Annotated in this window: 222 protein-coding genes, 3 tRNA genes and 1 other RNA gene (2 of these 226 cut by a window edge); 109 read left to right on the top strand and 117 right to left on the bottom strand. The window is 41.3% G+C overall.

Annotated elements, in window-relative coordinates; all coding sequences use genetic code 11:
* The 6 genes from ACXAFK_RS06610 to ACXAFK_RS06585 all read right to left on the bottom strand — a co-directional run.
* Nucleotides 1-183, bottom strand: partial view of a rhomboid family intramembrane serine protease gene (locus ACXAFK_RS06610; protein WP_474957194.1) — the 5' end (the start) only. 681 nt of this gene lie to the left of the window's left edge; 183 of the gene's 864 nt are visible here — the first part of the coding sequence; the start codon lies at nucleotides 181-183; the stop codon falls past the left edge of the window.
* Nucleotides 184-186: 3 nt separating this feature from the next.
* Nucleotides 187-921 (bottom strand): rhomboid family intramembrane serine protease, encoded by a 735-nt coding sequence (locus ACXAFK_RS06605; RefSeq protein ID WP_474957193.1) that lies wholly within the window; start codon nucleotides 919-921, stop codon nucleotides 187-189.
* Complete coding sequence (mutL, locus tag ACXAFK_RS06600) at nucleotides 922-2,772, bottom strand: DNA mismatch repair endonuclease MutL (protein ID WP_474957192.1); 1,851 nt, start codon at nucleotides 2,770-2,772, stop codon at nucleotides 922-924.
* Nucleotides 2,772-3,056 carry a riboflavin synthase subunit beta gene (locus ACXAFK_RS06595; RefSeq protein WP_224835099.1) on the bottom strand — a complete coding sequence of 95 codons (285 nt, stop codon included), beginning with the start codon at nucleotides 3,054-3,056 and terminating at the stop codon, nucleotides 2,772-2,774. Before ACXAFK_RS06595 ends, mutL begins: the two co-directional genes overlap by 1 nt.
* A 121-nt stretch (nucleotides 3,057-3,177) precedes the next feature.
* Nucleotides 3,178-3,660 (bottom strand): 6,7-dimethyl-8-ribityllumazine synthase, encoded by a 483-nt coding sequence (gene ribH / locus ACXAFK_RS06590; protein WP_474957191.1) that lies wholly within the window; start codon nucleotides 3,658-3,660, stop codon nucleotides 3,178-3,180.
* A gap of 3 nt (nucleotides 3,661-3,663) precedes the next feature.
* Complete coding sequence (locus tag ACXAFK_RS06585) at nucleotides 3,664-4,425, bottom strand: tetratricopeptide repeat protein (RefSeq protein ID WP_224835101.1); 762 nt, start codon at nucleotides 4,423-4,425, stop codon at nucleotides 3,664-3,666.
* 127 nt (nucleotides 4,426-4,552) lie between these two features.
* Between ACXAFK_RS06585 and recF the strand changes: the two genes are divergently transcribed.
* The 3 genes from recF to ACXAFK_RS06570 are packed head-to-tail and all read left to right on the top strand — an operon-like array spanning nucleotide 4,553 to nucleotide 6,355.
* Nucleotides 4,553-5,632, top strand: coding sequence for a DNA replication/repair protein RecF (gene recF, locus ACXAFK_RS06580; RefSeq protein ID WP_252079233.1), 1,080 nt, complete (start codon nucleotides 4,553-4,555; stop codon nucleotides 5,630-5,632).
* A gap of 4 nt (nucleotides 5,633-5,636) precedes the next feature.
* Nucleotides 5,637-6,059, top strand: a complete 423-nt coding sequence (locus ACXAFK_RS06575; RefSeq protein ID WP_474957190.1) for a hypothetical protein — start codon at nucleotides 5,637-5,639, stop codon at nucleotides 6,057-6,059.
* Nucleotides 6,059-6,355 (top strand): DciA family protein, encoded by a 297-nt coding sequence (locus ACXAFK_RS06570; protein ID WP_224835104.1) that lies wholly within the window; start codon nucleotides 6,059-6,061, stop codon nucleotides 6,353-6,355. Before ACXAFK_RS06575 ends, ACXAFK_RS06570 begins: the two co-directional genes overlap by 1 nt.
* 65 nt (nucleotides 6,356-6,420) lie before the next feature.
* On the opposite strand, the gene ACXAFK_RS06565 is transcribed toward ACXAFK_RS06570, so the two are convergent.
* Together ACXAFK_RS06565 and ACXAFK_RS06560 are read right to left on the bottom strand one after the other, a co-directional pair.
* Nucleotides 6,421-6,840, bottom strand: a complete 420-nt coding sequence (locus ACXAFK_RS06565; RefSeq protein ID WP_163625778.1) for a nucleoside-diphosphate kinase — start codon at nucleotides 6,838-6,840, stop codon at nucleotides 6,421-6,423.
* A 48-nt stretch (nucleotides 6,841-6,888) separates the two neighbouring features.
* Nucleotides 6,889-7,923 carry an alkaline phosphatase D family protein gene (locus ACXAFK_RS06560; RefSeq protein ID WP_474957189.1) on the bottom strand — a complete coding sequence of 345 codons (1,035 nt, stop codon included), beginning with the start codon at nucleotides 7,921-7,923 and terminating at the stop codon, nucleotides 6,889-6,891.
* 74 nt (nucleotides 7,924-7,997) lie between these two features.
* On the opposite strand from ACXAFK_RS06560, the gene ACXAFK_RS06555 reads away from it, so the two are divergent.
* From ACXAFK_RS06555 to ACXAFK_RS06530, 6 genes are all read left to right on the top strand, one after another.
* Complete coding sequence (locus tag ACXAFK_RS06555) at nucleotides 7,998-9,014, top strand: DHH family phosphoesterase (RefSeq protein ID WP_474957188.1); 1,017 nt, start codon at nucleotides 7,998-8,000, stop codon at nucleotides 9,012-9,014.
* Entirely contained in the window at nucleotides 9,011-9,559 is a 549-nt protein-coding gene (gldI, locus tag ACXAFK_RS06550; protein ID WP_474957187.1) for a gliding motility-associated peptidyl-prolyl isomerase GldI, read from the top strand. The genes ACXAFK_RS06555 and gldI overlap by 4 nt, the downstream gene beginning before the upstream one ends.
* Nucleotides 9,560-9,570: 11 nt before the next feature.
* Nucleotides 9,571-10,674 (top strand): peptidylprolyl isomerase, encoded by a 1,104-nt coding sequence (locus ACXAFK_RS06545; protein ID WP_474957186.1) that lies wholly within the window; start codon nucleotides 9,571-9,573, stop codon nucleotides 10,672-10,674.
* 79 nt (nucleotides 10,675-10,753) lie between these two features.
* Complete coding sequence (locus ACXAFK_RS06540) at nucleotides 10,754-11,827, top strand: DUF3810 domain-containing protein (protein WP_474957185.1); 1,074 nt, start codon at nucleotides 10,754-10,756, stop codon at nucleotides 11,825-11,827.
* A gap of 59 nt (nucleotides 11,828-11,886) precedes the next feature.
* Nucleotides 11,887-14,832, top strand: a complete 2,946-nt coding sequence (locus ACXAFK_RS06535; protein WP_474957184.1) for an amidohydrolase family protein — start codon at nucleotides 11,887-11,889, stop codon at nucleotides 14,830-14,832.
* A 10-nt stretch (nucleotides 14,833-14,842) separates the two neighbouring features.
* Nucleotides 14,843-16,141 carry an amidohydrolase family protein gene (locus tag ACXAFK_RS06530; protein WP_474957183.1) on the top strand — a complete coding sequence of 433 codons (1,299 nt, stop codon included), beginning with the start codon at nucleotides 14,843-14,845 and terminating at the stop codon, nucleotides 16,139-16,141.
* 37 nt (nucleotides 16,142-16,178) lie between these two features.
* Here ACXAFK_RS06530 and ACXAFK_RS06525 read toward each other — a convergent pair whose 3' ends face one another.
* A complete protein-coding gene (locus ACXAFK_RS06525; protein ID WP_474957182.1) occupies nucleotides 16,179-16,982 on the bottom strand; it encodes a DUF6503 family protein in 804 nt (267 codons plus the stop codon).
* Nucleotides 16,983-17,059: 77 nt separating this feature from the next.
* Here ACXAFK_RS06525 and ACXAFK_RS06520 point away from each other — a divergent pair, with 77 nt between their 5' ends.
* The 14 genes from ACXAFK_RS06520 to ACXAFK_RS06455 all read left to right on the top strand — a co-directional run bounded on the left by ACXAFK_RS06520 (nucleotide 17,060) and on the right by ACXAFK_RS06455 (nucleotide 35,498).
* The gene (locus ACXAFK_RS06520) at nucleotides 17,060-17,860 is read left to right on the top strand and encodes a TrmH family RNA methyltransferase (protein ID WP_474957181.1); all 801 of its coding nucleotides are present in this window, start codon (nucleotides 17,060-17,062) and stop codon (nucleotides 17,858-17,860) included.
* A gap of 3 nt (nucleotides 17,861-17,863) precedes the next feature.
* The gene (locus tag ACXAFK_RS06515) at nucleotides 17,864-19,096 is read left to right on the top strand and encodes a M48 family metallopeptidase (protein WP_474957180.1); all 1,233 of its coding nucleotides are present in this window, start codon (nucleotides 17,864-17,866) and stop codon (nucleotides 19,094-19,096) included.
* A gap of 44 nt (nucleotides 19,097-19,140) precedes the next feature.
* Nucleotides 19,141-21,345: a RelA/SpoT family protein gene (locus tag ACXAFK_RS06510; protein ID WP_224835115.1), complete on the top strand. Its 2,205-nt coding sequence runs from the start codon at nucleotides 19,141-19,143 to the stop codon at nucleotides 21,343-21,345.
* Between the two features lie 40 nt (nucleotides 21,346-21,385).
* Entirely contained in the window at nucleotides 21,386-21,841 is a 456-nt protein-coding gene (locus ACXAFK_RS06505) for a Fur family transcriptional regulator (protein WP_224835116.1), read from the top strand.
* A gap of 12 nt (nucleotides 21,842-21,853) precedes the next feature.
* Entirely contained in the window at nucleotides 21,854-23,122 is a 1,269-nt protein-coding gene (locus tag ACXAFK_RS06500) for an adenylosuccinate synthase (RefSeq protein ID WP_474957179.1), read from the top strand.
* A 100-nt stretch (nucleotides 23,123-23,222) separates the two neighbouring features.
* Nucleotides 23,223-25,340 carry a glycoside hydrolase family 97 protein gene (locus ACXAFK_RS06495; RefSeq protein ID WP_474957178.1) on the top strand — a complete coding sequence of 706 codons (2,118 nt, stop codon included), beginning with the start codon at nucleotides 23,223-23,225 and terminating at the stop codon, nucleotides 25,338-25,340.
* 71 nt (nucleotides 25,341-25,411) lie between these two features.
* Nucleotides 25,412-25,891 (top strand): Dps family protein, encoded by a 480-nt coding sequence (locus ACXAFK_RS06490; RefSeq protein WP_252079219.1) that lies wholly within the window; start codon nucleotides 25,412-25,414, stop codon nucleotides 25,889-25,891.
* 334 nt (nucleotides 25,892-26,225) lie between these two features.
* A complete protein-coding gene (locus tag ACXAFK_RS06485) occupies nucleotides 26,226-27,923 on the top strand; it encodes an OstA-like protein (protein WP_474957177.1) in 1,698 nt (565 codons plus the stop codon).
* On the top strand, nucleotides 27,923-29,119 hold the full coding sequence (locus ACXAFK_RS06480) for an aspartate aminotransferase family protein (protein WP_474957176.1): 1,197 nt from the start codon (nucleotides 27,923-27,925) through the stop codon (nucleotides 29,117-29,119). Before ACXAFK_RS06485 ends, ACXAFK_RS06480 begins: the two co-directional genes overlap by 1 nt.
* Before the next feature lie 86 nt (nucleotides 29,120-29,205).
* Nucleotides 29,206-30,606, top strand: coding sequence for a tetratricopeptide repeat protein (locus ACXAFK_RS06475; RefSeq protein ID WP_474957175.1), 1,401 nt, complete (start codon nucleotides 29,206-29,208; stop codon nucleotides 30,604-30,606).
* A 20-nt stretch (nucleotides 30,607-30,626) separates the two neighbouring features.
* Nucleotides 30,627-31,544: a polyprenyl-phosphate transporter gene (locus ACXAFK_RS06470; RefSeq protein ID WP_474957174.1), complete on the top strand. Its 918-nt coding sequence runs from the start codon at nucleotides 30,627-30,629 to the stop codon at nucleotides 31,542-31,544.
* A gap of 19 nt (nucleotides 31,545-31,563) precedes the next feature.
* Nucleotides 31,564-32,601, top strand: a complete 1,038-nt coding sequence (locus ACXAFK_RS06465) for a DUF368 domain-containing protein (protein ID WP_474957173.1) — start codon at nucleotides 31,564-31,566, stop codon at nucleotides 32,599-32,601.
* Nucleotides 32,576-33,307, top strand: a complete 732-nt coding sequence (locus tag ACXAFK_RS06460) for a shikimate dehydrogenase family protein (RefSeq protein WP_474957172.1) — start codon at nucleotides 32,576-32,578, stop codon at nucleotides 33,305-33,307. Before ACXAFK_RS06465 ends, ACXAFK_RS06460 begins: the two co-directional genes overlap by 26 nt.
* Nucleotides 33,308-33,449: 142 nt before the next feature.
* Nucleotides 33,450-35,498 carry a DUF349 domain-containing protein gene (locus tag ACXAFK_RS06455; RefSeq protein ID WP_474957171.1) on the top strand — a complete coding sequence of 683 codons (2,049 nt, stop codon included), beginning with the start codon at nucleotides 33,450-33,452 and terminating at the stop codon, nucleotides 35,496-35,498.
* Between the two features lie 46 nt (nucleotides 35,499-35,544).
* On the opposite strand, the gene ACXAFK_RS06450 is transcribed toward ACXAFK_RS06455, so the two are convergent.
* From ACXAFK_RS06450 to ACXAFK_RS06430, 5 genes are all read right to left on the bottom strand, one after another.
* Nucleotides 35,545-35,967, bottom strand: a complete 423-nt coding sequence (locus ACXAFK_RS06450; RefSeq protein ID WP_224835127.1) for a CBS domain-containing protein — start codon at nucleotides 35,965-35,967, stop codon at nucleotides 35,545-35,547.
* Nucleotides 35,968-36,044: 77 nt separating this feature from the next.
* Entirely contained in the window at nucleotides 36,045-37,616 is a 1,572-nt protein-coding gene (gene rny, locus ACXAFK_RS06445) for a ribonuclease Y (RefSeq protein WP_224835128.1), read from the bottom strand.
* A 52-nt stretch (nucleotides 37,617-37,668) separates the two neighbouring features.
* Nucleotides 37,669-37,778, bottom strand: a non-coding RNA gene (ssrS, locus tag ACXAFK_RS06440) — 6S RNA.
* A gap of 53 nt (nucleotides 37,779-37,831) precedes the next feature.
* A complete protein-coding gene (locus ACXAFK_RS06435) occupies nucleotides 37,832-38,125 on the bottom strand; it encodes a cell division protein ZapA (RefSeq protein WP_224835129.1) in 294 nt (97 codons plus the stop codon).
* 14 nt (nucleotides 38,126-38,139) lie between these two features.
* Nucleotides 38,140-38,430: a hypothetical protein gene (locus tag ACXAFK_RS06430; protein WP_224835130.1), complete on the bottom strand. Its 291-nt coding sequence runs from the start codon at nucleotides 38,428-38,430 to the stop codon at nucleotides 38,140-38,142.
* A gap of 168 nt (nucleotides 38,431-38,598) precedes the next feature.
* Here ACXAFK_RS06430 and ACXAFK_RS06425 point away from each other — a divergent pair, with 168 nt between their 5' ends.
* Together ACXAFK_RS06425 and ACXAFK_RS06420 are read left to right on the top strand one after the other, a co-directional pair.
* Complete coding sequence (locus ACXAFK_RS06425) at nucleotides 38,599-40,290, top strand: M23 family metallopeptidase (protein WP_474957170.1); 1,692 nt, start codon at nucleotides 38,599-38,601, stop codon at nucleotides 40,288-40,290.
* Between the two features lie 136 nt (nucleotides 40,291-40,426).
* Entirely contained in the window at nucleotides 40,427-41,074 is a 648-nt protein-coding gene (locus tag ACXAFK_RS06420; RefSeq protein WP_474957169.1) for a hypothetical protein, read from the top strand.
* Nucleotides 41,075-41,083: 9 nt separating this feature from the next.
* Here the strand turns inward: ACXAFK_RS06420 and ACXAFK_RS06415 are convergent, their stop codons facing one another.
* Complete coding sequence (locus tag ACXAFK_RS06415; protein WP_474957168.1) at nucleotides 41,084-42,232, bottom strand: cysteine desulfurase family protein; 1,149 nt, start codon at nucleotides 42,230-42,232, stop codon at nucleotides 41,084-41,086.
* A gap of 108 nt (nucleotides 42,233-42,340) precedes the next feature.
* Here ACXAFK_RS06415 and ACXAFK_RS06410 point away from each other — a divergent pair, with 108 nt between their 5' ends.
* Nucleotides 42,341-42,862, top strand: coding sequence for a hypothetical protein (locus tag ACXAFK_RS06410; protein WP_474957167.1), 522 nt, complete (start codon nucleotides 42,341-42,343; stop codon nucleotides 42,860-42,862).
* Here the strand turns inward: ACXAFK_RS06410 and ACXAFK_RS06405 are convergent.
* A complete protein-coding gene (locus tag ACXAFK_RS06405) occupies nucleotides 42,859-43,401 on the bottom strand; it encodes a Smr/MutS family protein (protein ID WP_474957166.1) in 543 nt (180 codons plus the stop codon). The genes ACXAFK_RS06410 and ACXAFK_RS06405 overlap by 4 nt on opposite strands.
* Before the next feature lie 80 nt (nucleotides 43,402-43,481).
* Here ACXAFK_RS06405 and ACXAFK_RS06400 point away from each other — a divergent pair, with 80 nt between their 5' ends.
* The 3 genes from ACXAFK_RS06400 to ACXAFK_RS06390 are packed head-to-tail and all read left to right on the top strand — an operon-like array spanning nucleotide 43,482 to nucleotide 44,462.
* Nucleotides 43,482-43,802 carry a DUF2752 domain-containing protein gene (locus tag ACXAFK_RS06400; RefSeq protein ID WP_224835136.1) on the top strand — a complete coding sequence of 107 codons (321 nt, stop codon included), beginning with the start codon at nucleotides 43,482-43,484 and terminating at the stop codon, nucleotides 43,800-43,802.
* Between the two features lie 12 nt (nucleotides 43,803-43,814).
* Nucleotides 43,815-44,141: a CCC motif membrane protein gene (locus tag ACXAFK_RS06395; RefSeq protein WP_224835137.1), complete on the top strand. Its 327-nt coding sequence runs from the start codon at nucleotides 43,815-43,817 to the stop codon at nucleotides 44,139-44,141.
* 9 nt (nucleotides 44,142-44,150) lie between these two features.
* Complete coding sequence (locus tag ACXAFK_RS06390) at nucleotides 44,151-44,462, top strand: CCC motif membrane protein (RefSeq protein ID WP_224835138.1); 312 nt, start codon at nucleotides 44,151-44,153, stop codon at nucleotides 44,460-44,462.
* On the opposite strand, the gene recQ is transcribed toward ACXAFK_RS06390, so the two are convergent.
* Nucleotides 44,459-46,660: a DNA helicase RecQ gene (recQ, locus tag ACXAFK_RS06385; protein WP_474957165.1), complete on the bottom strand. Its 2,202-nt coding sequence runs from the start codon at nucleotides 46,658-46,660 to the stop codon at nucleotides 44,459-44,461. The two genes, ACXAFK_RS06390 and recQ, sit on opposite strands and share 4 nt — an antisense overlap.
* A gap of 184 nt (nucleotides 46,661-46,844) precedes the next feature.
* Between recQ and ACXAFK_RS06380 the strand changes: the two genes are divergently transcribed.
* The 4 genes from ACXAFK_RS06380 to lptB are packed head-to-tail and all read left to right on the top strand — an operon-like array spanning nucleotide 46,845 to nucleotide 49,793.
* Nucleotides 46,845-47,810: a KpsF/GutQ family sugar-phosphate isomerase gene (locus tag ACXAFK_RS06380; protein ID WP_252079205.1), complete on the top strand. Its 966-nt coding sequence runs from the start codon at nucleotides 46,845-46,847 to the stop codon at nucleotides 47,808-47,810.
* Nucleotides 47,810-48,652, top strand: a complete 843-nt coding sequence (gene tatC / locus ACXAFK_RS06375) for a twin-arginine translocase subunit TatC (protein WP_224835141.1) — start codon at nucleotides 47,810-47,812, stop codon at nucleotides 48,650-48,652. Before ACXAFK_RS06380 ends, tatC begins: the two co-directional genes overlap by 1 nt.
* Nucleotides 48,642-48,995 (top strand): carboxymuconolactone decarboxylase family protein, encoded by a 354-nt coding sequence (locus ACXAFK_RS06370; protein ID WP_224835142.1) that lies wholly within the window; start codon nucleotides 48,642-48,644, stop codon nucleotides 48,993-48,995. Before tatC ends, ACXAFK_RS06370 begins: the two co-directional genes overlap by 11 nt.
* Before the next feature lie 57 nt (nucleotides 48,996-49,052).
* Nucleotides 49,053-49,793, top strand: a complete 741-nt coding sequence (lptB, locus tag ACXAFK_RS06365) for an LPS export ABC transporter ATP-binding protein (protein ID WP_127024769.1) — start codon at nucleotides 49,053-49,055, stop codon at nucleotides 49,791-49,793.
* A gap of 2 nt (nucleotides 49,794-49,795) precedes the next feature.
* On the opposite strand, the gene ACXAFK_RS06360 is transcribed toward lptB, so the two are convergent.
* Entirely contained in the window at nucleotides 49,796-50,266 is a 471-nt protein-coding gene (locus tag ACXAFK_RS06360; protein WP_224835143.1) for a PH domain-containing protein, read from the bottom strand.
* Nucleotides 50,244-50,975 carry a CDP-alcohol phosphatidyltransferase family protein gene (locus tag ACXAFK_RS06355; RefSeq protein WP_474957164.1) on the bottom strand — a complete coding sequence of 244 codons (732 nt, stop codon included), beginning with the start codon at nucleotides 50,973-50,975 and terminating at the stop codon, nucleotides 50,244-50,246. Before ACXAFK_RS06355 ends, ACXAFK_RS06360 begins: the two co-directional genes overlap by 23 nt.
* 101 nt (nucleotides 50,976-51,076) lie before the next feature.
* Between ACXAFK_RS06355 and ACXAFK_RS06350 the strand changes: the two genes are divergently transcribed.
* From ACXAFK_RS06350 to ACXAFK_RS06315, 8 genes are all read left to right on the top strand, one after another.
* Entirely contained in the window at nucleotides 51,077-52,246 is a 1,170-nt protein-coding gene (locus tag ACXAFK_RS06350) for a lipoprotein N-acyltransferase Lnb domain-containing protein (protein WP_338193581.1), read from the top strand.
* 21 nt (nucleotides 52,247-52,267) lie between these two features.
* Nucleotides 52,268-54,139: an ABC-F family ATP-binding cassette domain-containing protein gene (locus ACXAFK_RS06345; protein ID WP_474957163.1), complete on the top strand. Its 1,872-nt coding sequence runs from the start codon at nucleotides 52,268-52,270 to the stop codon at nucleotides 54,137-54,139.
* Between the two features lie 62 nt (nucleotides 54,140-54,201).
* The gene (locus tag ACXAFK_RS06340; protein ID WP_224835147.1) at nucleotides 54,202-54,642 is read left to right on the top strand and encodes a hypothetical protein; all 441 of its coding nucleotides are present in this window, start codon (nucleotides 54,202-54,204) and stop codon (nucleotides 54,640-54,642) included.
* A gap of 17 nt (nucleotides 54,643-54,659) precedes the next feature.
* A complete protein-coding gene (locus ACXAFK_RS06335) occupies nucleotides 54,660-54,821 on the top strand; it encodes a hypothetical protein (RefSeq protein ID WP_474957162.1) in 162 nt (53 codons plus the stop codon).
* Nucleotides 54,822-54,894: 73 nt separating this feature from the next.
* On the top strand, nucleotides 54,895-55,455 hold the full coding sequence (locus tag ACXAFK_RS06330) for a cob(I)yrinic acid a,c-diamide adenosyltransferase (protein WP_338193576.1): 561 nt from the start codon (nucleotides 54,895-54,897) through the stop codon (nucleotides 55,453-55,455).
* A 122-nt stretch (nucleotides 55,456-55,577) separates the two neighbouring features.
* Complete coding sequence (locus tag ACXAFK_RS06325) at nucleotides 55,578-55,802, top strand: DUF2795 domain-containing protein (protein WP_013551418.1); 225 nt, start codon at nucleotides 55,578-55,580, stop codon at nucleotides 55,800-55,802.
* A gap of 136 nt (nucleotides 55,803-55,938) precedes the next feature.
* Nucleotides 55,939-59,301: a preprotein translocase subunit SecA gene (secA, locus tag ACXAFK_RS06320; protein ID WP_474957161.1), complete on the top strand. Its 3,363-nt coding sequence runs from the start codon at nucleotides 55,939-55,941 to the stop codon at nucleotides 59,299-59,301.
* A 158-nt stretch (nucleotides 59,302-59,459) separates the two neighbouring features.
* Complete coding sequence (locus ACXAFK_RS06315; RefSeq protein ID WP_252079198.1) at nucleotides 59,460-60,680, top strand: sensor histidine kinase; 1,221 nt, start codon at nucleotides 59,460-59,462, stop codon at nucleotides 60,678-60,680.
* 165 nt (nucleotides 60,681-60,845) lie between these two features.
* On the opposite strand, the gene ACXAFK_RS06310 is transcribed toward ACXAFK_RS06315, so the two are convergent.
* Entirely contained in the window at nucleotides 60,846-61,082 is a 237-nt protein-coding gene (locus tag ACXAFK_RS06310) for a hypothetical protein (RefSeq protein WP_224835152.1), read from the bottom strand.
* Nucleotides 61,083-61,483: 401 nt separating this feature from the next.
* Here ACXAFK_RS06310 and msrA point away from each other — a divergent pair, with 401 nt between their 5' ends.
* Nucleotides 61,484-62,179, top strand: a complete 696-nt coding sequence (gene msrA, locus ACXAFK_RS06305; protein ID WP_474957160.1) for a peptide-methionine (S)-S-oxide reductase MsrA — start codon at nucleotides 61,484-61,486, stop codon at nucleotides 62,177-62,179.
* Between the two features lie 103 nt (nucleotides 62,180-62,282).
* Here the strand turns inward: msrA and ACXAFK_RS06300 are convergent, their stop codons facing one another.
* From ACXAFK_RS06300 to ACXAFK_RS06285, 4 genes are all read right to left on the bottom strand, one after another.
* On the bottom strand, nucleotides 62,283-63,731 hold the full coding sequence (locus ACXAFK_RS06300) for a hypothetical protein (RefSeq protein ID WP_474957159.1): 1,449 nt from the start codon (nucleotides 63,729-63,731) through the stop codon (nucleotides 62,283-62,285).
* Nucleotides 63,703-64,299: a hypothetical protein gene (locus ACXAFK_RS06295; protein ID WP_474957158.1), complete on the bottom strand. Its 597-nt coding sequence runs from the start codon at nucleotides 64,297-64,299 to the stop codon at nucleotides 63,703-63,705. Before ACXAFK_RS06295 ends, ACXAFK_RS06300 begins: the two co-directional genes overlap by 29 nt.
* Nucleotides 64,289-64,771 (bottom strand): RNA polymerase sigma factor, encoded by a 483-nt coding sequence (locus tag ACXAFK_RS06290; protein ID WP_224835649.1) that lies wholly within the window; start codon nucleotides 64,769-64,771, stop codon nucleotides 64,289-64,291. Before ACXAFK_RS06290 ends, ACXAFK_RS06295 begins: the two co-directional genes overlap by 11 nt.
* A 206-nt stretch (nucleotides 64,772-64,977) precedes the next feature.
* Nucleotides 64,978-65,403, bottom strand: coding sequence for an Ohr family peroxiredoxin (locus tag ACXAFK_RS06285; protein WP_224835156.1), 426 nt, complete (start codon nucleotides 65,401-65,403; stop codon nucleotides 64,978-64,980).
* A 214-nt stretch (nucleotides 65,404-65,617) separates the two neighbouring features.
* Between ACXAFK_RS06285 and meaB the strand changes: the two genes are divergently transcribed.
* From meaB to ACXAFK_RS06270, 3 genes are read left to right on the top strand one after another with little or no spacing between them, the layout of a single operon-like run.
* Complete coding sequence (meaB, locus tag ACXAFK_RS06280; RefSeq protein WP_474957157.1) at nucleotides 65,618-66,661, top strand: methylmalonyl Co-A mutase-associated GTPase MeaB; 1,044 nt, start codon at nucleotides 65,618-65,620, stop codon at nucleotides 66,659-66,661.
* 35 nt (nucleotides 66,662-66,696) lie between these two features.
* Nucleotides 66,697-67,659 carry a glycosyltransferase family 2 protein gene (locus tag ACXAFK_RS06275; protein WP_252079194.1) on the top strand — a complete coding sequence of 321 codons (963 nt, stop codon included), beginning with the start codon at nucleotides 66,697-66,699 and terminating at the stop codon, nucleotides 67,657-67,659.
* Nucleotides 67,640-68,512: a lysylphosphatidylglycerol synthase transmembrane domain-containing protein gene (locus ACXAFK_RS06270; protein WP_474957156.1), complete on the top strand. Its 873-nt coding sequence runs from the start codon at nucleotides 67,640-67,642 to the stop codon at nucleotides 68,510-68,512. Before ACXAFK_RS06275 ends, ACXAFK_RS06270 begins: the two co-directional genes overlap by 20 nt.
* On the opposite strand, the gene ACXAFK_RS06265 is transcribed toward ACXAFK_RS06270, so the two are convergent.
* The 5 genes from ACXAFK_RS06265 to mazG form a co-directional block, all read right to left on the bottom strand.
* Entirely contained in the window at nucleotides 68,509-70,167 is a 1,659-nt protein-coding gene (locus ACXAFK_RS06265) for an ArnT family glycosyltransferase (RefSeq protein ID WP_474957155.1), read from the bottom strand. The two genes, ACXAFK_RS06270 and ACXAFK_RS06265, sit on opposite strands and share 4 nt — an antisense overlap.
* A complete protein-coding gene (locus tag ACXAFK_RS06260) occupies nucleotides 70,164-70,733 on the bottom strand; it encodes a phosphatase PAP2 family protein (RefSeq protein WP_338193562.1) in 570 nt (189 codons plus the stop codon). Before ACXAFK_RS06260 ends, ACXAFK_RS06265 begins: the two co-directional genes overlap by 4 nt.
* On the bottom strand, nucleotides 70,733-70,960 hold the full coding sequence (locus ACXAFK_RS06255; RefSeq protein ID WP_224835162.1) for a hypothetical protein: 228 nt from the start codon (nucleotides 70,958-70,960) through the stop codon (nucleotides 70,733-70,735). Before ACXAFK_RS06255 ends, ACXAFK_RS06260 begins: the two co-directional genes overlap by 1 nt.
* Nucleotides 70,961-70,995: 35 nt before the next feature.
* Nucleotides 70,996-72,363 (bottom strand): MATE family efflux transporter, encoded by a 1,368-nt coding sequence (locus ACXAFK_RS06250; protein WP_474957154.1) that lies wholly within the window; start codon nucleotides 72,361-72,363, stop codon nucleotides 70,996-70,998.
* 82 nt (nucleotides 72,364-72,445) lie between these two features.
* A complete protein-coding gene (gene mazG / locus ACXAFK_RS06245; protein WP_474957153.1) occupies nucleotides 72,446-73,219 on the bottom strand; it encodes a nucleoside triphosphate pyrophosphohydrolase in 774 nt (257 codons plus the stop codon).
* 108 nt (nucleotides 73,220-73,327) lie between these two features.
* Between mazG and bglX the strand changes: the two genes are divergently transcribed.
* From bglX to ACXAFK_RS06230, 3 genes are read left to right on the top strand one after another with little or no spacing between them, the layout of a single operon-like run.
* Complete coding sequence (gene bglX / locus ACXAFK_RS06240) at nucleotides 73,328-75,583, top strand: beta-glucosidase BglX (RefSeq protein ID WP_474957152.1); 2,256 nt, start codon at nucleotides 73,328-73,330, stop codon at nucleotides 75,581-75,583.
* Nucleotides 75,584-75,589: 6 nt separating this feature from the next.
* Nucleotides 75,590-76,231: a GDSL-type esterase/lipase family protein gene (locus tag ACXAFK_RS06235; protein ID WP_474957151.1), complete on the top strand. Its 642-nt coding sequence runs from the start codon at nucleotides 75,590-75,592 to the stop codon at nucleotides 76,229-76,231.
* A 12-nt stretch (nucleotides 76,232-76,243) separates the two neighbouring features.
* Nucleotides 76,244-77,821 (top strand): beta-N-acetylhexosaminidase, encoded by a 1,578-nt coding sequence (locus ACXAFK_RS06230; RefSeq protein WP_474957150.1) that lies wholly within the window; start codon nucleotides 76,244-76,246, stop codon nucleotides 77,819-77,821.
* 3 nt (nucleotides 77,822-77,824) lie between these two features.
* On the opposite strand, the gene ACXAFK_RS06225 is transcribed toward ACXAFK_RS06230, so the two are convergent.
* Genes ACXAFK_RS06225 through ruvX form a run of 3 tightly spaced genes read right to left on the bottom strand, consistent with a single transcriptional unit; the run spans nucleotide 77,825 to nucleotide 79,328 of the window.
* The gene (locus tag ACXAFK_RS06225) at nucleotides 77,825-78,268 is read right to left on the bottom strand and encodes a DUF5606 family protein (protein WP_293294313.1); all 444 of its coding nucleotides are present in this window, start codon (nucleotides 78,266-78,268) and stop codon (nucleotides 77,825-77,827) included.
* A 55-nt stretch (nucleotides 78,269-78,323) separates the two neighbouring features.
* Nucleotides 78,324-78,914 (bottom strand): peptide deformylase, encoded by a 591-nt coding sequence (def, locus tag ACXAFK_RS06220; protein WP_474957149.1) that lies wholly within the window; start codon nucleotides 78,912-78,914, stop codon nucleotides 78,324-78,326.
* Between the two features lie 3 nt (nucleotides 78,915-78,917).
* On the bottom strand, nucleotides 78,918-79,328 hold the full coding sequence (gene ruvX, locus ACXAFK_RS06215; RefSeq protein ID WP_474957148.1) for a Holliday junction resolvase RuvX: 411 nt from the start codon (nucleotides 79,326-79,328) through the stop codon (nucleotides 78,918-78,920).
* Nucleotides 79,329-79,428: 100 nt separating this feature from the next.
* On the opposite strand from ruvX, the gene ACXAFK_RS06210 reads away from it, so the two are divergent.
* Both ACXAFK_RS06210 and ACXAFK_RS06205 read left to right on the top strand, forming a co-directional pair.
* Nucleotides 79,429-80,244, top strand: a complete 816-nt coding sequence (locus ACXAFK_RS06210) for a 2,3,4,5-tetrahydropyridine-2,6-dicarboxylate N-succinyltransferase (RefSeq protein ID WP_252079184.1) — start codon at nucleotides 79,429-79,431, stop codon at nucleotides 80,242-80,244.
* Between the two features lie 253 nt (nucleotides 80,245-80,497).
* On the top strand, nucleotides 80,498-81,301 hold the full coding sequence (locus tag ACXAFK_RS06205; RefSeq protein WP_474957147.1) for a glycosyltransferase family 2 protein: 804 nt from the start codon (nucleotides 80,498-80,500) through the stop codon (nucleotides 81,299-81,301).
* Here the strand turns inward: ACXAFK_RS06205 and ACXAFK_RS06200 are convergent.
* Nucleotides 81,283-82,116 (bottom strand): glycosyltransferase family 2 protein, encoded by an 834-nt coding sequence (locus ACXAFK_RS06200; protein WP_338193546.1) that lies wholly within the window; start codon nucleotides 82,114-82,116, stop codon nucleotides 81,283-81,285. The genes ACXAFK_RS06205 and ACXAFK_RS06200 overlap by 19 nt on opposite strands.
* Nucleotides 82,117-82,183: 67 nt before the next feature.
* Here ACXAFK_RS06200 and ACXAFK_RS06195 point away from each other — a divergent pair, with 67 nt between their 5' ends.
* From ACXAFK_RS06195 to ACXAFK_RS06170, 6 genes are read left to right on the top strand one after another with little or no spacing between them, the layout of a single operon-like run.
* On the top strand, nucleotides 82,184-83,023 hold the full coding sequence (locus ACXAFK_RS06195; RefSeq protein ID WP_224835174.1) for a zinc-binding alcohol dehydrogenase: 840 nt from the start codon (nucleotides 82,184-82,186) through the stop codon (nucleotides 83,021-83,023).
* The gene (locus ACXAFK_RS06190; protein WP_369885082.1) at nucleotides 83,004-83,564 is read left to right on the top strand and encodes an L-threonylcarbamoyladenylate synthase; all 561 of its coding nucleotides are present in this window, start codon (nucleotides 83,004-83,006) and stop codon (nucleotides 83,562-83,564) included. The genes ACXAFK_RS06195 and ACXAFK_RS06190 overlap by 20 nt, the downstream gene beginning before the upstream one ends.
* A 2-nt stretch (nucleotides 83,565-83,566) precedes the next feature.
* A complete protein-coding gene (locus ACXAFK_RS06185; RefSeq protein ID WP_474957146.1) occupies nucleotides 83,567-84,997 on the top strand; it encodes a CCA tRNA nucleotidyltransferase in 1,431 nt (476 codons plus the stop codon).
* Nucleotides 84,994-86,007, top strand: a complete 1,014-nt coding sequence (locus tag ACXAFK_RS06180; RefSeq protein ID WP_474957145.1) for a COX15/CtaA family protein — start codon at nucleotides 84,994-84,996, stop codon at nucleotides 86,005-86,007. The genes ACXAFK_RS06185 and ACXAFK_RS06180 overlap by 4 nt, the downstream gene beginning before the upstream one ends.
* Before the next feature lie 43 nt (nucleotides 86,008-86,050).
* Entirely contained in the window at nucleotides 86,051-86,554 is a 504-nt protein-coding gene (locus ACXAFK_RS06175; RefSeq protein ID WP_252079178.1) for an IS1096 element passenger TnpR family protein, read from the top strand.
* A 44-nt stretch (nucleotides 86,555-86,598) separates the two neighbouring features.
* Entirely contained in the window at nucleotides 86,599-87,657 is a 1,059-nt protein-coding gene (locus ACXAFK_RS06170; RefSeq protein WP_474957144.1) for a nucleoid-associated protein, read from the top strand.
* Here ACXAFK_RS06170 and ACXAFK_RS06165 read toward each other — a convergent pair.
* On the bottom strand, nucleotides 87,654-88,730 hold the full coding sequence (locus ACXAFK_RS06165) for a hypothetical protein (protein ID WP_224835180.1): 1,077 nt from the start codon (nucleotides 88,728-88,730) through the stop codon (nucleotides 87,654-87,656). The two genes, ACXAFK_RS06170 and ACXAFK_RS06165, sit on opposite strands and share 4 nt — an antisense overlap.
* A gap of 78 nt (nucleotides 88,731-88,808) precedes the next feature.
* Here ACXAFK_RS06165 and ACXAFK_RS06160 point away from each other — a divergent pair, with 78 nt between their 5' ends.
* From ACXAFK_RS06160 to uvrB, 4 genes are read left to right on the top strand one after another with little or no spacing between them, the layout of a single operon-like run.
* Entirely contained in the window at nucleotides 88,809-89,705 is an 897-nt protein-coding gene (locus ACXAFK_RS06160) for an ABC transporter ATP-binding protein (protein WP_224835181.1), read from the top strand.
* Between the two features lie 11 nt (nucleotides 89,706-89,716).
* The gene (locus ACXAFK_RS06155) at nucleotides 89,717-90,550 is read left to right on the top strand and encodes an ABC transporter permease (RefSeq protein WP_224835182.1); all 834 of its coding nucleotides are present in this window, start codon (nucleotides 89,717-89,719) and stop codon (nucleotides 90,548-90,550) included.
* A 28-nt stretch (nucleotides 90,551-90,578) separates the two neighbouring features.
* On the top strand, nucleotides 90,579-92,309 hold the full coding sequence (locus tag ACXAFK_RS06150) for a T9SS type B sorting domain-containing protein (protein WP_474957143.1): 1,731 nt from the start codon (nucleotides 90,579-90,581) through the stop codon (nucleotides 92,307-92,309).
* 48 nt (nucleotides 92,310-92,357) lie between these two features.
* Complete coding sequence (uvrB, locus tag ACXAFK_RS06145) at nucleotides 92,358-94,346, top strand: excinuclease ABC subunit UvrB (protein ID WP_224835184.1); 1,989 nt, start codon at nucleotides 92,358-92,360, stop codon at nucleotides 94,344-94,346.
* A gap of 89 nt (nucleotides 94,347-94,435) precedes the next feature.
* On the opposite strand, the gene ACXAFK_RS06140 is transcribed toward uvrB, so the two are convergent.
* From ACXAFK_RS06140 to ACXAFK_RS06120, 5 genes are all read right to left on the bottom strand, one after another.
* Nucleotides 94,436-94,861: an Hsp20/alpha crystallin family protein gene (locus ACXAFK_RS06140; protein ID WP_474957142.1), complete on the bottom strand. Its 426-nt coding sequence runs from the start codon at nucleotides 94,859-94,861 to the stop codon at nucleotides 94,436-94,438.
* 115 nt (nucleotides 94,862-94,976) lie between these two features.
* A complete protein-coding gene (locus tag ACXAFK_RS06135; protein ID WP_252079174.1) occupies nucleotides 94,977-95,378 on the bottom strand; it encodes a TerB family tellurite resistance protein in 402 nt (133 codons plus the stop codon).
* A gap of 117 nt (nucleotides 95,379-95,495) precedes the next feature.
* Nucleotides 95,496-95,831: a hypothetical protein gene (locus ACXAFK_RS06130; RefSeq protein WP_252079173.1), complete on the bottom strand. Its 336-nt coding sequence runs from the start codon at nucleotides 95,829-95,831 to the stop codon at nucleotides 95,496-95,498.
* A 348-nt stretch (nucleotides 95,832-96,179) separates the two neighbouring features.
* A complete protein-coding gene (gene sucC, locus ACXAFK_RS06125) occupies nucleotides 96,180-97,373 on the bottom strand; it encodes an ADP-forming succinate--CoA ligase subunit beta (protein WP_224835188.1) in 1,194 nt (397 codons plus the stop codon).
* A 120-nt stretch (nucleotides 97,374-97,493) separates the two neighbouring features.
* On the bottom strand, nucleotides 97,494-98,132 hold the full coding sequence (locus ACXAFK_RS06120; protein ID WP_474957141.1) for an LON peptidase substrate-binding domain-containing protein: 639 nt from the start codon (nucleotides 98,130-98,132) through the stop codon (nucleotides 97,494-97,496).
* A 163-nt stretch (nucleotides 98,133-98,295) separates the two neighbouring features.
* On the opposite strand from ACXAFK_RS06120, the gene lysA reads away from it, so the two are divergent.
* Complete coding sequence (gene lysA / locus ACXAFK_RS06115) at nucleotides 98,296-99,534, top strand: diaminopimelate decarboxylase (RefSeq protein ID WP_474957140.1); 1,239 nt, start codon at nucleotides 98,296-98,298, stop codon at nucleotides 99,532-99,534.
* 98 nt (nucleotides 99,535-99,632) lie between these two features.
* Entirely contained in the window at nucleotides 99,633-100,148 is a 516-nt protein-coding gene (locus ACXAFK_RS06110) for a thioredoxin family protein (RefSeq protein WP_474957139.1), read from the top strand.
* A gap of 22 nt (nucleotides 100,149-100,170) precedes the next feature.
* Here the strand turns inward: ACXAFK_RS06110 and guaB are convergent, their stop codons facing one another.
* Entirely contained in the window at nucleotides 100,171-101,643 is a 1,473-nt protein-coding gene (gene guaB, locus ACXAFK_RS06105) for an IMP dehydrogenase (RefSeq protein ID WP_474957138.1), read from the bottom strand.
* A 151-nt stretch (nucleotides 101,644-101,794) separates the two neighbouring features.
* On the opposite strand from guaB, the gene ACXAFK_RS06100 reads away from it, so the two are divergent.
* Nucleotides 101,795-102,145, top strand: a complete 351-nt coding sequence (locus ACXAFK_RS06100; protein ID WP_474957137.1) for a DUF6686 family protein — start codon at nucleotides 101,795-101,797, stop codon at nucleotides 102,143-102,145.
* Between the two features lie 8 nt (nucleotides 102,146-102,153).
* Here the strand turns inward: ACXAFK_RS06100 and ACXAFK_RS06095 are convergent, their stop codons facing one another.
* Genes ACXAFK_RS06095 through ACXAFK_RS06080 form a run of 4 tightly spaced genes read right to left on the bottom strand, consistent with a single transcriptional unit; the run spans nucleotide 102,154 to nucleotide 105,219 of the window.
* Nucleotides 102,154-103,017, bottom strand: coding sequence for a hydroxymethylglutaryl-CoA lyase (locus ACXAFK_RS06095; protein WP_474957136.1), 864 nt, complete (start codon nucleotides 103,015-103,017; stop codon nucleotides 102,154-102,156).
* 21 nt (nucleotides 103,018-103,038) lie between these two features.
* Nucleotides 103,039-103,695: a LysE family translocator gene (locus ACXAFK_RS06090; RefSeq protein WP_474957135.1), complete on the bottom strand. Its 657-nt coding sequence runs from the start codon at nucleotides 103,693-103,695 to the stop codon at nucleotides 103,039-103,041.
* A 6-nt stretch (nucleotides 103,696-103,701) separates the two neighbouring features.
* Nucleotides 103,702-104,742, bottom strand: coding sequence for a quinone-dependent dihydroorotate dehydrogenase (locus ACXAFK_RS06085; RefSeq protein ID WP_474957134.1), 1,041 nt, complete (start codon nucleotides 104,740-104,742; stop codon nucleotides 103,702-103,704).
* A gap of 57 nt (nucleotides 104,743-104,799) precedes the next feature.
* The gene (locus ACXAFK_RS06080) at nucleotides 104,800-105,219 is read right to left on the bottom strand and encodes a hypothetical protein (protein WP_474957133.1); all 420 of its coding nucleotides are present in this window, start codon (nucleotides 105,217-105,219) and stop codon (nucleotides 104,800-104,802) included.
* Between the two features lie 104 nt (nucleotides 105,220-105,323).
* Here ACXAFK_RS06080 and pepT point away from each other — a divergent pair, with 104 nt between their 5' ends.
* The 3 genes from pepT (at nucleotide 105,324) to ACXAFK_RS06065 (ending at nucleotide 108,193) form a co-directional block, all read left to right on the top strand.
* Complete coding sequence (gene pepT, locus ACXAFK_RS06075; RefSeq protein ID WP_474957132.1) at nucleotides 105,324-106,553, top strand: peptidase T; 1,230 nt, start codon at nucleotides 105,324-105,326, stop codon at nucleotides 106,551-106,553.
* A 2-nt stretch (nucleotides 106,554-106,555) separates the two neighbouring features.
* Nucleotides 106,556-107,146, top strand: a complete 591-nt coding sequence (locus ACXAFK_RS06070; protein ID WP_474957131.1) for a YdeI/OmpD-associated family protein — start codon at nucleotides 106,556-106,558, stop codon at nucleotides 107,144-107,146.
* 117 nt (nucleotides 107,147-107,263) lie between these two features.
* Entirely contained in the window at nucleotides 107,264-108,193 is a 930-nt protein-coding gene (locus ACXAFK_RS06065; RefSeq protein WP_474957130.1) for an alpha/beta hydrolase, read from the top strand.
* Between the two features lie 102 nt (nucleotides 108,194-108,295).
* Here the strand turns inward: ACXAFK_RS06065 and yajC are convergent, their stop codons facing one another.
* From yajC to nusB, 3 genes are read right to left on the bottom strand one after another with little or no spacing between them, the layout of a single operon-like run.
* Nucleotides 108,296-108,586, bottom strand: coding sequence for a preprotein translocase subunit YajC (gene yajC, locus ACXAFK_RS06060; RefSeq protein ID WP_252079163.1), 291 nt, complete (start codon nucleotides 108,584-108,586; stop codon nucleotides 108,296-108,298).
* 13 nt (nucleotides 108,587-108,599) lie between these two features.
* Nucleotides 108,600-109,076 carry a DUF1573 domain-containing protein gene (locus tag ACXAFK_RS06055; RefSeq protein WP_224835201.1) on the bottom strand — a complete coding sequence of 159 codons (477 nt, stop codon included), beginning with the start codon at nucleotides 109,074-109,076 and terminating at the stop codon, nucleotides 108,600-108,602.
* Nucleotides 109,077-109,114: 38 nt separating this feature from the next.
* Nucleotides 109,115-110,062: a transcription antitermination factor NusB gene (gene nusB / locus ACXAFK_RS06050; protein WP_293294257.1), complete on the bottom strand. Its 948-nt coding sequence runs from the start codon at nucleotides 110,060-110,062 to the stop codon at nucleotides 109,115-109,117.
* Between the two features lie 177 nt (nucleotides 110,063-110,239).
* On the opposite strand from nusB, the gene ACXAFK_RS06045 reads away from it, so the two are divergent.
* From ACXAFK_RS06045 to ACXAFK_RS06030, 4 genes are all read left to right on the top strand, one after another.
* Complete coding sequence (locus tag ACXAFK_RS06045) at nucleotides 110,240-111,994, top strand: ABC transporter ATP-binding protein (RefSeq protein WP_293294255.1); 1,755 nt, start codon at nucleotides 110,240-110,242, stop codon at nucleotides 111,992-111,994.
* 75 nt (nucleotides 111,995-112,069) lie between these two features.
* Nucleotides 112,070-112,444: a PUR family DNA/RNA-binding protein gene (locus tag ACXAFK_RS06040; protein ID WP_224835204.1), complete on the top strand. Its 375-nt coding sequence runs from the start codon at nucleotides 112,070-112,072 to the stop codon at nucleotides 112,442-112,444.
* 99 nt (nucleotides 112,445-112,543) lie between these two features.
* Nucleotides 112,544-113,104, top strand: coding sequence for a thioredoxin family protein (locus ACXAFK_RS06035; protein ID WP_474957129.1), 561 nt, complete (start codon nucleotides 112,544-112,546; stop codon nucleotides 113,102-113,104).
* 8 nt (nucleotides 113,105-113,112) lie between these two features.
* On the top strand, nucleotides 113,113-113,655 hold the full coding sequence (locus ACXAFK_RS06030; protein ID WP_474957128.1) for a GNAT family N-acetyltransferase: 543 nt from the start codon (nucleotides 113,113-113,115) through the stop codon (nucleotides 113,653-113,655).
* A gap of 1 nt (nucleotide 113,656) precedes the next feature.
* Here ACXAFK_RS06030 and ACXAFK_RS06025 read toward each other — a convergent pair whose 3' ends face one another.
* Nucleotides 113,657-114,199, bottom strand: coding sequence for a YfiT family bacillithiol transferase (locus ACXAFK_RS06025; protein WP_474957127.1), 543 nt, complete (start codon nucleotides 114,197-114,199; stop codon nucleotides 113,657-113,659).
* Nucleotides 114,200-114,353: 154 nt separating this feature from the next.
* Between ACXAFK_RS06025 and ACXAFK_RS06020 the strand changes: the two genes are divergently transcribed.
* Together ACXAFK_RS06020 and ACXAFK_RS06015 are read left to right on the top strand one after the other, a co-directional pair.
* Complete coding sequence (locus ACXAFK_RS06020; protein WP_224835208.1) at nucleotides 114,354-114,992, top strand: peroxiredoxin; 639 nt, start codon at nucleotides 114,354-114,356, stop codon at nucleotides 114,990-114,992.
* 84 nt (nucleotides 114,993-115,076) lie between these two features.
* Complete coding sequence (locus ACXAFK_RS06015; RefSeq protein ID WP_127142008.1) at nucleotides 115,077-115,271, top strand: cold-shock protein; 195 nt, start codon at nucleotides 115,077-115,079, stop codon at nucleotides 115,269-115,271.
* A 435-nt stretch (nucleotides 115,272-115,706) separates the two neighbouring features.
* Here the strand turns inward: ACXAFK_RS06015 and ACXAFK_RS06010 are convergent, their stop codons facing one another.
* Nucleotides 115,707-116,639 (bottom strand): peptidylprolyl isomerase, encoded by a 933-nt coding sequence (locus tag ACXAFK_RS06010; RefSeq protein WP_224835209.1) that lies wholly within the window; start codon nucleotides 116,637-116,639, stop codon nucleotides 115,707-115,709.
* Nucleotides 116,640-116,921: 282 nt separating this feature from the next.
* Between ACXAFK_RS06010 and ACXAFK_RS06005 the strand changes: the two genes are divergently transcribed.
* The 5 genes from ACXAFK_RS06005 (at nucleotide 116,922) to ACXAFK_RS05985 (ending at nucleotide 119,522) form a co-directional block, all read left to right on the top strand.
* Complete coding sequence (locus ACXAFK_RS06005; RefSeq protein WP_474957126.1) at nucleotides 116,922-117,431, top strand: lactoylglutathione lyase family protein; 510 nt, start codon at nucleotides 116,922-116,924, stop codon at nucleotides 117,429-117,431.
* 64 nt (nucleotides 117,432-117,495) lie between these two features.
* On the top strand, nucleotides 117,496-117,927 hold the full coding sequence (locus ACXAFK_RS06000; protein ID WP_474957125.1) for a hypothetical protein: 432 nt from the start codon (nucleotides 117,496-117,498) through the stop codon (nucleotides 117,925-117,927).
* A 195-nt stretch (nucleotides 117,928-118,122) separates the two neighbouring features.
* Complete coding sequence (locus ACXAFK_RS05995; RefSeq protein WP_474957124.1) at nucleotides 118,123-118,485, top strand: hypothetical protein; 363 nt, start codon at nucleotides 118,123-118,125, stop codon at nucleotides 118,483-118,485.
* Nucleotides 118,486-118,529: 44 nt separating this feature from the next.
* A complete protein-coding gene (locus ACXAFK_RS05990; RefSeq protein ID WP_474957123.1) occupies nucleotides 118,530-118,817 on the top strand; it encodes a hypothetical protein in 288 nt (95 codons plus the stop codon).
* A 141-nt stretch (nucleotides 118,818-118,958) separates the two neighbouring features.
* A complete protein-coding gene (locus ACXAFK_RS05985) occupies nucleotides 118,959-119,522 on the top strand; it encodes a PepSY domain-containing protein (RefSeq protein WP_474957122.1) in 564 nt (187 codons plus the stop codon).
* Nucleotides 119,523-119,584: 62 nt separating this feature from the next.
* Here the strand turns inward: ACXAFK_RS05985 and ACXAFK_RS05980 are convergent, their stop codons facing one another.
* On the bottom strand, nucleotides 119,585-120,982 hold the full coding sequence (locus ACXAFK_RS05980) for a M20/M25/M40 family metallo-hydrolase (protein ID WP_474957121.1): 1,398 nt from the start codon (nucleotides 120,980-120,982) through the stop codon (nucleotides 119,585-119,587).
* The gene (locus ACXAFK_RS05975) at nucleotides 120,979-121,863 is read right to left on the bottom strand and encodes a PPK2 family polyphosphate kinase (RefSeq protein ID WP_474957120.1); all 885 of its coding nucleotides are present in this window, start codon (nucleotides 121,861-121,863) and stop codon (nucleotides 120,979-120,981) included. Before ACXAFK_RS05975 ends, ACXAFK_RS05980 begins: the two co-directional genes overlap by 4 nt.
* A gap of 180 nt (nucleotides 121,864-122,043) precedes the next feature.
* Between ACXAFK_RS05975 and ACXAFK_RS05970 the strand changes: the two genes are divergently transcribed.
* Nucleotides 122,044-122,754, top strand: a complete 711-nt coding sequence (locus ACXAFK_RS05970) for a hypothetical protein (protein ID WP_474957119.1) — start codon at nucleotides 122,044-122,046, stop codon at nucleotides 122,752-122,754.
* Between the two features lies 1 nt (nucleotide 122,755).
* Here the strand turns inward: ACXAFK_RS05970 and ACXAFK_RS05965 are convergent, their stop codons facing one another.
* From ACXAFK_RS05965 to ACXAFK_RS05920, 10 genes are all read right to left on the bottom strand, one after another.
* A complete protein-coding gene (locus ACXAFK_RS05965) occupies nucleotides 122,756-123,919 on the bottom strand; it encodes a sigma-54-dependent transcriptional regulator (protein WP_224835220.1) in 1,164 nt (387 codons plus the stop codon).
* Nucleotides 123,920-123,929: 10 nt separating this feature from the next.
* Nucleotides 123,930-124,724 (bottom strand): DUF6268 family outer membrane beta-barrel protein, encoded by a 795-nt coding sequence (locus ACXAFK_RS05960; RefSeq protein ID WP_224835221.1) that lies wholly within the window; start codon nucleotides 124,722-124,724, stop codon nucleotides 123,930-123,932.
* Between the two features lie 108 nt (nucleotides 124,725-124,832).
* Nucleotides 124,833-125,720 (bottom strand): mechanosensitive ion channel family protein, encoded by an 888-nt coding sequence (locus tag ACXAFK_RS05955; protein ID WP_252079149.1) that lies wholly within the window; start codon nucleotides 125,718-125,720, stop codon nucleotides 124,833-124,835.
* Nucleotides 125,721-125,726: 6 nt separating this feature from the next.
* Nucleotides 125,727-127,067 carry an ABC transporter permease gene (locus tag ACXAFK_RS05950; protein WP_474957118.1) on the bottom strand — a complete coding sequence of 447 codons (1,341 nt, stop codon included), beginning with the start codon at nucleotides 127,065-127,067 and terminating at the stop codon, nucleotides 125,727-125,729.
* Nucleotides 127,057-127,995 carry an ABC transporter ATP-binding protein gene (locus ACXAFK_RS05945; RefSeq protein ID WP_474957117.1) on the bottom strand — a complete coding sequence of 313 codons (939 nt, stop codon included), beginning with the start codon at nucleotides 127,993-127,995 and terminating at the stop codon, nucleotides 127,057-127,059. Before ACXAFK_RS05945 ends, ACXAFK_RS05950 begins: the two co-directional genes overlap by 11 nt.
* Nucleotides 127,996-128,176: 181 nt before the next feature.
* The gene (gene dnaJ, locus ACXAFK_RS05940; RefSeq protein WP_224835225.1) at nucleotides 128,177-129,295 is read right to left on the bottom strand and encodes a molecular chaperone DnaJ; all 1,119 of its coding nucleotides are present in this window, start codon (nucleotides 129,293-129,295) and stop codon (nucleotides 128,177-128,179) included.
* Nucleotides 129,296-129,301: 6 nt separating this feature from the next.
* Entirely contained in the window at nucleotides 129,302-129,877 is a 576-nt protein-coding gene (locus tag ACXAFK_RS05935) for a nucleotide exchange factor GrpE (RefSeq protein WP_224835226.1), read from the bottom strand.
* A gap of 137 nt (nucleotides 129,878-130,014) precedes the next feature.
* Nucleotides 130,015-130,959, bottom strand: coding sequence for a TIGR01777 family oxidoreductase (locus ACXAFK_RS05930; protein ID WP_474957116.1), 945 nt, complete (start codon nucleotides 130,957-130,959; stop codon nucleotides 130,015-130,017).
* A 131-nt stretch (nucleotides 130,960-131,090) separates the two neighbouring features.
* Nucleotides 131,091-131,753: a tRNA (5-methylaminomethyl-2-thiouridine)(34)-methyltransferase MnmC2 gene (gene mnmC2, locus ACXAFK_RS05925; RefSeq protein WP_474957115.1), complete on the bottom strand. Its 663-nt coding sequence runs from the start codon at nucleotides 131,751-131,753 to the stop codon at nucleotides 131,091-131,093.
* On the bottom strand, nucleotides 131,750-132,226 hold the full coding sequence (locus tag ACXAFK_RS05920; protein ID WP_474957114.1) for a DUF4920 domain-containing protein: 477 nt from the start codon (nucleotides 132,224-132,226) through the stop codon (nucleotides 131,750-131,752). Before ACXAFK_RS05920 ends, mnmC2 begins: the two co-directional genes overlap by 4 nt.
* 106 nt (nucleotides 132,227-132,332) lie before the next feature.
* Here ACXAFK_RS05920 and ACXAFK_RS05915 point away from each other — a divergent pair, with 106 nt between their 5' ends.
* Entirely contained in the window at nucleotides 132,333-133,400 is a 1,068-nt protein-coding gene (locus ACXAFK_RS05915; RefSeq protein ID WP_293294220.1) for a branched-chain amino acid aminotransferase, read from the top strand.
* A gap of 28 nt (nucleotides 133,401-133,428) precedes the next feature.
* Here ACXAFK_RS05915 and ACXAFK_RS05910 read toward each other — a convergent pair whose 3' ends face one another.
* Nucleotides 133,429-133,815 carry a nucleoside triphosphate pyrophosphohydrolase family protein gene (locus ACXAFK_RS05910; RefSeq protein WP_338193492.1) on the bottom strand — a complete coding sequence of 129 codons (387 nt, stop codon included), beginning with the start codon at nucleotides 133,813-133,815 and terminating at the stop codon, nucleotides 133,429-133,431.
* A gap of 345 nt (nucleotides 133,816-134,160) precedes the next feature.
* Here ACXAFK_RS05910 and ACXAFK_RS05905 point away from each other — a divergent pair, with 345 nt between their 5' ends.
* The 5 genes from ACXAFK_RS05905 (at nucleotide 134,161) to ACXAFK_RS05885 (ending at nucleotide 137,830) form a co-directional block, all read left to right on the top strand.
* Nucleotides 134,161-134,340, top strand: a complete 180-nt coding sequence (locus tag ACXAFK_RS05905; protein WP_224835233.1) for a hypothetical protein — start codon at nucleotides 134,161-134,163, stop codon at nucleotides 134,338-134,340.
* A 16-nt stretch (nucleotides 134,341-134,356) separates the two neighbouring features.
* Nucleotides 134,357-134,728: a fluoride efflux transporter CrcB gene (gene crcB, locus ACXAFK_RS05900; RefSeq protein WP_474957113.1), complete on the top strand. Its 372-nt coding sequence runs from the start codon at nucleotides 134,357-134,359 to the stop codon at nucleotides 134,726-134,728.
* A 272-nt stretch (nucleotides 134,729-135,000) separates the two neighbouring features.
* Nucleotides 135,001-135,339 (top strand): P-II family nitrogen regulator, encoded by a 339-nt coding sequence (locus ACXAFK_RS05895; protein WP_224835235.1) that lies wholly within the window; start codon nucleotides 135,001-135,003, stop codon nucleotides 135,337-135,339.
* A gap of 32 nt (nucleotides 135,340-135,371) precedes the next feature.
* The gene (locus tag ACXAFK_RS05890; RefSeq protein ID WP_474957112.1) at nucleotides 135,372-136,652 is read left to right on the top strand and encodes an ammonium transporter; all 1,281 of its coding nucleotides are present in this window, start codon (nucleotides 135,372-135,374) and stop codon (nucleotides 136,650-136,652) included.
* A 137-nt stretch (nucleotides 136,653-136,789) separates the two neighbouring features.
* Nucleotides 136,790-137,830, top strand: a complete 1,041-nt coding sequence (locus ACXAFK_RS05885) for an outer membrane beta-barrel protein (protein WP_338193488.1) — start codon at nucleotides 136,790-136,792, stop codon at nucleotides 137,828-137,830.
* A gap of 59 nt (nucleotides 137,831-137,889) precedes the next feature.
* Here ACXAFK_RS05885 and ACXAFK_RS05880 read toward each other — a convergent pair whose 3' ends face one another.
* From ACXAFK_RS05880 to ACXAFK_RS05870, 3 genes are all read right to left on the bottom strand, one after another.
* Nucleotides 137,890-138,528, bottom strand: a complete 639-nt coding sequence (locus tag ACXAFK_RS05880; protein ID WP_474957111.1) for a DUF1684 domain-containing protein — start codon at nucleotides 138,526-138,528, stop codon at nucleotides 137,890-137,892.
* A gap of 65 nt (nucleotides 138,529-138,593) precedes the next feature.
* A complete protein-coding gene (locus tag ACXAFK_RS05875; protein WP_474957110.1) occupies nucleotides 138,594-139,949 on the bottom strand; it encodes an alpha/beta hydrolase in 1,356 nt (451 codons plus the stop codon).
* Nucleotides 139,950-140,076: 127 nt separating this feature from the next.
* Complete coding sequence (locus tag ACXAFK_RS05870; RefSeq protein WP_224835240.1) at nucleotides 140,077-140,529, bottom strand: Lrp/AsnC family transcriptional regulator; 453 nt, start codon at nucleotides 140,527-140,529, stop codon at nucleotides 140,077-140,079.
* Nucleotides 140,530-140,651: 122 nt separating this feature from the next.
* Between ACXAFK_RS05870 and ACXAFK_RS05865 the strand changes: the two genes are divergently transcribed.
* Nucleotides 140,652-141,053, top strand: a complete 402-nt coding sequence (locus ACXAFK_RS05865) for a hypothetical protein (RefSeq protein ID WP_224835241.1) — start codon at nucleotides 140,652-140,654, stop codon at nucleotides 141,051-141,053.
* Between the two features lie 6 nt (nucleotides 141,054-141,059).
* Here ACXAFK_RS05865 and ACXAFK_RS05860 read toward each other — a convergent pair whose 3' ends face one another.
* A complete protein-coding gene (locus ACXAFK_RS05860) occupies nucleotides 141,060-144,518 on the bottom strand; it encodes a methylmalonyl-CoA mutase family protein (protein WP_293294201.1) in 3,459 nt (1,152 codons plus the stop codon).
* A 142-nt stretch (nucleotides 144,519-144,660) separates the two neighbouring features.
* On the opposite strand from ACXAFK_RS05860, the gene purU reads away from it, so the two are divergent.
* A complete protein-coding gene (gene purU / locus ACXAFK_RS05855) occupies nucleotides 144,661-145,509 on the top strand; it encodes a formyltetrahydrofolate deformylase (protein ID WP_293294199.1) in 849 nt (282 codons plus the stop codon).
* 191 nt (nucleotides 145,510-145,700) lie between these two features.
* Here purU and ACXAFK_RS05850 read toward each other — a convergent pair whose 3' ends face one another.
* From ACXAFK_RS05850 to ACXAFK_RS05830, 5 genes are all read right to left on the bottom strand, one after another.
* Nucleotides 145,701-146,408 carry a hypothetical protein gene (locus tag ACXAFK_RS05850; RefSeq protein ID WP_474957109.1) on the bottom strand — a complete coding sequence of 236 codons (708 nt, stop codon included), beginning with the start codon at nucleotides 146,406-146,408 and terminating at the stop codon, nucleotides 145,701-145,703.
* Nucleotides 146,405-149,767: an alpha-amylase family glycosyl hydrolase gene (locus ACXAFK_RS05845; RefSeq protein ID WP_474957108.1), complete on the bottom strand. Its 3,363-nt coding sequence runs from the start codon at nucleotides 149,765-149,767 to the stop codon at nucleotides 146,405-146,407. Before ACXAFK_RS05845 ends, ACXAFK_RS05850 begins: the two co-directional genes overlap by 4 nt.
* Nucleotides 149,768-149,844: 77 nt before the next feature.
* A complete protein-coding gene (locus ACXAFK_RS05840) occupies nucleotides 149,845-151,245 on the bottom strand; it encodes a SusF/SusE family carbohydrate-binding protein (RefSeq protein WP_474957107.1) in 1,401 nt (466 codons plus the stop codon).
* Between the two features lie 14 nt (nucleotides 151,246-151,259).
* Nucleotides 151,260-152,810, bottom strand: a complete 1,551-nt coding sequence (locus tag ACXAFK_RS05835; protein WP_474957106.1) for a RagB/SusD family nutrient uptake outer membrane protein — start codon at nucleotides 152,808-152,810, stop codon at nucleotides 151,260-151,262.
* Between the two features lie 12 nt (nucleotides 152,811-152,822).
* Nucleotides 152,823-155,900, bottom strand: coding sequence for a SusC/RagA family TonB-linked outer membrane protein (locus ACXAFK_RS05830; protein WP_474957105.1), 3,078 nt, complete (start codon nucleotides 155,898-155,900; stop codon nucleotides 152,823-152,825).
* Nucleotides 155,901-156,115: 215 nt separating this feature from the next.
* On the opposite strand from ACXAFK_RS05830, the gene ACXAFK_RS05825 reads away from it, so the two are divergent.
* From ACXAFK_RS05825 to ACXAFK_RS05805, 5 genes are all read left to right on the top strand, one after another.
* Nucleotides 156,116-157,168 (top strand): LacI family DNA-binding transcriptional regulator, encoded by a 1,053-nt coding sequence (locus tag ACXAFK_RS05825; RefSeq protein WP_252079131.1) that lies wholly within the window; start codon nucleotides 156,116-156,118, stop codon nucleotides 157,166-157,168.
* Nucleotides 157,169-157,308: 140 nt separating this feature from the next.
* Nucleotides 157,309-158,661: an MFS transporter gene (locus ACXAFK_RS05820; protein WP_474957104.1), complete on the top strand. Its 1,353-nt coding sequence runs from the start codon at nucleotides 157,309-157,311 to the stop codon at nucleotides 158,659-158,661.
* An 88-nt stretch (nucleotides 158,662-158,749) separates the two neighbouring features.
* Nucleotides 158,750-161,035: a glycoside hydrolase family 65 protein gene (locus tag ACXAFK_RS05815; protein ID WP_474957103.1), complete on the top strand. Its 2,286-nt coding sequence runs from the start codon at nucleotides 158,750-158,752 to the stop codon at nucleotides 161,033-161,035.
* 44 nt (nucleotides 161,036-161,079) lie between these two features.
* Nucleotides 161,080-162,939 carry a glycoside hydrolase family 13 protein gene (locus ACXAFK_RS05810; protein WP_474957102.1) on the top strand — a complete coding sequence of 620 codons (1,860 nt, stop codon included), beginning with the start codon at nucleotides 161,080-161,082 and terminating at the stop codon, nucleotides 162,937-162,939.
* A 112-nt stretch (nucleotides 162,940-163,051) separates the two neighbouring features.
* Complete coding sequence (locus ACXAFK_RS05805; RefSeq protein ID WP_224835246.1) at nucleotides 163,052-163,762, top strand: DUF4197 domain-containing protein; 711 nt, start codon at nucleotides 163,052-163,054, stop codon at nucleotides 163,760-163,762.
* A 178-nt stretch (nucleotides 163,763-163,940) separates the two neighbouring features.
* Here the strand turns inward: ACXAFK_RS05805 and ACXAFK_RS05800 are convergent, their stop codons facing one another.
* Nucleotides 163,941-164,465 (bottom strand): hypothetical protein, encoded by a 525-nt coding sequence (locus ACXAFK_RS05800; protein ID WP_474957101.1) that lies wholly within the window; start codon nucleotides 164,463-164,465, stop codon nucleotides 163,941-163,943.
* A gap of 189 nt (nucleotides 164,466-164,654) precedes the next feature.
* On the opposite strand from ACXAFK_RS05800, the gene ACXAFK_RS05795 reads away from it, so the two are divergent.
* Nucleotides 164,655-164,846, top strand: coding sequence for a hypothetical protein (locus ACXAFK_RS05795; RefSeq protein WP_224835248.1), 192 nt, complete (start codon nucleotides 164,655-164,657; stop codon nucleotides 164,844-164,846).
* A gap of 10 nt (nucleotides 164,847-164,856) precedes the next feature.
* Here ACXAFK_RS05795 and pyrF read toward each other — a convergent pair whose 3' ends face one another.
* The 9 genes from pyrF to ACXAFK_RS05750 form a co-directional block, all read right to left on the bottom strand.
* The gene (pyrF, locus tag ACXAFK_RS05790; protein WP_474957100.1) at nucleotides 164,857-165,678 is read right to left on the bottom strand and encodes an orotidine-5'-phosphate decarboxylase; all 822 of its coding nucleotides are present in this window, start codon (nucleotides 165,676-165,678) and stop codon (nucleotides 164,857-164,859) included.
* 44 nt (nucleotides 165,679-165,722) lie between these two features.
* Entirely contained in the window at nucleotides 165,723-166,799 is a 1,077-nt protein-coding gene (prfA, locus tag ACXAFK_RS05785) for a peptide chain release factor 1 (RefSeq protein ID WP_474957099.1), read from the bottom strand.
* A 69-nt stretch (nucleotides 166,800-166,868) separates the two neighbouring features.
* Entirely contained in the window at nucleotides 166,869-168,164 is a 1,296-nt protein-coding gene (locus ACXAFK_RS05780) for a DUF3570 domain-containing protein (protein ID WP_474957098.1), read from the bottom strand.
* Between the two features lie 30 nt (nucleotides 168,165-168,194).
* A complete protein-coding gene (locus ACXAFK_RS05775; RefSeq protein WP_474957097.1) occupies nucleotides 168,195-168,404 on the bottom strand; it encodes a DUF4266 domain-containing protein in 210 nt (69 codons plus the stop codon).
* A gap of 12 nt (nucleotides 168,405-168,416) precedes the next feature.
* Complete coding sequence (locus ACXAFK_RS05770; protein WP_474957096.1) at nucleotides 168,417-169,412, bottom strand: FAD:protein FMN transferase; 996 nt, start codon at nucleotides 169,410-169,412, stop codon at nucleotides 168,417-168,419.
* Complete coding sequence (locus ACXAFK_RS05765) at nucleotides 169,409-169,846, bottom strand: thioredoxin family protein (protein WP_474957095.1); 438 nt, start codon at nucleotides 169,844-169,846, stop codon at nucleotides 169,409-169,411. Before ACXAFK_RS05765 ends, ACXAFK_RS05770 begins: the two co-directional genes overlap by 4 nt.
* A 19-nt stretch (nucleotides 169,847-169,865) precedes the next feature.
* Nucleotides 169,866-170,306 (bottom strand): QcrA and Rieske domain-containing protein, encoded by a 441-nt coding sequence (locus ACXAFK_RS05760; protein WP_252079125.1) that lies wholly within the window; start codon nucleotides 170,304-170,306, stop codon nucleotides 169,866-169,868.
* A gap of 47 nt (nucleotides 170,307-170,353) precedes the next feature.
* Nucleotides 170,354-171,532 (bottom strand): AIR synthase related protein, encoded by a 1,179-nt coding sequence (locus ACXAFK_RS05755; protein ID WP_474957094.1) that lies wholly within the window; start codon nucleotides 171,530-171,532, stop codon nucleotides 170,354-170,356.
* A gap of 78 nt (nucleotides 171,533-171,610) precedes the next feature.
* The gene (locus ACXAFK_RS05750) at nucleotides 171,611-173,797 is read right to left on the bottom strand and encodes a glutamine synthetase III family protein (protein ID WP_474957093.1); all 2,187 of its coding nucleotides are present in this window, start codon (nucleotides 173,795-173,797) and stop codon (nucleotides 171,611-171,613) included.
* 211 nt (nucleotides 173,798-174,008) lie between these two features.
* Between ACXAFK_RS05750 and ACXAFK_RS05745 the strand changes: the two genes are divergently transcribed.
* Nucleotides 174,009-175,019, top strand: coding sequence for a glutamine synthetase beta-grasp domain-containing protein (locus tag ACXAFK_RS05745; protein ID WP_224835258.1), 1,011 nt, complete (start codon nucleotides 174,009-174,011; stop codon nucleotides 175,017-175,019).
* Nucleotides 175,020-175,079: 60 nt separating this feature from the next.
* Here ACXAFK_RS05745 and ACXAFK_RS05740 read toward each other — a convergent pair whose 3' ends face one another.
* Nucleotides 175,080-176,018, bottom strand: a complete 939-nt coding sequence (locus ACXAFK_RS05740; RefSeq protein ID WP_224835259.1) for a calcium/sodium antiporter — start codon at nucleotides 176,016-176,018, stop codon at nucleotides 175,080-175,082.
* 151 nt (nucleotides 176,019-176,169) lie between these two features.
* Between ACXAFK_RS05740 and ACXAFK_RS05735 the strand changes: the two genes are divergently transcribed.
* The 3 genes from ACXAFK_RS05735 (at nucleotide 176,170) to ACXAFK_RS05725 (ending at nucleotide 178,978) form a co-directional block, all read left to right on the top strand.
* Nucleotides 176,170-176,529 (top strand): BlaI/MecI/CopY family transcriptional regulator, encoded by a 360-nt coding sequence (locus ACXAFK_RS05735; protein WP_224835260.1) that lies wholly within the window; start codon nucleotides 176,170-176,172, stop codon nucleotides 176,527-176,529.
* Nucleotides 176,529-178,307 (top strand): M56 family metallopeptidase, encoded by a 1,779-nt coding sequence (locus ACXAFK_RS05730; protein ID WP_474957092.1) that lies wholly within the window; start codon nucleotides 176,529-176,531, stop codon nucleotides 178,305-178,307. Before ACXAFK_RS05735 ends, ACXAFK_RS05730 begins: the two co-directional genes overlap by 1 nt.
* Before the next feature lie 521 nt (nucleotides 178,308-178,828).
* Entirely contained in the window at nucleotides 178,829-178,978 is a 150-nt protein-coding gene (locus ACXAFK_RS05725) for an SsrA-binding protein (RefSeq protein ID WP_474957091.1), read from the top strand.
* On the opposite strand, the gene ACXAFK_RS05720 is transcribed toward ACXAFK_RS05725, so the two are convergent.
* Entirely contained in the window at nucleotides 178,975-179,487 is a 513-nt protein-coding gene (locus tag ACXAFK_RS05720; RefSeq protein WP_224835263.1) for an adenine phosphoribosyltransferase, read from the bottom strand. The genes ACXAFK_RS05725 and ACXAFK_RS05720 overlap by 4 nt on opposite strands.
* 61 nt (nucleotides 179,488-179,548) lie before the next feature.
* On the opposite strand from ACXAFK_RS05720, the gene ACXAFK_RS05715 reads away from it, so the two are divergent.
* A tRNA-Arg gene (locus ACXAFK_RS05715) sits at nucleotides 179,549-179,622 on the top strand.
* 79 nt (nucleotides 179,623-179,701) lie between these two features.
* Here the strand turns inward: ACXAFK_RS05715 and ACXAFK_RS05710 are convergent.
* From ACXAFK_RS05710 to ACXAFK_RS05675, 8 genes are all read right to left on the bottom strand, one after another.
* Nucleotides 179,702-181,519 (bottom strand): CocE/NonD family hydrolase, encoded by a 1,818-nt coding sequence (locus ACXAFK_RS05710; RefSeq protein ID WP_474957090.1) that lies wholly within the window; start codon nucleotides 181,517-181,519, stop codon nucleotides 179,702-179,704.
* A gap of 86 nt (nucleotides 181,520-181,605) precedes the next feature.
* On the bottom strand, nucleotides 181,606-182,328 hold the full coding sequence (locus ACXAFK_RS05705) for a LytR/AlgR family response regulator transcription factor (RefSeq protein WP_474957089.1): 723 nt from the start codon (nucleotides 182,326-182,328) through the stop codon (nucleotides 181,606-181,608).
* Nucleotides 182,328-183,368, bottom strand: coding sequence for a sensor histidine kinase (locus ACXAFK_RS05700; RefSeq protein WP_474957088.1), 1,041 nt, complete (start codon nucleotides 183,366-183,368; stop codon nucleotides 182,328-182,330). The genes ACXAFK_RS05705 and ACXAFK_RS05700 overlap by 1 nt, the downstream gene beginning before the upstream one ends.
* A gap of 59 nt (nucleotides 183,369-183,427) precedes the next feature.
* Nucleotides 183,428-184,012: a hypothetical protein gene (locus tag ACXAFK_RS05695; protein WP_474957087.1), complete on the bottom strand. Its 585-nt coding sequence runs from the start codon at nucleotides 184,010-184,012 to the stop codon at nucleotides 183,428-183,430.
* A 568-nt stretch (nucleotides 184,013-184,580) separates the two neighbouring features.
* On the bottom strand, nucleotides 184,581-187,658 hold the full coding sequence (locus ACXAFK_RS05690; RefSeq protein ID WP_474957086.1) for a WD40/YVTN/BNR-like repeat-containing protein: 3,078 nt from the start codon (nucleotides 187,656-187,658) through the stop codon (nucleotides 184,581-184,583).
* A gap of 26 nt (nucleotides 187,659-187,684) precedes the next feature.
* Nucleotides 187,685-189,097 carry a RagB/SusD family nutrient uptake outer membrane protein gene (locus tag ACXAFK_RS05685; RefSeq protein ID WP_474957085.1) on the bottom strand — a complete coding sequence of 471 codons (1,413 nt, stop codon included), beginning with the start codon at nucleotides 189,095-189,097 and terminating at the stop codon, nucleotides 187,685-187,687.
* 48 nt (nucleotides 189,098-189,145) lie between these two features.
* On the bottom strand, nucleotides 189,146-192,301 hold the full coding sequence (locus ACXAFK_RS05680; RefSeq protein ID WP_474957084.1) for a TonB-dependent receptor: 3,156 nt from the start codon (nucleotides 192,299-192,301) through the stop codon (nucleotides 189,146-189,148).
* Between the two features lie 278 nt (nucleotides 192,302-192,579).
* Complete coding sequence (locus ACXAFK_RS05675; RefSeq protein WP_474957083.1) at nucleotides 192,580-193,728, bottom strand: FecR family protein; 1,149 nt, start codon at nucleotides 193,726-193,728, stop codon at nucleotides 192,580-192,582.
* Between the two features lie 136 nt (nucleotides 193,729-193,864).
* Between ACXAFK_RS05675 and ACXAFK_RS05670 the strand changes: the two genes are divergently transcribed.
* Nucleotides 193,865-194,419 carry a sigma-70 family RNA polymerase sigma factor gene (locus ACXAFK_RS05670; RefSeq protein WP_474957082.1) on the top strand — a complete coding sequence of 185 codons (555 nt, stop codon included), beginning with the start codon at nucleotides 193,865-193,867 and terminating at the stop codon, nucleotides 194,417-194,419.
* A 17-nt stretch (nucleotides 194,420-194,436) separates the two neighbouring features.
* On the opposite strand, the gene ACXAFK_RS05665 is transcribed toward ACXAFK_RS05670, so the two are convergent.
* The 5 genes from ACXAFK_RS05665 to ACXAFK_RS05645 are packed head-to-tail and all read right to left on the bottom strand — an operon-like array spanning nucleotide 194,437 to nucleotide 199,469.
* Nucleotides 194,437-195,681, bottom strand: a complete 1,245-nt coding sequence (locus ACXAFK_RS05665) for a hypothetical protein (protein ID WP_474957081.1) — start codon at nucleotides 195,679-195,681, stop codon at nucleotides 194,437-194,439.
* Between the two features lie 5 nt (nucleotides 195,682-195,686).
* Complete coding sequence (locus ACXAFK_RS05660; protein ID WP_474957080.1) at nucleotides 195,687-196,865, bottom strand: hypothetical protein; 1,179 nt, start codon at nucleotides 196,863-196,865, stop codon at nucleotides 195,687-195,689.
* 3 nt (nucleotides 196,866-196,868) lie between these two features.
* Entirely contained in the window at nucleotides 196,869-197,903 is a 1,035-nt protein-coding gene (locus ACXAFK_RS05655; RefSeq protein WP_474957079.1) for a hypothetical protein, read from the bottom strand.
* 3 nt (nucleotides 197,904-197,906) lie between these two features.
* The gene (locus tag ACXAFK_RS05650; protein ID WP_474957078.1) at nucleotides 197,907-198,914 is read right to left on the bottom strand and encodes a hypothetical protein; all 1,008 of its coding nucleotides are present in this window, start codon (nucleotides 198,912-198,914) and stop codon (nucleotides 197,907-197,909) included.
* Nucleotides 198,915-198,932: 18 nt separating this feature from the next.
* Nucleotides 198,933-199,469, bottom strand: coding sequence for a hypothetical protein (locus tag ACXAFK_RS05645; protein WP_224835281.1), 537 nt, complete (start codon nucleotides 199,467-199,469; stop codon nucleotides 198,933-198,935).
* Between the two features lie 187 nt (nucleotides 199,470-199,656).
* On the opposite strand from ACXAFK_RS05645, the gene ACXAFK_RS05640 reads away from it, so the two are divergent.
* Complete coding sequence (locus tag ACXAFK_RS05640) at nucleotides 199,657-201,453, top strand: tetratricopeptide repeat-containing sensor histidine kinase (RefSeq protein ID WP_474957077.1); 1,797 nt, start codon at nucleotides 199,657-199,659, stop codon at nucleotides 201,451-201,453.
* 6 nt (nucleotides 201,454-201,459) lie between these two features.
* Nucleotides 201,460-202,203 (top strand): LytR/AlgR family response regulator transcription factor, encoded by a 744-nt coding sequence (locus ACXAFK_RS05635; protein WP_224835283.1) that lies wholly within the window; start codon nucleotides 201,460-201,462, stop codon nucleotides 202,201-202,203.
* Nucleotides 202,204-202,325: 122 nt separating this feature from the next.
* On the opposite strand, the gene ACXAFK_RS05630 is transcribed toward ACXAFK_RS05635, so the two are convergent.
* The 8 genes from ACXAFK_RS05630 to ACXAFK_RS05595 all read right to left on the bottom strand — a co-directional run bounded on the left by ACXAFK_RS05630 (nucleotide 202,326) and on the right by ACXAFK_RS05595 (nucleotide 213,066).
* The gene (locus tag ACXAFK_RS05630) at nucleotides 202,326-202,820 is read right to left on the bottom strand and encodes a hypothetical protein (protein WP_224835284.1); all 495 of its coding nucleotides are present in this window, start codon (nucleotides 202,818-202,820) and stop codon (nucleotides 202,326-202,328) included.
* Between the two features lie 100 nt (nucleotides 202,821-202,920).
* Nucleotides 202,921-203,316, bottom strand: coding sequence for a hypothetical protein (locus tag ACXAFK_RS05625; RefSeq protein ID WP_474957076.1), 396 nt, complete (start codon nucleotides 203,314-203,316; stop codon nucleotides 202,921-202,923).
* Between the two features lie 69 nt (nucleotides 203,317-203,385).
* Nucleotides 203,386-203,829, bottom strand: coding sequence for a hypothetical protein (locus ACXAFK_RS05620; protein ID WP_474957075.1), 444 nt, complete (start codon nucleotides 203,827-203,829; stop codon nucleotides 203,386-203,388).
* Nucleotides 203,830-204,139: 310 nt separating this feature from the next.
* On the bottom strand, nucleotides 204,140-205,726 hold the full coding sequence (locus ACXAFK_RS05615; protein ID WP_474957074.1) for an N-acyl-D-amino-acid deacylase family protein: 1,587 nt from the start codon (nucleotides 205,724-205,726) through the stop codon (nucleotides 204,140-204,142).
* Between the two features lie 91 nt (nucleotides 205,727-205,817).
* Nucleotides 205,818-207,149 (bottom strand): fibronectin type III domain-containing protein, encoded by a 1,332-nt coding sequence (locus ACXAFK_RS05610; protein ID WP_474957073.1) that lies wholly within the window; start codon nucleotides 207,147-207,149, stop codon nucleotides 205,818-205,820.
* 32 nt (nucleotides 207,150-207,181) lie between these two features.
* Nucleotides 207,182-208,345 (bottom strand): hypothetical protein, encoded by a 1,164-nt coding sequence (locus tag ACXAFK_RS05605; protein ID WP_474957072.1) that lies wholly within the window; start codon nucleotides 208,343-208,345, stop codon nucleotides 207,182-207,184.
* Nucleotides 208,346-208,362: 17 nt separating this feature from the next.
* Complete coding sequence (locus ACXAFK_RS05600; RefSeq protein WP_474957071.1) at nucleotides 208,363-209,967, bottom strand: SusD/RagB family nutrient-binding outer membrane lipoprotein; 1,605 nt, start codon at nucleotides 209,965-209,967, stop codon at nucleotides 208,363-208,365.
* Between the two features lie 21 nt (nucleotides 209,968-209,988).
* Nucleotides 209,989-213,066 (bottom strand): SusC/RagA family TonB-linked outer membrane protein, encoded by a 3,078-nt coding sequence (locus tag ACXAFK_RS05595; protein ID WP_474957070.1) that lies wholly within the window; start codon nucleotides 213,064-213,066, stop codon nucleotides 209,989-209,991.
* A gap of 305 nt (nucleotides 213,067-213,371) precedes the next feature.
* On the opposite strand from ACXAFK_RS05595, the gene pdxR reads away from it, so the two are divergent.
* Nucleotides 213,372-214,844: a MocR-like pyridoxine biosynthesis transcription factor PdxR gene (gene pdxR, locus ACXAFK_RS05590; RefSeq protein ID WP_474957069.1), complete on the top strand. Its 1,473-nt coding sequence runs from the start codon at nucleotides 213,372-213,374 to the stop codon at nucleotides 214,842-214,844.
* Between the two features lie 16 nt (nucleotides 214,845-214,860).
* Here the strand turns inward: pdxR and ACXAFK_RS05585 are convergent, their stop codons facing one another.
* The 6 genes from ACXAFK_RS05585 to ACXAFK_RS05560 form a co-directional block, all read right to left on the bottom strand.
* Nucleotides 214,861-215,472 carry a hypothetical protein gene (locus tag ACXAFK_RS05585; RefSeq protein WP_474957068.1) on the bottom strand — a complete coding sequence of 204 codons (612 nt, stop codon included), beginning with the start codon at nucleotides 215,470-215,472 and terminating at the stop codon, nucleotides 214,861-214,863.
* 168 nt (nucleotides 215,473-215,640) lie between these two features.
* A complete protein-coding gene (locus tag ACXAFK_RS05580) occupies nucleotides 215,641-215,916 on the bottom strand; it encodes an ATP-dependent Clp protease adaptor ClpS (protein ID WP_224835294.1) in 276 nt (91 codons plus the stop codon).
* Nucleotides 215,917-215,938: 22 nt separating this feature from the next.
* Nucleotides 215,939-216,775, bottom strand: a complete 837-nt coding sequence (gene prmA, locus ACXAFK_RS05575) for a 50S ribosomal protein L11 methyltransferase (protein ID WP_474958154.1) — start codon at nucleotides 216,773-216,775, stop codon at nucleotides 215,939-215,941.
* 1 nt (nucleotide 216,776) lies between these two features.
* Nucleotides 216,777-217,526: a triose-phosphate isomerase gene (gene tpiA, locus ACXAFK_RS05570; protein WP_224835295.1), complete on the bottom strand. Its 750-nt coding sequence runs from the start codon at nucleotides 217,524-217,526 to the stop codon at nucleotides 216,777-216,779.
* A gap of 27 nt (nucleotides 217,527-217,553) precedes the next feature.
* Nucleotides 217,554-218,648, bottom strand: a complete 1,095-nt coding sequence (locus tag ACXAFK_RS05565; RefSeq protein ID WP_474957067.1) for a BT_3928 family protein — start codon at nucleotides 218,646-218,648, stop codon at nucleotides 217,554-217,556.
* Nucleotides 218,645-219,187: a DUF1599 domain-containing protein gene (locus ACXAFK_RS05560; RefSeq protein WP_474957066.1), complete on the bottom strand. Its 543-nt coding sequence runs from the start codon at nucleotides 219,185-219,187 to the stop codon at nucleotides 218,645-218,647. Before ACXAFK_RS05560 ends, ACXAFK_RS05565 begins: the two co-directional genes overlap by 4 nt.
* A 95-nt stretch (nucleotides 219,188-219,282) precedes the next feature.
* Between ACXAFK_RS05560 and folP the strand changes: the two genes are divergently transcribed.
* The 3 genes from folP to ACXAFK_RS05545 are packed head-to-tail and all read left to right on the top strand — an operon-like array spanning nucleotide 219,283 to nucleotide 221,731.
* Nucleotides 219,283-220,116, top strand: coding sequence for a dihydropteroate synthase (folP, locus tag ACXAFK_RS05555; RefSeq protein ID WP_474957065.1), 834 nt, complete (start codon nucleotides 219,283-219,285; stop codon nucleotides 220,114-220,116).
* A 44-nt stretch (nucleotides 220,117-220,160) separates the two neighbouring features.
* A complete protein-coding gene (gene cdaA, locus ACXAFK_RS05550; RefSeq protein ID WP_224835299.1) occupies nucleotides 220,161-220,949 on the top strand; it encodes a diadenylate cyclase CdaA in 789 nt (262 codons plus the stop codon).
* A complete protein-coding gene (locus ACXAFK_RS05545; RefSeq protein WP_474957064.1) occupies nucleotides 220,946-221,731 on the top strand; it encodes a DUF3667 domain-containing protein in 786 nt (261 codons plus the stop codon). Before cdaA ends, ACXAFK_RS05545 begins: the two co-directional genes overlap by 4 nt.
* On the opposite strand, the gene ACXAFK_RS05540 is transcribed toward ACXAFK_RS05545, so the two are convergent.
* Both ACXAFK_RS05540 and truA read right to left on the bottom strand, forming a co-directional pair.
* Entirely contained in the window at nucleotides 221,732-223,504 is a 1,773-nt protein-coding gene (locus ACXAFK_RS05540) for an ABC transporter ATP-binding protein (protein ID WP_224835301.1), read from the bottom strand. It abuts the gene before it with no gap.
* Entirely contained in the window at nucleotides 223,504-224,244 is a 741-nt protein-coding gene (gene truA, locus ACXAFK_RS05535; protein WP_474957063.1) for a tRNA pseudouridine(38-40) synthase TruA, read from the bottom strand. Before truA ends, ACXAFK_RS05540 begins: the two co-directional genes overlap by 1 nt.
* Nucleotides 224,245-224,332: 88 nt before the next feature.
* Between truA and ACXAFK_RS05530 the strand changes: the two genes are divergently transcribed.
* A complete protein-coding gene (locus ACXAFK_RS05530) occupies nucleotides 224,333-224,827 on the top strand; it encodes a metallophosphoesterase family protein (protein WP_474957062.1) in 495 nt (164 codons plus the stop codon).
* 65 nt (nucleotides 224,828-224,892) lie between these two features.
* Here ACXAFK_RS05530 and ACXAFK_RS05525 read toward each other — a convergent pair whose 3' ends face one another.
* Nucleotides 224,893-225,303, bottom strand: coding sequence for a DUF4293 domain-containing protein (locus ACXAFK_RS05525; RefSeq protein WP_224835304.1), 411 nt, complete (start codon nucleotides 225,301-225,303; stop codon nucleotides 224,893-224,895).
* 192 nt (nucleotides 225,304-225,495) lie between these two features.
* Between ACXAFK_RS05525 and rho the strand changes: the two genes are divergently transcribed.
* From rho to ACXAFK_RS05505, 4 genes are all read left to right on the top strand, one after another.
* Nucleotides 225,496-227,112, top strand: coding sequence for a transcription termination factor Rho (gene rho / locus ACXAFK_RS05520; protein WP_252079087.1), 1,617 nt, complete (start codon nucleotides 225,496-225,498; stop codon nucleotides 227,110-227,112).
* 131 nt (nucleotides 227,113-227,243) lie between these two features.
* Nucleotides 227,244-227,912: a hypothetical protein gene (locus tag ACXAFK_RS05515; protein ID WP_474957061.1), complete on the top strand. Its 669-nt coding sequence runs from the start codon at nucleotides 227,244-227,246 to the stop codon at nucleotides 227,910-227,912.
* A gap of 78 nt (nucleotides 227,913-227,990) precedes the next feature.
* Nucleotides 227,991-228,614 (top strand): hypothetical protein, encoded by a 624-nt coding sequence (locus ACXAFK_RS05510; RefSeq protein ID WP_474957060.1) that lies wholly within the window; start codon nucleotides 227,991-227,993, stop codon nucleotides 228,612-228,614.
* A 91-nt stretch (nucleotides 228,615-228,705) separates the two neighbouring features.
* Nucleotides 228,706-229,392 (top strand): hypothetical protein, encoded by a 687-nt coding sequence (locus tag ACXAFK_RS05505; protein WP_474957059.1) that lies wholly within the window; start codon nucleotides 228,706-228,708, stop codon nucleotides 229,390-229,392.
* Nucleotides 229,393-229,454: 62 nt separating this feature from the next.
* Here ACXAFK_RS05505 and rpsT read toward each other — a convergent pair whose 3' ends face one another.
* From rpsT to proS, 4 genes are all read right to left on the bottom strand, one after another.
* The gene (rpsT, locus tag ACXAFK_RS05500) at nucleotides 229,455-229,706 is read right to left on the bottom strand and encodes a 30S ribosomal protein S20 (protein WP_207069686.1); all 252 of its coding nucleotides are present in this window, start codon (nucleotides 229,704-229,706) and stop codon (nucleotides 229,455-229,457) included.
* A gap of 36 nt (nucleotides 229,707-229,742) precedes the next feature.
* Nucleotides 229,743-229,814 (bottom strand) — tRNA-Glu (locus ACXAFK_RS05495).
* Between the two features lie 55 nt (nucleotides 229,815-229,869).
* Nucleotides 229,870-229,941, bottom strand: a tRNA-Glu gene (locus ACXAFK_RS05490).
* A gap of 81 nt (nucleotides 229,942-230,022) precedes the next feature.
* Nucleotides 230,023-230,686: the 3' portion of a proline--tRNA ligase gene (gene proS / locus ACXAFK_RS05485; protein WP_474957058.1), read on the bottom strand. The gene runs 812 nt beyond the window's last position; the window shows 664 of its 1,476 coding nt (coding positions 813-1,476); its start codon lies beyond the right edge, outside the window; the stop codon is at nucleotides 230,023-230,025.

Raw genomic sequence — 230,686 nt, 5'->3', positions numbered from 1 at the left:
CAAGGACCAGGGTTGCACCAAAAACTCAAAAAAATCCTTGGGCAAATGAAACCAGTGCGAAAACGTTTTGCCGAACAATGCCCCCGAAAGTCCATCAACAATAAAAATAAGTATATTGATGGCAATCAGTTTTTCTGCTATGTTCAGTCTAGCGAACTGATATCTAAGTCCTCCGTTCATCATAAATCAATCCCAACGATTATTGTTAAATTGGTTTTTTTTCCAGTACCACATCATTAAAAATCCTATCAATGCTCCACCGATATGGGCAAAATGGGCCACTCCGGTGTTCACGTTGCCAATACCAAAAATCAAGTCCACAGCGATCAATATCGGAACAAAGTATTTTGCCTTTATCGGCACGGGCAAAAAAATGAGCATCAGTTTGGCTTCCGAGTACATAAAGGCAAAGGCCACCAAAATACCATAAATTGCCCCGGATGCACCCACTGCTGGGGTGTTAAAGGCCGTTAACATGCTTTCAATGGTACTTTTCCCTGCAATATCGTACCAACTAGGGCTATATTGACCATTGGCCAAAATATCCAAAATCTGAGCTCTGGCAATACCTGCACCTTCCAAAGCATTCATTCCTTCGGTAAAAAGGTAGTAATTGACACCTGTATGTAATGCTGCCGATCCCAAACCGGCCGAAAAGTAAAAAAAGAGAAACTTGCTTTTTCCCCATATCTGCTCCAGGGGCGTTCCAAAGGCCCACAGGGCATACATATTGAACAAAATATGCATTAGGTTACCGTGCATAAACATATGGGTAACCACTTGCCACCATTCAAAATTTGGATTTTTTGGAAACCAGAGCGACATCCATTGGTACATTTGGTCCCCATATAAGTATGTAGCAAAAAACATGATCACGTTAATGATCAAAATATGTTTTACTGCTTCGGTAAGTCTACCCATCTAATTGAATTTTTTATCAATATCCCCTTCGGAGATAATGGTATATGTTATTTTTTGAAAAGGACTCAAAGTTGGTTCCTTGCATGCAAAAAGATTGTTCACCAACATTAATTGCGATTCTTGGTCCAAAACATTCCCTGTTTTAACGGCCAAGTTCCTGCTCAGTGCCTTGGCCAACATCTCTGCCTGCGAAATGGAACCATCAGCAAAACCTTCCGTATAATCCGCAATCAAACGGTCCAATACCATGCCAATTCCACTTTCGGGAACCATCATGGGCACGCCTGTCACTTTTACAGTTTCCTCGTCCAAACTTTGAAAAGCAAAACCAATGTTTGTCAGGCTTTCATGAATTTCTTTGAGCACCGTTAATTCTTGTTGATTGAACGTTAGTTCCAATGGAAACAACAATTGTTGGCTTACGCCTTCTTTTACCGTGATCTCGCCTAAAAACTTTTCAAAAAGAACACGCTCGTGCGCTCTATTTTGATGAATTACCAGCATTCCCGATTTCACCGTGCTCACTACATATTTCCTTCTCAATTGAAAGGTGCTGGCCAAATGCTCCTCAACCTCTTCACTGGAATATAAGGTTCCCTGTTCTTCACTTTCGGATTCGATCACAATGCTGCTAAAGGTATTTTGATCGCTCTGATGACCAAGCCCTTCGTAGAGGTCTTCCCAACCTTTGGCACTCTGTTTTCGAAAACTTCCGCCCCCATTACTTCTTTGTGTCGCAGTTTCTTCAAAAGGATTAAATGCGGCATCCACGGTTACTTTTGGGATTATAGCGCCCTTTTCTTTGTAGGAATAAGGGGTATCCAAGTTTGGATCGTGATCAAAATCCAAAACTGGTGCCACATTAAATTGCCCTAAGCTATGCTTTATGGTAGACCGTAAAATGGCATACAGCGTATTCTCATCATCAAACTTTACCTCTGTTTTAGTGGGGTGTATGTTGATGTCGATAGAAGATGGATCAACATCCAAATACAAAAAGTAGCCGGGATAAGTGTCGGATTTGATCAAACCTTCGAAAGCTGCCACAACGGCATGGTGCAAATAAGGGCTCTTAATAAATCGGTTGTTGGCAAAAAAGAACTGTTCCCCCCTACTTTTTTTGGCAAATTCGGGCTTACAGATAAAGCCGGAAACTTTAACCACTTCGGTCTCCTCGTTTACTGGCACTAATCGATTTTCCATTTTACTGCCAAAAATATGTACTATACGTTGTCGGGGCTTTGTAATGGGAAGATTAAAGATTTCCGAACCATTATTATAAAAATGGAACTCGATATTCGGATGAACCATGGCCACACGTTGGAATTCATCCGTTATATGCCGGAGTTCTACCTGGTTGGATTTTAAAAAATTACGCCTGGCGGGAATATTAAAAAACAGGTTTTTAACGGAAATGGAGGTTCCCTTTGGAGTTGCGACCACATTTTGGGACACTATTTTACTGCCTTCAATTTTTATTTGTGTCCCGATTTCATTGACATTGGTCCTTGTTTGCATATCCACATGTGCAATTGCCGCTATGGATGCCAAGGCTTCGCCCCGAAACCCTTTGGTCTGCAAATTGAACAAGTCCTGGGCCGAGGATATTTTGGAAGTTGCATGCCGCTCAAAGGACAATCGAGCGTCGGTTTCGGTCATTCCCACGCCGTTATCCACTACTTGAATAAGCGTTTTACCACCGTCCTTAATAATCAATTTTATCGCGGTCGCCCCTGCATCAATGGCATTTTCCATAAGCTCCTTTACAACAGAGGCAGGTCGTTGAACCACCTCCCCTGCGGCTATTTGGTTAGCAACATGGTCCGGTAAAAGTTTAATGATGTCCGCCATTATGGGTTTAGGAATATTGATAGGTCAAAATCGATAATAAACAGGAACACTAACACCAATACGGCCACAATGACCCAAAATCGAAGCTTTAAATTCTTATCGCCTTCGTTCTGTAAATCGTCCATTGCGGAGGTAAACTTATTCTTGAGGCCCTTGTTGGAATGCGCCGTAGTCCGGAATTTATCCAACCTGTGCTCAATTTTAAAAGGATTCCCCTCCCCTTTGTAATATCTAGGGGTATAATCGAAGCTTTTGTTTTTTCTAAGTTTTAAAGGGTTTCGCATGGTATCCTTGTCGCTGTAATCTCAAAGGTACTCAAATTAGAAAAAAAGGGTCGACGGTAAGTCCCAAAAAATGTTAACAGACCCTGTATGTTTAGGTTATTAGTGTGCTAGCGGCGCGAATTTATTTGCCCAAAACAGCCATCTGAATGGCGGCAATGGCAGCCTCGGTTCCTTTGTTCCCATGTTTACCACCACTTCTAGCTCTGGATTGTTCGATGCTATCGTCCGTTAATACGCAGAAAATTACAGGAACATCGTAGGCCAGGTTTAAATCTTTGATTCCCTGGGCAGTAGCACTGCAAACAAAGTCGAAATGACTGGTTTCTCCCCGGATAACACTGCCTATGGCAACTATAGCATCCACTTTTTCCGTTTGGATCATTTTTTTGCACCCGAACGTGAGCTCAAAACTTCCGGGTACGTTCCAACGGATAACATTTTCCGAAAGCGCACCGCAATCCAAAAGAGCCTCTTCCGCCCCTTTGTAAAGGGCTTCGGTAATTTCATCGTTCCATTCAGAAACAACAATCCCAAACCGAAGTTCCTTCGCGTTTGGGATTTTATTTTTATCGTAAACGGACAAGTTTTTGTTCTCTGTGGCCATGGTTTAGTTTTGTGCCAATCCAATCAGGGCATCCACGTTATTGGCTTCTTGAGAGTTCGGGTATTCTTCTTTAATGCGCTCAAAATATTCCAAAGCTTTGCTTTTGTCCCCCAAGTCCAATGCAACAATACCCGCTTTGTGCAAAAATCTTGGTGCTGTAAATTCGTTATCGCTATGTGCAATGGCTTTTTCGTAATAATCCAAAGCGTCTTCTTGCTGGTTCAACTGGGAAAAAGCATCTCCAATACCCCCTTTGGCCATGGCGCCCATAATATCATCATCAGAAGAGAAACCTTCCAATTGAGCAACCGCTTGATCGTACTGTTTAAGGTTAAGGTAGGTCATGCCCGCCGAATATTTGGCAAGATTGGCGGCCTTGGTACCACTATACTCTTCGATAATATCCAAAAAACCATATTTACCTTGTGCTCCGTTCAGTGCAAGGGTGAACAACGAATCTTTCTCGGTTTCACTTGCCAAAGCTTGGTCAAAATATTGTTGTGGATAAAAAAGCTCGTTCGCTGCTGACGCTTCTTTTGGGTTCTGGATAAATTGATGGTAACCCAAGTAGGCCAAAACTCCCACCGCAATTACGCCAATTACGCCCAAAATATAGTTTTGGTTCTTTTGAACCCATGCTTCGGTTTTGGAAGCGCTCTCGTCCAAAGTATTAAAAACTTCGGCCGTTGTGCTGTCGTGTTCTTCTATCTGAGCTTCCTCTTCCTTATTTTTTGGCTTAAAGCCTCTCTTCTTGTATGTTGCCATCCATCATTTAATTGGTCGCGCAAAAATAAAGTTTTTATCCAAAACCAAAAGGTAATTTATTCGTTATTTTTGAATTCCCTTTTTTAAGGGGCCACCTTTTAATTCCGAATTGTTTCTCTATTTTTTTATGTTTTTAAGACATTTATCCTTAGTCAATTACAAAAATTTTGATTCCAAAACACTGGATTTCGACCCTGTGATCAATTGTTTGGTGGGCGATAACGGTGTGGGAAAGACCAATGTTTTGGATGCAATTTACCATTTGTGTTTTGGGAAAAGCTACTTTAATCCCGTGTCCACCCAAAACATAAAACACAATACCGATTTTTTTGTGGTCGAAGGTGAGTTTGAGAAAAACAGCAGAACGGAAAAAATACTCTGCTCCTTTAAAAAAGGCACAAAAAAAGTGATAAAGCGCAATGGCAAACCTTATGAGAAGTTCTCCGAACATATAGGTTTTTTACCACTTGTGATAATTTCCCCATCGGATCGCGACCTAATTTTAGAAGGGAGCGACACCAGAAGAAAGTTTATGGATGGCGTTATATCCCAATCGGACAAAGTGTATCTGCAAAACCTCATTAAGTACAACAAAGTTGTATCACAGCGAAACTCGCTATTAAAATACTTTGCTGCCAACCGTACGTTCGACCAGGACACCTTGAGTATTTACAACGAACAGTTGTATTCCTTGGGAACGGAAATCCATCAAAAAAGGGTTGAATTCATTAATTCTTTTCTGCCCATTTTTAAGGAGCAATACCAAAATATCTCGGAAAAGGACGAACAAATAAATCTTGCCTACGAAAGTCAGTTGAGCAACACCTCCCTTTTATCCCTTTTGGAAAGTAATATTGAAAAAGACCGTGCACTACAATACACTTCGGTCGGGGTGCACAAGGACGATCTTAATTTCACCATTGCCGGTCACCCCATCAAAAAATTTGGAAGTCAGGGACAACAAAAGTCTTTTTTGATCGCCTTAAAATTGGCACAGTTCCATTTTATAAAGCAATTGGCGGACACCACCCCCATTCTATTATTGGATGATATTTTTGACAAATTGGACGAAAATCGCGTAGCACATATTGTTGGCTTGGTTAAAAACGACAATTTTGGTCAGATTTTTATTAGCGACACCCATGCGGATAGAACAGAAAGCGTTGTTAAAAATATTCATCAGAGCTATAAAATATTTAACTTGTGATAGTATGAAACGAATCCTTTCCATTGTATTGATCATTATGTTTTGGGCGTGTGCGGATTCTTCCATAAACAAAGAGGATTTGCACCACTTGAACGGCTATTGGGAAATTTCAGAAGTAATTTTCCCCGATGGTTCCGTAAAGGAATATGGCATCAATCCGAACATAGATTTCATCCAAGTAAATGATGACCAAGGATATCGTAAAAAAATGAAACCGCAATTTGATGGCACCTACGACACAACAAAAGATGTAGAAAGCTTTCAAATATCGAACGCCAACGAATCAGTAATTTTACACTATTCCACCCCTTTGAGCGAGTGGGAAGAAAAACTGGTACAATTGGATTCCCTTTCGTTTTCGGTAACCAACCAAGAAGGCATTACCTATAAATATAAACGGTTCGAACCCATTAAAATTCCCCAATAATGGCCAAGAGACACAGTTCACATATTCCACTCAGCGAAGCGCTGAACGAGTTTATCCAAGAGAACAAGCTCCAAAAGGGAATGGATAAGGTGAACGCCAGGGAGGCATGGACCAACTTGATGGGAAACGGGGTAAACAATTACACCACTGCCGTTGAGCTTAAAAATGAAACTTTGTTTGTTTCTCTTTCCTCCTCCGTACTTCGGGAAGAATTGAGCTTGGGCAAGAGCAAGATCATTAAAATGATCAATGAGGAAATGGGAAAGGAACTGGTTAAAAAATTGGTTTTACGGTGATCAACTAAAAAACAAAAAAGCCACCTTTTTCAGGTGGCTTTTTTTATATCAATGTTGTATTTAAACTAGTAGATTTCCCTTCCTGAAAAGTGGAAAGCCCCTTCGATAGCGGCATTTTCATCACTATCGGAACCGTGAACGGCATTTTCTCCGATGCTGGCAGCGTACAGTTTACGGATGGTTCCTTCTGCTGCTTCCTCTGGGTTGGTTGCCCCTATCAAAGCACGGAAATCGTCCACCGCATTGTCCTTTTCCAAAATGGCCGCCACAATGGGACCCCTAGTCATAAACTCCACCAATTCGCCAAAAAATGGACGCTCCTTGTGGATGGCATAGAATATTTCGGCATCCCTTTTGCTCAATTGTGTGTATTTCATGGCCACAATCTTAAATCCGGCAGCCGTAATTTTATCCAAAATTGCCCCGATATACCCATTTTCTACGGCATCAGGCTTAATCATGGTAAATGTTCTATTTCCAGTCATTTTTTAAATTTTGCGCAAACTTACACTTTTTCGACCAAGGTACAAGGCTCAATAGCTTTGTTTTAACTCTTGGAGCACTGACCCGTTATCTCCCATAATCTTAAACTCAGCCTCCATTTTTTTAATATTTAGGTTGATGATTCCATAGCTTTTATCCGAAACCACCTCTCCTACCCTATGTTGGTTCGGCTCTCCGTCAAAGCTAGCATAGGAATGTGTAAGTCCACTACTGGTAAAATCTATCAATGGGTAAGAAAGTCCGGAAACAGCGGTTTTCGAGAATTCTGAAATATGTCGATCTCCGGATAAAATGATAACTCCCTTTGCGCCGGACCGTACAATTATGTTCTCCAATTTCTCAACTTCCAAAGGAAAGTTGCCCCAAGATTCGAAACCATGTTCGCCGGAAAGCACCTGAATGCTGGACATGATCAGGTTAAAATCGGCATCGGACTCGTTGAGCTCGTTTTCCAGCCACTGCCATTGTGCACTCCCCAGTACGGTTGCCGTGGAATCCATCGTTGGTCGGTACCTTTTATTGGTATCTTCGCTTTTTAGCAGTTCGCTTCTAAAATATCGGGTATCCAATACGATCACTTTTACTTTTCCAGCCTCTACCTTGTATTCGTGCGCCGCATATACGCCCTCACGGTTTCTCCGTTCACTCTCTTTGGGCACACCCATAAAATCGAGGAACACTTGCTGACTCTCTGCCTTTATGGCAAACTCCGCACCCCCATCGTTTAGACCAAAATCGTGATCGTCCCATGTTCCGATTATAGGAACCTCTTTTTTTAATTTTGCATATCCCGGAACCGTATCCTGCATGGCATATATAGTTCTCAATCTGTCCACATCGTCCGTATCCGCGTACACAATATCGCCGCCCCAGATCCAAACATTTGGTTTTTCTGCCAAAATATCGTCCCAAAAAGGATTTGGTTCTTGTGACATATTGCAAGAACCAAAGGCAACCACAAAATCGATGGTCGGGGTTTCTTGGGTTTCATCCTTTTTTTCCTCCTTCTTTTTACAGGATGCAAAAAGAATTACCGCGGCCAATAAAATTTGAAAATGTTTCATGAAGTAATTTTAATCCATCAAAAATACACATTAACCAAGTTACCTCTATATTATATTATTGTATATTTGGCCGCATGAATTCAGCGGATATCACGACAGTAAAATCCATTCTTTCCCAACCTCAGAACATCGTAATCGTACCCCATAGAAACCCAGATGGCGACGCTATGGGATCGTGCTTGGGGCTAAGCGGATTTTTAAAGACCAAAGGACACAATGTCCGTGTTGTTTCCCCTAACGACTATCCAAAATTTTTAAAATGGATGCCAGGGAACGACGAAGTCATCAATTTTGAACGGGAAAACCCAAAGGCCAAAGAAGCCATTGAAAATGCCTCCGTAATTTTCACCTTGGATTTTAACGACTTTTCCCGGGTTGGACAAATGGCATCGGCCCTGCAAGAGGCCACTGCCGATTTTATAATGATCGATCACCACCAACAACCTAGCGATTACGCCATGGTTACCTATTCCGATGTGACCATGAGCTCTACCTGCGAAATGGTATACAACTTTATAGATTTTTTAGGGGAGACCAACGGTATTGATGCAGATATCGCCACTAATCTATATACTGGCATAATGACGGACACCGGTTCTTTTAAGTACCGTTCCACATCCAGCAAAACCCATCGTGTAGTAGCTGACCTTATAGATAAAGGGGCGGACAATATGGCCATCCACCAAGAAGTTTTTGATACCAATTCACCTTCGCGCTTGCACCTTTTGGGCGTTGCATTGAGCAATATGGTGATTTTGCCCGATTACCGTACCGCTTACATTACCTTGACCCAAGACGAACTGGACCAACACGATTTTAAAAAAGGTGATACCGAGGGCTTTGTAAATTATGGCTTAACTTTGGAAGGTATTGTTTTTGCCGTGATTTTTATCGAAAACCGGGAAGAGGGCATCATAAAAATTTCTTTCCGTTCGGTAGGTGACTTTTCCGTAAACGAATTTGCGAGAGAACATTTTAACGGAGGGGGCCACAACAACGCCGCAGGCGGAAGGAGCGAAACCAACATGGAGGAAACCTTATCCAAATTCAATACAATTTTGAAAAGTTATAAAGACCAATTAAACCCATGAGAATTTTCCTAACCGTACTTGTAGTTGCCATCTTTGTTGGGTGCCAAGGCCCAGAACCAAGAAGACCGGTCGAGGTTAAATCCGGAAGTTTCTTTAAAGAATCCATTGAGCGTACAAAAAAGCTCTTGGCAGAAGAAGAAAAAACGATTCAGGCCATTATCGCCAAAGACACGGCCAACGAGTATGTATCCAGTCCCAACGGGTTTTGGTATTATTATGAGAGCAAAAACGATACGGCCACCTATTTACCCGGAACGGGAGACCAGATTCTGTTCTCCTACAATTTAATGACCCTCGACAACGACACCATTTACTCGGCCAGCGATATTGGGCCAACCTCCCATGTAATAGACAAGCAACAATTGTTTCCCGGACTTCAAAACGCGGTAAAGCTTTTAAAGATCAACGAAAAGGTTACGTTTTTGTTCCCATCACCAATGGCCTTTGGGTATCAGGGGGACAATAAAGCTATAGGTCCAAAAACACCCCTCAAATCATCAGTGGAATTACACACAATTATAATAGCTAACGACAGTTTAAATTAAATTTATAGACCATGAAGAAATTAATTTACATCATCCCCCTGTTCCTCCTAGTGATCATAGGTTGCAAATCGAGCAAATATGCCGATTTGGGCGATGGTATCTTTGCCGACATCCAAACCACCAAAGGAGATATTATTATTCAGTTGGAGTTTGAAAAAACCCCGGTAACCGTGGCCAACTTTGTATCCCTGGCAGAAGGTAAAAACCCCTATGTTAATGATGAATACAAGGACAAAAAATTCTATGACGGTATAGTTTTCCACAGGGTGATCAAAGATTTCATGATTCAAGGTGGTGATCCCACCGGAACCGGAAGTGGAAATATTGGATACACTTTTAAAGATGAGTTCAATGATTCCCTGCGCCACTCCAAAAAAGGGATACTATCCATGGCCAACCGAGGGCCAAAAACGAACAGTAGCCAGTTTTTTATCACCCATAAAGAAACACCATGGCTGGATAACAAGCATACCGTTTTTGGCGAAGTGGTCAAAGGAATGGATGTTGTGGACAGCATTGCAAATGTGGAAACCGGAGCAAGTGACAGACCAACCACTGATGTTGTTATGAACCACGTGGAAATTGTTAGAAATGGGAAAGAAGCCAGACAATTTGATGCCATTCAGGTCTTGACCGATTATTTCAAGGAAGCCAAAGAAGCAGAGGCTGCATTTATAAAAATGAAAGAAGATTTGGCCATTCAGTTTGCGGAGCAATTCGAAGAAGCCGAAGAAACCTCCAGCGGACTGCGCATGTTGACCTTGGTAGAAGGTAACGGGGAACAACCGAAAATAGGCCAAAAAGCATTGGTCAATTATGCTGGGTGGTTGTTCAATGGAGAATTGTTCGATACCAATATTGAAAAAATAGCAATGGATTTCAACCAGTTGAACCCGGGCAGAAGAGACCAGGGAGGCTACCTACCTTTCCCAATGGATTACAGTCCCGACGCGCAGCTTGCCGCTGGTTTCCGTGAAGGATTGTTGACCATGAAGGTCGGCGATAAGCTCCGTTTGTTCATCCCCCCACATTTGGGATATGGTGACAACGACTATGGCCCCATCCCTGGTGGCTCAACTTTGGTCTTCGACATTGAGGTGGTCGGTATAGAATAAATAAGACCATTCAAATATTGATCAAAAAGCCGTACTTTTCCGTGCGGCTTTTTTATGCCATATATTGCTTCATTTTTAGATGAGACAAAAAACAAAGACCATAATTGCCATTGCCCTGCCGATACAGATTCTGCAGGTAAAATGGTTGAGCAACTTTCCTTCGTTTATTGAAGAATATTACAGCAATGGAATCTACCCATATATTTCCATTGCTCTGAGAACGCTGTTCGGTTGGATTCCATTCTCTTTTGGAGATGTGCTGTACACTGCATTTACATTTATGGCCGTAAGGTATCTTTTTAAACACTGGAAACACATCAAAAAGAAACCTTTGGTCTTTCTAAAGGACATTTTGGTGGTGATTTCCTTAGTCTATTTTGCCTTTCATTTTTTATGGGGAATGAACTATCATCGCCAACCGATTGACCATAAATTTGGAATAGAACGCGAATATACGGTGGATGAATTGGTCAATTTCACCCATTTTATTGCAAAAAAAGCAAATCATTACCAGATGGAGTTAACAGGGGATACAATTTCACCGGTACATATCCCCTACACCAAAAAACAGATTTTTTCCAAAACCGAAGAAGCTTACACCAAATTTGAAAAACAGTATCCCGATTTTAAACACAGACACTTGAGTTTAAAATCGTCCATTTACAGTATACCCCTCACATATATGGGTTACGGCGGATATTTAAATCCATTTACCAACGAGGCACAAGTGAACGGAGCCACCCCAAAATTTAGGCTGCCCACAATTAGTTGTCACGAAGTTGGCCACCAATTGGGATATTCAGCGGAGGACGCCACCAATTTTATAGGCTTTTTGGTCACTTCCCACAGTAACGACCCTTATTTCAAGTATTCAGCTTACAATCATGCTTTGGGTTACTGCTTATCCGATCTATATTACAAAGACGAAGAAAAATACAAAGAGGTTGTGGCGAGCATTAACCTTGGGGTCAAGGAAAATTTTAATGAATTGCGGATATTCTGGGAAAAATATAAAAATCCCTTCGAGCCATTGTTCAAATCCGTGTTCAACACTTTTTTAAAGGTAAACAACCAAAAGGAGGGTATAAAAAGTTACAACTCGGTCGTTGGGCTTATGGTCAATTATAAAAAACAGCATTCCATGCAAGATTGAAACTTGTAGAGTACTCCTACAAAGGTTATCTTTAATCCGACTAATTCAATTTTAACCTTATGAAACTTAAAATTTTAGCCCTGTTTCTCTTCATGGGCAGTGTTTCTTTGTTTGCACAGGATTACTTTCCAATTAACGACGGTGTTAAAGCAAAGAAAAACAACAATTACATGGCATTTACCAATGCCAAGATCTACGTTACTCCCACACAAATCATCAACAATGGTACTTTACTGATTCAAAATGGTAAAGTAGTACAAGTGGGAAAATCTGTGACGATTCCTAAAAATGCGGTCATAGAGGATTTGAGCGGAAAATCCATTTATCCGTCATTTATCGATGTATTTTCTGGATTCGGCGTCAAGCTTCCAGCAAAGGCGAACGGTGGGGGCAGGTCCGCACAGTACGGTCCGTCCAGGGAAGGTTTTTACTGGAACGACCATATAATGCCAGAAAATGATGCCATCAACAACTTTAAGTACGATGCCAAACAGGCCAAAGAATTGAGGGATGCTGGTTTTGGAACCATCAACACCCATATTGAAGATGGAATCGCAAGAGGCACAGGTCTTTTGGTCGCACTGAATGACGAAGCTTCCGAAGCACAACGAATTCTTTCCGATAGATCCGCACAATATTTCTCCTTTAAGAAAAGTCAAGCCTCCAGACAATCCTACCCAGGTTCTTTGATGGGAGCCATGGCATTGATGCGCCAACTGTATTACGACATGGATTGGTACAGCAAAGGAAATGTAGATACCAAAGATCGTTCCTTGGAAGCATTGATCGCCAATAAGGGAATGACCCAAATCTATGCTGCCGGAGATCAGGGCAACGTTTTGCGGGCCGACAAAATCGGGGACCTCTTTGGAATTCAATACACTATCTTGGGCGGTGGAGACGAATACGAATATATTGATGAAATCAAAGCTACCAATGCCAAGTTGATTCTTCCTCTAAATTTCCCGGATGCCTTTGATGTTTCCGACCCGTTCGAAGCTAAGTACATTGCCCTAAAGGATATGAGACATTGGAATTTAGCACCTACCAACCCCAAAGTTCTGAACGATATGGGTGTAGAGTTCTCCATTACAACGCATGGCCTTAAGTCTCCAAAAGAATTAAAGGAGAAGCTAATGAAAGCCATTGCTTACGGCCTACCCAAGACCAAGGCACTCGAGGCGCTGACCACCGTACCCGCTCAGATTTTGGGCAAATCCAACGAAATTGGTTCATTGCAAGCCGGTAGTCAGGCCAATTTCCTGATTACCTCCGGAGATATATTCGACAAGGGAACCACCCTTTACGAAAACTGGGTCCAAGGGTCTAAAAACGTAATCGAAAACATGGATATCATCGATATTCGTGGAGACTATAATCTCTCAGTTTCAGGAAACACATACACGGTTTCCATTACCGGTAGTGCAAGCAAGCCTTCTTTGGAAATTAAAAAAGGGGAGGAAACCTTAGATTCCAAAATTGATTATTCCTCGGATTGGGTGAACATTTCCTTTAGTGAGGACAATATGGGATCCTACAGAATGGTAGCCCACATTGAGCCGAACACCCAAACCATTAAAGGAAGCGTTGTAAATCCCAATGGGAACGAAACAATGGCCACATTGACAAAAACTTCACCCTTTGAAGAAAAATCCAAGGGCAATGAAGCAGCAGAAAAACCACAATTGATAGCCATGACCTCCCCAAATGTAGGTTATGGTTACAAAGAAAAACCGAAGCAAGAGAACATCCTTTTCCAAAACGCAACCGTTTGGACCGGGGAAGAAATTTTGGAAAACACCGATGTACTTGTAAAAAATGGTAAAATAGATAAGGTAGGTAAAGGGCTTCGTGCCGGAGGAGCTACCGTTGTGGATGCCACAGGCAAGCACCTTACAGCCGGTATTATCGACGAACACACCCATATTGCGGCCTTGGCCATAAACGAAGGAGGTCAAAATTCCTCTGCCGAAGTCCGAATGGAAGATGTAGTCGATGCCAAAGATGTAGCCATATACCGCGATTTGGCCGGAGGAGTGACCACTGCCCAATTGCTGCATGGTTCTGCCAACCCCATTGGCGGACAATCTGCGATTCTTCGTTTAAAATGGGGCGAAAGTGCCGATAATATGGTGTTCGAAAACTCACCAAAGTTCATAAAATTCGCCTTGGGGGAAAACGTAAAACAATCCAACTGGGGCAGTTACTCCCGTTTCCCACAAACCAGAATGGGAGTTGAACAGGTGTACACCGATTATTTTCAGCGCGCCAAAGAATATGACGAAAAGAAAAAAAGTGGTCAACCCTATCGCCATGATGAAGAAATGGAAACCCTGGCAGAAATCTTGAACGGGGAACGATTCATCTCTTGCCACTCCTACGTTCAGAGCGAAATCAACATGATGATGAAAGTGGCCGAGAAATTCGGTTTCCGCGTTAACACCTTCACCCACATTTTGGAAGGCTACAAAGTAGCTGATAAAATGGCAGAGCACGGTGCCGGTGGTGGAACGTTCAGCGATTGGTGGGCATACAAGTACGAAGTAAAAGACGCCATACCACACAATGCCGCCATAATGATGAGCCAAGGTGTTACCGTGGCCATAAACAGTGATGATGCCGAAATGTCCAGAAGATTGAACCAAGAAGCTGGAAAGGCAGTAAAGTATGGAGGGTTGTCCGAAATTGAAGCATGGAAAACCGTAACCTTGAACCCAGCAAAATTACTTCACTTGGATGATCGTGTAGGAAGTATTGCCGAAGGTAAAGAAGCTGATGTTGTACTTTGGAGCGACCACCCCTTGTCCGTATATGCCAAGGCAGAAAAAACCTTGATACAAGGTAAAGTCTATTTTGATATTGAAAAAGACAAGCAAATGAGGGACTCCATCAAAAAGGAACGTAACCAATTGATTGGAATGATGCTGAACGAAAAAAATAATGGAGGTAAAACACGTACTCCGGTTCAGAACAAGAAAAGAGAGTTTCACTGTGACAGCCTTTAAAAAGTAAATCATGAAAAAAATATTTTTAATCATAGCAATTGTTTTTGGGGCGTCGCTAAACGCTCAGCAAACCCCAGCTCCTCCTCAATCCGAACAAATAGCCATAATCGGTGCTACGGCCCATATTGGCAATGGAGAGGTTATTGAAAACTGTACCATAGTTTTCAAAGATGGTAAAATCACCGCCATTGGTGCCGATCTTATGGTTCCAACGATAGGCACCATGATCAATGCCGAAGGCAAACACGTATACCCTGGCTTTATTGCTCCGTCCAAATCACTCGGACTGGTAGAGGTCGATGCCGTTAGGGCCAGTGATGATCAAGATGAAATAGGTGAAATGATTCCGCATGTACGGAGCATAATTGCCTATAATGCAGAATCTCAAGTAGTGGAAAGTATGCGTCCCAACGGTGTATTGATCGGACAAGTCACCCCTCAGGGGGGAACCATCTCCGGCACTTCAAGCATTGTTCAGTTCGATGCATGGAACTGGGAGGACGCCTCCATTAAAACAGATGATGGAATCCATTTGAACTGGCCTAACTTTTTTAGAAGAGGCCGATGGTGGATGGGCGAAGAAAGAGGGTTTATCCCCAATAAAGAGTATGGCAAGGAGATGGAGGACATAAAAATGTTCTTTCTTAACTCCATTGCTTATGGCAAAGCAGGCGGAAAAGAGAAAAACCTACCGTTTGCAGCCATGCAAGGACTATTTGATGGGTCTCAACGCCTTTATATACATGCCGATGGTGAAAAGGAGATTACAGATGCAGTTTTGTTGTCCAAGGACATGGGGGTTAAAAATGTGGTGATCATTGGCGGATACCGAGCCAATAAAATTGCCGACCTGTTAAAATCACACAACATTCCTGTGCTTGTAGGTCGTACCCACTCCCTGCCCAATTTTGATGACGACGATTACGATATCACGTACAAATTGCCAAAACTATTGTTGGATGCAGGACTGCTAGTGGGATTACAAAATGAGGACGCGGCCAATTTCCAAACCAGGAATCTTGCATTTTATGCAGGCCAAACCGTAGCGCAAGGCCTGGACAAAGAAACAGCACTTCAATTGATTACAGGCAACACAGCTAAGATCTTAGGGATCGATGACAGGTACGGGACCTTAGAGGAAGGCAAGAGCGCCACTTTGTTCATTTCCGAAGGGGATGCGTTGGACATGCGCACCAATAAACTTTCCAAAGCATATATTGATGGTAGGGACGTTTCCTTGGAAACACACCAAACTGAATTATGGAAAAGATATATGGATAAATACGATAGGGAAAAAACAGGACAATAAACCAAATAAAAAAGGCGCTCAAATGAGCGCCTTTTTTTTAATTCAATTTTACATCCACATATTGGCCTTCATCCGGTTTGAAGTAAAATGATGCAGGCTTTACTTGCTCACTTAATGTAACTTCCTCAAAACTTACGGTACTTGCAGGCTCTAAAATAGTATCTCCCTCATGTTTATACCAGGTAATTGCCCTGGGCAATTGCAAACCATTTACGGATTGCCAATCGTTATAATTTATCCATCTCACATTATCGGAGCTCTCCCCAGAACGATAGGTCACCGTATAGCCCAACCAGGTCATTTTATATGTGTCCGCATCAAAATGGATAAAATACTCATCTTTAGATGAGGCACCAACCCCATTCTTATACCCGATCTTAACCCCAGGATAACTTTTGCCCCCATATTGCAAATCCTCGGTTTCCGAATACACGATACCATCATCTGCCAAAACAAAGGGCATCGCATAGAAATAGAACATTAAATTATGATAGAAGCCTACATCTCCCTTGTAGTTTTCATCGCTATCCAACAACCATGCTTGCTCTCCGTCAAAGCCCATGGTCACAACATCGGTATCGATTCGATCCATTCTTGTCCATAAATCTACTGTATGCGTTTCTGGCCGGTCTGGTTTTGGAAGAACAAAAGACAATGTACGTTGCGCTTTCCACTGCTCTAGTCCTCCATGCGCATCGAAAACCTTTGCTAGGGCCTCTGGGTAATTTGCTTCGGGTTCGGAGACCACTTGCTTTACCGGCGTTTGGATCTCTTTGGTTTTTGTGCTTTGTTTACAGGCAGATAGAGCCAGTAAAAGTAATAGGATGGTTAATTTGTTCATGGTTTACAGTTTATAATTAAGCTAGTTGGTCGAAAACCTCTTATTATAATTACAGGAATATCTATTTTTACCGATCTATGGATGTTAAACTCATAAGCAGCACCCAAAATTCTTTGGTGAAAAGAATTCTGCAGCTCAAAGAAAAATCCCGTGAACGAAAAAAGAGCGGGCTTTTTATCGTTGAAGGGCAAAGGGAAATAGGGTTGGCCCTAAAGGGCGGTTATACCATGCAGACCCTTCTTTTTTGTCCTGAAATTTTGAACAACCCTTCTATTGATACGCTCACCAAGGACGCTTGCCCGGAAATTATAGAAATATCCGAAAATGTCTACGCTAAAATTGCGCACCGGGGTACCACCGAAGGTGTAATCGCCCTGATGAGTGCAAAGGACCATGCATTGCAGAACATTACCTTTACGAACAACACACCTTTGGTTCTCGTGGCCGAAGCTCCAGAAAAACCTGGAAACATTGGCGCACTTTTACGCACGGCCGATGCTGCTGCTGTAGATGCCGTTTTAATAGCAAACCCCAAATCCGACCTATATGGTCCGAACATAATCCGATCCAGTGTTGGCTGCCTTTTTACCAACCAAGTGGGTCTGGGTACAACGGACGAGATCATTACTTTTTTACAGACCAACCAAATCAAAATTTATTGTGCCGCATTGACCGCTTCCAAAAATTATGTGGATTGTGATTTTACAGGAGCCTCTGCCCTAATTATGGGTACGGAGGCCACTGGACTCACCGATACATGGCTCCAAAATTCCGACCAAAACATAATTATTCCGATGCAAGGGGAAATAGACTCCATGAATGTTTCGGTATCCGCTGCAATACTTATATTTGAAGCGAAGCGCCAGCGCGGATTTTAAGCTATGGAAAAAAATACACTCTTTTATGCGATCCTTGCGATTCTCGTAACCCAATATCTGGCACACCAGTTCCTGGAATATCTGAATGCCAAGCGTTTCCAGTCCACAATACCTCCCGAACTGGCCGATGTCTTTGACGAAACCGAGTATCGAAAATCACAACAATATAAACGGGCCAACTACAAATTTGGTCTTATCTCCGATGGCTTTTCCCTTGTACTGACCGTATGTTTTTTAGTCCTTGGTGGATTTGAATGGGTAGATCGATTGACCCGTTCCATTGCCGAAGATACTATTCCCATGGCATTGCTGTTTTTTGGGATTATAATGTTCGGTAGCGCACTTTTGGGACTCCCTTTTTCTTATTACAAAACTTTTGTGATCGAAGGGGAATATGGCTTTAACAAAACCACTAAATCCACTTTTTTGTCAGATAAAATAAAAGGGACTCTGCTCACTTTGGTCTTGGGAGGAGGTATGCTGGCATTATTTATACTTTTCTACATATCTACAGGCCGAAATTTTTGGATCTATATGTGGGTAGCTGTCGGGGTCTTTATTTTGTTCATTAATCTGTTCTACAGCCGGTTGATCGTACCACTATTCAACAAACAGACCCCACTTGAAGAGGGCAGTCTAAAAAAATCCATTGAGGATTATGCAAAAAAGGTGGGTTTTGAGCTTCAAAATATATTTGTAATAGATGGCTCCAAACGTTCCACAAAAGCAAATGCCTATTTTTCGGGATTTGGAAAAGAAAAGCGCATTACCCTGTTCGATACCTTGATCAACGATTTGAACGAGGATGAAATAGTGGCAGTCCTGGCCCACGAGGTTGGCCATTACAAACGAAAACATATTATTGCAAATCTTTTGGCATCGTTGTTCACTACCGGTGTTACGCTTTTTATCCTATCGTTGTTCATCAACCATCCAGAAATATCCTTGGCCATTGGCGTATCCACACCAAGTTTTCATGCTGCTTTGGTCGGGTTTGCCTTATTATATAGCCCTATTTCCGAAATAACCGGATTGATCATGAACTATTTATCGAGGAGATTCGAATTCCAAGCAGATAATTTTGCAAAACGTACATTTGCCGCATCCCCATTGATCTCATCATTAAAAAAGTTGTCCAAAAAAAGTCTGAGCAACCTCACCCCACATCCGGCCTACGTTTTTGTCCACTACTCACATCCACCTTTAATTGAACGTATCCGAAACCTAAAGGCATAGATTTTGTTGTTTAAAATTTAAGATTGTAGTAAATTTAATATACTATGACAGAGGCTGCGATTGAAAAAGAAAACAAGCAAATTGCGAAGCAGTACAAAGAATTACTTCGCATTAGCTACCAAACATTGACGGACGAGGACAAGAAATTGATTCGATCTGCATTCGATGTGGCCGTAGATGCCCATAAGGATCAACGACGAAAATCCGGTGAGGCCTATATTTTTCACCCTATTGCCGTTGCCAAAATTGTAGCTTCGGAAATTGGTCTGGATGCTGTTTCCATCGCCTCTGCCCTACTGCACGATGTTGTAGAGGACACGGCCTATACGCTGGACGATATTGAGCGTATGTTCGGCGAGACAGTGGCGCGGATCGTGGACGGGCTCACCAAGATCGCCCACTTAAAAAAAGATAAGGACATAAGTCAACAAGCAGAGAACTTTAGAAAAATGCTGTTGACGCTTCATGACGATGTCCGTGTAATCATTATCAAAATTGCGGACCGGTACCACAACATGCTCACCATGGATTCCATGCCGGAACACAAACAGGTAAAGATTGCATCCGAAACACTATATATTTATGCGCCCCTGGCCCACAGAATTGGGCTTTACAATATTAAAACCCATCTTGAGGACCTCTCTTTAAAGTATACCGAACCAGAGGTTTACAACGATATCCAAGCAAAAATAGAGGACACCGAAGAGGAAAGCTTGGCCTATATCGAAGACTTTGCCAATGTTATCCGGACATCGCTGGACAAAGAAGGTCTTAATTACTACATCAAAGGTAGAATGAAATCCATTTTCTCCATCCGTAAAAAGATGAAGACTCAAAATGTAACTTTTGATGAAGTCTACGATAAGTTCGCAATTCGGATCATCTACAAATCCGATCGCAAGAACGAAAAATTCCTGGCTTGGAAAATCTACTCCATAGTTACCGATCACTTTACCCCAAACCCGATTCGACTTAGGGATTGGATCACCTCTCCCAAATCCACAGGGTACGAAGCTCTGCATATAACGGTAATGGGTCCAAAAGGAAAATGGGTAGAAGTTCAGATTCGTAGTGAGCGTATGCACGAAATTGCAGAAAAAGGCTATGCTGCGCACTTTAAGTACAAACACGGCAACCAAAAGGAACAAGGCATAGAAGAATGGCTCAACAAACTACAGGAAGCACTTGAAAATGCCAATGGCAATGCTGTCGACTTTGTCGAGGAATTTAAACTGAACCTTTATGCCAAGGAAATCTTTGTTTTTACACCCAAAGGAGATTTAAAATCGATGCCCAAAGGTGCCACCGCCCTTGACTTTGCATTTAACATCCATACCGAAGTAGGATTAAAGACCCGTGGAGCCCGTGTAAACGGAAAGCTGGTCCCGTTGGGCACAAAACTCAGGAGTGGTGATCAAGTGGAGATCATTACCTCGGAAAGTGCCAAACCTACTCAAAGTTGGTTGGATTATGCGCAAACAGCAAGAGCTCGCTCCAAAATTAAATCGTCGTTGAGCGAAGAGAAAAAAGAGGTCGCGGCAGAAGGAAAGGAAATATTGCGACGAAAGTTAAAGGCCCAAAAAATCAACCTGAACGAGGACACCGTCAACAAATTGGTGACCTTTTTCAAGCTAAAAACAAGCTTGGACCTTTTCTATCGTGTCGGTATCGGTGTTATCGATAACGAAAAGCTCAAGGATTTTTCATCATCCTACCACAATGCATTTATCAATTTCTTCAAAAACAAAATCCGAAGAACCCCTACACCAAAAGATGTAGATAAAAACGAGATCACCACCAAATACGACCTACTAGTATTCGGCAAGGAAGAGGAAAGGCTCAACTATAAACTCTCGCAATGCTGCAATCCAATTCCCGGAGATGAGGTGTTTGGATTTGTAAGTGTTAACGATGGCATTAAAGTGCACAAAAAGAATTGCCCGAACGCCATATCGTTACAATCCAATTATGCCTATAGAATTATAAGTGCCAAGTGGATAGATTCTTCCCAAGAAGAGTTTTCTGTGGATATTCAAATAACCGGTATCGACAACATGGGATTGGTACAGGATATTACCAAGATCATATCGGAAAACATGCATGTAAACATGCGAAACCTCAACTTTAGTGCGGACGGAGGCACCTTTAAAGGAAAGATAACGCTCGTGGTCAAAAACAATAATATCCTTAAACGACTGATGAACCGTTTAAAGCAAGTTGAAGGAATAGATAAAGTAACAAGAATTTAATTTTTAACTGTACCTTTGTGCATTAGCTATGCAGAAAGCCATGGGAAACAACAAAAATCAGGAAATTGTAAAAAATGTGTTCACCTCGTTCCTAGAGGAGAAAGGACACCGCAAAACTCCTGAGCGCTACGCCATTTTACAGGAAATTTATGAAAGCGACGACCATTTTGACGTAGAATCCCTTTACATCAAAATGAAGACAAAAAACTATAGGGTAAGCCGGGCCACATTGTACAACACCATAGAACTTTTGTTGGAGAGCAAACTGGTTCGCAAGCACCAATTCGGCAAAAACCAGGCGCAATATGAAAAGTCTTATTTTGATCGTCAGCACGATCATGTTATCCTAACCGATACAGGAGAGGTAGTGGAGTTCTGTGACCCACGTATCCAATCCATCAAAAAAACCATTGAGGAGGTTTTTGACATTAAGATCAATAATCACTCCTTATATTTCTACGGAACTCGAAACAAAGAAGAAAACCTAACCGAATAACCCACATATTACATGGTAGATTTATTGCTTGGACTCCAATGGGGAGACGAAGGAAAAGGAAAAATTGTTGATGTACTTACCAAGGAATACGATATTATAGCCCGTTTTCAAGGAGGGCCCAATGCAGGCCACACCTTGGAGTTTGATGGTATTAAGCACGTTTTGCATACAATTCCCTCTGGGATTTTTCATAAAAATGCGATCAATATAGTGGGGAACGGAGTCGTCATAGACCCCGTTATCTTTAAAAAAGAACTGGACAATCTCGAAAAATTCAATATCGATATCGAGTCCAAACTGTTCATTTCTCGAAAAGCACACCTGATTCTTCCAACCCATCGTTTGTTGGATGCCGCTTCCGAAGCATCCAAAGGAAAAGCAAAAATCGGTTCCACTTTAAAGGGTATTGGCCCTACCTACATGGATAAAACAGGCCGCAACGGAATGCGTGTTGGCGATTTGGAGTTCGATGATTGGAAAACAAAATACCGAGCCCTTGCCGACAAGCACGAGGCCATGATCGATTTTTACGATGTAGATATCCAGTATAATCTGGAAGAATTGGAGGCAGAATTCTGTGAAGGTGTTGAAACATTGAAAAAATTGACCTTTATAGATAGCGAGGAATACATTTTCAAAGCGCAGGCCGAAGGCAAAAAGATTTTGGCCGAAGGTGCTCAAGGCTCCCTCTTGGACATCGATTTTGGAACCTACCCTTTTGTAACATCCTCGAATACTACCGCCGCCGGAGCGTGCACAGGATTAGGTGTTGCCCCAAACAACATTAAGCGTGTTTTGGGGATTTTTAAAGCCTACACCACCCGTGTGGGAAGCGGCCCGTTCCCTACTGAACTTTTTGATGAGGAAGGTGCCAAAATGGCCAAAATAGGCAACGAATTCGGCGCAACAACAGGAAGACCACGTCGTTGTGGATGGTTGGATCTGGTAGCCCTAAAATATGCTGTTCAAATTAATGGTGTAACAGAACTAATGATGATGAAAGCCGACGTTCTTAGTGGCTTTGAATCCATTAAAGTATGTACGGCCTACTCCTATAAAGGAGAGCAAATACAGCATTTGCCCTACAACATAGAGAAAGAGTACGTTACTCCTGTGTACACGGAATTGAAAGGATGGTCCCAGGACCTTACCAAATTGTCCAAGGCAGAGGATATACCTAATACCCTGAACGAATATATCGGGTTCTTGGAAGAGCAGTTGAACGTACCCATTAAAATAGTATCCGTAGGTCCGGACAGGCTTCAAACTATTCATAGGTAAGACTCGGTTTTTTGTTCATTTTTGAGTAATTTAATAGTCCGGTTGTTCCATCACGGACATCATACTCCTACTCAAACGCAATTGACTAAATATCATTACCATGAACAAAATATTGACCCTGCTATTAGTACTGGCAAGTCTTGTTTCCTGCCAAAAGAAAGAGCCAAAATCACTTTCCGTTGCATCTCCAAAAGGAACCAACTCCATAGAGTTTTTTCTATCGGAGAACGGCAATCCATTGTATGTGGTGAATCATAACAACAAAACTGTTATCGATTCCTCTTTGATTGGTTTTGATTTCAAAAATCAAAAATCCTTGAACGGAAATCTGGGCATTATCAATTCAACCACAACCACGGTAGATGAGACTTGGGAAATGCCCTGGGGGGAGCAAAAAGAGGTTGTGAACCAATACAACGAACTCAAAGTTGAGCTCGAAGAGACCCAAGCCCCAAACCGTAAATTCAACATCTATTTTAGGGCTTATGATGATGGTGTAGGTTTCCGGTATGAGTTTTTACCACAACAAGGCGTGGACAGCGTGGCAATAATGGACGAAAACACCCAATTTCAGCTCACAGAGGACTATACGGCATGGTGGATTCCAGGGGATTGGGATATCTACGAACACCGTTATAACACCTCTTTGGTTTCTGAGATAGATGCCATTTCCAAAAGAAACCACCCTGACCTTGCACAGACCTATATTCCAGAAAATGCGGTAAATACACCAGTAACCCTGCGAAACAAAGATGGACTGCACCTGAGTTTCCACGAAGCCAACCTGACCAATTATGCCGGTATGACCTTAAAAGTGGACAATACATCTTTACTATTGACCAGTGAGCTGGTAGGTTCCGATCGACTCGGCCACAAAGTAAAAAGGGCGCTTCCCTTTAAAACACCTTGGCGAACGGTTCAAATTGCGGACAAGGCCACGGAACTTATCGAATCCAAATTGATCGTTAATCTCAACGAACCCAATAAATTGGGCAGTGTAGATTGGTTCGAACCAAAAAAATACGTCGGTATCTGGTGGGAGATGCACCTGGGCAAATCCACCTGGGACTATGCAGGCTCGCAAGACATGAACACATTTACGGAAGATGCCAAACCTACCGGGAAACATGGCGCAACAACCGAAAATACAAAACGCTACATCGACTTTGCTGCAAAAAACAACATTAAAGGTATATTGGTGGAAGGCTGGAATACAGGATGGGAGCATTGGATAGGTTTTGAAGACCGCGAAGGGGTCTTCGATTTTGTAACGCCCTATCCCGATTATGATCTGGAGGGACTTAACAAATACGCCAAAGAAAAAGGAGTGGAATTGATAATGCACCACGAAACTTCGGCAGCGCCCCGAACCTATGAGCAGCAGTTGGACACTGCCTATCAGTTAATGAACCAATTGGGCATACATTCCGTAAAAACCGGCTATGTAGGGAAAATAATTCCTAAAGGCGAGTACCACCACGGACAATGGATGGTTAATCATTATAGAAAAGTGTTGGAAACAGCGGCCAAATACAACATAGCCATAAATGCCCACGAACCTATAAAAGCAACAGGAATACGAAGAACATACCCAAATGCCATTTCTAGGGAAGGATTAAGAGGCCAAGAATTTAACGCCTGGTCTGCCGATGGTGGCAACCCTGCAGAACATTTGCCCATTGTTGCTTTTACACGAATGTTGGCAGGACCTATAGATTTTACACCCGGTGTTTTTGATATTGAACTCCCTACAAAAGAAAATAACAGGGTCAGCACCACCATTGCCCAACAGTTGGCTCTTTATGTGGTAATCTACAGTCCCGTGCAAATGGCATGCGATCTGCCCGAAAATTATGAAAATCAACCAGCGTTCCAATTTATTAGGGACGTCGGGGTAGATTGGGACCGAACAGAAGTGCTAAATGGAGAAGTTGGTGACTACGTTACCATTGCACGCAAAGAACGTGGAACCGGAAATTGGTTTGTTGGCGGTATTACGGATGAAAACGCTAGGGAACTAACTGTTGATTTTGATTTTTTGGACGAGACCAGTAGTTACAAAGCCATTATTTATAAGGATGCCGAAAGTGCAAATTTTAGGACCGACCCTACTGCAATCGACATAGAAAATATAGAAATAAATAAAAATTCAACCCTCAACATAAAACTTGCCGAAGGGGGAGGCTTTGCCATTAGTTTACTAAAAGAAAACGAGTAGCCTATGTGACTTAAATCACAGATGATACTTGGCAAAATCCGTAACTTTGTACCAAATAAAAATAAGAAGTTATGACAGATAAATTAAATCAAATAGGACTGGACAACAGAGCTTCCAAAGAGCTATCCGACAAGCTGAACGAACTGTTGGCAAACTATCAGATATTTTACATGAACGCACGTGGTTTCCATTGGAACATCAAGGGCGAAAAATTCTTTGAACTACATGCAAAATTCGAAGATCTGTACAACGACTCTTTGGAAAAAATCGATGAAATAGCCGAAAGAATCTTGACCTTAGGGTTTACACCCCTGCACAATTATGAAGATTATTCGGGAATCTCCAAAATAAAGGCCTCCAAAAATGTATCCGGTGGAAAAGACGCCGTTCAGGCCATATTGGATGGATACAAAGTATTGCTTCCATTGGAAAGAGAACTTTTGGAAATGGCCGGTGAATCCAACGACGAAGGCACAGGGGCATTGATGAGCGATTACATTAGAGAACAGGAGAAATTGGTTTGGATGTACTCCGCATTTTTAAACAAATAGACCCCAGCTCACAGAATTGCCGTTGGGCCCTTTGTTCCCAACGGATATCTGGCTTTGGCACTCAAAGACCATTTTAGGATCATTCAGGATTTTGGCACATAAGCTTAAAGTATTGCTGAAATCTTGGATGATTTTATTTTTCAGAAGTATTTAAGTTACTTCATGGTCTATATTAGCCTCCTTCGGATTTTCCTTAACACCTTCTTTTTTGCCATGGTTCAAATCTTCAGACCAACAAGATGTGACGTTCAGCTTGTGGTGAATTGCCAAAGCTTTCTAAACGATTTGTGCCACTTCAGCTAAAAATCCTACTTTTGACCAAAATTAAACGCATTTGAAAAGTATTTTATTTTTCATTTTATCGCTTCTGACTTTTGGTGTTTTCGCACAACAAAACCAACCCAAGGAAGGAAGACAAATAAACATTGTTTACGGGGCCAACTTTACCAAAGATGAGGCCCAGTTTCCAGGTGCATCGATTTTTAGCAAGGATGATGAGCGACAAGTACAGTTTGAACACCAAGGTGCCGACCTTTGGTGCGATATTGCCATATTTTATGCAGAAGAGAATCGATTAAAAGCCATTGGAAATATTCGATTGCAACAAGGGGATTCCATAGAAATGAACAGTGGCAAAATGGATTATGATGGCAACACCAAACTGGCAAAAGCTTGGGAGAAAGTAGACCTTACCAATGGCCAAATGACGTTGACCACGGATACCCTTTATTTTGATAGGGAAAAACAGAAAGCATACTACAATGCCGGAGGCAAGGTTGTAGATTCCACCAATGTGCTCACGAGCATAATCGGCACGTATTTTATGACACCCAAAAAATACCAGTTCCAGCGCAAGGTACACATAGACAACCCGGATTACATTATCGATTCGGAGCAACTGGACTACTACACCACCTCCAAAAATGCCTATATGTATGGGCCTTCCACCATTACGGGAGAGGAATATAAAATCTATTGTGAGCGCGGTTTCTACGACACCAAAATTGAACAGGGCTACGGCATAAAGAACACCCGAATCGATTACGACAACAAAATCATTGAGGGGGACAGCCTTTATTTTGATAAGGCTACCGAATTTGCCTCGGCCACTAACAACATCAAGATCACGGACACTATCAACAATGGAGTGATCAAAGCACACTATGCCGAAGTGCACAAAGCAAAGGATTCCGTTTTTGCCACCAAAAGGGCAGTTTCCATCAATTTGGTACAAAAAGATTCACTTTACATGCATGGCGACACCTTAATGGTAACCGGCAAAGAGGAAGAGCGCATCATCAGGGCATTCAGAAATGCCAAGTTTTATAAAACCGATTTGAGCGGTAAGTCGGATTCCATCCATTTTGATGAAAGAACAGGAATTACCGAACTGATCACCGACCCCATTTTATGGAATGTGGACAACCAGATTACCGGAGACAGCATCCATTTGATATCCGACATGGAGACCGATAAACTGGATTCCCTAAAGGTGATCGAAAACGCTTTCATTATTTCGCTGGATACTATAAGTGGAACGGGTTACAATCAGGCCAAAGGAAAAAATCTGTATGGCAAGTTCATAGAAAACGAACTTAAAATAATCGACCTGGTCCAAAATACCGAAGTAATCTATTATGTCTACAACGACGATGAAGAGCTGATTGGAATAGACAAGACGATTTGCAGTAAAATTAGGCTCCTAATGGCCGATAACGATATTGAGGACATCACCTTCTTTGTAAATCCAGATGGGGATATATTCCCCGAGACCGATTTGCCAGTAGAGAGCCGTAAACTAAAAGGCTTTGTTTGGCGTGGCGATGAACGGATCATGTCCAAAGAGGAAATTTTTGATGAGGACGATAACAATATCGAATTGGTAAAGATCCGGGGCATAGAAAATCCCATTGATATCGATGCCGAAGAAAACGAAAGGCAAAACAACGAGAACGACCCCATTACCGCCCCTAACACCAAGGCGGTAAAACCCAAACAGCCCACGCTAAAAAAGAAAGCGCAAACCCCATAATGTCTAAAAAAGATTTCTTTACATACCAAGCCCAAACTACACCGCATCCATTGGCCTTGGAAGTTTCGCATGCCAAAGGGAGCTATGTTTACGATACCGATGGCAATGCCCATTTGGATTTTGTAGCAGGCGTATCGGCCTGTAGTTTGGGGCATTGCCACCCCAAAGTGGTTGGTGCCATAAAGGCACAACTGGACGAATACATGCATGTTATGGTGTACGGCGAATATGTACAAAAACCAGCCGTGGAATTCTCCAAGCTGCTCTCTTCCCTCCTTCCAAGTAATTTGAACACCACTTATCTGGTCAACTCGGGTACAGAAGCTATGGAAGGAGCCCTAAAATTGGCACGCAGGCACACCGGTCGTTCAGAAATAATTGCGGCCAAAAATGCCTATCACGGGAACACCATGGGCAGTTTGAGCCTAATGGGGCTCGAAGAACGAAAAAGTCCGTTCCGACCTTTGATTCCGGATATAAGGTTTGTTCAATTTAACAATGAAGAAGATTTAAGCAAAATTACAGAAAAAACTGCCGCAGTGGCATTGGAGACCATTCAAGGAGGAGCAGGGTTTATAGTACCGAAAAATGATTATTTAGAAAAAGTAAGGGCCCGCTGTAATAAGGTTGGGGCATTACTTATATTGGACGAAATACAGCCTGGGTTTGGCCGAACCGGTAAATTGTTCGCTTTTGAGCATTACAATTGTACTCCGGACATCTTGGTCATCGGCAAAGGAATGGCATCGGGTCTTCCCGTTGGCGCCTTTGTAGCCTCCAAACAGATCATGGCAGACCTTAAAGACAATCCAAAGTTGGGGCATATTACCACTTTTGGGGGCAATCCAGTAATTGCTGCCGCCAGTTTGGCCACCTTAAAAGAAATTACCGAAACGGACCTTATCCATCAAACATTGGCCAAAGAAAAACTGTTCCGTAAATTATTAAAGCACCCTTTGATCAAAGAAATTCGGGGGAAGGGCCTTATGCTCGCCCCCATTATGCAAAACAAGGATGTTGCCGATTATCTAATTCTTGAAGCGGCCAAAAAAGGTTTGATACTCTTTTGGCTATTATTTGAGCCAAAAGCTGTGAGAATATCGCCTCCGCTCACCATTTCCATGAAAGAAATCGAAGAAGGTTGCGACCATATTATCAGTATTTTAAATGGCTACCGACCCAATACTGTTAACTAATTTGTTGATAACATACCCCAAAATCGGACTTGAACAGAACCACAAAAGGTTAATTTTAAGTCCATAGTTCAACCAAAAACGTTCCTATGGCGTTAGAATCTAACGAATATCCAGACAAATCCATACACAAATTTGAGTCCATGCTCAAGACGGATGACGTCTATTTCTTTGATGCGGAGGACTTTGAGGAAATTATTCATCATTACTTGAACAATGGCAAAATCTCTTTGGGAAAGAAGGCCATCCAAATCGGGCTGGAACAACATCCCAATTCCATGGAACTTAAACTTTTAAGAGTGGAAGTATTGGCCTTTGAGGATAAATTCGAGGCCGCTGAAACCCTTCTGGACGAAATCCAGACCATTAATGTGGCCAACGAGGAAATTTACATCCAACGGGCCAATATCAGGTCCAAGCAAGACAAGCACCAAGAGGCTGTAAACCTCTTACTTGAAGCACTGCACATTACGGAGCACTCCTTCGATATTCATTCCCTATTGGGAATGGAGTATCTATTTATGGATAATTACGAGCAGGCAAAACTTAGCTTTATGCGCTGTGTGGAAATAGACGACCAAGATTACTCGTCCCTGTACAATGTTGTGTATTGTTTTGAATTCTTAGAAGATTTTGATGGTTGTATTTATTACTTGAACGATTATTTGGACCGCAATCCCTATTGTGAAGTCGCCTGGCACCAACTCGGAAAAATGTACTTGGCCAAAAATTTATACTTGGAAGCCCTTACCGCTTTTGACTTTGCCGTTATCTCGGACGATTCCTTTATAGGCGCATATTTTGAAAAAGGCAAAGTGTTGGAAAAGTTGGGCAGGTACAACGAAGCGATCGAAAATTACGAGTCCACCATTTCCATGGATGACCCAACCTCGTATGCGTTTTTGCGCTTGGGAAAATGCCATGAAAAATTGGGCAATTTTGATCTGGCCAAATATTACTATTATCACACCGTACATGAAGACCCTTTATTGGACAAGGGATGGCTGGCCATTACCGATTTCCATTTTGGCCAAAAAAACTACGTAAAGGCACTGCACTACATAAACAAAGCAATAAATATAGATGGTGAAAATCCAAAGTACTGGAAAAAGGCCGCCAAGATTTATTTCGCCATGAACAATTTTGACGAAGCCGATTTTGCCTACAAACAAGCTGTAGAACTGGGAAATTATGAGTTACATACCTGGAAAAACTGGACAGAGGTGCTCAGTAAAATCGGGGATTACAACTCGGCCATCCAAGTATTGATCCAAGGTTTGGAATTTTACCCGGACAACTCAGAGCTAACTTATAAGTTAGCGGGACTTCATTTAAAAAACAACGACTTGGGCGAAGCAAAAATCATCTTATCCAAGGCTATGAAAATTGATATTGGTAAATTGCGGCAGTTTGAGAAGGAATTCCCAGAATTCATTGAAGTAGATTGGGTGAAAGCATTGGTTTCCAAAATAAAGAAAACAACCAAGTAGCCCGTATATTAACCAATAATATGCAAGCACGTCGTATACTGGACTACGTATTTATAACACTCAAAGGAATGGCCATGGGTGCCGCAGATGTGGTCCCGGGAGTTTCCGGAGGAACCATTGCCTTTATTTCCGGGATTTATGAAGAACTCATCACTACCATAAACAATATCAACCTTTCCCTTGTACCCTTGTTCCGTAAAGATGGGGCAAAGGCAGTCTGGAACAAAATCAACGGAAATTTTCTCGCGTCACTTTTTCTTGGGATCTTTATTAGTGTACTCTCTTTAGCAAAATTTCTGAGCTGGCTCTTGGAGAACGAACCGATTTTGCTCTGGTCGTTTTTCTTTGGCCTGGTGGTCGCATCCATTTTTATGGTGGCCAAAGAAATTACCAAATGGAACCTGGGATCCATACTCGTTTTTATTGCTGGTTCGATTTTGGCCTATTTGATCACAGAATTGCCCGTAAACAACAATGTGGACAGCCTCCCATTTCTTTTCCTATCTGGGGCATTGGCCATTTGTGCCATGATTTTGCCCGGGATTTCCGGAGCCTTTATTCTAGTACTCTTGGGCTCCTACAAGACCATTTTGGACGCAGTCCACGAAAGGGACATCAAAATAATACTAACCGTGGGCGTTGGGGCAATTTTTGGGCTTTTGAGCTTTGCACGCTTGCTCAAATGGATGTTCAACCACTACAAAAACATAACACTGGCCTTATTGACCGGTTTTATTTTGGGTTCCCTAAATAAAATTTGGCCCTGGAAAAAAGTATTGGAGACCAAAACCTTTGGAGAAAAGATCATTGTTGTAGATGATGTAAATGTGCTTCCGGGAACTTTTGAAGGTGACAATAAATTAATGCTTGCCATTATTCTGGCCGTACTAGGTTTTTCGCTTATTTTTATCTTAGAAAGATCAGCTTCTAAAAAGTAAGTAAAAACGGATGGGGCAAATGCATCAACCTAGAACATTTCTGGATAACTTTTTCTTGGTCGTAAAGGGTCTCTGCATGGGTGCCGCCAACAAGGTCCCAGGGGTTTCTGGAGGCATTGTCGCTTTTGTCGCCGGTTTTTATGAGGAATTTATCTATTCCCTTCAAAAACTAAATTCAAAAGCGCTCAAACTTTTCTTTAATGGAAGGTTCAAAAGCTTTTTCCAATATACCAATGCAAGGTTTTTAGGTTTACTGATATTCGGAATGCTGGTCAGTTATTTTAGTGTCTCTAGAGTTTTGGATTACCTCTTGGACCATAACGAACTCTTTGTTTGGGCCACATTTTTTGGAATGGTAATCGGTTCCATTTACTATATAGGTAAAGATTTTGCCCCATGGAACAAACGGACCATAATAGCCGGAACCATAGGTTTGGTCATCGGGTTGTCCATCAGTTTTTTAAGTCCGGCAAAAGAGAACGATAATTTGGCATTTATCTTTATCTGCGGAATTATAAGTGTTTCCGGAATGACCCTGCCCGGGCTATCCGGTTCTTTTATCTTAATATTATTGGGCAATTATGTGCTGCTTTTGGTCGATTCAGTGAATGCACTCTATGATACTTTTGCGGAGGTTTTCTCGGGAGATTTTAGCTTTGTAAAAAATCCAGAACGTATAAAGATCTTAAAGATCTTAGGTGTTTTCACCCTGGGCTCAGCCGCGGGTTTGGTAACTTTTTCGCATTTGCTCAGTTATGTCCTCAAACATTTTAAGGCCACCACGACTGCTGTATTGCTCGGCTTTATAACCGGCTCTTTAGGTGTGCTTTGGCCATGGAAAAGAACCATTTTTAAATTGGACGGAACAGGCACGCCCTTACTGGACTCCAATGGAGATAAAATAATTTTGAACTACGAACGCTTTTTACCACGGATAGGCTCTCCGGAAACATGGTGGGCCATACTTTTTATAATATTGGGTGTTTTGGTATTATTACTACTGGATTGGTATGGCAAAAACAGAGAGAAAAATGAAAAGATTCGGGCTGCTAGGTAAAAATATATCCTATTCTTTTTCTGAAGGATATTTTGCAAAAAAATTCGAAGAACTAGGGCTTTTAGACCATAGTTACGAAAACTTTGACCTCCAGGACATTGAAGAGTTCAGTAGCGTATTGGCCCAAGATCACCTTACAGGTCTAAATGTTACCATTCCTTATAAACAAGCTGTTATCCCATTTTTGGATGAATTGGACCCAAAAGCCGAAAAAATAGGTGCCGTGAACACTATTCAATTTTCCCCCAGCGGACTAAAAGGTTTCAATACGGACGCCTATGGCTTTCAAAAATCGCTCGAGCCTTATCTTAGACCGCACCATAAAAATGCATTGATCTTGGGAACAGGTGGCGCATCCAAAGCTATCCGCTTTGTTTTGAACGAGCTTGGTATTGCCAACACTTATGTGTCCCGGCACAAAAAGCAAAATCAATATACTTACGAGGAGCTAAATGAACAGGTTATAAAAGATAATCAGCTTATAATTAATTGTACACCGCTGGGCACTTACCCCGACATCGAAGACAAACCAAAACTGCCCTATAAGTACATCGGGGCCGGACATTTGCTGTACGACCTTATCTATAATCCGGAGAAAACAGCTTTTTTATCCAAGGGAGAATCGCAAGGGGCCACCATTTGTAATGGATTAAAAATGTTGGAAGGGCAAGCGGAAAAAGCTTGGGAAATCTGGAACAATACCTAAGAAACATTCATCAATATACAGTTCACTGCCAACCACAGATTCCTGAAATTCACCAAAAGAAGAATCAATACTTTTGGGATTAGACGATTAAGTTGTTAAATTGGCTATAATTTTCATCAATCAACAGCTAAATACGCTACTAATGCAGGAAAACGATGGTAAACTTCAGCATGCTGAAGGTGGAATAGAGGAAACGTCCGAAAACAAAAAAGGTCAATTGGAAGAAAGCGCACAAGCCGAACCAAAAACGACCGGGGAAGTTACATCTGAAAGTGAAGCCAAGGAACAACCGGATAACGAATCCCAACAGGCCACCAAAGATGACAAAACGGACGATTCCAATGAACATTTAGATGAAATCGATGAATCCAATGCGGAGGATGCCGAAGATACGGAAAACGAAAAGCGGCACACCATTCCCATGTTGGACTACCACTCCATGTCCATGGAAAATTTGGTAGGCGAATTACAACGCTTGGTAAAAAATGAAAAAGTACAGGCCATCCACAAGCATGTAAGTTCCATTAAATATGAATTTGATCAAAAGTTTCAGGAGTTTCTGGATGAAAAGAAGGAAGAGTTCGTAGCCAAGGGAGGCAACGAAATTGATTTTAGGTACAACTCTGTTGCCAAAAGGCAATTCAACGAAGTATATTCCGACTACCGGGAAAAACGTGATCAATACTATAAAAATTTAGACCAATCCCTGAAGGACAACCTTAACAAGCGTTTGAACATCATTGAGGAGTTAAAGGGATTAATAGATATCGAAGAAGATATCAATACGACCTACAATAACTTTAAAGACCTACAAAACCGCTGGAAAAATGCAGGGCCGGTGCCACGTGCCAACTACAACGATGTTTGGCGAACGTATCACCACCATATGGAGATCTTTTACGATTTTTTGCACCTCAACCGTGAGCTACGTGATCTTGACTTTAAACACAATCTTGAGGAAAAACAAAAATTGGTAGAACGCGCCGAAGCTTTGGTCGCCGAACCGGATTTGAACAAAGCGTTCAGGGAATTGCAGACACTCCACAAAATCTGGAAAGAAGATGTTGGCCCGGTGGCCAAAGAGCATAGGGAGGAAATTTGGGAAAAGTTCAGCAACGCTACCAAAGCCATGCACCAACGTAGGCAGGAACATTTCCAAGAACTGGAGAAAGTCTATGAAAAAAACCTAGAAAAAAAGCACGAAATAATCGCTTCCATTGCTCAAATAGCTGAGAATGTAGCGAACAACCATCGAGGAATCCAACAACAGATCAAAGAGGTGGAGGCCTTACGCGACGCGTTCTTTAAAGCTGGCAGGGTCCCTCAAAAGGTGAACGAAGAAACTTGGAGCTATTTTAAGGAAACCGTTCGCAAATTCAATAGGAACAAAAATGCTTTTTACAAGAACCAGAAAAAAGAGCAGCAAGTAAATCTGGAAAAGAAAAAAGAATTGTTGGATTTGGCGATTTCTTTAAAAGATAGTGATGATTGGGCAGAGGTTACCCCGCAAATGAAACGTATTCAGCGCGATTGGAAGAAAATAGGCCATGTGCCCAGAAAGTATTCCGATAAAATCTGGAAAGAGTTTAAAGATGCTTGTAATCATTACTTTGATCGTTTACACGCCGAAAAGAATGATGAACACAATGCGGAATTCGAGAACTTTAAAAAGAAGAGCGCATGTTTGGACCGCCTTAAGGCATTCCAGTTAAGTGGTGATAAAAAGAAGGATTTAGAAGATCTAAAGGCATTTTTGACCGAATGGAAACAATATGGCCGAATTCCATACAACAAGAAACACATCAACAGCAAGTTCAATAAAATAATCGATGCCCTCTTCAAGAAATTGGGCATTGGCAAACAAGAATCCGAATTACTTAAATATGGGAACAAGGTTCAAGAACTTGCAAAAACTGAAGATAACCATGCCATTGGCAACGAGCGTGTTTTTGTGAAACGTAAAATAGATGATGTCAAATCGGAAATAAGACAATTGGAGAACAATCTTCAATTTTTCTCTGGTGATTCTGAGGACAACCCCTTGGTGAAGGAGGTCGTTCAAAAATTGAACAAACAAAAAGATGCACTCCAGACTTGGAAGGAAAAAATGAAGAATCTTAATATCCTGGAACACAAACTCAACAAAGAATCCGAAGCGGAGGAAGAATCCGATGGCGGTGAGGAAGAGTAAGGGATTGACCCTTACTCAATTCCATCCACAAAACTTTTGATCACTTTTAATCCAATCCCCTTAAAAAGTACTGGATCAAGTCGGTGGTCGTCACAATTCCTTTTAGTTTATCGCCCTCCACTACGGGCAATGCATGGAATTCCCTATTTGCCAATATCTGTGCGACTTCCTTAATGGTCGCATTGGGGTCTACGCTCACCAAATTGCTCACCATTACCTGAGGAATAGTAAACATATTGTACACAATGGTATCCACCACTTCCTCATGTTCATCAATGGCGTCGGCAAAACTGATCCGCATTAAGTCGGTAAGGCTCAGCATGCCCTTTATATTTTCACCATCCACAACAGGAATATGTCTTATGTTATGTTTTTTAAAAAGTCGTTCAGCGGTCACCAAATCATCTTTGGTGCTCAATGTGACCAGATTCTTGGTCATTATTTGAGAAACGGGCACACCAATTTTCATCTTTTCAATTGTTTTAATTATATGTAATCAAGTTACCCCAATACGAGGTTGAAAAGTATGATAATTGTCAGTTAATCTTATTTAGCAACGTTTACCGATCTAGTTTCCCTGATCACGGTTACCTTAACTTGACCCGGATAGGTCATATCGGTCTGTATTTTTTGTGAGATTTCGAAAGATAGCTCGGCGGCTTTATCGTCGTTCACTTTCTCACTTTCCACGATTACACGAAGTTCCCTACCAGCTTGTATGGCATATGCTTTTTGCACCCCATGAAAGCCGAAGGCGATATCTTCCAAATCCTTTAGTCGCTGTATGTACGAGTCCAAAACCTGTCTCCTTGCACCTGGTCGGGCACCACTGATCGCATCACAAACTTGAACAATGGGAGATATTAAAGTAGTCATTTCAACTTCGTCGTGGTGAGCTCCGATAGCGTTGCATACTTCCTCTTTTTCACCATATTTCTGTGCCCATTGCATACCTAAGATCGCGTGAGGGGTCTCCACCTCCACTTCGGCCATTGGTACTTTACCTATATCGTGCAAAAGTCCGGCCCTTTTCGCCAATTTAGGGTTTAGGCCAAGTTCGGCGGCCATTACCCCACAAAGCTTGGCAACTTCTCTGGAGTGCTGTAACAAGTTTTGACCATACGAAGATCTATACTTCATACGTCCTACCGCTTTGATCAGTTCTGGATGAAGGCCATGGATACCCAAATCTATTACGGTACGTTTCCCTATTTCGGCAATCTCTTCATTAATCTGCTTTTCGGTTTTTTTCACAACCTCTTCTATACGTGCTGGGTGAATTCGTCCATCTGTCACCAATCTATGCAGGGACAAACGGGCCACTTCCCTTCTAACGGAATCAAAACAGGATAAAATAATTGCTTCTGGAGTATCGTCCACAATAATTTCCACTCCGGTCGCCGATTCCAAAGCACGAATATTTCGTCCTTCCCTACCGATTATGCGTCCTTTTACATCGTCGGACTCCAAATTAAACACGGACACACAATTTTCTACTGCTTCCTCCGTACCGATTCGTTGAATAGTGTTTACTACAATCTTTCGAGCCTCCTGCTGTGCGGTCAGTTTGGCCTCTTCCATAGTATTTTGAAGATAGGCCATGGCATCGCTCTTCGCGGTTTCCTTTAATGACTCCAATAACTGGGCCTTAGCATCTTCTGCAGATAGCCCGGATATCACTTCCAACTGTTGTACTTGGCTCTTGTGTAGTTTTTCGACTTCGGCCTGCTTTTTATCAAGAATTTCACTCTTGTGGGATACTTCTTGTATTTTGCCCTGAAGTTGGTCGTTCAACTTTTTATTTTTGGCCAACTCACTGCTCACTTGGGACTCTTTGTCCCTAGTTCTCTTTTCAGCCTCGGCAATTTTCTTGTCCTTATTGATTATAACTTTTTCATGTTCGGCCTTCAGTTCCAAAAATTTTTCCTTTGCCTGGAAAATTTTGTCCTTTTTTATGCCCTCTCCTTCTTTCTTTGCTTCTTTTATGATATCGGCAGCTTCCTTTTTTGCCCCTGCAATGGTCTTGGACGCTTTACCTTTCTCCATCATCTTTGCAATTGAAAAGCCAATGGCAAGCCCTACAACAGCTGCGACAGCAATTACTACGATATTATCCATGTTTGTTTGTGTTTAGTTAAAAAAAAAGCCCACATAGGCTGAAGTTTTGTACAAACTCCAAATTACAGGTTTAGGGCTAACAGACTGATCAAGGATCCCTATGCAAGTAGGGCCTGCTTTTACAATCTAAACTCACCCTTTTGAATTATAATAGTGTTGAGTTTGTCAAAAAATATTACCTATGTGGGCAGTAACATTATTTTATTTAAAAGAACTTATTCTCCCAGTTTGGAATGTACCAGTTCATCCAATGCCCTGAGCCTTTGCATGGCTGCTTCCGCATTTTCAGAACGATCTATCCCACTCTGCTCAATTTTGGATGCAAATTGTAGGGCACACATGGCCAATACATCTTGCTTGTCCCGAACTGCATAATTTTGCTCAAACTTTTTGGCCAGGTTTTCAATGTTCTTGGCCGCCTTCCGCAATCCTTCTTCTTGCTTGGGGTCTATGGTCAATGGATATACCCTATCGGCAATGGAAAGCTTTATTTTGAGCTTCTCGTTCATATTTCTGTAACTAATCAATCCGCTAGTTTGGCTATGCAAACATCAAGTTCGCGAATCAATGTATTTATCTTGAGCTTAGCTTCTGTTTTACTCGTATTACTACCCAGCATCGTGTTTGCCATTTTAAGGGAATCGTACTTCTCCTCCCATTGGTTCAGAGCGTCGTCCTTGAGTTTGTTTTCATCCTTTAGATGTTCCAATTCAAGCTTTAAATTAGCGTTCAATTGGTGCAACAGCTCCATTTTGTGCAGCAGTTTGCTCACCTTGTTCTCCAAAGAATCCACAATCTCAACAAGTTCGCTCATATATGCAAACAACAATACGTATTACACAAAGTTAACCAACCTAGGACAACCTCGCAATACTTTTTACATTTATTCTTGTTCCGTTTACCAAAGCTTTAGAGCTGTTGCGTTAAATCTTTTCTTAAAACAAAACATTGGTTACTTTCGTAATAGAATTACTGATCTTTTATGCGTAGAACACTATTTTTAGCCTTCTTTTTATTTGCAATTTATCTAGCTGCACAAGAAAAATATCCGCAAAACACATTTCGTTCCCCATTGGACATCCCCTTGGTACTTTCCGGCACCTTTGGTGAACTACGTTCCAACCATTTCCACTCCGGTATGGACCTTAAGACCCAGCAAAGGGAAGGCCTCCCGGTTTACGCTATCGAAGATGGCACGGTAACCCGCATCAAAGTCTCGCATTGGGGCTACGGTAAGGCACTGTACGTTGCGCATCCCAATGGGCATACGTCTGTGTATGCCCACCTTCAAAAATTTGGGCCAGAAATAGAGAAGTACGTAAAAAAAGTGCAGTACCAAAAACAGTCTTTCGAGGTTGAAATGTTCCCCGATTATGGAGAGTTAAAAGTAGCCAAAGGAGATATTATCGCATTTTCCGGTAACACGGGAGGGTCCGCAGGGCCCCATCTACATTTTGAGATTCGAAACAGTGTAAACGGAAAACCTACCAATCCCCTGCTCTATGGTTACGAAGTAAGGGATGCCACAGACCCGACTTTGCTGGGACTTTTTGCATACCCACTGGCCAAGGGTGCATTGGTAAATCAGAGTGCAGAAAAAATTCAATTGAATTATAAAAAACAAGCAGACGGTTCTTTTTTGGCCGATAAGGTAACCGCGGTCGGTACAATCGGGTTCGGTATCAATAGCTTTGACCGTTTGGATATGGCCGCCAATAAAAATGGCGTATATGCCGTAAAACAAACCGTAAACGGCAAGGTTTATTCTGAATTCGACTTTGACACTTTCTCGTTCGGCGAAACACGGTACATCAACACTTTAATCGATTACGCCCACTTTTATAACCACAGACAGCGCATTCAAAAGTGCTTTAAAGAGCCCTATAACCATTTAAGTATCTACAAGTCCCTTTATAATGATGGTAAAATTGAGATTACCGAAGGTCTGTCCTATACTGTGGAAATCCTTATTTCTGATCTGGCCGGTAACACTACTAAACTCATAATTCCCGTGGAAGGCAAAATGCAAGAGGAGAAAATTGCCAAGAAAAATAACCCTACAGATAATTTCTTGATAGCCAATAAGCCCAATAACTTTGATTTGGGCGCTGCAAAAGTATTTTTTCCCGCTAGCACGTTTTATGAAGATTTCTATATCGACCTTCAAAAAGGAACCGACACCATTACCATACACAACAACAGCGTTGCGGCACACCGAAATTTCACGATCAGTTTCGACCCATCAAAATATACCACGGAAGAACGAAAACAAATGTTCATTGCCCATCTGGACAGCAAAAAGAGACCATCTTATTCAAAAACCTACAAGAGAGACGGTTCTTTTACCACCCGAACGCGCACTTTGGGCACATACACCCTTGTCAAGGACAGTATTCCTCCTACCATTAGACCAAAGAACTTCAAGGAAAAGCAATGGCTCAGCAACTACAATTATTTGAGTCTACTTATTTCCGATGACCTTAGTGGAATAGATAGTTATTCCGCCACATTGAACGGAAAATGGATTTTGATGGAATACGAACCAAAGACAAACACCATTACCTATAATTTTGAGGACAATATAACCAACGACACGGAATGCGACCTCATAGTTACGGTTACGGACAATGTGGGCAACTCCACTATATTTAGTACCAAGTTTTTCAGGAAATAGGCGTATTTTTGCATTCGAAAAATAATCAAGTACAATTATTTGTTGACCTTTTTCAAGCTCAAAGACCTAATCAACCAGAATTATTTTTTAAAGTATGCCAAACCTTTTACATAGGTGTTGAATTAAATATTGATCCATGAAAAAAATTGTCTTCGTAGTTATTCTTTTGATCACAGGCATTATGTCCGCCCAAAAGAACATTTATGAAAACATCAGGTTTGACCAACTTACCAGGAACCACAAGGTTTTGGCCATAATTCCATTTATTGCCCATTTGGAATTGGAGGAAACGGTAGATAGTGAAGACCTCAAGATTTTGGCAGAAAAAGAAGGGTACGCGGTACAAAATGCATTGGAGACCTATTTTTCCAAACGCAAAAAACGCAAAAAATTCAATGTGGATTTTCAGAATATAAACAACACCAATGCCATATTGGCCCAAAACGATATCGATTACACCAACATTGATACCTACACCACCAAGGAATTGTGCGAAGTTTTGGATGTAGATGGCATTATCAGCGGCAACCTAAACCTGAACATTTTATTATCCGAAGGCGTACCTACGGATTTTAGCATTTTGGACTACTTTAGTGGAAATGCCAACTATGGAAGAATCGGTGTAAAAATAAGCGATGGCGAAACCGGCAAACTCCTTTGGAAGTACGAAAACGCCATTTCCAAAAAAACAGGTAAAAACACCACCGAGCTTATCGATAAAATGATGAAGACCGCCTCCCGAAAATTTCCTTACGACAGGGAAAAACGCAAGAACCGTAATTAATTATCCTTTTTAACTGTTCGCAAACTCTTTGAGGACCTGAACGGTATAATCGATTTCTTCCCTGGTATTGTACATGGAAAAAGAAAAACGAAGACTGGGCTTCTCCTGTTCTTCCCACTCAAGAATTTCGTTGAGCACATGGGATCCTTGACTACTACCTGATTGACAGGCACTCCCCTTGGAACAAGCAATACCTTTCATATCCAAATGGAAAAGCAACATTAGACCTTTCTGTTTATCAAAAGGTAAGCGCACGTTGGCCAAGGTGTAGGTACTTTTCTCCAAATCTCCAGAAAGCCCATTGCACACCGCATCGGGAATCTCTTGTTTGAGCTTCTCCAAAAAGTATTGTTTAAGCGATTTAATAGCCTCTGTTTCTTCCTCTAAGTTCTCGTATGCCTTAATAAAAGCCTCTTCCAACCCAACAATATTATGGAAAGGCTCGGTCCCTGCCCTAAAACCGCGTTCTTGGGAACCACCAAAAATCAATGGCTTTAATCCGGAATTTTTTCGGATAAACGCAAACCCTATTCCTTTGGGCCCATGGAATTTGTGGGCAGCCGCCGTCATAAAATCAATATTTACATTTTGTACGTCCCAAGGGTAATGCCCAATGGATTGCACCGTATCGGAATGAAAAAGAGCATTATTTGCTTTACAAAGTTCGCCAACAGTACCAATATCCAATATATTGCCGATTTCGTTGTTTACATGCATTAAGCTTACCAACTTTTTGGAATCGCTCTTTTTGAGCAGGCTCTCCAAATGATCCATTTTAGGGTTGCCATTTTCGTCCAGATCCACGTACCAGACATTGATACCGTACTCTTTTTCGAGCTCTTCTACTGTATGTAAGACGGCATGGTGCTCAATTTTAGATGTGATTATGGTCTCAACATCCAGATCCCTCACCGCACATCTCAAAATCATATTGTCCGCCTCTGTTCCTCCAGAGGTGAAAATAATCTCGGAGGGATGGACATTCAACGTTTTTGCAATGGTCTTTCTGGCCTGTTCAACAGCTGTTTTGGCCGATCTCCCAAAACTGTGGGTGGAAGAAGGGTTTCCATAAAACTGTGCCAATGCCTCTTGCATTCGCTCGATCACTTCTTTTCTAACCTGCGTGGTAGCAGCATTATCCAGATAGACTTTTTGCATGGTTGATTTTACTTTAAACGGGTGTAAAAGTACACGAATTAAGTTAATTTCTTTTAAAGTAAGCTCGGGAATTGGGGTATTAAAATGGAATTGCATTAAATTTGGCGCATGAGAAAAATTTTCTTTCCCTTTCTTTGTTTTGGAGCTCTACTTTCTTGCAGTGATGGCGACCTTGAAATCGAGACCATTGATTTTGACAGTGTAACTTTGGATTACTGCTCCGACCCAACAACCGACGCCAAGAACATTCTTTTTAAGATAAATGAAAGTGAGTCCTTGATTTTGGAACTCCAAAGTGGCGTTTTGAACAATGGCGTTGCCGGGGAAACGGTTACCACCGAAAGTACTGTGCCCGGTCAATCCCAGATCACTTACCGAGTTTTTTCCGATGATGTGGACAGCGATTATTTCTGCAGCGATATTCCGCCCGCACAACCCACTGTTATTGATGAGGTCGAAGCAGAAGATGGTTCTGTGATCATTGAAACCATTGTTGATCCCAATGATGCCTCGTCATTTTTGCACACCATAAGTCTTAGTGGAATTTCTTTTGTGACCGACAACGGGGAACGAATCACCAATATTGCGATAAGTGAATTTGGCGAGGTAACCACCAATGTTCCCGATTAAGCGTTCTGGTAAATGTAAACTTCGGTTGCGCCCAAACCATATTTTTGATAATCGGCATCGTAAAATTTTAAGTTTTCGTACCTATTAAAAAGGTAATGCAGTTCTTCCTTGAGCACCCCCTCGCCCACACCATGTATAAAAACTACTTTTTGAATACGTTTTCGAATGGCAAAATCCAACTGCCTCTTTGCGGTCTCTAACTGGATATTTAGCATATCGTAATTGCTCATGCCCTTGCTCGATTTTACCAATTGATGAATATGCAGGTCCACTTCCATTTTCGGTGCGCTTCGCTCTTTGGGCCTCAATACAGGTGAAGTTCTTTTTTTGGGCAGTTCTTTCTGTTTTTTGACTTGAGCAGCTTCAAAATTGGACACAGTAATGTCCCCCTCGATCTTTACAAGGTCGTGGGACATAAATCGCATGGGGAACCCATCATCCGTAAGTATGGTAACCTCATCACCTTCAACCTGTTGAACAATGCCCGCTATGGCTTCGTCCAAAACCTCCACCCTGTCTCCTTTTAAAAATTTGCCCATATTTAATTTCTGTGGTAAAAAATGATGTAAAAATTAAACCTGAATACAAAAATAATAGTATTTTTCGGCCACCACAGTCTATGATGTACCTAACACCAACCATATTCGCCATTGACCTGAAGGACTACATGTTACCTTGCCTTAATAAAAAGTTATTGGGCGTGGATTGTCCCGGTTGTGGTATGCAACGTGCCGTGGATCTGCTCCTACATGGTGATTTTATAGCTGCATTTTATATGTACCCGGCCATTTATCCCATCGTAGCGCTACTCGTTTTTTTACTGGCAAACATATTTTTTAGTTTTAAACATGCACAGCAGGTAAAATGGTTTTTGTTGTTGTTTACAGCGGGTACCATCATAGTAAGTTACATCATAAAAATGAATAACCTTTTTAATTAAAATCTTTAGATTATGGAACAACAAAAACTTCCAAATGCAACGCTGATCATGGTATTCGGTATTATATCGATAGTTACCTGTTGCTGCTACGGGGTAATCGGTCTAATTTTTGGTGTTATTGGTTTAATATTGGCCAACAAAGCATTGAAACTTTATGCCGAAAACCCAGAAATGTACGATGGTGTACAATCCGTTAAAACCGGTAGAATACTCTCCATTATCGGTATTGTACTAAATGTGCTTTATCTCTTAATGTCCCTTTGGGCCATATCTGCTTTTGGATGGGATGCCCTACAGGACCCGCAAAGAATGCAAGAAATTCTTGAACAATATCAATAAAATCAACATATGAACCAACAACCCTTACCCGGGGCAAGTACAGTGTTGACAATGGGGATACTCTCCATTGTCGGCACTTTGTTCTGCTGTGGCCCACTGGGAGCCATATTTAGTATTATTGGCCTTTCAAAAGCTAAATCCGCAAGTAATCTTTACCACCAAAATCCAGAAAGTTATACGGACTTCAGTAATGTAAAAACAGGAAAAATACTGTCATACATAGGGTTGGTGATCGCCTTGATCTATTTGGTGCTCACAATTCTTTACTTTGGATTTATTGTGGCCATGATCACAACAGGAGAATTTAGTGGCGAATTTTAATTCGCCACTTCACTTATAAATTTTAGACGGTACAAACGCAGCTCCTCGTCCTCGTAATCACCATCAAACTCATCTACGGCAGCCGAAATGGAATCGGTATCCGCATCAAGAAAGTAATCATGGATTTCTTCTTGTTGGTCTTCATCCAGAATTTCATCTATCCAGTAACCAATGTTCAACTTGGTACCACTGAACACGATCTGCTCCATTTCTTTGATAAGTTCGGGAAGCTCCAGCCCTTTTGCCGATGCAATATCGTCCAAGGGCAATTTTCTATCCACACTCTGAATTACGTACAGTTTTAAACCCGAATTGGCACCCGTGCTTTTCACTACAAGATCGTCCGGCCTGGTAATTTCGTTCTCATCCACATATTTGGAAATAAGGTCTACGAACGGTTTACCATATTTTTTTGCCTTGCCCTCGCCAACACCCTGAATATTTATTATTTCCTGCATGGTCACTGGGTACTTAAGGGACATATCTTCCAGTGAGGGGTCTTGAAAGACCACAAATGGAGGAACTTCTCTTTTTTGAGCTTCCCTTTTCCTTAGATCTTTGAGTAATTTCAACAAGTTTTCATCTGCAACGGCTCCATTGGATTTTTCAGGAACAACTATATTTCCTGTATCATCCTTGGAATACACATGATCCTTGGTCATCATAAAAGATTCTGGATTGTTCAAAAACTTTTTGCCGTTTTCTGTTAAATGCAGGATTCCGTATTGCTCGATTTCCTTTTTTAAGAGACCTGCCACCAACACTTGGCGCGTTAAAGCCATCCAAAATGTTTTGTCCTGTTCTTTTCCTATTCCAAAAAATTCTTTCTCATCGGTTTTATGGGAGGAGATCATCGCATTGGTTTTGCCCACCAGAATACGGACAATTTCTTTGGTCTTGAATTTCTCCTTGGTTTCCTTTACCACGTGCAACAATTTGGTTACTTCCGCTTTGGCCTCTTCTTTAGGTTTTGGGTTTCGGGAGTTATCGTCCATGTCGGCGCCTTCTCCGTTCACTTCGTCAAAATCCTCACCGAAATAGTGTAGTATAAATTTTCTACGGGACATAGAGGTTTCGGCATAAGCCACAATTTCTTGAAGCAGGGCATTACCGATCTCTTGTTCCGCCACAGGTTTACCGGACATGAATTTTTCCAGTTTTTCCACATCTTTATAGGCGTAATAGGCCAAACAGTGCCCTTCGCCCCCATCCCTACCTGCACGACCAGTTTCCTGATAATAACTTTCTATACTTTTTGGAATATCGTGATGGATCACAAATCGGACATCCGGCTTGTCGATTCCCATTCCAAAAGCAATCGTAGCAACAACCACATCCACTTCCTCCATTAAGAACATATCTTGATACTTGGAACGCGTCTTGGCATCGAAGCCTGCATGGTAGGGCACGGCACTTACCCCGTTTACCTGAAGCACTTGTGCCAATTCTTCTACACGTTTTCTGCTCAAACAATAAATTATACCAGATTTACCCTGATTTTGTTTAACAAAACGGATAATATCGGCATCCACATTCTTGGTTTTGGGACGTACTTCGTAAAATAGATTGGGCCTATTGAACGATGCTTTGAATACCTTGGCGTCCGTCATGCCCAAATTTTTAATAATATCCTCTTGCACCTTTGGTGTTGCCGTAGCGGTTAGGCCGATTATGGGAATATTATCTCCCAATCGATTTATAATTCCTCTTAAATTTCGGTATTCGGGCCTAAAGTCGTGGCCCCACTCGGATATACAATGAGCCTCATCCACCGCCACAAAAGAAAGTTTGACCTTTCTTAAAAACTCCACATTTTCTTCCTTGGTCAGTGATTCCGGAGCCACATAGAGCAATTTGGTAACCCCATTTACTATGTCCTCCTTTACTTGTTTTACCTCGGTCTTGGTCAGGGAAGAATTTAACACATGGGCTATTCCATGCTGTTCGGATATTCCGCGAATGGCATCGACCTGGTTTTTCATAAGGGCGATCAATGGGGAAACCACAATGGCGGTCCCCTCTTTCATTAATGCCGGCAATTGGTAACAGAGGGATTTGCCTCCTCCCGTGGGCATAATCACAAAAGTATCGTTGTCACTTAGAATGTTTTGGATCACACCTTCTTGTAATCCTTTAAACTTTGAGAAACCAAAATATTTTTTGAGCGAGGAATGCAAATCAGTGTTCGTTAGGCTCATTTCCGCATTTTTCAATTTATTACAAACAACCTAAAAGGTAGTTGAAGCTTTTATTAAACAATTCCAATACAGTTAAATCCAATATCATTTTCGAAATAGTCTGTATAAGATAGTTTGATTAGTTTTGTAAACTTAAATATAACACATTCTTTTAGGAATACAATCAGTTAATCCGTTAATTACTTTGAACGACAAAAAGTCAATTTTATCCATAGCAAAGCGGACCCTTGAAATAGAGAGCAAGGCCATTGCAAATTTAATAGGTCTGTTGGACGACCATTTTGAACAAGCGGTTCAGCATATACTTGAATCCGATGGAAGAGTCGTAGTTTCCGGCATTGGTAAAAGCGCCATAATTGCATCAAAAATTGTAGCAACCTTAAATTCTACTGGCACACCTGCAATTTTTATGCATGCCGCCGATGCCATACACGGGGATTTGGGCACTATTCAACAAAATGATGTGGTCATATGCCTTTCTCAGAGCGGGAACACGCCAGAAATTAAAGCCTTATTGCCCCTGATTAAGGCGGGCAACCACAAATTGATAGGAATTACAGGAAACATGGATTCCGTTTTAGCCAAACAAGCAGATTTTGTGCTCAACACCTACGTGGAGAAAGAGGCATGCCCCAATAATTTAGCACCCACAACCAGTACTTCGGCCCAAATGGCGGTCGGTGACGCACTGGCCATTTGTTTATTGGAGCTTAAAGGATTCAGCAGCACCGATTTTGCCAAGTACCATCCTGGTGGGGCTTTGGGCAAAAAATTATATTTACGGGTGGCCGATATTGTGCTCAACAATCAAAAACCGCAAGTGGACGTAAATACCAAAGTAAAGGATGTAATCGTCGAAATCTCCGAAAAAATGTTGGGCGTTACCGCCGTTATGGACAAGGACAAAGTGGTAGGAATCGTTACCGATGGCGATGTTAGGAGGATGTTGAGCAAATACGACAACATAAGCGGACTTACCGCAAGGGACATCATGACCTCCAATCCGAAAACAATAGATGTGGATACTTTGGCCGTTAAGGCCCTTAAAATGTTACAAGAACAGAGCATATCGCAACTATTGGCCTTTGACGGTGATTCGTATGCCGGCGTGGTCCATATCCATAACCTTATAAACGAGGGAATCCTATAATGGCTAAAAAAGAGAGAAAAAACCCAGACGAAATGTCCTTTTTGGACCATTTGGAAGAATTGCGCTGGCACTTGGTCCGATCCACATTGGCCGTGGTCATAATAGCGTGTGTCGCCTTTGTTTTTAGAGGCTTTATTTTTGATACTATCTTGTTCGGCCCAAAGAACATGGACTTCCCAACCTATCAATTTTTCTGTAATATAGGAAAGTTGTTCGGGGTAGATTCGGAATTTTGTGGCGACGAAATCCCGTTTACCATTCAAAGTAGGTTGATGGCCGGTCAATTCTCCGCACATATCTGGACCTCTATCTGGGCGGGCGTAATTCTCGGATTTCCATATATTTTGTGGGAGTTGTGGAAATTTATCAGCCCCGGACTCTACGAAAACGAAAGAAAACATTCAAAAGGGTTCATTATAACGGCTTCGGGATTGTTTTTCCTTGGTGTATTGTTCGGATACTACATTGTTGCCCCGCTTTCCATCAACTTTTTGGGGTCGTACCAGGTCAGTAAGGAAGTATTGAACGAAATCGACCTGGCTTCTTACATTGGAACGGTCAGGGCCTCCGTGATCGCTTGCGGGATCATGTTTGAGTTGCCCATTGTAATATTTTTCTTGACCAAAGTTGGACTGGTAACCCCCGAAATCCTCAAAAAGTATAGAAAAATAGCTTTGGTGATCATTCTGATTTTATCGGCGATCATTACCCCTCCCGATGTAACCAGCCAAATCATTGTATGTATTCCTGTATTGATTTTGTACCAGGTAAGCATATTTATATCAAAAATGGTAGTAAAAAGCGAAGCAAGAAAAGTAAAAGCTACAAAAAATGGCAAATAATAAAGTAGAAGAGTTCAATGCATATCGCGCCAAGATGAACGATAAGCTGCTCGCAGAGAACAACAAGCTCATAAAGCGTATATTCAACCTGGACACCAACGCCTATATGGAAGGCGCACTGGATGTAAAGACCAAAGAATTATTGGGTCTGGTCGCCTCGGCCGTGCTGCGATGTGACGATTGCGTGAAATACCACCTCGAAAGCTCCAAAAATGCAGGGGCCAATAAAGAAGAAGTTATGGAAACCTTGGGCATAGCCACTTTGGTAGGCGGAACCATAGTGATTCCGCATTTACGACGAGCGTATGAGTTTTGGGAAGATTTGGAGGAGAGCGAAGCTTAAAAAAATCCAAAAGACCATTCACTAAAAAAAGAATATGTTTAGTTTTGGCAAATTCCTATGAAGCTACGCGCAGAAAATATTATGAAGGCCTATCGAGGCCGAAAAGTTGTCAAGGGCATATCGCTCGAGGTCAATCAGGGTGAAATTGTTGGACTATTGGGGCCCAATGGGGCAGGTAAGACCACATCGTTCTACATGATCGTGGGACTTATTAAACCGAATGGCGGAAACATCTACCTGGATAGTACAGATATCACTAGCTTCCCCATGTACAAAAGGGCACAGCATGGAATTGGCTATTTAGCCCAAGAAGCATCGGTCTTCCGAAAACTCAGCATAGAAAAAAATATATTGAGTGTGTTGCAGCTTACCAAATTGAGCAAAAAAGAACAACACATGAAGATGGAGTCCCTGATCGATGAATTTGGTCTGGGGCATATACGTAAAAACCGTGGGGATTTGCTGTCCGGGGGCGAACGTCGCCGTACCGAGATAGCCCGCGCACTGGCCACAGACCCTAAATTTATTTTATTGGACGAGCCCTTTGCAGGGGTTGACCCCGTTGCGGTAGAAGATATTCAGCGCATCGTGGCCCAATTAAAAAACAAGAACATTGGCATCCTGATCACCGACCATAATGTGCAGGAAACTTTGGCCATTACCGAACGCTCGTACTTAATGTTCGAAGGCGGCATTCTAAAGGCCGGAGTTCCCGAGGAACTTGCCGTTGACGAAATGGTCCGGAAAGTGTATCTGGGGCAAAACTTTGAACTTCGAAAAAAGAAGCTCGACTTTTAAGCTTATTTTTTATTTCTCTTTTTAAGCTCCACTTGAATGGTTGGAGAAAGGCGCGTTAAATGCTCAATAAATCGCATTTTATCCTTAGGTGAGATTACCGTACTGCTGTATTTACCGTAGTATACTTCCAACCGGCTCAAAGATGCCGCAGGGGCACTGATCGGATTGTTCGATTCCACTATTCGTGTTATGTCCTTGATCGGTATATTCTTTTTGACCACAAATAAAGAGGTCACCGTTAATATTTCATCCGAAACTGTATAGGAAATGGAGAAAAAAAGAAGTACAAAGACCAGCATAATGGCAAACTGAATTATCACACCGATCAGACTACTCTCCCCAAAAGAACCAACTATCCCGATACCAAAAATCAATAGAACAGGTATCAATAGCTCTAGCCCCACTTTGGATGGATACACCACAGCTTCCGTGGAACCATCAAATACGTCCTTATGTTGTTTTTCCTCCTCCATCGATGAGAGACATCAAAATATAGATAAAGATAATCAAGGGTATTGCCAAAAAACGTAGGGTCAACAATAACACCAAACTCCCGATCAAGAACAAATATCGAATACCATTATCCTTAAAGCTTCCGTTCTTAAATTTTAGGGCAAACAATTTAATGGGAGAATTCAATAAATAGGTGCTGATCACTGTAAGGATCACTAAAAACCATGGATTTAAGATAATGTTGTTCAAGGTTTCGTTATCGTGGTACAAAAGAATCATGGGCAACGAAAGAATCAACAAGGCATTTGCTGGAGTAGGGAGACCAACAAAGGAAGAGACTTGGTTCTCGTCCACATTAAATTTGGCCAACCGGTACGCAGATGCCAATGTAATGGCAAAACCAACAAATGGCAATAAGGTCAGTTCGGCATCATGGCCAATAAACCCAAGGTTCCAGCCACCCCTTTCCGCCATACTCAATAGTTGAAACATAACCACCCCGGGCACAAGACCACTGGTAATTACATCGGCCAAAGAATCCAACTGAATACCAATATCACTCTGCACATTTAATGCTCGGGCGGCCAAGCCATCAAAAAAATCAAAGAAAATCCCGATAAAAACAAAAAGTGCGGCCCACTCCAAGTGATTTAAAACAGCAAAAACTGTGGCGATACAGCCACTAAAAACATTAAGGAGCGTCAAAAAGTTGGGAATATAGGACTTCATGAAATTGGATTTGCGTAAAAATAGTGGAAAAAATAAACTGTTCGCAACGTATGGTGGAACGAGTCGTTTTTATTTAGATATTTGCGCTGACAACAATCAGAATGAAAAAGATATTTCTTCTTTTATCTTTATTTCTCATTACAGGGAATTTTGTTTTCTCCCAAGCTCCTCAGCTATCGGAAAATTCCAAAGTAAGTCTTTTAACATGTGCAGGGGGCGATGTACTATATTATGCATTTGGACATAGCGCATTTCGGGTACAGGATTCGGTTTTAGGGATTGATGTTGTCTACAACTACGGTACTTTTGACTTTAACCAACCCAATTTTTATTTAAATTTTACAAAGGGAAGGATGATCTATTCCCTTTCCCGAAGAAGTTTTGAGTCGTTTTTGTTTGAATATGAGTTGGAAAAAAGATGGGTAAAGGAGCAAGTTCTAGATTTAAACCTTGAACAACGCAACCAACTCCTTGCATTTTTTGAAGAAAACTATCTCCCCGAAAACCGAGATTACCTGTACGACCCACTATTGAACAACTGCTCCAGTATTACCGGAGATATTTTAAAAGAACAATTTGGAGATGCTGTGGTATTCGATGGATCATATCTGGAGAAACGATATACTTTTCGGCAATTGGTAAGGCAATTCTTAAATGTAAATACCTGGTCCATGTTCGGCATAGACCTGGCCTTTGGATCCCCTGTGGACAGACAGGCAACCGTACAGGAACATATGTTCTTGCCCTACTATGCCATGGAACAACTACGACATACTACCCTGAACGGGAAACCCCTGGTCAAGAGGGAGCGCACCATTTTGGATTATAACGAACACTCGCAAAGTGGTTTTTTTCCGCTCTCTCCTTTGTTCTGGTTTATGTTGCTCTTGGCGTTTACGGCCATCATCACCTATTTCGACAACAAACATAAGACACGTAGTCGCTGGTTGGACTTTACCCTGTTGTTCATTTCCGGATTGGCCGGCACCTTCCTTTTCTTGTTATGGGTAGCGGCAGATCACACCTCCACACCTTATAATTACAACATACTATGGGCTTTCCCGATAAATTTAGGAGTTGCGTTTGCATTCGTTTTTCAGGATAACATTCCAAAATGGGGCACAAAATATCTATGGTTTGCCCTAAGTTTGATAGTCCTTGTTCTTTTATTATGGATTATCAAAGTTCAGATTTTTTCACCTGTACTTATTCCTTTACTTTTGACCCTGGTCATCCGATACTTGTATATGATCAAGTATTCCAAATTGTAGATTGGCACTCAAAAAACATCCATGAACTTATTAACGGTCGAAAACATATCAAAATCCTATGGAGAACTGGTGCTCTTCTCGGATATTTCCTTTGGAATCAATAAAGACCAAAAGATTGCATTGATTGCCAAAAATGGAAGTGGAAAAACCTCTATTCTCAATATTATGTCGGGAAAGGATACCTCCGAAACCGGTCAGGTGACCACCCGCAAAGGCATTAAAGTCTCTTTTTTGGAACAAGAGCCGGACCTAAATCCCAACTTAACCATTGAACAGACCATATTTACTACGGATAACGAAATCCTAAAAGTAATTGCCGCATACGAAAAAGCGGTGGAAAACCCCGATAACGCAGACCAATACCAAAAGGCCTTCGAAGCAATGGAACGCCTTAATGCCTGGGATTTTGAAACCCAGTACAAGCAAATACTTTTCCAATTACAACTTTCCAACCTCGACGCTAAAGTAAGTACACTTTCGGGCGGACAAAAGAAGCGTTTGGCCCTGGCCAATGCCTTGCTCAACAAACCCGATTTGTTGATTTTGGACGAGCCGACCAACCACTTGGACCTAGAAATGATCGAATGGTTGGAGGCTTATTTTGCAAAAGAAAGCATTACGCTGTTTATGGTGACCCATGATCGATACTTTTTGGACAGGGTTTGTAACGAGATCATTGAATTGGACAATAACCAGCTTTACACCTATAAAGGCAACTATTCGTATTACCTTACGGAAAAAGAATCTCGATTGGAGCGCGAAGCAGTAGAGCAACAAAAGACCAAAATGCTCTACAAAAAAGAGCTGGATTGGATGAGAAGGCAACCCAAGGCCCGTACCACAAAATCCAAATCCCGTATCGATGATTTTGCAGAGATCAAAAAACGTGCACATCAACGCCGAACAGAGCACGAAGTCCAATTAGAGCTGAATATGGAGCGCTTGGGCAGTAAAATTTTGGAGCTTCATAACATTTCCAAATCATACGGAGATAAAAAAATACTGGACAAGTTCGACTACAACTTCACCAAAGGTGAACGGGTGGGCATTATTGGCAAGAACGGAACTGGAAAATCTACTTTTTTGAACATCATTACCCAAAACGAGGATGTAGATAACGGAAAGGTTGTGGTCGGGGACACTTTAAGATTTGGTTATTACACCCAAAAGGGAATTCCAGATAAGGATGGCCAAAAGGTTATTGACGTAATTCGAGAGTTTGGGGATTACATTCCTCTAAAAAAAGGACGACAAATTTCCGCACAACAATTATTGGAACGCTTTCTATTTGATCGTAAAAAACAATACGATTTTGTCGAAAAATTGAGCGGTGGAGAACGCAAGCGATTGTATTTATGTACTGTCCTGATTCAAAATCCTAATTTTCTTATTCTGGATGAGCCCACCAACGATCTGGATATTGTTACACTTAATGTTCTGGAAAGTTTTTTGTTGGATTTTCCCGGCTGTTTGATCGTGGTTTCGCACGACCGTTATTTTATGGATAAAATCGTAGATCACCTCTTTGTTTTTCGAGGAGAAGGAGTTATTGAAGATTTCCCCGGAAACTATTCGGACTACCGAATCTATGAAAACAGCAAGGTAATCGAGGAACGGGAGAACAAAACAAACTCGACAGAAAAAACAGAAAATAATTGGAGAGACACCAGTGGGGGAAAACTTTCCTATTCGGAACAAAAGGAATACAAACAATTGGAGAAGGACATTCAAAAATTGGAAGAGAAAAAGGTTGAGCTCCAGAACAAGTTCACCGACCCCGAATTGGATGGAGGCGAAATAGCCGATCTTTCCAAAGAGCTCAAAGAAATAACCGATACCATTGAGCAAAAAACAGAACGTTGGTTCGAACTTTCTTCCATTTTAGAAGGATAAAGATGTGGTTTCGAGTTGTTTCATACCTAAAATTCTTAGTTAAATCCACAAATGAGCATGGCGTGCACTCCCCTTTTGTGTACAATTATGTGACCAAATGTCTTTATTCCAAAAAAAGACTCGACCGGAACAGGAGTATCAATATTTTGCTCAAGACCATAGCTTATTTCAAATTTGAAAGCATCTCAATACCGGACAAACCTGAAATCCAAGATTTGGTAAGACAACATTTTGGTGAAACTCAATTCGATAAAAAGATAATCCATCTTCTTTTTGTGGACGGATTGGATACTGCCTCCTTTAAAAAAATGTTTTCCGAAGAAACTTTGCGGAACAACAGTATTATTTTAATCGATTCCATTTATAAATGTAAAGAAAGTTTGAACCTATGGCACCGATTGATTGCCCAGCCCGAAATTACCGTGAGCATAGACATGTACCATTGTGGTCTTATATCCATACGCAGGGAACAGGTAAAGGAACATTTTACGATTCGAATTTAAAGCGGTAATTTTAGGTTATGGAAAATATTGCGACAAATAACACCATTTGGTACGTACTCGCTGTCTTGGGACTTATTTATCTGGTTGTTTTGTACAGAAACAAAAAAGCTACAAAACGAAGAAAGTCCCGAAAATTTATGGAGGGTAAACGGCAACACGACAAGAACAACAAACAATAATCAATTGACCATTATTAATAGCCAGAGATATTAGGTAAACATCCCTGACTACTGACTACTGACTACAGAAAAAATGAAGATCTACACCAAAACTGGAGATAAGGGAAAAACATCTTTATTTACCGGCACACGGGTACCCAAACACCACGTAAGAATAGAGAGTTATGGTACCATAGACGAACTCAACTCCTATTTGGGACTATTGCGCGATCAAGAAATGGATGCCCACTCAAAACAAACATTGACCCAAATCCAAGAGAAATTATTTACCGTGGGTTCTATTTTGGCCACGGAGCCAAACAAGGACAATAGGTTAAAAATTCCGCGCATAAGTACCGGGGATATAGAATTTTTGGAGAAAGAAATGGACAAAATGAACGAAGCTCTTCCAGAAATGACACATTTTATACTTCCGGGAGGGCATACAACAGTGTCATACTGTCATATTGCGAGAACCGTTTGCCGCCGGGGGGAAAGATTGATTTCTTACTTACATGAAAATGAACCCGTACCGGACAACTTACTATCATATATTAACCGATTATCCGATTATTTGTTCGTATTGGCACGCAAATTGTCGAAGGATTTAAACGCGAAGGAAATAAAATGGATTCCCGAGAAATTGGACCAATAAATTCGCTTTTTTACCCTAATTGTTTTGTTAACCACAAAATAATTTTTAAATAATTGTGTTTTTACTTGACAAATTGGGTTTAAAAATTATTTTTGCAAAAAATTATAAATCAAACCGTTACTATGTACTGGACGTTAGAACTAGCTTCATATTTAAGTGATGCGCCTTGGCCAGCAACCAAAGACGAACTGATAGATTACGCGATTCGAACTGGAGCTCCCCTGGAAGTTGTAGAGAATTTACAATCTATGGAAGAAGAAGGAGGAGAAATATATGAGTCAATTGAGGAAATCTGGCCCGATTATCCCACCGAGGAAGATTACCTCTGGAACGAGGACGAATATTAAATCCTAAAAACACAAACCACATTAAAAAAGTCTCTATTGAGGCTTTTTTTTATGTAATTTTGACAGCCTAGCGAAAGAATTCCATCGTAATCCCATCAATGGAACAGCTTTTGACAATCAATAGAAAAAACATTTCATGAGTTTTATTAATTCCGTACTAAAGGTTTTTGTTGGAGACAAATCGGAGAAGGATGTAAAATCTTTACAACCCTTGGTAAAAGAGATAAAATCCTTTGAGCAACAGCTAGAAGGCCTATCGCATGACGAGCTTAGACAAAAAACAGTATCCTTTAAGGCCAAAATCGCCGAAGACTGTAAAGAAATAAACGATAAAATCGCCGAACTACAGGCAGAAGTGGAAAATTCTTCCGATATAGACCGTAACGAGGTAATCTATGCCGAAATAGACAAACTGAACGAGGAAGCCTACAAAATTTCCGAAAAAACGTTGAACGAGATACTTCCCGAAGCCTTTGCCGTAGTTAAGGAAACAGCTAAACGTTTTGCTGCCAACAAAACCATAACCGTTACTGCCAGCGAGTTTGACAGAGCATTATCCGGCGATAAGGATTATGTTTCCTTGGAAGGGGACAAGGCCGTTTGGCAAAATTCATGGGATGCCGCAGGAAAAGAGGTAACCTGGGATATGGTACATTACGATGTACAGTTAATAGGCGGTATTGCGCTACATCAAGGTAAAATTGCCGAGATGCAAACCGGTGAAGGTAAAACATTGGTCGCCACTCTCCCACTCTACTTAAATGCACTTGCAGGAAAAGGAGCGCATTTGGTAACGGTGAACGATTATCTTGCCAAAAGGGACAGTACTTGGATGGCACCTATTTTTGAGTTCCATGGCCTATCCGTAGATTGTATAGACAAGCACACGCCCAATTCCGACGGACGCAGAGCGGCTTACAACGCAGATATCACTTACGGAACAAATAACGAGTTTGGGTTTGATTACCTCCGCGATAATATGGCCCACACTCCAGATGATCTGGTACAGCGACCACACCATTACGCCATTGTGGATGAGGTAGATTCGGTATTGATAGATGATGCCCGTACCCCTTTGATCATTTCAGGACCCGTTCCCGAAGGCGATCGCCACGAGTTCAACGAACTAAAACCACAAGTAGCCAATATTGTTCAACAACAGCGACAGCACCTTACCGGAGTACTGGCCGAGGCCAAAAAATTGATCAAGGAAGGAAACACCAAAGAAGGAGGGTTCCTTTTGCTTCGGGTACATCGTGGACTACCAAAAAATAAGGCCCTTATTAAGTTTTTGAGTGAAGAAGGAGTAAAACAGCTGCTTCAGAAAACCGAAAACTTTTACATGCAGGACAACAATAGGGAAATGCCAAAAGTGGATGAGGACCTATTGTTTGTAATCGATGAAAAAAATAACCAGATCGAGTTGACGGATAAAGGAGTGGAATCCATTTCCACCGATCAGGACAAAGAGTTTTTTGTGATGCCAGATATTGGCAGTGAAATAGCAAAAATCGAAAACCAAGGGCTGGAAATCGAAAAAGAAGCTGAGCTCAAAGAAGAACTTTTCAAGGATTTTGCCGTAAAAAGCGAACGTATCCATACCATGACCCAGTTGTTGAAAGCCTATACCCTATTCGAAAAAGATGTGGAGTATGTGGTAATGAACAATAAGGTAATGATCGTGGACGAGCAAACAGGTCGTATTATGGACGGGCGTAGATACTCGGACGGACTCCACCAAGCCATCGAGGCCAAGGAGAACGTAAAAATCGAGGCCATGACCCAGACTTTTGCCACCATTACCCTCCAGAACTACTTTAGAATGTACAACAAGCTTTCTGGTATGACAGGTACAGCGGTGACGGAAGCAGGAGAATTTTGGGAAATCTATGAGTTGGATGTAATGGAAATTCCCACCAACAGACCCATTGCCCGAGACGATAGGCACGATTTGATCTATAAGACCAAGCGAGAAAAATATAACGCCATTATAGAAGAGGTTACAAAACTATCTCAAGCAGGACGACCTGTATTGATCGGTACCACCTCTGTAGAAATATCCGAATTACTGTCCAAATTGTTGAGTGTTCGTAAAGTGCCCCACAATGTGCTGAACGCAAAACTCCATAAAAAAGAAGCCGATATCGTGGCAGAAGCCGGTAAAGGTGGCGTGGTAACGATAGCAACCAATATGGCCGGTAGGGGTACGGATATTAAATTATCTCCAGAAGTAAAAGAGGCCGGAGGTTTGGCGATCATCGGTACAGAACGCCACGATTCCAGACGTGTGGACCGACAGTTAAGAGGTCGTTCCGGTCGCCAAGGAGACCCGGGAAGTTCACAGTTCTACGTGTCTTTGGAAGACAATTTAATGCGATTGTTCGGATCGGACCGTGTGGCCAAAATGATGGACCGTATGGGCTTGGAAGATGGAGAAGTGATTCAGCACTCCATGATGACCAAATCCATTGAGCGTGCCCAGAAAAAAGTGGAGGAGAACAACTTTGGTATCCGTAAACGTTTGTTGGAGTATGATGATGTAATGAACGCCCAACGTGAGGTCATCTACAAGAGAAGAAGGCACGCATTGGAAGGTGAACGCCTAAAAGTGGACATTGCCAATATGATCTACGATACCTGTGAAGCTATCGCCGAGACCAACAAAATGGCGGATGACTACAAAAACTTTGAGTTCGAGCTCATTAAATATTTCTCTATTACATCACCGATCAATGAAGAGGAATTCAAAAAAATGAGTTTTCAGCAAATTGCCACTAAAGTCAACGATGAGGCCTATAAGTACTACAAAGAAAAAATGGAACGTAGTGCCACAATTGCATTCCAGGTCATCAAAAAGGTTTATGAGGACGAAGCCAACAAGTTCGAGCGAATCGTTGTTCCTTTTACGGACGGCATCAAATCCTTGAACGTTGTTACCAATTTGGAAAAGGCTTACAATACCGATGGAAAACAGTTGATCACGGATTTTGAGAAGAACATCACATTGGCCATCATCGACGATTCGTGGAAAACGCATTTGCGTAAAATGGACGAATTAAAACAGTCCGTACAATTGGCGGTTCACGAGCAAAAAGACCCCTTGTTGATCTATAAGTTCGAAGCATTTGAACTTTTCAAGGAAATGATGGACAAGGTGAACAAAGAAGTCATCTCGTTCCTCTTCAAAGGCGAATTGCCTTCCGAAAACACCAATCAAATCCAGGAAGCTCGAACAGTTCGCAGGCCCAAAGAAAAACTTCAAACAACAAAAGAAGAGATTCCTAACAGCGATGAACTTGCAGCACAGAACAGGGCCGCAGGACAAACACAGGGTCAAAGACCGCAAATAACCGAGACCATTGTGCGGGAAAAACCAAAAATTGGGCGAAACGAAAGGGTCACCATTAAAAACGTGATGTCCGGTGAAAGCAAAACAGTGAAATTCAAACAGGCTGAACCCCTGATAGATAAAGGAGAATGGGTACTGGTCAACGACTAAAAAACCCGTCTAAAAAACCACAAAGTGGCAGTTAATATAGCTGCCACTTTTTTTATATAAAAAACATAATTAGATTTACAGCAATAAACACCCCATTAAGCTACCTTTTTGCAAGCATATTCAACTTTAGGCAATAGAGGGACATTCACGCACAGCATATGAGAATTCCTAATAAGGATACATACAGATTACAAGATAAGATTGATTTGATACTAAAGGTAAATTACAACTCATCCTTCTTTGCTGCCGTTTTTGGCTTGGTCTGCTATTTCTTTTTGGATATAGATGGAGTTATCACCTATACCTTTATAGGTTATGCCGCAATCAACTTAACAAACACACTTTTATACCGGCAGCATAAAAATTTGGTACTGACCTATAATTTTACATCTATCCTCTCCATGATCGGTGCCATTGTGATCACCATGTACAGTGGAGGGATTCAAAGCCCATTTATTTTTGTTCTCGCCATTATCGTTTTTGCAGGATATGTAACCACCAAGGTATTCGGCCAGTTATATCTAATAATCAATCTGGCCGTGCTCACTCTGCTCTTTCTCTATGATACCGGTGATTTCAGAATTTCGGAAAATACCGTTCCAATGCAGTCAAGGAGCTGGTTCGCCTATTTAAGTGCCGTTTTTGCAGTATATCTTTTGGGAGGTGTCTTTGGCAAGAATTTACTCAGGGCCCACCATCGCCTGTACAAATCCAGAAACGAAATTCAAGACCGTATTGCAGAAAAGGAGACTTTGTTAAAAGAAGTACACCACCGGGTAAAAAACAATCTTCAAACGGTTTCCAGTCTGTTGAGCCTACAGTCCAGGGCAATCGACGATGACAAGATCAGTAATATCATCAAAAGCAGTCAAAATCGTGTGGTATCCATGGCCATGGTACACGAGATGCTGTACAAGCGAGACGATTATCTTTCCAAAATAGAATTAAAACCATACGTACAAGAACTTTGTGATTATCTGGTACGTTCGGTAAAGGGAAGCGGTACCGATGTAAAGGTAGATTTAGATATTAAAAACTATAAATTAAGTATCGATACCATAATCCCGCTTGGACTTATAATCAACGAAACCATTACCAATGCCTTAAAATATGGTATTGCAGGGGTCCAGAATGGGGAAATCCACGTGTCTGTGGACAAAATTGGCGATAACCGTTATAAAATGTACTTAGGGGACAATGGTATTGGATATTCCGAGGAAATCAATCCAAAAACTTCCAATTCACTCGGTTTAAAACTGATTTACAATTTGGCCCGGCAGCTTAGAGGGTCAATTACCAGGGATTACGCAAAACAGGGAACACATTACTCCATTGAGTTTGAAGAAGTAATCGAGCAGTTCAACTCGGTAGATCACTAGGGTATTTATATAAAAAGGTCGGTAAAACCGACCTCTTCATTATTTTTCGTCTCTAAAGTTTCTCTTTCTAAGATTTCCTTTGTCTAAAGGAGAATGCTATGGTCGCCAGAACAAACGCAACACCAAAAATCAAAATAAAAGGAATTATAAATGCAAACATGGTGATTAGGCCAATTTAGACTTGTTTCTTTTTGTTTTAAAAGAAAGTTCTTTTTTGATACGTGAGTTCTTAAACTTGTACAATCTTACCATTTGTCTATCCTTTCTAATGCTATTGTTGATTTCTATGTTCAACTCAACACCTTCAGTGATAACATCCACTTTAGTTTCTTTGGAAATGTTCTGGGCAGATGCCATAGTTCCGAAAAAAGCGATTGCGATGATGGTGAAAATTGTCTTCATAGTTCCGATTGTTTTACGATGTAAAATTACTTTCGCAAACAAGCTTAACTGGATTTCCATCGGTCAATGACGTTTTTCCTTCGGTGAATATTTTTTTTTCAGATAAAGTGCATTTTATCCTCGACAACGGTTTTTAAGGTCAAAAACAACATACCGAACGCATGTGCATTTCATCGATGATTTCGCTTTTAGCTCCATTGCAACTTACTGAGGACCAATAAGTTATTTGTAGGAAAAAGATTATATTTTTAGTGTAGTTCGTAAGAAATAACAACATTGTTTTGTAATCCTGAACTTATCTACAAACTACCCAACTGTGAAGTAAATTAAAGCGATTAACATTTTTTAACGCCCTTTTCAGTAATAGTTCCTATCTTATTACAACTAAACAAGAAACTAAAATGAACATTGTGAAAACTACATTTCTGACCCTGTTAATTTTGGCTTCCTTAAGTTGCCAATCCAAAACCAAATCCGTTAATCAGGAAATTGCACAAAAAGAACAAATCACACATTCAGTAAAAACAAGTTTAAGTGCCGACCAACTTAAAAATTATGAGACGGCCTACTTTGCAAGTGGGTGCTTTTGGTGCGTTGAGGCTATTTTTGAAAGTGTAAAGGGTGTTAAAGAAGTGTATTCCGGGTATTCGGGCGGGACGGAGAAAAACCCGACCTACGAGCAAGTTTCTTATGGTAGAACCTCCCATGCCGAGGCCGTGGAAATATATTACGACCCAAAAACAATATCGTTTACCCAACTGGTACAGGTGTTTTTTGGTTCGCACGACCCAACCACCCTAAACCGACAGGGACCCGACCGTGGCGCACAATACCGTTCCATTGCTTTTTATAAAAACGAAAAGGAGAAGAAAATCATCAAAGATTACATTGGTGCATTGGAGGCCGAAAATGTTTATGGCGAACGCACCATTGTGACCGAAGTAAAGGTTTTTGATAAATTCTACAGAGCGGAAGAATACCATCAAGATTATGAGAGGCGTAATCCGAACAACAGTTACATCCATAATGTTTCGGTTCCCAGGTTGAACCGTTTCAAGGAAAACTTTCAGTCTTATTTAAAGGAAGATGCTCATTAAGCGATGGGTGGGATAGTTGGCCGGCCAATGTAGAAGAAAATAAATTGGATTGAGACTTCCTAGTTGGTAAAAGTGATTCTATTTAATGGTAATACAACAAAAATCAGTCCTTGAGAACCACCTCACTGAATTTAGAGTTGATTTTGATGGTCTTGCCATCTTGCTTATGGATATTATAGCCCGTATGTAAATTTCCACCGTACTTTTTTGTAGAACTCAATTTTAACGTTTCTGGGTATTTGAACCCAGACGTGTTCTCGTTCACAGTAATAACATAAGCAGTTTGGGGCAGTTTACAATCCAGTTCACCATTTTCCATAGAGATATCCACTGAATTAAAACTATCGGCTATTCCATCTATTTGCAATAAGCCAAAGGTATTGGTGACCATGGCCTTACTGGCCAATCTACCGATCACCACATTGGACGAAACGGATTTGAGCTTTAGTTCGTTCACCTCTTTAAGGTTAACCTTTTCCGAATAGTCGGTACTTAAGCTACCGTAGTTCCAGTTTTTAACCGTTACCGGGGAATATGATACCCGTATGTCGGTGTTTGCCCCATCTATTGTGGAGGCCAGCAAGCTTGCGTAAGACAAGCTTGCATTGATGTTTTTGGTATTCTCCGCCAATTTTACCTCCCCGTGGCGTACATTCATGTTCAGTTTAATGTACTTGGGCATTTTAATGATTATTCGTTTTTTGACTTTGTACTCTTTATGTTTTCCATCGGAAGAGAAGTAGAACACATTTGGGCTTCCATGTATGGTTCGGGCTTCCTCTCTGAGTTGTTTTCTCAGCTCCGCCTGTTCTGCCCGTAACTCTTCCCGCTGCGCTCGCATTTCCTCGCGTTGTTCGCGCAATCTTTCGTGCATCTCTTCTCGAACTTTTTCGCGTTCTTCCCTCATTTTCTCCCGCTCTTCACGTAGTTCCTCTCTTTGGGCATCGCGTTCCTCCGCCATTTTTTCCATCTCTTTGCCCCATTCCTCAAAACGCTCTTTATATTCCTTATCGAATGTTTTATCGAACTCCTTTTTCCATTCCTTCATATACTTATCCCCGTCTTTCTTAAAAGCATCGTAATCAAATTCGATGGGCGGCAGCGGAGGCAAGGGCGGCATAGAGGGTATCATTGCAATTTCTGGGATAATAATTTCCGGGATTTCCACATGCTCAATGATCTCAGCTACCGAGGGAATATCGGGAATATCTATATTTACTGTCCTAAAATCAAATGCATAGGGGCTAGCTCCTTGGGTACTGATCTCAATTTCCTGGCTGTTCCCCATAATTTTTACCCGATCTTTATCAAAATATGACTGTGCTTCGTCATCTGCCACACCTTCCAATTCGATTACGGCGGTAATTTCGACCTGATCTTTGTTCCAAGTCTCAAATTCAATATCGGCGTAACTGGTACTAATATTGATTTCGGTATCCTTGTTTACATTAAAGGTTTCCTTGTAGGTTTTGGAATTTTCTTGCGCATGGCAGGAGAACCCGACCATGGCAAGAAGCAATCCACTAAACAATATTTGATGATTCCTGTTCATTTTTTGATGATTTTAATTGATTCAACTTTGATTTTAATTTTTGCAGCAACTGCAGCCTTAGTTGTAAATTATTGATCAAGGCGCTTATGGTTTGATCATTGGGTCCCAATTGGTTCAGCTCCGCGTTCAGTCTTTGGTATTCCGTGTTGAGTTCCGCCAAACGATCCATATAACTCTCCACCAACTCTTTATTTCCTGGGTCATCGGCCAAATCGGCCAATTGCAAATTAATATTGGTTGTGTAATAGGTCTCGATTTTTTTAAGATCCGGCGATAAATCCCCCAGTGAGATACCTTGCCTTTCTTTGCCAGCATTCTCTCGGTCCACAACCGTTACCTTTTCTACAGGATCAACCGGTGTATTATTAAAATAAAATAAAGCCAATCCCAAGATTATTACAACAGATGCCGCAATCTGCATCCAAAGGGAGATAACCTTTTTCTTGGGTGGAACCTGGGGCAGTTCCTCTTCCAGCTTCGCAAAAAATCGGTCTTCATGCCCTTGCTTCATTTGGAAGTGTCTCCGCTCCCTCTCTTTTTCGAAAATTTTTCTAAGATCACGTGCCATAAGCCATATCTTTTAATTTTTCCTTTAATTGTGCCTTCCCCCTGAGCAATCGGGTTCTGGATGCCGTTTCGGTAATTGCCAATATTTTCGATATCTCCGAATGGTCGTACCCTTCTACCAAAAACAACTGGACAACATATTTATATTTGGATGGCAGTTCCTCGATGGCCTGATTTACCTGTTCCATGGAAATACCTTCTTCTACAGACCAATCATCTTCCTCTGCCACTTGCAGATAACTTTCGTTCAGCTCCACCGTTCGCTGGTGCTTCGATTTTAAATAATCGATACTTCCGTTCACCACAATTCGCTTTAACCAGGCCCCAAAAGTGACATCTCCCTTAAATTGACCAATTCGTTGAAAAGCTTTTATGAACGAATCCTGCAGCACATCTTCAGCATCGTCCGTGTTCTTAAGAAAGCGCATGGCCACGCAGAACATGCCATCGCAATACTGACGGTACAGTTGCATCTGTGCATTGCGGTCGTTGGCCTTGCACTTTTCAACGAGCTCGATATGGAGCGTACTCGGTTCTATGTTTGGTTTTTTAGTTGTTACTGTAATAAGGACGATGCAAAAATTGCAACGTTGCAAATTAGGGTGTTTTTGATTTAATTTTAACAAAAAAGCCCCGTCGATTATCATCAACAGGGCTCATAATTAAAAAGTTACTTAATTTATTCGTCCATCAATAAATTTAAGTGAACGGTAATATTATCTCTTGTGGCCTTGCTGTACGGGCACATTTCGTGAGCTTCATTAATAATGGTCTCCCCCATTTCCTTATCCACAGTGGGCAAATAGGTGTCCAAAGTAACCTCAAGAAAAAAACCTTCTTCCTCTTTGTTCAATGCTACGATAGCAGTTACACTAAAATCGCCCAAATCTTCCACTTTATGCATTTTTGCAACGGCCTCTACAGCTCCGGCATAACATGTGGAGTAAGCCGCGGCAAACAGTTCTTCGGGATTTGTGGATTTAGGATCAGGTTTACCATTGGAATTGGGCATACTGATATCAAAATCCAAAACGCCGTCCTCACTCGTTACATGTCCTGCTCTTCCCCCTGTATTGGTGGCCTTGGCCTCAAAAATAGTCTTCATCTTTTAAAATGTTTATAGGTTCGTAAAAAACCGGCACCGGTTCGGTGCTCGATCATTTTACGAATAAGGTACCAAATTGTAGGCGTAAGTCCGATTAATTGGATATTAAATTTTTGTGAAATGGGTAAACCAAAAAGTAATCGCTATTCCTTTTGTGAGTTCACTTAAACCCACAAAATCTTTATAAATTCGTACAAACATTAGAAACGTACTCTTGGCAGACGATAATAAGACACCCGTGGACACTATTTCCAGAATTAAGGCGCTCAGAAAACAAGAACTTTCTGCCGATGTCTTGGCCCAAGGTATTTTTAATGGAAACAAGGCCATGCTTGCCAAGGCCATAACGCTGTTGGAAAGCACAAGACCAGCGCATTTTGAAAAAGCCAATACCGTAATTGAAAAATGCTTGGCCCGACCTACGAACAGCATTCGTTTAGGAATCACAGGGGTTCCCGGAGTGGGCAAAAGTTCCTTTATCGAAACTTTGGGAACAACCTTGACCGAACAGGGCAACAAAGTAGCCGTTCTCGCTGTGGACCCTACGAGCTCATTGAGCAAAGGAAGTATTTTGGGGGACAAAACCCGAATGGAAACTTTGGCCAAAGATTCGAATGCTTTTATCCGCCCTTCACCATCCGGAACATCCTTGGGCGGTGTTGCTCAAAAGACCCGAGAAAGTATTATTCTTTGTGAAGCCGCCGGCTATAATGTTATTTTGGTAGAAACCGTTGGTGTTGGACAAAGCGAAATTGCCGTTCACAGTATGGTCGATTTTTTCCTTTTATTGAAATTATCTGGTGCTGGCGACGAGCTACAGGGTATAAAACGGGGCATTATGGAAATGGCCGATGCCATTGCCATCAACAAAGCGGATGGCAGCAATTTGGAACATGCCAAGCTGGCCATGACAGAGTTTTCCAGAGCCTTACATCTTTACCCTCCAAAAGCCAATGGGTGGACACCCAAAGCAATGAAGTGTTCCGCAATGGAGAAAACAGGAATTGAAGAAATCTGGGAAATGGTGCAGCGATTTGTAGAGCACAATAGGAAAAATGGCTTTTTTGAAAAGAATCGACAACTCCAAAACAAAAACTGGTTCCTTCAGACCGTGGACGAATACATCAAACAATTTTTCCATCAAAAAGAAACCTTTAAAAAAGAACAGGCCAAGTTCTTGATAGAAATCGAAGAGAACAAAATATCACCGTTCTACGCTGCAAAACTCCTATTGGACAAGATTACCGAGGAACTTTAAATAAAAGCAATAAATTTGCACAGATTTTATACTGAATGAACACCGTCACCGATTCCCTTTTATCCATAGTGGTTCCTTTGTACAACGAGGAGGACAATGTGGTTCTTTTGACCGAAAAAATCAACGAAAGCCTTGATGGGTATAACTATCAAATCATTTATGTAGATGATTTTTCTACGGATAAAACCCGTCAGAAAGTCAAGGAAATGAATGATAAAAAGGTTCATTTGATCGAGTTGAAAAAGAACTATGGCCAAAGTTTGGCCCTTGCCGCCGGAATTGATTATGCCGAGGGCGAATACATCATTACCATGGATGGTGATCTGCAAAACGATCCATCCGACATTCCACAAATGCTATCGTTTGCCATAACCGAAGAATATGATGTGGTAACCGGAATCCGTCAGAAAAGAAAAGATTCGTTGGTTAAAAAAATACCTTCCAAGATTGCCAACTTTTTGGTACGGAGGGTGACTAAATTGGATATTAAAGATAACGGCTGTGCACTCAAGGTTTTCACCAAGGATATTGCAAAAAGTTTGAATTTATACGGTGAAATGCACCGTTTTATCACGCTTTTAGCCCATTTGGAAGGTGCACAGATAAAACAGGTGCCTGTAAAGCATCATGCAAGGCACGCCGGGGTTTCCAAATATGGTTTGGAGCGTGTTTTTAAAGTTGTGGCCGATATGATGCTGCTACTTTTCATTAGAAAATACTTCCAACGCCCCATTCACCTTTTCGGAATCTTCGGGGTTTTGTTGGTCATCCTCGGGATTTTTATCAATATTTATCTATTGATCGTTAAACTAGGATTTGATCAAGATATTGGAACCAGACCCTTACTTATTTTTGGAATGATGTTCATTGTTGGGGGAATTCAACTGTTTACCATTGGCATTGTAATGGAGCTCTTGATCCGTACCTATTACGAATCGCAACAGAAAAGACCATATCGCATCAAAAAAATAAGTATAGGTGACGGAAAAGCTGCGTAAAAAGCTCATCACTGCCCTAAAAATTATTGTTAGTGCGGTACTGATTTACTTTATTTTCACCAAAATAGAGTTGAAGGATGTAGTCCAGACCTTAAAAAAAAGCGAGCCTCTTTATTTATTCTTGGCCTTGTTGTTTTTTGTGCTTTCGAAAATAATTTCAGCCTTTAGAACCAACTTGTATTTCCATCAGATGGGTGCTAAAGTGTCTCAATTAAGCAACCTAAAGCTGTATCTGCTGGGCATGTTCTACAACCTATTCTTGCCAGGAGGTATTGGTGGCGATGCTTACAAAGGCTACGTCATTCAAAAAGAATATCAACCCGGTACCAAAAAAGTGGTGTCCAGTTTATTGCTGGACCGCTTAAGCGGGATGCTGTTACTTTTTATTTATGCCTGCGTGCTTGCTTTGCTTTCCAAAAATGAGTTTTTCCAAAGTTTTTTCTGGTTGATTGTAGCTGCCATTCCGTTGAGTGTTGTGGCATTTTGGTTTGTAAACAAGATTTTTTTTATCGCTACCCTGCCCGTATTTTGGAAATCCGTTAGCTTTTCCGCTCTGGTTCAATTGGCACAGTTGATCTGCGTTCTTTTTGTTTTGAAATCTTTGTCCGTCGACATGGACTTCATTGAATACCTATTTGTTTTCTTAGTATCTTCCATCGTTTCCGTAATTCCATTAACGATCGGGGGAATTGGAAGTAGAGAGATTACTTTTTTATATGGCGCAAAATGGCTGGGACTGGATGAGAGCACTTCCATTGGCATCAGTTTCACCTTCTTTTTGATTACGGCACTCACCTCCCTTTTTGGTGTAATCTACCACTTTAAAAAGCCACAGCTGGAATCTGTGGACTAATTTAGATGCACCAAGTGCATTTTATTCAACTTTTCTTTGCGCGATTCGGGATTCAAAAACTTGATCTGTAATCTGGTAATACGAAATTGGTCCACAGTTATTTCATTATCCCAAGCAATTCCGTTTTTTTTCAATAGTTCCAGTTCTTTATCGGTAGCATATACCCAAATATCCTTCATGTTCTTCAAATCTGAAGTGGAAACAATATTGACAGGATTTTGATTATAAAAATCCAAAGCCCAGGTATGTCTTTCGTTAATTTTATAAATGTCATCCACGGGAATATTCCTCTCCTTTACCTGCTGTGCCATATTAGAACCTCCTTGGTATTCGAGTAATTTTGGATAGAAATGGGCATTCATAAAACCATTCAATAAAACTGAGCTAAAAATGGCAACGGTAACAATCTTGGCGTAGACAACTTCACTTTTTTGAACATAATAAACCACCATACCTAGTGCCAGCAACAAGAATGCATAGCCATACCAATGTTCCAATTGGAAAACAGTAAAACTTATCAATAAAGTAAAGACAACTACCAATCCCAATATAAAATATTGGATTCCGAGTATCACCTTTGCCATCTTCAATTTTTCCTGCTGATGTAAAACATACAGGAAACCCGCAGATAAAATTGCATATAAAGGCATCAACACATTCATGTAATGCGGCAATTTAAATTGCGCAAAGCTAATGAGCAGGAACAAAATTGAAATTCCACCCACGGTCAAAAATTCCAAATTGGTTTTGTAGGAGAACTTGGTTTCCCAAAAGGCTTTCACCTTTATCCAATAACCAACCAAAGCAAGGACCGTCCAAGGCAAGAACACCCACAAAAAGGTGTGGAAGAAAAAGAAAAAGTCGCTACTGTTCTTCCCAACGCCCTCGCCACTCATCCGCTCAAAACTTTGTTCCCAAAAAATAAAGAAGATACCGCTGCGGTTATCCTTACCACGAATTACTTTCTCGGGGTGCAAATCAAATTGATGATAATAGGCATATAACATCGGGGTTATCGTCAAACCAAAAACAAGAAGGGCCACCAATAACTTCCAATGGAGCAATCGTTCCCACTTTCGGGTATAGGCCAAATGGCAGAGTATAGAAATTCCAATGACCACGAGGGCAATCTGTCCTTTAGTGGAAAAAGCCATACCCGCTCCCAAAGCACCCAAAGCAATACTTTTTAGTGTTCCTTTTTCGATATATGTGGCCAATTGCCAAATGGAGAATATTGTAAATCCAGTTAAAACGGCATCGGTACGGACATCAATGTTGGCCAAGACGATGGTCTGGGCCGTCATAAAAATCAATGAGGCAAAACGACCCACATATTTATTGTAGAGCAATTTTCCCAGACCGTAGCAACTGTAGGCGCCCAACAAAGTAGATAAAATACCGGGAATGCGATACGCCCAATCGTGAATTCCAAATATCTTAAAGGAAATTGCGGCCAACCAGTAGTGCATGTGGGGCTTGTCCAGATACTCCTCGGGGCCCTTAAAAAGGCTTAGAAAGTCGTTTTCCTGCACCATTCGCATGGCCATAACCGCAAACTGGGCCGAATCGTTCTCGAACAAGGTTGCGAACATTCCAATAAAGTACACCAACACGATCAGCGCAATGTAAAACCAGTATCTGGCGGTCGAGATCATACCCCTGTTTTTTGGAAAGCAAATATAGCCAACTTGGCCCATAACCAACCAAAAAGCGAACCTATCAAAGCTCCAGTCAGCACATCCAACGGATAGTGCACACCAATATAAATGCGGCTATAGGCCACAATGCAGGCCCAAAGCAGTAATACCCAAGCAATGTATTTCACTTTGTTCCTGAACATCACCGTAAAGAAAATGGCCGGTCCGAACGAGTTGGCGGCATGGGCAGAAAAATACCCGAATTGACCTCCACAATAGCTTTTCACTAAGCGCATTACACTACTTACCTCGGGTTCGTGGCATGGTCGCAAACGACCAATACCGTATTTAAAAAAGTTGGACAATTGGTCGGTACAGGTAATCAACAATGCGATGGACACCAAAATTATCCCGGTTCCTTTCCACCCAAACGTTCGATAGGATAAATAAAGTAATAGAATATAGAGCGGGGCCGAGTTTCTGGTCTTGGTCATAAACATCCAAAAACCATCCCAAGTCTCCGTTCCCAATCCGTTCAGGAACAAAAACAAGTCCTTATCGTATTGCAGCAGTTGTTCGAGCATTACGAGTCGTATCTGGAAACTTCCCTATCGTAAAATGCTGTTGCCGCCTCGACCAGATTTTCAGTTTCATCCATTAAATCGGCCTCATCTTCTTTAGAAAATTCCTCCATCCATTCCACTTCATCATTTTCTAGGTTGATAATAAATCTCGGGTACTCGGTATGGACAATAAAGATGGCCTCGGGATGATCGGTATTATCGGCCAATAAAAATTTAGGTAGTTCCATGTGTTCTTATTTTGATTCCAATCTTGGAATTCGTCTTATTCTGTAATCAATTTCTTCGTCAAAAAGTTAAATCGAAGATACAACATTAGCGCTGATGCTGTAAGTCCGGACAATAATCCGATCCAGATTCCTGTGCTTTCCAAATCGGTGTGCAATCCCAAATAATAACTGATAGGAAAACCTATCAACCAATACGCAATAAAAGTGATGAGCGTGGGTATCTTCACATCTTGCAAACCGCGCAAGGCTCCCAATACTACTACTTGAAGTCCATCCGAAATCTGAAAAAAAGCAGCAACCAACAGTAATTTGGCAGCAACAATGATCACTTCGGTATTGTCGGCTTGGTTGGCAATATCGCCAACATCCAAATAAATGGTAGGGAACCAATGCCTACCCACCAAGAAAATAGCTGCAAAGACCACTTCCAAAATCAAGGTCAAGAAAAAAATGGATTCTGCGATACGCTTCAAATCTTTATGGTTGCGCAATCCTTTTTGGTTACCGACCCTTACCATTGCGGCAACACTCAGTCCCATTCCCACCATAAACGTCATACTGCTCAAGTTCAGGGCAATTTGATTTGCGGCTTGGGCATTCTTACCAAGTACACCGCTCAACCATATGGCAGCGGTAAAAATGGCAACTTCAAAAAACATCTGTAACGCTGATGGAAACCCTAAACTGATGATTTTACGCATCACTTTTTTCTCGATCTTCTTAAAATTGAATTGGGTCACATAGGATTCAAATTTCTTTTTACGCTTGAGCAAATACCAAATATAGGCAACCATAATCACACGAGATACCAAGGTACCAACGGCAGCACCAACAATTCCCAATTTTGGAAATCCGAAGGAACCGAAAATAAGCAAATAGTTGAGGGTTATGTTCACGGCATTTGCCAATATTGTGGCATACATGGGATATTTGGTCTGGGAAAGTCCCTCTGAAAATTGTTTAAAAGCTTGAAAAATAATCAACGGCACCAACGAAAAGGCCACTAAATCCAAGTAAGGCAAAGCGAGTTCCACCACTTCCGGAGGCTGTTCCATATGATGGATCAGAGGTTTGCAAATCTGTATAAGTCCAAATAGCGATAGTCCTAGTACCGTACAAAGTACCAAACCGTGTTTTAAGGCACTTTTGCCTGCTGCTTGGTCCTTTGCACCATCGGCTTCTGCCACCAATGGCGTAATCGCAGTTGAAAAACCTATGCCAAGCGACATGGCTACAAACACAAAGCTATTTCCCAAAGAAACGGCTGCCAACTCGGCCGTACCCAATTGGCCCACCATAATGTTATCGGCAAAAGCCACAAAGGTATGGCCCAACATTCCCAAAATAACAGGATAGGACAACCTTAGGTTGTAGGCAAACTCTTTAGTATAGTTTTGAAACACTTTGGATAATTAAAAAGGATGGCAAATATAGCCAGATCGGCCATAATTTTTGTCCATCTTTGACTTAGATTATGGATAATTTTCAAAGCTGTTTGGCCTCTTCCCAAAACACATCCATTTCGGCCAAGGTCATATCGCTCATGGTCTTCCCCAACTCTTTGGCTTTTTGTTCCAAATATTGAAAGCGTTTGATGAATTTTTTATTGGTCCGCTCCAACGCATTTTCTGGATTAATTTTCAAGAAACGGGCATAGTTCACCATGGAAAACAGCACATCGCCAAACTCGGACTCCATTTTATCCGCATTATGGGCCTCCACTTCTTCTTGAAGTTCCCCCAGTTCTTCTTTCAACTTTTCAAAAACCTGTTCGGGATGTTCCCAATCAAACCCCACTCCTGCTACCTTATCTTGGATTCGGTTGGCCTTGACTAAGGATGGTAGACCATTGGGCACTCCCTCTAGCACACTCTTTTTGCCTTCTTTTAGTTTGATATTTTCCCAATTTTGCTTTACCTCCTCTTCATTTTCAACCTTCACATCGCCATAAATATGGGGGTGCCTATTGATGAGTTTCTCACAAATTCCGTTGGCAACATCGGCGATATCAAAATCTTGGGTCTCCGAACCTATTTTGGCATAAAAAACAATGTGCAACAAAATATCGCCCAGCTCCTTTTTCACTTCTTCCAGGTCATTGTCCAAAATGGCATCGCCCAACTCATAGGTTTCTTCGATGGTTAAATGACGAAGTGTTTGCATAGTCTGCTTTTTATCCCATGGACATTGTTCGCGCAGTTCGTCCATAATGGTCAATAAGCGATCAAAGGCAGCCAATTGTTCCGATCTTGTGTTCATGGTATTGGATTTTAACCAAAAGTACAAAGACCTCATATTAGGGCATGAGGTAATTTTATCTTATTTTTAATAGTCGATTCAACGGCATATAAAAAACCCACCTCTCCTATGAAAACCAAACACTGTTTTATTTCGATTTTTCTACTTCTTTTTTTATTGTTCAATCCTGATATTATGGCACAAGACCCAACTATTGACCAAAAAGTGGATTCTCTTTTAAAATTAATGACCCTTGAGGAAAAAGTAGGGCAAATGAACCAATACAATGGATTTTGGGACGTAACCGGTCCTGTGCCGGAAGAAGGAAATGCTTCCATGAAGTATGAACACCTCAAAAAAGGTTGGGTAGGTTCCATGCTCAATGTTACCGGAACCAAAGAAGTCAGAAAATTACAAAAATTGGTCTTGGAAGAATCCCGGTTGGGCATCCCCCTGATTTTTGGATTCGATGTAATCCATGGCTATAAAACTTTGGCGCCGATTCCTCTGGCCGAAGCTGCCAGCTGGGACATGGAAGCTATAGAAAACTCTGCAAAAATTGCGGCCGACGAAGCCTCGGCAGTGGGCATCAACTGGACATTCGCCCCTATGGTGGACATTTCACGTGATGCCCGTTGGGGAAGGGTCATGGAAGGCGGTGGTGAGGACACTTACTTGGGTTCGCATATCGCCAAGGCACGCGTAAAAGGCTTTCAGGGATCCGATCTATCCAAAGAGCACACAATAATTGCCTGTGCCAAACACTTCGCAGGTTATGGATTCGCCGAGGCGGGCAGGGATTATAATACCGCCGACATCGGAACTTCGACCCTGTACAACTCGGTTTTGCCCCCGTTTAAAGCCGCGGTGGATGCCAATGTACGTACCGTTATGAACGGGTTTAACGTATTGAATGGAGTTCCCGTTACCGCAAGTGCTTTTCTTCAGCGGGATATTTTAAAGGAAAAGTGGGGTTTTGACGGTTTTGTGATTTCCGATTGGGCCTCTATTGGCGAACTTGTGCCCCATGGTTATGCCAAAGACTTGAAACATGCCGCTGAACTTGGTGCCAATGCAGGTTCCGATATGGATATGGAAGCCTCTGCTTACATCACCCATTTGGTAAGCCTCGTAAAGGAAGGCAAAGTATCCGAGGACAAAATAAATGATGCTGTTCGGCGTATCCTGACTGTCAAATTTGAGCTTGGTCTTTTTGATGACCCCTATCGCTATTGCAATGAAGAACGGGAAAAGGAAAGACTCTACCACCAAGACCACCAATCGGGTGTACTGGAAATGGCCAAAAAATCCATTGTACTCTTGAAAAATGAAGGAAATCTGTTGCCCATCAGTAAAAATCAGCCCAAAATAGCAGTGATCGGGGAGTTAGCCGATGACAATAACAGCCCACTGGGCAGTTGGCGATTGGGCTCGGATGACAATACTGCTGTTTCGGTTTTGGAGGGGCTAAAAAAGTATTCCAATAACATCACCTATGCAAAAGGTCCAAAAGTTTTTAATCCGAATGCCGATTTTTTAAACGAGGTCAAAGTAAATGAAACCGATACCACTGGAATAAAGGAAGCGGTGGAACTTGCAAAACAGTCCGATGTTGTGCTCATGGTATTGGGCGAGCACGGTTTTCAAAGTGGCGAAGGTAGAAGCAGAACACAATTGGACCTGCCAGGACTCCAACTGGAACTCTTAAAAGAAGTTTACAAAGTAAACAAGAACATCGTATTGATCCTGATGAACGGTAGGCCACTTGCGATAACATGGGAAGCTGAGCACATTCCCGCCATATTGGAAACATGGCAGTTGGGATCACAAACGGGAAATGCGATAGCTGAAGTGGTTTTTGGGGAATACAATCCAAGCGGAAAACTTCCTATGACATTTCCGCGCAGTGTCGGCCAGGTCCCTATTTACTACAACCATTTAAGTACCGGGCGACCTTCCCCCCAGCCCAATGTATTTTGGTCCCATTACAGTGATGAAAAAAATGAGCCCTTGTTCCCATTTGGATATGGCTTGAGCTATACTACATTTGATTATTCAGATCTAAAAATAGACACCTCCGACCAAGCAAACATTAGCGTATCCGTTACAGTTACCAATACTGGAAAAACCCAAGGCGAGGAAGTGGTACAACTATATATCCACGATAAGGTTGCCAGCATCGCCAGACCTGCCAAGGAATTGAAAGGATTTCAAAAAATCAGTTTGGCCCCAAATAGCTCCAAAAAAGTTATTTTTACCCTCACCGACCAAGAATTGGGATTTTACAACCATAATTACGAGTTTGTAGTGGAACCCGGTGAGTTTGATGTTATGGTCGGCACCAACTCGCAAGAAGGGCTCCAAGGCAGCTTTGTTAAAAAATAAACCAGCATGACCAGATATCTCATCGTATTACTTTTTACACTATCCACCTCCTTACAGGCTCAGTTGCCTTTTGACAAAGAGGTAAAGCAGATACAGGAAATAAATGATTCCATTTGGGACAGTTCCACGAAAACCATTATTTTTACAGGCAGTTCCAGTATTCGATTATGGAAAGATCTACAAGAACGTTTTCCAGATCACCAGGTCTTAAACACTGGTTTTGGGGGTTCTCAATTTTCGGATTTACAGCATTATCTTGATGAATTGATATTGAACTACAACCCGGTTAAAGTTTTTATCTATGAGGGCGACAATGATGTTTTCGCCAAGAAAAGACCTAGGAAAATCATACAAATAGCCCAAGACATCATCGATACATTGCAACATAGAGAACCGGATATGGAGATTGTATTGATTTCGGCCAAACCTAGTATTTCAAGGTGGAAATTTAGAGGGAGGTACCGACGCTTGAACCGTAAACTGCACAAACTGGCATCCGAAACCAAGGGAATTGATTATGTTGATGTTTGGTATCCCATGTTAGACAAAAGAAAGGTAAGACAGGACATTTTTATTGAAGACGGGCTTCACATGAACTCCAAGGGCTACGACATCTGGTACGATGTCATCAAAAATTATATGGACTAAAACCAAACAAAAGTGATTTACAGATCAATCCTACTTTTCGTTGCATTTATCTATTTGGCGTCTTGCCAGGAGAAAAAAGAGGAAATCAGTTTTCCCAAAACCGACCTTGCCAAAGCTCCGTTGGTCCCAAAACCCTTTAAAACCATTTCCACGGGAAGTGCTTTTGGTCTAGATGCTGGAACAGCTATTTTTACATCCAACTCCGATGCGGGATTCGAAAAGGTGGGAAAGTTTCTTTCCGAGCAGATAAAGTCCAAAACCGGTTTACATATTGGCGTAAATTCAGCTACCGAAGGAACATTGGAGCGCTTGATCTACATCAACCAATCGGATAGTGTGGATTTAAAGGGACCAGAGGCTTATCAGATCTACATTAAAAAGGATTCCATTTTATTGAACGCCAAAACTGCAGCCGGAGCGTTCAGGGGCGTACAAACATTGCGTCAGTTAATCCCTGAAAAAAGTAATGATACCTTAACGGATTACCCAATCTGGGTAATTCCATCGGGAAAGATCATCGACGCTCCCAGATTCGAATATCGTGGTTCCATGTTGGATGTGGCCCGGCACTTTTTTACCGTAGAAGAAGTCAAAAAATATATCGACGCCCTTGCATACTACAAATTCAACACCCTGCACCTGCACCTAACGGATGACCAAGGTTGGCGCATTGAAATCAAATCTTGGCCCAAGCTAACAAAAATCGGTGGCGCCAGCGAGGTCGGCGGTGGAGAAGGTGGTTTTTACACTCAAGAACAGTTTAAGGATATTGTAGCCTATGCTGCGGAAAGACATATTACCATTATTCCGGAAATTGATATGCCCGGACACACCAATGCCGCATCCCTAAGCTACCCCTTTTTACATGCCCCAGATGCCGAAACTCCACGCGTTAGAACGGACATGAGAGTGGGTTACAGTTCTTTTGATGCCAAAAAAGATACCGTATATAGCTTTTTGGATGATGTAATCGGTGAAATTACCGCCATGACTCCCGGTCCATATTTTCACATTGGCGGAGATGAGAGCCATGCCACCAAAAAAAGTGACTATATCCGCTTTGTGGAAAAAGTGCAAAAAATTGTTCGGAAACACAACAAAAGAATGGTCGGTTGGAACGAAATAGTACAAGCAGAACTTGATTCCAGTTCAGTGATTCATTTTTGGAACAAACCTGAATATGCCCTAAAAGCCATTGAAAATGGCTCAAAGGTTATTATGTCGCCAGCAAAAAAAGCCTATTTGGATATGAAGTATGATTCCATATCTGAATATGGACTGAATTGGGCAGGCCTCATTCCGGTTGATATTGCCTACAAATGGGACCCTGGGACTTATGTAGAAAATCTTCCTGAAGAGAATATTCTTGGCATCGAAGCCCCCCTATGGTCCGAAACCATAAGCAATAGTGAAGAGCTGGAATATTTGGCCTTTCCGAGACTTATTGGATATGCGGAATTGGGATGGTCTCCAAGCGAACATCTTGATTGGGATGACTACAAAGAGCGTTTGGCCGCACAGGTTCCCTATCTGGAAGCCATGCAGATCAACTATTACCCAACTAAATTGGTGAACTGGAAAAAGGAATAATCGTTATTCTTCGTCTTGTGAAGCAGAAACAGTAGGTTCATCTGAATCCTTTTCTTCTTTGACAAAATCGGTGATATTATTGTCGAGAAGGATGTTGTACCACTGTATGATCTTTTTGATGTCACTGGCGTAGACACGATCTTCATCATAATTGGGCAGTACCTCGAAGAAATACTCTTCCAACTCGATTTTGTCAGCCTTATGGCTGATCGATGTTTTGTTGCCTCCTTCTTTCTCTTTGATTTTTTGGAACACTTCCCTCAACGGAAGCTCTTCCTCGAGGGTGTAAATGGCTATTTCGGACAACACGCTTACATTGCTTCTTAATCCAACGGTTACACGTTTGCCATCCAATAGGGATTCGCCAACAAAGCCACCACGGGTTTGGGTCAATAATTTGTAAAGTCCTGGTTTACCTCCAATAGATAAAATCTTGTCTAATGCCATTCAAATAGTAATTTATGGGCGCAAAAATATGTTTTTATCGCAAATAGTGATTTTTTTAACGTGCTTTTTTGATATTGGGAAACCGCATTCGGTAGTCAACGTTTATTTTCCCTTTGGATATTTTGTCCAATCTGTTTTTTAAAAGTCGCTTTTTTAGGGTCGATAGTTTGTCCGTAAACAGAATGCCTTCGATATGGTCGTATTCGTGCTGAATAACTCTGGCCAAAAGCCCATCAAACGTTTCCGTACGTGATTTAAAATCTTCGTCCAAATAGGTTATGGTCACTTCTGGTTTTCGCTTTACATCTTCCCGAACGTCGGGAATGCTCAAGCAACCTTCGTTAAAGTCCCATTCCTTGCCGTTCTCTACCTCGATCTTGGCATTGATAAAGACTTTTTTGAAACCATTTAGTTTCTCCTGTTCTTCTTTGCTCAAATCCTCATCATCGGAAAAAGGGGTGGTATCTACCAAAAAAATTCGAATTGGAAGTCCCACTTGTGGAGCTGCCAATCCAACACCATGTGCATTGTACATGGTCTCCCACATGTTGGCGATCAATTCTTCCAACTTTGGATAATCGGATGCAATATCCTTCGCTTTTTTTCGTAAAACGGGGTCTCCGTAGGCTACTATAGGTAAAATCATAAATTAAAATCTGTTTAAATAGGCCTGCAAAATCAATGTGGCGCTTATTTCATCGACCAAGGCCTTATCCCTTCTTTTCTTCTTTTTCATACCACTGTCCAACATGGACTGAAATGCCATTTTAGAAGTAAACCTTTCATCTTGGCGTTCAACGGGCATAGCTGGAAACTTGGCCGACAACTGCTTTAGGAAGTCTTGGATGAGAGCTTCGGACTCGGAGGCCGTATTGTCCATTTGTTTGGGCAATCCAACCACAAAACGTTCCACCGATTCCTTTTTTATATAGTCTTCCAAAAACGTTAACAGGTCCTTGGTGTCAACGGTGGTCAATCCAGAGGCAATCAACTGAAGCTCATCGGTGACCGCAATTCCCGTACGTACTTTTCCAAAATCCAATGCCAAAACTCTTGCCAAAACAACTTTTTGGCAAAAATAACCTTAAATATGTTATAGCCTTAAAAATGGAGGCCATAATTATATGATGGCACTTATCTTTGTCAAAATTTTAAGAAAAATGACAGGACTTAGAGCATTGATCGAGCAAGCATGGGACAATAGATCATTATTGGAAGACGAAAAGACCCAGATGGCCATTAGAGAAGTAATCGACCTTATTGATCTTGGCGAGCTGCGATGCGCAGAACCCACGGAAAATGGTTGGCAAATAAATGAATGGGTAAAAAAAGCGGTAGTGCTATACTTCCCTATTCAAAAAATGGAGGTCCTCGAAGCTGGTATTTTTGAATATCACGACAAGATTCCCTTGAAAAGAGGATACAAAGAAAAAGGTGTCCGTGTGGTACCCCATGCCGTGGCAAGGCACGGAGCTTATATTTCCAAAGGAACCATTTTAATGCCAAGTTATGTAAACATTGGTGCCTATGTGGACGAGGGGACCATGGTGGATACTTGGGCCACGGTGGGCAGTTGTGCTCAAATCGGTAAAAACGTCCATTTAAGTGGTGGTGTAGGTATCGGTGGGGTTTTGGAACCATTGCAAGCTGCTCCGGTTATTATTGAGGACAATGCATTTATCGGCTCCAGATGTATTGTTGTGGAAGGGGTCCGTGTTGAAAAGGAGGCTGTTTTGGGAGCAAATGTGGTTTTAACGGCTTCTACGAAAATTATTGATGTAACAGGGAGTGAGCCTGTTGAACTGAAAGGTCGTGTTCCCGCAAGATCGGTTGTGATACCCGGCAGCTACACCAAAAATTTTCCTGCCGGCGATTACCAAGTGCCATGCGCCTTGATTATTGGCAAACGAAAGGAGAGCACCGACAAGAAAACGTCGTTGAACAATGCCTTGCGCGAGCACAATGTTGCAGTTTAGATCAAGGCGTTCCGATCTTCTGATTTTTTAAAAAACGGAATCAAAATATACAGTTTGGGTTGTTTTTTTTTAAATTAAAGCAACCCAAACACTATTCCAGCCTCTACTAAATACATGTCAAAAACTATTTTTAACAAAAACCGGGTAGGGAAACGTCGTTGTTGATTGTTGTAAGAAAAATAAACGGCAAAACAATTTTTACGCCTTTTTTTTGTTATAGATTTGTAAACACCAAAACACTACACCAATAAATATGGCTGGATTACGCACCCCAAAGCAAAAATTATCAGCACTCATAATCACCTATAACGAAATTGGATACATTGAGAAATGTATCGATTCCGTTTCTTTTGCTGATGAAATCGTGGTTGTAGACTCTTACAGTACGGACGGCACATACGAGTATCTGTTAAATCATCCGAAGGTAAGGGTACTTCAAAATCCATTTGAGAATTTTACTGCACAAAAATCCTTTGCGCTAAAGCAATCCTCTAATGATTGGGTCTTGTTTTTAGATGCCGATGAAGTTGTGACCCAAAGTCTGCAAACAGAAATTATTGAAACCATCAATAAGGAAAACGCAGATGAAGCCTATTGGTTCTACCGCCAGTTTATGTTCCAAAACGAGCGATTGAACTTTAGCGGTTGGCAAACAGACAAAAATTATAGATTGTTCCGCAAAAGCAAAGCACATTTCACCGATAAAAAAATAGTTCACGAAACCTTGGTTGTCGATGGAACATCTGGAATTCTACAAGAAAAGCTTATCCATTATTGCTACAAGGACTATCAGGACTACAAGGGTAAAATGTTGAAATATGGCCAACTAAAAGCAAAAGAGGATTTTTATAGGGAAAAACACTTCAACTACCTTTTAATGATCATAAAGCCAGCGTGGAAATTCTTTAACCACTACATTTTGCGCCTAGGAATTCTTGATGGCAAAAAAGGATGGACTATTTGCTATTTAAACGCTCTTGGTGTTTTGGAGAGGTTCCGAGAATTAAAAAGGTTGGAAAAAAAGAATCAACTGGCCTATTATTTGGTAATGCCATAGTGCGTCCACACCAATTTGTTAGATCTGGTCTCCTTACGTATGGCTTGGTTCTTTGCAATGGATTCGGGCGTTTTATAGCCTCGTTTATGATCTAAATGCACACAAACGGCACTATAGCGCAATTGCTTAGATTTTATTCCAAAATTGAACAAACGTTCACCCAGTTCGCGATCCTGCCCGCCGTATTGCATCCGCTCATCAAAACCGTTCACGTTCAAAATATCCTTCTTCCAACCCGAAGAGTTATGTCCGTTCCAACTAGCGTTCGTCGGAGTTATGGTATTGAGCAATTTAGAGACAAGGCCACTCGCCGTTAGTTTATTGTTTTTAAAAGTTTTTGGAATCCCCTTTTCTTTGAGCCAATGGATGTTAAAGCAGTTTTGTTTTTCAATATCCTCCAGTGTAATCAATTTGGATATGTTCATGGGCAACATGTAGTACCCTCCCGAAATAAAATACCCGGGTTCTTTGTTAATGTAATGCACCTCCACAAAGTCTTCTCTTGGAATACAATCACCATCCGTCATTATAATATACTCCGCATTGCAAGCTTCGACTGCCTTGTTAAGGATCCTTGACTTCTGGAAACCATCGTCCTCCTGCCAAACATGGATAATATTGTAAAAAACATTTTCGGACATCTCATCCAATAATTCTTTGGTCTTTGGACCAGATCCATCATCGGCAATAACCACTTCAAAATCCTTGAAGATTTGGCAATTGAAGCCCCAAAGTACTTTTTTTAACCACTCTTCGGCATTGTACGTACTTATGATTACTGATATTTTCGGAGATTCTTTTTCCTGTGGGTTCATCTTGGCAAAAATAGAAATATTAAATGTTATCTCATATCCTTAATTTTGCGAATCTAAACTTACCATAATGAAGGTTAAGGAAATTCCAGTATCCCTTTTTCAACAAGTAGCTTTATCTTGGAAATCCAAGGAAAAACTTACTTTGAACAAAAAACAAATTCCGGTTATTGTTTCTTTGGCATCGATTCCTTCCCGGCTCCACATTGTCCACCTTACCATAAAAAGCCTTATGGACCAAAAGGTATTACCGGAAAAAATTATACTTTGGTTGCACGAGGATTTAAAAAACCAGATACCTTCCAATCTCAATTCTCTGATCAGCAACCTATTTTCTATTAAATACACGGATTACCATAGTTCGCACAGAAAACTCGTGGAGCCCCTTAAACATTATCCAGAAAAAACTATCATTACATGTGATGATGACATGATGTATCGCAAAAATTGGCTTTCTGACTTATACAAAGTCCATTTGAGCGACCCTGATAAAATCATCGCCAATCAAACACGTTGCATTGCTTATGACAAATCGGGCGAACTACTACCCTACAAACTGTGGGAATCCGCCCCATCCGGATGCAGTACACCTGAACTAACCCTGCCCATAGGTGCAGGTGGAACGCTTTATCCTCCCAACTCTATGGACCAAAAAGTATTCGACCAAGATCTTTTTTTAAGTCTCGCACCAAACGCGGACGATCTTTGGTTTAAAATTATGGGCTTGCTAAAAGGGTCTGTTTCAGTACAAGCTTACAATACCGGAAAAGAGCCAATCCCTATTTGGGGCTCCCAAAAACAATCTTTGAAGAGCACCAACATAAAAGAGGATAAAAATAGAACACAGTGGTTGGCATTAACCGACCATTTTCAATTAAAATTAGAGAACAGTGACCGAAGAAATCAATAATTGTAACCGAGTTCTGCAAGAAGGCGGGCTCATCCTCTACCCTACCGATACGGTTTGGGGCATAGGTTGCGATGCCACCAATCCCGAGGCCGTAAAAAAGGTATACGCCCTTAAAAAAAGAGAGGACTCCAAAGCACTGATATGTTTGGTGGCCAACCAAGCCATGCTGGAACGACATGTAAAACAGGTGCCCGAGGTCGCGTACGATATTATGGATCTGGCCACAAAACCCACCACCATAGTTTTTGACGACCCTATAGGCATTGCCGACAACCTGGTTGCTGCGGACAACACCCTGGCCATTCGGGTTGCATCGGACAAATTTTGCCAATACCTCATCAATAAATTCAGAAAACCCATTGTGTCAACTTCGGCCAATATTTCTGGTAATCCTACCCCAAAACATTTCAAGGATATTGATCAAGAAATTTTAAAAGGAGTGGACTATGTGGTAAATTTGCAGAACGAAAACAAAAACCCTTCTCCTTCTTCCATAATTAAGTTAAGTAACGACGGTAAGGTGAAGGTTATCCGGGAATAAGAATGACGAAGGAATTCCATACAGCCGCAATACAGCACCCTATTTTTAAACTTATTGGCGAAGCTTCTGATGAGCTCGGAACAGATTCCTATGTGATCGGCGGGTATGTCCGTGATTATTTTTTAAAACGAAATACCCCAAAAGATATCGATATTGTTGCCATTGGCAGCGGCATTGAATTGGCCAAAAAAGTGGCTTCCAAATTAAAGGGTAAACCGGATATTTCCGTTTTTAAAAATTTCGGTACGGCCATGATCAAATACAAAGACCTGGAACTGGAATTTGTGGGCGCCCGAAAAGAAAGCTATAACCGAGACAGCCGTAAACCCATTGTCGAAGATGGCACACTCGAAGATGACCAAAACCGTCGCGACTTCACCATAAACGCCATGGCAGTGGCACTGAACCAATCCAATTTTGGTCAACTTTTAGATCCTTTTGATGGTTTGGCGGATTTGGCCAAACAACTTATCCGCACGCCCTTGGAGCCGGGCATCACATACTCGGACGATCCATTGAGGATGATGCGAGCCATACGATTTGCCTCACAATTGCGCTTTACCATCGAATTGCCATCTCTCCAGGCCATTGCAGAGCACAAGGATCGAATAAAAATTGTATCCAAGGAACGTATTGTGGACGAACTCAACAAAATATTGATGAGTTCCCAACCGTCGCTAGGCTTTACACTGATGCACAAAACCGGACTTCTTCCTTTAATTCTACCTGAACTAACGGCCTTACAAGGCATCGAAGAAATAGAGGGACAACGCCATAAGGACAATTTTTGGCACACATTGGAGGTAGTGGACAATATTGCACAAACAACGGACAATCTTTGGCTGCGTTGGGCGGCACTGCTTCACGATATTGGAAAGGCACCTACCAAGAAATTCCATAAAAAAATAGGTTGGACCTTCCATGCCCATGAGTTTGTCGGCGCTAAAATGGTCTATAAACTTTTTAAAAGATTACGAATGCCATTGAACGATAAAATGAAATTCGTTCAAAAAATGGTATTGATGAGCTCACGGCCCATTATACTGTCCGAAGACCATGTAACCGATTCTGCGGTAAGGCGATTGGTGTTCGATGCCGGTAATCACGTGGAAGACCTAATGACCCTTTGCGAAGCGGACATTACCACCAAGAACCCCAAAAAACAAAAAAAATACAAGAACAATTTTAAGATCGTTCGCCAAAAAATAGTCGAAGTCGAAGAACGGGATCACATCCGAAACTTTCAACCTCCGGTTTCCGGCGAAGAGATCATGAAAACCTTCAACCTAAAACCATCCAAAGAAATAGGCATTATTAAAGACGCGATCAAAGAGGCAATCTTAGAGGGAGAAATCCCCAACGAATATGAAGCGGCCTACAACTTTATGTTAAAAAAGGGCGAAAAAATGAATCTAAAAGTCCATTCCGAATGAAAAAGAACAAATATGTGGTGTATTGGTTGTTAACTGGATGTTTTCTCATTTTTATAATGGTTTTGGTAGGAGGCATCACCCGACTTACCCACTCGGGGCTGTCCATTTCCGATTATAAACTTATTCAAGGTACAATCCCCCCCATGAACGAACAAGAATGGGAAGAAGCCTTTGAACTCTACAAGCAATATCCCGAGTACCAAAAACTCAACTATCATTTTGGAATCGAGGAATTCAAGGACATTTACTTTTGGGAATGGCTGCACAGGGTCATTGGACGATTTATCGGAATCGTTTTTATTTTACCGTTTATTTACTTTTTGATAGCCAAGAAGCTGGATAGACCTACCATTAAAAAAAGTTTGATTCTGCTCTTTATGGGCGGGTTTCAAGGTTTTTTGGGCTGGTATATGGTAAAAAGCGGCCTTGTGGACCGTCCGGATGTATCGCACTACAGGTTGGCAGCCCATTTGACCACGGCATTCTTAACGTTCGCCTATAGTTTTTGGGTGGCCTTGGACCTAATCTATCCAAATCGAAAAGAAGTCGACACCAAAATAAGGAACTTGATCCGCGTAGGCCTGGTGGTCTTGTTGCTTCAAATAGTATGGGGTGCTTTTGTTGCAGGTTTGGATGCCGGCTTTATTCACAACCACTGGCCTCTGATGAACGAGGGCAAACTAATGCACGAAACCGTTTATATAGAACAACAGCCCGTAATAAAGAACTTTTACGAAGGAAAAAGCGGCGTACAGTTTGTACATCGGTACCTGGCTTACATTGTGGTCGCTTTGATTGGGGTGATTTGGTACCGAACACGAAAAATATCCACAACCGCTCTCCAGGAAAAAGGACTAAAAACTTTGTTGACCCTAGTTTTTGTTCAATTTATATTGGGTGTGCTCACATTGATTTATGCCGTGCCCCTTTGGCTGGGCATCGTGCATCAAATTGGCGCTTTTTTCCTTTTGGCCGCGATGACGTTTACCTTGCACAGGTTCACCAAATAACTGCTATTTATTGTACCTTTGTGCCCACTCTAAAATTTGATGGATGATTTATAAAATCAGGATAATACTTGATGCTGAGGAAGATATCTTTCGAGATATCGAAATTGAGGACCAAAGTAACTTGGAGGATTTCCACAACGCCATTACCCAAGCTTTTGGTTTTGAGGGAAGTGAAATGGCCTCATTTTATACTTGTGACGAAGAATGGAATCAAGATGAAGAAATCGCTCTTTTTGATATGAGTGAAAATGGCTCCGATATTCGCCTGATGAACGAAACCTCGTTAGATGATATTCTGACCAAGGACAGCCCCAAACTGATCTACGTGTACGACTTTTTTAGCATGTGGACCTTTTTTGTGGAGCTTGCCGATATTGTGGAAAAAGAAGATGGCCGTGTTTATCCCAATGTATTGTTCACCTTTGGCGAATTACCGGATGCCCCACCGGAAAAACAATTCGAAGCAAAGCCCAACGATGATGGAGGAAATTTTGACGACCTTCTGGACAGTTACGACGATATGGACTTTGACGAAAACTGGAACTAAAATAGCACCGCCTAAATTTTAACCAATAATCCCCGATCCAAAAAATGCTGAACTTATATTCCGCCCAAATTGAAAGTATATCGCTTCACCGAGTTGGCAACAAGAGCAAAAACGAATCTGCTTTTTTATCCGCAGAGCCTTTTTCCCTGAACGATGAAATGGCAGGCCTATTAAAGGAATACTTTTTTAAGCCCTTTCGCGAAAAGGAAGAAAACTATTATAAGTTCAGTCACGAAGTGGATTTGGAATTCAATGAGGTGTGTACGGCGGTTACCGAGATTTTCGACAACCCCTCCGATAACCATCGATTATCCAAAAAAATAACCACGCATCTGTTTGAGCAATCCAACCACCCTCACATTAAAAGCGGGGAGGTTTATGTGGTGCATTTCTCCGATATGGTAATCGACAATAAAAAAACGGATGCCGTAGGTATTTTTAAGAGTGAGCTAAAGCACGACTTTCTTCAGTTCGAGGAAAACGAACGCAACTTGGAAATTTTAATTCGCCAGGGAATCAATATCAATAAATTGGATAAGGGGTGCATAGTTTTTAACGTGGACCGAGAAGAAGGTTTTAGGATATTATCTGTGGACAGCAACCGATATGACGCCAAATATTGGCTGGAAAACTTTTTGGGAGTTTCGCCATTAACGGATGAGAACTTTTACACAAAAAACTACCTTAAGTTCTGCCAGAACTTTGCCAAGGATGTTGTTTTGCCCGCAGAGGACAAACAGCAAGAGGTATTGTTCATGAACCGCGCCGTAAACCACTTTGCAAAAAACGACAACTTCGAGGAGACCACTTTTTTGAACGAGGTAATGGAAAATCCCGACTTAATTCCAGAGTTTAAACATTATAAAGTAGAAAAAGGACCCAAGTACAGCATTGAGGACGTTTCTAATTTTGACATTGCCAACAAAGCGGTGAGCGATGCCCGTAAAAAAATCAAGAATGTAATCAATCTGGACACCAATATTCAGATCAAGATGGATTTCATCAACCCTGATTCGGCAGAGAAGTTTGTGGAAAAAGGTTGGGACGAGGAACGACAGATGTACTATTACCTTGTGTATTTTAACAAGGAACAGAAAAGTTAGAATTTTTTTTCAATAATCTGTTTCATACTCACATCCTCATAGTTACGTTTCACAAAATCCAAGGCGTGGGTCAAAATTTCGCCCATGTTCTTGCTGTCCCTAAAATTAATATCGCCCGTAAGGTCCTGCAATTGGTTTTTTAGCATTTCTATGTTTTCCGGTGGAGCAATGGTATCCAATGCGCAAACATCCAACAAGCGTTTAAGGCGGCGCCCCCAACTAAGTATACGTTTTGCGATTATGGAACGCTCCTCTACAATATATTGGTTAACGGAATCTATGGTCAATTTACCTTGCACCAAATCCACCATGGTCTTGTTCTCTTTAAAAAACTGGGGTCGATATACCTTTATATTGCCTTCATAGCATTGTTGATCAAAATCTATGGCCCTTATTTTATAGACTACACTATCAAAATCGTGAGTGGGAACAATTACGTAATTATAAGAACGCATGTCCCCTAAGAGCCGGATCATACTTCTTTCGTTGAACTTAACAAACTCCTTGGCAATCTGTGATTTTTCGAATTCGGTACATTCGGGCAGGTTGTTCTTCATAAAAATATCTCCGGGAATACCAACAATATGCTCTTCGATGAGCGTATTCTCATAGATTACAAAGTTTAAATTGTAAGGAGAGAGCATATGCTCCAATTCCAAACCATATACTCTAGAAGCGTCGGTTTTTTTAACATAGAACAAGGTATAGTTATCGTTAAGGATGTTCCGGACCTTGATTCGAAAAGGCTTGGAGTTTCCAAAAGTGCAATAGTCCACATAATCCACGTTCAAATATTGAAAAATGGAATCACTGCCATCGGAAACAAAACTGGAATACACTCTTTTTAGGGCCAGGTCTATTTCATCCCTATCGAACTCCGGATAAAACACGCGCACCCAAAGTGTATCCTCATCCTTGGCATCGTAAACGGCAACGCTTCCTGAAAAGCGCAACAAGTCATCATAATGGATCGGAATTTCGATTTTTCTATTGTAATAATCCAAATATTCATCCAGCTCCTTACTTATGGGGTAGGCAGGTTTCTTTTTCGACATTAATTTTTCTTCCGACATTGTGTTCGATTATTTTGTAACAATTTGCAAATAATATCGTCAAGTTAGTATAAACCATTCAAAAAACGATAGCATCTTTTGGAAACAATACTTACCGTAAACCATCTTACAAAAAAATTTGGTTACCTAACAGCCGTAAAAGATCTTTCTTTTACAATAGAAAAAGGTAACGTTTATGGCATTTTAGGACCCAATGGGAGTGGCAAATCCACCACATTGGGAATTATCCTGAACGTTGTGAACCGAACCTCGGGCGATTTTAATTGGTTCGATGGCAACACCACCACCCATGACGCCCTAAAAAAGGTCGGGGCCATAATTGAACGTCCCAACTTTTATCCGTACATGAACGCGATTCAAAATTTAAGGTTGGTCTGTAAGATCAAAGATGTACCCGAATCCAAAATTCAGGAAAAACTGGAATTGGTAGGTCTGTGGGACCGCAGGAACAGTAAGTTCAAAACCTATTCGCTGGGGATGAAACAGCGCATGGCCATTGCCTCTGCCCTGCTCAACGACCCCGAAATACTCATCTTGGACGAACCTACCAATGGCCTGGACCCCCAAGGAATCCATCAAATACGGGAGATCATCAAAAAAATTGCGAGCCAAGGCACAACCATTTTATTGGCTTCTCATTTATTGGACGAAGTTGAAAAAGTATGTTCCCATGTCATCATTCTTAGAAAAGGAGAGAATTTATATTCCGGGCCGGTAGATAGTATGCTGGCCAGTCATGGTTTTTTTGAATTGAAGTGCGAAAATTTAGAGCAATTGCAAGAGCTGCTCGAAAAAAGTGCCAGCTTCGGGAAAATCGAAAACTTTAACGGTACGCTTACGGCCTATTTAAAGGAAGAAATGGATGCCGAAAGCTTAAACAAAATGCTGTTTGACCAGGGTATTGTCCTATCTCACCTCGTTAAACGGAAAGAAAGTCTCGAAGAACAATTTTTAACCTTGACCAAAAATCAATAATCAATAAACGAATGTTACGTCTCCTACAAATAGAATTTATAAAATTATGGAACAATAGGGCCAGCAAGGTGCTTATTATCTCCTATTTTGTGCTTTTAACTTCCATTGCGCTCATCGCGGCCATTAAATTTGATATTGGCCCGGTACAATTTCATCTGGCGGATCAAGGGATATTCAATTTTCCCTATATCTGGCACTTTAACACCTTTGTCACCGCCCTTTTTAAGCTATTTTTGGCCATTGTAATCGTTTCCATGATGTCCAACGAATACAGCAACAAGACCATAAAACAAAACCTGATAGATGGCCTTTCCAAAAAAGAGTTTATCCTTTCCAAAGTCCTTACCGTAATCAGTTTTGCGCTTATTTCCACCATATTTGTGTTTGTGGTTTCCATGGTCCTTGGCCTAATCTATTCCGATTACGACGAAATGTCCATTATTTTTTCGGACATGGAGTTTTTACCAGCGTTCTTCTTTAAACTGGTCGGCTTTTTCTCTTTTTGCCTGTTCTTGGGCATATTGGTCAAGCGTTCGGCCTTTGCGCTGGGGTTCTTAATTTTATGGACCATTTTGGAGCAAGTAGTTTTTGGTTTGCTCGGTTGGAAAGTTATGAGCTGGGAAGCGGCCAAGACCATAAAACAATTTTTTCCATTGCAATCCATGTCCAATTTAATAAAAGAACCCTTCACAAGGTTATCGGCCGTACAGAATATTGGTCAACAGATAGGAGAGGATATGAGATTTGATTACCATGTATATTGGTATGAGTTTTTGGTAGTCATCCTTTGGACAGTGATTTTTATCTACTTATCCTACGCATTATTAAAAAAACGTGATTTGTAGTATCTTGTAGGATGCACAGAATCATGTAATGCTGAACAGAATATTAATTTTATGGGCACTCCTGGCCAGCCATTCCTTTTGGGCCCAGGATTGCCCTAATCCGGTTTACCCTGCCAATGGAGCTACAAATGTTCCTTTGGACGCCACAATTGATTGGGAATCGGTAGACGGAGTTCCCTCCTACAATATAACCATGGGTACAACACCCGGGGGCGACGACATCCTGAGCACACAATTTGCCAGTGGATCTTCCTATGTCCCACCACTTGGACTACCTGCCAATACCACTATTTATGTAACGATAACCCTTTTCTTTTTTGACCAGCCCAATATCACCTGTCCAAGCTACAGTTTTACCACCGAACCCATTTCCACAGTTCCAGAATGTACCGAAATAACCAATCCATTGAACAACGCTGTGGACATAAATCCAAATACCAACATATCCTGGTCCTATGTCTACGCTGCAACGGGCTACAATCTTAGTCTGGGCACAACACCTGGAGGCACGGAACTTCTGAATAATTTTGATGTTGGCAACACCCTTACCTATAACCCAATAACCGATCTACCCCCGGAGACCCCTATTTACGCATCAATTGTACCATACAACACATTGGGAACGGCAATGGGCTGTACCTATCAACAATTTACAACACGGGCCGAATCCGAAATACCCGATTGCACCAATATTATTTATCCGCTGAACGGAGAAACCAATGTACCGCTATCTCCTGTATTGGAATGGCATGCCGTACCCGATGCAACAGGATACATCGTTACCATTGGCACAACACCTACGGGCACGGACATTCTTGACGGCTCCACATTTTATAGCAATTCCACCCCGGTCGTTAATTTTGAATCAAACAAAACCTTTTTTATCACAATTGTTCCTTTTAACGATACAGGGGTAGCAGAAGGGTGCACCCAGACCAGTTTTACCACCTTGTTGGGATGTGGCCCCTTTTTGGATTTTGATACTGGGGAATACGTTATTGTAAACCCGGAAATAGATTTTCCCGCTACCATATCCTCTTGCGATAACAATGGCCCACTGATCATCAATTCAACCGACATTGCCGAAGGTTACCGGTGGTTTCGGATAGATCAATTTGAAAATGAGTCCCTAATCTCGGACACCAGTGACGTTACCATCACTGAAAACGGCAGGTACAGGTACGAAGCCTACAATACGATCAATCAAAATGGCAATACCATTGAATGTCCCTCGAGTCAAGTATTCGAGGTCGTTTCATCGGAAATGGCAACCATAGAAAATATAATGGCCGAGACTCTGGTCTCCTCACTGCGAATAACCGTAGTTGCATCAGGTAACGGAGATTACGAATATGCCATAGATGATATAGATGGCCCATATTTGGACAGCAATGTTTTTAACAATGTGGCACCCGGAAGCCACATCTTCTATGTTAGGGACAAGAACGGTTGTGGCATTGCCCAGCAAAAATTCGCCCAGGACTTGACCGTGGAGGGATTTCCAAAATTCTTTACCCCCAATGGGGACAACATAAACGATTATTGGCAGTTTATACAGCCAACAGAGACGCAAGAAATTGTTTTTAAAAGTATCCGAATCTTTGATCGCTACGGTACATTTATAAAACAAATTTCGCAGTATTCTCTGGGTTGGGACGGAAATTTGGCCGGGCGCAGCTTACCTGCCGGAGATTATTGGTTCATGGCCATTGATGATTCGGACCGGGAGTTCAGGGGGCATTTTTCCTTAAAAAGATAATATCCCTTTTTACTTCCTTTTAGGAACATCCTTTAGTATTTTTACAGCATGAAATTTCAGGTAGTTTCCGATTTTAAACCTACCGGCGATCAGCCGCAGGCGATAAAACAATTGGTCGAGGGCATTGAGTCCAAAACAGCACACCAAACCTTGCTCGGCGTAACCGGATCGGGAAAAACATTTACCGTGGCCAACGTTGTGGAATCGGTTCAACGGCCTACTCTGGTTTTGGCACACAACAAAACTTTGGCGGCACAACTATATTCAGAGTTCAAACAATTTTTTCCGAACAATGCGGTCGAATATTTCGTGTCCTACTATGATTATTATCAACCTGAAGCCTATATCCCGACCAGTGGACTTTATATAGAAAAAGACCTTTCCATAAACGAGGATATCGAGAAATTGCGTTTAAGTGCCACCTCCTCTCTCTTATCCGGAAGAAGGGACGTACTGGTTGTAGCGTCGGTATCCTGTTTGTACGGTATTGGAAATCCGATAGAATTTCAAAAAAACGTTATCACCATTCATAGGGATCAAGTTATTTCTAGGACCAAATTTTTAAAACAGTTGGTACAGAGCCTGTACGCAAGGACCACTGCAGATTTCAGAAATGGAAATTTTAGGGTAAAAGGAGATGTGGTCGATGTTTTTCCAGGATATGCCGACCATGCGTTCCGTATCCATTTTTTTGGTGATGAAATTGAGGAAATCGAAGCATTGGACCCGTACAACAATAACGTTATAGAGGTTTACGACACCTTGAACATTTATCCCGCAAATATGTTTGTTACCTCCCCGGATGTATTGCAAAATGCAATTCGCGAGATTCAGGACGATTTGGTAAAACAAGTGGATTATTTTAAGGAAATCGGCAGGCCTTTAGAGGCCAAACGTTTGGAGGAACGCACCAATTTTGATTTGGAAATGATTCGCGAACTGGGCTATTGTTCAGGAATCGAGAACTACTCTCGGTACCTTGACGGCAGAAAACCGGGCACCAGACCTTTCTGTTTGCTGGATTATTTTCCAGATGATTATTTAATGGTGATCGATGAAAGCCATGTTACCATACCGCAAGTACATGCCATGTATGGCGGCGACCGATCTAGAAAGGAAAACTTGGTGGAATATGGATTCCGGTTACCGGCGGCAATGGACAACCGTCCGTTAAAGTTTGAAGAATTTGAAGCCCTACAAAATCAAGTACTATACGTTAGTGCCACTCCCGCTGACTACGAACTGGAATTGAGCGAAGGTATTTATGTGGAACAGATTATCCGACCAACGGGGTTGCTGGACCCTATAATCGAAGTTCGCCCCAGCGAAAACCAGATCGATGACCTTGTTGAAGAAATCCAACAACGTGTAGAATTGGATGAACGTACCTTGGTAACGACACTGACCAAGCGTATGGCCGAGGAGCTCACCAAATATTTAACCAGAATTGATGTTCGCTGTCGATACATCCACAGTGATGTGGACACTTTGGAAAGGGTGGAGATCATGCAAGACCTGCGCAAGGGACTTTTTGATGTCTTGATCGGAGTAAACCTCTTGCGGGAAGGATTGGATCTACCGGAAGTTTCCCTAGTTGCCATACTGGATGCCGATAAGGAAGGTTTTTTAAGAAGTAACCGCTCGCTCACCCAAACCGTAGGGCGTGCTGCAAGAAACTTGAACGGGAAAGCCATTATGTATGCCGACAAGATTACGGAAAGCATGCAGAAAACCATAGACGAAACCAATTATCGTAGGGAAAAGCAAATTACCTACAATAAAGAAAATAACATAACCCCTACCGCACTCAAGAAAAACCTGGACAGTGCCCTTGCCAAAAACTCGGTATCCACCTACCACTTTCAAAAAGAAGAGTTACGTGCCGCCGAGCCAGATCTAAACTATATTACGGAAGATCAAAAAGAAAAACTGATTCGCGAAAAAAGAAAGGCCATGGAAAAAGCTGCCAAAGAACTCAACTTTATGGAAGCCGCCAAATTAAGGGACGAAATAAAAATGTTGCAAGAAAAAAAATAAAAAACGCGCTCCAGCAAATGCCGGAGCGCGCCTCAACTAACCAACTAATCCAACCATCATGAAACACCTTTAGTTGGTGTTCTAGTGCCTTATCCTATTTCAATCAGTCTTTTGGGTTTTGGCAATGCCTCTTGCTTTTTGGGCAACATCAGTTTTAGTATCCCATCTTCGTACTTCGCATCTATTTTAGATCCATCTACGGTTTCCGGCAATGTGAATGCCCTTTTGAACGATGTGAATGAGAACTCCTTTCTTGTGTAGTTGTCCTTATTTTCTTCATTTTCAGTTTTTACTTCACTGGCAATGGTAAGTACATCGTTATCGATTTCTACGGTAAAGTCTTCTTTTTTCATACCAGGAACAGCAAGTTCCAATTCAAAACTTTCTGTATTGTCCTTTATATTTACTGCGGGCACGGCAGTATTCCACTTCTCTGTTCCACCGAACCAATCAGGACCCATAAAATCATTCATCAATGATGGAAAAAACAGGTTATTTCTTTTTACTATACTCATGGCGATTCAATTTTAGTTAAACATCTAAATCAACCAGTAAAAAGCAAAACCTGTACCAACACAAAATCTATGTCATTTTGACGTGTTTGGGGATGAAAAAAATGTCATTTTGACATTAGTTGTAATATGCCTTAAAGATATTGATCAGCACATCGGGCGGTACAATATTGTCCGGATAACGGTGCATAACCTCCAAAACCTGACTGATAGCCGCCGGTGGGAGCCCCATTTTTAGTCCAATATTATAGAGTTTGTCTATTTCCTTCCTATGTTGTTCCTTGTCGATATTCATAAGAAGGATAAGTCTATGGAATTGTACTATGCGCTCTGCTTGGGTCTTTAAGCGGACCTTAGGGGATTTTTCCTTAAGAAGCCCTTCGAAGATATCTTTACCAATGCCAAGGGTATGTGCGACCTGAAGCAAAAAATCGTACTCTGACTGCTTTATCGAATGATCTACCCTGGCAAAGGCTATCATTTGCGAAAGAATGCTCAATTTTTCTTTGTGAGTACCCATAAAGCTTGGTTTTGGTTATCGATCCTACTGTAGATAACTTCAAAACCATACTTTTTAGTACAAAAAAGCCCTGAAATTCAGGGCTTTTTTCTAACTAACTCAAACAATTCCCGTGTATTACGCGGTAATTTTTACTGGAAGCTCATATACTCTTCCGGGAGCAACATTTGTTAATTCCACCTTTTGGTAATTTAAACGACTCTTAACAAAGCCCTCCAAAACATCGTTTTTGGTTTCAACAGAGAGAACCAACAATTCGCCTTTTTCTGTTACAATAAAACGAACCTCGGCAGTCAAATCCTTATGATCTGCGTTGAATTGATTATCCTTCAACATTTCATAAATCTGACCCGAAAGATTGTTCTCCTTGGTCGCTTTTTTTCCTTTTGTTGCAAATGCGCTCATGGTTGCCATAAGTGCCAACGCTACTGAAACAGTTCTTAATTTTTTCATGATTTTTGTTTTTTGATTAAAATTGAATGATTAATGATTTGCTAAAAACAAGTCCCGATTAAGGTCCTTTTTTTAAGACACCACAAAAATAAGACGATTTAAAAAGTAAATTGTTACACTTTTTGTCGATTTAACAAATGTTTAATGTCCTTAACGTTGGGCAAATACTCTTTATAAACCCAAAAATGAACTTTAAAAAATCGTTCTAAATCAAAACAGGCTCATAATTAATGAGATAAGAATTTCGGACAAAAAACGACACTGATGCATCGGATATCCACTACAAAAAACAAAAAGGGCAATATTAACAAAACATTGCCCTTTTTCGATATTTTTAAATGGTCAAGACTAGCTCAGAACCTCCTCGACCTTATCTGCCGCTTCTTTAAACTGTACCGCGGAATGCACGGCCAACCCTGAGTTGTCTATAATTTCTTTGGCCAACTCTGCATTGGTCCCTTGCAATCTTACAATAATCGGCACTTGGATGGCATCTCCCATGTTCTTGTACGCATCAACCACACCTTGGGCAACACGATCACAACGAACAATACCACCAAAAATATTGATCAAGATAGCTTTTACGTTAGGATCCTTCAGGATAATACGGAAAGCTTCTTCCACCCTTTTGGCATCGGCGGTTCCACCTACATCCAAAAAGTTCGCCGGTTCTCCTCCGGCCATTTTGATCAAATCCATAGTGGCCATGGCCAAACCGGCCCCATTTACCATACAGCCTACATTACCATCCAAATCCACATAATTCAAACCTACTTCACGAGCTTCTACTTCGATCGGATTCTCTTCGCGCAGATCACGCATCTCTGCGTAAGCCTTTCTTCTGTACAGCGCATTATCGTCTATGGTAACTTTGGCATCTACCGCCATAATTTTATCGTCCGATGTTTTCAAAACCGGATTGATCTCAAAAAGACTGGAATCACTTTCCACATATGCCTTATAGAGCGACATCACGAACTTTACCATTTCTTTGAACGCAGTACCGGACAGACCAAGGTTAAAGGCAATTCTTCTCGCCTGGAACGGCAACAGGCCCAAACCAGGATCAACTTCTTCGGTAAAAATAAGGTGCGGCGTCTTTTCCGCCACTTCTTCTATATCCATCCCACCTTCAGTGGAATACATGATCATGTTTCTACCCGTACCTCTATTTAAAAGAACGGACATATAAAACTCGCTGGTCTCACTATCGCCGGGATAATACACATCCTCAGCTACCAAAACCTGATGTACTTTTTTCCCCTCTGCCGATGTTTGCGGGGTAACCAGGTTCATCCCGATAATACTTCCTGCCAATTCTTCTACTTCTTTCAAGTTTTTGGCCAGTTTAACTCCTCCGCCCTTTCCACGGCCACCTGCATGAACCTGTGCTTTGATAACGTGCCATCCGGTTCCGGTTTCCTGTGTAAGTTGTTTTGCGGCATCTACCGCTTCCTTGGCGTTGTGAGCAACTATCCCTCTTTGGATCCTAACACCAAAACTGGCTAAAATCTCTTTTCCTTGATATTCGTGAAGATTCATCTGTGAATTTACTTTTGTTTGCTGACAAAAATAGAAAACAACGCTGACAAATTGAAGTTGTTAAATGAATAATTGATACCCAAGTATAAATTATGGGCTTTTTATTGATTCCACGGATGGCTACAATGTAAAATCTTGAAAATCGAGCGGATCAAAGTTTTTGAAGTGCCCGTTCATCTCGATAACCTCTTTGGCACGGTTCACTTCGGTAAGTATACTGGTCGCAGCCTCCAAATGTGTTTTTATAAAGTTTAATCGATCGGTTTCCTTCTTCATAAGCAATAACTCATATTCTTGCTCAAAAGAAAGCCCCATTTTATGGGCTAGGGAGTAGCTGTTGAATTGTTTGGGCGATGTTTTGGTAAAGGGAACGTCCATAATATCGTAGAGCGCCTCAACTTTTTGAATCACTTCCTCCCTTAAACTATCATTTGCGTCATTTTCCATTTCCAAAAACTCCACTTCGCCTCCAGCGTATAGCTTTCCTTCCAATTGTTTTTCAAAGCTCAACACTTTAAAAACCTGACGCGCCACACATACCACGTCCATTTCACCGGATTCATAGGTATTTACAACTTCCACCAATTGCACTTCAGTTCCATAGTTGATGGCATTGTTGATATAGACCGGGATACCAAAAGTGAGCGCCTCATTCCTACAATCGTTGATCAATTGCTTATAACGATCCTCAAAAATGTGAAGTGGCACTGTTTCTCCAGGAAAAAAAACGGATTGTAGTGGAAATAAGGGTAGCTTCATAATTCCAATTTCCTCTAAAAATACAGATCAGAATCCAAAAGAACAACCTAATTTAAGTTTTGATGTTTTATTTAAAACATTTTGTTATATATTTATATTTTGAAATTTCTTTTTTGCGTAACCCACCTACAAAACCTAGTTTTGTTCAAAATATGTAATTAACATGAACTCTAAGGAATTACTTCAACTTACCGAACAATTTGGCGCACCATTGTACGTGTACGATGCCGATAAAATCACATCGCAATATAAAAAGCTGACCAACGCTTTTAAAGGAGTGCCAAAGCTTAAGTTGAACTATGCGGCGAAAGCCCTTTCCAATATAAGCGTCCTTAGATTATTAAATAGTTTGGGTAGCGGTTTGGACACCGTATCCATACAAGAGGTCAATTTAGGCCTTTTGGCAGGCTTTAAACCAGAGTCCATTATTTTTACGCCAAACGGGGTTTCCCTGGAGGAAATAGAGGAAGCGGCCGCCCTTGGCGTTCAAATCAATATAGACAACCTCTCCATTTTGGAGCAATTCGGCAGCAAGCATCCGGATATTCCTGTATGTATCCGAATAAATCCGCACGTAATGGCTGGAGGAAATTCCAAGATTTCTGTTGGCCATATCGATTCAAAATTTGGCATCAGTATCCACCAAATACCACATTTATTGCGTATTGTGGAGGTTACCAACATGAACATCAATGGCATACACATGCACACAGGGAGCGATATTTTGGATATTGATGTGTTCCTCTATGCCTCTGAAATTTTGTTCGAAACGGCTAAAAATTTCAAAAATCTAGAGTTTATCGATTTTGGCAGTGGATTTAAAGTGCCATATAAAGCAGGGGACATTGAGACCAACGTTGATGAGTTGGGCAAAAAACTGACCAAAAAGTTCAATGCATTTTGCAAGGATTATGGCCGCGAACTGACACTTGCCTTTGAACCGGGAAAATTTTTGGTAAGCGAAGCTGGCTATTTCTTAGCCAAAGTGAATGTAGTGAAGCAAACCACTTCAACCGTTTTTGCAAGTGTCGATTCTGGTTTCAATCACTTGATTCGTCCAATGTTATATGGATCTAATCACGAAATAATCAACATATCCAATCCAAAGGGCAGGGAACGCTACTATTCTGTGGTAGGTTACATTTGTGAAACGGATACTTTTGGGAGTAACCGTAGGATCAACGAAATCTCGGAGGGCGATATACTTTGCTTTAGAAATGCCGGTGCGTATTGCTTTACCATGGCAAGCAACTACAACTCCAGATACCGCCCCGCTGAAGTACTTTGGTACCAAGGCAAGGCACATTTAATACGAAAAAGAGAAACTTTTGATGATATCCTGCGCAACCAAGTGGACATCAAGGATGTTTTTAATGTTCCGCAAGAGCAACCGGTAAAATAGAAGTAAGCCCTATCAAGCTGTTAAAATCAATACTTTTTTGGCATAATTTTCGTTAGTTTTGTAGAGATAAGACGACAATTACGTCAAAAATAACGACTATGCGCTCAATTTTTACCCAAATCAGTTTACTTATTATAGTATTGATAGGCTTTAATGCCCAGGCTCAAGAAATCAATTGGATTTCTTGGGACGAAGCCGTCCAGTTATCCAAAACGGAGGCAAGCCCTAAAAAAATCTTTGTTGATGTGTATACCGATTGGTGTGGATGGTGCAAGAAAATGGACAAGAATACATTTCAAAATCCTGAGGTTTCCAAATATATGCAGGATAATTTCTATATGGTAAAAATGGATGCTGAAGGCAAAGACCCTATTGAATATCAGGGAAAAACCTTTAAGTACATACCTTCGGGCAGAAGAGGCTATCACGAGTTGGCAGCGGCGCTGTTGCAAGGGCGCATGAGCTACCCCACTGTAGTTTTCTTGGACGAAAAACTAAATATGCTTTCACCCGTGCCCGGTTATCAACAAGTGGAACCTTTTATGCAGATCGCCAAGTATTTTGGCGAGAACATCTATAAAGATCAAGACTGGAAAAGCTACGCTGGGAAGTAATTGCCCCCCAGCGTTTCAATATTTATCTACTATAATTTGGACTTTCTTTGGTAATGGTCACATCGTGCGGATGACTTTCGTGAATGCCGCTCGAAGTAATTTTTACAAATCGACCACTCTCTTTTAAAGTTTCGATATCTTTTGCGCCACAATACCCCATTCCAGCGCGCAGACCACCAATAAATTGGTGCATACTTTCCATTAACTCACCTTTGTAAGGTACGCGACCTACAATTCCTTCGGGAACCAATTTCTTAATATCGTCCTCAACATCTTGAAAGTATCGGTCCTTGCTACCTTGCTTCATTGCCTCAACAGAGCCCATGCCACGGTAAGATTTAAATTTACGTCCCTCGTAAATTATCGTCTCGCCAGGCGATTCTTTTGTTCCTGCCAACAACGAACCCAACATTACAGTATCTGCTCCAGCTGCTATAGCCTTGGGAATGTCTCCGGTATACCGAATTCCACCATCGGCAATTACCGGAACCCCGGTTCCTTTTAGTGCAGCGGCAACCTCTAAAACTGCTGAAAACTGTGGGAAACCGACACCTGCCACCACGCGTGTGGTACAGATAGATCCTGGTCCAATACCTACCTTAACAGCATCCGCACCCGCTTCCACCAAATATCTTGCAGCTTCGGCCGTAGCAATATTACCTACCACGACATCCAATTCGGGGAAGGATTTCTTGACTTCCTTAAGTATGCCCACCACACCTTTGGTATGCCCATGTGCCGTATCTATAATAATGGCATCGACCCCGGCTTTTACCAATGCACCGGCACGATCAACAGCATCTCCCGTTACTCCAATGGCAGCGGCTACGCGTAAACGCCCATATTGGTCCTTGTTCGCAATAGGTTTTTGGGTAAGTTTGGTAATGTCCCTAAAAGTAATCAGACCGACCAGTTCCTCCTTTTGATTGACCACAGGAAGTTTTTCAATCTTGTTTTCCTGAAGAATTACTTCGGCTTGTTGTAAAGAGGTACCCTCTCCCACGGTCACCAAATTTTCAGAGGTCATTACCTCTGAAATAGGGCGACCATCGTTCTTTTCGAATCGGAGATCACGATTGGTTACGATACCGATCAATTTTTTTTCTGCGTCAACAATGGGAATACCACCAATACTATGCTCTTTCATGCTGGCTTTAGCGTCTCGTACACTTGAATCCAACGGAAGTGTAACTGGATCCATGATCATTCCACTTTCCGCACGTTTCACTTTTCTGACCTTTAGCGCCTGGTCTTCTATGGTCATGTTTTTGTGAAGAACTCCGATACCGCCTTCCCTGGCCATGGCAATTGCCATTCGGGATTCGGTCACAGTATCCATGGCCGCAGAAACAATGGGCACATTTATGGTAATGTTTTTGGTAAATCTTGATTGAATGTTGACTTCTCGGGGAAGTACTTCGGAATATGCCGGCACAAGAAGAACGTCATCATAAGTAAGTCCTTCGCCAACAATTTTGTTTAGGTGAGCTTCCATTGCAATTACGGATTAATTGCGTGCAAATATACCACTATTTTATTGGATTATCACTCGGGGTGAACAGTACATTTTTTTCCTTTTGGAATTATTTACCTTTTATTTAGAATCATTCTATATAATTATTATCTTTATGATTCAATTCTTTTATATGTGTAGATTTTTAAATGTAATGAACCGGTCCAAAAACGGTGTGTTGACTTTTTGCCAGCGCACCAAACTGTTCCAATTAATCTATAACAACCTATGTTTTGAACTATATGAATGGGAACTTGAAGCACTTAAAGTGTACATTGAGGAATTGGACATCTCCTATTGGGAGAAACAACTTCAAAATTGGTCACAACAACGCAAAATACCGATTTCGGTGGGTAAAAAACATTTTATTATTCTGGTGAACCAGGAAGAAGTATCCGAATTGTTGAGCTTGCTCCGGTTTGAAAAACAAAAGGTAGAACTCTTGACCTACAAGGAAATCAATTATCAATTCATCGAAAACTAACTTTCTTCTTAGTGATAAACAGAAAACAATTCTGTCGCCTTATTGTAAGCAGCCTCAAAGACCATCCAATTAACACCCGTAACAGCCTTTTCCGTCGTAAAATAGGAAAGCATTTTTTCCGTGGGCATGTTTCCGGTAAGCTCGTCCTTGGCCATGGGGCAACCACCAAAACCTTGAACGGCCCCATCAAAACGACGACAGCCTGCTTTGTAGGCCGCATCCACTTTCTCGTGCCATTTGGTCGGTGTGGTGTGCAAATGGGCCCCGAATTCGATTTCCGGGAATTTTGGAATCAGGTTGGAAAACAAATAGTCGATTACTTCGGGCGTGGAACTCCCAATGGTATCCGATAACGAAAGTATGCGGGCTCCCATTGCTGCTAATTTTTCCGTCCACTCCCCTACAATATCCACATCCCAAGGATCACCATAGGGATTCCCGAATCCCATAGAAATATAGGTGACCACTTCTTTATTGTGGGTGTCGGCCAATTCCAATATCCCTTTTAGGGTTTCCACGGACTGATCGATCGTCTTGTGGGTATTACGCATTTGAAAGTTTTCCGAAATAGAGAATGGAAAACCCAAATAATCAATGGCTGCGTGCTTACAGGCATCTTCCGCCCCTCTCACATTGGCAACGATCGACAGGAGCTTACTCTGCGTCCGTGATAGGTCCAAACTTGCCAACACCTCAGCAGTATCCCGCATCTGCGGAATAGCTTTGGGGGATACAAAACTTCCAAAATCAATGGTATCAAAACCACAACCCAACAAGGACTGGATATATTTTACCTTTTCCTGTGTTGGAATAAAGGTTTTTATTCCCTGCATGGCATCCCGTGGACATTCTATGAGTTTTACTTTTGACATATGTATCCGTAAAAATACTACTTATTTATCCGATAGAAATAGATAAACCGCAATACCCATAAACACAATTATCTGCACCCATTTTAGGTATATCCCCGCTTTTTTATTCCTGGTCAAATAATTGGAAATACTACCGGCCAAAAAAGCTATGGTACCAAAGACCAATAAGGCCGAAAGCATGAAAAGTAGTCCAAGAGCGTAAAACTGAATCACGGTATCAAGTGTATCACTGAATAAAAAACCTGGAAAAAATGCCAAGAAGAAAATGGTGACCTTAGGATTCAGGACATTCATGGTAAATCCCGTCCAAAAAAGATTCCTTGGTGATTTAGCAGGTTGCCCTTCTTTATCGAGCATAATAGAGGCATCACTTTGATACACTTTATAGGCCAGAAACAACAGATACACGGCACCGAACAGCTTAATGGCAAAAAACAATGCATCGCTCCGTTTTATGATTTCAGAAACCCCAAATGCCAACAAGGTAGTGTGCACCAAACAACCGGACACCAAACCAAAAACTGTGGCCATTCCCGCTTTTGTACCGTTACTGATACTTTGCGCCAACACAAAAATATTATCTGGACCCGGCGACAGGGCAAGGGCAATTGAGGACACCAAAAAACCGATCAATATGGGATAATTGATAGTTTCCAGAAACAAAACGAGACTTTGCATATAATTTTAGCCCATTTTTTCCAAAATGGCCTTGTTTATTTTTTTGATAAGCCCAGGACCCTCATAAATAAATCCGGTGTACAACTGTACCAAATCCGCTCCCGCCTCCAATTTTTCCATTGCATCTTCCGGGGAGTGGATGCCGCCCACGCCAATAATCGGGAAAGCCTTATTGCTCTTTTCGGACAAGAAGCGAATAACCTCCGTACTTCTTTTCGTTAAAGGTTTGCCGCTCAGGCCACCTTTTTCTTCGGTTAAAATAAGGTGAGATTTTAAATCCGTTCTCTCTATGGTCGTATTGGTGGCGATCACCCCTTCTATTTGTGTATCCGTTACGATAGAAATAATATCCAGCAGTTGGTCATCTGTTAAATCCGGCGCAATTTTTAATAAAATTGGCTTTTCTTTCTTATTCAACTTTTTGGCCAGTTTACCATTGTGGCTCTTTAGTTTTTTCAACAATTTGGTCAAAGGTTCCTTATCCTGTAGCTCTCTAAGCCCGGGCGTGTTGGGTGAACTTACATTGACCACAAAATAATCCACATGTTCGAACAGGGCTTCAAAACATATCAGATAATCCTTGATCGCATCTTGGTTCGCAGTAACTTTGTTCTTCCCAATATTTCCCCCAACAATTACGCGATGTTTTTTCTTTAATTGTTCGACCGCCTCGAAAACCCCATTATTATTAAAACCCATTCGGTTAATAATGGCCTTGTCATCGAGCAAACGGAACAAACGCTTTTTAGGGTTACCAGGCTGTGGTTTTGGCGTTACTGTTCCAATCTCCACAAACCCAAAACCAAAATCGGAGAATTCATTGTACAATTTGGCATTTTTATCGAACCCAGCGGCCAGCCCCACCGGATTTTTAAATTTCACCCCAAAAACTTCACGCTCCAACCTTGGATCGTCCATGGCAAAAACACTCCTAAAAATCCCGCCAAAACCAAGTTTGGAGAATAACTTAATTGCCGAAAAGGAAAAATGGTGCGCAGCCTCAGCATCAAGCAAAAAAAGTACCGGGCGGATCAAAAATTTATACATGCAAAATGGGATTTTGGACAAAAATAAAAACTCTTAAAACAGTTCTGGACAAATCGATCAATTTTCGTTGACCGACCTATTTATGTAGATAGGGCGTAAAGTTAGTTGATCGCACATTTTTACATATTTGTCATACTGGGATTCTGTAAACGTACTGAGCAGCCGTTTATCCATCATTCGAATATTCTGCCGCATGCTGTCCATTATCGTTGCATATTTTTTGCTGACCGCCAGCAACACCTCCGGAGAGCTTTCTTCATTCTTTTTCATTAAGAACTTGGCCTTGTCCTCCAAAATATCGTTACGCACTTTTAGCTCGGCACTCCAGTTTTTCAGGTTTTCACGTTGGACTTCCGTTAGCTCAAAAACTTTGGCAATGGTCTCATTATCACGCCCTCCAACACCCAAAATACAGTCCATTTGGGCAAAGCTGAAAACGCCGTACAGTAAAAAAATAGATGCTATTACAAATTTCAATGGTGGGTGCAATTATTTGGTTTCTGAAAGATAGGCATTAATGCCGATGATTTCTAAAATTGCATTTGAATAAGCATTATTTTTGATGAAAATGCCCAACGAACATGGATAAATTATTAGCTCGATTCTTGGAATATGTGACCACGGATACCCAAAGTGACCCCTACTCCAAAACCACCCCTAGCACCGAAAAACAATGGGACCTCGCCAAAAAACTGGTGATGGAGCTCCATCAAATTGGTATGCAAGAGGTGTCTATTGATGAGAATGCCTACATCATGGCCACCCTGCCGAGCAATGTTGAAAAAAAAGTACCGACCATTGGTTTTATTTCACATTTTGATACTTCTCCCGATTTTTCCGGAAGAAATGTGAAGCCACAGATCATTGAGAATTACGATGGGCAGGACATTGTATTGAACAAATCAAAAAATATTGTTCTATCTCCCGATTATTTTGAGGACCTAAAAGCATACGAAGGTCAAACTTTGATTACCACGGACGGAACCACATTGCTTGGAGCGGACGATAAGGCCGGTATTGCTGAAATAATCACGGCTATGGAATACCTGATCCAACACCCCGAAATAAAACACGGCACTATCCGGATAGCTTTTACACCCGACGAAGAAATAGGTCGCGGAGCCCATAAATTCGATGTGGAAAAATTTGGTGCCGAATGGGCCTACACTATGGACGGCAGTCAAGTAGGTGAACTGGAATACGAGAACTTTAATGCGGCCAAAGCAAAAATTTTGATTACCGGGAAGAGTGTGCATCCTGGGTATGCCAAGAACAAAATGATTAATGCCATTGGAATTGCCAACGACTTTTTAACGCACTTACCACCGAGCGAAGTGCCGGAACACACTACAGGTCGGGAAGGTTTTTTTCATGTACATAAAATTAAGGGTGAAATTGAGAAAGCAGAAATAGAGCTGATTATCCGGGATCACGATGCAGTTCATTTTCAGGCAAGAAAAGACCTCCTAGTGGATATACAGGCCAAACTCAACAAAAAACATGGGGAATACATAGAGTTGAGCATAGAAGACCAATACAAAAACATGAGGGAGAAAGTAGAGCCTGTCTTCCATATTGTGGAAATCGCCGAAGAGGCCATGAAATCGCTACAAATAGAACCGATCATAAAACCGATTCGAGGGGGAACGGACGGTTCCCAACTAAGCTTTATGGGGCTGCCCTGCCCCAATATTTTTGCTGGCGGCCATAATTTTCATGGCAAGTACGAGTACGTTCCACTGGAAAGCATGGAAAAAGCGGTAAAGGTCATCGTAAAAATTTGCGAACTTACAGCAAGTCAAATCAAGTGAGAATGGACAAATCCGAAAAAATAAAAGGTTATTATGAGAAGGAGCATCCCTTTAGGGATGGTATTTCCCTATTAAGGGAATTGGCCTTAAAATCCGGCGCTGAGGAAGATTTTAAATGGAGTATTCCGGTGTATACTTATATGGGTAAAAATGTCTTCGGCATCAGCAAGTTCAAGAAGTATTTTGGGATATGGTTCTTTAACGGAGCGTACTTAATAGACCCAAAAAATGTACTGGAAAATGCACAGGAAGGCAAAACCAAAGGCATGCGCCATTGGAAGTTCCACGATTTAGATGAAGTGGACAAAAAAACCGTGTTGGATTACATGAAAGAGGCCTTGGAAAACCAAATAAAAGGTTTGGAGATCAAACCTGAAAAATCCAAAAAGGTTGTTATTCCCGAGTTATTGCTATCCGAATTGACCAAAAATCCACAATTACAGGTTGCTTTTGAGAAGTTTACGCCCTACAAGCTAAAGGAATTCTGCGAATATATTGCCGAGGCCAAGCAGGAGAAAACGAAACTACGAAGATTGGAAAAGATTATCCCGATAATCAAGGACGGTGTCGGGCTGAACGACAAATACCGCTGAACAATACTTTTATTAGAGTTGTTGCTTGCATTGATGCGAAACAAAAACTAAAATTAGTAATATTTAATTTCTAAATTTAGAAAGCCTTTATGGCAAAATTGATCAAATTTCTATCTAATGAGCCCTAAAATTTGCTTACCTCTTTTTATGGTATTCCTTTCTATTGTGACTGCCCAAAAGACCCTGCCCACATTAACTGATGGCAGAATTGATCGAATTGAAAATTTCAAATCAAAGTATGTAAGTCAAAGAAATATCGACATTTGGTTGCCACCCAACTCCAACACCAATACCAAATATGCCGTTTTATATATGCATGATGGTCAAATGTTGTTTGACGCTAAAGACACCTGGAACAAACAGTCGTGGAAAATTGACAGAGCGGCATCTAAATTGATAAAATCGGATACAATAAGACCTTTTATTATTATTGGAATCTGGAATAGAGCAAAAACCAGACACTCAGATTACTTTCCAAAAAAACCGTTTGAAACTTTGTCAGAAGTTGAAAAAGATACGGTATCGAATCAATTAAAAAAGGTCGGCATAGAGATGTACCAAGATTTCGAACCACATTCTGATGAATATCTGAAGTTCTTGGTCGAAGAATTAAAACCGTATATAGATAAAAATTATCCTGTACTTACAGACATGGATAACACTTATATAGCTGGGAGCAGTATGGGTGGGCTCATTTCTCTTTATGCATTGTGCGAGTATCCAGAGGTCTTTGGAGGCGCTGCTTGTTTATCCACACATTGGGTCGGCTCGTTTACACTACGTAACAATCCCATGCCAAGTTCATTTTTAAATTACCTGAAAAAACATATTCCTGACGCTAAAAACCACAAAATATATTTTGATACCGGCGATAAGACATTGGATAGCCTATATCCCGACATACAAAAAAAGGTAGATTCTATTTTGGTGGACAAGGGGTTTAACTCCAAGAATTGGTCCACTAAATATTTTCCAGGTGAAGACCATAGTGAGAATGCTTGGGCGAAAAGAGTACATATTCCGTTAACATTCTTAATGAAAGAGTAACTTTCGTACAAGAAAGTTCTCTCCAAAAACCAACTGCAAAAAAACGTCCCTTGAAATTTTAACTTCCAAGGAACGCTTTAATATATATATCTTAAAATACGCTTACTTTTTTTCTGCGGGTTTGTTCAACTTTTGGCTCATTTCCATGGAAATGGCGGAACGGTCGAATTTTAATCGGCCAGCCATGGTTTCGATAACACAGGAAAAATCCTTGTCGTTCAGTTCCACTATTTTGCCGTGCAATCCACTTTTGGTGATAATTTTATCACCCTTTTTCAATTCTGAAGCGAATTTTTTCTCATCCTTCTGACGCTTGATCTGTGGGCGAATCATAAAAAAATAGGCCACTGCAAAAATCAATATCAGAGGTAAAAATTGTCCTAGGTTTTCCATTGAGGTCTTTTAATTATTTAACAGGACCCGCTGGAACTGCTCCAGGCGCCTGTACAAAAGCTTTGATTCTTAATAGCTCCGAACCTTTGGCCGTATTTGCTGTTACCGTGATGGTCTTTGTAACCTGATTTTGACCAGAACCATTGAACCTTACAGTAAGCTCACCGGTCTCTCCCGGTGCAATAGGTTCTTTTGGCGGATTTGGAACTGTACAACCGCAGCTACTCTTGGCATCGGTAATAATTAGTGGGGCATTACCCGTGTTAGTGAAAGTAAAAACAGTTTCTTGAGCCGCACCCCTTTCTATGGTACCAAAATCGTGCTCGGTCTTTTCAAAAGTCATTACCGGCACCATTTTATCTGCTTCATCTCTGTTAACGGCGCTTTCAACATTGTCAGCAACTATTTTTTCAGATGCTTTGTCCTTGCATGATACGCTGGTTAGGGCAACCACCATGATCAAACTAAAAATTGTTGTTATTTTTTTCATGATTAAAATTTGTTTTTCCAAAATTAAGGAATAATTGTTTACTGTAGACCCCTTCCTATTTTTTGCAGTCTTCCATCGGTTTTGTATTCCTTGGCCAATTTATCCAAAACCCCATTTATAAATATGCTGCTCTTGGGAGTGGAATACTCCTTGGCTATCTCCAAGTACTCGTTCAGGGTAACTTTTTCGGGAATCGATGGAAAATTGAGCAGCTCGCAAATTGCCATTTTTAGGATGATGGAGTCAATCTCCGCGATTCTGTCGTTGTCCCAGTTCGGTGTTTTTCCCTCGATTTCTTTTTCCCATTTGGCATCGTTGAGCAAGGTCTTGGTCAACAGGTCGTTTGCAAAGTCCATATCCTGTTGATCTTTTAACAATGCCGGTAAAAAGAAACGGTCACCGGAATCGGGTTTGGCCTTCTTTAAACGTTTTACCAAAAATGTATTTACAATTGGGAAATCGTCTACCCAGGTCAATTTATCATCTTCAAAATAATCGTAGATTTTTTCGTTAGGGGCAATAATTTCCTTGAACAGTTGTATCACCAACTTACGGTCGTCCGAATAACTGTCGTCTCCGCTCAACATGTATTCCTTGTAAATGTCACTGGTCACGATCGCTTTGTGTATGATCTTCACATACTCATCGTTCAAATACCAATTGTCCAATTTACGATCGGAAAGTTCGCTCTTCAATGCTTCGTTGTTCACCAATTGCAACAACAGTCGGTTTTTTACAAATTTTCGGGGATCGGGGTATGTATCTTCTTCCGTGGCCACATATTTTTTGGATGCATGGTTCACGTGTTTTTCCGCCAAACGGTGAAGTTCGGCCAAGAGGCTTAAAATCAAAAGATACAGAACGTACATATTGTCTATACTAACGCGCAGGAACTTTTCTTGTTTTTGCAAAGAATCGTCCTTGGATTGCACCAATGCATATATGCACTGCATTACTTTTACTCTAATGTGCCTTCTGGTGAGCATGTTTAAAGAACTTTTAAAGTGATTGTTCGGCTTTCACACGGCAAAAGTAATCTTATATTTGAATCTTACCTACCAAAGTTGTTTTCTTATCAGTTTTATAACATTTACTTTGTACAGTATGGTATATCTTTGCGGGATTGTCCGCAAATTTGGAAGCTAAAATTGCCTTTCTCCAATATGAAGGAACTTAAACACCTAAATAAATACTTTAAAAAATACTGGCTCAAATTGTTACTGGGGATTCTGATCACCATTATTGCCCGTGTTTTTTCCCTCATCATGCCATCGTATGTGAACAAATCCATACAGGCTGTCGAGGATTTTGCCTCAAACGCAATCAACTTATCGGAAGCAAAAGGATTGTTGTTGCAATATATTTTGGTTATCGTCGGAGCCGCAATTTTATCAGGTCTCTTTACTTTTTTAATGAGACAGACCATTATAAATGTATCCCGATATATCGAATACGATCTTAAAAATGAGGTTTTTGATCATTACCAACTGCTCAGCCTTAATTTTTATAAAAAAAATAGGATAGGGGATTTAATGAACCGGATAAGCGAAGATATCAACCAGGTTCGATTATATGGTGGCCCTGCCATAATGTACGGTATCCAAACCCTAACACTATTTGTCTGTTTGATACCCTTAATGTTTATAAAAGCACCCACACTTGCAGCATACACCTTACTGCCACTCCCCATTCTATCCGTTCTGATCTACCAGATCAGTAAAATAATACACAAAAGGAGCACCAAGGTACAAGAGTATCTTTCTACACTTTCCACGTTTACCCAAGAATCGTTTTCAGGAATATCCGTGATCAAGGCCTACAGTATTGAGCCGAGGATAAATAGCGAATTAAGGGAGCTGGCACAAGAAGGCAAGGATACCAGCATGGCACTTGCAAAGGTAAATGCCTGGTTTTTTCCTTTAATGATCTTATTGATCGGAATAAGCAATGTTTTTGTAATCTATATTGGCGGGCAACAGTACATAAATGGCGAAATTGAAACCATAGGGATCATCGCAGAATTTATTCTTTACGTTAACATGCTTACATGGCCCGTTGCCATAGTAGGTTGGCTTACTTCTATAGTACAAAGGGCCGAAGCCTCTCAAAAGCGTATCAACGAGTTTTTAAAGGAAGAACCCTCCATTCTGAACAAAGTGAAGTCCCCGACCCCGATTGTGGGCAATATCGAATTCAAAAATGTAACCTTTACCTACGAGGATACCAATATTACTGCATTGGAAAACGTATCCTTCTCCATAAAAGCAGGAGAAACGGTTGCTATTTTAGGCAAAACAGGCTCGGGAAAATCCACCATATTGGATTTGGTCGCGCGTTTGTACGATACTTCCTCCGGTGAGGTGTTGATCGATGGAGTTCCCGTCCAAGACCTTAATTTGGACAGCCTTCGCAGTTCCATTGGTGCCGTGCCACAGGATGCATTCCTGTTTTCGGATACTATTGAGAACAATATCCGTTTTGGTAACGAAAATGCATCACACAACGACATTGTGGAGGTTGCAAAAAAAGCTGTGGTACACAAAAATATTGAAGGATTTGCCAAAAAGTACCATACAATTTTAGGGGAACGTGGAATTACATTGAGCGGTGGTCAAAAACAACGGGTATCCATTGCCCGGGCATTGTTAAAAGACCCCAAGATCTATCTTTTTGATGACTGCCTCTCCGCAGTGGATACCGAAACCGAAGAAGAAATCTTGAACAACCTAAAAAGGGTTTCCGAGAGCAAAACTACGCTGATCGTTAGCCATAGGGTATCTTCTGCCAAGAACGCCGACAAGATCATTGTGCTCGACAAAGGAAAGATTATTCAACAGGGCACCCACGAGGAATTGAACAATACCGAAGGGTATTATAAAGAGCTCTATATTGACCAACTCTCTGGTAAAGAATCATAAAAAAGTTGCTGAATTAGCTTTTTTTTCACATTTTTGGTACTAGAATTCAACATAGTACCAAATACACTATACCATATGGGCCAGAAAGATACAATGGATCAGGAAGAGATTTATTCGAAAGTCTTAAGAGCAGGGAGAAGAACCTACTTTTTTGATGTAAGAAGTACCAAGGCCGGAGATTATTACCTTACCATCACAGAAAGTAAAAAGTTTACGCACGATGATGGTTCTTTCCATTACAAAAAGCACAAAATCTATCTTTATAAAGAAGATTTTAGCGCTTTTCGGGAAATAATGGAAGAGATGATGGATTACATTATCGATGAAAAAGGTACCGAAGTAATTTCCGAACGCCACCAGAAAGATTTTAAAAAGGAGGAAGAAAGCTTCAGCGAAAACGGAAGCCCTTCCGAGAACAACTTTACCGATGTAAGTTTCGACGACATCTAAAAAAGTTATTCCCTTTAAAAGTAAAACGACCTGTTTTTCTGCAGGTCGTTTTTTATTTTTGTACTGCTCGTAATTTTTGCAACATAAAACCCAGGAAACATGGCACGCACTCCTAGCAATATGCTTCCCCTAGGCACACAAGCCCCCGATTTTGAACTGTGGGACACCGTATCGGCACAAACCCTTTCTTTAGAAGATATGAAAGGGGAAAAAGGCACTGTGGTCATGTTTATATGCAACCACTGTCCTTTTGTGGTCCATATAAATTCCATGCTGGTCAAACTGGCCCAAACATATCAGCAAAAAGGCATTAACTTTATTGCCATCTCCAGCAACGATGTGGAAAACTATCCGCAAGATGCCCCCCATTTAATGACGGTGAAAGCCAAGGAAGAAGGCTATCCTTTTCCATATCTGTACGACAAGACCCAGCAGGTCGCCAAGGCATATGATGCTGCCTGCACACCCGATTTTTATCTTTTTAATTCGGATATGAGACTAGTTTACAGAGGTCGGTTAGATGATTCCAGACCTGGAAACAACATACCCTTGTCCGGTACCGACCTAAAAAATGCAATGGATGCCGTTCTGGAAAACAAGGAGGTATTTCGGGATCAAAAACCCAGTTTGGGCTGTAATATTAAATGGTCGACCAACTAAATTGCGCTATGGATTCCGCTGCCCTAAAAACCACGGTGACCATACAACCAACAGACAGCTATAATCTTGGCACTTATTTAGAGGTTGCAATAACATCCTACAGTGAGCATTATTGTCATTTATGGCAGCACAACGACCCCTCACCCTATATTTCGAAATGGTTAACGAAAGAAGTGGTCTTTGAAGAACTACAGGACCCCGATACATTGAATTACATCGTATACCATAATACTGTAGCTGTCGGTATCCTAAAATTGATAATAAACTGCGGAATCGATGAAATTCCTGATACGGACGCCATAAAAGCGGAAAAAATCTATCTACTCAAAAAACACTCAGGTAAGGGAATTGGCAAACAATTGCTTCTTATTATTGAGGAGATGGCTGTAAAATTAAATAAAAAAGTGGTTTGGTTGGATACCATGCAAAAGGGAAATCCTATTCATTTTTATAAAAATAATGGCTACTCCATTAAAAGAGAAAGCGAAGTTGTGCTTCCGAATGTAAAGCCCTCGGAAAAGCACATGTGGATTTTGACCAAAACCCTTTAGCCTACCAACCCTCCCGTTCAATTAAATTTTTTATTTGGGTATAATGATGCGTTCCATGCCATGCATATCGTCCAATATTTTCCTTGAGGGTGGATTGCAGGTTTCCATCGGGGTGAACAAATGATCGCTGTAGATCCTCCTCGGACAAACCCTTTATCAAAAAAACTAGTTTTGCGTGTACTGCTTTTAAATGATCCAACGACATTTGAACAGGAGCGGTACGGCTATCAAAAAGTTCTGCCCACTCTTTTTCATTGTATGGCTTTATAACAGGCGTATTTTCCGTTAAGGCCCATTTAAACCGGATATAACTATTGTGGTGGCTATCAGAAATATGATGCACCAGTTGCCTAACCGTCCATCCTCCGGGGCGGTAAGGGGTTTCCAATTGATCGGTCGAAAGTGCGGAGACCAAATCGCCCAACTTTCCCGGTAATTCTTCCAAAACGGCTATCCATCCCTCCAAATCGCTACTCGAAATGGTTTTCGGCACTTCGAATTTACCAATCGGATATTTTAATTGTTCCAAAGCTTCTTTTTCCATGCCTTAAAAATAAGAATCTTCGTTTAGCTAAAGCTAGCATCCCAAGGGATTCTTTCTAAGATTTTAATACAGTTTTAACTGACACATAATAATTTGACCAAATAATCTAGTAATTTTGTAGAGTACTTTTTATAAACTTTAAAATCTAAAATATATGGCAACTTTAAGATTAGGGGATACCGCTCCGGATTTTACCGCGGTTACCTCCCAAGGAACACTTAATTTTTATGAATATTTAGGAGATAGCTGGGGCATCCTGTTTTCGCACCCTGCGGATTTTACCCCTGTCTGCACCACGGAATTAGGCACTGCCGCCAAGTTTAAGGACGAATTCGACAAAAGAAACGTAAAAATGATGGCCCTAAGTGTAGATGGTGCCGCATCGCACATGGATTGGATAAAGGACATAAACGAAACCCAGAATACCGAAGTCAACTTTCCCATAGTGGCCGATGTGGAAAGAAAAGTATCCGACTTGTACGACATGATTCACCCAAATGCCGACGACACCCTTACTGTTCGCTCCGTATTTATTATAGATCCCGATAAAAAAATTAAACTTACCCTAACCTATCCGGCCTCCACAGGACGTAATTTTTACGAACTGTTGCGAGTAATCGATTCTTTACAATTGACCGCAAACCACAAAGTAGCCACTCCTGCCAACTGGAAAAATGGCGAAAAAGTGGTGGTAAGCCCAGCAATTCCAACGGAAGAGGCCAAGGGAATCTTTACCAAAGGGGTCGAGGAAATTAAGCCATATTTACGATTGACGCCGGACCCTACAAATTAATTTTAATTAATATTTGAAAAAAAACCTGATACCCAATAAATTAAACGTACCTTTGGAGCCAATTAATTTTTTTCAATTTATATTATGAGTAAAGGAACAGTAAAATTCTTCAATGATTCTAAAGGTTACGGATTTATCACTGAAGATGGTTCAAACACAGATCACTTCGTACACATTTCAGGCTTGATCGATGAAATTAGAGAAGGTGATGTTGTAGAATTCGAACTACAACAAGGTAAAAAAGGATTAAACGCCGTTAATGTACAAGTTGCGGAATAAGTTATAGCATACTTTTTTATAGTTAAGGCCCGAGCAATGCTCGGGCCTTTTTTATTTTTTTAAATCCCTACGCAACCATTTTCTTTTTTGCTATCTATTGGGTAAACAAGCTTTGTTCCCCACAACCATTAAACCTATAGCAATGAACACCTTTTTTGGAGTACTCACCTTCCTTTTGATCGTAAATGCGTTACTATTGGCCTGGAGTGTAAACGGTTCTAAAAAGTAGCTTAATTTTTAACACGGACAATAGGTAGGGTTTTTTAACGTTGAATTGTTACGGAATAAACACTTACAACCATGACCACTTTTTTTAGCGTACTATTAGTTCTGCTTGCCCTTAATTTTTGTTTATTGCTATTGAGCGTAAACCGGGCCAAATAAAAAAGCTTCCATTTCTGGAAGCTTCACCTATATAATCTAAGAAGGATTATTTTATTTTACATTCATTAACTCCACGTCAAAAATCAGTGTAGCATTGGGAGGAATTACCCCTCCGGCTCCCGCACTTCCATAAGCCAAATGGGATGGAATCACAAATCTGGCCTTATCCCCGACTTGCAATAGTCCAATACCCTCGTCCCATCCGGGAATTACTTGCCCTACACCAAGAGCAAAATCTATGGGTTGATTTCTTTTGTAGGATGAATCAAAAACCTGACCGTTGGCCAATGCACCTTCATAATGTACGGACACGGTTTTTCCTTTTTCCGCTTTAGAACCGCTTCCCTTTTGGATAATTTGGTAACGTAGTCCACTATCGGTCTTTTCAAAACCTGCAGCCAATTTTTCCATTTCTGCCTCGGCTTGAGCCTTTTGCTCGGCTATACGTTTTTCCCTGGCTCCCTCGAACGTTCGAAAAGCCTCAATGGCATTCCATTTTTTGGCCTCTTCACCAACTCGTACAATTTCCAAAGTTTCTATAGCGTCCCCTTGTGCAATGGCATCTACAATATCCTGACCTTCCGCCACCTTTCCAAACACTGTGTGCTTGTTGTCCAACCAAGGTGTGGCCACATGGGTAATAAAAAACTGGCTTCCATTGGTTCCGGGTCCGGCATTGGCCATTGAAAGCACACCGGGACCATCATGTATCAGGTCGGGATGGAACTCATCATCAAACTTATAACCTGGATCCCCGGTCCCTGTTCCTGTTGGGCATCCTCCCTGTATCATAAAATCGGCGATTACCCTATGGAACTTTAAGCCATCGTAATATGGTTTGCCCTGTGGTTTTACACTGTTCTCCATATTTCCTTCTGCCAGTGCAACAAAATTGCCCACGGTCCCCGGTGTTTTATCGTGAGTAAGTTTTACCAAAATTTCACCTTTGGTGGTATTGAATTTTGCATAGATTCCGTCTTGCATTGTATCTTGATTAATAGATTATTAGAATACGTGGTTCTCGGATTTTTCCAAGGCTGCAAAGATAGGGCTTTATGCTTTAGGTCAAAAAACGGGAGTGTAGATTCAAGCCAGCCCAACGTAGACATTTGGACTTTGTATTGTTTGCTTATGTATATAGCCGTCAATTTGTTTAAATCATTATCACCTGTTGCAACATACCAGGGTATTTTACCGAATATTTGATTGTAAACATGGCTACTTCCCATAAAATTTGTGGAACTTTGCATTTAAAACCATAGCAACATGAAAGAGAATAGATATCCCAAGTCCTTTTCCCATATCGGAATAACGGTTCCAGACATTAAAAAAGCTGTTGAATTTTACGAAAACGTTATGGGTTGGTATGTTATAATGCCTCCATCCACAGTAAAGAAAGAGACCGACACCGCCATTGGACAAATGTGTATAGATGTTTTTGGAGAGGATTGGGAAGAATTTGAAATTGCCCACATGTCCACTTCGGATGGAATTGGAATTGAACTGTTCGCCTTTTCACACGGAAAAAAAGAAGCTCCCGAGTTTAATCCATTCAATACTGGACTTTTTCACTTTTGCGTGCAAGATCCGGATATTGAAAATTTAACCAAAAAAATAGTCGAGGCCGGTGGTAAACAGAGAATGCCCATTAGGGAATATTATCCCAATGAAAAACCGTATAAAATGGTCTATGTGGAAGATCCTTTTGGGATTGTCTTTGAAATCTACACCCATAGCTACGAATTGACCTATTCTTCTGGGGCTTATCAAAAATAAGATTCGATAATTCGTTATATTTATGGTAAAATAATCGGAACAAACCATTTTTGCTATAATCAAAATGCGCCAATTAATCGATAAACCTTATCTCTATTTTTTGCTCGCCATACCCTTATTCTTGGTAATTGGGTTATGGCATGGGGATGATGTTTTGGATGTAGGCCTTTACGACACTTATTACGTTGCCTCCTTTTGGGACCTTGCCATTCTTGCCTGCATACTTTTTGGAATTATGGGCTTGGGGTATGCATTGATGAAAGAGGCCGGAAGGAAACAATTAAATCGTTTGATTTGGATTCATGTAGGCTTCACTTTTGGAGGGATTCTACTGGTCTGGATATTGAGTGGATTTTATCGGACCGATATTATGGAATATAAATTCAATAACTATCTAAGTGCCGTCATATCGGTCCTGGTCTTGCTAATACTTTTAGTTCAATTCATATTTCCGATCAATATAGTTTATGCGTTAACGAGAGCTAAATCAAAATAAAGGCTTCCAATATGGATTCAAAAACAAGTATAAACACATCGTTGCGCTAACGTGCAGTATCCGGAACACAAGACATGTGGTCTTTACGAGTGCCCAACAATTATATTTCCATTTAGCAACACACAAGAACCTGATTTTTTACTACTTTTAATGTAAGCACCTCCAAAATTGAAGATAAAATACAGAAATAGACACTTGAACATAAACCTAGCTTTGGGCATGGTGTGGTTATTGTGGTTTATTACTATTTACTTTTCTTCCGAAGGAACTGATTGGCATGATTACGGCGTAGGCTTATTTTCCATGATCTATTTTGGTTTGTATTTGTATCAAAGACAAAACAAATACCTCACCATCTCGGACGGTTGGATCAAAAAGAATTCACCTTTTGGAAAAAAAATAAAGCTTGGGGAGGTTGATCGTATCAGAAAATTTGCGGGCGACTATATCCTAAAAACAGATTCGAAAGAATTTGTAATAAACACTTTGATCATAGCTCCCGAATCCATCAAAGATTTGGATGGAGAACTACAAAAACTGGATGTTGTATGGTACTAAATACTGTTTGCAATGGTACATTCCTCTAAAATTCCATTTCCACCATGTTAATCAGCAAAAAACAGATTTTTATTCTTTTTTCGATTGCAGTTTTGTTGGCCGTACCCTTTGTGGCCATGCAGTTCTCATCCGAAGTACATTGGTCGTCATACGATTTTATCGGCGCCGGCATTCTACTTTCGATCATAGGTTTTACCATTGATTTTGTACTCCGCAAAACCCGATCTCGCAATAAAAGGTCCCTTATACTTTTAGCCATATTTATTTTGTTTTTATTGGTTTGGATCGAATTGGCCGTAGGTCTATTTAACACTCCCTTTGCCGGCAATTGATGTCCTGTGTCATATACTTTCAATAGCGAGCACAACATTCTAAAATTTTTGTTAAATGCACTCGTTTTGGTTAAATCGGAGACAGAACCGCTCTCGGATTTGATAAATTTTGTAGATATTTAAGGTTTTTAATAGGCAGGAATGGGCAAAAGGAAGAAGCAGGCCAAAGTATTACGAATCTTTCGAAAAGTACATAGAACCACAGGAGCTTTACTATTTATATTTTTCTTTATTATTTCGATCTCTGGACTTCTTTTAGGGTGGAAGAAGAATTCCAACGGTTATATTCTCCCGGAAACACAAGAAGGAACCTCCACCAATTTAAAGGAATGGCTTTCCATGGACAGCCTGCACACCATTGCATGCAACACCCTACATAACAAGGTCTCCAAAGATTTAGATTTGGCTTTGGACCGAATAGATCTTAGACAGGAAAAAGGCTCCGTTAAATTTGTTTTTATAGATTCTTTTTACGAAATCCAATTGGACGGGGCAAACGGGAACGTTCTTTCCATCGGCCAAAGAAGATCCGACTTTTTAGAAGCCGTACACGATGGGTCTTTACTAGACGATTACCTATCCACCGATGGCTATATTAAACTCGGGTATACCACTGTAATGGGAACCTCACTCTTGGTTTTTACCATAACCGGATTTTGGTTGTGGTATGGCCCAAAGCGGATGAGAAAAGAAAAAAAATCTTAATTCCATAAAAAAACCGTCCCTATTTTGGATAAGGACGGCATCTACCTGTTAATTTTAATAGATTACCCTTTGATTTTCGTGGGGGGAACAGTACCGTATTTGTCTATAAGATAAACCAAACTTGCCATTGTTGCCGCGCCAAGTTCCAACTCTCGTTTATTTACATGTTCAAAAGTGTCGTTTTCTGCGTGGTGATGATCAAAATAACGTTGCGAATCGGGTCGTAAACCTGCAAGTACAATTCCATCGTTTTTTAAAGGGCCAATATCGGCACCACTGCCTCCTTCTTGAAAGAGATGAATCAAATATGGTTCAAACAAACTTCTCCAGCCCTGGATCTGTTTAAGGTTTTCCGGGTCGGCATCTATGGAAAAACCCCGTGGCGTAAATCCTCCGGAATCACTCTCAAGTGCAAAAATATGCTTCTCCTTTTTACTCTGGGCCACTTTGGCATATTCCTTACCACCTCGCAAGCCGTTCTCTTCATTCATAAACAATACAACACGTAGAGTTCGTTTGGGTTTATAACCGGTTTCCTTCAACAGCCGTAACACATCCATACTTTGTACGCATCCGGCCCCATCATCATGTGAGCCATCCCCCAAATCCCAGGAATCCAGATGCCCGCCAACCAGCATAATTTCATCGGGATAAGTACTGCCCGTTATTTCTCCTATCACGTTATAGGACATAACATCGTCCAATTGCTTGCAATTTTGTTTAAAATAAAATTTTGCATCCGGATTTAGCTTTAGAGTGGTACTTAAAAGCTCGGCTCCCTTGGTGCTTATGGCCGCCGCTGGAATCCTCTGGTTTACCGGAATATTTCCATAGGCCATAGATCCTGTGTGCGGGTAATCGTCCAATCTAAGGTTCAAGGAGCGTACAATAACTCCTGCTGCCCCATATTTAGATGCTTCTGCTGCTCCAGAATAGCGTTGGTCCGCACAACTGGCATACGCAGAAAAGGTGTTTATTTTAGTTGGATCCATGGGGCGGTTGTAAAAGACTATTTTGCCCTGTATGGCTTCTTTGCCCAATTTCTCAAGGTCTTCTATCCCCTGTACTTCGACCACGCTGGCCTTTAAACCTCCATCCGGTGTAGCAACCGAACCACCGAGCGCACAAATGGGTACATTGGTGGTTAAGCCTGGCTTGGTCTCCAAATAAGCAAATTCAGGTATGCCCCTAACCCATTTTGGCACCATTACAGGTTGCAACCAAACTTTGTCCAATCCGAGCAGTTCTAGTTGGGCCTTGGTGTAATCTACAGCTTGTTGTGCCTGCACGGATCCGGACAACCTCCCTCCTATTTGATTGGACAAGTGATTTAGCCAATCATAAGCTTTACCGTTGGTCAAGGCTTTGTCATAGATTGCCTTGATCTGTTTTTCATCTTCGTTCTGAGAAAAAAATGGTGTACTGACGAGAAAAATGGTCAAAAATAAGATTGTTCTCATGGGGTTTCTTTTTCCAGTTGTTGTTTAAACATTTCCAAGTTAGCTTTTATTTCATCGTCAAGCTCGGGTTCCCGAATATCTTTGTACTTTTTTAACGCTTCCAACATAATGGAGGCCACTATTAACCTTGCTGCTTTTTTATTGTCCGCAGGAATTACATACCAAGGTGCGTGTTCTTTAGCTGTTTTGTTCAGGGCTTCTTCGTAGCATGCCTCGTAGGTGTCCCAAAGCTTTCTTTCCTCAAGATCGGCAGGGGAAAATTTCCAATTTTTTCGTTTAAGCTCCAATCTTCTCAACAAACGTAGGCGCTGTTCTTCTTTGGACAAGTGCAGGAAAAATTTAAAAATAATGGTTCCGTTCTCCGCAATGTGCCTTTCAAAATCATTGATTTGCCTGTAGCGTTTGGCCCAAAACTCATCGTCAATATCATTCACGGATTGAACGTTGGGTAGATTTTCGCCCAAAATATATTCTGGATGCACCTTTGTGACCAACACATTCTCGTAATGTGTCCTATTAAAGACCGAGAACTTTCCCCTTTCGGGCAGTGCAATATAATGTCGCCAAATATAGTCGTGCTTTTTTTCTTTTGCAGAGGGCACCTTAAAACTGTGAACTACAACGCCCCGAGCATTAAAATCCTTAAATACTTCGCGAATTAGACTATCCTTTCCAGCTGTATCTATTCCCTGTAAACAAACCAGCACCCCATATTTGCCGTGGGCATATAACGTATCCTGGAACTCTCCCAAGTCTTTACGGACTTCCCCCAGTTTCTCCTTTAACTCTTTGTCGGATAGGTCGAAATCTTCATGGGTCGCTAATTCAGAGAGTTTAATAGTATCCTTTATCCTATATTCTTCTGTTCTGATTTTTTTCATGGGAATGAATATAATTCTTTTTGCTTATACCTTCAACTGTAACCCAATCAGTGTATTTCATCGATATTTTGACCTCTTGTACCCAAAGTTGGTTATTTAATCGATCTAATTCCCCGTTTAGGTGCTGTGCATGTAACTTTAGAAAAATCAGTGACGCAAAGTCCCAAATCTAAAAGCGTTATGAAAAGGAAGAACCTACTCCTACTAATAGTCTTTGCTATTGGTTTAATAGCTCTTTTGCTATTGAGCTCCTTTAGCAAACCCGCCAATGCTTGCCAGTATGCAAGTTCCAATCTGGAATACATCAAGAGTAAAATAGAAGATGCTGCAATGTCCAAGGACCTGAACATGGCCAGGTACCACGCTTACAAGGCATTGAACGGAATCGAGAAGACCAAGGATAATTTTTTGGATTGTGGTTGTGAAGGTGCCATTGAAAGTCTTGAAACCACACTTTCCATGTTAAAATCGGCGACCAAGGCCAGTGATTTTAACAACTCAAAATTGGAATTGCACAAAGCTTTAGAGACTACAATCATCGGCATTAAAGTCCTAAAGGATTTCGAAAAAGAAACCTCCAGTGAGTACGGAAGCAACGTATTGGTAATGAACACTTCGGATGTCCTGGATTTTGACGATGGCATGATGTTGACACAGGGCTCCACGGTAAAAAAACAGGTCCACCAATGTCTTTTGGGCTTTGAGTCTTCATTGAACAAAGTGGTGTCCGATGTAGATTGTGAAGATGCCCGAAGGTTTATTACGAATATTTATGAGGAATCACGGTTAATATTGCTCAATACCAAACTATCCCAGCATAAAAAAGAATACCACCAACGCGTAAAAACTTTGACAAAAGAGGCCCTAGCGGAATTGGAGAATTGCCAGTAAATTACTTGCTGGCAAATAACTTCACATCCTCTTCGGATACCTCCTTACCACCTAAAATGATCAAACGCTCCACTACATTTCTGAGTTCCCGCACATTGCCCGTCCAGTCATAACTTTTGAGCAGGTCTATCGCCTTTTTGGAGAACGTTTTTTGCCCGGTTCCTTGTTCGGATGCTATTTTATTGGAAAAATGCTCTATGAGCAATGGTATATCATCACGCCTATCATTAAGGGCCGGTACCTTGATCAAGATTACCGCTAAACGATGATAAAGATCTTCCCGGAATTTTCCGTCCTCGATCTCTTTTTTTAAATCTTTATTGGTAGCCGCCAGCACGCGAACATCCACCTTTATATCCTTATCGGAACCTACACGGCTTATCTTGTTCTCTTGTAGGGCACGCAAGACTTTTGCCTGTGCGGAAAGGCTCATATCCCCGATTTCGTCCAAAAAAATGGTCCCCTTGTTGGCTGCTTCAAATTTTCCTGCCCTGTCCTTTACCGCAGAGGTAAATGCACCTTTCACGTGCCCAAAGAGTTCACTCTCTATCAATTCGGATGGAATCGCCGCACAATTTACCTCTACAAATGGCGAAGAAGAACGCGGGCTTTTTTCGTGCAGCCAGTGCGCTACCAATTCCTTTCCGGTACCATTGGAGCCCGTAATAAGCACTCTTGCATCGGTCGGGGCCACTTTTTCGATCATCTCCTTTATTGATCCAATTTCATTGCTCTCACCGATCATTTCATAATTTTTGGATATTTTTTTCTTGAGCACTTTGTTCTCGACCACCAGCTCTTTTCTATCCAAGGCATTCCTAACGGTAGTAAGCAATCGATTAAGGTCCGGTGGTTTGGAAATATAATCATAGGCACCCAATCGCATGGTATTCACGGCGGTATCCAGATCACCGTGGCCGGAAATCATAATAAATGGTATTTCGGGCTTAATTTTTTTAGCGGCCTCCAAAACTTCGACACCGTCCATTTTTGGCATTTTAATATCGCAAAGTACAAGGTCGAAATCTTCTTTTTTGATCAAATCGATCCCTGCTTTGCCATCCTCGGCCTCCACTACATTATAATCATCGCTCTCTTCTGCCAATATTTTCACCAGTACTCTTCTAATTGCCGATTCATCTTCGATCACCAAAATTTTAGACATATGCTACGTTTTAAAAAATTCCAATTTTGAAACCAGTCCTAATATAAAAATTTGACTCGTCATTCAATAAATAAACCTTGCCTTGATCATCATTTCTTAACATTCCTTCTTGAACAATGGTTTTCCCCAACATGGCAAAAATGGACATCCGCTTGGAAATATTGTACTGATACACCAAAGTTCCCAGTAAAGAGGTCAACGATATTTTTGAAGCCACCTGACCATTCTCCAGTTCAATTCCGTTCTGAAGATTTATGAAGTAACCATCCAATAATAATGCCATTTCCAAAGAGTGCCTGTTGTTGATGTGATGCTTAAGACTGGATTTAGGTATCCCGAAGGTAAACGACCAATTAGGATGAAATTTTCTATAGTAATTCACCAATGGCAATGGTACCGGCAATCCTGTTGTGCTGTTGTAGGTTAAACCAAGTACAATACGGTAAGGTTTATCCGCATCGGCCCGTTCCTTCCAAAAAGTAGCGGTTGCGTTCATAAAAAAATCGTCTGTAATGGTACCGCTAACAAAATTAGAGGCAAATCGAGGTGTAAGTATGGTCACCAAGTTCCAATTTTCGTTCCATTTGGTTATAAACCCCAGGTTCAAATCAAGAACATGAAATCGAATCAACTCGCTTTTATCGAACGGCAGATCGGCGGAATATCCCATATCGAAACGGTTATATTCCAATCCTGTGATCAGGTAGTCTTTTTTCTCGTTGAGTTTTATGGGCAAATTTATCAACGCTTTGTACCGCTGTGTCTTTATCCCTGTATCATTTTCAGGAATATTCAGATACTCCACCCTCAAAATATCCGTGCTCTGCGCGCAAAGATTGGAACTGCTTAGTGTTACAATGAAAGCGAACCACTTCCAGATTGTACTATGATGAACTATGGTTTTTATGTCTATTTATTGTTTAGGCTGAATAATATGTATATCGCGCTGCGGAAAAGGAATACTAATGTTGCTCTCCTTGAACTTGGCATTGATCTTATATCTCATCTCACTTTTTATCCGTGGATCCCTAAAGGTATCATTGGTAAAGAAATACACGGAGAACATAAGTGCGGAATCCCCAAAATCCTCGAACAAAACAAAGGGTTTGGGGTTTTTGAGTACCTGTCGTTGATTATGGGCCACTTCTTCCAATATTTTGGTCACCAAATCCACATCGCTCCCATATGCCACGCCCACACTAACCTTTTCGCGAGTGGTTTTATGGTTTTGGGTGTAATTGTAGACAATATCACTTATAAACTTATGGTTGGGGAGAATAAGAACTTTGTCGTCGCGGGTAATGGCCCTAGTGGTTCTTAATTTGATCTCGAACACCTTTCCCACTTTACCGTCCACCTCTACTACATCGCCTACTTGGAGCGATTTGTCCACGATTATAAATATTCCACCAAGGATATCCTTGAACAACTCCTGCAATGCAAGGCCAAGCCCTACAAAAAGTGCCGCCGATGCCGTAATGATCAGGGTGATATCCACCCCGGCCGCGCTCAATGTTACAAGCACAGCCACCAGATAAATCACATAATTGATAAATTTAAAAACGCTGGAGAATTTTTGTTTGTCCTCTTGTTCCATCTTCCTGGTAAAGATGTTGCGCAACCATTTAAGGATAAACTTTGTGGCGATCAATGTCACCGTTAACAGTAGGAGCAGACCTATGGTAAGGTCAATGGATTTTTCACCTTCACCAAGATGGAACCCCAAGTCGAGGAAATCCTTAATGGTCCCCCAAACATCCTCCTTAATAATTTCTTTTATGTCCTCTGCGCCTTCTTGCATAAGATCCTAATATCTTAACCATTTAATCAATTCCTTGTACGTAGGTTTTTTACCGTACATTAAAATGCCTGTTCTATAAATCTTGGCCGCCAACGATACAATACCAAAAAAGGTTATGACCAACAACAAAATCGAGGTGATAAACTGCCATAAAGGTACGCCGCCCTCACCAATCCCGCCCGGTAATCGCATCAACATTACAATGGGCGATGTTAATGGAAACAATGAAAACCCAACTGCAATGGGCCCGTGCGGATTGCTAAAAACAGAAAAGAATCCCACATAAATAGCCAACATTAAAGGTAATATAATAGGAAAGATAAATTGCTGTGTATCCGTCTCATTATCCACTGCTGCACCGATAGCCGCATAAATGGAACTATATATAAGGTAACCGAGAATAAAGTAGATAAAAAAGGACACAATGAGCAACCCCCAAGGAATATCGTATATTTCCTTGGCATACAGCATCATTTCGGTATCCATTGCCCCCAATTGCGACATGCCTCCCATCGGCCCTGCAGGCATTGCCGATTCCCCGGAAAGTGCCGAGAGATCTATCCCAAAAATTAGAACAGCTATAAACATTAATGCCGATGCAGAGACGATCCAAATGGAAAACTGTGTAATCCCTGCCAAAGAATTGCCTATTATTTTTCCCAGCATCAACTGAAATGGTTTTACCGAAGATATGATCACTTCTATGATCCGGCTGGTTTTCTCTTCGATCACGCTCCGCATAACGAACCCACCGTAAATGATAATGAACATCATAATCGCATAACCAAAACCACCTCCTATAAATGCCTTGATCTCATTGATTCCCTTGATACTTTTTTCGCCTTCAAATGTTGACAGGTTGATCTCAAAGGATTTTTCCACGCTCGAGAACTGTTCTGCCGATACCCCGAGCTTTTGCAAACGATCTTGTCTTAATTTTTTTTGAAAAACGGCTTCCAATTCTTTTGTTATGGATGTATTGGGATTGTCCTTGGTAAACAGATAACTATTTTTGGCAGCTTCTTCCACCGAAGGTAGATTGGGTATGTACAACAGCCCATAATACTCCAAGGAATTGGTAGAATCTTTGGCTTGCTGCAAGGTCAAATCATCAAAATAAACGTAGGAGATACTTTTTGAAGGCTTTAATTCATCCAGAAAAAATGCACTTTCGTTAAGCACCGACACGACCCTTGTTTCATCATCATTGATCTTTGCCAAATAAGCGATGAGCACGATCATCCCAACAATTAGAAGTGGACTCAATATCGTCATCACTATAAAGGAACGATTTCGGACCTTGGCCAAATATTCCCGTTTTATGATCAGTCCAAGCTTACTTGCCATTATCCTTGGTATTTACAGTTTGTATAAAAATATCGTTGGCCGAAGGAATGGTTTCTTCAAACCTATTTATGTTCGTAGTTTTGGAAAGTTCTGTCAAAATTTCGCCTGTTTGGGACGACGGTAACTGCACCTTAAAATTAACCTGTTGCTCAACCTCATCAATATCCGAGGAAAGTATATTGAATTTTTCCTTTAGTTTTTGAAGGAATATAACAACGTCCGATTCCAATTGTACGCCCACATTAAAAATATTGTTCTTGTATGCCTTTTTGATGTCGGATAGCTTCCCATCCAATATTTTCTCGGATTTATGGATCAAGGCAATGTGCTCGCAAAGTTCTTCGACCGATTCCATCCGGTGCGTAGAGAAAATGATCGAAGTTCCATTTTCCTTTAATTGCAGAATTTCGTCTTTTATGATGTTTGCGTTTATTGGGTCGAAACCACTAAAAGGTTCATCAAAAATCAACAACTTTGGCTCGTGCAATACCGTTACAATAAATTGAATCTTCTGGGCCATCCCTTTGGATAGTTCCTGAATCTTTTTATCCCACCAATCCCCAATATCCAATCTATCGAACCAATATTTTAATCGAGTCTTGGCCTCGCTCTTGGACAGCCCTTTTAACTGTGCCAAATAAAGGGCCTGCTCCCCTACCTTCATGCTTTTGTACAAGCCTCTTTCCTCGGGCAAGTACCCTATGGAAGCGATATGCTTTGGCGCCAACGGCTCTCCATTTAAAAAAATTTCTCCGGAATCTTGGTGCGTAATCTGATTAATAATTCTTATGAACGAGGTTTTGCCCGCACCATTGGGACCCAATAGTCCGTATATGCAGTTCTTGGGTATTTGAAGAGATATGTTGCTCAAGGCAGTATAGTTGCCGTACGATTTGGTCACATTTTCGGCAACAAGGATATGATCCATGTATAGTATTTTTTCAAAGATATGTATTTGCAGATAACCTGCATTTTCTATAAAAACAAAAACCCACCCTTAAAAAAATCAAGGATGGGAAAAAAATTGCTATGAAAAAGAAAATTAGATATCGGTCACCCAACATCAGTTTCAAATATACGTTTTTTATTTAAACAGAAGGTTTTTATTCTTAAGAGAACATGTCTTTTACCTTTTCAAAAAAGGATTTATCCGATTTTTCGGGACTTGGGGCAAAGTTGTCGTCGCCCTGCATACGTTCAAAAAACTCCTTCTGCTCTTTATTTATGTTTTTAGGGGTCCAAACGTTTACATGCACCAGCAAATCACCACTGCCATAGCCATTTAGGCTATTGATTCCCTTTCCTCGGAGTCTCAAAATTTTTCCCGACTGAATACCGGATTCCAATTTTATACGAACCTTTCCCCCAATGGCGTCTATTTCTTTGGAACTTCCAAGAACTGCTTCTGGCATACTTATATAAAGGTCGTAATGTAAATTGTCTCCTTCGCGCTTTAGCGTTTCGTGTTCAAGGGTTTCAATGGCCACCAAGAGGTCACCTGCGATTCCGTTTCCGGGAGCATCATTACCCTTGCCGGATACTTTTAATTGCATACCGTCCTCTACACCTGGTGGAATTTTAATGGAAACTGTTTCTTCTTCCACAATTAATCCCTGTGCATCTGCTCCTGCAGGCTTTTTATCAATAGTTTGTCCGGCGCCGCCACAAGTGGTACATGTGGTCGCCGTTTGCATTCTACCCAATATCGTATTGGTAATCTTGGTAATCTGTCCGGTTCCATTACAAGTGGGGCAGGTTTTATAGGTAACTCCCTCTGCTTGTCGCTTGCGTCTTACTTTTACCTTTTTCTCTACTCCATTGGCAACTTCCTCTAGGGTGAGTTTTACACGGATGCGCAAATTGCTCCCTTTGGTTCTTCGCTGTCCACCGCCAAAACCGCCAAAACCACTGAATCCACCTCCACCAAAAGCACCGCCAAAAATATCACCGAACTGACTGAAGATATCGTCCATGTTCATACCTCCGCCACCAAAGCCTCCACTGCCATCGAACGCGGCATGGCCAAACTGGTCGTATTTTGCCCTTTTGTCCGGATTTCCCAATACCTCGTATGCTTCAGCAGATTTTTTGAACATTTCTTCTGCTTTGGCATCGCCTGGGTTTTTATCCGGGTGGTACTCGATTGCCTTTTTCCTGTAGGCTTTTTTTATTTCTGCGGCCGAAGCTCCTTTGGATACTCCTAATATTTCGTAATAATCCTCCTTCATACACTCTTAGTTTCCTACTACTACTTTTGGGTGTCTAATGATACGATCTCCGAGCTTGAACCCTTTTTCGACCACATCGATTATTTTCCCTTTCATTTTTTTGTCCGGTGCAGGAATTTGGGTTATGGCATCGTGCACTTCCGCATCAAAAGTATCCCCTGGTTCGGCCTGCACAGGCTCCAATCCTTTGTTTTTCAGGGTCTCTTTAAATTTATTGCTGATAAGTTCCACACCTTTGAACATTTCCTTGTCCTCGGATTTGGAGAGTTCTTTCAAAGCTCGATCAAAGTCATCCAAAATGGGCAACAATGCCACCATGACTTCTTGTCCTGCCGTTTTGAAAAGATCCATACGTTCTTTGGACGTCCTGCGCTTGTAATTTTCAAATTCGGCAAAGAGTCTTAAAAATTTTTCCTTCTCTTTGGCCAAATCTTCACGTAGTTTTTCTTCCTCGGACAATTCTTCATTGTTTTCTTCCGTGTCGCTGGTTTCTATATGATCATCGTTCAGCTCAGTACTCTCTTCGGTTTGCCCTTTTTTAGGCTCATCTTCTATTTCCTCAACCTTACTTTTATTGCTCATGTTCAATTGTTTTATTCGAATTTGAAGTGGCAAAAGTACTGCCAATTGTCCAAAAATGTCAAAATGTCACCGCAAATCATAAAAAAAGCCGCCTAAGCGGACTTTTCCCATCAATATCGTCATAAAATTAAATATGTCTATGCCTCTACAGAAGCTGGAACATCCGCGGCTTCTGAACTGTACAAGCTCCTTAATGCTTGGCAAATGTTCACGTATTGAAATGTAAAACCTTCTTCCTCGATTTTTTTACTGCTAACCCTTTGGCTAGACAATACCAATGCGGACATTTTACCCAAAATTGCCTTAAATAAAAATGCCGGGATGTTTGGCAACCATAAAGGCCTGTCCAATATTTTTGCCAATTCCTTGGTCATTTTGGTATTGGTAACCGGATTTGGTGCGACCCCGTTATAAATTCCTTTGAGGTTGTTCTCCACGGCAAACACGAACATTTGTGCCAAATCATCGATATGGATCCAAGATTGCCATTGATCACCACTGCCCAAGGGCGCCCCAACAAAGTTCTTGACCGGTTGCGACATTTTGGGCAAAGCTCCTTCATCTTTGTCCAATACGATTCCAATTCTTATTTTGGCCACGTCTATGTCCAACTGTTGAAACGAGTCGGCCTCGGCCTCCCACTTTTGGACAACATCTCCCAAAAAACCGTCGTCAACTTTGGTCTCGGTCTCGTCGTAAAAGTCACTTATGGAATCTGGGTATATCCCGACCGCCGATGCAGAAATTAGGCATTCAACTTCCTTATTATTGGATTGCTCCAATCCATTTTTTAAGGTTTGCAGACTATTAATTCGGCTTAGGAGAACTTTTTTTCTGTGATTTGGCGTCCAACGTTTAGCAATGGTGGTACCTGCCAAGTTTATTATTGCTTGAACATTTTTAAAGCAATCCAAATCTATTTCTCCCTTGGAAGGATTCCAATAATAACCTTGAAAATCCTCTTGGGAGGTAATCTTGTTTTTACTTGTGGTCAAATAATTTACGGGTATTCCTTTATCGTGAAGCACCTTTACAATGGCCTGCCCGACCAAACCCGTAGCTCCTGTTATCAACACCTTCATAGCAACATTTTGTACAAATTTACAGGTTTAATTGTCTGTTGATCAGACCTTAATTTAGGTTTAACATATTTGTTTAAACTTTAGTGCCAAATAGTCCTGCAAAGCACCATGGGTTAACAAATTGTTAGGAATCACATCTTTATGGCCCTTAACATTTCTCTTTTTCCGGGTGGTCCAGGCAACCTTTCCACGGTAAATCCAACAGCCTGCATCGCCCTTCTTACACTACCTTTTGCCGCATACGTGACCAATACGCCCTCTTGCTTAAGTGCATTGTGCATGATCGAGAAAATTTCTTCGGTCCACAGGTCGGGTTGCACACGTGCCCCGAATGCATCAAAATAAACAAGATCGACAAGGTTTTCCTCGTCGATCTGCCTAAAATCCTTTTTTTGTTTGAGCAACGAAAAATCCGGTGTTATAGCTACCTCTTCTTCCCAGTTGGAACGATGCATTTTATTAAAAGATGCTTCAACATTATCTGCACCCAACTGCCTACAATAATCCAGAACGCTTATTTCATCCACAGAAACAGGAAAGGCCTCTACTCCAATATATTCGACCGTTAGTTGTTGTTTGGCAGCCTCCAATAAGGTAATAAGTGCATTAAGCCCTGTACCGAAACCAACTTCCAGTATGGTAATGGATCTATTGTTGAACAACCGCAGCCCATGTTCAATAAATACATGGTAAGCTTCTTGCACTGCGCCATGTTTGGAATGGTATTGTTCGTTCCAATCCTCTATTTGAATGGTCTTGGAACCGTCCCCTGTCGTGATTATTCTTCGTTTCAAGGCTGATTTGCGATCAAAACACCATCAGCTTCGAACCTAAGTGTTCTTTTCGGGGCGGTGATCTGGGCCAATTCTTCTTCAGAAGCACCCTCGTCCTCAGCATAGTGTTTTTGGTCTTCTACGGACATTTCTTCTAAAAATGCGGCGCCGTTCATCACAACTTTCTTACCCGCAGCATCCTTGGGCACAAAAAAGCCGTAATCCTTAAACCGGACAAACACTTCTTGATCGGATTCAAGTTTAACCTTCATCCAACATCCTTTTGCCTGGCAAACTTCTTTGATTTCACCGATGATTTGGGTCTGAAGCGAATCTTTCTCTGAAATTTGATCAAAAGGTGCAGCGGTTTTGGACGCTTTTCCAGAAACCTGGAATTCCTGACCGAAATAATCCCCTTGTATCGTTTCTTGTTTACAGGAGACAAAAAGAACTCCTACTAAAAATACAGTAGCAATTGTGTTAAAATATCTCATTTTTGATAACATTTAAGTAAATGTAGATTAAGTATAACATTTAGATTTGTGAATCGTCCAAAACTAACAATAAATAGCTAATTTTAACACTGTAAATGTAAGTGATATGGAAACAATGGCTAACAAAATTGCTATAGAAAAGACTAAATCTTCAAAAATCCAAGATATTGATTTTGACAATCTTTCCTTTGGAAGTGTCTATTCGGACCATATGTTGGTTTGCGACTATAAAAACGGCGAGTGGAACACTCCAAAAGTGGTTCCTTACCAACCTATTACGCTGGATCCTTCGGCCAAAATCTTCCATTACGGACAGTCCATTTTTGAGGGAATGAAAGCCTACAAGGATGAGAACGGGAAGGTTTGGCTCTTTAGACCTTTGGACAATTGCAAAAGATTGAACAAATCAGCACAACGTTTGGCGATTCCGGAAATACCGGAAGCCTATTTTATGGAAGGGCTACAAACCTTGATCCAATTGGAAAAAGATTGGATTCCTCAAAATCCCGGAAGCTCTTTATATATTAGACCGTTCGTTTTTGCATCCGGCAATGGTTTCCATGCATCTCCTGCGGACGAGTACAAATTTATAATTGCCTGTGCGCCTTCTGGATCTTATTTTTCAGGTAGAGTAAAAGTATTGATCGAGGAGACCTATTCCAGGGCAGCAAACGGCGGTGTTGGCTACGCCAAGGCGGGCGGCAACTATGCCGGGCAGTTTTACCCTACCAAACTTGCGGCCGACAAGGGTTACCAGCAAGTAATCTGGACAGACGACAATACCCATGAATTTATTGAAGAAGCGGGCGCTATGAATGTTTTTGTGAGGATCAACGATACATTGATGACAGCACCTACAAGTGATCGTATTTTGGATGGTATCACAAGAAAGAGCATTTTAAAAATTGCAGAGGATGAAGGCATAAAAACCGAAGTCCGCAAAATCTCGGTACATGAACTTGTTGAAGCTGCAGAGAACGGATCCCTAAAAGAAATGTTCGGAGCAGGTACCGCAGCTGTAGTATCTCCTATTTCCGGATTCGGTTACCATGGAAAGGATTACGAACTTCCCGAAGTGGATAACAGCTACGCGTCCTTATTGAAAAAAAGAATCACGGATATTCAATATAACCGATCAGAAGATAAATTTGGATGGCGACACGAAGTCATCTAACAAAAAAGGCGCCGAAACGGCGCCTTTTTTATTTATCCATTATCGTTTGAATATCCGGTCTGGTATAGTTTGGCCCTTTGAGCACTTTCCCGTCTTCCCTATAAATAGGTTTACCATCCGCACCAAGCTTGCTCATATTGCTTCGCTGTATTTCCTCGAACACCTCTTCAATTTTGTATTGCATACCATGTTCCAAGATTGTCCCACATAAAATATACAACATATCCCCCAAGGCATCGGCCACTTCCACTAAATCGTTATTATTGGCAGCTTCCAAGTATTCCCGATTTTCTTCGTCCATTAAATTAAATCGCAGTAGATTTTTTTCTTCTCCCAAATTGGCTTTTGGCTGTTGGGAAACTCCAAGCCCAAAAGAATTGTGGAATAATTCCACGGCTTTTATTTTACTTTCCATTATCTAATTTTGATTTAGCTTTGCATAAAAATATAAAATATGTTCAGTACAGGACAGATTGTTTTTGCAGCTTTGTTTTTTATTGCTTTTGTGGCAATTATCTCCCTTTCTTATCGAAAAGACAAAAAATTGCACAAAAAAAATTATAAAGGTGTTATCTGGATTCTTGTTTCTTTTCTGATTTTCATAGTTACACTGTTCCTTATTAAATTTTTTCTCAAAAATTAACAGATTAATTGCAATCGCAACAAAAATCCTCATTTTCACAACATTAACAGCCCTTGGATTTCGTTCTTATAGGAAAACCCGTACTTTTGTTTAACATTATTTTAGCACCTAACCTAAATGACAGTTTTTCTTAGTATACTTTTCGTATTGCTCACCATTAACGCCATTCTTTTGATTTTCAGCGTAAATGGTGCCAAGGAGACATTTACAAAACCGATTCGTAAAATTTCCGAATCTGCCACTACCAAGCTTTTTCCTCGGGAGTCTTTAGAAACCGAATACAAAAAAGCGGTTTAGTTTGTAACTTTGAGGCATGAAACAGGCCTTACTTGTTTTTTTAGGGGGAGGATTTGGCAGCGTATTGCGCTTTCTAATATCAAAACCCCTCAATTCCATTTCGCAGAATTTCTTTATCGGAACTTTTACAGTTAATATTTTGGGCTGTCTTATCATCGGGCTTGTTTTAGGTTTTTCTGCTAAAGGCGATATACTCTCCGAGAACAACAGCCTATTATTGGCCACAGGTTTTTGTGGTGGCTTTACCACTTTCTCCGCATTCGCTTTTGAAAAGCATACATTTTTAAAAAGTGGCGATTACCTTAATTTCGCTATTTATATGATGGCCAGTATTATCCTTGGTATCTTATCGGTTGTTCTAGGTTTATGGTTAGCCAAACAAACCTAGCCGTTACAAACCAAATCTTATTAGTTAATTTTTGTTAAATATTGAACATTTCATGGGTTGAATCAGCTTTTTTATGAAAAAAATCAAAGTTTTAACACCATATGTTAACATAAGATCAACAAATAATTGATAAAAGTTTATTATAAATTGGATACCCCTAAATTATTAGGGGTATTTTTTTTATAGTAATAAAAATTACTACAACCACCCCTCTTTTTATAGCCCCTTTGTTTAATTAAGATATATTTGAAACAACAATTAACTACTTAATTATGAAAAAAGTCGAGGCAATTATTCGAAAATCCAAATTTGATGAGGTTAAAAAAGCCTTACATCAAATTGAGGTCAACTTCTTCAGTTACTGGGATGTAACAGGAGTTGGAAATGAAAAACTTGGACACGTCTATCGTGGTATATCGTACAGCACTAGCGAAATACAACGAAGGTATTTGGTTATCGTGGTCAGCGATGACTTTCTGGAAAAAACCGTGAATGTTTTATTGGATACGGCAAGCACTGGTAATGTTGGTGACGGAAAAATATTTGTCTCCGATGTGATCGAAGCCTATCGAATAAGGACCAAAGAAAGCGGAAGCGCAGGAATCAACTAACACTAATAGCCAAAAACTTAAAAACTTAGATTATGATTGTACAAGAACAAGAAGCAATAGACAAAGCCGTGGAAGCCATTACAGGCGACATGGGAGCTTTATGGGTAACCCTTGCGGCCATTTTGGTATTTTTTATGCAGGCAGGGTTCACCTTATTGGAAATTGGTTTCACACGCAGTAAGAACACCGGTAACATCATCATGAAAAACATAATGGACCTGGCCGCTGGCTCCGTTATGTTCTGGGCCGTAGGTTATGCCATTATGTATGGCAGCGACCTTGTAGGTGGCGGTTTTTTTAGATCCAGCCCGTCAGATCAGGGGTACTTCTTTTTTAGTGCCGACGATTGGTACAACCTTTTCTTCCAAACAGTTTTCTGCGCGACCGCAGCAACCATTGTATCGGGTGCTATTGCGGGTCGGACCAAATTTTCCACGTATCTAATTTTTTCTGTTATCCTTACCACACTTATCTATCCTATCTCCGGTAGCTGGTACTGGCCTTTCGACGACGATGCCTGGCTCAACACTGCAGGATTTGTTGATTTTGCAGGTTCTTCGGTAGTACACGCCGTTGGTGGTGCGGCAGCTTTGGTAGCAGCGATACTAGTAGGACCCAGAATCGGAAAATATGTAGATGGCAAGGCACAAGCAATTCCCGGTCACAACATGGCGTTCGGTGCATTGGGTGTTTTCATCCTCTGGTTAGGATGGTTCGGGTTCAACGGAGGTTCACAATTGGCCTGGGGCGGAGATGATACCATTGGAGCCACTAGTGTAATCATCAACACCAACCTGGCCGCTGCAATAGGAGCCATAGCCGCCTTGTTTTTTACATGGGCAAGGTATGGGAAAGCCGACATTTCCATGACACTCAACGGTGCTTTGGCCGGTTTGGTAGGTATTACTGCTGGATGTGGCTCCGTAAATGCATGGGGAGCTCTTGCCATTGGTTTGATCTGCGGTCTAGTAGTGGTAGTGTCCATCGAATTTATAGACAAAAAACTTAAGATAGATGACCCTGTGGGCGCGATTTCAGTTCACGGAGTATGCGGTTTCCTTGGAACTGTTTTAATCGGCCTATTTGCACTTGATGGCGGATTGTTCTACGGAGGAAGCGGAAAACTTTTATGGGTACAGACCTACGGGTCATTGGCCTATATTGTTTGGGCTGCCGTTGCATCTTTTATAGTCCTCTTTATTTTAAAGAAAACCATCGGGCTACGAGTGTCCGAACAAGAAGAAATTGACGGCTTGGACATTCACGAACATGGCGTGGAAGCCTACCCGGAGCACATTTCTCAAGATAAATAGCCCTACAAATAACCAAAGATTGCCAAAGGAAACGGAGCGTTCTGCCAAACGCTCCGTTAAATAACCTTTTCAAACACAACTCACTATAAAACAACTAACGGTCCTTAATAAAAAGGACAACTTAAAATGATCATGATATGAAAACGATTATGAATACAAATTTCGGAAAAATTATGGCGATTGCCATAATTTCAACACTATCATTTTCTGTCTCTGCACAGGAAGAAGAAACCACCTCCAAGTTTAGCCTTAGCGGGTCTGTTGATGCTTATTACAGAACTACCTTTAAGGATGCTGGAGAAGCGGATACCGCAACTTTTACATCCTTTGCCAACCAAACTGGTTTTGCACTGGGCATGGCCAATCTTGTAGGCACCTATGACATGGGAGACACCGGTGTCGTAGTTGACTTGGTTTTTGGACCTAGAGGTACCGAGGCCACTTTTGAAAATGATGTACTTAACGGTATCATCAACCAGGCCTATGTGTATTGGAATGTCTCCGAAGGTACGACCTTGACCATGGGTCGTTTCAACACCTTTTTAGGGTATGAGGTTATCGCCCCACAGGCAAACTTTAACTATAGTGTTTCTTACCTGTTCTCCAACGGACCATTTTCGCACTTGGGCATAAAAGCAGATTTTGCCCTATCAGACGATGTAAGCTTAATGCTTGCGGTAATGAATCCATGGGATACCAATGATATTAGTGACTCTGGTGAATACTCCTTGGGTGGCCAACTAGGTTTTTATGATCAATTCCTGAACCTATATTACGATAGTGGAAAAAGTGGCGGCCTTGGTTTTGAAATTGATTATACCGGTGGATTTGATGTGACCGAGGATTTCTTCTTCGGCATCAATGCAGCCTATAACGACAATTCCGAAACAGGAACTGGTTTTTATGGAGCTGCGATCTACCCACAATTGACGACTTCCGATAGTTTTGCCATTGGGCTTCGCGGTGAATACATGACCTTCACTGATGATGCCCTTGAGGACGACTCCCCAGTTCTTGGTTTAACGTTGACCGGGAGCTTTACAAAGGAAAATCTAATAATAAAACCTGAGGTACGCTTGGATACTTGGGGCAATGACCTTGAGCCCTATGCGGATGGCGACGGAGGTTTTACCAGTAATCAATCTTCATTTTTGATCGCTGCGATCTATTCCTTCTAACCTCAATGCTAGTTAAAAAACCAACGAAAGCCTTATTCCATTGGGATTAAGGCTTTTTTTTAATCCTTTATAAAGTTTTTCACTCCTGCTCTCACATTAGTTCTCAAATAATTTTGCCTTGGCACTAGAGGGCAGGAGTACTTTTTATTATAAACACAATAAGGGTTGTATGATTTATTAAAATCGATTACCAATGTATCCCCCTCTGGGATGGTCAAATCAATATACCTGCCCCCTGCATAGGTTTCCTCTCCGTTGGTTTCGTCCATAAACGGTAAAAACAGGTAATCTTCATAACCTTCTTCCCCCATCAAATCCAGACTTTGGTACACTTCCAATTTATGTTCCTTTCCGTTGAGCCTAAAGTGGGCAATGCCGTAAACTACTTCTTGGGACTGCAAATCGGTCGTACTGGGCATCATAAAAGGAGTGGCATCCGGGGTACGTTCAAAACGTGCTTTGACCACGTAGGCCGTATCCGGCTCAAAAAAATCCAAACCCTCAAAATTCTTCCTGTATTTGTCCGGTAAGGGAGATGTATCCGGATCTTTCAGACTTTCATTTTGCTCCTTTTGATACTTTAAAATATCCGCTACTAAATCCGATGTAGCGGGCTCAACTTTATCATTGTCGTGATACTTTTTACCTTGTCCGCAGGAAATCAAAAAAATGACCGAAAGTAATATGGTATATTTCATTCAGAAAGTATTTGTACAAAAATACGGTTCTAAACCAAATCAAGATAACTGAATTATGCGGACATTTAGTTTTCTTCTATCTTAATGTGGTATCTGGCATCATCCAAATACTTTGAGACCATTTCGTTGAACTCGGGCATAATCCGGAAGAGTGCGGTATGCTCTATATTATAAAGTTTTTCTTTATCCTTAAACCCTTTTTTTAAAAGCTCTTCCAAATAGAACAAAGAGGTTCCAAAATCATCGTTCTTTGCGCTCAAGGATATGGTTTTTAGGTAGTATTCGTAATTACCAGGTTCTAAAATTGTTTTGAGCATGTACAAAAATGCCAAAGCATTCTCATCGACGACCTCCTCAGCCATTTCTATGCTTATATTATCTTCGGCAAGGGCATTTACAAAACCTTTTAACCTATGCCCCATTTGTTTTTCGAACGGTTTGCTCCCATCGATAAACTTTTCGATCTCTGTTTTTTGATATTTCCACCACCCCAAATTATTGTAATTGTGGGTATAAAGGTCTTCATCCATATAATATTGATAATCTTCCTTTAGCATGTTCTCTTGTAAAAAAGCGGCGTTTTCCGCCCGTTTCATCACTTTGTATTCCTTGCTTCTTCTTAAATCACGCTGCACAGATCTAAGTGAGTCCATATTTTTCATGGCGCGGTACATGGACATCATTTCGGTGATATATTGCTCTTTCCAGAGCAAATCCCCGATTTTACCGAGCTGATTTAAGTGGGCGATATCTTTTTTAAAAGCTTTTTCCATATATAGGGTATCCTTTGGAATTCTATTTCGGCCCATGGCATCCAAAGTAAAGAGTTGCATTGCTTTCTCCAGATATGCAACACCTGGCCACTCCCCATCTCCATCGTACAACAACACTTGATTAGGGAATTTATATTGATCCAATAGTTTAGCATCGGTTAGCGTATAGGGGTACCGGTAATTTTCTTTGTTTACAATAGCGATAAAATGAAACGGTTCTTTCATATTAATCAGTTCCCTGTTGGCAAGGGATGCATTTATGGAGATAGCGCCATTTACAGCTCTAATGAGTATTGGCACCAAGCTGGCCAACTGCCCGCCGGAATCCTGACCTGCAGCGTAAATTCGGTCTGTATGTATGGGCAACATTTCCGTTATTCTTTTTATAGTGCCACTTGTGACCAGCATATTTTTTGTCAGTGATAAAGTGTCCGATAACTTTGGTGCCGCCAAAACATAACCTTCTTTCTCCGCTGCCATAACAAACATGGAAAGTGCACTTTTTTCTTCGCCTTTGGTATCGGTGACCAAAAGCAAAGGCCACTTCTTATCCATGGAAAATTTTTTCGGAATAAATAAGGAATACGTGTTTTCGGTAGTATCGTTCAGTGGAAGGTTTTCAATTATTTCCCCCTTTTTTAAAACCATTTGTTGCGAAAAGACAGAAAGTGTGCAAAAAACAGTCAGAATTGGTAACAAATACGTTTTTTTCATAACTCAATTTTATCAAAAATCTAGCCAAAGTCTGTTTCGAAATCATCAAATTAACAATTAGTTACTTACTCCCCCTGCTTTTTTTGATAGGGGCGTTGCTTACCACACTGGATAGCACAATATGGGTTCTACACTCTCCATATACGATGAGTTCGTCTATAAATTTCTCCAAATGGGACTGATCTTTTAGAATTACTTCCATAATTATATTCTCGTTGCCCGTGATCCGATAACAATTCACCACTTCTTGATAAGTTTTTACCTTATCCAAAAACGGTTTTAATTTACCCATAAATGCACGGAGCATTATTATGGCCTTTAATTGATAACCTGCTTCTACATAGGAAATATTGGCGCCATAATTTTCAATAATTCCGAGGTCTTCCATTTTCTTTACACGCTCGGCCACAGCAGGCGGTGTCAGCCCAATTTTCCTTCCAATATTGGCAAATGATTCCCTTGCATTTTGTTGTAAATGATTTAGTATTTGCCAATTCAAGTCATCTATCTTCATATGCAAAGTAGATTAGTTATATTTTTTTGCAATCGAAAGTAAAATCGACCAATTGCTTTTATAACAAAAGTAAAAAAATTCCAATCGTGTGTAATTTTATGTTTCAAAATTGCTGTGAAATCATGGAGAGAAATTCTCTTAACTCCCTTAGTATCTACCGTAAATCTTTGGCACTACGCGACATGAGCGAAGCTGTGGCCTCGTATTTTGCGCAGAACAGAGAAATTTTATCATTTCGCAAAATCGATTCTTTTAGGGACGACATCTCCAAATCCCTTATGGCAGATGCGGATTTGATCACCAAAGAGGTCGAGCAAGCCGCATTGAGCAGCTGTCCATCGGTCAGAATGAAGAGCCTATCCTACGTCAACATTATGACCCGGAATATTCTCGCCTACTGCAATGGTTTGGAAAGAGATGGGGTAAAAGAAAAAGAATACCTGAACCTCCTTCGAAAAGAAATCCGAATCTTTCGGATTTCCTTTAAAAAATGGAGAAAGTCCTTGATTTCCAAGAACGATTAAGCATTCCTACATATTTCTGCGATACTGTCCGCCCACTTGAAAAAGGGCTTCTGTAATTTGACCCAGCGAACAGTATTTGGACGCTTCCATCAGTTTTTCGAAAATGTTCTCGTTATGGGTTGCTACTTGCTGCAATTCGCTTAACTGTGTTTTTGCTTTTTGCGCCTCTCTTTTATGGAGGTTTTCCAAGGTTTTAATTTGATTCTCCTTTTCTGTTTCGGTAGCTCGGATAACCTCGGCGGGCAAAATGGTAGGGGAACCCTTGGAACTCAAAAACGTATTTACTCCGATTATAGGGTATTCGCCGGAGTGCTTCAAGGTCTCGTAATGCAAGCTCTCTTCCTGAATTTTTGAGCGTTGGTACATGGTTTCCATAGCTCCCAGAACGCCGCCCCGCTCCGTAATCCTGTCAAATTCCATTAAAACTGCCTCTTCCACCAAGTCGGTTAATTCTTCAATTATAAAAGAGCCTTGAATTGGGTTTTCATTTTTTGCGAGGCCCAATTCCTTATTAATGATCAATTGAATGGCCATGGCCCTGCGCACAGACTCTTCGGTAGGTGTGGTAATGGCCTCATCATACGCGTTGGTATGCAGTGAGTTACAATTATCGTAAATGGCATACAAAGCTTGGAGGGTGGTACGGATATCGTTGAAATCGATTTCTTGGGCGTGCAAGCTCCTTCCCGAAGTCTGGATATGATATTTAAGCATTTGTGCCCTTGGATCGGCCCCATATTTTTCCTTTAATGCCTTGGACCAAATACGTCTTGCCACCCTTCCGATTACGGCATATTCCGGGTCCACCCCGTTGGAAAAGAAAAATGAAAGGTTTGGTCCAAATTTATTGATATCCATTCCACGGCTCAGGTAGTATTCCACATAAGTAAAACCATTGGAAAGAGTAAATGCCAATTGCGTAATAGGATTGGCACCTGCCTCCGCAATATGGTATCCCGAAATGGAAACCGAATAAAAATTTCGGACTTGCTGCTCAATAAAATACTCCTGCACATCGCCCATTAAGCGCAATGCAAATTCGGTTGAAAAAATACAGGTGTTCTGCGCTTGATCTTCTTTTAAGATATCTGCTTGTACCGTACCCCTAACCTGATTCAAAGTTTTTTGTTTAATAGCTTCATAAACCGCTTTCGGGAGCACCTGGTCTCCGGTTACCCCCAAAAGCATTAACCCCAATCCATTATTTCCCTCGGGCAAATCGCCATAATATTGGGGCTGTTCTACACCCTTGGCCTTGAATATGGATTGCAGTTTGTTCTTCACTTCTTGCTCCAAGTTATTTTCCTTGATGTACTTCTCACAGTTTTGATCTATAGCGGCATTCATAAAAAATGCCAAAAGCATAGGGGCGGGACCATTAATGGTCATGCTCACCGAGGTCATTGGACTACTTAGGTCAAAGCCGGAATACAGTTTTTTGGCATCGTCCAAACAACAAATGGAAACACCGGCATTGCCTATTTTGCCATAAATATCGGGTCTGTGATCAGGGTCATTACCGTACAGGGTAACGGAATCAAAGGCCGTGGACAACCGTTTTGCGGGCATATCCATGCTCACATAATGAAAGCGACGATTGGTCCGTTCGGGTCCACCTTCACCGGCAAACATTCTTGTTGGATCCTCCCCTTCTCTTTTAAACGGGTACAAACCAGCTGTGTACGGAAACTCACCGGGTACGTTTTCTTGTAAAATCCATTGTAAAATATCGCCCCAAGCCTTGTATTTGGGCAGAGCTACTTTTGGAATCTGACTATGGGATAGTGACTCGGTATGGGTTTTTATTTTTACTTCTTTATCCCTTACTTTAAATGAGTAAACTTCGGATTTATAGCGTTCTACTTTTTCTCTCCATCTTATAATGGCATCCCAATGCAAGGGATTCAAGTGCATTTTTATACGATCAAACTCTTTGATCAGCAGCTCGACCAATTCGCCCGAAGCTTCATTTTTGATGTTTGACCGAATTTCATCTTCGTTCAGCCCGGATTTATCCAAAAACAATTCTTCGGCCCGTTCTTGATCTATTTCCAAGGTAGATGTGATGGTCAAAAAGACCCCATAGAGTTTTTGGGCTATCTTGGCTTCGTACTTGGCCTTTTCATCATAACTCCTATTGTTCTCGGCAATTTCAGATAAATATCGGGTACGTGCCGGTGGGATCACATAGATTTTTTCGGCCATTTCTTGTGTGATCTCCATCTGAGATTTTAGGTTGGAATCTGCTTTTTCTTGCAGTGTATCCATCACCATTTTATACAAGCTGTTCATCCCAGGATCATTGAACTGCGAAGCAATGGTTCCAAAAATAGGAAGTTCATCTTCATTGGCATGCCACAGTCCGTGGTTACGGGCGTATTGCTTTTTTACATCGCGGATAGCATCGAGGGCTCCCCTTTTATCGAACTTATTTATGGCCACGATATCCGCAAAATCCAGCATATCTATTTTCTCCAATTGTGTGGCGGCTCCAAATTCCGGGGTCATCACATATAGGGAGACATCGCTATGTTCCAATATTTCGGTGTCCGACTGACCTATCCCAGAGGTCTCCAACACAATTAGGTCATATTTTGCCGCCTTGAGCACATCAACAGCTTCCGCTACGTATTTGGACAAGGCCAAATTGGATTGCCGAGTGGCCAAAGACCTCATATAAACCCTTTCGTTGTTGATAGCGTTCATACGGATCCTGTCCCCCAAAAGCGCACCCCCGGTTTTTCGCTTAGATGGATCTACGGAAATAAGCCCAATGTGTTTATCGGGGAAATCCATTAAAAATCGGCGCACGAGTTCATCCACCAGGCTGGATTTACCAGCTCCTCCTGTACCGGTAATTCCCAAAACCGGAACGTTTCCTTTTTCCTTGGCAATAATAGCTTCAAATTTTTCGAATTCTTCATGACGATTTTCTGCCAAAGAAATTAAACGGGCCAATGTATTTGAATCCTTTTCTGCCAATTTGTTTTCCAGGGACTCTCCTTTGGAGAGAGGCATATCGGGGACTGCTGTATCACATCTTTGAATCAGGTCGTTGATCATACCCTGAAGTCCCAGTTCACGTCCGTCATCCGGAGAGTAGATACGTTCGATCCCGTATTCCATCAGTTCTTTTATTTCATCGGGCAAGATTACACCGCCACCGCCGCCAAAAATTTTGATATGTCCAGCACCTCTTTCCTTCAACAAATCGAACATATACCTAAAATATTCGTTGTGCCCTCCTTGGTAAGAGGTCATCGCAATGGCGTTGGCATCCTCTTGAATGGCGCAATCTACCACCTCGGCCACACTCCTATCGTGTCCCAAATGAATTACCTCCACTCCTGTAGCCTGGATAATTCGCCTCATTATATTAATGGCCGCATCATGGCCATCGAACAAGGAAGCTGCCGTTACAATTCTGATTTTATGTTTGGGTTTATAAGGTTCAATTTGTTCCATCTGTAATAAAAGCTGAAAATTTGCTCTGCAATTTACGGAAAATGCAATTGAAAATTGATTTTGATTAAGATTATACAAAAAATATTGTAAGTCTGGGCTTGCTATTCTGAATATCATAATTTTACCCACTTAATTATACCGCATGAAACTTACCGTTCTCATTAATTGCCCTGACCAATCGGGGATTATTAGATCCGTAACCACTTTTATCCATAAACAAAAAGGCAATGTTGTTTACTTGGACCAGCATGTGGACAAACAGGCTGGGGTATTTTTTATGCGCTTACAAAGCGAGTTCGAAAAAACGGTCTCCTTGGACCATTTTAAACATGATTTTGAAAAGGAAGTCGCCCATGGCTTCAATATGGAATGGGATGCTTATACTGATGGCCATCAACCAAAAATGGCTGTGTTCGTTTCCAAGTACAATCATTGTTTATATGATCTGCTGAGCCGATATAATTCGGGCGAGCTATCGGTCGAAATTCCTTTTATACTGAGCAACCATAAAGATTTGGAATACGTCGCGGAACAATTCAACATACCCTATTTCCATATTCCCGTGACCAAGGAAAACAAAGCAGAAGCCGAGGACAAACAACTTGATCTTTTGAAAAAGTTTGATGTAGATTTTATTGTGCTGGCAAGATATATGCAAATTGTATCCCCAAAGGTGATCAATGTTTTTCCACAACGAATCATTAACATTCACCATTCCTTTTTACCTGCTTTTGCGGGGGCAAAGCCGTACCACGCGGCCTTTAACCGAGGTGTAAAAATTATTGGGGCCACGAGTCATTATGTTACAGAAGATCTGGATGCCGGACCCATTATTGAACAAGATGTGACCACAGTTTCCCATACCCACTCGGTTAAAGATTTTATTGCCAAGGGAAGAGACTTGGAGCGCATTGTACTATCGCGTGCAGTTCAACTTCATGTTGCCCGAAAAACTATGGTGTACAATAATAAAACTGTTATCTTTTCCTAACATCTGAGATTAAAATACGAGCTGTCCCATAAGCTTGTTTTCATCAATCTGCACCTATGATCATCACCAGTTTTTCGGATTCTCACGACCATTTGAGGCGAATCCACTAATATTCTGAATTTAAATCAGGATCATATTTATATACCTGTTAGACTGCCCTATCAACAAAACCCGATAACTCAGCAGACCGTTTACGGTTTGGTCCTGAACTCAAAAATTTCTGACCGGGTATTGTTTCCTGCCCCATCCGCGGCAACCACTTGCCAATAATAAATGGTATTGGAATCTAAAGTAGCATTGTAACTATTGGAATCCGTTTCTCCCAAAATCGTGGTCGGCGGACTAATGGTATCCAAATACAGTGTAAAGGTCAGTACATCTCCATCCAGATCGGCACTATTCCATTTTAAGGTAATGTTCCCAGCGTTAACGGCAAGTCCCATTTGCGGAAAAGGTTCATAAGGAGGAAATGGAGCATGATTAACAACCGGTACACCGGCATTGTAAAATCGCCATGTAGTACTTAAAGCTGTTTCATTGGTGCCATTGGCCCTTGAAATTATATACCATGAATATGCGGTTCCCCTCTCCAGAGTTACCTCAAGTTCACTATTGGTTGTAATGGATGAACGTTCTTCACCAGACTCAAGATTGGTCAGTATTAACATATAGGTATCGGTATTTTGAACTGCAGTCCACTCAAAAGTGACCAGGCTTTCCGTATCCGAAACCAAAACACCTTCGGTACATTCTTCATTATTATTAGGAAAAACCAATGTGGCCGCCTTAGGTGCCGGCACATCCTGGTCTGGATCGGGCGCTGGGTCATCTCCACTACCTCCACACGAAAACAGTGACAGTACCATAGTAAACAGAAAGTATTTATAAACTATTTTCATTGTTTTATAATTTTAAATTCGTGTGTAGTTTCCTTGCCAACCACTTTAATAAGGTACATCCCATTGGCATATCCGGAGAGATCGATATCCAGTTTACCAAAATTGGTCTCCATTGTTTTGGATAGATGTAATTTCCCATTGAGATCGAATACCTGAACATTCAATTTTTCATTCGTATCAAAGCCCAAATCTAGAGATACCGAGCTTGCATCTACCATTGGGTTGGGATAGGCCATGGCCTTATCTGTTAGGATAAAGGTTTCCTCAAACAATCCCTGACAATCTTTATTTGTAAGGACCTTTAATTTGTTTACCGATTGACTCAATTTAAGTTTAAATGATTCCTGCGTGGTAAGATGGACTTCATCATTGATTTGTATGTTGTAAAAATCGGCGCCTTTTAATTCCAAGGAAAGTATATTATCGTTCTTGTTCAAACTTGAATATACTTCCAAGGATTGTGGTTCTGTGACTGCCAAGGTGTAGCATTGCTGGTAATCAGATTGGCCTGCAACAGTAATGCACAGTTGATAGTTACCTGCGGATAAATTCTCAAAATCGACTTCGTTTTCAAAATTGATGGTGGCCTCACTGTTCCCGGACAATGTAGCTGTATAGGCAAGTGTTTGCAAAGCAGATACGGATATGCTTCCATTATCACTGCCACGACAGGTTTCGCTTTCTGTCAGAACCGTGAAATTGTCCTCTGGGAGAGAAAAAACCTCGCAGCCGTCCACATTCACAACAGCTCCCAATGTTGTATTCGGGCAAAGGTCGTTCGCATCCAATACCCCATCGGAATCTGCATCGGGAGGGTTGTCGTTCGGAAAAAGCCCACTTGGGTTATTTCCAAAAATACGGTACTCCCCTGGTGCCAGAACCATTGGTTCGTTTGCATTTACCACAACATGCTTTAGGTTATTCTCCAAAAACTCGTACCAAACTCCAGTTTCTTGAAATTTGGGATCTATAGCTTGTTCCTGCACATCAAAATTCCCTACAATGACCACATACCCGATCTCGCCCTCACCGGCTGAGGCATTGGTTAAATGAATCGTTTTTAATCCGGATTCATTGTCCGCATCCAAGGCAAAATCCATAGTTTCAAATATGGGCTCCTCTACTGCCAACAAGTTTAACTTGGACCATGTATCGTAAACATTCTTTCTATCCGGGTCATTAAAATACTCCCACAAAATGGGCTTGTTCCCAGTTCTTCCGTTATAATCGATGGAATAATCGTATCCCAACTCACCGAATTGCCAAATCATTTTTGGTCCGGGGACAGTAAAGAAAAAAGCTCCCGCCAGCTCCAAACGGTCCAAGCCCGTGGATATTTGCTGTATATTGTAGTCTCCGGATGCGTTTCCAAAATTCAGGTTACGGTACATCATGCGTTCTTCATCATGACTTTCCATGTACGAAATATTGGATGGCGCGCTCCAGTTGCGATTTAAATAGGACACCCAAGAGAAGTCGGAATTATTGTTCCAACCCATCGAAGCTTCGCTGTAGGAAACATTTAGATTGCTCCACAGCATAATACCTTTACCTTCTTCCAAGCGATATTCTGCCCACTCGGTCTCTTCTTCATTTGTTCCCAAATGTTCAAAAATGACCAAAAAATCCTCTTTGATTTCCCATTGATAATCTGCATATTCCTTGAGTACGGCAACCCTATCCGCTTGATAAGCTCCTGTACAAGCTTCGTCGGATGCTGAGCAATTCTGGGTAAAACCCTTGGTCAGGTCCCACCGAAAACCGTCCAAATTATACTCCGATATCCAGTATTGGGATACACGTTTTACGTAGTCCTTGGTTGCTTGTTGACCGTGGTCAAAATCGTTAAAAACACTGTAAGCATGTGTTGCCTCCTCATTAAAGAACGGATTGTCCCCTGCGGCGAAACCCCCATAGCCTCCGTTATCGGTGTTCCAAAGTCGGTAAAACGGGTTTTGCCCGGATGCATGGTTAAAAACCACATCCACGATTACCGCCATACCCCTTCCATGGCATTCATCGACCAATTGTTTAAAAGCATTGGCCGTTCCATAATATTTGTCCAACGCCATATGGAATGATGGATTGTACCCCCAACTCTCATTGCCATCGAATTCGGAAACAGGCATCAGCTCAATGGCGTTTACTCCCAGTCCTTGAAGATAATCCAACCTATTCCGTACGGCATCAAAGCTGTGCAGTTGATCAAAATCCCTTATCAGCAGCTCATAAACCACCAAATCCGTTTTACTGGGTAGTTCCACTCCATCATTTTGCCAATTAAATGTAGGCTGACCTGTTTTTAGTACAGTTACAGCGTGTTCTGTTTGACCGGAAGGGTAGGCAGGTAAATCAGGATAGGTAATATTATCGATATAGGAATCGTTGTTCTCATCCAAAATAAGGGTGGAGTAAGGGTCTGCAATTGTAATCTCCCCATCTACCAAGTATTGATACATATGATCAAATTGAGGAGTCAATCCGGTCAACTCGATCCAGAATCGATCTTGATCGCTATCCTTTTTCAGTAAATATGCATCATTGGGTGTCCAATTATTGAAATCTCCGACCACATGCACCACCTCTTTCCCCGGAGCATATAAAACGAGTGTTGCCGAAGTATCGTCATTGGGATCAAAGTTGATGCCGTCCAGCATACCGTTGGGCACTGCTTGTTCTTCAATATTAACCACGACCATAAAATTTTCCGTACGCGTTTCGCCTTCGCTTTCGGCTTCTAAAACATACTGTGAATTTTCGGTGATATTGGTATGATCAAAATTGTATTCCACGCCATTAAAGGAATCGGTTATGTTTCCGTTGATGGTCAATGTGAATTCTGCCTCTACGGAACTTGTGGCGGAAATTACCAAATTCTCACCCGGATTTAACACGGTTAGACTTGTGGTAGGATTGGTCAGTTCCATTTGAAAGCTGCCAACATCAAAAAAGAAATCGTTGCAGCCATTGGCCTTAAGCTCTTGACTGCCCAATGCATTCCGGAAAACCATTCCCATTCGGGTTGCATTGTCAGCTTGCTCAGGGGTTAATCCATAGTAATCTTCTGGAACAAATGTGATGCTCCATGTTCCATTACCGTTATCGGACATTTCTCCAACACCGTCATCTTGCCCCCAATTTCCAACAACTGTTGCCCATGGGTCGATGTTCGTCCCTATACCGGAATGAAGATATACTTTGTTCGGATCGGCAAGTCCATTGCAGTCGGTCGCATTGCTGTTAAGATCTACGGTTATGGTTATTTGCTCATCCACCGCAAAAGGAAAAGGCTCAATGGTAACTTGGGCCCAGAACGTTGTGATGGATAGCAAAAACCCTAAAAGTATAAGTTTTTTCATAGTGGCTATTTAGAAAAAAAGGGAAACAGCAGTATGCCATTCCCCTTTATCTTTAATTATTTAAAAGGGTCTGTTGCCTACCTTGCAATCAAGGAATAAACAGGTGCACCCTCGTTGGATAGATCCATGGTAACCAGATAAGTACCTGCCGTTACGGCAATATTATCGCCACCTGCATCCAAGGTTCCATCTGCACCGGTATCACCGAAATCGGTATCCCATGCTTCATTTATCCTAAATTTGATTTCCCCGTCGATCAATTCCACATTTTCGGCCACCCAAATACCGGGGTTCACTTCGGTGAGCATATAATCATTGGTTGCTCCCCAATCGTTATACCCACTACCAACAATACCCCATAAACTAGCTTCTTCCAAGGTATAGGTCCCTGCATTGAAATCCAAAGTAATCATGTAATACCCTGCAGTTACAGCTAGGTTATCGCCACCTGCATCCAAAATTCCATCTACTCCGGTATCCCCAAAATCGGTTGTCCATTCATTGTTCATTCTAAACTTGATCTCGCCATCGATCAATTCTACACCCACTTTAAAAGTATCCGTTGTATAATCGTAGAAGAATTTGGCATCTGGCCCAGCGCCACCCCAATCGTTGTAGCCCGATCCAACTACACCCCAGGAAAACTCTTCCATGGTATAGGTGTTATCGTTAAGGTTCATGGTTATTTTGTAATCACCGGCAGTTACCGCAATATTATCGCCACCTGCATCCAAAGTTCCGTCTGCATCGGTGTCGCCAAAATCATTGGCCCAATCGTTGTTCTCACGGAATTTTATTTCACCATCCAACAGATTTACGTAGGCAACATACACTCCGTCGGTTGAAGTAGTGTAGAAAGGGGCATCTTCGAATGCTCCCCAATCGTTATATCCGGAGCCTACCACTCCCCAACTGGATATTTCAATTCCTGCACCTCCTTCTGATGATTTTTCGACCATTGTTATGGTCAATGCTTCCATATCGGATTCCGTTGAAACTGCGTCTGTTCCTTCTCCACTTCCTACAAATGCGGTTACTTTAAAGTAAACAGTTCCCGAATTGTTTGGTTCTCCTTCTTCGTCAGTGGTAGATGGGTCGTCGTCCAATCCAAGACCTTCTGCCATGGACAGCAACTGGTTTACGGTAACACTTGCATTGGTGGTCGTCAGTGTTCCCGAATCGAACTGGTATGCTCCGTCTGCATCAAAATTCTCCGAGATAGAGCCTTCCAACCTATAGGAGATTTCTGTTGGCACTCCAAAATCCACTGGATTCCATACAAATCGTTCGGCTATGTTATCCGGTGTCTCGTCCGAAAGAAGATATTCGACCAAAAATTCATTTTGGAATGCAACATTTTCCGATGCTGTCTGCAATGTGAATTCTGGCACGTGATCATCGTTTTCACACCCGGTAAATAGGGCTAGGGCCGTTACAACCCCCAAAATTTGTGCTATAAATAATTTTATGTTTTTCATGAGAATGGTTTTTATTAGTATCCAGGATTTTGAGTCAGATTTGGGTTGGCTTCCAATGCAGTCAATGGAATTGGGAAAAGTTTGTAGGTTTCTGGAATGGAAGTTCCATTCAATGTATTTCCTTTCCATGGCCACACGTAACTATTGCCCGTAAACTTACCAAACCGAATTAGATCACTTCTGCGATGTCCTTCAAGATTGAGTTCCCTTGCCCTTTCATCCAAAATAAAATCCAATGTAAGGGCCGATTGACCTATGGAGCTTGCATTAGAGCGGTTTCTAACAGCATTTACGTAGCCCACCGCGGTCGCCATATCGGCACCGGTTGCTCCGCGCACCGCCAGCTCGGCGTACATTAAGTAGGCATCTGCCAAACGGAACAAGGGGAAATCGGTACTGGAAAAACTTGTTGGATTGGAGTCGCTGTAGTAAAATGTATTTCTAAACTTTATGGACGGGTACCCATCGGTCCATGCCTTATAGTCCGTCATTTCATAATTATGGCCTTCTGTCCAGAAAAGAGCTGCCCGATCATCCGTGCTGTTTTCCAAATCGCCATCGTTAAAGAGACCGTACCATGCTTTGGTCGCCCTGTGCCCACTCCAGCCTTCTTCTGCACCAAAATCGCTAAGGGTCATGGTCTCTGTACTAAGGTTACCATTTACTATATATGTGGTATTCCCATAGCTTTGGCTTATATCGGCATCTGCAATCAATGGAAAAATAATTTCCGATGATAAGTTATTATCTCCTGAGAAGACGCTCACAAAGTTTTCGTCCAAGGAGTAACCACCTTCGTTGATCACTTGTGATATAATCGGCACTGCCTCATTGTACATTGCAGTTCCTGTATACACCTCGGCGTTCATATATAGTTTTGCCAAAAGCATTCGGGCCACACTTTTATTGGCCCTACCATACTCGTTTGTATCTGGCAATAAGTCCACGGCCGCCAAGAGTTCGTTCTCCACATAGGAAAACAATTCCAAACGGTCTACCTCCGGTAGTGGGTCGGATGTACCGTAATTTTCCTCTGTTGCCAGCACACCTTTACCAAAACAATCTATTAGGTAGTAGTAGGCCAAAGCTCTAATAAACCGAACTTCTCCCTCGATCTCTCCTTTGTTTTCGAAATCTACGGCACTTAATACCAAAAGCAGGTTATTTGCTTGTGGGATGGTGTAGTAAATACGGTTGTAGAGGTAACGGAAAAATTTATTGTTCTCGTCCCAGTCGGAAGTGGTGGTCAATTGGTCCAAACCATCGTCCCCCCATCGGTTTTTCATGCCATCTGCGGTAAAATCCTGAAGATTGACAATTCCTCTCAAGAATGGGGATTCCCCGGCATCATCATCAATGTCGGAACTACCTGGTCCATCTGGGCCAGAAAGAGCAAATGAAGCATACAGTCTGGACAGAATACCGCTAACGGCATCCGGATCTTCCTGGAGTAGCTCATCCAAAGTGAGCTCTACTTCTGGTTCGGTATCCAGGTCTTTGGTACACCCTTGGATCATAAAGGTCAAGGGAATTACTAGAAATATTATTGATTTTAATTTTTTCATGTCAGCTATATCTTAAAAGTCCACATTTACCCCAACTGTAAAAGACCGAGGCCTTGGGTAGAAATTATTGTCTATTGCATTGAAGTTTTCAGGATCCTGTCCATCATATTTGGTAATAATGAACGGATTGTTCAAGGCTCCATAAAATCGCATGGAAACGTTTGGCAGTGCATCGTCCAAACGGTAGCCCAACACTATGTTCTCACACCTTAGAAAAGTTGCATCTTCCAAAAAGTAATCGGAGAATGGCACATTTCCCTGTACATTTACAAAGTTTGTATTTGCTGCACCGCCATAAAAATCGAGCACATTGGATAGACTATTGGAATTATTGGGGATTGCATTGTCCACCCAGCCCGATGTAAGCCTTCGGGAATTATAGACCTGTCCACCAAATTGCCCTCTAAAACTTGAGCTCAGGTCAAACTTGCCGTAGTTAAAGCTAAAACCGAAACCAAATGTCCAATTTGGGCGCAAAGAACGATAATATCTGTCGTCGTTATCTACCGTACCGTCACCATTAAAATCGGCAAATGCACCATGTATTGGATTGCCAGCTTCGTCGTACAATTGTCGGAAGACCCATGCTGAATAGGGTTGGAAGCCAACTGCATGGTATGCCAGGTTTACTCCAGTACCTGTAGGCAGTCCTGATTCACTTGCTGTAATACGGGTCACATCTTCCAAGTCGGTTACTTCCGCACGACTGTAAGAGGTATTTCCGTAAAATTCCAGCGACATATCATTGTTCTGAAGAGCCTTTACATTGAAATTAAGTTCAAAACCCTTGCTCTCGGTTTCACCAACATTTTTTACAAAAGAAGAGGTAAGTGCCTGTCCTGGAGCTACAGGAACCGTTGCCAACAAATCCTTGGTGGTTCGGTAGTACACATCAAAAGAACCACTCAAAACATTGTTGTTGAACAATCCAAAATCGATTCCCGCATTATAGGTCTCCGCTTTCTCCCAAGTTAGATCGGAGTTAAATGGTTTTGCCGAGTAAAGCGCATATCCTTGAAGGTATTGGCTGGTTACCGATCCTGGTTCAAAAAGCGGAAGTGATGGGTAAAAACCTACTGCCCCGGTAATGTCCTGTTGCCCAGTTCTACCCCAACCCAATCTTAATTTAAGATTGTTCACGAAATCCACACTTTCCATAAAGTCTTCTTCGTAAACTTTCCAGGCCAATGCGGCTGCAGGGAAATATCCCCATCGATTTTCCTTGGCAAATAGCGAGGATGCATCTGCTCGGAAAGACAGTGTAAGCAAATATTTATCGTAAAAATTAATGTTTCCACGACCAAAAAACGATTGCAAGTTGAGTTCGTTGTAATATCTGTTGGTTGGGTTTTGCGGATCGAACACTAGAAAACGCTCACCGGTGGAGGTATCGTAATTGTACTCCTCTTTGTTACCATCGTTCTTAAAATTTTGATACGAGTAACCGGCCTGTACATCAAAATTTGTGATAGCGCCCCCCAATTCCTTATCGTAGGCCAGATAGGCCTCCAGGGTACGGTTCACAATATCTTGATTTTCCCTATAATTAACCCCCGGGTTAAATCGATAATTGTTAGCTATTTCTGTTGCGGTATCATCTTGTTTGTAGGTCGCCAGTGAATTATCGGTGTAGACCTCCTTGATTTTTGCTTTTGAAGCCTCAATACCCAAATTGGCAACGGCTCTCAGTTCTGGCATAAAATGCATTTTATAATCCAATTCCATATTGGCCAAGATTCTATTGACCCGTTCTGGTCGATAACGCTGCATTAATATGGCAACAGGGTTCCACTGTCCGTCCAAACTAACAAAATCCCCATCTAGAACCGTATTTTGGTAATATCCACCAAATCGATTGTTGGGTGAGTCATCAAAAATAGGTTTTGTGGGATCCATGTTAACGGCTCCTCCCAAAGCACCACCTTCATCGATGGAATTCTTTTTGGAGATTATGCCCTTGGCGTTGAAATCCACTTTCAAATGATCGTCAAAAAATCGTGGTGTTACCTTTACGGAGCTCGTAATCCTTTCGTAATCACTTGTTTTCACCAAGCCTTGATTTTCCGTATAACCCAATGACAATCTAATGGGAACGGATTTAAAAATACTTCCCCTGGCACTAAAATTATGATCAAAGGAAATTGCTGTTCTATAAATGGCATCTTGCCAGTCAGTATCCGCCAGTATCCTTCCTTCGATGTTTTCGGTGCTCAAATCGTCAACCGCTTCGGTAGATGGATCATCCACCCCAAGAAAATTGGTGAAATCCGGATGATACTCTTGAATAAATCTGGTAAACGAGCTCGAATTCATCATATCGATTTCCTTACCCACCTTGCTTATGGTAGTATTTGTAGAGAAATTGAATTTAAATTCCCCGGTCAATCCCTTTTTGGTAGTGATAATGATAACCCCGTTCGATGCCCTGGACCCATAAATAGCGGTCGCCGAAGCATCCTTTAATATGGAAAAACTCTCCACATCGTTTGGATTGATCAATGTTAGTGGATTGCTTACCCCGGCTGGGTTCGTATTGTCCACCGGAATTCCATCGATTACGATCAAAGGGTTGTTGTTTGCGGTCAATGAAGATCCACCGCGAATTCGGATATTCGGTGCGGCATCGGGTTGTCCACCACTGCTTGTGATCCTCACACCGGCAGTTTTACCCGTAAGGAGTTGATCCGTGGATACAATGGCCCCCTTGTTAAAGTCCTCCGAAGTTACCGAGGCTACCGATCCTGTAGCATCCTCTACCGTCGTGGTACCGTACCCGATTACCACAACCTCGTCCAATAAAGTGGTATCTTCATTTAGGGTTACATTCAGTTCGTTACCCGAAACCACCATTTCTTTTGGCTGAAAACCAATATAGGAGAACACAAGTGTATCGCCCATATTGGCCTGCAGCAAATAATTCCCGTCAAAGTCAGTTGCTGTTCCCTGACTTGTTCCCTTAATGATGATACTAACTCCAGGCAATGGCACCTGGGCTGCGTCTGTTACCGTTCCTTGCACCGTAATTTGGGCATATTGTACAAAAGGAATCAGAAACATGCACCATAAAAGGTACATCCGTTTAATTCTCATATTGATGTTAGTTAAAGTTAATTTTACGATTATGCTAAATTTTACTTCCCGTAGGCGAAAATATGTAATTACCAACCTCATTTTTTTGACAATTATCAGGTTTTGACACTTACAACGTTTTCTGGTTGACAAAAAATTACCTAACGATTCCCATTCCCCTTATCTTTGGTAGAAAATTGAATCAGATTACCGGATTCAATGAAAGATCATGTAGAATGAAACCTAAAATGACGCTTAAAAAGATTGCCGCGGAATTGGGACTTTCCATTTCAACGGTATCCAAGGCACTCAAGAACAATAAGGACATAAGCAAGGAGAACCGGGAAAAAGTACAGGCCTTTGCCAAATTCTACAATTATCGACCCAACAGTATTGCGCTGAGCCTCAAAAACAAAAAAACCAAGACCATTGGTGTTATTATCCCAGAAATCGTACATCACTTTTTTGCCAAGGTAATTTCTGGTATTGAAGAGGTGGCCAACTCAAAAGAGTACAACGTTATCATCGGGGTAACCAACGAGTCATTTGACAAAGAAGTCATAAATATGGAAATGTTGGTGGATGGCAGTATCGATGGCTTTATAATATCTCTATCCAAAGAGACCTTATTAAAAAAAGACTTCCATCACCTGCAAGAAACCATCAACAGAAACATTCCGGTAGTGATGTTCGACCGTGTAGTGGACGAAATTCCCAGCGATAAAATAATTATAAACGACCGTGAAGCGGGGCGAACGGCCGTTCAAAAACTGATAAATGAAGGCCGGAGAAAAATTTTATTGCTTACCACCAAGGATTATTTGGACATTGGCCGCTTGAGGACCGAGGGATATAGAGATGCCCTTTCTGCCAACAATATTCCCTACAATAAGGATTTGATCATTAGGATCGGAGAAGTCGGTGATTCCGACGATGACCAGAAGATATTGGAAGATAGAATTCATAAAGTATTCGAAAACCACCCAGATATTGACGGCATTTTCGGTGTGAACGAAATTTATGCAATCACTGCGTTGAATGTAGCTCGGGCCAGAGGCATTGAGATACCGGAACAGATTTCGGTCATCGGTTTTTCGGATGGAATTTTATCCAAATGTTCCAGACCGCACCTGACCACGATTAGTCAACATGGTATTCAAATGGGCAGGCTTGCTGCAGAGACCCTAATCAATAGACTGGAAAAAATGGAAGAAGACCATCAAGAACCACAATACACCACACATATAGTTCATACCGACCTTGTTCTTCGGGACTCGACGCTGAATTAAGGACCTGTAAAAAGGTTGCACAACTTGTAATAATTAAAAAAAACGTACCTTTGACCCCAGTCAACGCTTAAATTTTACTTCCCGGTAAATATTGGTTGGTCAGACGAACTGTTCCAACTTTGAAATAAATATCAACTACAATGTTTCAAAAGCGTCGATTAAGCTTCTGGGAAATCTGGAACCTAAGTTTTGGATTTCTAGGAATACAAATGGGATTTGCCCTTCAAAATGCCAACGCCAGTAGAATACTCCAAAGTTTTGGTGCCGATGTGCACGAACTTTCCTGGTTCTGGATCGTTGCCCCACTTACAGGATTAATAGTACAACCCATTGTCGGTCATTATAGCGATCAGACTTGGACACGCCTTGGGCGTCGCCGCCCCTACTTTCTAACAGGTGCATTGTTGGCTTCGTTGGGGCTTGTGCTAATGCCCAACGCAGATATGTTTACGGCCATTATGCCATCGCTTTGGGTCGGAGCAGGTATGCTTATGATTATGGATGCATCATTCAATATTGCAATGGAGCCTTTTAGGGCGTTGATTGCGGATATGTTGCCCTCCGATCAGCGCACCCTGGGCTATAGTGTCCAAACAGTTTTGATCGGGATTGGTGCAGTAATAGGTTCTTGGTTACCCTATGTTCTGACCAACTGGGTCGGTATAAGCAACACTGCAACTGCAGGGGAAGTCCCATTGAATTTATTGATTTCCTTTGTAATAGGTGCCTTGATACTTGTTACCAGTGTTGCCATAACCGTATTCACCACAAAGGAATATACACCAGCCGAAATGGCCCTGCTGAACAAACAAGAAAACACCAAAGAGACCATTGACGAAAAGAGCAGTCTGCTGGATATTTTTTCTGATTTTGCAAAAATGCCCGTTACCATGCGGCAATTGAGCTGGGTGCAGTTCTTTTCCTGGTTTGGCTTGTTTGGGCTTTGGGTGTTCGCCACACCGGCCATCGCCGAACATATCTATGGTTTGGACCCCAACAATAGCCAAAGTTCTGCCTATCAAAATGCCGGGGATTGGGTCGGCATTTTATTCGGAGTATATAATGGGGTCTCAGCAATTTTTGCCTTTTTTCTACCGGCTATTGCCAAAAAGGTAGGACGTAAAAAAACCCATAGCATTTCCTTGATCATTGGTGCGCTCGGGTTTTTATCCATTTATATTATGCCCAACGAAAATTGGCTCATTTTGTCCATGTTCGGCATTGGAATTGCTTGGGCCAGTATTTTGGCCATGCCCTATGCGATATTGGCCGGGGCCATTCCCCCGCAAAAAATGGGCGTTTATATGGGCATTTTCAATTTTTTTATTGTGATACCACAAATTATAAATGCATTGATCGGCGGCCCCATTGTAAAGTACTTTTATAATGGCCAGCCCATTTATGCATTGGTAACAAGTGGTGTTGCTTTTCTGATCGCTGCAATACTTGTTTTAAAAGTAGATGATACGGACGATAAAGCACTAGAGTTATAATTGATTTTCCTATATTCCCGATCGAGCTAACACTCAGATAAAGAACACTTAATATTCAAAATACTATAAACATCAATCAACCGCAAAAATGAATCAAGATTATATACAACCAAATGCATGGAGCATAATTGAAGAAGGATTCGACAAGGATCGTGTTAAATCTTCCGAAAGCCTTTTTAGTATAGGAAATGGTGCCATGGGGCAACGCGCAAATTTTGAAGAGACCTATTCTGGGCCCACTTTTCAGGGTAGTTATATTGCCGGGGTATATTATCCCGATAAAACCCGTGTTGGTTGGTGGAAAAATGGCTATCCGGAATATTTCGCCAAGGTATTGAACGCACCCAATTGGATCGGTATCGATGTGGAAATCGATGGAATACCTTTGGATTTGGCCACGTGCTCCCATATCAAAAATTTTAAACGAGAGCTCAACATGAAAGAAGGATGGTACCGACGAAATTTTGTCGCGACCACCCCAAACAATGTGGAAATCGAAGTGATTGCCACCCGTTTTTTAAGTTTAGTACAGGATGAAGTTGGCGCCATTAAATTTGAGATCAAACCCATCAATACGGATGCCGAAGTTGTTTTAAAACCCTATCTCGATGCAGGTATAACCAACGAAGATAGTAACTGGGACGACAAGTTTTGGAACACTACCAAAATTAGCTCGGAAAAGAACAGGGCATTCATCGAATCCCACACCATGAAAACCAACTTTAAGGTCTGCACTTTTATGCAGGCAAAAATGGTGTATGGCAATACTACCAAGGAAGCACCCGATTCGATCAATGAAAGTGAATTGTCCGTCGGATTTGAATTCTCTCAAAAAGTAAAAAAGGGCGAACAGGTCGCTTTAATAAAATTTGGAGGCTACACTGTAGACAGAAACCACGAAGCAAATCAATTAAAAAAAGTAGCCAACACCCTATTGGACCAAGTTTTTTCCTTAGGGTTTGATGCGCTCTTGGATGAACAGAAAAAAGCCTGGGCGAGCGTTTGGGAAATGAGCGATATCCACATCGAAGGCGATGTGAAGGCACAGCAGGGCATACGTTTTAACATCTTCCAATTGAACCAAACCTATACGGGCACAGATTCTCGATTAAACATTGGCCCCAAAGGATTCACTGGAGAAAAATATGGAGGGAGTACCTACTGGGACACCGAAGCTTACTGCATACCGTTCTACATGGCGACCAAAAACCAAGATGTAGCGCGAAAACTATTGAAATATCGTTACAACCATTTGGAAAGGGCCATCGAAAACGCGGAAAAGCTGGGTTTTAAAAACGGTGCCGCACTTTACCCCATGGTTACCATGAACGGTGAAGAATGCCATAATGAATGGGAAATTACTTTTGAAGAAATCCACAGAAACGGCGCTATTGCATTTGCCATTTTTAACTACACCCGTTACACTCAAGACCATACCTATATTCCAGAAATGGGGTTGGAAGTACTGATCGGTATTGCCCGTTTTTGGCAACAAAGGGTCAACTGGTCCATCAATCGTAACAAATACGTAATGCTGGGGGTAACCGGGCCTAACGAATACGAAAACAATGTAAACAACAACTGGTACACCAACTACATTGCCAAATGGTGTTTGGAGTATGCCTTGGAACAGTTGGATCATGTACAACAAAACTACACGAGCGACTATAAAAGGATTTTGGACAAAACCAAGTTGACCAACGATGAAACAGGGTTGTGGAAAAAAGTGGCCGACCAAATGTACCTCCCTTATTCCGAGCAACACGGCGTCTATTTGCAACAAGATGGATTTTTGGATAAGGATTTGGTACCCGTAGAGGATCTGAACAAAAAAGAACGTCCTATCAATCAACATTGGAGTTGGGACCGTATTCTAAGATCGCCCTACATTAAACAGGCGGATACATTACAAGGTTTCTATTTTTTTGAGGACCACTTTACCGATGTCGAGCTGGAAAAACATTTTGATTTCTATGAACCATATACGGTCCATGAATCTTCCTTATCACCTTGCGTACACTCGGTACAGGCAGCTAAATTGGACCGCATGGACCAAGCTTACACCTTTTATTTGAGAACCTCTCGCTTAGATTTGGACGATTACAATAAAGAAGTTGAAGAAGGTTTGCATATTACCTCCATGGCCGGTACTTGGATGAGCATTGTAGAAGGTTTTGGTGGGATGCGCATAAAAAATGGAAAACTTTCTTTTGCACCCAAAATTCCAAAACAATGGGAGAAATATTCCTTTAAGATCAACTTTAGGGAAAGAATTTTAAAAGTAACCGTGGCACAAGATGGCACCACATTCGATATAGATTCGGGAGAAACCCTGGAAATATTGGTCAATGGTGAATCTGTAAAACTGGGGTGAACACATATTTACATACAATCTAACTTCGGATCAAAACAAAACTCATGAAAAAGTGGATGATTGTGTTGTATTTGGCTTTTTGCAACGCTGTAATCGGTCAAATAGAACGTATAGAGCCCCCCTACTGGTGGACGGGCATGAAACATACCGAATTGGAGTTATTGGTGTACGGTAAAAACATCAATAATCTAGAACCCGTATTTTCCGATGATATAAAAATCAAAAAAGTGGTAAAGGTTGAAAATCCCAATTATCTTTTTATCACCATCGACACAAAAGCCATATCGCCGGGAACAGCTACATTATCTTTTAAAAAAGGACGTAGAACTGTAGAATCGCACCCCTACCAATTCAAGTCTCGAAAAGAGAATTCAGAAAACAGAAAAGGCTTCGATTCCTCTGATGTCATCTATCTTTTAATGCCAGATAGATTTGCCAATGGCGACCCTTCTAACGATAGCACATCAAACACCATTGAAAAAGCCGATAGAAGCCACAAAGGAGGCAGACACGGCGGCGATATAAAGGGAATAATAGATCATTTGGACTACATCCACAATTTGGGAGCAACCGCTATCTGGAGCACTCCCCTTACCCTGGATAACGAAAAAGTTTACTCCTATCATGGATATGCCAGTAGCGACCTGTACACCATCGACCCCCGTTACGGTACCAACCAAGATTTCGCAAAACTCTCTGCTGAACTGCACAAGAGAAACATGAAACATATTATGGATTTTGTACCTAACCACTGGGGACTGAGCCATTGGTTGATCCAAGATTTACCTTCTGATGATTGGATCCATTACTGGAAAGGTGGGGAAAATGGATTTAAACGAAGTAATTATATACAGACCACCCAGTTTGATCCCTATGCTTCCAAAATTGATGCAAAAGGAAACATGGATGGTTGGTTTGATTATACCATGCCGGACATGAACGAAAGCAATCCCATGTTGATCACTTATCTTGTTCAAAACGCTATATGGTGGATCGAGCATGGGGATTTGGATGGGCTTCGTGTGGACACTTATCCCTATAACGACAAGCAAGGCATTACCGATTGGGTGACCCGGGTTATGGAGGAGTACCCCAATTTTAATATTATGGGAGAAATTTTTATGCACGATACCGCACATATTGCCTATTGGCAAAAAGACAGTAAAATTGGTGCAATACAAGGATTTAATTCCAATTTGCCCACTGTAATGGATTTCCCCCTGCACGACATCCTATCCCAGGTTTTTAATGAGGACGAACAAAATTGGGGAAACGGGGTATTTCGGGTATATGACCACCTAACCAAGGATTTCCTTTACCCCAACATCAATAATCTTCTAATTAAAATGGGGAACCACGATGTAAACCGGATCAACGAGGAATTGAATGGAGATGTGGATAAATACAAAATGGCCCTTACTTTAATATTGACCCTACGCGGTATTCCCCAAATCTATTATGGGGATGAAATTGGAATGATGGGCAGTAAAAGTGAAGGTGATGGAGATATTCGACGGGATTTTCCCGGAGGATGGCCCGGTGATGTACAAAATGCCTTTACAGTACACGGCAGAACAGCATTGCAAAACGAATATTTCGATTTTACCAAGAAATTATTGAACTGGAGAAAAGGCAAAAGATCGATCCACTTTGGAAAAACACTCCATTATTCACCAGTGGACAATGTTTATGTATACTTTAGATATTTGCCCGGTCATCCCAAAGAAACCGTTATGGTGGTACTGAACAATTCCACCAAAATACAGACCATAGAACTGGATAGGTTTTCAGAAGGACTACAAGGAAGCAAAACGGCCAGGGAAGTTATTTCAGGAAAAACATACGAAATCGGAAAAAGCTTGGGAATTAGGGCAAAATCAGGTTTGGTTTTAGAATTATACTAAGTCCGTTTCTATTTTCGTTAGCAAACTACAATTCAGAATTTTATCCAAAATAGATAAAGCACTGCAAATCAACAGATATTAGAATTAAATTAGGTCAATTAAAATCATCGAAATGAAAAAATTACTGCTCTGTTTTTTGGTATTGCAACTGGCTGGGTGTGCAGAACTCCAGCAAGTCGTAAACCAATTGCCACAAGGAACAACCGGAATCGGAAACGAACAAATTGCCCAAGGATTACGAGAGGCCCTTAATATGGGAATCGATAAACAAGTGAACAAACTAGCGTTGGAAAATGGCTTTTTTCGCAACGAACTGGTTAAGATCCTTTTGCCCGAAGAGTTGCAAAAAGTAGATAAGACCCTTCGCGACATAGGATTGTCCAGCCTAGCGGACGAAGGATTAAAAATAATCAACCGGGCGGCAGAAGATGCCGTTAGCGAGGCAACACCCATTTTTGTTGATGCTGTTAAGGGAATCACCTTCAATGATGCCAAACAAATTCTTTTAGGTAATGATAATGCTGCCACACAATATTTACAGCAAGCGACAAAGACCCAGCTATACAACAAATTCAATCCCATTATTAAAAACTCATTTAAAAAAGTTGGTGCAGACCAAATTTGGAGCAACATTATTACCAAATACAATAATCTGCCCTTGACAAACGATGTAAATCCAGATTTAACGGATTACACCACAAATGAAGCTCTGGAAGGTGTGTACACCATGATATCGATAGAAGAAAAGGAAATTAGGACAAAAGTTTCGTCCAGAACAACAGATTTGTTAAAAAAAGTGTTCGCTCTTCAAGATAAATCATAATTTTTTGAAAAAAATATAATAACTTTAAAAAGAATACGTTCTAATTTCAATAATTGAGTTTAATTATAACAAATTCCTAAAGTTAAATTAACCTACACCTGAAGGTTAAAATGGAATTTTGTATCAGTTATCTGAGTTAGCATTTTTTTGAGTTAGTTAGTTTAAAAACCGGTGAAGTTCACCGGTTTTTTGTTTTTTCTACTTTGGTATATATGCCATCAAAAGCAACCGAAGTTACCCGACCATCCCGGAGTACCTCCCAGAGTTGCCGTACCGTACCGTTCGTATTATTGGTCCAGGTAATTTGATTTACGTAAGTTTTGCCATCCGCACCCTTAAATGGGTCGGAAATTAGAATCATTCGATTACCCTTTCGTCCACCCTTTAATTTTAAAACAGCTCCTGCATTGTCTATCCACAACTGCTCCCATTGACCAGTGGTTGTATTGAAGAAGTTTAAGCTGGTCCCGGTATACCCCGCTTGTTCGCTGGTCCAATATTCCCGTATCGCACAACCATCTTCCACCTTCTCTATTATACTAATTCCTGCCGGCGTTCCATTTATGGAATTGATCACATTCCATTCCCCGACCCAAAAATCGAAAGCACTATGGTTCTGGGTACAACAATTACAGTTATTTGCTACTTGGGCAAACAGCTTCACCTGAATTAAAACGATAAGAATAAAAAATGTTTTTCGCATCAAGGAAAAATCGAGTTCTATTAAAGGTACGTTAATTTTATTCCAACCCAATGTAAGCAAAAGCGCCGCTTTAATTAAGATACGTTAAATTTTAGATAAATTACCTGATTTTTAGACGTGTACCCCTTTTCACCATAGTCCAAAAGGCTGTTTTGAACGTATCTTTGTAAGTAACAAATCTGAATCGCTATGAATAATCAGTATTGCAAAGTTGGAACGGTAACCCCTATCACAGGTTTAAGCCAGGCCGCATCGGTTTTGGAAGTAATGCACAATAATTTTATAGAAAAGGCCGCCAGTGTTTCTGGAAAGGATTCCCAATTGGGTGATTTTTTCAGAAACAAGGCTCAAAGCATTAAAAAGGTATTGGAAAGCTTGTAGGCAATTCCACTTAATTGATCTTAGCTAGCTCTATTTCCATTTCCTCTTGGATTTGCTGTGCCTTTTTTCCTGCACTTTCGGCAAAATCAGTCTCTGCCGAAGCATAGATAATTCCACGGGAAGAATTCACCAATAAGCCCACGTCCTTGGTAATTCCATACTTGCAAACCTCTTGCAAGCTTCCGCCTTGCGCACCTACACCTGGCACCAATAAAAAGCTTTCCGGAACAAGCTTTCGAACATCGGCCAAATATGTGGCTTTTGTAGCACCCACAACATACATCAACCTTTCTGCTCCTTTATAGGTCTTGGAAACGGACAATACTTCTTTGTACAATTCCCTACCGGACACATTTTTGGTCTGAAAATCAAAAGCACCCTGATTGGAAGTGAGCGCCAATAATATGGTATGCCTATCCTTAAATTCCAAAAAAGGCTCTACCGAATCCTTTCCCATATACGGTGCAATGGTAATCGAATCAAAATTCATGGTTTCAAAGAATGCTTTCGCATAACGGGTAGATGTATTCCCGATATCGCCGCGTTTGGCATCTGCAATCGTAAATATTTCCGGATGCTTTTCGTTCAAATATACCATGGTCCGTTCCAAAGATCTCCAACCATTCAGCCCATAGGCTTCATAAAAAGCAATATTGGGCTTGTATGCCACACAATATGGGTGCGTAGCATCGATTATTGCCTTGTTAAAAGCAAAAATGGGATCTTCTTCTTCCAAAAGATGCCTTGGAATTTTATCTAGGTCGGTATCAAGACCAACACAGAGAAATGATTTTTTTTGACGAATTTGTGAGATTAAGTCCTCTATCTTCATGCTGGTGGGTTGTCTCCGATACAGAATTTGGATTAAAAATTTTATTAAAATATCTCTGAAGCTTCCTTGAGTTTTTCGGTGTTCTCTACCAACATAAGCTCGTCAATGATTTTTTGTATATCACCATTCATAATATTTTGAAGGTCATATAATGTTAATCCGATCCTGTGATCGGTAACCCTCCCTTGGGGATAATTATAGGTACGAATTTTCGCCGAGCGGTCGCCACTACTTACCTGTGAATTACGTTTAGCGGCATCTTCTGCCTGCTTTTTGGCCAATTCCATATCGTACAAACGTGCACGAAGTACCTTAAAAGCCTTATCCTTGTTTTTGTGCTGCGATTTTTCGTCTTGACATTGTGCAACGATACCTGTTGGAACGTGGGTCAACCGCACTGCAGAATAGGTAGTGTTCACGGATTGCCCACCTGGTCCAGAGGAACAGAAGTAATCGATACGTACATCTTTTGGGTCTATCTGCACATCAAACTCCTCTGCTTCGGGAATTACCATTACGGTTGCGGCACTGGTGTGCACACGACCTTGGGTTTCCGTCTGTGGCACACGTTGTACACGGTGCACGCCAGCTTCGAACTTTAGCGTTCCGTACACATCTTCCCCGTTAACTTCAAAATGGATTTCTTTGAATCCGCCACTGGTCCCCTCGCTCAAATCGATAACATTGGTCTTCCAACCTTTGGATTCGCAATATTTAGTGTACATCCGAAAGAGGTCTCCTGCAAAAATACTCGCCTCGTCGCCTCCGGTTCCGGCCCGAATTTCCATCACCACGTTCTTCTCGTCCTCAGGGTCCTTTGGAATCAACAAATACTTGATTTCCTCTTCCAACTTGGGCAATGCGCCTTTGGCCTCGTCCAACTGCATTTTGGCCATTTCCACCATTTCTGCATCACTGCCATCGGCGATTATCTCCTCGGCTTCTTGGATGTTGTTGGCAAGGTTAATATACTCGTCGCGTTTATCGCTTAGCACTTTAAGGTCCTTGTACTCTTTATTGAGCTTAACGTACCTTTTTTGGTCCGCAATAATATCTGGTTGTATGATCAGGTCCGAAACCTCATCAAAACGTTGTTTTACAATGTTGAGTTTGTCTAGCATAAATAGATCCTCGTATAGGAATTGCGAATTTACGATTTTTTAGTCGGATTATTTTCCCAACCAAAGGTGTCAGTTACCAACAAAAGTAGTTCCCAAGGTAATAATGAATGCATTTAAGCCATCGTTACGTTCGTATTGACCAAACCGAAGGTCAATGGCTTTTAGACCAAAATTAAAAACGCGGGCACTTGTAAAAATGTCCTTGTACCGAACTCCAACCCCATATTGATGGGCATTGTATTTGGACAGGTCGTAATCCGATGTATAATGTACAAAAGTAGAAAGGGCTTGCTCCTTGGCATAAAAATAATCCGCTGCCGTTTGGGTATAGTAGCGGTAAGTGGGATATAAAGTAAACTTATCGGTGAGTTTAATCGGTACTTCCAAACTGGCCGTATGCGAACGTATTCCCCAATTGTCCCAATAGAATCGATAGTAAGATCGCAAAACGATCAAATCGTTCAAATAATAATTTAACCGCCCCCCCGCAGGAATCTTAAAACGGCTATCGGGCAGCTGTTCTACATTATCCGCCAATTGGAAGTCATCGATATAAAAATCTTCGAAATCAGAAAAATATACACGCTGGAAAGGGGTACTCAGTAATCCATTCTGCGAAACCAGGTCCATAAACAAAGCTCCTTGTAGTTTTCGGCTCAAAATCTGGGAAAACCCAAGGGAAATTGAATAGGAATTTCTGTTTTCATCTTCAAACTCGGAAAATATAGGGCTGTATGTTCCATTACCAGAAATTCGATCATCAAAAAAACCTTCACGAAGCTCAATCGGATATTGCGAGTTCCATTTGTCCAAGAACACATTGGCGCTCAAGGTCACTTCGGTGTTTCTCTCATTGAACAATTTGGTGAAACTACCTCCAAATCCTATGGAAAAATAATCATATTCGGACGATACGTACCCATTAACGCTCCAAATGGAATTCCGATCCTCGGAGCTATGCTGATAACTAGGGTTAATGTAAACCAGGACATCTTTACGGGATTCTCCCGATGAGGCATCGAACGGGCTCACAAGCAGTCCGCCATCCAAAGGGTTTACATTACTCGATGATGCAGAGGTGTAAGCGGAAAGCCCCACATCCACAGTCAAAATATCATCTTCGTTCATGGGCATGCGAAGCACTATACTCGATGTTGCATCCGTTAATTCCTCGGTACCTTCCCCTCCGGTTACAGCTGCATTTTGCCCATCTTGATCATAATAACTGAAGAGAATATCCACCTCACTGGCTTCCAATACTCTTTTTTTATAGGACGTATCGCTTTGTTGCGACCACATTATGGATACCATCAAAAATGATAGAAGGAAAATGGAATGCTTTACGTTTTGAGCTTGGAAGTACATTGGCTTTATATCAAAAAACGAGTAATGTTATCAATTACAACCACAGCCACCTCCAGTTTTTCCGCCGTTGGCACCAGAAGATGCTTCTCGGTACACTTGAAAATTATTCTCAAAACGTTCGCAGGGCCTGGCACTTAATTGCATATCCTCATCGTTCAGGTATACCTTTTCATATTCACGAACGGTTACGCATGAACTTGCCAAAATCAAAAGTAATACGAAAGCTAAGGTTTTAACCATACTTCAAATGTACTAATTCGCATCGAACACAATACCGGAACTCCTATGAACTTTGTTCTCACCATCCACAACAACAGCTTCCACCCCATCTATCTGGTTGATCATATGGAGCCCTACATCCCTTCCCAAAATAAACACTGCGGTTGCAAGTGCATCGCACAATTCGGCCTGTTTGGCAAAAATAGATACGCTATTGATTCCTCTTGTGGGGTATCCCGTTCGTGGGTCGATGATGTGAGAGTATTTTTCACCGTTCAACACTATGTATTTTTCGTAATTGCCGGAGGTGGCCACAGACGATTCCACAACGGGCAACCAACTAAAAACCCTGTCCTTGCTCAAGGGATTGGCTATGCCCACCAACCATTTTTCTCCGGTTACCTTGGTACCCCAGGTTGTAAGATCTCCGGATGCGTTGATTATACCTCCTTTGACATCTTTGGAGACCAATAGTTCCTTGGCCTTGTCCGCAGCGTACCCCTTACCGATTGCGCCAAAACCGATTCGCATACCTTTAACTGGCAAATAGACGGTTCTGTTTTCAGCGTCCAGCACTATTTTTTTATACCCGATCTTAGATACTGATTTTTTGATTTCCGCTTCGGTCGGGGCTTTATCCATTGTTCCATCAAATTTCCAAATATGATCCATAGAAGCATAGGTGATGTCGAAGGCACCATCCGTAAGTTCCGATATTTTAATGGACCTCTCAATAATATCGAACAACTCCTTGCCTACCTTTACCGGTTTTATACCTGCATTCTTATTGATCAAAGAGGTTTGGGAGTCTTTGTCCCATGATGAAATAATTTTCTCTATCCGCTCTATTTCCGAAACGGCTTCATGAATGTTGATGTAGCCTATCTCCTCGTTTGGTGCCACCACGGTAATCTCGAAACGGGTTCCCATCAATTTGAGGGTCTTTTTTACGGTAACCAAATTTTGCCTTGCCTGCCCATAGGTAAGCAAGGAGAAGAAAATGCAAAAAAGAGCCGTAAAAATTCTCATTTTAGGAACTTGTTGATCGTCTTTATATATTTTTCGGGTTTGGTGCGGGCCACAAAGCCTGTGGTGCCCAAAACATTTTCATTTTTATCCAAAACCACGACCAAGGGAAAATAACCCTTTGGGTTATAATTTTCTGCCAAGGATTTGTTCCGGTTGAGTTTATCTTGCGGCAGTTGATTTTTCTTTTTTCTGGGAAAATCGGCATTATATAACACGTAATGTTCGGCAGCAAACGTCTTAAATGTATCGCTATCAAAAATATGTTTCTTCAGCCTGATGCAGGGTGCGCACCAATCCGATCCAGAAAACACCAAAATAATGGGCTTGTCCTCACCCGCGGCTTGGGCCAGGGCTTCTTCGTAGTTTTCGTGCCATTGTTGTGCATGGAGCATGCCTCCCCAGACAAAGAGCAAAATGTAGATTATATTTTTCATAAAATTTGGGTTTCAAAAACTATTCGAACACCCTAAGCGCAGTGCCGTCGAGTTCGGTATTATAGACCTTGAGCGCCTTTGCCGCCGTATTATCCACTTGGTTCAGAGGTGTCCCATCCTGATCAAAACGGGAACCATGCACATCGCAATAGAAAATTCCTCCATTTTGATCCACAAACCGCACTTGATCATAGGATTGATGACTGCAAACTTGGCTGGCCGCCACATATTCTCCTTGCAAGTTCCTAGCAACTACGACCAAATTCTTTAAAATAAACCCGCCATTCTCGGAGAGATTGGCTGCTTCGGCAGAATTAAGGTCGATAATAAAATCGACTCCGGTAGGTTCTTCTACCAAATTACCGTCCACTTCATCACTGGAGCAACCGTGCAGACATGGGAAGGTTAGGGCAAAAGCGGCACCCGCTCCCAAACTTTTCAAAAACTCTTTTCTTTCCATAGCGTGAGGTTTATATACTCAAACGCTATTTCCGAGCAAATCGTATGCTAATATTCAAACTTCCCGTAGGGACTCTGAATGGTCAATTTTTTAGTGTCGGATGCTTCCACGCGCCCAATTATCTGAGCATCCACATCAAAACTATTGGAAATGGACACAATATCTTCCGCCACTCCTTCATCCACATACAACTCCATTCGATGTCCACAGTTAAAAACCTGGTACATTTCTTTCCAATCGGTTCCGGATTGTTCCTGGATCAATTTAAACAAAGGTGGAATGGAAAACATATTATCCTTTACTATATGGAGATTCTCCACAAAATGAAGAATTTTGGTCTGAGCACCTCCACTACAATGCACCATACCATGAATTTGTTGTGAGGTGTATTTGTCCAATATTTTTTTAATGATCGGTGCATAGGTTCTGGTTGGTGACAAAACCAATTTACCGGCATCAAGCGGTGAATCGGATACAGCGTCCGTTAAACCTGTATTCCCGGAATACACCAATTCTTCAGGCACTGAAGCATCAAAACTTTCAGGGTATTTTTCCGCAAGATACTTGGAGAACACATCATGCCTGGCCGATGTCAGCCCGTTACTGCCCATTCCCCCATTGTACTCGGTTTCGTAAGACGCTTTTCCGAACGATGCCAAACCGACAATCACATCCCCCGCCTTTATATTGGCATTGTCTATAACGTTTTTACGTTCAATACGAGCCGTTACCGTGGAGTCTACGATAATGGTACGAACCAGGTCACCGACATCCGCGGTCTCACCTCCAGTGGAACGTATGGTAATCCCGTGTTTGCCCAAATCTGAAATAAGTTCCTCCGTACCATTGATGATGGCAGAAATCACCTCGCCAGGAATCAAGTTCTTGTTTCGCCCAATGGTGGATGACAGCATTATATTATCGGTAGCGCCTACACAAATAAGATCGTCCACGTTCATAATTAGGGCGTCTTGGGCTATACCTTTCCAAACCGAAATATCCCCGGTTTCCTTCCAGTACATATATGCCAAAGAGGATTTTGTCCCAGCACCGTCGGCATGCATTACCAAACAATGTTCGTGGCTCCCGGTGAGATAATCGGGCACTATTTTACAAAATGCCTTGGGAAAAAGTCCTTTGTCTATATTTTTGATGGCGTTGTGCACGTCTTCTTTGGAGGCGGAAACTCCTCGTTGTGCATATCTTTTACTGGTATCGGATGACATATGAATACTTTGCGCAAAAATAACGGAAAGCCATCAAACTATTGACATGCTTTCCATCTTTTCCTCTTTGTCACCAAACTACTTGGAGAACAATATTTCGCGATACTTGGTCAATGGCCAAAACTCGTCGGCAATCAATTTTTCCAATTTATCGGAATGCTCCCGGATCTTTTCAAAATATGGCCTCACATTATCGCAATACGCCTTGGCCTTTCTATCCGCCATGGACATGCCATTGGCACGTTTGCGTGCATCCGCCATCTCGTCGGTAAGTTTTTTTATACTAAGGATGTGTTCTCCGACCTGTTCCAAAATATTCAATTGGCTTTCTGCGACTTTTTTGTGTGCCGCCCCATATACTTCTTTTAACCCTCGAATGTTCTTTAACAACACATTTTGGTATTTTACGGCTGCAGGAATAATATGGTTGTACACCATTTCTCCCAATACCCTTCCCTCTATCTGGATATGGAAAATATAGGCACCCAACTCTACTTCCTTATGTGCTTTAAGCTCCACTTCGCTCAGTACTTTCATCTGTTTGAACAGCGAAATACTTTCTTTGGAAGTAATTACCTGTAGTGCTTCGGGAGTATTTTTGTTGATGCTCAATTTGCGCCTGCGTGCCTCTTCTTGCCACTCCAGTCCATATCCATCTCCTTCGAAACGGATACGCTTGGAGGTTTTGATATATTCTCGCAATACGTTAAAGACCGCCTCGTCCTTTTTCAGGTTTTTCTTGTCGATCAGGGTATCGACCTCCTTTTTAAAATCTGTAAGTTGCTTGGCCACAATAGTATTGAGCAAGGTCATGGGCTTGGCACAGTTGGTTTTGGCCCCAACCCCCCTCATTTCAAATTTGTTCCCAGTAAAGGCAAACGGAGAAGTTCGGTTCCTATCCGTATTGTCCAGCAGTATCTCTGGTATTTTACCTACCACATTAAGTTTGAGCTCGGTTTTTTCTTTAGGAGACAGCTTTCCCTTGGAAACCCCTTCGAGTTCGTCGAGCACATCGCTCAACTGTTTACCTATAAATATAGAAATTATTGGTGGTGGCGCTTCGTTAGCCCCCAACCTATGGTCATTGCTCGCAGATGCAATGGAAGACCTCAACAATTCCTCATAGGCATCCACCGCCTTTATGGTGTTTACAAAAAATGTAAGGAATTGAAGGTTTTTCATTGGTGTGGTTCCAGGACTCAACAGGTTTACTCCCGTATCGGTGGCCAAGGACCAGTTGTTGTGTTTTCCGGACCCATTTATTCCCGCAAATGGTTTTTCGTGGAAGAGCACGGTGAAATTGAATTTATCGGCAATTTCTTCCATAACATCCATTAATAATAGATTATGGTCTACGGAGAGATTGGCTTCTTCAAAAACCGAGGCCAATTCAAATTGGTTCGGCGCCACCTCATTATGACGGGTTTTGACGGGGATTCCCAATTTGGTGCATTCTTTTTCGAGTTCGCTCATAAATGCCAAAGCCCGGGCAGGAATCACCCCAAAATAATGATCGTCCAACTGTTGTCCTTTGGCAGAAAAACTCCCCACTAAAGTTCGCCCGGTAACCGAAAGGTCTATCCGGGATTTGGCCAAAGATTTATCGATTAAAAAATACTCTTGTTCCCAACCCAAGGTAGCATGTACTTTTCTAACATTTTTATCAAAATACTGTGCTACGGAGGTCGCCGCTTCATCCACAGCGCTCAATGCCCGCAGCAATGGCGCTTTATTATCCAACGCCTCGCCGGTATACGCCACGAATATAGTAGGTATACAAAGAGTGGTCTTATAAATAAATGCAGGAGATGTTGGGTCCCAAGCCGTATATCCTCGGGCTTCGAACGTATTTCGGATACCGCCACTGGGAAAACTGGATGCATCCGGTTCTTGCTGCACCAACTGGGCCCCTCCAAACTTCTCCATGGCCCTACCATCTGGAAGCAGATCAAAAAATGCATCCTGTTTTTCTGCTGTAGAACCTGTGAGCGGTTGAAACCAATGGGTATAATGGGTCGCTCCGACCGATAGTGCCCACGCTTTCATCCCCTCTGCTACCTGATTGGCGATTTTACGGTCGATTTTGGTTCCTTGAAATATTGCCGATTTTACGTTATCCAATGCTTCTGCAGTTAAAAACTGAAGCATTTTCTCTTCATTGAAAACATTTTTCCCAAAGAGTTCGGACCTTTTGCCCGTTTCGTTGATATTGGTATATGTTCGATTGCGGCTTTCGGTCAGTGCTTGAAATCTTGTTTGCGGCATATTGAAGTATTTTTAATTTTCAAATCTACAATTAAGAATTTAATAATTAATAATCAAAAAATTACTTTTTTGATATTTGACCCCACCTTTAAAAGGGGTATTTTAAACATTAAACGAAAATTTGTGATTTTACCCCCTCAAAATACAGATATTCCATCGAAACAATTATTTTTGTGAATCATAAAATATAAAACGATTAACTACCGGAATTATGAGCAAATCTAAATTAGAGTATCTATGGTTGGATGGATATGACCCAACAGCCAACATCAGAAGTAAGACCAGAATAGAAGAAAACTTCAGCGGCAAACTAGAAGATTGCCCTATGTGGTCTTTTGACGGTTCATCCACAAAACAGGCAGAAGGTGGTAATTCCGACTGTTTATTGAAACCCGTTGCCATTTATCCAGATCCAGCCAGAAGAAATGGTTTTTTGGTAATGACAGAGGTTTTAAATCCGGATGGAACGCCTCATGCCAGTAATTCGAGGGCGACCATAGACGATGCCGATCACGATTTCTGGTTTGGTTTTGAACAAGAGTACTTTATAATGGATACGGCCACCCAGCTGCCGTTAGGCTTCCCCGTTGGCGGTTATCCGGGTCCACAAGGATTATACTATTGTTCCGTAGGTGGTAAAAATACTTGGGGCAGGGATCTTGTTGAGGAACACGCCGACCTTTGTTTGGATGCTGGTCTTCAGTTCGAAGGTATTAACCAAGAGGTTGCTGCCGGGCAGTGGGAGTTCCAATTGTTCGCCAAAGGCGCCAAAAAGGCCGGAGACGAGATTTGGGTCGCACGTTACCTATTACAGAGATTGACAGAAAGTTACGGATACTATATTGAGTACCACCCAAAACCGATCAAAGGGGATTGGAACGGTTCCGGTATGCACGCCAACTTCTCCAATACGTTGTTGAGGACCTGTGGATCAAAAGAAACATATGAAAAAGTATGTGAGGCTTTCCGCCCGGTTACCAAAGAGCATATTGCCGTTTATGGTGAATTTAACGATGAAAGATTGACCGGACAGCACGAAACAGCTTCCATTAAGGACTTTAGTTACGGTGTTTCCGATAGAGGTGCCTCTATCAGGATTCCGATTATGACCGTGGAAAAGGGCTGGAAAGGATGGTTGGAAGACAGAAGACCTGCTTCCAATGCCGACCCTTATAAGGTAGCTGCCAGAATTATTAAAACGGTTAAATCCGCGGATATATAAGTACACATATTAATTAGTTGTTGATTATATATGAAAACCGTCCCACATTTGGGGCGGTTTTTATTTTATGGTCATATATATAAATACCACATAGAAGGTTAAAAGGATTAAACCATCTCTCCAGCCCAACCGTAATCCTTTTGGAAAAAACACCAATGGAAAAATAAGAAAAGATATCCCAAGCATCCAAAAGATATCGCTGGACAACAACCCCTCGTCCATTACGGTTATCGGGGTAATTATCGAAGTTATTCCCAATACTGCGAGCAGATTAAAAATATTGGACCCGATCAAATTCCCTAAAGAAATCGCTTTTTCCTGTTTGATCACCGCGATTACCGATGCTGCCAACTCCGGAATACTGGTTCCTACGGACACTATGGTTATCCCAATTACACGATCACTTACTCCAAAGGAGGACGCCAGACCCACTGCACCATCAATAAGCAGCTCGGAACCTCCCCAAAGTGCAGTTCCCCCTATTCCCAGAAACAGGACTATTTTATACAATGGCAAAGGAACATCGTCCTCCGGCATTTCGTCCACTACCGCTGTTTTTTGAAACCTCAGCAAGTAAACAAGGAACACAAATAGCAAGGATACCATTATGATCCCTTCATATTGTTCCAGAACCCCATCAAAATAAATAAAGCCACAAAACAACAACGAAGCAACGATCATAACCGGCCAATCGGTAGTGTAAAAACTTTTACGCACATCTATACTTCCCATTATTACGGTAATGGCCAAAACCAGTCCCAGATTTGCGATATTGGACCCCACAACATTGCCTAGGGATAGGTCCGGAAACCCATCCAAAGCAGCCTTAATGCTTACAATAAGCTCAGGGGCAGAGGTAGCAAAGGACACCACCGTCATACCAATAACAATTTTAGGGATATAGAGCCGCAAGGACAGGGCTACCGCCGATTTTAACAACCAATTTCCACCTGCTATAAGCAGAACCAATCCTAAAACAATAAAAAGTAGATTTCCCAAAAACGTATGATTTGCATACAAATATAATGGAAGAATAACTCACCCAAGAAGGTTATAACAAAAATAAAAACTACTTTTTTAGTTAATAAACTATAAAAATAGTTGCTTAACTATAAGATTAGTATTATGTTTGGGCAACAAATACAGTATTATGCAAAAATTGACCAACAAGGAAGAGGAAATCATGAAAATTCTCTGGGAGCTCAAAAAAGCGTTTGTAAAAGAAATTCTTGAGGAAATTAGAGGTGAAAAACCTCATTACAACACCTTGTCCACCATAGTTAGAAACCTACAGGAAAAAGGATTCGTAGACCACGAAGCGTTCGGTAACACCCATCGGTATTTCCCTTTGATCACCAAAGAACAGTACCGCAAAAAATATGTGAATGCCGCAATTGCCGATTACTATAACGACTCTTTTAAGAGTTTGGTCTCACATTTTGCACAAGAAGAAAAGATATCGGTTTCCGAGCTAAAAGAGATTATTGACCTAATTGAAAAGAAAAAGTAATGGAAACCATTCTACTATATATTTTACAATCCTTTCTTGTGGCCGGTGGTTTTTTGGCGGTGTACCATATTTTTCTAAAAAAGGAGACCCTTTTTATGGAGAATCGGCTTTTTTTGGTTGCAGGCCTGGTACTGTCCTTTATCTTTCCATTACTTAAAATTCAGCAAACCGTTGTTGCGGCCCAACCTATTTTAGTGCAAGTTGGTGAAACCTCCTCTCAAGTTCACGCCACAACAGGTCAAAATGGCTTTATTGTCCCCGAGGGTTTAATCATAGCCTTATACTTATCGGTCGTCATTTTATTATTTATAAAATTCATTACAAGGTTGCTTTCGCTAAGAAAGCTATCCAGAACCGCAAATATTAAAAAGGAAAGTCCGTATGTTCATATGATTACGGAAAAGCGGATTTCCCCCTTCTCGTTCTTCAATTATATTTTTTATAATCCGCGATTGTTCGAACCAAACGAACTACGCTCGGTTTTGGAACACGAAAAGGTCCATGCAAGACAATATCACACCTTGGATATTCTATTATTGGAAGTTTTAAAGATAGTTTTCTGGTTCAATCCAATTCTATGGTTGTATCAAAGTGCAATAAAACAGAACCTAGAGTATTTGGCGGATCATTACGCCGTGGAAGAAACGGACAACAAAAAATCCTACCAGTACCTTATGCTTAAACAGGCGGTCGATCAAAAAGAATACACATTGGCCAACTCATTTTATAATTCATTAATCAAAAAACGAATAGTCATGTTAAATCAAAATCAATCGAAAAAAATCAACATTCTTAAAACATTGGCCGTAATGCCCCTATTGGGATTGCTGCTGGTGAGTTTCAATATTGAGAAAAAATATCTTTATAAAGATTCCGTCACCCTCGATAACGTTATGGTAAAAGAAACACCAAAAGACGACAAGATGGTAGAGCTAACCATTGACAAGAACACCACAGATGCGGATTTGGACAACATTAAAAAAGATTTGGCCAAAGAGGGTGTGGACTTTAGCTATACCACAGTAAGGAACGACGACGGCGAAATTATTTCTATCTCGTTGAACCTAAGCGGAAAAAACGCAAACGGTAAAGACTTTAGTGGGAATTACAACTCAAATTCCGATAGTCCGATCAACCCTATAACCGTACTTTACGATGATACGAACAATGCTGTCTCCTTTTGGAACGCAAAAAAGAAAAGTAAGGTTAAAATCCATAGAACGGATGATAGTGACGTCTCATGGAGTACGGATGACGAAAAAGAAATTATCGTAAAAAAAGTAGATGGTAAAAAGAAGGTATTCGTCAATGGTGAGGAGGTCAATGAAGATAAGCTACATACCATGGATATACATTTAGATGAGGATAGTGATCAAGAAAGTGTTTTTATAGTCAAACAAAAAGGCAACGGAAAGAAGAATGTAAAAATTGAGAAAATTGGAAAAAAGAAAGACGGTGCATTTGTAATGAAAATGATTGACGACAAGGATGTGGACATTGAGAATAAAACAAATGTAATGGTCATTAGGGATTCCGATGATGACGAGGATATCGAAGTCAGCGGTGATGACTCGAACTTCCTTTTTATAAGTTCTGATGACAAAGGTCGACCACTGTATATTGTGGATGGTAAAAAAACAAAACAAAAAATGGTCAATAAAATATCACCATCCGATATTGAAAATGTAACCGTTTTAAAGGGAGACCCTGCTATTGAAAAATATGGTAAAAAAGCTACAAATGGAGTGGTTGAGATAACCACCAAAAAAAATAAATAATTCCTTTTTAAACCATAAAAACTTAATGTTGAATGAGTCGCTTTTTTTAGCGGCTCTTTTTTTATCGAGAAACGAAACAGCTAAAAATAGCGCTTTTTTAAACGAAAGCTCCCTAGGTTTTGGCAAACCTATTAAAAGACCCCCTACAATTCTAACATTATTTAACCACATAAACACTTATAGGTTACATATATTAATTATTACCAAGCACCAAGATTACACTTATAGCAGCTTACCGTTTTAAAAGATTCAATCTCGTATTCAATTGCATAGATTTTTACTCAATTGCTTGGAAGCATGACTTTTATCATTCTATATTCGAAAAACATACAAGCAAAATAGTTGTTTGTTCAACATTTAAACCAATCTAATAAATGATCGCAATCGTAAAGTTTTTCATCGCTCTTTTAATGCAACTCCTGACTCTAATTTTTATTTAAAAAACACCGAGCTACCTGCAACCTTATAAGATATAACCTATAAGTTGCTTTGCCTATATTTGTCCTAAACCCAATTAATTTATGTTTTACAAGGTTTTGGCCAAAATAAACAAGTTTATTCTCCCGTCATATTCTAAAAAGGGACTGGATCTATCCAAGGCAAGTAAATTGCAGCTAGCGATAATCGGGTGGCGCTATTTTGTAACCACCAAGGCTTTGGACAATAATTAATATCTCAAGAGAGCTTTTACAGGATAACCGTTGAGCTTATCGCCCCCCTTTAAAAAGGAAAGTTCGATTAGAAAATTGCACTGGACCACCTCTCCCCCTAGCTTCTCCACTAATTTACATACGGCTTCGGCAGTCCCACCTGTTGCCAGTACATCGTCGTGCACCAACACCTTGTCACCTTCCTCAATGGCGTCCGCGTGGATTTCCAAGATCCCCTTTCCATATTCCAGATCATAGGACTCAGAAATAGTCGTATAAGGTAGCTTTCCTGATTTTCGGACAGTTACAAAACCAGCACCTAGTTTTTCGGCCAACATGGGAGCAAAAATAAATCCTCGGCTGTCCACCCCTACTACTTTATCAATTTTCGTATTGCCAATAAACCCCACCAAGGCGTTGGCCGCCTTTTGCAGCGCTGTGGCATTTTTTAATAGGGGCGTTATATCCTTAAAAGTCACTCCCGGTTTTGGGAAGTCCTTAATATCACGAATGTAGGGTTCAAAATCCATTTTTGTTCGCTAGGGTTTTGTGGTAAAGTTAAAAAGAAATATATTTGCAGCCCTTAAATAAGGCCGCGTGGCGCAACTGAATAGCGCATCTGATTACGGCTCAGAAGGTTGCAGGTTTGAATCCTGCCGCGGTCACAAAAAAGGAGCTATTAAAAATAGCTCCTTTTTTATTTCTGGCACCCCTGTATATTGATCACCTACATTTCCAATCGTATTACTTATCTATCCTTAACGGTATTTCAATATAACCATCCCCATACCATTTAATGATCAAAGGCTCTTTCGCATCATTGATGGTTTCTTCGCTGACATTTTTTCCCGTTCCATAATTTATTTCCGTAAAGGGTTCTTTGTTTCCGTTGACGACCACTACCAAACGACTGCCCTTGCTTATCTTTTTACTGGTGATCCGCACAATGCCAAAAGGAAGTTTTGTTTTTTTGTTGGGGGTCAACAACTGCCGTTTCTCAAGACTATGTGCAAAACTGGCTCTAGCCTTATAGGGCAATGTCAAGGCAAAGAATTTACCATCTGGGGTCTGTTCAAACAAGACTACCGTATAATCAAAATCTTTTTTGTTAATGGACACCAAAATTTCGCCACCAAAGGATCCGTTCAATTCAACATCGGATTCAAAAGGTTGGGTGATAAAAGAAAAACCACCGCCAACCATAAGGCTATCCGCAACAATAGCCCGCCATCCGCTCGAATTCCAAGTTCGATTGCTACGGTCTGTGAAATCTATGACCTGTTCCAAATATTCGCTGGAATCCAAGGGTTGCTGGGAGAGAGTGTAATGTTCATCCTTGTCATTGTTTCCCGTTCCAAACAAAGATGCGAAAGTTACACCCGAACGCCCATTGCCTAAATAATACTTTAAAGTATCAGTTGCCATGGCCTGCAAAGAAGGGGCATGACCCCATTTGTTCGCTCCCATTACCTGATAATTGATTTTATCCTGTAACAATGCTGGTTTGGCTTTTCCTTTTAAAATATGATCAAACCACTCAAAGATCAAGCTTGTGATATCAATTTGGGCCACTGGATCAATATCGTATCCCATAATATGACGATTAGGTTTCTCCTGGGCCCCAAAATGGGTGTAGGGTCCAATTACTAGATAATGTGCTGCATTTGTATTGAATTTGGTATGTTCTTTTAAATAAAACTGTGTTCCCACTTGCCCCCCATCATAATATCCAGTCGTGGCCAAAACAGGAATATTGATATGGGCAAATTCTTCTTTGTAGGGCATCATGTTTTGCCAATAATTATCATATGTTGGGTGTAATAAGCGCTCTCGAAACTGTGGATTGGGTAATCCATCCAAGCTATCCATTGCTTTGTAAGCTACGCCGGTTTCAAACCATTTCATGTTCAAATTGTTCCAACGTTGCCAATTGTTATACAAAGTGGTGTCCAAATACTTGTTGTTGGACACATAATGGTTCCAAGGATAATGAAAGTTCCAATGAATGCCATTCTCCATAGGTTCGGCTATACCGGGTGCTGCCGAAACGGAGGGCACAATAGTTTTAAGCGCTGAATGTACCTTGTACTTTACCGCGGCCCATTGGGTAAACCCCACGTAACTTCCACCGTACATCCCCACCTTTTGATTGCTCCAATCCTGTTTGCTGATCCAGTCGATTACTTCATACGCATCTTTTGCCTCATATTTATAGGGTACAATCGAATCCGGGCTCAATCCTTTGCCTCGGGTGTACGAAACCACACCTATATACCCATGATCGGCCGCCATTTTTGCCCTGTCCAGGTCATTTTTACGGGCATAAATGGTGTGGAACAAAATAGTTGGGGCTGGCTCCTCCAATTCGGAATTTCGAACGATGACTGCGTGGATATTTGCGCCATCGGCTGTTGGGATCAAAATACTATCCTGAACCAGATAGGATGAATTATTTTCGGTAATGATTCTAGGGGGCCGAACTTGATTTTGCTCCTTGCAAGAAGCAAAAAAAACAAGGACCGTTGCAATACCAAAAGCTATTAAACTGATTGATTTTTTCATTTTGATTGATGTTAGGATTGGGACATAGATGTCCTACTGCTGTATGCGTTTTTTGTTCGTTTTTGAATGTGATTGTTTGTAAATAACTACAAACTATTTCGTTTTTTGAAGCTTACGGATTGCCTACTCGATAGATCAACAATTTCCCCCGTGGTCAATACAAGTCGTAGTTTGTTATTAAAATAGGGCTGAATTTCCTTAATGTACTCGGTGTTGATGATCTGACTTCTATTTGCCCTAAAAAAAATATCGGGGTCCAATCTCTTCTCCAATTGGTTCAACGAGCGTTTGATCATAGGTTTTTCATCACCAAAATATAGCCGCGCATAGTTGTCCATGGACTCGATTAAACTAACTTCCGCCAATGCAATAAAGTACACCTTTTCGCCATCTTTAATAAAGATTTTTTGATGGCTCGCCAAGGGTACCTTCTGCTCTTCTTCCTGCTTTTTAAACTCAAGCTTTACTTTTTCGATGGTTTTGGCAAAACGTTCTTCCCGAAGCGGTTTTACCAAATAGTCCAGTGCATTTACTTCAAAGGCCTGAACCGCATATTGATCATAAGCAGTCGTGAACACCACTTCTGGGACAGTTCCCAACTCCTCCAATAAATCAAAACCTGATTTTCCGGGCATGTGGATGTCCAAAAAAATGAGGTCCGGCTGTTCCTTTTCCACCAATACTTTCGCTACTTCCACATTGTTTGCCTCCCCAATTATGGTAAATTCCGGATAGTGATCCAGTGCTCTTCGTACCTCTTCACGAGCCAAGCGTTCATCATCTATGATCAATGTTCTATAGTTGCCCATTATTTTTCAATTGGAATTAGTAAAGTGGCCAGAACCTCATTTTCCGAAGGCGTTGCAATCTCGATCTTCGCTAGACCATCATATTGCAACAAAAGGCGTTCACTTAGATTTTTAAGCCCTACTCCCGCATCTTCTCCTTTTAAGAAGACCCCAGGATTCTTTACCTGAACCACGACATAACCTTCCTTTTTTTGAACTGAAATATCTACCGTACCTCCTTGTATTTGTTTGTCCACCCCATGCTTTATGGCGTTCTCCACCAATAGTTGGATACTCAAAGGTGGAATTTTTACTTTATCGAGGGATTTGTCAAGGTTCATATTAATGGTCAATCGTTCTTCAAACCGAAGCTTTTCCAACTCCACATAATCGTTTACCAAAGCCATTTCTTCGGCTATGGAAATGGTCAAGTGCTCCTTATCGTAGAGCGATGTACGCAATAGATCGGACAACAAATCGATGGCCCTTCTTGCTCCGGTCGGGTTCTCAACAACCAGCGCCTTGATCGAGTTCAAAGAATTGAACAAGAAATGAGGATTGAGCTGTGCCGATAAATTATCCAACTGACTTTGCTTTGCTTTGATGGTAAGTTGGGCATTTACTTTTGTCGTATTTACTTCCCTCATATAAAAATGATACGCGTGATAGGCGAGTACCCAAATTGCCATATGCCTCAAACCTGTGATCAATACCGGGTTCCAAACCAAGATATTTTCCACGAAGACATTTGCCTTATTGACCAAATAGATATATGCCGATGTTTTTAAATTCATGAGCTGCATGAACAAAACGGCCAAAATCAATATGGATGGTATGAGCTTTTTCAACAATGGTCTAATGCCCATTTGATTCCATTTAAAATGCAATGCTATGGTCCTATATGCGTGGGTAAGCCCAATGCAGATAGAAACATCGAGCACATAGTTGATCATGGCATGGGAAACGGTAAATCGGTCTCTGTCCAGTGCAATATAAAGCCACAACAAGGATACCACGCCCCAACCTATAAGTTGGCATTTCCAATAAAGTGATAATCCCATATGTGTGCCTTTATTTTCCAATGCTCGTATTTGAAATGTACTTTATCCTAAAAAAAATATTACTCCCCGGCTTTTGAATAACTGGTCAATTCATTGGTATACAAACCATAACCATCATCATTTATATGTTTGATGTATGTTTTCAATGCTGGGGCATACCACCAAATATCGGTCATCTCACCCTTAAAACCTCTTGAATTTGTCACAATCCCTTTATATTCAATTTTATAGGCCTCGAATTTCCCTGCTTCTACATTCAGCTCTTCAAAGGAAACAACTTCAACATCCTGACTGGTTTTTCCGGTGGTTCCCTCGTTGTTCGCCCATTCGGAAATATACTTCCATTTTTTTCCTACTTGCAAAGGCCAACTCCTAAATGGTGTACTGCTCTGGTTTTTATTTATTTCAGTTGGAATTTGAAGGGTATCCGTTCCGTTCCAAAGCCCCAAAGTACTCTTGTATTTAACAACTTTTTGTACATCCTCGCCTTCTGCCCGAACTTCACCATCCACTTTTCGTTCCCATTTCCAAGTCCATTTTTCTCCCATTTGGTAATCTTTCACAATGGGTTCATTGGTCTTTTTTGATGCACAGCTAGTGAAAATCAATACCAATACAAGTTTTGCAATTACTCCTTTTCTCATTTGTTCGTTTTTTGATTGATGAATAACTTGATACAAAGCAATGAAAATCATCCTACTCTGTATAGTAAAAGTACAGGAGTGCAGGTTTATGGGGTTAAATGGCAGAAAATAGTTGGTAACCCGACGTACCAATAAGCTTTAATATAAATAGATGAACCCTTTACACTCACTGAATACTATCAGTTGATACCATACAAGGATTTACAATACCGCCTTTTTTTGGTTTGACCCTGTTCAATTAAAACAAAAAACAAACTATAAGATTTAGTTTACCTTTTTATTTCTGTTAATTTTAGATGCGTTGATACCCGATTTCCCCTCTAACAAGCTTTTAAAGGTTTCTTTAAGTTTTTGAACGATTTCCTTCTTGTTTTACCATCCTTAAAAAACACGATTGAAATTGTCTCAAAAAGTATGTATCGCGACCTTTACACTCTCATAGAAACAATTGATCCCCCTAAAATTAGGGGGATCGTTACGATTGAAGTTTTGGGTCAATCGATAAACAAGAGGTCAAAACTTAACACCTTACGTATAAGGTTTTGGATTGTTGTTTAGCTAATTCATTTTAACCCTTGATTTTCTTCGCCATTTTTTTCTCCAAATTCAACGCATTCAGTTCGTCCAATAATTTTGCCAGTTCTTGACTCAGCTCTTCGTAAACTTGGTAGGCACCATTGGTAGGTTTTGATTCTGCGCTATCCACTATTAAACTAAGGCTGGCCAACTTGTTGTTCAATTTTATAGGATAGTTTAAAGGGTCCTGATTACTTTCATTTTTGACCTGGTACAATTCACTTTCTATGGCATCCAATTTTTTTAATGTGGATTTTCTGATATCGTCCCCCATTTCCTTTTTGTATTTTCGGATGGCGATAACAGCTTCGTTGGCCTCGCTTAATTTGTTCCTTAAATTCATTAAAAGGTCAAATTGCTTTTTAAGATCGGCCGAACTCACGTTCTTCACCCTTGGATCCATTTTCACTTCAAATTCTTTGGTCTCGCTTTTGCCATCTGCGGTTATCCTTACCTGATATTTTCCAGGAAGGGCCATTGGACCTCTTTTAGGGCGTGCAGACCACAGGATCATTTTATCGAAAACAGTGGCGCCTGGATAACGAAGGTCCCAGTTAAAGGTGTTCAGCCCCATGTGAGTAGTGGGCACATCCTTATCTTTTTTCTTCTTGCCTTCTTCTTCCTCGTTCTTATCCTTCTCTTCGGTTGCCATTTCCTCGTTAGGATCTTTGGGGGCAAACTTTCTGATTACATTTCCAGATCCATCCAAAATCTCGATGGTTACCTCATTGGCCTCTTTACCCAAATAGTACTGAAAAACAGCATCTTGCACTCGTCTTACTGAATAATACGGGGTGTACACATGCAGATCTTTCTGCAAAATATCTTCTTTGTACTCACGTATCGGGGATATATCATCCAAAATCCACATAGATCTACCATGGGTTGCAATAGCAATGTCCTTTTCGGTAACGACTAGATCGCGCACAGCTACATCGGGTAGGTTCAACTGGAACGATTTCCAATTTTCCCCCGCATCAAAAGACACATACATTCCGTGTTCGGTACCTGCATAAAGCAATCCGGGCACTTGTATATCTTCTCGAACGGCATGTACATAATGACCATCTGCAATACCATTGATGATCTTGGTCCAAGTGGCACCGTAATCGGTAGTTTTGTAGATATATGGGGCACGGTCGTTCATTTGATACCTTTTTATCGCAACATAAGCTGTACCGGCATGATGCCTTGAAGCATCGATAATACTGATTCTTGAGTGTTTCGGCACATCGGGAGGCGTTATATTTTCCCAAGATTTACCATGGTTTCGGGTAATGTGCAACATTCCATCATCTGAGCCTGCCCAAATAGTATTCACATCATGGTACGAAGGTGCCAATGCATAAACAGTGGCATACAATTCGGGACCACTCATATCCAGGGTAACGACCCCTCCGCTTTCCCCCATGGTCTCCGGGTCGGCATAAGTTAGGTCTGGACTGATTTTTTCCCAGGATTGCCCACGATCGTTGGAGACCCATACGTGTTGGGAAGTTACGTAAAGTCTATCCGAATCCAGTGGGGAAAATACTATAGGATAGGTCCAATGTACACGCTCGGGCAAAGTTTCTGCCGGTTCACCCATAAAATAACGTGGATATGGCTCAATTCTCCTACTTTCTCCTGTTCTCCTATTATAGCGGGTAAGTACTCCGGAATAACTGCCCGCATAGAAAACATCCAGGTCTTCCGGGTCTTGGGTTATATATCCGCTCTCACCTCCACCAACGGCATAATGGGGCGTGGATTTTTTTAAAGTGTTTGTTCTTGCCGTTAAAAAGTTCCACCCTTCGCTCGGGACAGCAATGGTGCTATTGTCTTGCTGGGCACCTGCCACAAAATATGGAAAATCGTTCGTCGCAGTAATATGGTAAAGTTGAGCGGTCGGAAAATTTTCATCTGTCCAAGTTTTACCGCCATTTACCGAAATAGTTCCTCCTCCATCGTTCGCCTGTGCCATACGCATTGGATTGTTAGGGTCTATCCATAGATCATGGTTGTCGCCATGTGGCACTTTAATCTCTGTATCGAACTTTTCTCCACCGTCGGTTGATTTCCAGAAATTTACATTGAGCACATAAACCACATCCTTGTCCTTTGGATCTGCATAAATACGTGTATAGTAAAATGCCCGCTGACGCAATTTTCGTTCGTTGTTGGTCTGTTTCCAAGTTTTTCCCCCATCATCTGAACGAAAAACACCGCCGTTATTGGCTTCGATTATGGCCCAAACACGGTTGGAATCTACCGGGGATACAGTTACCCCTATTTTACCGATCGGGGCTTCTGGCATTCCTGGTAAATTGCTCAGCTCTTCCCAGCTATCACCTCCATCGGTGGATTTAAACAGGGCAGATGCTCCACCACCTCCCCACATTTTCCACGGGGTTCTGTATACTTCCCAGATAGAAGCGTAAATCGTATTTGGATCGGAAGGATCCAAGATCAAATCGGCCGCACCTGCTTTTGGGCCCTTGTACAGGATTTTTTTCCAGGTGTCCCCCCCATCTGTGGTTTTAAACACACCTCTTTCTTCGTTTGGACCAAAAGGATGCCCCAAAACTGCTGCATATACAATATCGGGGTTGGTCGGGTGGATCCGTATCCTCGAAATGGTCTGCGAATCTTTTAAACCGGCATGTACCCAGATTTTTCCCGCATCGGTGGATTTGTAAACACCATCACCCTGCATTATGTTGCCTCTAAACTCTGACTCTCCCGTACCAATGTATACGATATCCGGGTCACTATCGGCCACATCCACCGCGCCTACAGAGGACGAATTGATCTGTCCGTCGGTAACTGGGTCCCATGTGTTACCTCCATCGGTGGTTTTCCAAAGTCCTCCGCCGGTAGCACCAAAATAGTATTCGTTCTGTCGGTCCGCGTGACCTGCAATACCAATGGAACGTCCGCCACGGTATGGCCCTGCTACGCGATATTCCATGGATTTAAAAAGTGTAGTGTCCAAAGGTTTGTTCTGCGCCTGTGCATTTGTACCCAAAAGTGAGATACAGAAGCCCAAACCACTTAGTGCAATATGTTTTATCTTTTTAAAGTGTTTCATAATTGTTGTTTTATTGGTTAGATAAATTAGCGATACGCTTCGTTTTGCTCGAGATTTGGATTTGCATCAAGTTCAAATCTTGGGATTGGAAAAACTGCCCTTCCGATTTCTGGAATGCTTACCGCCGGCCCATTGTTTCTGTTGATATTTTGAAGTACATCCATAACCTGTCCTGTTCGGGTCAAATCAAAGAAACGGTGTCCCTCGAAGGCAAACTCCAGTTTTCTTTCTTGCCAGATTAGCTCTAAAACTTCCTGTTTAGTTGCTGGGGTAACTGCAATGGCATCAATACCTGCTCTAGTTCTAACCTCGTTCAAATCGTCGATTGCCCCATCAAGGTCATCGGTCTGGGCCAAGGCCTCTGCCCTATTTAGATACATTTCGGAAATACGGATGATATGGATGTTATCCAGTCCGCCTGCTTTTTGATATTTGATTTGAAAATTGCCGTTGGACTCGGAAAATCCAAATAACTGTCCGCGAACATCCATTGGATCGGATGAAGCCTCCAAATAAAATTCCTGGTGCGAGGTTAAATCCCCACGGCCGCCATTGGGATTGTACCAGTTTCGGATTCCACTTTGATCGGTCGTGTTAAAATCGAGTTCAAAAACCGATTCTTGGTTGGATTTGGTGACAAATATGTCCAAAAAATTTGGGTTCAGTGTGTACTTAGGGTCAGCAATTACATCTGTTGAATAATCGATTACGTCTTCGTAGTATCCTAAATACAGATACAATCTAGAAATTAATGCCCGTGCCGCTCCTTTGGATGCCACTGTTTTGTCGTTGGTATCCGGCAACAGCTCTATAGCGTTCAACAAATCTTCTTCTACTGCCAAATAGGAATCCAGCAGTGCGGGCCTTTCTGGATAGGTGATCTCCTCGATAGATCCCGTTGCCTCTCTAATTACTGGCATACCCATGGTCCCTACCACCCCGGGAACACCTCCGTACACCCGGTTCAAGTCGAACAAGGCCAACGCTCTAATAAAGTATGCTGCGCCCAATTTTGCATCCTTGCTTTCGTCGGTGATATTATCCAATTCTGCAACTTTTTTGAGCACATTGTTGGCAATATTAATGGCAGAATTGGCTCTTTTATAAAAATTATCGTTCTCGGTATTCCCCGCGGCCGATACTTCGTAAGTGTCCATTTCACGATAAAAATCCCAAGTTCCAATACTTTGGGCTATATCGGACGATACATCTCCCATGATCAGGAAATTGTCACCGTAGTAGTCCGAGCTTTGCAATTCGTTGTACATACCGTTTACCGCGGCACGGGCACTGGTCTCATCAGTAACCACTGAAGCTTCCTCCACTTGATTTTCAGGTGTCCTCTCCAGTATATCATCGCATGCGGTGGATATCAACAATCCGAGCACGGTGGTATATCTCAGGAAAGTCTTCACGTTTATATTTATGGTCTTATACATTGGTTTATTTTTTTTTAAGTTTTTCACTCCTATTTCTTTGTTTTTCAATTAAAAACTTAGGTTGATACCTGCCATGATCGTCATTGGGGAAGGAGTGGTAAAAAACTCAACTCCTTGAGTCAATGATGTATCTGCAGTTGCAGTCACTTCCGGATCTAATCCCGAATAATTTGTAATGGTCACAATATTCTGACCTGAAACATATACTCTTGCCGTTGACATTTTTAAAGATTCCGTGATCGAAGATGGCAAAGTATAACCCAATGATATGTTTTTCAATCTTAAATAGGAACCGTCTTCCACAAATCGAGATGGTCTAAGATCCGATGCATAATTGGCCGCAGACATTCTTGGTACATCCGTAATATCGCCCGGCTGTTGCCATCTGGCCAATTGCGAAGTCGTGTAGTTGGTACCCCTACTACCACCATGTTCCATAAAAAAGCGTGTAAAGTTCAATTGCTCGTTTCCGTAGGAGAATTGCCAGAAAAAGCTAAGATCTATTCCCTTGTACTTCAAAGTATTGGTAAGTCCGCCAAAAAAGTCCGGGTTGGCATCGCCAACAATATATCGGTCGGAGCTGGTAGAAAACTCCCCATCCCCATCATAATCTTCAAAAATGGCATCACCTGTCTGTGGATCTACGCCCAATTGTTTGTGCATGTAGTAGGAATACATCGGTGCACCTTCTTCATATCGGAACAAATCCCTGTTGTACACATTGAAAGGAGCTGCCAGATCTAAAATCTTATTTCTATTCCCGGAAATATTTCCATTGATGTACCAAGTCAAATCATTATCCGTTGGGAATACTTCCACACCCAGACCTATTTCCACACCTTGGTTTTGGATCGCTCCCGAATTTTGGATCACCGACTCAAATCCGGATGTAGTTGGCACAGGTACTTCCAACAATAGATCTTCGGTCTTTTTATAATAATAGCCGGCCGTAAAGTTGACTCTGTTATCGAACATGGTCATATCCATACTGATATCCGTCTGCTTTGTAGTTTCCCACTTGAGCGAAGGATTTTCCAATTGTAGAGGACGTACGCCTGGCTCAGAGGTGTATGCAGCTCCTTCCCAAAGACCGACCGAATTAAAATCGGTAATTCCACTTTGGTTACCGGTGATACCGTAGCCCACCATAAACTTTAGGTTGTTTAAAAACTTTACGTCCTGTAAAAATTTTTCTTTGGATATGACCCATCCCAAGCCTACCGCCGGGAAAATTCCCCAACGATTGTCCTTTCCAAATCGGGATGAGGCATCGCCCCTTAAGTTTAATGTGACCAAATATTTTTGATCAAAATTATAATTGACCCTCGAAAATATGGAGGCCAATCCATAGCTCGTGCTTCCTGAACTGGCATCTAAAATAGCTGCTGAGCTTATTTGTCTAAAATCGTTGGTAGGAAAACCGGTCCCACTCGAAAAACCATATCTTCTGATCGACTTTTGAACGGAATTACCCACCAAAATATTAAATGCATTTTTTTCCAAATTAAACTGATAACTCAAAACATTTTCCTGAATCCAGTTATAATCATCTAGGGTATATAAATCTGCACTTCCCTGTACGGCACTACCCGCATTTGTATTGGTATTAAGGTATTCCGTTTCCCTATTATTGGTATAATCCGCACTAAATGAAGATTTTAACCTCAACCCGGGCAAAAAGGTATATTCGGCAAAAACGGTACCTAGAAATCTTCCTGTTTCCATTTGGATATCCACATCGTTGATCGTTGCCAAAGGGTGGTCAATGGTAGGGATCCGATTATAGTTGCCATCTGCATCCAACACCTCCATATTTGAAGGGTAAAAGTGCGAACCGGCAAAGGCTCCGGCAATATTGTCGCTATTCGGCACTATATCCCGATTGGAACGGGAGTATAGCATACTTGTTCCCATATTTAGTTTGGAATTGACCCTAAAATCCATGTTCACCCTTCCTGAGAAACGCTCAAAACCAGAGTTTTTGATCAATCCCTCTTGCGAATAGTTGTTGGCCGAAACAAAGTATCTTGCTTTTTCTCCTCCTCCTTTCACGGAAAGATCTATGTTTCGAATGGGAGCTCCATCGTTCACCACCAAATCGTTCCAATTGGTATTAACGGCGTTGGCCGGATCGGCATAGGGCTCTGGACGGCCATTGTTACGGGCACTCTCATTCATAAGAGTTTCGAACTGTTGGCCTGTTACCAATGATGGTTTCTTTACATAACTCTGTACACCTCCATAAACTCCAATACTGACCACGGCCTTGTCCCGCGTACCTTTTTTAGTAGTAATGAGTACCACTCCGTTTGCCGCCCTGGAACCATAAATTGCAGTAGCAGAAGCATCTTTTAAGATATCTATGGATTCAATATCGGCAGGGTTTATATCTGCAATTGGGCTAACCGTTGCTCCACCGACATCGTTTTGGGAAAGGTTTCCACTTTGGATTGGAATTCCGTCCACTACATAGAGTGGATCACTGGACCCACTTATGGAAGAGGAACCACGGACCCTAACAAAAACACCTCCTCCTGGATCGCCCGAGTTGGTGGAAACAAATACTCCGGGAGCACGCCCTTGTAAAAGTTGATCTGAGCTAGCCACCGGTAGGTTTTCAATTTCCTCTGCCTTAACCGACGAAACATTACTGGTCAAAGTTTCACGGTTCTGCTCACCATAGGCAACTACCACTACTTCGCTCAACTGCTCCGAATCTTCCACCATGGTTATAGTAAGGTTGCTTTGGTCGTTTACCGGTACTTCCAACGGTTTAAATCCTAAATAGGTTACTGCCAAAACTGCCCCCGGAGCAACGGTCAATGAAAACTTACCATCAAAATCGGTTTGTGTTCCGTTTGAGGTACCTTTTTCTACCACATTTGCTCCCGGCAACGGCATTCCATTATTATCGGAAACAACTCCACTGATTTGGTTTTGTTCGTTCTCAAGGTCCTCCTTGGGCATCGCTTTTTTAGCCGTAGGCGGATTCGCAGCTATATTTACAATTATCTGACGACCTTGAATGGCATAGGACAATTTTGTGTTTTTAAATACGGTGTTCAATACATCCGTAATATCACCATTCTCTATCTTTAAGGTTACTTTTTGATCTAAAGAAGCAATACCACTTTCATACAAAAAACGGTAGGTAGTCAACGATTCTATCTTTTTGAATACTTGTTCCACCGTCACATTTTTCATGTGCAGATTTAGTGGGACTTCGGATGACCGATCGTTTGCCTGAAGCTGAAAAAGACTCAGCGCCAAGAAAAAGGTTAACAGATTAAGCTTGGACCTTTTGACCGTTGATTGGTCTGGCCTAATAATCCTAGTTGGGGTTTTTTCCATGTTATTTGAGTTTGAAGTTAGTTATTAGTAAAGCCAATTGGTTTTTTGGCCCAACACTGGTTGGACTAATTGGCCTGGTTTCTTATGGTTGTATAAGAATTCGTATTTGCTCGGGAACTATCAGGTGTTTTTTATTCTATTTGTATGGTTTTGCCATCTATTTGGTAATTGTAGCCCAGTATATTCTTCATTGATCGAAGCACATCATCTATGGTTTCAATCTCCACACTGAATCTGGCGTTCAACACTTTATTATTTAAATCGGTGTTTTTGTTTTCGATACTTACATTGTACCTGCGCTCGAGCATGGTGAGTATTTCATTAAAAGGAGTGTCCCTAAAAACCAGTTCACCTCCTATCCAACTTGTATAAAGGTCTACATCCACTTCGGACATGCGAGAAGAAAGTGTTGTTTTGTTCCACGATCCCTTGGTGCCGGGGGTCAGTATCATATCCCCTTCATCGGTTTCCGAGTTTCTCATGGCCACCTGCCCTTCAACAAGTACTGTTTGTATTTCTGGGTTCTCTGGATACGAACTCACATTAAACTGTGTACCCAATACTTCCACGGTTACTTTATCGGAATGCACCAAAAACGGATGGGCCTTATCCGAGGTTACATCAAAATAGGCCTCTCCTTTTATAAATACCTCTCTATTTTTTCCTTTGATAAAATTTATTGGATATGTAATGGTCGTTCCTGAATTAAGATGAACCAAGGTACCGTCGGACAACTCAAGTTCGAACACTTGTCCATATGGAATCTTTAATTCGTTGTATTCCAATTTTTTGATACTGGACTGTGATACGTACTTGATCCTGTTCCCTTTTTGTTCGGCGATGAGCTCCCCGGTTGAAGAGCGGATCTGGCCATTGCCGTCCTCATCAATAATCCGAACATCGTGATCGGCTCCTTTTAAGGTCACCACTTCCCCATTGACCGGCTGTTCGGGCAGTTCTGGAGATTTAACTATTTTAAAGATAATTGTGGCCCCTAACAGCACAATGGCCACTGCGGCATACTTTAGAACATTTTTCCACAAGGGCACTACCCGTGTTTGTACTCCATTTTTCTTTTGCAGTCTTTTTTGGAATCGTGTCCATTCTTCATCGATGTTGAGCGAACGTGTTTCCTCCAAATAACTTTCCACCAATCCTTCCGAATGTAATTTCTGTACCAACTCCTTTTCTTCGGGAGTCAAGTCTTTCAGCAATTCCTGATCAATAACATCCGAGGATTTAATCCGGTGCAATAATTGTCTTAGTCTTGATTTTTCCACAACTGTGTTTTTCTAATTATAAGTAGGGACAGTTTTACAATAGGGTGACAGTTGCTTGTTAAATTTTAACTTTTTTCTAAAAAAACATGGTTGTAAGACAATTTTTTTACACATTTAATGAGCAATTACTATTTTTATGAAGGTTTTTCTAATCTCAAAAATACCTGTAACCCCAATAGTGAAAGAAAAATTGAATAGTGACAACGTGGATATAGAACTTCAATTCAAAGAAAATTATGAGTTGTTGCTGATAACATCCTACACTATTCTTAAGGATAAAAATATTGCCTGCGACATTGTTCAAGATTTTTTTGAATACTACATCAACAAAAATGAATCCATTGCGCTAAAAGTATCTTTCCAAGCGTATGCAGTGCGTGCTGTAAAAAACATGAGCTATACTTTTTTACGAAAAACCAGTCAAGAAAGAGCTCTACTTCAAAATCTTCCAAAAGAAACAGAAGTAATCGACCATCCGGCCATGGAAGTTGACCCACGGGAACTTAATCTTTCTAGGCTAATGGAATCTTTGCCTCCAAAAAGAAAAAAAATCTTTGAAGCTTCGGTGATCAATGGCCATAGCTATGCTGAGATCGCCGAGGCCAATGGCATATCTGTAAACACGGTAAAAACCCAGATAAAGCGAGCCTATGCCTTTATGCGAGCCACCGTAAAGACTTTCCTTTTTTGAACAAAATTGGCCTTTAGCTAGTTAGGCCCTTTATAATTTAGGTCTTGCAAATCAATTTCCCCAATTTTCTGGGTAAGCTCTGCATTAGAGTACAGCTCCATTGCCGGCTCTAAGAAATGATAGCTGTAACGAGCTCCATACACGAAAGGGTTGTCCGTTTGAAAATCTTTAAAAACCGACCTTACTTTCATGGTAAGCTGTAGGAGTACGCTTTTATCATTGATCAGGGCCTCGGCCTTTTCCGGGGCTATCTTAAAGAGGACATACCCATTTATATACTCCACTTGGCTCGTTTTATTGGCAATCTCTTGCCCATACGGTGTCTGGGGCAAAAATTCAGAAAAATAATCCAAAGAAGACACCTTGATCGATTTGCTTCTTAAAGGTAATTGAATCCAGAATCCACCTTTGTCAAAATCATATTGCCCGTGAAACTTTATATCATGTACCAGCTGAAAATCTTCGGTCCCGTCCAAAAAAAAGGCTTCGCTCCATTTTAATATGGTGTCCAAATACTTGTCCACAAACGAAACATACCTTTCGTTCTCGGTAAAATCATCGGCCTGGTGACCGCCCCATTTACGAACAAACGGACTTTTTCCGTCGCCGCTCCAATCGTTCATAAAATATTCCCTTTTTAAGGCATCGGTACCCATATCAAAAGCAAACTCTTTTAATACTTTTTGCGCCAGACTGGATTTCGCCTCTTGCTCTATGATCTTTCCTTTGGTCTGTTGGGTAAGGGTCGTTTTATCCATCGCCTTAAAATGCTCTTTTAACATATGGATACGTACCAAATGGGCAAAACCCGTATAGCCCAAGCCCGTGAGGTTTCTTTTGTCCGCCGCCTCCTTTGAAAGATCTACCTGCTTGGGGTTGTCCCGCTTCATATAAAAATCCACCGCCCCAAATCGGGGAAGCCCCTTGTGTTTTTGAATCACTATATCCTTAAAGGCAGGATCCGGAGATTTGTACACCAAATAATCCGATTCGTTATACGTGGTTTTTGATTGCTCTACGGTCTTGGGGGATGCCGATTTATCTTGATCGTTTTTGACCGTTACAGGACCTTTAGCGTCCCCAGCTTCCTTAGTGCCACTTTTATTTTCGGTAAAAACAACATCTATCCCATTGTTTGCCTTTTTGAGCAATTTTTCTTCTGCTTGTTGTTTCAGCTTTTTGAAAAATTGGGCATTGGCCTTGGGCAATATGGTAAACACTAGCCCCGCCATGATCAACATATATGCCCGATTGTTGCCCATTTTGATTATTGTTTAAGATTTGCACTATTTATATCCACCTCGCCCATTTTATCGGTAAGTGCCACATCTTTGTAAAATTCAATAATCGGACTCTCCAGTTCGTATTCCCAATTTACAGAGGTCATATTATAGGGTTTGGGGTTTACCCGAACCTTGAACACCACAAAAACCGGTGACCTTGGAATTAATTTGTAGTTCTTGGCCTTTTGGGCATCTATGGGCAAGAATATTTTTTTGCGTTGGTGCCTTATTGCTTTCTCGTTCTCGGTGTAGGGTATAAAATTGGAATGATGTAGTATGAAATCCCCTCCTATGGAAAATAGATTCCCTATCCAATAGCCTTTTTCTTTAAAATCATATTTTTCGGCCACCAGACCCTTTGCCACATAATATGCAACCTCGCTGCCATCGGCATAGAAGGTCTTACTCCAATCTTTTAGAGTGTCGAAATAATTCTTCACAAAATCGGTATAACTGCGGTTCTGGGCAAACTCGTTGTTACCCATGCCCCCCCAATAGGAAACGTTGATCCGCTCTCCTGAAGGATTATAGAAATTACAGGGCGATGCTGCTTCGGAATCACAAAAATAGTCTTTCAATTTATCGTCGGATAGCGTTTCCCCTGCCAGGATCCTTACCTGATTCTGGGCAAATTCCGAATTCCTTTTACTCAGGTCTGCTGTTGAGTTTTGATTTTTAATGAGTTTTGAACGGTCCATATCTTTGAACGTTTCCTCTAAAAACCGCATCTCCAAAATAGCCTTATAGGCCTTATTGGTAATCAGTTTGTGTGTATTTCTCTTGAAATGTAGCGCTCCATATCTTGGCAAACCCTTATGGGATTGAATCACTACATCTCGAAAATCTTTGGATGGGGCCGGGAATCGCAATACTTCCTGATCTTGATTCTGGCCAGTATTTTTTACGTTGACCGGCTTTGCCTGGTCAGCAGGATTGTTGGACCCAACCTTGGGTGGAGATTGTACAACAGGGCCGGTTGAAGCTGTATTGTTTTCCCCGTTTAAAAATTTATCCGTTTTGGAGTTTGCCGTTTCTACAACCTTATCCTCTATGCTTTTTTTTATTTTCTTAAAAAATTGGGCATTCGCAGAAATAGGCTTCAAAAAGACCATTGCCCCGAACAAGATCAATAGAATCGTTTGTGTGTTTTTGGTTCTCATCATTTGTTATCTGATTTTGGTCACCATCGTATTAATATCAATTTCGCCAACCTTTTTCGTCAAGCTGTCATCCGAATAGATTTCAATTATCGGGGAGTTCAATGTGAATGTGGTTTTTAGCTGGTCTGCCCTATAACTTTCGAGTCCGTTCAACTTTCCGGTCACATTGAACACCAAATGTATCTGCTGTACTTTTTCCGAAAAGGTTTCGGCTTTCTCAGGCGACATTTTTAATAATATGGAGGCACCGTTGGGGTGCATTAATTTTCTTTCTGCTGAATTGCCAGGCTGCAATCCATACCACTTTAACAAAAATCCTTGATTGTAAAATTGATGTGTTATCAACCAAAACCCTCCGGCTTTAAAATCGTATTTCCCCAGATGGGTCCTGGTCACATAGTATCCATTAAGTGTATTGTCTGGGAGCAACGTACTTCCCCATTTTACGATTACGGGCAAATTGTTCTTGGCAAAAGAGGTGTAGGCCCTTAGTTGCTGAAACTCGGTGGCTCCCCTCCCGCCCCATGGCCTTATGTTCCTTGGCTCGTTGTAATATCCTGCTTGTGGAAATCTCGATGTACAATCCGAATCTTCTTTTTGATTACAGAAATAGCTCATTGCGTGTTCATTGGTGCTGAGCGCATTAGCAAGAAGCAAAGTATGTTGCTGGGCGGTATGGGACATTTTATCTTTTTCGAACATCGTATTGGTTCGCTCTGTAAAATAATCCGTGTCCATAGCCGCAAACATCTCTTCTTTAAACCTAATCTTTAAAAGTTCCGCAAAAGCATGTCTACTGGCATTGTTGTGACTGAATCGCTTGTCGATATCCACATACGTTGCATCACTCGGCTTTACGTAACTGCCATCCGATTTTAAATAATACTCATCTTGCACCCCAAAACGCAATTTGTTGTTATGCGTCTGTAGCGACAGATCTATAAAATTGGGTGAAGGGGCTTTGTAGACCTTCTCTTTTCCTTGCCCCCAAGCAGAATAAAGGCCGGAAAATGCGATGAATATAAATAGTATTTGTTTCATAAATCAATGAGTTAGATCGGCAAGGGACAATGTTTTGAAGTGTTGTGTCAGTGCCTCGTCGGTATAAATTTCCAAATCGGCGTTTTCGTGCGAATATGTAAATTCTAAGGGTTCAGAAGCAGCCACCATAGGTTTGTTCGCCCATTTTACCTTTATTTTTTTCACGGCATACAAACGTCTTGTCCCTTCTTTCTGAAATTGCTCTGCTATTTGTTCATCTATCTGAAGTAAAAATTTGATGGCCATCCTCTTATCAACCGCGTTTCGGAGCGCTAACTCGAAAGGTTTCACGGGTTCGAACTCCACCTTGTTCAAGATGCCCTGCTTCATCGGAAAAATGTTATTTAGCTTTAGAAGGTGATATACGGTATATCCTTTTTTATCAAAATCATAAGTACCGCCAATATTCAGTATAGATACATGGTAAACAACCAACTCATCGTTCTTCATAACAGTTTTGCTCCAATCCAAAAGTGGGTCTAAACAGTTATCGACGAAAGACGTATAGTTGCGAAGAATTTCAAATTCATTTTTGCCCTGTCCGGCATTCCTACACTCTTCTGCCAAGCATAGATCTGGAGCCACCCGACGCCGTAAAAACCGTTGTAGAAAGGCCGAATTCGCATCTTTTTCGGACATATTGGAGGTCATTGTGGTCAACCGCTCCCGATCCAGGTCTTTCATAAACGGTTGTAGATACTTTAGACCGACCAATAAGGCAAAATTGCTCTTGCCCGAAGAAACGGTCTTACTTTTCTGCATGCCATTAGGGTCGCCGGCACCACGAACCGGTCTGCCTCCCCGTATTCCCTGTCTTTGTCCGGTAGCCTGTCCCCGATACATGTTCAAAGCCCCGAAACGCAGCAAGCCCTTATGTGTTTGCAATGTTATGGAAACAAATTTGTCAGAAGGCGCTTGGAGCACGACCAGTTCTTTATCACTTGTAAATTGTGCTCTGCCGACCAGAATTCCCAAAAAATAGAAAACGATGTACAAAATTGATCTTGCCATAATTTTATCCCTCATATTTTAATCCCAAGTAATGGTTCCGTCCAAGGTCAAAATCACATTGGTATCGGTATTGATTACCGTTGTTTCCTCTAAAGTAATGGTTTTCGCCTCAAAATCAACCTCATACCCGTCACCACAAGCAATAAAAAAGTTTTGATAGGGAGAAGTGCAGGCATGCCTATATTCTTCACCATCTTTTACTATGGTCATGGATATACTTTTGTCTATATTTGGTGAACCTCCAGTGGAGAAATCCGCAGCTACGATTACAAACCCGTTTTGGTCATTTTCATAGACGAGCTCGTTATCAACAACCGCTATGTTTTCCGACATCAGGATTACCGATTTATTGGTACCCGACAACGCAACATTGCCAACTTCCAAATTACCGACCGTCAAGCTTGTTCCCAGTACCTGCGTTTCATTTCCTGACAAACGTATGGTCCCTTGTGCTGTGGTCAGTGTGTCCTCATTATCGTCTTCGTTGTTGTTATCGCAACTAAAAAGTAAAAAAAACATGGCAGATAACAAGCAGTACATAGTTTTAAATTTCATATAGTTGATGGTTTATGTATATAGCAATCTCTAAACTATATTTTTAAAACGAAGTACACCACCTTGATTTATTCTACGTGCCCATTTAATACCGTACCGTACCCGATGGGTAGATATCCGCAATACCCACTTTATGGTTATTTTTTTGGACAAAAGGATTAAATTTGGAAGCAACCAACCTCTCAACATGCGCCCAACCATACCAAATAGTCTTTGTTTTTGTTTGCTTTTTCTTATTGTTTTTAATGTCCGGTCACAAGAAAAAACCCTAGACTCCTTAAAGGTCGAGTTGCGGAACCACACCCTTCAAGACACCGTTAGAGCAAGCCTATTGATCCGTACCGTTTCTGAAATGACGTATTCTGACCCGAATGAGGCCTTTCCTTTAATTGATGAATCGATTTCGATTTCTAGAAATGAAAAATGGACGAAGGGCGAAGCCTTGGGATTACGGCAAAAAGGCAACCTCTATTACGTATTGGGAGACAACCTAAATGCATTGGACGCTTATCAAGAAGCAGTGCTTCTGAGCAAGAAAATATCGGACAAACCCCTTGAGTCCAGCTTATTGAGCAACATAGGCAATATACATGCAGATCTAAAAGAGTATGATCGCGCTCTGGAAAATTATCGTGCTTACCTTAATACTGCCCGGGAATTGGGCAGTCGACCTGATGAAATTAAGGCACTTTCCAACATAGCCATTGTGTACAACGACTCCGAAAACTTTGAAGAAGGAATTTCGTATTTGGAAAAAGCATTGGAACTGGCCAAACTTGAGAACAATGATCTATTTGTGGCCGCCATTACCAACAACCTGGCGTTGGCCCAAAAAAAAGCAGGTGCCCACGAAAAGGCCTTGGTAAACTACCAAAAGGCCGCAGACTTGGCCCAACAAATCGGCAACAAATACATCGAAGCCTCTGCACTGAACAGTATTGGAGAAATCAATGCGCTACTGCAAAATTTTTCAGTTGCCGAGACCAATGCCGATCGCGCCCTTTCCATTTCCAAGGAAATCGGGGCCGTGGAGTGGCAAGCAGATTCGTGGAAAGTCCTTAGCAGTGCTTATGAAAACAAAGGCAAAATGGCCGATGCACTTTATGCTTACAAGGAATATATTACACTAAGGGACAGCGTGTTGAGCGAAGAAAAAAAATCGGAACTGACCCGAAAGGAAATGCAGTTCAAAATGGAGCGTCAACAGGCCATAGCCCAAGAAGAAATAAAAAGAGAACGTTTGGTGAAGAATGGTTATTTGATCGGCACATTGGTGCTCTTGATCATAAGCGCCTTGGGATATGTTTTTTACAAACGTAGGCGAGATGCCTTGGAAAAAAAGAAAACTGCCGAGTTTAATGCCAAAGTGGCCGAGACGGAGCTAAAGGCCCTGCGCTCTCAGATGAATCCCCATTTTATATTCAACTCGCTAAATTCGATAAGCGATTTTATTGCACGAAAAGACATCAAACAAGCGGATGATTATCTGGTAAAATTTTCCAAGCTGACCAGATCTATCCTTGAAAACTCGGAAAAAAAATGGATTCCTTTGGAGGAAGATCTAGAACTGATGGAACTTTACATACAGTTGGAAGCTTTGCGTTTGGAAGAGAAACTCACCTATACCATTACCATTGACGAGTCCATTGAAACCGACAATACTTTGATACCACCTTTTATTTTACAACCATTTATAGAGAATAGTATTTGGCATGGCATCGCTCCAAAAAACGGGCTTGGGCAAATAGACCTTTCCATTAAAAAAGCTGAAGGCATGCTTGTTTGTTCCGTGGACGATAATGGTGTAGGACGATTAAAAAACCATGGCCAAACGCACAAGAACAACTCATTTGGGTTAAAAATTACAAGGAATCGAATAGATATTATCAACCATTTAAAAAATACCAAAGGATCACTTAAATTGTTTGATAAAAACGAAGGGGTCCGTGTAGAGATCAGACTTCCGTATGAAGCCCAATTTTAATGCCCTATGCTAAAAGCAATAATAGTAGACGATGAACAACATTGCATAAACCGACTGGACGGTTTACTCCAAGAGTATGGAAACGATGTAAATGTTTTGGCACGATGCCATTCCATTAAGGAGGCAAAATCAGAAATAGAACGTGAATCCCCGGATATTTTATTTTTGGATGTTCAATTGGGGAACAACACCGGATTCGACCTACTTTCACAATTGTCCCAAATCGATTTTGAAGTAATCTTCACCACATCTTATGACAACTATGCATTAAAGGCTTTTAAATTTTCGGCATTGGATTATCTCTTAAAACCTATCGACAAAACAGATTTTATCCAATCGCTTCAAAAACTACGACAACAAAACAACTTAAAGGAAACATCAAAAAAGATTGATGTCCTTTTCCATAACTTTAAAGATACCAACGATTCCTCAAAACGGATAGCAATCCCAACCATTGAGGGTTTTACTATGGTGGACACCGGTAACATTGTACGATTGCAGTCCGATGCCAACTACACGCATATTTACACCGCTACCCAAAAAAAGATTACGGCATCCAAGACCATTAAATTTTTTGAGGAGCTTTTGGAAGGACAAAATTTTTTCCGGGTACACAAATCCCATTTGGTACATCTTAAATTCATAGAATCCTACAATAAAGGGAAGGGCGGATACTTAACCCTGTCCGACGGCAATAAAATTGAGGTCGCCGTACGAAGAAAAGAAGCTTTGCTCAAACGGTTAATGTAATTTCAAATCCGATGGTTCTCCCGAGGAAGTATCAAATAACGAATCACAAGATCAGTTAAGGCCCATCAACAAAAAAGCCCCCAGAAAATTCCAGAGGCCTTAAAAATAAGATCACAGTTTGATCAATGGGCATAAAACTCCATCGCTTCTTTGGTAATACCATGCCATTTTTTGGCAAGTTGAAGTTCCCCGTTCAGTTGTAAATATTCGTCTGCATTATAAAGCTCAAAACTGATCGGTGCAGCACTTTTGTCCTTGGAGTAAAAAACAAGTTCTATTCTTTCCAAAATTTCCTCGGTTTTCTTGTTCACCCTAACACGTTGCTTTGCCTCATTCACCTCGCATTTAAGTAGTGTATTTACAGGCACGGTCTTTTCCACAATCTTATCTTTGGTTTCCTTATAAAACAAAATATAGTTTTTGGCGCTGGATATGCCTAACGCCATTTTACGTCCATAATCCACGTTGGCAACGTCGGACCCGAGTGATGCAGCTATATTCTTTAATTTATCCAGAAGTTCTTTTTGTTTTCTCTTTTTTCCTTTTGCCATGAGTACAAATGGCATAGCGGAAAGGGCTATAACTACAACCCCAATACTAATTGTCCCTAATTCCATTTTTTGATTTTTTAAATAAAATAATATAACCCAGCACGTATGTGAGGGCTTAAATAGATGTGTATGACACAATCCATGTCACGGAAAAATCAAAAAGATTTCAAAAAAAGAAATGGAAAGGATAAAGTAAATTGGCCTTGTTCTTATTAATGAGGCCATTTGGTGAATTTATTGGAAGCGCATCTAGATGAGAAACCATCGGATGCAATAGACCATGTAAACCTGCGACAATGTGACTATCTGTACCTAATTGTTGATTGTTCTCCGAAGCACTGCTAATATAATCGGAATAAACAGCGGGCAATGTGTGCTGGAAGCCATCGGACGTATCGTCCAATTGGTACCATTGTTGACTTAGTGCCTTTGGAGATCCATGGACCGAATGGAGTGATGAATACCCCAATGCCATCGCCCAAGCATACACTGCCAACAATGCAACAAAAACATATGATTTTCGCCCTTTTACCAATTTTAAATACATTGATTCAATCAGCAAAAGTATAATAATTTGTTATGCCAACATTATTTTACAATGAAAGAAAAACAAATACTTCTAAATCAGAATTCAATAGGTAAGCGTGTTGTACCCTTTGGCCTGCAACTGCAAGATTCGGACGGACCATGTGGGGACCGGAACAAGACCTTCGATAATCTGCTCTTTGGTAACATTTTGTTTTTTCATGGCAACACTGCAAAGGCTTACGCGCACCTTTGACCTATATTTTTGAAAAAAGACCTCCAATTCCGATCCCTTTACCAATTTTGCCACAATTTTACCTTTTACCACAATTTCATAGTCGGTTATTTCCGCCCCATTTTCCACCAAAAAATCGTACATGCTCAAAGCTCCTTTAAAATGTCGCTCGTCACTTACGCCGATAGCGAACTGGGTCGTATTTTTTAAATCGTTTACCGTTTCGGCATCCAATTGGGACTGCCCGATCGCTTTTTGATTGGATAAACTAAAAAAAGCAATAAAGAGAATCAGTGTAGGGAATATTTTTTTCATGATCTTTTTGGTTTTAGTTGGATGGTTACGAGGGCAAATCGGTTCGCCCATCAATACAATTGCTCTTAGATTTCTTTGGATAAGACAAGACCAATTTAACAAAAAACAATGGCTTACTTAAATTAATATACCCGAATTCACATTTTTAGCGATTTGATTCGGAAATTAAAGGCAATTATCCGTAAAGTTCAATAAGTCCTAAATTGAAATATCGATAAACATCAAAAAAACTAAGTTAGAACCAACCGCATCTACCTTATGGGAATTTTTAAACCAAATTTTTCAAACAGGCATTAAGCCTTAGAAAGAATTAGACACCTTTTTCTTGTTTTTTCCTAAGAACCGCCCCATTTTTTTGTCCTGTATATTTTCCTTCATCAATGGCAATCTTCCCGTTGATGATACTATATTTTAACCCTTCGGCCAATTTAAAAGCATCTTCATAAGTAGCTTTATCCATAAAAGTAGCGGGGTCAAAAATAATGATATCTGCAAAATACCCCTCCAACAACTTACCCCGATTGGGGATCCGAAGAATATCTGCTGTTACTGCACTGCTTCGGTTAATGAAGGCTGCTGTAGTTAATACACTATCCTGCTTAACATAGGTATTATATTTTCTTGGAAACGAACCATACTTTCTCGGGTGTCCCGAACCGCCATCCGAACCAGTTACCACCCATGGCTCATCCATAAAATTTGCAATGTCATACCTGGTCATATTAAAGGAGGCGATCTTTGCATAACCTTCCTCCAAGATTTTAAAGACGGTTTCTTCTGGAGACATATTATGAATCTCGGATATTTCCTCAAGATTTTTACCTTCATACAGTTTGTTGGGCGACTGAACGATCAATAAGGTTTTTGGCCCTCCCCTTCTTGCGATATTAATTTTGGTTTCTTCCAATATCTTAGTTCTTTGCCCAGAGGTATTAATACGAACAACCAACGAATCCCTACCCCCACTTTCTGCCCAGCGTGGTACTACTGCAGCTTGAAGTCCAGTAGCCGATGCGTTATATGGGTATTGATTTGCGGTTACCTGAACTCCCTTTTCTTGTGCAGCTTCAATAATGGTTATAATGGAATCACTTTGTTTCCATACATCTACTCCCAAACATTTAATGTGCGAAATATGTACGGGCAAACCCGCTTTTTCTCCGATTTCTATGGTTTCTTTTATTGCGGGGATCAATCCTATGGAGTATGTGCTTTCGTCTCTCAAATGTGTATCATAGACACCTTTTGTTTCGGCAACGACTTCTGCCAATGCTATTATTTCATCGGTATCGGAATAACTTCCCGGGGCATAGAACAATCCGGTGGACATACCAAAGGCCCCTGCATCCATTTCTGCTCGGATTACCTTTTGCATTTTTGTTATTTCTTGCTGTGTTGCCTTACGGTCGCTGGATCCTACTACCATTTTCCTTACCGTGCCATGCCCTACAAACACTGCTACATTGGTACCGACCCCATGCTCTTCGCATTTGGCAGCATATTTTACGAATGGATATGGGCTACTACCATCGTTGCCCACTACTACCGTTGTTACGCCTTGAAAAAGAAACGGTTTATTGTCCGACAAATTTTCGTTTACCAAATCGTTGGTTGCATGTGTATGGGGATCAATAAAGCCCGGTGATACTGTCAATCCTGCGGCATTAATTATTTTTGAAGCGTTTATTTGAACTTTGCCCGCACTGCCAACATAAGCGATTTTATCTTCTTTAACGGCTATATCCACTATACTCGGAACGGTATCCATCCCATTGTACACGGTTCCGTTTTTAATTAGTATATCGGCTTTAATTGCAGGGTGGGTACAGGCTGCAACAAATAGCAATGTGAGCACTGCACCGACACAAAACACCTTATATTTAATCTTTACACCCAATTGATCAGAGTTTCATTAGTTGCCTCATCATCCATAAATATAGGTGAAACCTAACAAAGTCATAGTTTTAATTGTCATTGAACCTATCATTTTAAAACACTTTGCCCAATGCATTACTGATTTTAATCCACCCAGACTCATCTTGCCGAAGTTTTGAGCGCTCTTGCTCTATATGCACAAATCTACCTGTTGTCCCTGTTGCCGGCACACTGCAAGGAGATGCCGAACCGTTTATATATCTGCCCTGAGTATTATCGAACGCGGCATAACGTGTCCAATTTAGATCAATGTGAGGAATTTTAAAGGTCAAGGTATTATCCTCTTCAAGAAGGGCATCCTTAAGCATAACCACATAATCTTTTGCTGGTGTTTTATTGGTACCGTTGCTTAAAATTACGTCAGGGTCGGTCGGCTCCTTACCAAATCCATGGAGTTGAACAAAAACACTGGAAGGAAGTGCATTAAACAGATTTTCGGTTGTGACCTGAAATGTAGTATTGGTATTGTGTGGAACATCTGATATCCTGTATGCCCCAAAATTTGAGCTACAAGATTTGGTCGTGCCATCGCATGTAGAGGAACCTTCTTGATCACATCGGTGTGCCCCGCTTAAAAACAATGCCCTAGCTACGTTTCTTCTAAAGGCGAATGCTGCCTGGTATCCAGTTTTTTGATCGTGCAATACGTGAGGAGCAGCCAAAACCAAGTCTTTTCGTTTTGGGGTCTTGCTAAAAACATAAGTCCCCCAGTAGTTCTGTCTTTCTTGATATTCCTTTATAACATAGTAAACTTGATTCGGAGAGGAATAAATATCCGTAAACTCCACTATCTGATAATTTAGGTACACGGCTTCATCAACAGCTTTGGTGATGTCTTCATCCAAAATAGCATCTATAATGGAGTCCCATTGATCCAATTCGTTGTCCGTGGGGACTTTGTATTTCTTGGCCGATATACCCGGCACAATATCCAGCAAATCCCTTAAGTAATCCTCCAAGTTACCGGAGGCAAACTGCAGTTCCGCCACAAGGGGGTCGGATGTATGTACATTGATAGGGTCGCTGAGATTAGATGAGTTTCCTGCTTCATCGGTAGCCAGTACTTGAAAAGTATAATCGGTTCCCGGTAACAGATCATCCAAATAATAAGATGGCTTGCCCGACCCCACTAAAAATTCACCGTTTTGGTACAAGGAGTAATTCTTTACGTTTACATTATCTTCTGCGGGGTTCCAATACAAAAATAATGTCCGTTGTGTAATATTTTCGGCCTTTAAACCTACTGGTATGGTAGGGGGGTCCAGATCTACAGCTGTTTCAGTATTTTCTTTATCCTCGGATGAGCAAGAGATTGCTCCCAACAATAGGCACAAAACACTTATAATTGCTTGCGAACAACTTCTTCTTTTTATTATTAAATCCATAACTTTTAATTTAAGTCTCCAATTAATGAGGTTTAGTCTTCAGCTTCATAAACAATGATATTATCCAAATCGAACGATTCTGCCGTGGCTCCTGATTGTATTTGAACAACCAATTGATACGAGCGAATTCCTTTTTGAAATCCGCTGTTTACCTCCATCCATTGGCCAGCTACGGCCTCTACATCATCGTTATAGATATTTATTAGTTCCAAAACCTCATCGCCATTGTCTGTGGTGATATTTGCATAGGCGTGGATACCATCCAAGTCCTCCCAACTGGTATCCCCAAAGAAAACTTCAAAAGAGATTCCCGAGTTGTTTTGCCCTTCGGGAACATGTACCGTATCAAAAGTTATTCTCAGAGCGCCATCAGCGTCTTCCGAATGGAATCCCTGTACTCCATCCGGATATTCTTCGTAATCCTCGAATAAAGACATTACTCCTATGCGTTCTTCCGAAAAGCCAAGGCTACTGGTACTGATATTGGGAATGGCCAAATACTCGGTATCGAAGCCTAACTCATTATCTGGTCCGGACCCTTGCGCTACGTAATCCACGTAGGGCGGACTTGGTCCATTGATCAGGTCGAGTGTTTCATCGTTTGTACCATTTCTATTGTAAACATCTTCATCGCCCGCTACGGCAGGTTCTTCGAAAGAAGTTCCTCTGATCTTTACACCAGGCGGCTGATAGAACCCAATGGTAAATTCCATTGCATTGTAATGTTCAGATTGCTTTAACCGGTCTGTGGTTTGTCCACCTTGGTTGATATAATTAAAATCAAAATCCGGCGACCTTCCATTAAAAGTTCCTGTTGGGGTCACAACAGTTGCTACAAACGTTATTCTATCCGTTAGCTCTACTTCGGTTTCTTCTACTTGTAAAGCTTCAAGCACATCGGAGAGATCAAATGTTAGGGTATATGGAAAACTACTTATCTCGATATAATCTTCTATGACCGCTTCGCCATCTTTGTACAATACATCCAAGGTATAGCTTGATGCATTCTGATTCGGGTCTTGCAACGTCGCCGTAAACACTTCCGAGTCAACCTTTAAAATATTAAAACTAAGGTTCGGTGCTTCTACAAACGTGATATAACCGCCCCTGAATGCAATATCCTCGAGAGTATTGTTCTCATTATCGCAGGATAGAGTCAACACCAATGCAACAATCCAAAGTACTTTTCTATACATATTGACAAGTTTTCTAGTTATTTTATGAACCCTTCCGGGTTGGTATCCCAAAAAACCCTATCTGTATTCAGCTTTTGGGTTAATGAGGAGTTTATCTCTACTGCCCGTGCCGAATAAGGAAAGCTTCGTGGGAATGTTGGGTTATCGTTATCTATGGGGACTTGAATATTAGAAGGGTATCCTGTTCTTCTATATGCGTTGTAGGATTCCATCGAATTTCCGAATGCTGCCAAATAATACTCCGTTATAATTATATCGAGTTTTTGTTCGTTGGTGGCCACATTGTTAAAATTGAAAAGAACCTCATCAATATATGCTTCTACTTCTTCATCCGTGGGCTCAAAGTCCGAATCTACTTCTCCGAAAGAGAGAACTTTGTCCATAGAATCCTGTATTGCTTCCCTTAATAGTGTTTCCGGGTCTTCGTCCGTACTCAGCATTAATGCTGCCTCTGCCCTTAAAAACTTTACAAAGGAAGATGTTAAAAGGGGTAAAATACCCGCTCCATCCAAATGTGTAGAGGTTTTTGGGGCGGATACAAACTGGTCCTCATCAAATGTTCCACCTCCGGGATACAAACCATATACTGTTCTTTCCTCATTATCTCCAAAGCCAGTACGACTTTCTCCATGGTCCAGTCCTCGGTAAAAATCCCCGATATAACAATAATCCACATTGGACTCTTGCAAACACGTTGAATAGGGCACTATACTGAACGGACTGGAATCGGACTGCCTATACAAATAGTAACGTAGCCGTGGGTCCACAACGCTTTTGGAATCTTTGAGCATAAACATAAAATAGTTGCCCATGTATTGTCCAAAATTGCTCACATACCCTCTACGGAAATAACGATGGCGACTTTCTGGCTCCTCCACAGTGGAAAAGGTGTATTGGAAATCTTCAGTTTCTGAATCTATCAAATCTTTTTCCAACAGTTCATTAATTGCCAATGCAATATCTGATACCCCAATTTCAGAACTCGCCAATCGGGTCTGCACCAAAATCTTGAGCTTAAAAGAATTGGCAAAAGCTATCCATTTATCCTTATCGCTATCATAGAACAAATCTGTAGAAAAGTTGAAGGTGGAGTTCTCAATATCCAATATGGCCCGATCAATATCGTTCAGGACTTTTTTATAAATATCTATACCGCTTTCCAATCCTGGGTTCGGGTATTCGGATGGGACAACCGCCTCAGTGTAAGGTATTGCCCCCATATAGTCCACCATAGTTATGGTAAGGTATCCCAAAAGCAATTTATTGATGGCGTTATGAAACAATAAGGTTTCATCGTTTTCTGCCAAAGCTTCTATGGTCTTGGAATTGTTCAGGGCCTCAAAATAGCTTTCCCATTCAGTATCCAATACTGTTACGGAGACCAAATCACCATAGGTATCGGTCATTGCTTCATAACGCATAAGATCGTCCGTATTTAATATCATAAGTCCCATTAGGGATTGAAACTGATACTGGATTTCGTTCAAAAGATATTCAGGGTCCGCACTTTTCGGGGTAAGGAAATTAGGGTTGTCCTGTAGATTAAAATCAGAAACTTCACACCCTAGCATCGCTATGGATATCAAGGCTATTCTACCAAAATATTCTATTGTTCTTCGCATGTGGTTTAAATTATTTTTGAATTAGAAGGACACTGATACATTAAAGGCAAACCTTTTTGTTGATGGGACGGTGCTATCGCCATCCAGACCATCACTTTCCGGGTCGTAATTGATATATTTTGGAAAATTGGGGGCCACATACCATAAGTTTCTTGCCGAAAGGGTAAGGTCCATTCTTTTGAACGGCAATCTGTCAGCTTTTTTTGGTTTCAACGTGTAGCCTACCGCCACTTCCCTAAGCCTAAAGATCGACGTGTCCCACATGGCAAGATCGTTAGCATTGTAATAGTTGGAATAACCCAATCTTCCGCTATTTAATTGAATATTATTGGGAATTTGATTTCCATTGGCATCCAATAATGGTTCGCCTGTAACATCGTCCGCCAAAAAACCAGGCAACACAAATGACCCTTCTCTATCCTCGGTTTCCTTTGCCACGCCACGTTCAAGCATATTTTTTACCGCTGTGGAGTAAATTTCGCCCCCATGGCGGTATTCTATTTGAGCACTGATCGAAAAACTCCCGATACCAAAGCTATTTATATTGGTAAGCCTCCAATCCGGATTGGGATCTCCAATAACTTTGTTGGGCAGGCCAATATCGTTACTGGTAATTACTTCACCTACTCTGGTCGCCGAGCCATTGCCATTGATCAGTAGGTTTCCATCCTCATCCCTTAAGGCATAGTCCCCTTTTATAACACCAAAAGGCTCGCCTTCCACGGCAAATCTATCTTCACGGATATTTATATCCGCTCCGGTTGGCGTGGTTTCACGAACCATGGATTCGTCCGCAGTGACTATGTTCCTGAAATTCCAACGAAATTTATCCCCTCGAAAAATATCGACACCTAGATCAACCTCGATTCCTTCACTATCTATCCTTCCTAAGTTTATAAACTGATCATCGTATCCAGTGGCCGGGGCTACCGGCGACTCTACAATCTGGTCTTCCGATACGCGTTGATAAACGGACACCTCTAAAGAGGCTCTATTGTGAAACAGTTTGGATTCTATACCAAACTCAATTTCTTTATGCAGTTCTGGTTTTAAATTTAGATTGGCGTAGCGGGTACTATATCTATTGGTTACCGGATAGGTTCCGTCGGGAGCGGCAAACCTCAAGGGATCAATAATCAATGTACTTCGCGTTCTATATGGCGCGGGATACCCTGATGATGTTGCATACGCTCCCCTAAGCTTAAGGTAATTAAGAGTGTTTCCTCCAAAATTAAACGCACTGGTCGGAATAAACGATAAGGATGCCCCTGGGTAGAAAAGTGATCGGTTATCTTTTTCTACCGTACTGCCCCAATCGTTTCTACCAGATATTGTGGCATACAAATAACTCTTGTACGCAAATTGAAATTGACCAAAGGCACCAGCCAAATTCTCGTTGGTACGGCTGTAGCTGGATTCCGTTACGGTAAAATTACTCGGTCTTAAAAATCCATATACAATTTGACCATCCGAGTTTGATGAATTTCCTACGTATCGCGTTATTTGGCTGTTGAGCCCTATCTGTGCTTCCAGACTCAAGTTTTTGATCAACTCCTTATTAAACCCGAGTATAGCAGTTTGATTTACAATTACCTCCTTACTATCCCCTACATTGAGATATCCTTGCTGATACACATCATCATACCCGCCTTTATTGGAAAAATCGAAGCCCGTATAGCTCTCCGAATCAAAACCTGCGCGGTATGTAACATTCAGCGAGTTGGAGAGCTGATAATTTGCGGTTACATTTCCAAAAACACGGACTTTATCATCATAATTCCCGGAATTGTTTAGAATCCAAAGTGGATTGGTATCGTTACGGTAATAGACAGACTCCCCTGTCAAAGGGTTCTGATAGGGCAACTCTGTTAAATCTATCCATCGGGGCAAATAGAACACCAGATTAAAAATATCCTCATCATTGATCAAATTTACCTTTCTGGTCGAATACCCAATATTTGCGGAAACATCCAGTTTTTCACCAAGCTGGGCCTTTCCTCCCAAGCTCAAATTAAAACGCTTTAAATCGTTGTGGTCAATTATTCCAGACTCATCGGTATATCCGGCCGATAAGTTAAAGCCCACTTTTTCTTTGGATGTTGAAAAGGTCAAGGAATGATTTGTTCCTATTCCCATTCTAAAAATATTCTTCACGTTATCCGGTTTTGGGCCTATTTTGATCATTTTGTCCGCATACTCAGGAAAAATATCGCCCATATTGGCATAAGGGTGCGGTACTGGGTCCATTTCCGAAAAAGCCGGTCCAAAGTTTGAAAATATCGTCGCGCCAAATTGTACCCCTTCCAGTCCGTTGGAATATGTGTTTTGGTATTTTGGCAATTGGGACACCATATTGGTGTACACCGAGGTGGCATAAGTTACCGTTGTGCTAGCTTCGCCTATTTTTGCCGAACCACTCTTGGTCTGAATCAAGATGACCCCGTTTCTTCCTTCGCTACCATATAGAACAGCAGCATTGAACCCTTTTAAGATGCTTATATTTTCGATATCGTTTGGATCTAGATCCCTTAAAAGTCCATTGAACGGAACATCGTTTACCACTATCAAAGGTGCGTTAGAACCAGTCAACGAAATATTTCCCCGAATTCGAATTGTGGAAGATGAGCCTGTTTGACCATCGGCCGGGGTTATCGCTACACCAGCGACCTTACCTTGTAGAGTACGCGCCAAATCCGCTTCGGGCCTTTTTTCTACTTCTTCTGATTTTACATTGGCAATGGCATAACCAAGTGCTTTTTTGGACTTTTTAATTCCCTGGGCGGTCACTACTACTTCGTCCAAAAGCTCTGTACTTTCCACTAATAGCACATTGATCTCATTTTGATTGCCCACAACGACTTCCTGTGCTGTGAACCCTATGTAGCTAAATTCCAAAACATCTGCTCCGTTTTGAACAGTAATTGTGTATTCCCCATCAAAATTGGTGGTAGTTCCTACACTGGTACCTTTTACAACAACACTGGCGCCGGGCAATGGCCCAGAGGCATCACTTACCTTTCCATTGATCTGTCGTTGTGCGTTTATAGTGAAAGAAAACAGTAAAAGCAGACACAGGCATATATTTTGGTTTATGGGCATTGGTAAGTAGGTTTAAACGTGATTAGATTGGTCTTGATGTTTGAAAAAAACAGGTTCGGGATACTGAGGCCGAGGTCTGATATTGATCCAGCAAGTATGAAAGCTTAAACTATCAAATTCAAAAAAGAAGCTTGTCCAACCGTTCAAGCCAGGTGAAAAAACCACTTCGCTATAGCACTTGAACAACAAAGCTCTACTTGTAGGATTTGGGAACTGCATTGTAAACCTTTTGTTAAAAAACTGAAAATTAAAGGATAAACCACTACCTTCCGCATACCAATCTTATTTGATTTAGCATACCAATTATGCACTTTAACATTAAAGGCCTTTTAGAAAGAAATGGCTTTTTTTTGGATGCAAATCAACCTCAAATTTATGTCAACCTCTACACGGCGTTCAGAAAAGCTATATTGAACCGCTCCCTCGAGAACGGTACCAAACTGCCCCCTTCCAGGGTTCTGGCAACGGACCTTGGCATATCCCGAAGCACCGTCTTAAAAGCCATTGACCTATTGTTGGTGGAGAATTATATTACATCCAAAAGAGGTTCTGGATATTATGTTCGAGCAACTGAAGACAAAAAAATAAGGCTCAATATTTCCGCTCTCGACCATAAAGGTGGCCACCCAAAGCTATCCAAACAAGGAATAGCTTTTTCGGAAAACAATCTTTGGGCCGGACAAGATTCCATAAAAGAGGTCGCTTTTAGGCCGGGATTACCTCCTTTGGATATTTTCCCCGTCCAAATTTGGAAAAAGCTCATCGACGACTATTGGAAACGTATTACTCCTTCTGAGTTATCCTACAGTGATACGAAGGGCCTAAATTGTCTAAGAGAGAATATTTCCCAATACTTAAAAGTATATAGGAACATTAATTGTTCGCCCGATCGAATAATCGTTACCACTGGATCATTACATTCCCTTTTTTTGGTCTCGAGCATTCTCCTTGAAAAAAATGACAATATTGTAGTTGAAAACCCAATGTATCCAATGGCCCATAGTCTTTTCAAAAACTTGGGCGCCGTGATACAACCCGCTCCGGTAGATGATGAAGGAATCAATCTAAAAGGCATTAATTGCACAAACCCGAAATTTGTTTACACCACACCATCCTGCCAGTACCCAACTGGTGTAAAAATGAGCATGTCCAGAAGATTCCAATTATTAAATTGGGCAGCAGTGAATGAAACCTATATCATTGAAGATGATTATAACCACGAATTCAGTAATTGGGAAAAGCCATTGGGGTCGCTGTTCGGAATGGATTTACAGGAGAGAGTGGTCTATTTGGGCACGTTCAATAAATTGATACACCCATCCCTGCGGTTGGGCTACATAATTCTACCTGAACAACTGATCGGTCCGGTAAGTGGCCTGTACCAGCAGTCCAGCAGGTTCGTACCAAGACAAGACCAGAAAGCCATGAGCGCTTTTATCGAAAAGGATTATTTAAACAAACACCTAAGAAAGGTAGTCGACACGGCCCAACAGAGAAAAGAATATTTTGTAGAACAATTCAATACCATTTTAGGAGATTGGTTCCAGCTAGAAACGTCCTGTTTGGGGCTCCATTTGATCGCTCATATCAAAAAAAAACAGAGCGACCTTTATATAGAAAAGAAGTTAATGGACCAAAACATTCGTGTACATGCATTGAGCAGATATTATATTTTACCAAATGATGCCAATGGGCTGGTTATGGGGTTTTGCTCGGTAAACCAAAAACAAATCAAGGAAACCATACGTAAGATTGGCGAGGTTATGGGCCAATTGTAATATGCTCTCGGATTTTTTAATCTTTTAGATTTTTGAGTGAATCCAGTTGCTGCTTTGTCAGTTCCAGTTGATTCTTGAGCTTTTGATTTTCCAAAATACTCTGTTCCTTCAATTGATTGATCTTACGTTCAAATTCATCGGCAGGCACGTATTCCGGACGCAAAAAAACCTCGGAAAAAATACTGATTATCGTAAACAAAAAACTGATTGCCAACGCAGAGACCAAACCAATAAGCAACGCTTTTTCCCTTTTGGAGGTTGATGTTTTCTTCTTGAGCAGTTTTCTCTCATCTTTGGTGAGCTTTGGAGTGTTCGATAAATGTCCCAAAAATGTGTCCCATTTTTCCTCCTCTTTTACATAAAGATTCATAAACCCTCCTTCGTCCAAAAAATCTTGGGTGTTAGGCGTTGAAGCCAACATAAACATATCCATTCCATTGCCTCCCATAACATCCAGTAAAGTGGAATCGTAATTCTGGATTTCCTGTACCAACCTCTGTACATATTCCAAGCTATAATGTGGCCGTAAAAATTCGTCGTAAAGTGTGTGGATCTGAAAATAGTCGTTTCGGTCCAAAGCATATTCCAAAAAACGATCTTTTAGTTCTGCCTTAAAAAATTCACTCATTTTTAAAAATGGGCGTTATTGGGTTGGTTATGGTTGTTTAGGCTAAAAATAAAGAAGTGGGACGGCAAAAAGTTCTAGGTCAAGGTAAAGAATTCATGAAATTATTGCTTAATCAGATTCTTTTAAAACAATTAAAATAGTAATACTAAAAAGGGTAAAACCGGTCTATCACAAAATCTCTGCGCTCAAACCTGCCTGCAAAAGTTTGCTGCATCTGGGCTCTAAATAGGAATATTCACCCGTTTTAACCGTACATTTTCCTTTATAATGAACAATTATGGAGCATTGCTCCGCTTGCTCGGGTGTATGCTCGCACACATTGATAAGGGTTTCTATAACATGGTCGAAAGTATTCACGTCATCATTAAAAAGTACGATCTCGTGCTCCTTCACCGTTTCTTCTTCCAGAAGGACATCTTCCAATTCCTTTTCCCTAGTGCCCATAATACTTGAGGTTTATGCTATTCTAATTTACATATTTTGCTGCAATCCAATTGTTCTTCTCCAGATTTTTTTCAAATTCCAAACCATGTGCCGCACATTTTGAAGATATTGCATCTAAATCTTCCAAATAAAAACCACTTAAAAAAAGCGTACCTTCTTTTGCTAAACAATCTGCGTATATCGGAATGTCCTCCAATAAAATATTTCTATTGATGTTGGCCAAAATAACATCATATTTTTTATCCTTGAGCAAATTACTATCTCCTTGATAGGTTTTGATTTCGGGACAATTGTTTCGTTCCACATTTTCCTGGGTATTCAGATAGCACCATTCATCTATATCTATGGCATCCACATCCGTAGCACCGCGTTTTTTTGCCAAAATAGCCAACACACCGGTACCGCACCCCATATCCAAAACCGATTTACCCTCAAAATCGTTTACGAGGATATGCTCGAGCATCATATGGGTAGTTTCATGATGTCCCGTACCAAAACTCATTTTTGGCTCGATCACTATATCGTATTCTACCTTAGCTGGGTCGTGAAAAGGTGCCCGAACCATACATTGGTCACCGACCTTAATGGGGTGAAAATTCTTTTCCCATTCGGCATTCCAGTTTTGCTGCTCAATTTCCTTGCTGGTCCAACTTATCTTAAAATTTGGGTTTTGGGAAACGAACAGTTCACTGAGCATGCCCCCCTTCCATTCCGACTTTAAAATATAGGCCAACAGCCCTGTTTCGTTTTCCACAAAGCTTTCAAAACCCAATTCTCCCAACTCCGCAATCAAAATATCTGTTGCGGGTTGGGGCGGGTCGATCTTAAAATTGTATTCGAGGTATACCAAGTGCCAAATTTTAAATAGCCTTAATTATTTCGGAAAAATCTGTAGCTTTTAAGGATGCGCCACCGATCAAACCTCCATCCACATCGGGCTTGGAGAAAATTTCCGATGCATTTGCCGGTTTTACGCTTCCACCATATAGTATGGAAACATCTTCCGCAATGGAGGAATTAAACCCATCCGCTATAGTTTTTCTAATAAAAGCGTGCATTTCCTGTGCTTGTTCCGGACTCGCGGTCTCGCCAGTACCAATGGCCCAAACAGGCTCGTAGGCAAGTACAATTTTACTCCATGCGCTGGCATCTAAATCAAAAAGGGCATTTTTTAACTGGTTTTCCACTACGGTAAAATGCTTGTCGGATTTTCTATCCTCCAATTCTTCTCCAAAACAGAAGATTACCTTAAGTCCTTTTTCTACGGCCGTTCTTACCTTTTTGGACAAAAGCGCATCATCTTCCCCAAAATAGGCTCGCCTTTCAGAATGACCGATGATTACCGTGTCCACACCGAGGGCAAGGAGCATATCGGCAGAAATCTCGCCGGTGTATGCACCATTTTCGGCAAAGTGCATATTCTGTGCTGCGACCTGTATTTTTGAATCTTGCAATGCTTCCTTTGCTGCTTGAAGGTTTACAAAAGTGGGTGCTACTATGATATCTGCATCGGTATCGGGTAATTTAGCGGAAAGTTCGGCCAACAATTCTTCTGTTTCCTGAAGATTCTTGTTCATTTTCCAGTTTCCTGCCACTATTTTTGTTCTCATTTTCTCTGGTTTTTCTCAGTTTTATATTTAGAAAGTAAGTTCTTCAAAATCATTGTAATGTGCCTTTTGCCGAATAGTCCCCTTGTTCAACACCAAGATACCCGGATTGGAACGCACTATGGTCTTTAAGGTAGTTTCATCCGTAAAGTAGAACTCAAAGTCCAAGCCGTAGGATTTTATCAATTTTTCGGCCGTATCACTACTGGACGCTGACATTCCTATTACTTTGTAGCCTTTACGCTTTGCTTCGGCAGTAACTTTGGCCACCTGCTCAAAGGCCTCGTAATCGCTTTTTGCCATATCATAGGCTATAACCATTACCAATTTCTCCTCTTCGAGTAATTCTGCCGCATAATCCTGTCCTTCTTGCTCAATGGTAAAATCGTGTATTGGCGGCTCGTATCCAGCTTGGATCTCAGTGGTCTCCACATCGATAAATTCACCATCAACGGATGGATAATCTCCTTCGGTCACAATTACTTTTTCTTCCCCGTTGACCTTAAATCGCCATGCATATTCGTAAACTGGCTTAGGTGCATTTTCTGGAACGGACATTCCTTCTTGTATGTTCGCACCGATTTTGTAGGGTCTAAAATCCACTGAGGGCAAATGGGCCAACACATTGTTGGCGAACAACATACATGCCAAAAGGGCAACTCCCCCAATGATCCAATTGGTCTTGGGGCTGAACAACGGGGCAATATATTTTTTACCAAAGAACAATATCAAAATAAACACCAACAGAACCACATCTTTCGTAAAGGATTCCCATGGTGTCAGTTTTATGGCATCCCCAAAACACCCACAATCGGTCACTTTGTTGAAGTAGGCCGAATAAAAAGTAAGAAAGGTAAAGAAGACGATCATGAGCAATAGACTCCAAACCGTGAACTTTGGCTTAAATCCAATTAGCAGCAACACACCGAGAATCACTTCGGCTATCACCACAAAAATGGATATGGCCAATGCCAATGGGGTCAAAAAGGTTAGATCCAATACACTTGGGCTAAAATATTCCTCTAGTTTAAAGGAAAAACCCATGGGGTCATTGAGCTTGATGAGTCCACTTATAATGAACAATATGCCCACAAAAATCCTTGATATCCAGACCAAATATTTCATTCTTCTTCGTTTAAATGAATCAATGCAAAAACCGCATAGTTAACCATATCTCGATAGTTGGCATCTACACCTTCACTCACCAAAGTGGTTCCTTGGTTGTCCTCAATCTGTTTTACCCGCAACAACTTTTGCAAAATCAAATCCGTCAGGGAACTCACCCTCATATCCCTCCAAGCCTCGCCATAATCATGATTTTTGTCCTCCATCAGCTTTTTGGTAACCGCAACTTCCGCATCGTAGAGTTCAATGGCTTCATCTGCGGTAAGATCCGGTTGTTCCACCACCCCTTTCTTAAGTTGGATCAGGGCCATAATGGAATAATTGATAATACCTATAAACTCTGAACGTTCGCCCTCGTCCACTTTTCTTACCTCATTTTGCTGAAGGCTCCGTATCCGTTGTGCCTTGATAAAAATCTGATCCGTTAAAGAGGGTAATCGCAGGATTCGCCAAGCGGTGCCATAATCCTTGGCCTTTTTTAAAAACAATTCCCGGCAGGTTTGTATCACCTCATCGTATTGTTGGGAAGTATGCTGCATGTATTGTTGCTAATTTGCGTAAATTTCGTCCAACTTGATTGTGTACTAAAGTACTTTGCCAAAGATAATGAAACCCAACAAAGCAGATATTTTTTATGACCATAAACTGCAAAGGTGAATTAATAGACCTATCATCTCCCAAAGTAATGGGAATTCTTAATCTTACACCAGACTCGTTTTTTGATGGAGGAAAGTACAAGGATGAGGTTTCCATACTTACTCAAATTGAATATATGCTCACCCATGGGGCAACCTTTATAGATATGGGCGCCTACAGCTCCAGACCTGGTGCGGAGCATGTCCCTGAGGAGGAGGAATTGCGTAGAATGATCCCTGTTATCGACCTTATCCTGAAAAAGTTTCCAGATACTTTAATATCAGTGGACACATTTCGGAGCAAGGTGGCATCGACAAGTATTGAGCACGGAGCGGCCTTGATCAACGATATTTCTGCGGGAAATTTGGATAAGAAGATGTTTGATATGGTTGCCAAGCATCAGGTCCCTTATATTATGATGCACATGAAAGGCACTCCACAATCCATGCAGAAAGAAGCTGCTTACGAGGACTTGATCAATGACCTTAGATTTTATTTCTCTGAAAAAGTAAAAGAAAGCTCCGGCAAGAAAATCAACGATCTTATTCTAGATCCAGGATTTGGTTTTGCAAAGACCACGGCCCAGAACTATACTCTTTTAAACCATTTAGACATGTTCCAAACCTTTGGTTTGCCCATTTTGATCGGTTTGAGCAGAAAATCAATGATTTATAAAATTTTGGAATCATCCCCGAAAGAAGCATTGAACGGAACAACGGCCTTGCACACCATTGCCCTTTTAAAAGGCGCAAACATTATTCGTGCACATGATGTAAAAGAAGCATCGGAATGTATTAAACTTGTGAAAGCTCTAAAAGAGAATGCCCTCTGATTTGATGTTCTCCTAATTTTGCTAATTTTACAAAAACGCTGCGGTTGGATTTTTTAAACTTTCTCGAATTTAAGATTACCGATGTCATCGACATAGTCCTGGTCGCCGCATTGCTCTATTATATTTACAAGCTGGTCAAGGGAACCGTGGCCATCAATATATTTATTGGAATTGTAATTGTCTGGGCACTTTGGAAACTTACCGAACTACTCCAAATGAAGATGATCAGCAGCATGGTGGGCGGGTTTATGAACATTGGCCTGATTGCATTAATCATAGTTTTTCAGCAAGAGATCAGGAAATTTCTGTTGATGATCGGCTCTACTAACTTTGCTTCCAAAAGAAACATTTTTAAACATTTTAAGTTCCTAAAACAGGAAGCTATTTCCACCAATACAGATGTAGATGCCATAATAAGTGCCTGCGAACGTATGGGAACTTCCAAAACGGGAGCTTTGATCGTTATTGAGCGCAACAATTCTTTGGATTTTATAAAATCCACTGGCGACGCCATGAACATTAAGGTTACCCAACCCATTTTAGAAAGCATCTTCTTTAAAAATAGTCCGTTGCACGATGGCGCCATCGTGGTCCAAGACAATTTTATTACGGCAACCCGGGTAATTCTGCCCGTTTCCAACGACCGTAATATTCCGTTAAGATTTGGTTTACGGCACAGGGCCGCTGTGGGCATTACCGAAAAAACAGATGCACTCTCCCTTGTCGTGAGCGAAGAAACCGGTTCAATTTCATATATAAAAAATGGTGAGTTTATACCATTTAAAGGTAGGGAGGAATTGGTTAAGCGAATTAAAAAGGACTTGGAACAATGACCTGCAAAAATTGTGAAGCAAGACTTCGAACCGATTTTTTGTATTGTCCGGCATGTGGCGCAAAAGTGGTTCGCAACAGAATTACCATTAAAAATCTTTGGGTTGATTTTTTAGAAAGATATTTTAATCTCGACAACACTTTTATAAAAACCTTTATCCATTTGTTCAGTAAACCCGAAGTGGTCATCGAGGGTTATTTGCAGGGGATTCGCAGAAAATATCTAAATCCCATCAGCTATGTTGGTATTGCATTGACACTTTCTGGATTGCTCATGTTTATTATGTCCAAATCTTTGGATAGTATAGATTTTGGTTTTTTGGAATCGGAGGCCCAATCGGTTTACCAAGAAAAGTTAATGGGTTTTATTTCGGATTACCAAGCTTTGATATTCATCCTTTACATTCCATTAACGGCGATATCAGGTTGGTTATGTTTTGATGAGAAGAAGTACAATTTTGCAGAGCGCATCATTATTTTTACCTATGCACTTGCCCATTATAGTCTTCTCATATTTATACCTTCTCTACCCATTCTCCTTTTTGCTCCGGAAATCTATATGTCATTTTCATTGGTAAGTGTTTTGGCAATGATGGTTTATGTTGGATATGTAATCATTAGAATCAGCAACTCCAAAGGAGTTTCCCTTATCGCAAGACTACTCTTGTTCTATATGATTTTTGGAATTCTCTATTTCCTGAGTTCACTGCTTATACCGATCATCATGCTTTTGATCGGAGAAATAAGTTTACAAGATCTAGTACCACCTCCTCCCCAAAACTGATTACGCCACTTCCTCGGCCAAGAATTGGGCATTGTACAGGTCGTTGTAGTAACCGCCTTTCTCCAGAAGTTCTTTGTGGGTACCGGTTTCTATGATTTTACCAGCATCCATCACTATGATCTTATCCGCCTTTTTAATAGTTGCCAAACGGTGGGCAATTATAATTGATGTTCTGCCTTCGGTAATCTTGTCGGTGGCCTGTTGGATCAACTGCTCGGAATACGTATCCACGGAAGAAGTAGCTTCATCTAAAATAAGAATACTGGGATTGCTCACGTAAGCGCGTAAAAATGCGATCAATTGCCGTTGCCCACTGGAAAGCATGGTTCCTCGCTCTTTCACGTTGTATTGGTAACCGCCAGGTAAACTGGAAATAAACTCGTGTACCCCGATCTGCTTGGCGGCAGCTTCTATTTCTTCCGTAGAGATATTTTCATCACGAAGCGAAATATTGTGTGCTATGGTATCGGCAAACAGGAAAACGTCTTGTAACACAATGGCGATATGGGAACGGAGCGACTTCAAAGTATAGTCGTCCAAGCATACGCCGTCCACCATAATTTTACCTGAATTTATCTCATAGAATCGGTTGAGCAAATTTATGATTGTAGATTTTCCTGCTCCTGTGGCCCCCACAATGGCCACAGTTTCACCTGCTTTTACATTGAACGATATACCATGAAGGACTTCTTCATCCGGCACATAACCAAAATGTACATCTTTAAACTCGATATCTCCCTTTACGCTTTGCTTTTCTACCGTACCGTTGTCGTCGATATGGCTATCGGTATCCAAAATTTTAAACACCCTGTTCGCAGCCACCATTCCCATTTGCAGGGTATTGAATTTATCCGCAATCTGACGCAGTGGACGGAACAAAAGATCCATCAAGAAAAAGAAAGCTACGATGGCCCCTTTATTGTCGAGCCCTACATTTTCGATATTCTGTATTACACCAAAATATACCACCAAACCAATACCAATTGAATTGGATATTTCGGCCACAGGAAAAAATATGGAGTTGTACCATACTGTTTTCAACCATGCATTCTGGTGTTTTTCGTTGATGACCCTGAACTTTTCCTTTTCTATTTCCTCTCGGTTAAAGAGCTGTACGATCTTCATTCCGGCTATCCGCTCCTGAACAAAGGAGTTTAGGTTGGATACTTGGGCACGCACTTCGATAAAGGCCACCTTCATTGCCTGCTGAAAAAGACGCGTAGCCACTAAAATTACGGGAAGAATGGCAAACACGATCAAGGCCAGTTTCCAATTGATCACCACCATGATCACGGCCGCGGACAACATTTTTAAGGCATCGGCGACGATCATAAAAAATCCTTGGCTAAAAATTTCCCCTATTCGCTGCATATCGGCTACGGCCCGAGTGACCAAAACGCCGATCGATGAATTATCAAAATAGGTCATTTTAAAGCTGGTCATCTTTTCAAAAAGATTGATCCGTATGTCTTTTATAACGGATTCGCCCAACAAATTTGCATAATAGTTGAACAACAATTGAGTGGTTACCTGACCCAGTAAAAACACCAGCATTAACAGCACATGGTTCAGCAATTGGGCCGCATCTTTGCTCTCCAATGATTGATTGATGATATTTTTGACCAACAACGGGATTCCGATAGCAAACGCTGCCGAGAGTATGGCTACTACCGCAACCAACCAAAAAATACCACGATAAGGTCTTGTTCTTGAAAAAACACGCTTGAACAATCTAAAATCGAACGCTTTTCCTATTTCCTCTTTTTTGCTCATCAAAAAACATCTTTTGGATAGATAACCTTGGTCAAATATAACCCTTTTGCAGGGACGGACACGCCTGCCTCGCTCCTATCTTTACTTGCGATGATTAGGTGTATGTCTTCACTTTTGATTTTCTTCAACCCAACATCCAGCAAGGTACCAACCACGGCCCGAACCATATTTCTCAAAAAACGGTCTGCAGTAATGGTAAACACCCATTTATCGCCACAATCCTGCCAGTAAGCCTCCCGCACATCACAATTAAATGTTTTTACATCGGTATTGGATTTGGAAAAACACTCAAAATCGGTGTACTCCAGCAAAATTTTTGCCGCCTCGTTCATGGCGGGTAAATCCAATGGATGCTTCACCCAATGGGCGTAATCAAAAAGAAAAGGGTCTTTTTCCCGTACCAGCCAATACTCGTAAGTGCGTTCAATGGCATCGAACCGGGCATGGGCGCCATCATCAACGGTTCTAATTTCTTGTACTGCAATATCATCTGGCAAAAAGGCATTTAGCCTGTATGCCAAATCCTTTTTATCGTCAATCGAATCAAAATCAAAGTGACAGAACATTTGTTTGGCATGGACACCTGCATCGGTTCTGCCAGCACCAACCACATCAATTTTGTCACGAAGCAAGGTGCTTAACGCTCTCTCCAATACTTCTTGTACGGTTATGGCGTTCGGTTGGTTTTGCCAACCGTGATATGCTTTTCCGAAATATGAAAATTGGATGAAGTATCTCAATGGAATCCCTTACTTTTAGGTCGGTAAAGATAATTCAATCCTACCCAACACGAATCCGACCCTATTTTTTTAGCATATTTTTAGCGTTATGACCAAGATTTTATTGCTTTCCGATACCCACGGACACATGGATAGATCCATTTTAAAGTATGCTTCGCAGGCCGATGAAATCTGGCATGCCGGAGATATTGGAAGTTTATCGGTAACCGACCAATTGGAAGCTTTGAAACCTGTTCGAGGGGTACATGGCAATATTGACGACCATGTAATACAGAAGGAATTTCCGGAAAATAATAGATTTATGTGCGAAGGCGTGGATGTTTGGATTACACACATTGGGGGCTACCCCAACAAATATAATGTGCGGGTTCGTGAAGAGATCAAGGTCAATCCCCCAAAACTTTTTATCTGCGGACATTCCCATATCTTAAAAGTGATGCACGATAAAAAACTGGGCCTATTGCACATGAACCCCGGAGCCTGTGGCAAACAAGGGTTCCATCAAGTACGTACCATGTTGCGATTTGTGATCGATGGCGACAAAATATCGGACCTGGAAGTTGTAGAGTTGGGAAAGCGCTGACCAAAACATAAAAACCCCGGCCTAAGCCAGGGTTTTTTCGCACTAATACTACTAAGATGTTAGGTTCAACGTAAGCGATCAACAGATTTTACAAGATCTTCATCCTTTTTGATAGCCCTGTTGGCCAGGACAAGAAAAACGATAGAAAATACAGGAATCAGCATCCCAATACCCTTCTCAGAAACCACAGTTTCTCCGGATAAACTTAGCGATCGATAAACGAAAAATCCTAGTAAAAAAAGATTCAATATCATATTCAATCTGTTTACCACAAATTGATTTTGTCGCTTTTTGTACAATAAAATCGAAACCACGGAAAGTACGGCGGCCACATAAAAAACAAGGCTAACAAGCACTTGGTCCTGGGCATATACCTCTTTTCCGTCTACTTCGACCCATAGATTCAGAAAAAACGGAAGTATTCCCGAAATAAGGCCTACAATCAGTAAATATAACGTTTGTATCCGCTGAATCATTGTTGAATTTGCTTTCAAATGCAAAAATAGAAGTCTTTTTTGATAAATAAGGCCTAATTCTTCAAAATTTATTTGTAATATTGTTGCGTTATTAGCAAGCACCTACCTCGGAATTCTTTCTCCAGTAGCATTCAAAAATAACTTTACTTCTAATATTTAGCATCACACAAGTTTAACATATTCCATTACTTAATGTTCGAGATTTCAGATCTAAAAGCTAAAAAGCTTCCTGAGTTGCAAGAAATTGCAAAGGATCTTAATGTTCCCAAATTCAAATCGTTAAAAAAATTGGACCTGGTCTACCAAATTCTGGACGTACAGGCCTCCAACCCAAAAGCGGTTGCAGAAACCGTTGCTGCGAACAAAGACGAGAAACCAGCGCCAGAGCCCAAACCAAAAAGAACAAGAACTCCCCGACCTAAAACTACCGACACCAAAAGCAAAGAGGGAGAAACCACGGAAAAAGCCCCACAGAAAAGAGAGCCCAAGAGTTCCAACGACAACGCCAAAGGAAAAAATCAAGGACAAGGGCAACCTCAAAAAAAGGACAACACCCCTCAACAAAACGAGGGCGGCCAGCAAAAAAATCAAAATAACAGAAGGACCAAACAACATAACAAAGGCCATCATGATAAAAAGAACAGCAATTTCGATAAGGATTTAAAAAACAGGTACAAAGAACCTGAATATGAGTTCGATAGCATTATCGAGAGTGAAGGGGTCCTGGACATTATGCAGGATGGCTACGGGTTCCTAAGGTCTTCGGATTACAACTACCTGTCATCACCGGATGATATTTATGTTTCCCAATCACAAATTCGATTGTTCGGACTTAAGTCCGGGGATACTGTTCTCGGGAACATAAGGCCGCCAAAGGAAGGTGAAAAATATTTCCCCTTGATCAAAGTGAACAAAATAAATGGACTCGACCCCCAAGTGGTTCGTGACAGGGTAGCTTTTGAGCACCTTACCCCATTGTTCCCTCAGGAAAAGTTCAATTTAGCCGAAAAACAAAGTACACTTTCCACAAGAATCATGGATTTGTTCTCTCCTATTGGAAAAGGACAAAGGGGAATGATCGTTTCCCAACCCAAAACAGGTAAGACCATGTTGTTGAAAGATATTGCCAACGCAATCGCAGCCAACCACCCAGAGGTTTACCAAATCATTCTTTTGATCGATGAACGCCCAGAAGAGGTTACAGATATGCAACGCAATGTGCGAGGTGAAGTAGTTGCTTCTACTTTTGACAAAGAAGCCACAGAGCACGTAAGGGTTGCAAACATTGTTCTGGACAAAGCAAAAAGATTGGTGGAATGCGGCCACGATGTGGTAATCCTGTTGGATTCCATTACCCGTTTGGCCCGTGCCTACAACACCGTACAGCCAGCTTCCGGTAAAGTATTGAGTGGTGGTGTGGATGCCAATGCACTGCACAAGCCGAAACGTTTCTTCGGTGCGGCACGTAATATTGAAAATGGCGGGTCCCTTTCCATTATCGCCACAGCCCTAACGGAGACCGGCTCTAAAATGGACGAGGTGATTTTTGAAGAGTTCAAGGGTACTGGTAACATGGAACTTCAGTTGGATAGAAGAATATCCAACAGAAGAATTTTCCCTGCTATCGACCTAATTTCTTCATCTACTCGAAGAGATGACCTATTATTGGATGAAAATACCATTCAACGCATGTGGATAATGCGAAAATATCTTGCGGACATGAACCCGGTTGAAGCTATGGAGTTTATGGAGCAGCGCATTAAACAAACAAAAAACAATGAAGAATTTTTACTTACCATGAGTGAGTAAAAACATACAGTACTTTATAAAAATAAGATTACAGGCCCTTCAATATTTTGAAGGGCTTTTTTTGACCCATTTTGTAGAAAAGGCATATCTTTATTTCGGTTTCCTCAAAACTGAACATTAAATACTTAACTATGAAAAACAACAAAAGAGCCCTCCTTGCTATTTTTGGGGCCAGCTTACTATTTTTGGCCTCCTGCCAACAGGGCAACAAAAAAGAAGAATCGACCGAACCTGCCAATCCTATCGCAGAACAAACCGAACCTGTTCCACCGCCAAAAGGCATAATATCCTTAAAGGAATCCAAATCACTTTACGACAATTACACGAAAAACAGAGTGGACATGATCGAAGAGTTCGAAGCGGAGAGAGAGCCCGAAAAAGAATTCGATGCCGCACGCTTCACCTCCTTTACCTACGCCGATATGAAAAACTATATGGCTTACGTGGAGCAAGAAGCCAAAGAGGCAGGGGTAGAAGTTGCTTCTTTAAGACTATACTTTGCCAATTACCCCAATAAACCCGATTTTCCCGACGGACAAAAGGTGGTCCACCCAAGACAAAACTCTATTTTTATTGTTCCCACCACTATTATTGATGGGGAAGAGCTCGGGTTTTACATTGATGCTGAAGGAAAAGCAAAACCTATTAAAAACGTGGTGGGCAGTTCCGAAGACCAAGGAAACGACGAAGGGAACACTGCCAAGGCCAGTATGATTCCCACTCTTTTTCAGGATGACGGAACGAGCTTAAACTTAAACCATGGCAACTCTGGTCCTCCGCCATATACCGATTTTCAATAGTGCATGATGTTTGAAAGCTTTTTTAGCCTGGATTTTCTTTTAAAACAGTTTTATATTCCGCTTTATCTTATAACGTGGATGATATCACTATGGCGCTATAAAAGTTTTTTTGACACTGCCCTAAAACATTTACCGATACTCATCATTTATACTTTTTTCACCGAAGTATTGGGATATTTTATCAAGTATAATGATGAGTATCAATTTTTTTCCGATGGGAGATACAATTGGCACAACGTAATAATTTATAATATCTACCAAGTAGTGTTCTTCGTTTTTTTCCTTCAGGTATACAAAAAAGTAATCAACAGCAAGAAGGTCAAAAAGCAGATTCGCTACTTGAACACTGTTTGCGTTCTTTCCTATACAATCAATGCAATCGCCTATAATCCCCTGCACAACCAAACCACCTATGCCCACATTATTGGGTCTCTGATTTTACTTTATGTATTAATTATCTATTTTAGGGAAAAGTACTTGGAGGAATCACCTTACCCTCTTAAATTCAATTTGATGTTTTGGCTAAGTTCCGGCCTGACCATATTTTACACTTTCTTCCCAATAATATCGATGATCTATCTACTAAAACTCAATATTGGTGTTCAAATATATTTTAGACCTATACTTCTCACTGCGATAGCCTTGATGTACGGTTTGATCATTATTGGATTGATCGCTGGTAAAAGAAAAGCGTTCCGATAAACTACACCGTCATCAATCAATAAAGCACAAAGATTTATATTCCTTATTTTAGCTCTTTTAAAAACCTTGACACTTAGCCTGTTGCCCACACATGGAGGAGCTATTCACTTTTTTGCACGAACATTACATCCTCCCATTTTATCTTATAGTTTGGCTAGTGGCCATGGCAAGATACCGTACTTATTTTGATACCCAATTAAAATATTACCCTATATACCTGATGTACACATTTATGACAGAAATATTGGGATATTTTATCAAGTTCCACGAAGAGTTTCAAATAGTGAGCAATGACGATTACGATTGGTACAACGTAATAATCTACAACATATATCTCACCCTATCCTATTTGTTCTTTTATTATATCTATTGGAAAACGGTAAAAGAAGAAAAACACAAAAAATGGATACGTTATGGAGCAGGCATCAGCTTAACCGGATATGCCATCAGTCTTTTTTTTCAGAACCCTTTTTATTCCGACCTTTACTATGCCGACTTATTGGCTTCGTGGGTACTTTTGTTTAGTATTTGGCTATACCTTAAAGAAAAGAAGGCAGAAATAAGTCCTTATCCATTAAGATATAACCTATTGTTTTGGACAAGTGCAGGGTTGGCCGTTTTTCAACTTTTCTTTCCCTATCTAATAATTATTGGTTACGAGGCTCCCAATATTTGGATAACCTATAATTTTAGGGAAGTCCTCAAAATTCTTATTTTGATAATGTACGGTTCGTTTTTAATCGGGGTCCTGATTCACCGTAGAAGGGCATTTAGATAAAAATAAGCCCAAACAAAAACGCCTCCCGATGGGAGGCGCTGATATTATAATACAATCAAGATTTACATCGCTGCAACCTTGGTCATCAATTTGCTTTTAAGGTTTGCCGCCTTATTATTATGAATGATGTTTTTCTTTGCCAATTTATCTATCATTCCAACAACAGTGGGCAACAAAGCTTCAGCAGCTTTTTTATCTTCTTCGTTACGTAATTTTTTGATGGCGTTACGCACAGTTTTGTGCTGATACCTATTACGCAAACGCACTGCTTCGTTTCTTCTGATTCTCTTTAATGCTGACTTATGGTTTGCCATTGCTAAAAATTAATTCTTTCTTAATCCTTTTTTTTGTAGCCCGTAGGGGAATCGAACCCCTGTTACCAGGATGAAAACCTGGCGTCCTAACCCCTAGACGAACGGGCCATTGATTTCAATACTATCCGGGACAACCCAAATATACAGGTTTCAACAACCTTTGTAGCCCGTAGGGGAATCGAACCCCTGTTACCAGGATGAAAACCTGGCGTCCTAACCCCTAGACGAACGGGCCATTATGTTTGCATAATTGCGGATGCAAAAATACAACTATTTTTAAGTCTTGCAACAGTAATTTTGTTTTTTTGACATCTGTTTAATAGGCCTTTGCAAACAACACCCTCCGAACAGATGGTTTTCCTGTTACCATACAGCTACCCTCCTCCTTTTCCGCATTCAATGGGATACAGCGAATAGTGGCCTTGGTCTCCTCTTTTATCTTATCCTCCGTCTCCGTGGTACCATCCCAATGGGCCGAAACAAATCCGCCCTTTTCCTCGATTATTTTTTTAAACTCATCGTAAGAATCTACTTGGGTTATATGTTCTTTGCGGTAATCCAAAGCTTTCTTGAAAATGTTTTCCTGAATATCATCCATTAAAGAGACTACCTTATCCACAACCTCTCCGGCTTTTACGATTTCCTTGGTCAAGGTATCCCGTCTCGCAACCTCAAAAGTACCATTGGCAAGGTCCCTTTGACCCACGGCTAAACGAACAGGCACTCCCTTAAGCTCATATTCATTGAATTTAAAGCCTGGTTTATGGGTATCGCGAGTGTCATACTTAACGGTAATCCCCCTATCCCTTAACTCTTTCACCAATGGCTCAACTTTTTCTGAAATGGCATCCAACTGATCCAACCCTTTATAAATCGGAACAATAACTACCTGGATCGGTGCCAATTTAGGGGGCAACACCAAACCATTGTCATCGCTATGCGTCATTACCAAGGCTCCCATCAATCTGGTGGAAACACCC

The organism is Flagellimonas sp. ABD4_174 (genome assembly GCF_056160185.1).
This window is presented reverse-complemented; position numbering and strand designations above follow the sequence as displayed.

Bases quoted from the DNA above. Each gene is read 5' to 3' on its own strand.
- ACXAFK_RS06605 (WP_474957193.1), bottom strand. From the start codon at position 921: ATGGGTAGACTTACCGAAGCAGTAAAACATATTTTGATCATTAACGTG.
- mutL (WP_474957192.1), bottom strand. From the start codon at position 2,772: ATGGCGGACATCATTAAACTTTTACCGGACCATGTTGCTAACCAAATA.
- ACXAFK_RS06595 (WP_224835099.1), bottom strand. From the start codon at position 3,056: ATGCGAAACCCTTTAAAACTTAGAAAAAACAAAAGCTTCGATTATACC.
- ribH (WP_474957191.1), bottom strand. From the start codon at position 3,660: ATGGCCACAGAGAACAAAAACTTGTCCGTTTACGATAAAAATAAAATC.
- ACXAFK_RS06585 (WP_224835101.1), bottom strand. From the start codon at position 4,425: ATGGCAACATACAAGAAGAGAGGCTTTAAGCCAAAAAATAAGGAAGAG.
- recF (WP_252079233.1), top strand. From the start codon at position 4,553: ATGTTTTTAAGACATTTATCCTTAGTCAATTACAAAAATTTTGATTCC.
- ACXAFK_RS06575 (WP_474957190.1), top strand. From the start codon at position 5,637: ATGAAACGAATCCTTTCCATTGTATTGATCATTATGTTTTGGGCGTGT.
- ACXAFK_RS06570 (WP_224835104.1), top strand. From the start codon at position 6,059: ATGGCCAAGAGACACAGTTCACATATTCCACTCAGCGAAGCGCTGAAC.
- ACXAFK_RS06565 (WP_163625778.1), bottom strand. From the start codon at position 6,840: ATGACTGGAAATAGAACATTTACCATGATTAAGCCTGATGCCGTAGAA.
- ACXAFK_RS06560 (WP_474957189.1), bottom strand. From the start codon at position 7,923: ATGAAACATTTTCAAATTTTATTGGCCGCGGTAATTCTTTTTGCATCC.
- ACXAFK_RS06555 (WP_474957188.1), top strand. From the start codon at position 7,998: ATGAATTCAGCGGATATCACGACAGTAAAATCCATTCTTTCCCAACCT.
- gldI (WP_474957187.1), top strand. From the start codon at position 9,011: ATGAGAATTTTCCTAACCGTACTTGTAGTTGCCATCTTTGTTGGGTGC.
- ACXAFK_RS06545 (WP_474957186.1), top strand. From the start codon at position 9,571: ATGAAGAAATTAATTTACATCATCCCCCTGTTCCTCCTAGTGATCATA.
- ACXAFK_RS06540 (WP_474957185.1), top strand. From the start codon at position 10,754: ATGAGACAAAAAACAAAGACCATAATTGCCATTGCCCTGCCGATACAG.
- ACXAFK_RS06535 (WP_474957184.1), top strand. From the start codon at position 11,887: ATGAAACTTAAAATTTTAGCCCTGTTTCTCTTCATGGGCAGTGTTTCT.
- ACXAFK_RS06530 (WP_474957183.1), top strand. From the start codon at position 14,843: ATGAAAAAAATATTTTTAATCATAGCAATTGTTTTTGGGGCGTCGCTA.
- ACXAFK_RS06525 (WP_474957182.1), bottom strand. From the start codon at position 16,982: ATGAACAAATTAACCATCCTATTACTTTTACTGGCTCTATCTGCCTGT.
- ACXAFK_RS06520 (WP_474957181.1), top strand. From the start codon at position 17,060: ATGGATGTTAAACTCATAAGCAGCACCCAAAATTCTTTGGTGAAAAGA.
- ACXAFK_RS06515 (WP_474957180.1), top strand. From the start codon at position 17,864: ATGGAAAAAAATACACTCTTTTATGCGATCCTTGCGATTCTCGTAACC.
- ACXAFK_RS06510 (WP_224835115.1), top strand. From the start codon at position 19,141: ATGACAGAGGCTGCGATTGAAAAAGAAAACAAGCAAATTGCGAAGCAG.
- ACXAFK_RS06505 (WP_224835116.1), top strand. From the start codon at position 21,386: ATGGGAAACAACAAAAATCAGGAAATTGTAAAAAATGTGTTCACCTCG.
- ACXAFK_RS06500 (WP_474957179.1), top strand. From the start codon at position 21,854: ATGGTAGATTTATTGCTTGGACTCCAATGGGGAGACGAAGGAAAAGGA.
- ACXAFK_RS06495 (WP_474957178.1), top strand. From the start codon at position 23,223: ATGAACAAAATATTGACCCTGCTATTAGTACTGGCAAGTCTTGTTTCC.
- ACXAFK_RS06490 (WP_252079219.1), top strand. From the start codon at position 25,412: ATGACAGATAAATTAAATCAAATAGGACTGGACAACAGAGCTTCCAAA.
- ACXAFK_RS06480 (WP_474957176.1), top strand. From the start codon at position 27,923: ATGTCTAAAAAAGATTTCTTTACATACCAAGCCCAAACTACACCGCAT.
- ACXAFK_RS06475 (WP_474957175.1), top strand. From the start codon at position 29,206: ATGGCGTTAGAATCTAACGAATATCCAGACAAATCCATACACAAATTT.
- ACXAFK_RS06470 (WP_474957174.1), top strand. From the start codon at position 30,627: ATGCAAGCACGTCGTATACTGGACTACGTATTTATAACACTCAAAGGA.
- ACXAFK_RS06465 (WP_474957173.1), top strand. From the start codon at position 31,564: ATGCATCAACCTAGAACATTTCTGGATAACTTTTTCTTGGTCGTAAAG.
- ACXAFK_RS06460 (WP_474957172.1), top strand. From the start codon at position 32,576: ATGAAAAGATTCGGGCTGCTAGGTAAAAATATATCCTATTCTTTTTCT.
- ACXAFK_RS06455 (WP_474957171.1), top strand. From the start codon at position 33,450: ATGCAGGAAAACGATGGTAAACTTCAGCATGCTGAAGGTGGAATAGAG.
- ACXAFK_RS06450 (WP_224835127.1), bottom strand. From the start codon at position 35,967: ATGAAAATTGGTGTGCCCGTTTCTCAAATAATGACCAAGAATCTGGTC.
- rny (WP_224835128.1), bottom strand. From the start codon at position 37,616: ATGGATAATATCGTAGTAATTGCTGTCGCAGCTGTTGTAGGGCTTGCC.
- ACXAFK_RS06435 (WP_224835129.1), bottom strand. From the start codon at position 38,125: ATGAACGAGAAGCTCAAAATAAAGCTTTCCATTGCCGATAGGGTATAT.
- ACXAFK_RS06430 (WP_224835130.1), bottom strand. From the start codon at position 38,430: ATGAGCGAACTTGTTGAGATTGTGGATTCTTTGGAGAACAAGGTGAGC.
- ACXAFK_RS06425 (WP_474957170.1), top strand. From the start codon at position 38,599: ATGCGTAGAACACTATTTTTAGCCTTCTTTTTATTTGCAATTTATCTA.
- ACXAFK_RS06420 (WP_474957169.1), top strand. From the start codon at position 40,427: ATGAAAAAAATTGTCTTCGTAGTTATTCTTTTGATCACAGGCATTATG.
- ACXAFK_RS06415 (WP_474957168.1), bottom strand. From the start codon at position 42,232: ATGCAAAAAGTCTATCTGGATAATGCTGCTACCACGCAGGTTAGAAAA.
- ACXAFK_RS06410 (WP_474957167.1), top strand. From the start codon at position 42,341: ATGAGAAAAATTTTCTTTCCCTTTCTTTGTTTTGGAGCTCTACTTTCT.
- ACXAFK_RS06405 (WP_474957166.1), bottom strand. From the start codon at position 43,401: ATGGGCAAATTTTTAAAAGGAGACAGGGTGGAGGTTTTGGACGAAGCC.
- ACXAFK_RS06400 (WP_224835136.1), top strand. From the start codon at position 43,482: ATGATGTACCTAACACCAACCATATTCGCCATTGACCTGAAGGACTAC.
- ACXAFK_RS06395 (WP_224835137.1), top strand. From the start codon at position 43,815: ATGGAACAACAAAAACTTCCAAATGCAACGCTGATCATGGTATTCGGT.
- ACXAFK_RS06390 (WP_224835138.1), top strand. From the start codon at position 44,151: ATGAACCAACAACCCTTACCCGGGGCAAGTACAGTGTTGACAATGGGG.
- recQ (WP_474957165.1), bottom strand. From the start codon at position 46,660: ATGAGCCTAACGAACACTGATTTGCATTCCTCGCTCAAAAAATATTTT.
- tatC (WP_224835141.1), top strand. From the start codon at position 47,810: ATGGCTAAAAAAGAGAGAAAAAACCCAGACGAAATGTCCTTTTTGGAC.
- ACXAFK_RS06370 (WP_224835142.1), top strand. From the start codon at position 48,642: ATGGCAAATAATAAAGTAGAAGAGTTCAATGCATATCGCGCCAAGATG.
- lptB (WP_127024769.1), top strand. From the start codon at position 49,053: ATGAAGCTACGCGCAGAAAATATTATGAAGGCCTATCGAGGCCGAAAA.
- ACXAFK_RS06360 (WP_224835143.1), bottom strand. From the start codon at position 50,266: ATGGAGGAGGAAAAACAACATAAGGACGTATTTGATGGTTCCACGGAA.
- ACXAFK_RS06355 (WP_474957164.1), bottom strand. From the start codon at position 50,975: ATGAAGTCCTATATTCCCAACTTTTTGACGCTCCTTAATGTTTTTAGT.
- ACXAFK_RS06350 (WP_338193581.1), top strand. From the start codon at position 51,077: ATGAAAAAGATATTTCTTCTTTTATCTTTATTTCTCATTACAGGGAAT.
- ACXAFK_RS06345 (WP_474957163.1), top strand. From the start codon at position 52,268: ATGAACTTATTAACGGTCGAAAACATATCAAAATCCTATGGAGAACTG.
- ACXAFK_RS06335 (WP_474957162.1), top strand. From the start codon at position 54,660: ATGGAAAATATTGCGACAAATAACACCATTTGGTACGTACTCGCTGTC.
- ACXAFK_RS06330 (WP_338193576.1), top strand. From the start codon at position 54,895: ATGAAGATCTACACCAAAACTGGAGATAAGGGAAAAACATCTTTATTT.
- ACXAFK_RS06325 (WP_013551418.1), top strand. From the start codon at position 55,578: ATGTACTGGACGTTAGAACTAGCTTCATATTTAAGTGATGCGCCTTGG.
- secA (WP_474957161.1), top strand. From the start codon at position 55,939: ATGAGTTTTATTAATTCCGTACTAAAGGTTTTTGTTGGAGACAAATCG.
- ACXAFK_RS06315 (WP_252079198.1), top strand. From the start codon at position 59,460: ATGAGAATTCCTAATAAGGATACATACAGATTACAAGATAAGATTGAT.
- ACXAFK_RS06310 (WP_224835152.1), bottom strand. From the start codon at position 61,082: ATGAAGACAATTTTCACCATCATCGCAATCGCTTTTTTCGGAACTATG.
- msrA (WP_474957160.1), top strand. From the start codon at position 61,484: ATGAACATTGTGAAAACTACATTTCTGACCCTGTTAATTTTGGCTTCC.
- ACXAFK_RS06300 (WP_474957159.1), bottom strand. From the start codon at position 63,731: ATGAACAGGAATCATCAAATATTGTTTAGTGGATTGCTTCTTGCCATG.
- ACXAFK_RS06295 (WP_474957158.1), bottom strand. From the start codon at position 64,299: ATGGCACGTGATCTTAGAAAAATTTTCGAAAAAGAGAGGGAGCGGAGA.
- ACXAFK_RS06290 (WP_224835649.1), bottom strand. From the start codon at position 64,771: ATGCAACTGTACCGTCAGTATTGCGATGGCATGTTCTGCGTGGCCATG.
- ACXAFK_RS06285 (WP_224835156.1), bottom strand. From the start codon at position 65,403: ATGAAGACTATTTTTGAGGCCAAGGCCACCAATACAGGGGGAAGAGCA.
- ACXAFK_RS06275 (WP_252079194.1), top strand. From the start codon at position 66,697: ATGAACACCGTCACCGATTCCCTTTTATCCATAGTGGTTCCTTTGTAC.
- ACXAFK_RS06265 (WP_474957155.1), bottom strand. From the start codon at position 70,167: ATGATCTCGACCGCCAGATACTGGTTTTACATTGCGCTGATCGTGTTG.
- ACXAFK_RS06260 (WP_338193562.1), bottom strand. From the start codon at position 70,733: ATGCTCGAACAACTGCTGCAATACGATAAGGACTTGTTTTTGTTCCTG.
- ACXAFK_RS06255 (WP_224835162.1), bottom strand. From the start codon at position 70,960: ATGGAACTACCTAAATTTTTATTGGCCGATAATACCGATCATCCCGAG.
- mazG (WP_474957153.1), bottom strand. From the start codon at position 73,219: ATGAACACAAGATCGGAACAATTGGCTGCCTTTGATCGCTTATTGACC.
- bglX (WP_474957152.1), top strand. From the start codon at position 73,328: ATGAAAACCAAACACTGTTTTATTTCGATTTTTCTACTTCTTTTTTTA.
- ACXAFK_RS06235 (WP_474957151.1), top strand. From the start codon at position 75,590: ATGACCAGATATCTCATCGTATTACTTTTTACACTATCCACCTCCTTA.
- ACXAFK_RS06225 (WP_293294313.1), bottom strand. From the start codon at position 78,268: ATGGCATTAGACAAGATTTTATCTATTGGAGGTAAACCAGGACTTTAC.
- def (WP_474957149.1), bottom strand. From the start codon at position 78,914: ATGATTTTACCTATAGTAGCCTACGGAGACCCCGTTTTACGAAAAAAA.
- ACXAFK_RS06210 (WP_252079184.1), top strand. From the start codon at position 79,429: ATGACAGGACTTAGAGCATTGATCGAGCAAGCATGGGACAATAGATCA.
- ACXAFK_RS06205 (WP_474957147.1), top strand. From the start codon at position 80,498: ATGGCTGGATTACGCACCCCAAAGCAAAAATTATCAGCACTCATAATC.
- ACXAFK_RS06200 (WP_338193546.1), bottom strand. From the start codon at position 82,116: ATGAACCCACAGGAAAAAGAATCTCCGAAAATATCAGTAATCATAAGT.
- ACXAFK_RS06195 (WP_224835174.1), top strand. From the start codon at position 82,184: ATGAAGGTTAAGGAAATTCCAGTATCCCTTTTTCAACAAGTAGCTTTA.
- ACXAFK_RS06185 (WP_474957146.1), top strand. From the start codon at position 83,567: ATGACGAAGGAATTCCATACAGCCGCAATACAGCACCCTATTTTTAAA.
- ACXAFK_RS06180 (WP_474957145.1), top strand. From the start codon at position 84,994: ATGAAAAAGAACAAATATGTGGTGTATTGGTTGTTAACTGGATGTTTT.
- ACXAFK_RS06175 (WP_252079178.1), top strand. From the start codon at position 86,051: ATGATTTATAAAATCAGGATAATACTTGATGCTGAGGAAGATATCTTT.
- ACXAFK_RS06170 (WP_474957144.1), top strand. From the start codon at position 86,599: ATGCTGAACTTATATTCCGCCCAAATTGAAAGTATATCGCTTCACCGA.
- ACXAFK_RS06165 (WP_224835180.1), bottom strand. From the start codon at position 88,730: ATGTCGGAAGAAAAATTAATGTCGAAAAAGAAACCTGCCTACCCCATA.
- ACXAFK_RS06155 (WP_224835182.1), top strand. From the start codon at position 89,717: ATGTTACGTCTCCTACAAATAGAATTTATAAAATTATGGAACAATAGG.
- ACXAFK_RS06150 (WP_474957143.1), top strand. From the start codon at position 90,579: ATGCTGAACAGAATATTAATTTTATGGGCACTCCTGGCCAGCCATTCC.
- uvrB (WP_224835184.1), top strand. From the start codon at position 92,358: ATGAAATTTCAGGTAGTTTCCGATTTTAAACCTACCGGCGATCAGCCG.
- ACXAFK_RS06140 (WP_474957142.1), bottom strand. From the start codon at position 94,861: ATGAGTATAGTAAAAAGAAATAACCTGTTTTTTCCATCATTGATGAAT.
- ACXAFK_RS06135 (WP_252079174.1), bottom strand. From the start codon at position 95,378: ATGGGTACTCACAAAGAAAAATTGAGCATTCTTTCGCAAATGATAGCC.
- ACXAFK_RS06130 (WP_252079173.1), bottom strand. From the start codon at position 95,831: ATGAAAAAATTAAGAACTGTTTCAGTAGCGTTGGCACTTATGGCAACC.
- sucC (WP_224835188.1), bottom strand. From the start codon at position 97,373: ATGAATCTTCACGAATATCAAGGAAAAGAGATTTTAGCCAGTTTTGGT.
- ACXAFK_RS06120 (WP_474957141.1), bottom strand. From the start codon at position 98,132: ATGAAGCTACCCTTATTTCCACTACAATCCGTTTTTTTTCCTGGAGAA.
- lysA (WP_474957140.1), top strand. From the start codon at position 98,296: ATGAACTCTAAGGAATTACTTCAACTTACCGAACAATTTGGCGCACCA.
- ACXAFK_RS06110 (WP_474957139.1), top strand. From the start codon at position 99,633: ATGCGCTCAATTTTTACCCAAATCAGTTTACTTATTATAGTATTGATA.
- guaB (WP_474957138.1), bottom strand. From the start codon at position 101,643: ATGGAAGCTCACCTAAACAAAATTGTTGGCGAAGGACTTACTTATGAT.
- ACXAFK_RS06100 (WP_474957137.1), top strand. From the start codon at position 101,795: ATGTGTAGATTTTTAAATGTAATGAACCGGTCCAAAAACGGTGTGTTG.
- ACXAFK_RS06095 (WP_474957136.1), bottom strand. From the start codon at position 103,017: ATGTCAAAAGTAAAACTCATAGAATGTCCACGGGATGCCATGCAGGGA.
- ACXAFK_RS06090 (WP_474957135.1), bottom strand. From the start codon at position 103,695: ATGCAAAGTCTCGTTTTGTTTCTGGAAACTATCAATTATCCCATATTG.
- ACXAFK_RS06085 (WP_474957134.1), bottom strand. From the start codon at position 104,742: ATGTATAAATTTTTGATCCGCCCGGTACTTTTTTTGCTTGATGCTGAG.
- pepT (WP_474957132.1), top strand. From the start codon at position 105,324: ATGGATAAATTATTAGCTCGATTCTTGGAATATGTGACCACGGATACC.
- ACXAFK_RS06070 (WP_474957131.1), top strand. From the start codon at position 106,556: ATGGACAAATCCGAAAAAATAAAAGGTTATTATGAGAAGGAGCATCCC.
- ACXAFK_RS06065 (WP_474957130.1), top strand. From the start codon at position 107,264: ATGAGCCCTAAAATTTGCTTACCTCTTTTTATGGTATTCCTTTCTATT.
- yajC (WP_252079163.1), bottom strand. From the start codon at position 108,586: ATGGAAAACCTAGGACAATTTTTACCTCTGATATTGATTTTTGCAGTG.
- ACXAFK_RS06055 (WP_224835201.1), bottom strand. From the start codon at position 109,076: ATGAAAAAAATAACAACAATTTTTAGTTTGATCATGGTGGTTGCCCTA.
- nusB (WP_293294257.1), bottom strand. From the start codon at position 110,062: ATGCTCACCAGAAGGCACATTAGAGTAAAAGTAATGCAGTGCATATAT.
- ACXAFK_RS06045 (WP_293294255.1), top strand. From the start codon at position 110,240: ATGAAGGAACTTAAACACCTAAATAAATACTTTAAAAAATACTGGCTC.
- ACXAFK_RS06040 (WP_224835204.1), top strand. From the start codon at position 112,070: ATGGGCCAGAAAGATACAATGGATCAGGAAGAGATTTATTCGAAAGTC.
- ACXAFK_RS06035 (WP_474957129.1), top strand. From the start codon at position 112,544: ATGGCACGCACTCCTAGCAATATGCTTCCCCTAGGCACACAAGCCCCC.
- ACXAFK_RS06030 (WP_474957128.1), top strand. From the start codon at position 113,113: ATGGATTCCGCTGCCCTAAAAACCACGGTGACCATACAACCAACAGAC.
- ACXAFK_RS06025 (WP_474957127.1), bottom strand. From the start codon at position 114,199: ATGGAAAAAGAAGCTTTGGAACAATTAAAATATCCGATTGGTAAATTC.
- ACXAFK_RS06020 (WP_224835208.1), top strand. From the start codon at position 114,354: ATGGCAACTTTAAGATTAGGGGATACCGCTCCGGATTTTACCGCGGTT.
- ACXAFK_RS06015 (WP_127142008.1), top strand. From the start codon at position 115,077: ATGAGTAAAGGAACAGTAAAATTCTTCAATGATTCTAAAGGTTACGGA.
- ACXAFK_RS06010 (WP_224835209.1), bottom strand. From the start codon at position 116,639: ATGCAAGACGGAATCTATGCAAAATTCAATACCACCAAAGGTGAAATT.
- ACXAFK_RS06005 (WP_474957126.1), top strand. From the start codon at position 116,922: ATGAAAGAGAATAGATATCCCAAGTCCTTTTCCCATATCGGAATAACG.
- ACXAFK_RS06000 (WP_474957125.1), top strand. From the start codon at position 117,496: ATGCGCCAATTAATCGATAAACCTTATCTCTATTTTTTGCTCGCCATA.
- ACXAFK_RS05990 (WP_474957123.1), top strand. From the start codon at position 118,530: ATGTTAATCAGCAAAAAACAGATTTTTATTCTTTTTTCGATTGCAGTT.
- ACXAFK_RS05985 (WP_474957122.1), top strand. From the start codon at position 118,959: ATGGGCAAAAGGAAGAAGCAGGCCAAAGTATTACGAATCTTTCGAAAA.
- ACXAFK_RS05980 (WP_474957121.1), bottom strand. From the start codon at position 120,982: ATGAGAACAATCTTATTTTTGACCATTTTTCTCGTCAGTACACCATTT.
- ACXAFK_RS05975 (WP_474957120.1), bottom strand. From the start codon at position 121,863: ATGAAAAAAATCAGAACAGAAGAATATAGGATAAAGGATACTATTAAA.
- ACXAFK_RS05970 (WP_474957119.1), top strand. From the start codon at position 122,044: ATGAAAAGGAAGAACCTACTCCTACTAATAGTCTTTGCTATTGGTTTA.
- ACXAFK_RS05965 (WP_224835220.1), bottom strand. From the start codon at position 123,919: ATGTCTAAAATTTTGGTGATCGAAGATGAATCGGCAATTAGAAGAGTA.
- ACXAFK_RS05955 (WP_252079149.1), bottom strand. From the start codon at position 125,720: ATGCAAGAAGGCGCAGAGGACATAAAAGAAATTATTAAGGAGGATGTT.
- ACXAFK_RS05950 (WP_474957118.1), bottom strand. From the start codon at position 127,067: ATGGCAAGTAAGCTTGGACTGATCATAAAACGGGAATATTTGGCCAAG.
- ACXAFK_RS05945 (WP_474957117.1), bottom strand. From the start codon at position 127,995: ATGGATCATATCCTTGTTGCCGAAAATGTGACCAAATCGTACGGCAAC.
- dnaJ (WP_224835225.1), bottom strand. From the start codon at position 129,295: ATGAAGGAGGATTATTACGAAATATTAGGAGTATCCAAAGGAGCTTCG.
- ACXAFK_RS05935 (WP_224835226.1), bottom strand. From the start codon at position 129,877: ATGAGCAATAAAAGTAAGGTTGAGGAAATAGAAGATGAGCCTAAAAAA.
- ACXAFK_RS05930 (WP_474957116.1), bottom strand. From the start codon at position 130,959: ATGAAGGTGTTGATAACAGGAGCTACGGGTTTGGTCGGGCAGGCCATT.
- ACXAFK_RS05920 (WP_474957114.1), bottom strand. From the start codon at position 132,226: ATGAGATATTTTAACACAATTGCTACTGTATTTTTAGTAGGAGTTCTT.
- ACXAFK_RS05915 (WP_293294220.1), top strand. From the start codon at position 132,333: ATGGAAACAATGGCTAACAAAATTGCTATAGAAAAGACTAAATCTTCA.
- ACXAFK_RS05910 (WP_338193492.1), bottom strand. From the start codon at position 133,815: ATGGAAAGTAAAATAAAAGCCGTGGAATTATTCCACAATTCTTTTGGG.
- ACXAFK_RS05905 (WP_224835233.1), top strand. From the start codon at position 134,161: ATGACAGTTTTTCTTAGTATACTTTTCGTATTGCTCACCATTAACGCC.
- crcB (WP_474957113.1), top strand. From the start codon at position 134,357: ATGAAACAGGCCTTACTTGTTTTTTTAGGGGGAGGATTTGGCAGCGTA.
- ACXAFK_RS05895 (WP_224835235.1), top strand. From the start codon at position 135,001: ATGAAAAAAGTCGAGGCAATTATTCGAAAATCCAAATTTGATGAGGTT.
- ACXAFK_RS05890 (WP_474957112.1), top strand. From the start codon at position 135,372: ATGATTGTACAAGAACAAGAAGCAATAGACAAAGCCGTGGAAGCCATT.
- ACXAFK_RS05885 (WP_338193488.1), top strand. From the start codon at position 136,790: ATGAAAACGATTATGAATACAAATTTCGGAAAAATTATGGCGATTGCC.
- ACXAFK_RS05880 (WP_474957111.1), bottom strand. From the start codon at position 138,528: ATGAAATATACCATATTACTTTCGGTCATTTTTTTGATTTCCTGCGGA.
- ACXAFK_RS05875 (WP_474957110.1), bottom strand. From the start codon at position 139,949: ATGGTTTTAAAAAAGGGGGAAATAATTGAAAACCTTCCACTGAACGAT.
- ACXAFK_RS05870 (WP_224835240.1), bottom strand. From the start codon at position 140,529: ATGAAGATAGATGACTTGAATTGGCAAATACTAAATCATTTACAACAA.
- ACXAFK_RS05865 (WP_224835241.1), top strand. From the start codon at position 140,652: ATGGAGAGAAATTCTCTTAACTCCCTTAGTATCTACCGTAAATCTTTG.
- ACXAFK_RS05860 (WP_293294201.1), bottom strand. From the start codon at position 144,518: ATGGAACAAATTGAACCTTATAAACCCAAACATAAAATCAGAATTGTA.
- purU (WP_293294199.1), top strand. From the start codon at position 144,661: ATGAAACTTACCGTTCTCATTAATTGCCCTGACCAATCGGGGATTATT.
- ACXAFK_RS05850 (WP_474957109.1), bottom strand. From the start codon at position 146,408: ATGAAAATAGTTTATAAATACTTTCTGTTTACTATGGTACTGTCACTG.
- ACXAFK_RS05845 (WP_474957108.1), bottom strand. From the start codon at position 149,767: ATGAAAAAACTTATACTTTTAGGGTTTTTGCTATCCATCACAACGTTC.
- ACXAFK_RS05840 (WP_474957107.1), bottom strand. From the start codon at position 151,245: ATGAAAAACATAAAATTATTTATAGCACAAATTTTGGGGGTTGTAACG.
- ACXAFK_RS05835 (WP_474957106.1), bottom strand. From the start codon at position 152,810: ATGAAAAAATTAAAATCAATAATATTTCTAGTAATTCCCTTGACCTTT.
- ACXAFK_RS05830 (WP_474957105.1), bottom strand. From the start codon at position 155,900: ATGAGAATTAAACGGATGTACCTTTTATGGTGCATGTTTCTGATTCCT.
- ACXAFK_RS05825 (WP_252079131.1), top strand. From the start codon at position 156,116: ATGAAACCTAAAATGACGCTTAAAAAGATTGCCGCGGAATTGGGACTT.
- ACXAFK_RS05820 (WP_474957104.1), top strand. From the start codon at position 157,309: ATGTTTCAAAAGCGTCGATTAAGCTTCTGGGAAATCTGGAACCTAAGT.
- ACXAFK_RS05815 (WP_474957103.1), top strand. From the start codon at position 158,750: ATGAATCAAGATTATATACAACCAAATGCATGGAGCATAATTGAAGAA.
- ACXAFK_RS05810 (WP_474957102.1), top strand. From the start codon at position 161,080: ATGAAAAAGTGGATGATTGTGTTGTATTTGGCTTTTTGCAACGCTGTA.
- ACXAFK_RS05805 (WP_224835246.1), top strand. From the start codon at position 163,052: ATGAAAAAATTACTGCTCTGTTTTTTGGTATTGCAACTGGCTGGGTGT.
- ACXAFK_RS05800 (WP_474957101.1), bottom strand. From the start codon at position 164,465: ATGCGAAAAACATTTTTTATTCTTATCGTTTTAATTCAGGTGAAGCTG.
- ACXAFK_RS05795 (WP_224835248.1), top strand. From the start codon at position 164,655: ATGAATAATCAGTATTGCAAAGTTGGAACGGTAACCCCTATCACAGGT.
- pyrF (WP_474957100.1), bottom strand. From the start codon at position 165,678: ATGAAGATAGAGGACTTAATCTCACAAATTCGTCAAAAAAAATCATTT.
- prfA (WP_474957099.1), bottom strand. From the start codon at position 166,799: ATGCTAGACAAACTCAACATTGTAAAACAACGTTTTGATGAGGTTTCG.
- ACXAFK_RS05780 (WP_474957098.1), bottom strand. From the start codon at position 168,164: ATGTACTTCCAAGCTCAAAACGTAAAGCATTCCATTTTCCTTCTATCA.
- ACXAFK_RS05775 (WP_474957097.1), bottom strand. From the start codon at position 168,404: ATGGTTAAAACCTTAGCTTTCGTATTACTTTTGATTTTGGCAAGTTCA.
- ACXAFK_RS05770 (WP_474957096.1), bottom strand. From the start codon at position 169,412: ATGAGAATTTTTACGGCTCTTTTTTGCATTTTCTTCTCCTTGCTTACC.
- ACXAFK_RS05765 (WP_474957095.1), bottom strand. From the start codon at position 169,846: ATGAAAAATATAATCTACATTTTGCTCTTTGTCTGGGGAGGCATGCTC.
- ACXAFK_RS05760 (WP_252079125.1), bottom strand. From the start codon at position 170,306: ATGGAAAGAAAAGAGTTTTTGAAAAGTTTGGGAGCGGGTGCCGCTTTT.
- ACXAFK_RS05755 (WP_474957094.1), bottom strand. From the start codon at position 171,532: ATGTCATCCGATACCAGTAAAAGATATGCACAACGAGGAGTTTCCGCC.
- ACXAFK_RS05750 (WP_474957093.1), bottom strand. From the start codon at position 173,797: ATGCCGCAAACAAGATTTCAAGCACTGACCGAAAGCCGCAATCGAACA.
- ACXAFK_RS05745 (WP_224835258.1), top strand. From the start codon at position 174,009: ATGAGCAAATCTAAATTAGAGTATCTATGGTTGGATGGATATGACCCA.
- ACXAFK_RS05735 (WP_224835260.1), top strand. From the start codon at position 176,170: ATGCAAAAATTGACCAACAAGGAAGAGGAAATCATGAAAATTCTCTGG.
- ACXAFK_RS05730 (WP_474957092.1), top strand. From the start codon at position 176,529: ATGGAAACCATTCTACTATATATTTTACAATCCTTTCTTGTGGCCGGT.
- ACXAFK_RS05725 (WP_474957091.1), top strand. From the start codon at position 178,829: ATGTTTTACAAGGTTTTGGCCAAAATAAACAAGTTTATTCTCCCGTCA.
- ACXAFK_RS05720 (WP_224835263.1), bottom strand. From the start codon at position 179,487: ATGGATTTTGAACCCTACATTCGTGATATTAAGGACTTCCCAAAACCG.
- ACXAFK_RS05710 (WP_474957090.1), bottom strand. From the start codon at position 181,519: ATGAAAAAATCAATCAGTTTAATAGCTTTTGGTATTGCAACGGTCCTT.
- ACXAFK_RS05705 (WP_474957089.1), bottom strand. From the start codon at position 182,328: ATGGGCAACTATAGAACATTGATCATAGATGATGAACGCTTGGCTCGT.
- ACXAFK_RS05700 (WP_474957088.1), bottom strand. From the start codon at position 183,368: ATGGGATTATCACTTTATTGGAAATGCCAACTTATAGGTTGGGGCGTG.
- ACXAFK_RS05695 (WP_474957087.1), bottom strand. From the start codon at position 184,012: ATGAGAAAAGGAGTAATTGCAAAACTTGTATTGGTATTGATTTTCACT.
- ACXAFK_RS05690 (WP_474957086.1), bottom strand. From the start codon at position 187,658: ATGAAACACTTTAAAAAGATAAAACATATTGCACTAAGTGGTTTGGGC.
- ACXAFK_RS05685 (WP_474957085.1), bottom strand. From the start codon at position 189,097: ATGTATAAGACCATAAATATAAACGTGAAGACTTTCCTGAGATATACC.
- ACXAFK_RS05680 (WP_474957084.1), bottom strand. From the start codon at position 192,301: ATGAAAAATGTGACGGTGGAACAAGTATTCAAAAAGATAGAATCGTTG.
- ACXAFK_RS05670 (WP_474957082.1), top strand. From the start codon at position 193,865: ATGAAGGTTTTTCTAATCTCAAAAATACCTGTAACCCCAATAGTGAAA.
- ACXAFK_RS05665 (WP_474957081.1), bottom strand. From the start codon at position 195,681: ATGGGCAACAATCGGGCATATATGTTGATCATGGCGGGGCTAGTGTTT.
- ACXAFK_RS05660 (WP_474957080.1), bottom strand. From the start codon at position 196,865: ATGATGAGAACCAAAAACACACAAACGATTCTATTGATCTTGTTCGGG.
- ACXAFK_RS05655 (WP_474957079.1), bottom strand. From the start codon at position 197,903: ATGAAACAAATACTATTTATATTCATCGCATTTTCCGGCCTTTATTCT.
- ACXAFK_RS05650 (WP_474957078.1), bottom strand. From the start codon at position 198,914: ATGGCAAGATCAATTTTGTACATCGTTTTCTATTTTTTGGGAATTCTG.
- ACXAFK_RS05645 (WP_224835281.1), bottom strand. From the start codon at position 199,469: ATGAAATTTAAAACTATGTACTGCTTGTTATCTGCCATGTTTTTTTTA.
- ACXAFK_RS05640 (WP_474957077.1), top strand. From the start codon at position 199,657: ATGCGCCCAACCATACCAAATAGTCTTTGTTTTTGTTTGCTTTTTCTT.
- ACXAFK_RS05635 (WP_224835283.1), top strand. From the start codon at position 201,460: ATGCTAAAAGCAATAATAGTAGACGATGAACAACATTGCATAAACCGA.
- ACXAFK_RS05630 (WP_224835284.1), bottom strand. From the start codon at position 202,820: ATGGAATTAGGGACAATTAGTATTGGGGTTGTAGTTATAGCCCTTTCC.
- ACXAFK_RS05620 (WP_474957075.1), bottom strand. From the start codon at position 203,829: ATGAAAAAAATATTCCCTACACTGATTCTCTTTATTGCTTTTTTTAGT.
- ACXAFK_RS05610 (WP_474957073.1), bottom strand. From the start codon at position 207,149: ATGGATTTAATAATAAAAAGAAGAAGTTGTTCGCAAGCAATTATAAGT.
- ACXAFK_RS05605 (WP_474957072.1), bottom strand. From the start codon at position 208,345: ATGTATAGAAAAGTACTTTGGATTGTTGCATTGGTGTTGACTCTATCC.
- ACXAFK_RS05600 (WP_474957071.1), bottom strand. From the start codon at position 209,967: ATGCGAAGAACAATAGAATATTTTGGTAGAATAGCCTTGATATCCATA.
- ACXAFK_RS05595 (WP_474957070.1), bottom strand. From the start codon at position 213,066: ATGCCCATAAACCAAAATATATGCCTGTGTCTGCTTTTACTGTTTTCT.
- pdxR (WP_474957069.1), top strand. From the start codon at position 213,372: ATGCACTTTAACATTAAAGGCCTTTTAGAAAGAAATGGCTTTTTTTTG.
- ACXAFK_RS05585 (WP_474957068.1), bottom strand. From the start codon at position 215,472: ATGAGTGAATTTTTTAAGGCAGAACTAAAAGATCGTTTTTTGGAATAT.
- ACXAFK_RS05580 (WP_224835294.1), bottom strand. From the start codon at position 215,916: ATGGGCACTAGGGAAAAGGAATTGGAAGATGTCCTTCTGGAAGAAGAA.
- tpiA (WP_224835295.1), bottom strand. From the start codon at position 217,526: ATGAGAACAAAAATAGTGGCAGGAAACTGGAAAATGAACAAGAATCTT.
- ACXAFK_RS05565 (WP_474957067.1), bottom strand. From the start codon at position 218,648: ATGAAATATTTGGTCTGGATATCAAGGATTTTTGTGGGCATATTGTTC.
- ACXAFK_RS05560 (WP_474957066.1), bottom strand. From the start codon at position 219,187: ATGCAGCATACTTCCCAACAATACGATGAGGTGATACAAACCTGCCGG.
- folP (WP_474957065.1), top strand. From the start codon at position 219,283: ATGACCATAAACTGCAAAGGTGAATTAATAGACCTATCATCTCCCAAA.
- ACXAFK_RS05545 (WP_474957064.1), top strand. From the start codon at position 220,946: ATGACCTGCAAAAATTGTGAAGCAAGACTTCGAACCGATTTTTTGTAT.
- ACXAFK_RS05540 (WP_224835301.1), bottom strand. From the start codon at position 223,504: ATGAGCAAAAAAGAGGAAATAGGAAAAGCGTTCGATTTTAGATTGTTC.
- ACXAFK_RS05530 (WP_474957062.1), top strand. From the start codon at position 224,333: ATGACCAAGATTTTATTGCTTTCCGATACCCACGGACACATGGATAGA.
- ACXAFK_RS05525 (WP_224835304.1), bottom strand. From the start codon at position 225,303: ATGATTCAGCGGATACAAACGTTATATTTACTGATTGTAGGCCTTATT.
- rho (WP_252079087.1), top strand. From the start codon at position 225,496: ATGTTCGAGATTTCAGATCTAAAAGCTAAAAAGCTTCCTGAGTTGCAA.
- ACXAFK_RS05515 (WP_474957061.1), top strand. From the start codon at position 227,244: ATGAAAAACAACAAAAGAGCCCTCCTTGCTATTTTTGGGGCCAGCTTA.
- ACXAFK_RS05510 (WP_474957060.1), top strand. From the start codon at position 227,991: ATGATATCACTATGGCGCTATAAAAGTTTTTTTGACACTGCCCTAAAA.
- ACXAFK_RS05505 (WP_474957059.1), top strand. From the start codon at position 228,706: ATGGAGGAGCTATTCACTTTTTTGCACGAACATTACATCCTCCCATTT.
- rpsT (WP_207069686.1), bottom strand. From the start codon at position 229,706: ATGGCAAACCATAAGTCAGCATTAAAGAGAATCAGAAGAAACGAAGCA.